This is a genomic window from Methylobacterium guangdongense (assembly GCF_038442355.1).
GTDB classification, from domain to species: domain Bacteria; phylum Pseudomonadota; class Alphaproteobacteria; order Rhizobiales; family Beijerinckiaceae; genus Methylobacterium; species Methylobacterium guangdongense.
Genome location: NZ_JBBXMX010000006.1, coordinates 55667 through 282528, shown reverse-complemented (window position 1 = coordinate 282528; position 226862 = coordinate 55667). Strand labels below are relative to the sequence as shown.

Genomic DNA, 226862 nt, shown 5'->3' with positions numbered 1-226862 from the left:
GCCGTGCCCCTCTTCGAACGCCTCGAAGGCCGTCCGCGTCGCGCGCGCATGTTCGTATCCGAAGGTAATCCGATCGTGGACGTAGTCGCAGATCGCCTGAACACGCCCCCAGCCCGGCGGCAGGTGCCCGAACAGATCCCAGGCGATCGACGACAGGCGGTCGGTCTCGCAATACCGGCTGCCGAGGAGGAACAGCACGGTGTCCGACGGCAGCTCCTCGACGGCAGTCTCCCGGGCGGCGAAGGCCTGGGGGTCGCCGCCGCCGGTATCCCGGACGATGGTATCGGTCTTCAGCGTGAAGCGTCCGGCCGGGGCAACCATGCGGCTGCACCAGTTCCCGAAGCTGTCGCGGTAGCCGTTGACCGGCACGGCGGGGCTCGTGATCAGGTAGTCAGGCCGTTCGAGATCCGAGAAGCGCGAGGCGTGGACGTTGAGCGTCGCGATGATGGGGGTGGGCTGCGGGAACTCGTAGGTCATCTCGCAGCCGACGAGAATGCGCATGGGCGTTGTCCTGAGGAGCGTCTGCGGGATCGGCGTCGGCCCTCGCGGCGCCACACGGATCGGATTGCCTCGCGGCGCGGGCCGGCGGCCTCGATCGTGACGACAGGGCGCGGATCGCAGGAGGCTCCCGCAGGGTCAGCGCACCCGCGGGATCGAAGGGGCGCTGGCCCGGGCAACCCGGCCAGCGTCGCACCCGGGTGCCTCCCGACGAGCCGAACGCCGGCGCGTTGGATTGCAGCCGGAGACTGTCCGGCCGATCAGAAGTCCATCCCGCCCATTCCGCCGCCGCCCGGCATGGGGGGCGCCTCCTTCCGGGGAGCCTCGGCGATCATCGCCTCGGTGGTCACCAGCAGGCCAGCGACCGAGGCCGCACCCTGAATCGCCGCGCGGACGACCTTGGCCGGATCGACGATGCCGGCTTGGAGCATATCGACATACTCCTCGGTCTGCGCGTTGAAGCCGTAGGTCACCGAAGCGTTGGCGAGGATCTTGCCGACCACGATCGAACCCTCGACGCCCGAGTTCTGGGCGATCTGGCGCAGCGGGGCCTCAAGGGCCTTCAGCACGATCTTGATGCCGGCCTGGACGTCGGGGTTGTCGTTCGAGAGGCCCTGAACCGCCGCCATGGCGCGCAGCAGCGCGGTGCCGCCGCCGGGGACGATGCCTTCCTCGACCGCCGCGCGGGTGGCGTGCAGGGCGTCGTCGACGCGGTCCTTCTTCTCCTTGACCTCGACCTCGGTCGAACCGCCGACGCGGATCACCGCGACGCCGCCCGCGAGCTTGGCTAGGCGCTCCTGCAGCTTCTCGCGGTCGTAGTCCGAGGTGGTCTCCTCGATCTGCGCCTTGATCTGGCTGATCCGGCCCTCGATGTCGGCCTTCTCGCCGGCGCCGTCGATGATCGTGGTGGTCTCCTTCTCGATCCGCACGCGCTTGGCGCGGCCGAGCATGGGGAGCGTCACGTTCTCGAGCTTGATGCCGAGATCCTCGGCGATCATCTGGCCCTTGGTCAGGATCGCGATGTCCTCGAGCATCGCCTTGCGGCGGTCGCCGAAGCCCGGCGCCTTGACGGCCGCGACCTTCAGGCCGCCGCGCAGCTTGTTCACGACGAGGGTGGCGAGCGCCTCACCCTCGATGTCCTCGGCGATGATCAGGAGCGGCTTGCCGGTCTGGACCACGGCCTCGAGCACCGGCAGCATCGCCTGGAGCGACGAGAGCTTCTTCTCGTGGATGAGGATGTAGGGGTCTTCCAGCTCGGCGACCATCTTCTCCGCGTTCGTGATGAAGTACGGGGAGAGGTAGCCGCGGTCGAACTGCATGCCCTCGACGACGTCGAGCTCGGTCTCGGCGGTCTTGGCCTCCTCGACCGTGATGACGCCCTCGTTGCCCACCTTCTGCATGGCGTGGGCGATCATCTCGCCGATCTCGGTGTCGCCGTTGGCGGAGATCGTGCCGACCTGGGCGATCTCCGCGGACGAGGCGACCTTCCGCGAGCGGCCCGCGATATCCTTCACGACGGCGGCCACCGCCAGATCGATGCCGCGCTTCAGATCCATCGGGTTCATGCCGGCGGCGACGTACTTCACACCCTCGCGGACGATGGAGGCCGCGAGAACGGTCGCCGTGGTGGTGCCGTCGCCGGCGGTGTCGCTCGACTTCGAGGCCACTTCGCGCACCATCTGGGCGCCCATGTTCTCGAACTTGTCGACGAGCTCGATCTCCTTGGCGACCGTCACACCGTCCTTGGTGATGCGCGGGGCGCCAAAACTCTTCTCGATCACGACGTTGCGGCCCTTCGGGCCCAGCGTCACCTTCACCGCGTTCGCGAGGAGCTCGACGCCGCGCAGCATCTTCTCGCGGGCATCGACCGAAAAGCGGACATCTTTGGCGGACATGGGGGTGCGCTCATCATCTGTCGTCTGGCCCCGAGGCACGCCACAGCGGGCGCCTCAACGGGCAGATCGTCGTTCGAGGCCGCGAACGGCCTGATCGAAGCTCGTGCTCAGACACACTCACTTCATTCATGCGAGTGAGCACGAGCTCATTGTTCAAGCATCAATTTTTCCAGACTCGGCGGAAGCCTCCGTCTGGATCGATGCACTAGGCGACGATGCCCAGGATGTCGGATTCCTTCATGATCAGGAGGTCCTGACCGTCGATCTTGACCTCGGTGCCGGACCACTTGCCGAACAGGACGCGATCGCCGGCCTTCACCTCAAGCGCGATGATCTTGCCGGCGTCATCGCGCACGCCCGGTCCCGCGGCGACGACTTCGCCCTCCTGCGGCTTCTCCTTGACCGTATCGGGGATGATGATCCCGCCCTTGGTCTTCTCCTCGCCTTCGATGCGGCGGAGTACCACGCGGTCGTGCAGCGGACGGAATTTCATGGTGAGATCCTGATCGCTCCCAAGCGGAATCCAATCGACATGATTGGCGCTGTCGCCTGACAGACACGGGCGAGAGTGCCATCGTCGCCCGATCGACCCATCGTTAGCACTCGCCGCGTGGAAGTGCTAATCTTATGATGGGATGGCGGGCCCCAATCATCCGGAAGCCGCGGCACCACAGCGCTTCAGCGCGGGCTGAGCGGGTTCGAACCGCCTGCCTCGCTCGACCGATCCCGGCGCGGATCACCTGCGATCCCTCCGCGGATCACCTGCGCGATCGTCCGCCCTGGTCGGGCTGTTCCGGCCTCACTGTGTTGAGGACGGGATGACGGTCGGTCAGGCCACCACGCCGCCGACCAGCGACGCTTTCACGGTGATGAACGGCTGCCTGGCGCGAGATCGCCAAGACTTTCGACGCTTGAAATTCTATCGCCGATCGGGCGGATATTTCACCGCACTCACACGTTGTACTTGTCCGCGCGATGGTCAGTCCCGCCGCTGGCGGACAAGGACCATCCTCATGACAATTCTGATGGCCGTCGCTCTGGCGATCGCGTTGCTCGGCGTCGCGCTGACGTCGGCAGCCTACCGGTTTGCACCGGTGTCGAAGCACATCGCGGGTGGGGATATCGTCCTCGTCTGCGGGATCAGCACGGCGGCCCTGGGGAGCCTGGGAGCCCTCCTGCAGATCTTCACTGTCTAGGTCGCGAGCCCGGCAAAGCCGCGTTGCCCGTGACCGGGCCGCGCGGCGAGATCCATGTCTCAGACGGGACGTTGCCACCATGCCGACATTGCCCGACGCCTACCTTCGGGACATCCTTGCGCAGGCGGAACGGGACCTCGCCGCGGCGGAGCTGCGCCGGACCCAACAGGCACGGATCGTCGCCGGCCCGCTCAACAGCCCGGAGACCCGTGCCGCCGCGGAACTGCTTCTGCGCGAGATCGACCAGACGATCGCGTCCATCCGGGCGAACCGCCATTTGATCAAAGATATTTTGGCCTGATCAAGCCGAGCCGGCGGCTGCGCCCACGCCGGGTCCACCCACGCGTCCCCCGGCCAACCCCTTCTCGTTCCCGCACAACGGCATGTCGGCGGCTGAGGCCTCGACGCTGGCACAGGACCGATCGGCAAGATGCGAGCCCTCGTTGAAAACAGGTCCTCCACCACACCACCCGCCGACGCTTTCCCGTGGGGCTCGCGACACGCGCCGGCTCACAAGCCTGCGTCACGGTCTGCCGACAGGGCCATCCGCGGCAAGCATCTCCCAACCACTTCGCGCTCCCAGATCATGGAGCGTCACGATCATCCACGAGACTTGCGCTCTGAGGGTCCGTGCGATCGAAGCGGACGGTCAATACCTCAGCTCGATCGCGTGAAAGCAGACCATCGGCGACCAAGCTCGAAACCACGTCCCCGAATTCGTCCCTGGTCAGGCCACGATCCTTAAAGGACTTCACGACCGTGTCCGCATGCGCCATGTTCATCAGATCGCGCTTGATCTCCATCGTCGAGGGAACCGATATTTTGCGCCCGAAACGCTTTTGATTGAGCATGGCGGATCTCCTTGACGACAGCAACGGAAGCTCGATGACTGGAAACGCCCGGAATTTAATTTCGTTCAGATCGGCGTCGGTTTCGTTTTTCTCCGAGCAAAATTTATAATCCTCGATGAATGGCCAGATTTATATTTATCGAATCTGGTAAAATCCTTTTTCCACACCACCTCGGGAAGGGCGACTGCATCCTGCGGGCAACAGGCGCGACGCGGAGATGAAGCGACGCGCGCCGGTATCGTCGGACGGACGCGGATCCTGTCGCGTGCTGACATCCGCCAGCAGGTGAGGCGCGGATGTCCCGGCATGCCGAATCTCGAGGAGGCCCCTCGATGGGATCAAGCGTCTCTACGTCACCCGTCGACGGGAGCCCCTGAGCGAACGGTGACGTCATCGGCCGGCGCTTCGGCAGGGACAGGGACCGTCGGCCGTCTGCAGGCGCGTGAATTCGGCTCGTCCAGCAAGGAGTGCGTTATGGTTCAACCCAGACTTACAGGCTTGGAGTTCAGCTGGTTCACCAAGTGCCAGATGATGGCGTCAAACTATGCCCAGCACTGGGAGATGGCTCTCGAGCCCGATCTTGGAGATCTGATCCAGGCCGTCTCCGCTGATGCGCGGACAAGCTTCACGGGGCCGCAATCGATGCGGCGCGTCGCCGAACGACTGACGCTCGCCGCGGACTCGCTGGCCGCGGCGAGCGACGATCAGGCTCACGCTGCCGATGTCCGCCGCGAGGACGGTCGTTGCACGGAAGCGCTGCAATACTTGGCGGCGCAACTGGCGAGCACGGCAGCCAGCGTCGAGGCTTGGAAGCAGTCGTCCGCCTCCGCGACTGAGACAGGTCAAGCGCCGTCGACGTGACCGTAAAAAGACTGACACTTTCGGGCCCGTCAGATCAAGACGTGGCTCTTATCGGAGCATTGGGCAGATCAAATGATCGTCTTTAGCCAAAACCCCCACAAGCTACAGGTCATGCCATCTGCGACGGAGCCTGGCCGGTTCGACTGGTCGATCACGCGGGACGCTGTCATCGTGCGCCAGTCGGCCCGATCCTTCGACTCGGAGGGCGCTTCGGAGGCGAATGGCGGCCTAGCCCTTCGTCGGATGACGGTGCGTTGGCAGGGCGCGCGATAGGCGCCGCAACCGCAACGGCTGTGCCTGGAACCGAATCGTCGCTCCGCCGGGCACGTCGGAGTCTGCCGCCTCGGGATCGCGGGTCTCGCCGCCGGTGCCATCGGCGCGAACGCGTACGGCGGCTGCGAATACGCACCCAGCCATGGGTACGCGCCGGCCTACGGCTACCGAGGGTTCGCCGACGTAAAGGCGGACCGCAGCCACGCCGTGACGTTCGACACGGATGAGGCGCCGGACGGACTGTTCGGCGCCTCGTTCCGTATGAGCGTAGCTGGTCGTCGTCATCGCGACCCGGGTGCCAGCATCACCGAGCCGTCCTCGGCTGACGGTCCGTGGGCCCGGTTCCGGAGACATCGCCGGCCGCCGTCATCCCTCCGGCGTGATCCTCCGGCGCCGGCTCGCCGCCTTGCGCAGGACCCGGGACATCTCCTCGATGGAGTAGGGCTTGTGGATCAGCTGGAAGCCCGACGTGCCCGTCTGCGCGAGCACGTGGCTGTAGCCAGAGGTCAGCACCACCGGCAGATCGTTGTAGAGCCTGCGGATCTCGCGACCGAGCTCGATCCCATCCATGCCGGGCATGACCACGTCGGAGAACACCACGTCGAAGCGACCGGCGTCCCGCGCCAGCTCGGCCAGCGCCTCGGCCGCGTTCGCCGCCCAGACCGTCCCGTAGCCGAGCTCGGCCAGGGACTGGGTGGCGAACGTCCCGACCTCGACGTTGTCCTCGACCACCAGGACGCAGGTGCCGTGGCCATCGACGAATTCCTCCGGCTCGACGTCGATGTCGCCCGCAACGAGGGGCGCCTCGACCCTGGGCAGATACAGGGTGAACGTGGTGCCCTGGCCGAGCGCGCTCTCGACCGCGACGTCGCCACCTGATTGCTTCGCGAAGCCGAACACTTGGCTCAAGCCCAGGCCGGTGCCATGGCCGACCCCCTTGGTGGTGAAGAACGGCTCGAAGATGCGCTCAATGTCGGCCTGCGCGATGCCGGCGCCGGTATCGGTGATGGCAATGGCGACATAGGGCCCGGGGACGGGACGATGCCCGCGGATGGCCGGGACGCCGGCGGCCTCGGCCATCGCGATCACCAGATCGCCTTCCCCGCTCATGGCGTCGCGGGCGTTGACGGCCATGTTGACGATGGCGGTGTCGAACTGGCTCGGGTCGGCATCGACGTAGCACGCCGGGCCGGCCACCCGGACGTGGAAGGCGATGCGCGAGCCCGTGAGGGTGCCGATCATGTCGCCGATCGCGCCCAGGCTGCGGCCGACCTCGAACACCTCGGGCTTGAGGGCCTGCCTGCGGGCGAAGGCGAGCAGCTGCGCCGTCAGCTTGGCGGCCCGGTCGACGGTGTCGGAGATGGCCCCGACGTATCGCAGGCGGCGCGCGTCCGGAAGTTCGGGCCGCTTGAGCAGGTCGGTCGAGGACTTGATCACCGTGAGCAGGTTGTTGAAGTCGTGCGCCACGCCGCCGGTGAGCTGCCCGATGGCCTCCAGTTTCTGGGCCTGGCGCAGGGCCGTCTCGGCGGTCGCGAGGGCGGCTGCCTGGCTCTTATCGAAGGTCACGTCGCGGACCACGCTGTAGATCAGCCCATCCCGGGGCACCGCGTTCCAGGCCAGCCAGCGATAATCGCCGTTCTTGTGGCGGTAGCGGTTCTCGAAGCCGACGACGCTCTCGCCTCGCTCCAGCCCGGACATCGCCGTCACCGTGGCGTCGCGGTCGTCCGGATGCACCAGGTCGAGGAAGGAAGGCGCCATCATCTCCTCGGCCGACCAGCCGAGGGTGGCGGTCCAGGCGGGGTTCAGGCTCACGAAGCGTGCCCCGAAGTCGGCCACGCACAGCATGTCCCGTGAGTGGCGCCAGACTTGGTCGAGCTGCTGCGTCCGTTCCGCGACCCTTCGTTCGAGGTCCTCGTTCGTCTCGCGCAGCATCCGTTCGACCTGCTTGCGGTCGGTGACGTCGAGCACGAACACGTAGAAGCCGTCGACCGTCCCGTCCTCGGCCCGGCGCGGCAGGTAGCGGATGTCGGCGACGCGCGGACTGCCGTCGACGCAGGGCCAGTCGAGTTCGAGACGCGCCGGTTCGCCGGAGAGCGCCTTGGCGAAGGCGTCTTTCCGCGAGGCGTAGCCGGCCTCGTCGAGCAGGTCGCGGACATGCCGCCCGACGACGTCCTCCGGCGCCATCGCGAACCAGTCCTCGTAGGCCCGGTTCGCGAAGCGGTAGACAAGGCCGCGGTCGATGAAGGCGATGAGGAGCGGCAGGCTGTCGGTGATGAGCAGGAGCTCGGCCTCGCGCGCGCGGAGCGTCCGCTCGGTCAGGACGCGCTGCGTGGTCTCGGTCACGACGCAGAACAGGCCGACAACGGCGTCGTGCTCGTCGCGGACCGGCGAGTGGGAGAACGACCACCACGTCTCCTCCCCGACACCGTGCCGGGCCATGGAGAGGGGCAGATCGTCGAACCGGCTCGCGGTCCCCGAGAGGGCCAGCTCGACCGACGGCCGGACTTGCGCCCAGACGTCCGACCAGAGTTCCGGCATCGGGGCGCCGAGCGCCCAGGACAGCCGCGGCCCCAGGATCGGCCGGTAGGTGTCGTTGAAGAAGAACGTCAGGTCCGGCCCCCAAGCCAGGAACATGCTCTCGGGCGAGGCGAGGACGAGGTTCAGCGTGACCTTGAGGGCGGCCGGCCAGCCCGCGATCGGGCCCAACGGCGTGCGCGACCAGTCGTGGGCGCGGACCAGCGCACCCATCTCGCCACCGGCCTGCGGGAACTCGTTCGGACGCGACACGGACTCAACCGGCATTCATCGTTCCACCCCGTCCGGCAGGACGGCCGCACGTCAACGAAGCGCCCCGGCCGTCGTTGCAGCGCGAGGTCAATGCACGTCCTGGAAATTGCGTAGCGGTGCCTCGACGACGCAGCGCACGCCCTCGGGCGGGTAGGCGAGGGCGATCCTGCCATCGACGGCGCTGACGAGGCCGCGCTCGATCAGGCGTGAGCCGAACCCCTTGCGGGACGGGGGCACGACAGGCGGACCATCCCGCTCGCACCAGGAGATGGCGAGGACGGGGTCCGCGTCTTCTCCGGCCAGGGACCATTCGACGTCGACGCGCCCGTCCGGCGTCGAGAGTGCGCCGTACTTGGCTGCGTTGGTCGCGAGCTCGTGCGTCATCAGCGCCAGGGCGAGGGCGGCCCTGCCGCCGATCTCGACCGCCGGTCCCCGATAGACGATCCGTCCGGAGCCGTCGTCCTGGAGCCCGACGCCGCCACGGACCACCGGCTCGATGGCGGCGTGCTCGGCGGCGCCTCCGAGCAGGAGGTCGTGGGCCTTGCCGAGGGTGATCAGACGGTCGGCCAGCACCTCCTTCGCCGCGTCGACGTCGGTGGCGCCCCGCAGGGTGTTCGCGGCGATGGCCTGGACCATCGCCAGCAGGTTCTTCATGCGGTGGCTGAGCTCGTGGTTGAGCAGGTCGCGCTGCTCCTCGGCCCGCCTGCGCGCGTCGATGTCGGACACCGCGGCGACGGCGCCCGTCAGCGCCCCGTCCGCACCCCGGATGGCCGCCGCGGCGATGTCGATCCAGACGTCGGTGCCGTCCGGGCGGCGGTAGCGCACCTGCAACTGTGAGCGCTCGACATCCCCCGTGATGACCCGGGCCAGCGGATATTCCTCCGGGCGGACGGGTTCGCCGTCCGCGTGGAAGGAGGTCCATTCGCCGTATGCGGCGACGTCCCGCACGCGAAGGACCGGATGCCCGAGGATCTCCTCGATCCGGGCGTTGCCGCCGACGATCTGCCCTGTCGGCGCCTCAGCGAGCAGGATGCCGACCGGCACCGTCTCCAGGATCGAACGCTGGCTGGCCTCGCTCGCCCGGAGCGCGTCCTCCGTTCGCTTGCGGGCGGTGATGTCGTTGAACAGCACCGCGACCTGCCGCGAGCCGGGCTCACCGAAGGGATAGGCGTAGACATCGAACCACCGGTTTCCCAGCGCGCTCGCCACGAGCTCGAAACGCTCGGGGACGCCGCCGCGCGCGATGCGGTCGTAGATCGCGAACCAGTGCGCCTCATGGCCTCCGGCGAGGTCCCGCATCCACTTGCCGTGGACGTCCCGGAGGCCGGACTGGCGCTCGAAGGACGGATTCACCTCGATGAAGCGGTAGTCGAGCGGGCGCTCGGCCGGGTCGAGCTTCACCTCGATGACGCAGAAGCCGGCGTCGATGCTGTCGTAGAGGTCGCGGTAGCGGGTCTCGCTCGCGACGAGGGCCTGCTCGGCCTGCCGGTTGGCGGTCACATCGCGCGAGACGGCGAGCAGCCGCGCCACCGCGCCGTCCACGTCCCGGATCGGGGTGACCTGAACGTCCCACCATTTCGGCGTGCCCTTCATGGTGCAAGCGGGGCCGGTGAAGCGCCCGACGCCACCCGCCGAGGCCGCCTCCACGGCCGCCCGGGCCTCGGCCTTGCCTGCCTCGTCCCAGAAGGCGGTCCAGTCCATTCCGGCGACGCCGTCGAAGTCGTCGACCTCCATGACGCGCTGGCCGCCCGCGTTCATGAACCCGATCCGGGCGTCGAGGTCGAGCACCTTGATGCAGTCGGCGGAGGAATCGAGCACGCTGCGCAGGAACGCCTCGCTGTCCTGGAGGCGTGCGGCGGCGTTGCGCTGCTCGGTGCGGTCGCGCAGGATCTTGAGGAAGCCGATGGCTTCCCCGGCTTCGTCGCGCAGCGCCATCATCTCGCCGTTGGCCCAGAACCGGGTGCCGTCCTTGCGGAGGTGCCAGCGTTCGTCGATTCCGCGCCCGTGCTCCAGCGCGGCCCGCATCTCCTTGGCCGCGATGCCGTTGGCCCGGTCCTCGGGCGTGAAGAACACGTCGGCCGGCCGCTCGACCATCTCCGCCGGCGACCAGCCGAGGATGCGGGTGGCGCCCTCGTTCCAGTCGTCGACGCGCCCGTCGAGACCCATGACGATGATGGCGTAGTCGATGGCGCTGTTGAACACCGCCTCGTAGCGGTCCCGGCTCGCACGGACGCTGCGCCGCGCGTCCGCCTCGCCCGCCTCGGCGAAGCCGGCGGCGACGGTGCCCGCGAACAGGCGCGCGGCCTCAAAGTCGCCGTCCGAGAAGGCGTCGGTCTCGCCGGATTGAAGCTTCAGCACGCCGATGGCCGTGCCGCCGCGCGAGATCGGGACATACAGGGCCGAGCGCATCCCGAGCGGGGCGATCACGTCGCGTTTCACCCGTCCGTCGAGGAGCGCGTCGGGGCACGAAACCGCTTCCCCGGTGAGCAGGCAGTGGCCGGACAGGCTCCCGCGGAGCGGCAGCCGCAATCCCCCGTGTCCGGCGAGGCTGCCGCGGACCGTGCGATAGACGAGTTCCTCGCCCTCGCGCATCTCGATGGCGCCGCCCTCCGCCCGCGGCACCGCCTTGATCGCGCCAGCGAGCACGGCGTCGAGGATGGCGTCGAGGTCGCCTCCCGCCAGCGAGACCGCCGCCTGTGCCTCGGCCAGCGCGCCGTGCCGCAGGATCGTGAGGCGCTGCTTGTCGATGGCGGCGTCGCGGGACCTCAGCGCCCTGCGCAGCTCCAGTTGCGCCATGACCTGGCCGGCAAGCTTGCGCAGCGCCGCGGATTGCTCGGGGGTCAGTCCCTCCGGCCTGGGCGCGTGGTCGATCACGCACAGGGTGCCCAGCCGCTCGCCGGCGGGTGTCTCCAGCGGCGCCCCGGCGTAGAAGCGCAGGAACGGGGCTCCCGTGACGAGGCGGTTGTCGCGCGTTCGCTCGTCCCGCGTCAGGTCCGGGATCACCAGGGTCTCCGATTGCGCCAGGGCGTGCGCGCAGACGGATTGGTCCAGGGGCGTCTGGCAGGGCTCGAAGCCGGCCCTGGCCTTGAACCATTGCCGGTCGCCGGCCACTAGGCTGACGAGGGCGACCGGCGTCCCGCACACCAAGCGGGCGAGGTCGACGACGTCGTCGAAGCCGGGCTCGGCCGGCGTGTCGAGGATCTCGTAGGACGCGAGTGCGTCCAGTCGTTCACGGTCGAGCGTCCCGTGGGGCAGCGGTGCGGTCGCGGTCATCGGGCCGCCTCCCGCGGGCCGTGCGCAAAGGGTTCGAGGTGCTGGGCAGGAGCGGCATCCGGGGTCACGTCCACCGCGAGGATCTCGCCGTGCTCCGTCGAGACGGCGCCCATGACGGCCATGAAATGCCGCCTGACGCGCGCATGGCATTCGCAGCAGGCCGCCTCGGCGCGCCCGCGGTCGAGCAGGTGGATGCGTCCCCGGCCGACCACGATCAACCCCCGGTCCTGGAGGGTGCCCAGCACGCCGCTGACGTAGCTGCGTCCGACGCCGAGCATGGCCGCCAGCACGGTCTGAGTCACCGGCAGCGCGTCGGTGCCGAGCCGGTCCTGCAGCGCCAGCAGCCAGCGCACGACGCGCTGCTCGATGGGATGGGTGGCGTTGCAGGCGACCGACTGAAGCACCTGCGCGAGCAGGCAGTCCGCGTAGCGCACGAACAGGTCGTTCAAGGCGGGGGAGGCCCCCTTCGCCTCGCGCAGCCGGTCAGCGTCCATGCGCAGGACCGCGCCCTCGATCTGGACGACGCACCGGGTGAAGGCCGGCAGGTAGCCTTGGCTGACGACGCCCCCGATGGCGCCCTCGTGTCCCACCGTGGCGGTCTCGACGGTGCGGTCCCCGGCCAGCGGCACGACCAGGGTGGTGACAGTGCGATCAAGGGGAAAGGTGACCTGCGAGACGTCGTCGCCGACCTCGAACAGGACCGTCCCGCGCGCGCACTCGGCCCTCACGAGATGCGGGGCCAGGAGCGCGCCGTCCCGCGCGTCGAGGGCGTCGAGGAGCAGGTTGCCCTCGACGGGGATGAGGTTGCGCGAAGACATGAGGACGACGACCAGCGGGCCGGGGCGGCACCCGGCCCTCCACTTGTCATGGCGACCGTCTGTCCACAACACGACAATAGCGGCATCGTGGACAGACACGCCGATTTGACAGGTGCAGGCCGGTCCCGGCGTGCGATCGCGGGCGTCGTCGCGCGTCCCAAGGCCGCCGCCCCGCCGTCGCCAAGCTGCTTGGGCATGATCGAGGGGTTCATCAATGCCCCATGCCAAGAGACGCGCGTCGACCTGCCCTTTCCGACCTTCTTCCCGCGTTCGGCCCGGGCCGAGGAGGACTTGCGTGGGCTGGACTTGCGTGGGCTGGACTTGCGTGGGTTGGACTTGCCCTCGTGGCTGGCCTTGGCGTCGGCCTTCCTGGCCGTCGCGCTGCCGTGCTCCGTCCTCTCGGTCGTGATCGCCTCCGTTCGGGATGGCCGGAAATGCCCGGCCGCACCACGCGTTCCGCCGGATTTTCCCAGCCCCCTGAAACCCGCGCGCCCTGCGCTCCGTACAGGCCCTCGAAAATCCGATGCTGAAGACGTGCGAGACCGAAATTTCGCGCGCTGTGGAGCCATGCCCGCGCCTCGCGCTTCGGGAGAAATTTATTAGTTTTTACAGGAACTTAGTCGAAGATTATCACCTTCTACTACGTCGATCGGGAAAACCGTTCTCGTACAGGAGAAGCTCAATGAAAATCACGACCCTCGCACTCGCGGCCACCGTCCTGGGCAGCCTCGCGCTCGGTGGCGCCGCATCGGCGGCCCCGATGGGACCGAACGGTCTTCAGGCCGCCCCGGCCGGCATCACCCAGGTCCGCATGAGCAGCAGCGAGCGCATGATGATGAAGAAGCGCATGATGCATAAGAAGATGATGAAGCGTCGGATGATGAAGCGGAAGATGATGATGAACCGCATGTAAGCGGTTCCGCGCAGGAGGCGGGGCGACCTTCGGGTCCCCGCTTCTTTTTCTCTGGGTGATGTGCCGCTTGCCTCGCACCTGCCCGACACGCTCTGCGCCCGATCTCGGCGCGGTCGAGCAGGGTCGCTGGATGTGCCGGCCTCTGGTCGTGATACGCGTCACCCACCGGGTCAGCGCGCGCTCCCGCCTCGTCCTGCTGATGAGCGGCCTCCAGATCTTCGACGCGCGCCCGGCACTGCACCGGGGCAACGTCTCGACCTTCGACGGTCCGCTGCTGGCGCCGACCTCGACCGAGGACGTTCCGCGAAGGGCGCCACGACGAGCCGCTCAAGGACTGGATCGGACGGCAATGCTGACGGGACGCGCGTGGCCGCGTTTCGCAGGTCGGCACGAGGCGTGAGGCCGGGAAACCCGGCTTCCGACGCCTGCTCTGATCGGAACTTCAGGACGCCGTGGCGGACGATGCAGCTTGCACGGTGCCGGATACGGGCAGCCGGAACAGGAAAGTCGTCCCCCGGTCGACGGCGCTCCTGACTTCGAGCACGCCACCCTGGCGCTCGACGAGATCCCGGCACAGCAGCAGGCCCAGGCCGCTCCCGCGCTCGCCTGCCGTCCCGTTCGTCGTCGTCCGCCGGTCCAGCCTGAACAGGTCGTCCACCCTGCCGGGCGGCATGCCCACGCCGGTATCCGCGACACAGATCTCGACCGCGTCGCCCTCACGCCGGGCGGCGACCGTGATGGTGCCGCCGGGCAGCGTGAACTTGATCGCGTTGCTGACGAGGTTGCGCAACACCGTGGCGAGCATGTCCCGCTGCGCCCGCACCACCGTGCGGCCGCAGGACGCTTCCAAGCTCAGCCCCTTGTCGGCGGCGGCCTCGGCGGCTCCCTTCATGACGTCTCCGGCCAGGGTGCCGAGATCGACGTCCGTGAGGGTGATTGCCATCGTATCCATCTGCAGGCTCGCCCAGGAGAACAGGCTCTCCAGCAGGGCGTAGGCCTGCGTCGCCGCCTCGTGGATGCCGTTGGCCCGGCGCTCGATGGACGCGGTGTCGCGCGCCACGACGGCCTTTCCAAGGACCTGGGACAGGCCGAGGAGGGCCTGGAACGGGTTGCGCAGATCGTGGGCGATGATCGAGAACAGCAGCGATTTCTGCCGGTTCAACGTGTCGAGTTCGAGCGACTTCGCCTCCGCCTCGCGACGGGCAGCGGCGAGTTCCGCCTGGAAGGCGCGCCGGGCCTCGGCGAAGCGGATCGCCCGGGCCAAGCCGGACGGCGTGACCTCGGCCTTGTCGAGATAGTCCAGCGCGCCGGCCCGCATCAGCCGCGTCGCCAGGTCCGGGTCGGCCTCGCCGGTCAGCATCAGCACCGCCCGCGCCTCGCCCTCGGCCGCCAGCAGGGTCTTCAGGAGCGCGAACGTGTCGACACCCGGCAAGCGATAGTCGAGCAGGATGCAGTCGAACGTCTCTTCGGAGGCGAGGCGCTCGCCATCCTCGCCGCCGGCCGCCTCGGTCAGCGTGTGGGCGAGGCCGGACTTGGCGAGCGCCCGCCGCACAGCCGCGCGGTCGACCGCGTCGTCGTCGATCAGAAGGATGCGGGTCGGGTTCGTCACGGTGGGACTATGCAGGAAACTCAACGACCTTCCAGTAGTGCTCCAGCAACGCCACCGCTTCCATGAAGGTGTTGGCCGGGTCGCGCTTGACGATGTAGCCGGCGACGTTGTGCCCGTAGGCGCGCATCCGGTCTTCGTCGGCCTTCGAGGTGGTGATCATGAACACCACCGCCGAACGCAGGTCCTCGTCGGCGCGGACCGCCTCCAGGAACTCGATGCCGTTCATGCGCGGCATGTTCAGGTCGAGCAGGATCAGGTGAGGCCTTGGCAGCTTGGCATGCCCGTTCTCGCCGCGCAGGATCTCCAGGGCCTCGATGCCGTCGCGGGCGACGGTGATCGGATTGCCGATCTTGCTCTTCTTGAAGGCGCGCTTGAGCCCCTGGACGTCGACCTCGTCGTCGTCGACCAGCAGGATGTTAACCGTCGAGCCCATGCGCCTGTCCCCTCCGGCCGTCGCGCGGCCACGTGAAATGCACCGCCAGACCACGCCCGTCGGGCCCGTCGGAAAGCCAGACCTTGCCGCCCAGCCGATCGACGAGCTTGCGCACGATGGCCAGCCCCATGCCGCTGCCCTCGACCTCGTCGCGGGGCTTGAGCGTCTGGAACATGCCGAAGACGCGCTCGCGGAACTGCTCGGGGATGCCCGGCCCGTCGTCGGTCACGACGAACTCGAACGCGTCCCCCGCCGGCCTCGCCGCGACCGAGATATGACCCTCGGCCGGCCGGTCGTGGTGCTTGATGGCGTTGCCGATCAGGTTCTGCAAGGCTTGGGTCAGCGGGGCCCGGGCCGCCTGTAACGTCGGCAGGGACGCATCGGCCGTAATGGCGAAGCCTGCGGGCGGGCTGACCAGCACGGCGAGTTCCTCGACGAGCGCCTTCGTGTCGATTGTGTCCATCGTCGCGTCGGCCCGTCCCGCCCTGGAATAGGCCAGGAGGTCGTCGAGCAGGCTGTCGAGCCGCCGCACCCGGCTCTTGAGCAACTCCATGTTGGTCTGGACGTCGCCGGTCAGCGAGCCTTCGAGATCCTCCTCGATCCATCCGACGAGGTTCTCGATGCCGCGCAGCGGCGCCTTGAGGTCGTGGGAGGCGACGTAGGCGAACTGCTCCAGCTCCTCGTTGGATCGGCGCAGGTCGATGGCGTGACGGGCGAGCCGGCGTTCCAGGCCTTTGCGCTCGGTGATGTCGGTGTTGGTCCCGAACCAGCGCAGGATGGCGCCGTCCGGCCCGCGATGGGGCTGCGCCAGCGACAGGAACCAGCGGTATTCGCCGTCGGCGCCGCGAAGCGGGAAAGTATCCTTCCATGGCTCGCCGGTGCGGAAAGCCTCGCTGATGCGTTCCACGACGCGCTCGACGTGGTCGGGGTGGTGGACGTCGCGCCAGCCCCAGCCTCGCATCTGTTCGAGGGTGGTGCCCGTGTAGTCGTACCAGCGACGGTTGTACCAGATGATGTCGCCGCTCGGCTCGGCGACCCAGGTCATCTGGGGCAGCGCGTCGGCGAGGGCGCGGAAGTCGTCCGTGGTGAGGTTCGCGGCACGCTCCACGCGCGGATCTCCTTACGTTGGGGCTCAATCTGCGGCCGACCCCGCATAACCCCGGGCGGGATGCCCGTCATCAGAGCCTGAGTGGGTCGCCGGGCCGCCGGGACTGGCTCGCCCCTGCACTATGGAAGGCGTTGCCGCCAGGTCCGCCGGGAACCGGCACGCAGCGGGCAGATTGGCTTCGCGAACCGGTTGTGCAACCGGCAGGGAGAAACGTGATGTCGAAGGATACCGAGAAGCACCACGCGCTGCTGAGCGCCCTCAAGGAGGCGCAGGGCAAGGGCGACGGCTCCTTCGAGCACGCCGTGACCGATGCCTTCGCGCACGTCTTCGAGCACCTGGGACGCCTGAACGATCACGTGTCCCTCGGAGGCCCCGACGGTGGCGCTCCCCACCTGAAGCCCGGCGAATCCGCGACCCTGCGATAGGGACCGGGACCGCCGGAGGCCGCAACGCGAAAGGGACGCGCATGATCACGCTCTACACTTGGTCGACCCCGAACGGTCGCAAGATCCCGATCATGCTGGAGGAGTGCGGGCTGCCCTACACGGTCGTGCCGGTGAACATCGGCAAGGACGAGCAGTTCGCCCCCGACTTCCTGAGGATCTCGCCCAACAACAAGATCCCGGCCATCGTCGACGACGCGGGGGAGGGCGGTCCCTTAACCGTCTTCGAGAGCGGCGCGATCCTCACGTATCTTGCCGAGAAGACGGGACGTTTCCTCGCCCCGTCCGGTCCGGCCCGCTATAAGGCCCTGGAATGGCTGCACTGGCAGGTGGGCGGCCTCGGTCCCATGCTGGGCCAGCTCGGCTTCTTCGCGGTACGCTCCGACGAGAAGGCGCCGCTGGCGATCAAGCGGTTCACCGACGAGGCCGATCGCCTGCTGCACGTCATGGACAGGCGGCTCGGCGAGGGGCCCTACCTCGCGGGCGCGGACTACTCCATCGCCGACATCGCCTGCTACGCCTGGACCCTGGCGGCCACGTCGTTCCTCAAGGAGCCGCTGACCGGCACCCTGGGCTCCGTGCCGAACGTGCATGCGTGGCTGGAACGGGTCGGCGAGCGGCCCGCCGTCGGGCGCGGCATGGAGGTTCCGAAGACCTGAGGTGCAGACGGTCCCTGGACGGTCGAGGCCGTCTCGACCGGGCAGAATGCGACCGGTGCACGATGACGCGGACGGCGGACGTCGCCGCCTCCGGCAAACGGTGTCGCGGTCGGTGAAGGACGAGCGCTTCCGCAAGTCGCTGAAGCTCGCCGACGGCCCGGACGTGAAGGGCGAGGGCGCGACCATCAAGGTGGCGCTGGACAAGAGCGCGGCCCGCCCTCTTGCGACCCGAGGCCATGCGTACCGCCGGTCGTGCACGTCGCATCAGGACCGACCCTGAGGTCAACGCCGGATGAGACGACCTGCCCGCGAGCGCAATGCTGTTCCGATCCGCGCGAAGGCCTCTTGGTGTCGGGTGTGAAACCTGTTCGACAGGTAAGCCACGAACGCTGCGATGCAACCAACGACGCTGGGTGCTATTCTTCTAGTATCCATCACATCGAGCATTTCGCCGGCCGCGCCCGTCGGATGACCCGCGTTCGCGAAGGCGGCAACCATGATCCCTTGCAACCACCACCACGATGGCGAGGCCCGGCCCGCGCTCAGTCAGGTCGCCCGGGTGCTGGCAGGGCGAATGGCGCCTCCCGAGAACGCGAACCTCCCGCCGCGCCTCGCCGAACTCGTCGCCGTGCTGCTCGCCCGCGATTGCGAGGGCGGTGGCCATCGATCGGCGGCCAGAGTCCCGAGGCCAGACGCCGCTTGATCGCTTCGCGTCTCGCATGACGATCCTTCCGATCGCCACGCAACGCCATACGCGGGGCGTGGCCCCTGAACCCGATCGGCGGGAGCAGGCGCGTCTCGGCCCGGTCACGGTCTGAGCGGTCGCGGCCGGTCTGCTCATCCCCTGGGTGGACGGATGCCGAGCAAGCGGATCACCCCGAAGGCCAGGACGGCCGACGCGAGGCTGAGGCCGCATACGGCGAGGAAGCCTCGTGGGTCGTCGCCAAAAGGCAGCCCCTTCACGTTCATCCCGAACAGGCCGGTGATGAAGGTCGGTGGCAGGAAGAGCGCCGACAGCACCGACAGGACGTAGAGCTGCCTGTTCGTCGCCTCGGCGATGCGCTCGGACACCTCCTCCTGCAGAAGCCGGGCCCGCTCGGCCTGCAAGGTCATGTCGCGGTCAAGCGCATCGAGGCGCTGCGCGAGTCGGGCCGCCGCCGCGGCCGCTGGCCCGTGGATGTCGACCGTCGCCCCATCCGTCTCCAGCCGGTGAAACACGGCCGCGAGCCCGGTAATCTGCCGGTGCAGGCGCACCGCGTTGCGGCGGACCGGCCCGAGCCGCCGCCGGTCGTCGCGGGGTCGGCCATCGAGGATGTGGTCCTCGATTCCATCGAGCGCGTCGGAGAGCCGCTGCCCGGTGATGGCCATCGCCGAGACGACGTGGTTGACCAGGGTCTCGAGGAGCAACGTCGGCGAGGTGACGGTGTCGCCGCCCTCGACCGCGGCGCGGGTCACGTCCGGGCTCTCCACCGGTCCGCGGCGGCCGCTGACGAGGCTGCGCGGTCCCATGATGAAATGGAGCCTTCCGGCCGGCGCGGGTTTGGCGCCCGGGCGGGCGAGGTCGGCGACGACGCCCCCGACATGGTCCCCTGCGACCGTGACGCGCTGGTGCTCGTCGGGCGCGAACACGGCGGTGGCGAGCCGGATGGGACCGAACGTGCCTGCGCCCGCCGCCGCCGCGAGGTCGACCGCGTCCAAGTCATAATGCAACCACAGGAACCCGCCTCCGAATGCATCGCGGGTGCGCGCAGCCTCGGCCGCCGGGACTGAGCGCCCCCGCCCGTCCGCATCGAATGCCATGGCCCAGAGAGGTTCGACCCGCCGGATCGATGGGCTCATGACGTTCGCGGTCACGCTTCCGATCGAAGCGTCTACCGGCGGATCCAGCGCGTGCATGCAGGGTCCAATCGATGCTCAGCCAGGCAGGAATGCGACGTTTCGGTCCGCAGATGCGGAACGCCGCAGTCGCAGGCCTGCGTGCGACGGGAATTATGGGGCGCACCACAACGTCTCGGGACGTCGTGGAACGGCTCGGGCTCAAGAGCGAACCCGCTTCGTCCGATGTCGGTTCGGATACCGCGCGTCAGGCGGGCACCGGCAACACGTCTTCTCCCCTCCCGATGCACGGGACATTCGGCGCCGTCAGTATGAGCTTGCGGTCACCCTCGTCGGGAGCGGCACGCTCGTTGTCGACCGATCGGAATTCGATCGCCCCGTTCGTCTTGATGATCAGCAGGGCATTCACGTCAGGCTGCGCTCCCGCGTCCGCCGGGACGACGTCGAATCGCCAGCCGGCCTCGTGCCGCCCGGCCAGGGCATCGAAGTCGATCTTGCCGTCGCCGAGAATCTTGCCGCGGGTATCCCGGCTGACACCTGTGTCCGCGTGCAGGAGGTGGTCCGCCGACGGCGCCAATTGGTAGACCCGTTCGCGGCCGATCTCCGGGGCAAGCCTCGTGCACACCAGCGCGTTGTAGAGTCCGTCCCGGGTCGCAGCGAGCAGGTGGTCCGGGGGATGGTCGGCCAAGCCTTCCTCGGCGTGCCGCGACAGGAGTTCGGCCTGCATCGTGGGAACGCCCGCGTCACGGGCGGCGTGCAGCGCGCCGGGGTAGGTATCCACCAGCACGACCGGCACGCCCGCGCGATGCAGCGTGATGACCATGTCGCTCGCCCAGGGGGACGCCCCGACCACGGCGATCCGTTGGGCCTCGGTCGCGGTGGACAGGCCCAGTCGCCGGGCGAGCGGACCCAACGAGAACCCGTGGAGGATGACCGTGGCCACGATGACCGCGAACACGGTGGGCTGGATCAGGTCGCCGCCGGCATAGCCCGCATCGCTCAGACGCGGCCCGGCCAGACCGGCGACCGCGGCCGCGACGATGCCGCGTGGGCCAATCCAGCCCACGAACAGACGCTCTCGCCGTGACAAGTCGCTGCCCAGCGTCGCAAGCCAGATGGCGGCTGGGCGGACCACGAACAGGACGGCAACCGTGAGGCTGAGGATGGGCAGGGAAAGCTTGCCGAGGACGCCGAGGTCGAGGTCGGCGGTCAGCACGACGAAAAGGCACGACACCAGCAGGACGACGAGCGCCTCCTTGAAACGGCGCAACTCCCCCAAGCCCGGCACGTGCCGGTTCGCCAGAACGATACCGAACACGGTCGCACCGATCAGCCCGGCCTCGTGCATGAGCAGGTTCGGGACGACGTAGGCGACGAGGGCGAGCGCGAGCAGGACCGGCGTCTTGAGCGTCTCGGGCACGAGATCGCGCCGGAACGCCCCCGCGACTGCGACCGCGAAGCCGACGCCGAGGCCGCCGGCCACCAGCACGCCCTCGGCGAGGTGGAGCGCCAGGGCGACCGCCGGGGTTTCGCCGGCACCGTGTGGCACGCCCACCAGGATCTCGATGACGACCGCCGTGAGGATGGCCCCGACCGGGTCGTTGACGATAGCCTCCCACTTCAGGAAGGCCGCGGACCGACGCGCCAGGCGGGCATGACGGAGCAGCGGCAGGATCACGGTCGGGCCGGTCACGACGAGGATGGCACCGAACACCGCGGAAGGTCACAACATCCCGCCGATGAGGTGGGCGGCGACGGCGCCCAGGACGAAGTTGACCGGCAGCGCGAAGGCGGTGAGCCGGAGAATGCCCTCGCCGGAAGCCCTGAGCTCCCGGAAGTCGAGGGCGAGGCCTCCCTCGAACACCACGATGGCCACCGCCAAGCCGATCAAGGGTCGCAGGTTCTCCCCGAAGTCGCGGGACGGGTGCAGCAGGCCGAACACGGGTCCGACGAGGAACCCGAGGGCGAGCAGCAGCACGATGGCGGGGATGCGCAGGCGCGCGGCGAGCACCTGGGCGGCGATGCCACCGCCCACGATGCAGAGGACGGCCGTCGCCAAACCGTGTTCCATCCATCCCCCATCCGGGCGAACCCGTCGTCGCGACCGTCCGACGCCGCCCCCGCGGAGGATCGGCACCTCCGCCGCCGTGCGGGTCGGATCCCGTGCCCTACTACGGGTCGGAGCCTATCGGATCCCCGACGAGGCCTCCGCCGGGGTCGCATCCCCGGCGTCGGTCTGGCGGTTGTCGAGCTTGCGCAGCGCGGTGGCGATGTCCTGCAGGCTGGTGTCGCCCTTGCGAAGGACCCGATCGGCCTCGGACAGGCGGTCGCGTTCCGCCGCCGTGATGTCCCGGGCACTCAGCACCACGACCGGGACCTCGGCGCAGCCGGGCAGAATTCGGAGCCGGTCGAGGAACGAGAAGCCGTCCATCACGGGCATGGTCAGGTCGAGCAGCACGAGGCGCGGCACCCCGTGGAGGACCTGGTCGAGCGCCTCGCGGCCGTCGCCTGCCTCCCGGACGCTCCAGCCGTTGCGTTCGAGCACCGTCCGGAGGCGGTGGCGCATGTCGGCATCGTCGTCGACCACGAGCACGTCGCCGTCGGCCGCCCGGAACTGGTCGAGGATCGTGCGCAGCCGCGCCCAGTCCACGGGCTTGGGCACCGCCTCCACGGCCCCGAGGGAGGCGCTGAGCGCCGCGTCGGCGACGAAGCTGATCATGACGACCGGGATGGCGGCGGTCTCCGGGTCGGCCTTCAGGGCGGCCAGCACGGACCAGCCGTCCGTCTCCGGCATCATCACGTCGAGCAGGATCGCCCGTGGCTTGAGTGATTTCGCGAGGTCGAGCCCTGTGCTCCCGTCCCCCGCGGTGCGGACGGCGAAGCGCTGGCGTTCGAGGAACCGGGTCATCAGCTCGCGCTGGCTGGCCTCGTCGTCGATGACCAGCACGAGGTTGCCCACCGCCACGTGGTTCTCGGGTGCCGCCGGTGCCGCCTCGACGGCCTGCTCTGGCGCCGCGGCCGGGACGCGGAGGGTGAAGCTCGTCCCCGCGCCCTCGACGCTGTCGACGGTGATGTCGCCGCCGAGCAGCTGCGCGAAGGCGCGGCTCAGAGCCAGCCCGAGGCCGGTTCCGCCGTAGGTGCGCGTGGTGCTCTCATCGGCCTGGGTGAACCGCTCGAACAGGCGCCCGACCTGCTCCGCGTTCATGCCGATGCCGGTATCCTGCACCGTGAACCGGAGCCAGTCGCCGGCCCCGTCGCCCTCGCGGACGGCCCGCAACGTGATGGTGCCGTTCTCGGTGAACTTGGCGGCGTTCGAGAGCAGGTTGAACAGGCACTGGCGCAGCTTCACCGCGTCGGTGCGGGCGAGGCCCACGCCATCGGCCACGTCGACCACGAGGAGGTTGCCCTTCTTCCTGACCAGGGCATCGACCGTGCCGGCGGCGTCCTGTGTGAAGGCGGCGACGTCGATGTCCTCGGGGTCGAGTTGCATCTTCTCGGCCTCGACCTTGGACAGGTCGAGCACGTCGTTGATCAGCCCGAGCAGGTGCTGGGCGTTCGACTTGATCTTGCCGAGGTCCTTGAGGAGGCTGTCCTGGCCGAGCTCCTCCGCCTCCTCCTCCAGCATCTCGGAGTAGCCGATCACCGCGGACAGCGGCGTGCGCAGCTCGTGGCTCATGTTGGCCAGGAACCGGCTCTTGGCCCTGCTATGCTCCTCGGCGGCGTCGCGCGCCTCCTTGAGGGCGATCTCGTACGCGTCGCGCGCGGTGATGTCGGCGTGGATGCCGACCCACTCGCGGATCGTCCCGTCGGGATTGCGGACCGGCCGGCCCTTGACGGCGAACAGCCGGTATTCGCCATCGCCGTTACGCACGCGGTGCCGGAGTTCGTAGCCCCGGTTCGCTGCGACAGCGTCCCGCCACGCGACCTTCGTGTGCTCGACGTCGTCCGGATGCACCGCCTTCGCCCAGCCCGTGCCCTGGCACTCGGCCTCGGACTGGCCGGTATAGGCTTGCCAGTACGGCTGGGGGCCGACCATCGCGCCGCGCGCGTCGGCGGTCCAGATGATGTCGCCGACCGCCTCGGCGGCGGCCCGGAAGCGCCCCTCGCTGACATGGAGGTTGCGCTGCACCCGCTGCTGCTCGAACGCCGAGGCGAGCATGGCAACGAACAGGATCGTGAACGTCGCCCCTGCCACGTAGAGGGCGAGGATCTGCTGGCTCAGGCCGACGTCGGCGGCATGGGCGGCGTGGGCGCCGGCCTCCTCGGCGGTGAAGGTCGCCGCGGCCATGCCGGTGTAATGCATCCCGGCGACGGCGAGACCCATGACCGCGGCCGCGGCGAGCTTCTGCCAGACACTGTTCTGCCGGAAGGTCAGCCAGAGCGCGACCGTCGCGGCCGTCACCGCGATGGCGACGGACACCGTGACGATGGGCAGGCTGTAGGCGAGGTTGCCCGGCACCCGCATCGCCGCCATGCCGGTGTAGTGCATCCCGGCCACGCCGACGCCCATCAGCGGGCCGCTGACGAGGACGTCCCGCGTCCCCGCCCCCGCGCGGCTGACCCAGGCGAACGCGGCGCCGGTGGCGGCGATGGCGATCAGCAGCGAGGCGACCGTGATCCCGAGGTCGTAGGCGGCCGGCATGCCCATCTCAAAGGCGAGCATGCCGACGAAGTGCATCGCCCAGATGCCGCCGCCCATCGCCAGCGCGGCGAGGGCCACCCAGGCCCAGCGCGTTCGCGCACGCGCGCCCCGGACGCGACCGCCCAGGTCGAGCGCCGTGTAGGAGGCGAACACCGCGATGGCGATGGAGAGCGCGACGAGGGCGGGGTCGTAGCCGGTGTGGATCATGGGCAATCCGGTCGGGCTCAAATCGGGATAGGGCCACAGACGGGGAGGCCTTGGGAACGGTAAGTCGCAACGGCGAGGCTTTGTGCCTGCGACGAAGAGGGCACGGCGCCGTCCCGGACATCACAGATGTACCACGACCCCTCATGCCTCCTGCGTGAACGGCAACGTCCTCTCCTCTTCAGGGGTGCTACGGCACGGCGCCGGGACGTCGGAGCCCCCTCCGTACGGATACCGCAGGCCGCCCTCCGGCTTCTCCATCGCCCGCGACAGGTTCGACCGCGCGTTGGCGGCCCGCGGCGCGGTGATGCCGGGCTCGGCCATCTGCGACGCGCGCCTGTCGGCGATGTCGGCCCTGCGCGGCTTCGCCCTGACGCCGACGCACGCCACGACCCGCGCCGAGGAGCTGATGCAGGACACGCCGGTGTGGGCGTGGACCAGGGCCGACGGCTTCGGGATCGGGACGAACCTGCACGCTGGCTGTTCGCGATCCTGCGCGATCTGTTCTTCCCGGAGCAAGGCGAGCGGAAGCGTGGGGTCGAGAACGCGGACGGCACCCTCGCCGGGCGCCTGGCCTCCGCCCCGGGCAGGAAGGCCACGTCGAGGTCCGTGAGCTCAAGGCGGCATTCGGGCACCTCCCGGGGACCCAACGGGACCGTCGGCCCCATCCTGCACAGGCCGGTCATCGCGGCGAAGACCACGGACCGAGCCGTCGCGCCGGTCCGCAGGATCGACCTCACCAGGGAGCCCTGGGCGCCACCGCCGTCTTTTGGCAGCCCCGGAGGACGGGCGCGCGATCTGGACCCTGGGCACGGTCGAAGTCCGTCCCCGCCCCGTACCCGATGCCGCGTGGGACGGAGCAGCGGCCCGGGTCCATCGTCTCCCAGGACTACGTCCGGTCGGAGACGAGGCGCAGGGCGGCCGCCGGCCGCGTCGCGAGGGCGGCCGCGACCTTGCGTTCGAGCTCCCCGTCCCGGAACGGCTTCATGACGACCGAGTCCGCGCCGCGCGCGCCGGCCTGCGTCAGGCCCGTGGTGTCCGCAAAGCCGGTGACGAACAGCACCGGCATGCCCGGCCAGCGCCTGCGGATCTCGATGGCGACCTCGGCCCCGTTCATGCCCGGCATGGCGAAATCGAGGACGACGAGATTGACGCACGGGTCCGCCTCCAGGGCGGCCAGGGCCTGGAGCCCGGACGCCGCTTCGCGCACGTCGTACCCGGCCTCGGAGAGCCGGGTCACGGTGACCTCCCGGACCTCCGCGTCGTCGTCCACGACGAGCAGCATCGGACGGCTCCCCGGCGGATGCGTCAGGGCGCAGTCGACGGGCGTGGCCTTCTCGGTCGCCGCCGCGGCGCCGCCGACGACCCGGGGCAGGTAGACCTTGATCGAGGTGCCCTCGCCGAGCACCGTGTCGATGCGGATGCCGCCGCCGGACTGCTTCACGAACCCGAAGACCTGCGCGAGCCCGAGGCCCGAGCCCTTGCCGACCTCCTTGGTCGTGAAGAACGGCTCGAACACCCGGGCAAGCACGTCCGGCCGCATGCCCGACCCGGTGTCGCTCACCGACACCATGACGTACTCGCCGGGCTGGGGCTGCTCCGGCCGGCTCGGCGCGCCGGTAACGACGATGTTTGCGGTCTCGATGGTGAGCCGGCCGCCCACCGCCATCGCGTCGCGGGCGTTGATGGCGAGGTTGAGGATCACGAGCTCGATCTGCGTCGCGTCGACGAGCGCCGGCCACAGGTCGCCCTGGAGCGTCGTCTCGATCTGCACCGCCCCGCCGATGGAACTCTGCAGCAGGTCGCGCATCGAGGCGACCGTCTCATTCAGTCCGACCGGGGTCGGCTCGAGCCGCTGGCGCCGGGAGAACGCGAGGAGTTGCGCCGTGAGCTTGGCGCCGCGCTCGGCCGCTCCGCGCATCATCGCGAGCCGGCGCCTCGACCGGTCGTCCGACACGGCGCGCTCCAGGAACTCGATGTTGCCGGCGATGACCGTCAGCAGGTTGTTGAAGTCGTGCGCGACGCCGGAGGTCAACTGCCCGACCGCCTCGAGGCGCTGGTTGAGCCGCAGCGCCTCCTCGGCCCGCTCCCGCTCGCCGATCTGGCGCTGCAGCTCTGCGTTCGTCTCGGCGAGTTCGCGCGTCCGCTCGCCGATGCGCAGCTCCAGCGTGTCGTTGAGCGCCTTCAGGGCCGCCTCTGCCGCCCGCTTGTCGGCCCGGGCCCTGGCCTCGGTCAGCGCCCGGACGATGGTCCGGGGCATCCGGTCGAGCCGCTGCTTGGTCACGTAGTCGGTGGCGCCGTTCTTCAGCGCCTCGACCGCCACCTCCTCGCCGAGCGTGCCCGAGCAGAAGATGAAGGGCGTCTCCGGGCATTGCTCGCGGGCGATGCCGAGCGCGCTCACCCCGTCGAAGCTCGGCAGGACGTAGTCGGCCAGGATCAGGTCGTGCCGCCCCGCCTGGGCCGCGGCCGCGAACTCGTCGCGCGTGATGACGCGCTCGATCTCGACCGGGTGGCCAAGGTTCTCGAGTTCCGCCTCGATGAGTTCCGCGTCGAGGTCGCTGTCCTCCAGGTGGAGGATACGCAGGGGGCCGGCGGCGGCCCCGATCACCCGTTCGATGGCCAGCCTCCCATGTGCGGCGGCGGCTCGTTCAGGAGCGCCCAGAACACGCCGATCTCCTTGATGGCCGCGAAGAACTCGTCGAAGGCGACCGGCTTCACCACGAAGGCGTTCACCCCGAGGTTGTAGGAGCGCACAACGTCGGTCTCCTCCCGCGACGAGGTCAGCATCACCACCGGGATGCCCCGGGTCTCCGGGTCGCCCTTGATCTTGGCGAGCACCTCCAGGCCGTCGACCTTCGGGAGCTTCAGGTCGAGGAGCACCACAGCGGGATCCTGTGGCTGTCGCTTCTCGTGCAGCCCGCGCCGGTAGACGAAGTCGAGGGCCTCCGCCCCGTCCCGGCAGATGACGATCTCGTTGGCGAGCTGGCTCGATTCGAGCGCGGCCAGCGTCAGCTCGACGTCGTTCGGGTTATCCTCGACGAGGAGGATCGGCTTCAGTCCGGCCATGCAGGTTATGCCTCCTCCCGGGTGGGCAGGGTGAAGTGGAAGGTCGCGCCCTCGCCGAGCCTGCCCTCGGCCCAGGTCCGGCCGCCGTGGCGCTCGACGATGCGGCGCACGTTGGCGAGGCCGATGCCCGTGCCCTCGAACTCCTCGACCCGGTGGAGGCGCTGGAACACGCCGAACAACTTGTCGACATAGGCCATGTCGAAGCCGGCGCCGTTGTCGCGCACGAAGAACACCGCCTCGCCGTCCTGGGGCGGGAGGCGCCCGACCTCGATGACCGCCTCGGGCTTGCCGCGGGTGTACTTCACGGCGTTCGACAGCAGGTTCTCGATGACGAGGCGCAGCATCACCGGGTCGGCGTGGACCCGCCCGAGCGGCCCGATCTCCCAGCGGACCGTCCGGTCGGGGGCGATGTCGCGGCTCACCTTGCGGCGAACCTCCTCGACCAGGGCGTTCAGGTCGCCCGACACCTTGTTCAGGGCGTGCCGGCCCATCTGCGAGAAGGTCAGGAGGTTGTCGACCAGGGTCCCGGCCGAGAACGCCGCCTCGATGATGGTGTCGACGTAGTGCCGGCCCTTGTCGGAGAGGTTGGCGCCCTCCTTGTTCTTGAGCAGATTCGAGTAGCCGACGATGTGCCGGAACGGCGCGCGCAGGTCGTGGCTGACCGAGTAGGAGAACGCCTCCAGCTCCTTGTTCGAGCGCTGGAGCTCTTCGCTCATGGCGGCCAGTTCCTCGGCCCGGCGGAGCACGATGCCCAGCACCGAGGCGCGCAGATCCTTGGCCGCCTCGACCTCGGAGAGGGACCAGGGCAGGGAACGGCCTTTCACGGTCTCCTTCCAGATCTCGAAGGACTTGCGCGGATGCAGCCGGTCCGGGCCGCCCGCGGGGTCTGGCCGGACGGCCTTCTCGGGGTTGCCGCCCCACTTCACCGTCCGCACGACCTCGGGCCTGAACCAGATGACGTAGCTCGCGTACTTCTTCGATATGGAGATCGCGAGGACGCCGCTGGCGCGGTCGGCGAAGCCCTCCGCCCGCGCCAGCACGTCCGACAGGGCCTCGGTGACGAAGACCTCGTCCTCGTCGCCGACCGACAGCCAGTCGTAGAGGGCGCGCACCTCGCGCTCGGAGGGCGTTGCCCCGAGAAGCCTGCAGCGGTCGGCCGTCACCACCGCCGCGCCCGAGGCGTTCACGAGGGCGAGCACGTCGTCGGGGTGATTGAGCAGGCCGTCGACGAAGCTCTCCTCCTCGGCCATGTAGGCGAGAAGGCGGGACTGGACCGCGCCGAGGGCGAGCCGCTGCTCGGCCTGCTCGCCGCGGACCTTGGCCGAGAGTTGCAGGGCGAAGATCTGGGTGAGGAAGTCGCAGGCGTTGCGGGCCTGGAGCGGCACCCGCCTCGGTCCTTCGTTGTGGCAGGAGACGAGGCCCCAGAGCGCCCCGTCGACGAGGATCGAGACCGACATGGACGCCATGGTGCCCATGTTGCGCATGTACTCGACGTGGACCGGCGAGACCGAGCGCAGCACCGACTGGCTGAGGTCGAGGGGCTTGCCGGAGGGCGTGGCGGACGGTCGGACCGGCACGGGGACGTATCCGGCGTCGGGTATGATGCGCAGGCGGTTGCGGCGGTAGAGCTCGCGCGCCTGCGCCGGGATGTCCGAGGCCGGGAAGCGCAGGTCGAGATAGCTCGGCAGGACGCCGTTGCCGTCCTCGGCGAGCACGGTGCCGTGCCAATCCCGGTCGAACCGGTAGACCAGCGCCCGGTCGAAGCCGGTGACGTGGCGGATGTCCTGTGCGAGGAGATGGCAGAGATCCTCGACGCCCCGCGCCGCTTGCAGGCGCTCGACGAAGGCGCGCAAGCGTGGCGTCAGCGCATCGAGGCCGGCGTCGCCCGAGAGGTCGTCGGTCTCCTCCAGTTCGAGCACGACGAGGCCGTCGACCCCGTGCGCCGCGACCTCGTAGGCTTGGCCGTCCCGTCCGGAACCCAGGGTGACGGTGCGGAGGTAGACTGCGCCGTCCTGATGCGCGGCCCCTTGGAGGTAGCGGCGGACGAGGGCGGCGAGTTCGGGAAAGGCCCTTTCGAGCATGGTGCCGACCGCGGCCGGGGCGTTGGCGCTGGCCTGGACGACCGTGAGGTCGGGCACGTCGAGGGCGAGCAGGAAGCCGTGCGGCTGGACGCTGCCCACGATGTGGATGGGTTCGCGATCGCAGGCCGACAGGTCGATGTGCTGGTGTGCAGCGTCGCTTCGCTGGTTCAATACCGGCCTCTTTGCCGCCAGCCCGCATGGGGCTGCTCACGCGTGTTAGCAGCCGCGCGACACCGCCGAAATGGGTCAAATGGACGGGGTACCCGGGGTTGTCGCTGCCCCCCGATCTGGGGGCGTGCGCCACGGCGAGGTGGCGGCTCGACCGTCACCCCCGGTGTGGATCGGCGTCGAAGCGTTACCCCTTATCGCTGCCAGGCTTAAGCCATTGAGATGACGCCTGAATTGGATGACGGGGCGGGGTCACGATCGGCGCCGACCGTGACCCCGCCCCCGATCTCATTTTCTGCAATTCGAACAAAGAGATAGCTACATTTGTTCCGGGGTCATGCTTCGACGCCGATCCACAGTATTCACCCCGTGACGTCCGAGCTGAGCCGGCGCTCATACCGGGCGGCAATGCCAGGGTCGGGTCGGTCGCAGGCCGCCCGCATTGTCCGCGGACGTTCTTTAGAGGCGGACAGACGGTTTTCGGCCTTGTCCAGTCCCGGCGGCGGGCGCGTCCGGATGGCTGGGTTTCTGCCGGTTCGCGTCCCGGCGCAACCGCGATGACGCGGACATCGCCCGGCGTGTCTCACGCAGGCACACCCATGCCGAGCTCAGACATCCGGCTGGCGAGACGGTCCTATCGTTAGGCCGTCGGTCCGGCTCCGCCGAATTACAGGATCCGGACGACGCGCCAGACGATCATTTCGCGCGTTTGCGTGCCAGTCGTCCCCTCTCGATCCTACGGAACAGACCCCTGACATGGCCACCGACCTTCATGCCGATCATGCGGCCCGCGATGCCGCGATTGCCGTGAACACCTACACCACCGTTCTGCGTCGCCCCCAGGTACCGCATGAGGTGTTCGCGACCTACTGGCGTGACGTGCATGGGCCGCTCTGCTCCCGCGTTCCGGGTCTTGCTTGGTACGTGCAGTATCACCTCGACCGCGCGCAGGACGCGCACCTCTGGCCGCGTCAGGACGGGATCGCGCCGTTCCCCGACTACGTGCTGGATGGCGGCGTGGAGATCGGCTTCGCGGACACGGACGACCAGGCGCTGTTCAACGCATCCTCGTCCATCCTCTTCTCGGACGAGCAGAACATGTTCGCGGCTACGGTCGCGTATGCGCTGCCCGCCGGTTCGCGCACCCTGGTCGATCGAATCCAGAACCCGAACCCCAACGGCGATGACGTGTTCGACCGGATGCACGTCCATCTTGGGCCCGGCACCAAGGACCCCGAAGCCTTCGCCGCCTGCGTGACGCGCCTCGCCGCGATGCTGGCGACCGACCCGGCACTGCTTCGCGTCCGGCTGCATCTCCCCGAACCCTACGACAATGCCGCCCCAGCCCCACCCGCGCCGGACGTGCTGCACACGGTGCCACCCGAGCGGGAGCGCCTCGCCATCCTCGACCTGACCTTCGCCACGCCCCTTGCCCGCCGCAGCTTCTTCCAGTCGCCTCGGTTCGCCGATACGGCCGACGACCAGAAGCGGCATATCGGACATGCCACCGCCTTCGCGGTCAGCGGCATGTACACCTACGTCCGCGACAAGCATCTGACGCTTGCGGGCCTTCGTGGCAGCCGTGCGGCGCAATTGATCGTGCGCCTCGGCGCCGTCAATCAAACGACGGAAGCGGTACGGCACCTGCTCTTCAACGGCCAACTCCGACAGCCGGAAAGCTGATTGGGTTTCGACGCGATCAAAAGCGACGCGGCGGACTGGGATGTCGCGTCCGGCCCGCCCGGTTCCCGCACTCAGCCGCGCTCGTTCGGCATCGGGAAGCTGCGCGGGTGCCAGACCGGGTAGGCGGGTGGAACGGTGCCCGCCGTGTCCAGCGCAGCCCCCTGTTTCGCACGGCGGCTCGGGGAGCTGCCCGTCCGCTTCCGGACAACGGATGCAACACGACGGACATCGCCGGAGGGACCGCTCACGAATCGAGACAGGCGCCCCTGGCTTTGATCAGATGTCTGATCCCAGGGTTTGATGGTGCAATCTTCACGTTGGAGTGAAGGGACGCGCTATGGGCCGGGTTCTTCACGGCAGCGCCACGAGCAGCTCCGCGCCCATCTGACCGCCTTCGTCAGCGCCTGCAACTTCTGCCGCCGCCTGAAGACCCTGCGGGGTCTTACGCCCCACGAGGCCAGCTGTAAGGCATGGTCCGCCGAGCCCGGACGCTTCAGATCAAACCCGCTCCGCCAAATGCCGGGACCAAACATCTAGCGGTGCTGAAGGAGGAGCGGGAGCGGGCTCGAACCGCCCTCGACCGGATCCATGTGGCCGAGCGTGCGCCGGCCGAGATCGAACCTGAAATCGTCGCGAAGTTCGGGCAACTGATGCGCGCGAACGTGACGACTGGCGAAGTTCCGTTTCGAAAGGCGTGGCTGCAGGCGGTCGTCGACAGGATCGAGGTAGATGCCAACGTTATCCGGATCGTCAGCAAAGTGAACCTGGAAGTCGCCGTAATCGGTGCGGCCTCATTAGCCACGCTCGGTGTTCGTAGTTCTATACGGAAGTGGCGCGCCCGAAAGGATTCGAACCTCTGACCCCCAGATTCGTAGACATGTTCTTGCAATTAACAGTCCCGAACAGTCCCGGTCAGATTTTTGGTTGCTAAGGCCCCGTCATCGCTTGGCTTTCTGACCATATGCTCCACATTGGCTAACAGCCCCGAACGCTCTTTAACGGGCGTGTCGCGATACCCTGCTGTTACCCGAGAGGATGCGTCTGGTGGTCGCGAAGGTCCTAACCATGCAGTCCGTCCAGCGTCTCAAGCCGCAGCCTGAGCGGCGCATCGAGATCCCCGACGCCGCCCTGCCCGGCTTCTACCTCGTGGTGCAGCCGAGTGGCGCGAAGTCGTGGGCGGTGCGCTACCGGATCGCCGGAAAGCCCCGGAAGTACACAATAGGCCCCTACCCCTTGTTCGACCTGTCCGCGGCCCGGGAGGCCGGGCGCGAAGCGCTTCAGATGGTGGCCCGCGGCAAGGACCCCATCGTCGAGAAGCAGGCTGCAATGGAGGCAGCTCAGGCGGCAGAGCGTGGCACGGTTCGCGCTGTCGTTGATGAGTACGTTCAGCGACACCTGAAGCCAAATAGCGGGGGGCGCCACGCCGCGGAAACTGAGGCGATGTTTCGAAACCATATCCTGCCGCGCTGGGGCGAGCGGCGCATGGGTGAAATTACACGTAAGGACGTCATCGCTCTTACCGACGCACTTGTCGACTCCGGCCTAAGCGTAGGCGCGAACCGGGTTTTCTCGGGAACCCGCGCGCTGTTCAACTGGGCGTTCGGCAGGGAGATCATCGAGACGACGCCCTTTCTAAAATTGAAGCTGCCGGTCCAAGAGAATAGCCGTGTCCGCGTGCTCAATGACGAGGAGGTGAGGTTCGTTTGGCAGGCGGCCGAGCGAGTCGGTTATCCGTTCGGCACCCTCGTCCAGTTCCTCCTGCTGACGGCCCAGCGCCGCGACGAGGTCGCACGAATGACTTGGCGGGAGTTGGAGGACAAGGACGGCTGGCTGCTACCGGGCGCGAGGACCAAAAACGGTCGGGAGCATTTGGTACCGCTGCCAAAGCGGGTGATGGCGATAATTGAGAGCGTGCCCCGCCTTCATGGCTCAGCTGAGTTCGTTCTCACGACGGATGGGCGCACGCCTTCGAGCAATTACGGAAAGAACAAGAAGAAGCTCGACGCTGTCATGCTGGACCTTGCCCGCAAAGAGGCGGATGCCGCAGGACGTGATGCCGATAAGGTCGATGTGCCGCATTGGACCCTGCACGACCTGCGGCGCACCGGCAGCACTGGCATGGCGAGGCTCGGGTTTCCAATCCACGTCACCGAAGCAGTGCTCAATCACGCATCTGGTGCGATAAGTGGCGTTGCGGCGATCTACAATCGCTATCAGTACCTTGAGGAAAAACGCGCGGCCTTGGAGGCATGGGCTCAGTTCGTCGAAGTGATCGTCGGTGAGGCCGCAGATCATGGATAAGGACTGGAAAGAGAAGCGCCTCGACGAACTGTGGGAAGCCTACCTTCCTGGCATCCTTCAGAAAGAAAAGGTCGGCGAAGGAACGAGGATCATACAGGGCATAGAGGCGATTTTTGCAGCTCGCAGCGACCACCGGTTCGCGAAGAACCGGGGCGATGTTGTGGCTATGCTGCTCACAGCCTCTAGGGGCCGGCTACTATGGCAACTGCTCACGGTCGAACTCGCCGACTGGATGCTTGAGGATGGCATCGTGCTGTCTCTCACCAATCGCGCAGATTGGGATCATCCTCGCACCCCGCTAAAGGCTCTTCTCGATTACTGCGCCGAATCCGGTTCACCTCTGCACCGGGATGCCATTGAACCAGCGCCGCTATTGCTCCCGCGCTGGCTGCTGAATGAGCTGCGATCTGCGCTCGATGCGTTGGATGAAGGCGAGGTGCATGATCTCGTCAGACCCATCGAGGGCGGCCGGCACGGCGACGCCTGGACCTGGGATCAAATGCGGGCGTGCGCATTGGAACACGTCGGTTTCCTGCATGGCCAGGGGATTGCCAAACAAATCGCGCGGCGACGCGTCAGTGCCCAGACAAGCATTTCGGAAGGCGCGCTACGGGATTGGGAGCGAAACGAGGAGCTGAACGAAGGGTTCAAGGACGCCTTAGAGGCGGGCCGGCTGAAGATAATCTTTGAGGACAACCCGCGATACGCAGAGAGCGACGGCAACACCGTCAATGGCAACGCCTTAGCTAGACTACATCGCTTCAAGTCGGATCCATCACTCGCAGATTTTGGCAAGGCTTACCGGCAACGGTTTGGGCATCGGCATAACCCTGGATCCACTGCGGGCGATTAGGGGTCAGTTGACCGCAGTTCCCGACTGACAATTAGCGGCAGGTTGGTCGCAGGTTATTGCGGCCAACTAACCCACAATCATCGACATAGCCTCAAGTATTTGTTCGAAGCATATTGCTTTCGAGCGCGAGAGTTTGCGCGCGTTTGGGAGTGTGAAGATGAGCGTTCGACAGAAGCTCTACTGCACCGCAACTCAGGTCCGCCGTCGCTATGGCGGGATCTCGGAGATGGGTTTGTGGCGCTGGATCCATGACGGGAAGATCAACTTCCCGAAGCCCGATCTGATCGTGAACGGCCGGCGGCTCTGGAGTGAGGAAACCCTCGACCTCTTCGACGCGCGCATCGCCGTGAAGGAGGCTGCATAAGCCATGAAGCAAGAAACCCGCGCATCGCGCGGGGCGATGGCGGGTCTCGAATTGTCTGCTGTGGCGGCTGACAAGTTCGTAGATACCGCGAAGCCCCTCGCTCTACAAGCATCCACGCTCGCCAAGCGCTTCGGCTTGACGCCGGCGGTGGCCAACCTTGTTGCTGAGTTGGCGCTCACTACTACGGATCGTTGGGGGCGCGCATGAGCGCCCCCTCCCTCAATCCCGAAGACTACGACTACGGTGATCCGGACAAGTACCGGGCCCACATCGCCGAGCTGATGGCGATGGTCGCCATGCGCGCGAACATGGCCAACGACTACGCCGTCCTGCGTGACGATGCCGGCCTCCGGTACACACTGAAATGCGCGGCGGCCGAGTTCAGGGCCGCCCTTGGGCTGCTCGGCGATCTCGCGGAACAGACCGAGCGCGAGCGCCAGCGGCGACAGCCCACGCCCGCCTCCCACCGTCATTCAAATGCGGAGGTGCGCCCATGAGAGCGCAAGAATTTGCGGCCGAGTTGGATCGCAGCGGCTCGCTGGACGACGATCGCCGTCACGGTGATCACGATAGGCCTAACGGCGCCAACGGCACTATCGGCACAGGGAGGAAAGATGGATGGCCGGAGCCTGATCTGAACCTGCTTGGCACCGGCCGACGCGCACCGCCGCCGTTCCCGCTGCATCTGCTCGGTCCGTGGGCCGGGTGGTGCGAGCGTAAGGCCAAGGGGGCGTCCGCGCCGGTCGACTACGTGGCGGTGGCCTTGCTTGCCAGCGTCGGCGCCGCCATCGCCAACGTGCGCTGGCCGCAGGCCGGTACCGCGTGGTCGGAGCCGCCGGTTTTGTGGTGCGCCGAGGTCGGGCCACCGTCCTCATCCAAGTCGCCGAGCATGGATGCGGCCTTTAACCTCGTCCGGTTCGCCGAAGACCGGATGGCGGATGGCTTTGAACAGGTTCAGCAGGAGCATGCCACCGCCAAGCAGGCCTGCGAGGCGCGGATCGAGGCGTGGAAGGTGGAGGTCAAAACCGCCGTGAAAAGCGGAGATCCGGCGCCCGCCATGCCGTCCGACGCGCAGGAGCCGCCCGCGCCGGTCCGGCCGCGGATCCGGGTCGCAGACGCCACGGTCGAGGCGCTGGGCGCGCTCGCCGCTGGCCTTCCGCGCGGACTCCTGCTTGTCCGCGACGAACTGGCCGGCTGGTTGGGTGCCTTCGACAAGTACGGCGGCGGCGGATCCGACAGGGCGTTCGCGATCGAGATGTATGGTGGGCGCGCCTACGTCGTGGACCGGATGAAGAACCCGGAGCCGTTGCGGATCCGGCATCTCAGCATCGGCGTGCTTGGTGGCGTCCAGCCCGACAAGCTGGAGATGATCCTGAACGGACCGGACGACGGGCTCGCCTCCCGTCTCCTTTGGGCGTGGCCGGAGACCAAGCCCGAGTTCCACCTCGCCCGCGGTGCGCAGGACGACGGGCCGATGCAGCGCGCGTTCGCCCGGCTCACCGACCTGTTGCAGCTCCACGATGAGTTCGGCCATCCCGAGCCGGTGATCGTGCCGCTCGCCCGCGAGGCGGAGGATCGGCTGGAGGCGTTCGCCAGGGAGATCGTCGAACGCTGCCACATGGCTAGCGGCCTGCTCGCCGGTACGCTCGGCAAGGCCCGCGGGCACTGTCTGCGCCTGTCCGCCGTGCTGGAGTATCTGTGGTGGTGTGGCGGCACCGAGGAATCGGAGCCGAAGGTGATTTCGCCCGACGCGGTAACGGCGGCTGCAGACCTGTTGAACGCCTACTTCCTGCCGATGGCCGAGCGGGTGTTTGGGGACGCCGTGATTCCGGTGGCCGAGCGGCGCGGCATGCTGCTCGCCCAGCACCTCCGGCAGAACCGGATCGCCGAGTTCAACGCGCGCGAGGTTCGGCGTCAGATCGGCGGCATGCTGCGCGACGCCGCCGACATGGAGGCGGCCTGTAAGCAGCTCGTGGAGGCGGGCCTGATCCGCCCGCGCTTCACCCGAGCCGGCGAGGTGAAGGGCCGGAAGTCTCAGGGCTACGAAGTGCACCCGGAGGTCGCCGTCACCCGCCCTTTTGTCGATAGCCCGGTTTCAGCGCGATCTTACCCCCCTGTGCCAATAGTGCCATTTGCGCCAATAGCTTTGAAAACTGACCTAACGGCACAAACGGCACAAACGGCACAGGGGGGTAAGATAAATCTGGACGCGCGTGGGACTGGGCGCGCCTTAGAGGACATGATCACCCCGATGCTCGATCACCTTGCGGAGGTGGCGGATCGGGCGAAGGTCCGCGGGACCATCGTGGCCTCAGACCCAAAGCGCCGGTCCAAGCGCACCAACAAGCACATCGTCACGGTGTTCACGATCTCCGCCATCTCGCGCTGCGTAAAGGCCAGCGCGGGACCACTGGTTAGCCTAGAGGACAAACTCGACATCACGCCCCCGCATAAGCGGTCCGTCAGGGCCGATCTGCTTGGCCGCGAGGCGCACACGATCATGGGCTGCGGGGGCAACTGGCCTTGTTGGATCGCAGTCGTGGAAGGCGATCAGAGAGGCCGTGGCTATCCAGCCAATCCCGATTCCTTCGACACTTGGTTCAGGGGCTGGACCAAGACCAAGGGCATCGTGGTCGTCGGCGACTGGCGCGAGGAGGCACGGAACGACGGTGCGCTGGAGTGGCTGAAGCGCGCGGCGGCCGAGTGACTGCGCTCAGGCGCAAGCGGCACCATTCATCAGCAACGGAGGATTCGTGATGACCCATTCCAATATCGCCGGTGCGATCAACGCGGCCCATGCCGGTGTCGAGGCTGCCAAGCGCGAGGGCGCCCGGTACGCCGTTGAGTGCGGCAGGCTTCTGGCCCAGGCCAAGGACACCGTCCCGCACGGCGGCTGGGACGCGTGGCTCCGGCTGAACACCACCGTCTCGCCCAGGACGGCGCAGCTCTACATGCGGATCGCCCGGCATGTCGAAGGCGACTCCGCAAAAGCGCAACGCGTTGCGGGTTTGAGCGTGCGCGAGGCCGCCGCCGAGGCGACCGTACCGAAGCGGGCTACCGCATCTCGGAAACCCCTGTCGCCCGAGGCCGAGCACGACTTCACCGAGCTGAAGCAGGTGTGGGACGAAGCGAAAGACAACCCCGATTGGCAGGAGGGCGCGGCCCGCGAGCTATTCCGCCTCGGCTACATCACCAAGCCGCAGCGGAACGACATCATCCGCGGCGTGTGGGCGAAGCACTACGCCCACCTAACCGACACGGATCGGAAGGCTTCCGCTAAGAAGGTGGCCGAGATGCTAGCCGAGAAGATGCCTCGCGCGCTGCTGCTCGAACTCATTCCGAAGATCAAGAACGTACCTGCGATCGACATCGCGATCGCGATCCGAGACATACAGGAAGAGCGGAAGCTCAAAGCGGCGCGACAGAACAACGCAGCACAACCATAACAGAATACAACGGCGAACACCTAAGCATAACAGCGAACGACGGCGGACGACTGGCCGGCACAAGTCGTTGGCTTGCAATTGGACTTCAAATGATAACACATCTTGGGACATCATTTGCACACGGAGTGCGCCCGAGATGTCCGCCGACCGTATCGAGTTCAGCGAACCCGTCCGCTTCAGGGCTGAGCCCGGTCTGAACCACGCCGTTGCTCGCGCCGCCCGTCAGGCCCGCACCTCGTCTGCCGAGTGGATGCGCCAAGCCCTGAGGGAGAAGCTGAAGGCAGACGGCATTGCGCTCCCGACCCTAGATGACGGCCCCGGTCCAGCCGGTCCTGCCGCTGCCATGAAGCGTGCCGCCTGATGGTGACCGACGCTTCGGCCGATCTCGCTGTCTTCCTCCTCAAGGAAGCGATGAACCGCACGCCCACCCTGGCGGCCTTCCTGATCGCAGAGGGCCGACGCCTGCCCGAGGATCCCGCTGAGGCTCAACGCGAGGTCCGCCAGCGCTGGCCTGAGATGTCGGTCGATGAGCGGGACATGGCCTTCCAGATGGCCGCCAACGTGCTGCGGCGGATCAGGGATGACGCCGTCGAGAACATCGCCCGACTCGATGCACTGACCACCGATGCAGGGAGAGGCTGAGATGCGCATCACCATCAGGGATCAGGTGAAGGCCGCCATCATCAGCACCATGGCCGAGGCCGAGAAGGCAGGACAGTGCCCGTTGGCTGCTGCCGAGGCTGCCTACCCCGGCGTGCCGATGGTGGTGCTGGGCACCTGCTACGGCGAGATGCTGTCGGACCAGGAGGACCGCTGGTGGCAGACGGTCGAGCGCGTCATCGATGGCGAGCTGGTCCGGCGTGCCGTTGCCAGTGCCTCTGCCCAGTGAGGTGGGACCCAGCGGGGATCTCCGCAGGGAGGGTGACCGGTCAGAGTGAGTTCCAAGGTTCTTCGGAGGGCTCCCCCAAGGGGAGGGTCCGTTCGAGTGAATACAATATCCAGGCGGTGGGGTCGAAAACCCGGCAACACGCAACGCCGCGCAACAGGCAACACGCAACATGGCAACAACTGAGACCCGAGCCGCCTTCGCCCGCCGTCATGGCGTGAACCGTTCGACGGTTGGCCGATGGGAGGCCAAGGGCAGCATCGTGTTGACGGTCGACGGGCTGGTGAACGTCGAGGCGTCAGAGCAGTTGCTGGGCGGCCGGGCGGAAACCTACCGCGGTGGGAAGGCCAAGGGGCCGAGCGCGCAAAAGCCCCGTTCCGAGTTTTTCCCAGATCTGGAAAAAACCTCAGCCGCCGATCCGCTGGCGCTCGCACACGCCGGCCTTGCCGAGGTAATCCGCGCGATCGGCCCCTACGCCGCCCGCATGGCGGTGGAGTTCGGCGCGCCGCTGGAGGTCGCTTACGGACTTGATCAGGCCGTTGCCGTTGAGGCCGATGGCATCGCAGCTCGGTTCCTGGCCCAGCATGGTCACCCTGACACCGCCAACGGCTACGGCGCGCTGGAGAGCCTGGGCCTCGATTACTCGGAGGCGGATTGGTCTGCCCTCGCCAAGGTCGCGGGCCTGCCCCTCGACCTCGACGCGCTCGACGCCTGGTTCACCAGCACGGCCTACTGGCGGGCGCCGCCGGATGCGTCGGCATGAGCAGCCCGGTCCCCTCCGTCCCCGACGCGACCCTCGCCGGTTTCCTCGCCGACGTGGATGCGGCCCAGGCTAACCTGCAAGCCTGCCAGGGTCGGCTGGCTGCCTACCTCGTTCACTGCGGGCGGATCGCTCCTCCGGGCACCGAGGCGGGCGCGTGGCCGGCCTCTGCGGCGCACCCGGACCTGTTGACGGTGGCCCACGCTGCAGCCCGCGCCGGTCGCCATGCCGACACGATCACGCGGTGGTGCCGCGAGCGTGGGATCGGCAAAATGTACGGCAAGCGCTGGCGAGTATCAGTTCGCCGCTTGGACGTGCTTCTGAAGCAAAATTTCTGATAATTTCTCTTATTTCCGTATCTGCCGCGAATGCGGCGTTGCGCGTGCCGTATTGCTTTGTTCTGCTGCATCTATCGGCGGAGCGTCCTTTTGACGGCTAGCGGCTCGGCCGAACAACCAAACAGTGCCTCCGGGCTCCGCAGCCATAGCAACGGCCGGTTAAGGCACTGGTGAGCCGCACAAGATTTACAGGTGGAGCATGGCGCAGGTCAGTCGGAAGCGGAAAGAGACGATGGGCGGCGCGGCGGATGCCGCCGACCTCGAACGACTGCGGCGTGACCTCGATGCGGCAGAGGCTGAACGGGCTGATGCTGTTCGCGCGCAGACTGATCTAACCGAGCGCCGCGACGACGTGCTCGCCTCAGAGGACGTGGCCCAGTTGGAAGCGCACGAGACCGCCGTGGCCGCCGTTGAGCGCCGGGTCGCCGTCGCCGAGACGAAGTGCACCCGCCTGGCGGGCGAGATTGAGGACGCCGAAGCCGAAGCCGAGCAGGCTCGCCGCCGCGCGTCCTACCGGCAGGCAGAGAAGGCACTGGCGGAAGCCCGCACCATCATCGTTGAGGAGTACGCCCCGGCAGCCAAGGCCCTCGCCGAGATCCTGCGCCGAGCCAGCAAGCTCCGGGATGTTGTTTTTGAGGCCAACAAGTTCCTGCCGGCGGACGCCGAGCCGTTGAGCGTGCAGCTAGAGCCTGTGTTTGACGGCAAGCTGTATCGCGGTCTCGAAGGTCGGACTCAGACCGTCGAATACTACGTCAACCGGAAAACAGGGCTGCGCGCTGGCCCGTACGATTGCCCGATGTTGCATTCCGAGCGGGACAAGTGGATCCGGCACGAGGAGACGATCGAACTGCCTCTGCCCCGACTCCCGGCCGTCGAGCACCGCTCCGTGATCAGTTTCACTAACCTGCCGGGCGTCGAAGGCCCGGACTCGTACATCTACGCCGCTCCGTTCTGGGGCAGCCCGCGCTTCAACGATTAGATCGGGAGGACCGACCATGATCTCAGAGAAAGCCTTCCGGAAGTGGCAGAAGCGTCAGTCGGCTATTGAGGAACAGGAGCAGGCCCGCGCCCGCGCCGACATCGGTGCGGAGATCGATGCCGCCCTCGTCGAGATCCGCCGCATCCGCGAGCGCGAGGAGACGCAGGCCCGCTTCCTCCATGCCCGCCGGCACGAGACTGCCATCCGGCAGCTCGGCCAGCCGCAGCCGGGCCTGACTGAGGCGCAGAAGCGCGAGCGGCATGCTGAGATCCGCCGCGGTGTCGAGCGTGATGTTGCTGCCTTCGAGGCAGAGCGCCAGCAGCTCGGCGACGCCATCGGCCGCCGGTAGCCATGACCCGCGTCGCTGTGATCGCCGACTACCTGCTCAGCACCGGCATCGGCGACACCGAGGCCGCATGGAAGGCCGAGGTTGTCGAGACGATCATGACCCGCTGGCCGGGCGTGACCCGCGAGGATCTGACGGCGGCATTCGAAGTCGCGACCCTTGAGACGGCGGCCGAGGCGGCTGTGGCCATGGCGGACAATCTTGATTGCCTTGCTGCAGCGGCATCGCCGAACCCCATCACTCATCCGCAGAAGTAGGAGCGCGCCTTGAGCCAAGAAGAAGCTCTGCGGATGACTGCCGAGGTCATCGACAAGTCTACCGGCCCTCTCAAGAGCATTCAAAATGCACTTCGCGGCTTTGCGCAAGAGGGCGCAGGGCATGTTGATGTCCTGAATAAGGGGTTCGGCCGCGTCGAGCAGTCGATGCAGTCGGTCGGTCGTACTGCTACGAGCGTCGTCAATCCCGCGCTCGGTTCAGTCGGTATCACTGCGCTCACGGTAACGGCGGCGCTGGCTGGCATCGGCGCGGCCATGCGCAACTTTGGTTCGTCCGCCAAGGAATTGGGCCAGCTCTCCCGTGATACCGGCGTTGCGGCTCAGACCCTGCGCGAGATGCAGGGCATCCTGGGCAAGGTCGGCGTGGATGCGGGACAGTCCGCCACTGCGTTCCAGCAATTCGCCGAGAACGCGCGCTTGGCCCGGCGCGGCATCGGCCCGCTGATGGAATTTCTGCGCACTCAGGGGACGAGCGCTGAAGGTCGCAAGTACTTCAACGACCTCGCTGACGCCATCATGCACTCAAAGGACAACTCCGAGGCGCTGACCAAGGCGCTGGAGGGACTTGAGGGCGTGTCTGATCCAGTCGCGCGTCGGAAGTACGCTCAGGAAGTGCTTGGCATCGCGGAAGCCGCGCGCCTTGCAGACGGGCACCTTGGAACGCTTCGTCAGCAGATCGACAAGTTCCGTAGCGATAACGGTGTTCTGTCTCCGCAGGATATCAAAAACGCGGAAGACTACGCCCGGGCGATGGACGGGTTGAAGGGCACGTTCAGCAAGCTCGGCGACGCCATTGCGCGCGAGGCCACCCCGAACCTGACGGAAGCGGCTAAGGCGGTCAAAGCATTCCTTGATGATGAGCGGAAGGGCGTCACGCCAGCCATTGTTGAGGCGATCCGCGATATCGCGACTTGGCTGAAATCAATTGACTGGACCAGGGCGTTCGCTGAGGCCGGAGATGGCTTCAAGACCCTCAAGGGCGATGTAACCGAGGCAGTCACCGAGATCCGCACGCTATTGAGGGATCTCGGCAATAAGGATGTGTCTGACCCTATCGTCGGCATGTTCAAAGAGGTTGGGCAAGCCGCTCGGGATACCGGCACGGCGATCCGTGCCGCCGCTCTCGCCTTAGGCGCCTTGAACGACCTCAAGAACTTCGATTTCTCGGAGGCCGGCAAGAAGCTCGACAAGATTGACCGCATGGCCGATGCGGGTGTCGGAAGGCGAACTAATGCTCCTGCGAGCAAGGCGCCCACCGCCTTGGATGAGGCGTTGGACGCGCAGATGCGCGGGCAGTCAGCGAGCCCAGAGGCTATTCAGCAGAACGAAAACCTGCGACGGAACGCCGGTCGTGCACGCGAGATAGAGGACCGCACTGCCGCCATTCAGCAGCAGCTCGGCCAGTTCGATCTGCTGCGCAAGAGTGGCACGGACAACGACCGTGCCCGTGATCAGGCTGATCGTCTTCGTCGCGAGATGGAGCGGCTGACGGATGAACTGAAGCGCATCCGCGAGGGGGGCGCGACGGTCCAGCAGCAAAGCTTTGATGCATCGGCCGGCGGTGCGTTCGGGGGCGCTCGCATTCATACGGCGAGCCTTGGTGGGGCAGCCGCTGCGGCTCGCGTTGGGCGCATGCTGGGCGGCGGAGGCGGCATCTACGCGCCAGGGGGTGAAGGCGGCTCGTTGCCCCTTGACCCCAACGATCCCGTTGTACGGCGCCGGTTCGATGCTTTTCGGGCGAACCGTGGTGGCGCCGCCGCTGAGCGAGTCGGCGGGATATTGCGGGGCGAGGATACACCCAGAGATGACGGCCGAGGTAGTGCCGGATCTGCCCGAACCAGCCAAATGATGGGCTACGCGATGGATCAGCTCCGTCGCGAAGGCGTGCCGGAGGACAAGCTTCGAGAGGCCGCGGCGCACCTCGTTGGGCAGGCCACGATGGAGAGCGGCCTGGACCCGAACAAGATCCACGACGGGGGAACCGGCTACGACATCTACGGCGCTCGGGATCCGAAAGGCTGGGGCAACTACCGCGGCGCGCGACGCAGCGACATGGTGCGGTGGCTTGAAGCGAACGGCTACGCACGCAACTCGGCCGAAGGGCAGATGCGCGAGATGGTCCACCAGGCCATGTCCGGGAAGTATCCACGCACCAAGGCGATCCTGATGGGCCGGGGGACCGGCGACATCGAGCACGACACCAACTCCATTACCAAGGAGTTCGAGTCCCCGGCGGTCATCAACCGCCGCTCAGGCGCCGTGCGGAACGCTATGCGTGTCGGGCCGGGGCGCGAGGTTGGCGATGCTGGCAACACCCTCCCCAATGGCTTCCCTCGCATTCTGAAGCCCGGTCACATCGATGCCGATGGCGCGGGGTTCGCAGGAGCTTATCGAGCCCGCCAGGCTGAGCAGGACGCTATCCGCTCCGATATGGCGCCAAAGGTGGGTGAGCGATCCCTGTTGCAGAGATCTCTGCGCGCGAACGGCGTGGGCGTAACGCCCAACGTAGAAGGAGCGGTCAATATCCGTATCGATAAGCCCGGCCCGGACACGCGGGTAAAGGCCGATGCCAGCGGCGCCCTGTTCCGGACCATCAAGCAGACACGCGGCCGTCAGATGCAGCCGGCGGGGGATGATGTCTGACCCGCTCAGGCCAACCCTCTTCCGCGACGTGGTTCAGAACCACGGGCGGCAGATGGCGAAGGCAGATTAGTTGTCCGCATAACACGCCTCTCGATCACCAAGGTCCCTGACGGTGCCTCTCTGGAACGCGACTCCCGTCCAGACGATCTCTTCGAACTTGCAGCGCTCGTTCGAGATGTAGCGAGCAGCGATCAGGCGGCTGTCGGTTTGGTACTTCATGTCGAGCGACAGCATGTCTTCGCCGCCCAAAGGGGAGTCGATCACGCGCCCTGTCTGCACGTCGACCACCGGCACGAAGACGCAGCTTGAGCCACAGCCGATCGGCACGAGAGCGAGGTGGCCCGCGAAATTCGGGCCGGCCTTAGCACCGGCTAGAATGCGGGTTCTGTACGAGGCATGCTGGCGATCACGCCCCCGAAAATCCGGAAGGCCTATGGGTCCGCGGTATGGAGCGACGGCGTAGGCCGCGAAGTTAGACACCTTCGGTTTAGTTGTGTTGGCACCCGCAGAGGGCGTCGCCTGGGCGGCTGGCTTTGAGACATCATCGAAGCACCGTAGGCGTAGCAGCGAGTCCTTCACGTCCCGGCAGGCCGCGATGTCCGCTGTGCTCTGAGCCTGCGCCCCGCCGGTAGCAACCATGAGCGCGACGGCGGCGATAGTTGTGCGCATCGCAAAGATCAATTTCGGTTGCGGCATCCTCACTCCTCGATCTCATCACGGAAGTGGTCAACTAAATCCTGGCCTAGGAGAGGATTGCCTTTTGTTGTCCCAGACACAATGAGCAGCGTGTTTGGTGCAGGGAAAGTGCCTGTGTAGGTAAATACCAATTTCATGGGCTTGCCTGGGGTATCGTAGTATTTCCCTCGTCGAACGCATGTGATCTGGACGTTTGGGCCAGCACCATCAGCGACTGAGCAGTCGTTCATTTCTGAATGACCGATAAGCCACTTTTGTGCCGTACCAGCAGGGACTGCCTTGCCGGTCGGACCTAGGATTTCGAGCCGGGTGTTTGGAGACGAAAGCCGAGCATACCGCTGCCAAGGCAGAGCCTTTTCTGAAGCATGCACTCCTCCAACAGCGGTACACAAAGCCAGGAGTGAGAGCGCGTAGTGCATGCTATTCAACCGAATTCACCAATGCCGGGCACGACGACCGAAACTGAGATAACTCTGAAGGCCTTTCCTGGGCTAGCCGCTAAGTGAGCCTTGAGGCTGCTTCTGATCCTGTTACGCTGATGCGATGCGCATCGTCGCCCCAACCGTTCTGGCCTTCGTACTGTCGCTCGGCCCCTCGGTGGCCCTAGAGTACGCGGGCACCTGTCGCGGCGCCTCAGCCACCGTCACCGAGATTGAGGGCTTGGACACCCCGCGGGCGCGGATGGTCGCTCAGCACGCGATGCCGGACGCGATCACCTACTGCCACTACTCGCTCGGGAGTGCCGCCGGGAAGAAGCCCCCGACTGGTGCCGCGCTTCAGCGCTGCGCCCAGGAATTCATGCGGGAGGCTGAGAAGTCAGGTCCGCTGCGGGCCACTGCGAACTGCAAGACTGGCACCCTGAGCACGTCTGGACCCAACTGGTCGAACGCCTACAAGCTGCCTCTGACGCCGATGTGCGGCGACGACAACAATCAGGCTATCAGCCTCTTCAAGGTGCTGTGCCCGTCCTACGAAGGGAAGATCGAGGAGTAGCAGGAACGATCGGCCGAACCGCGCTACTCGCCGAGATACCGAGCGCTCTTAACGTAGGCAGAAGGCACACAGCGCCGGACCCGAGCCACGATCGCGTCAGCCTCAGCATGCTCAGTGTAGGGTCCTGTCACGACCACATCGAAGCCTGGCGCGAAACCGGCGAACTTGTCCGAAAAATCGTTGAACGGCTTGAAGCCACACCGCTTGAGGCCGCTGGAGGCTTTGGCGATCGAAGCGTCGTTGCGGTCGGCACCACTCTGTCGGAACGAGCCGGCCACGATCCACCAGCCTTCGTTCAGCTCTTCGCCTGCTTGCGCCCCACCGGCAGCGACGACGAGAGCGAGGGCGGCGAGGGCTGTGCGCATGGGGCAAGATAGCGACTGTGGTACCCGTGTCGAGACTACATCTGGGCGCCACAGAATATGCGATCGGCGCTGATTTATGGCTTCAATGCGGGCGGTGACAGTGGGCGAGCCTTCGAAAACATAATCTCTGGATAGTGGTTGGCAACCACATCGTTCCGCTCTAAGTCGGTCTGCGGTTTTGGATCGTCCCGCAGGGTTATGAGCCATCTGTCGTTTTGGATAGCCGCTATAGTAGTTCCATTGCTTTCGGTCGGAGCAAACTGTGTGCTGCGCATATGTCTCAAGCGACCACAAAGCGCAGCGGCTGACGTAATTCTTACTATGATAGTTTTTGATGCAGTTGTCATATCTCAGATCGAGGAATTTAAGAAATTTGTGACACCACTATTTAAAGAGGACATAGCTTCTGTTTTTGTTTTTCTTCTATTGTTGGATTTTTGTTTTTGGATTATATCAGTTATTGTGATTGAAGACCGTATGGACCGGCTTTTTAACCGCCGCACAAAAACCTACAAACCCGGCATTGCCGGCCCCATATTGGGCGCTGTGGTTGTGTCTGTCATTGTGATAGGCTTGAACGTCGTGCCATTTGCCTACGGAAGGTAGCCATGCGTGATTTCCTTCTTGCCGCGCTCATCGTCGTTGTGATTGGAGGCGGCTTGGCAGTCCCCCTGTCAATGGCAATTGCCAAGATGGCTGTGTCTGGCCCTCCGCGTTGGCTTCGGTTCAATCAGAGAGATAACGGCGATCAAGTGGTGGGCGGCCGTCCGGATATCTTTATTGCGAGCATGGGCGTTTCAGGTCTCTGGTCGAACACAACATCTACAAGTGCTATTTACATGCCAAGCCCTGGCGTAACTCGTACGGGCGCGGCTCCTATAGATGTAAAAATTGGTGCCGTCGACAATAATCAGGTCGCTGCATAGCATATGATCCCGCCCAAAGACAGCGCCGTCCGGTTCATGCTATGCGATGAAGTTCGGCTTGAGCATGGTAATAAACTAGCTATACTAGGGTTCTTCCCTGGCGGCGGTGTAAATCTGCCGACCAACAAGGATGGAGAGCCTGAGGCTGTACCTGCTCTAACCTTCATTTTCCTGATTGAAGATGGAGAAGGGCAATTTGAGGCAACTTTTCAAATAAACGATGAAGCAGAGAATACCCTGTTCGCAAGCGATATTGGATTGATACAAAAAAATATAGGAATACCAGCGGTCGCCGTTGTTCGCGTGGCCCCCTTTAAGTCTAAAATCTGGGGACTACACTCGGCGAATATCTATTTGTCCGGCAGACGATACACGAAAGAATTCAACTTGAGTCCAGCTTAATAAAATCGCTACAAATTTACTAGAGTGAGATGTTCGCTAACATAATTCTCTGTCCGGTCTAGCGCTAAGCTTCTAGCGCTTACTCAATTCCGAAGCCGCACCCCCGGCCACTCGCCGTTCTCGTCGACGAGGATGACGCGGGCTGCGATCAGTGCGGAATGGACTCGATGCTGCGACGGTAGCGCGCCATGCCTCTCTCGTCAGGCATGGGCCCCTCGTGCTCACACTCCTGTTTGTGGTGCTCAAAGACGCATCGCGTCGTAGGGGGTGAGCCGCAAACCGTGTCGAGTTTCTTGTAGCTGACGCACTGGCCGCTCGGTCCACGGAAGCCAGGGCCGCCTTTGCAACCGCACCCGGTGCACTGACAGGCGAGCGCCGCCGTCGCGCTACAAATTAGCAGCATGCCGGCGGCTAGCGCGCTTCTCACTTCAGATAGCCCTTCGCCTTCAGGTGCTCGATCACGAGCAGTTCCATCAGTGCGGCCAGCGAGCGGTTGTCATCCGCGGCAGCCTTCTCCGCGGCGGCCTTCACTGACGGTCGCATCCGGACCTGGAAGACGGCGGTCTTTTTCTCTTCCAGAACCATTGTATGTCGGACCGATTGACAAGCGCGGATGTACCGTGATTGTATGTCGGTGCGCTCTACAGCGCAACGGCCCGCAACGGTGTTTGCACCACCGCGCGGGCCTGACCATCAACGTCTGGGATCTACGTCAATGGCTACCCACGCTTATAGCACACGCACGCCCTTATTACCCCTGTCTCGCAGTGCTCAGCCCTTATTAGGCCAGGGGCTCGGCAGGCAGTCGGGCCCCGTCACCCAGGCCATTAGGGCCATGCGGGCGGCGGAGCCGCTCCCGCCCGCCGATGCCGCGATCGAGGCCATCCGCGAAGGCCTGATCCGCTACTTCGTCGAGGAGGACGGCGCAGACCGCCAGCGCGTCCGCGAGCTGCGCCGCCGGATCGCCGACCGGATCGAGGCCGACCTGGCCTTATTAGATGCGCTCGACCCCGATCCCGAGGCCGAGCCCAGCCTTGGGGCTTCCGAGCCCTTCACGGTCGGCCCGGCCCTTGATTGGGTCTACGGCAGCGGAGACGACCGCGAAGAAGATGCTGGCGACGATCGCGAGCATGAGAACGAACACGGTGGCGACATCCAAGATGAGCCGCACGACTCCGAGGAGGATCTAGGCGCCGAGGAGGATGAGGGCAGCACCGCCAACATCGTGTTCGACGGGCTGAACACCCGTCGCGTGCACCCGCGCTCTTGCAAGCGTGAGGTGTTCGCATGAGCCATAACCCGGCCTTCCGACCTCTCTCCGACATGGAGGACGACATCCTTGCCGTGACCCGGTGGGCTGCCGTTCTAAACCACCTTGGTACTTCGGAACACGGCGTCTCAAATGACGAAGTTTGGGTCATCAGCAACGTGTTGCGCGACGTGGGCAAGCGTCTCGCCTCAAGTTGGGATGAAGCCTTTGACGCCGCTGCAGGGAGGGCACGATGAGCGCCTCCACCCGCCGCGCCGCGCTCGGCGCCATCTTCGCGGCACCGTTGGCATCCGTGCCGGCGATTGCCGCTGATCCTCACGTCGCCCGCGAGGCCGAAGCTCGTGCCCTGCACCGTCACCATCGGGCAACCGAATGGGGATGGAGCGAACCGAGCTTTTCGCCAGCCTGCATCGCTGCTTCCGAAGCGCACGGCGAGGTCATGCACTTCGCCAACGAGGCATGCGAGATGCCGCCGCCGACCACGCTCGCCGGCTTAGGGGCGTTGGCTTTGTCCATCGCGCTTTCGGAGGAGCAGGCCTACAGCGCCAGCAGTCTGGATGCCGATGAGGCCATGCTGATCGCCCTCGTTCAGGCTGTGCTGGCGATAACCGGAACCGCGTTGCCGCGAGACTACCGGGGCTTTGTCTACGGAGCGGATGGAGGCACGCTATGCGTCTGATCCTTCCCTTCATCATCGCGGTGGCGTGGTGGCAGGCGCGGCGAACGCGTCGGGCCACGTCCGACATGCGCCGGGCGAACTACTACGCCACCCGTGCCCTGCGGACGCTGATCGCTGTCGGGAAGGGGCCGATCCCACTCACGGTCAGCGGCGTGCCGGCCATGCCGCCGATGCCAGTGCTGTGCCGGTAAGGGGGATCGCGAAACGCTACCCCCCTTGCATCCACGCCCGCCCTCGACAGCTGAGGGGCAAATCTGCGGGCGGGCGTGGATCGTCAGCGGGACCGTCTCATCCGCCGGCAGATCGATTATCCGCTAGGCATTCTTGCGAAAGGGTGACCGGCAGTCTCAAGCGATCCAACCCAGGACCGTAGCGCAGCGTTCGGCTTGAGCCCTGGTTAGGCCTGACACGACGGCCGCTCCGTTCCGGTAGACACCGAACGAACCGTCATCTGCCGCGCGGATCTTGATTGAGGCCATTCCTACGCACTCCACACCCGCCGAGGCGGCGCCGGAGGGTAGCGGACGGGAGACCTCGAAGTTTTTGGGTTCCGGGGTTGTCGACAGGCAAATCTGTCGGGCTGCACCGCTTACGAACGCGGCTCGCGCAACCGGTGCGGGCGGCAGCCCAAACCGACTGGCCCCGCTGTTACCCGCAGCGTTACCCCGGTCGGTTCGGCGATGTCCTGAAACTAAGCTAAGTGATGGCGCGCCCGAAAGGATTCGAACCTCTGACCCCCAGATTCGTAGTCTGGTGCTCTATCCAGCTGAGCTACGGGCGCCTGACACGGCGGCGGGGTCTTGGCCCGCCGGTGTGAGGGGGCTTCTAGAGGCTCGGATCGGGCTTGGCAAGACACCGCGGCGCAAGACTTTCACTCCCCACCGATCCGCCGGCCCGGCTACAGGATCCGGGCGCTCGCCTTCACCCGCTCCTCCGCAGCCCGGATCGCCTCCGGCGTGCCGACATGCAGCCACTGGCCGTCGAGGCGCATGCCGAACAGCCGCCCCACCGCGATCGCCCGGTCGAACAGGAGATTCAGCGAGAAGGCCCCCTCCGGCGTGTCGGCGAACAGGCTCGGGTTCAGGATCGCCACGCCCGCGTAGATGAAGGGCGCCACCGCACGCTCGCCGCGGCGCTCCAGGCGGCCGTCCGCGTGCATCACGAAGTCGCCCGCGCCCTCGTAGCCGAGGCTGGTGGTGGTGGGTGCCACCAGCAGCAGACCGTCCATGCGCGATCCGTCCCAGGTCTCGATCAGCCGGCGCAGGTTGGAGGCCGGCCCTTCGAGCCAGAACGAGTCCGAGTTCAAAACCGCGAAGGGCGCGTCCCCGAGGAGCGGCAGCGCCTTGCGGATCCCCCCGCCCGTCTCCAGCAGCGCTCCGCGCTCGTCGGACACGATCGTGGCCGGGCCTTCGCTCGCCCCCTCGGCCCGGCGGGCGAGGTGGCCCTCGATCAGGTCGGGCAGGTAGTGGACGTTGACGATCGCGGTGCCGATCCCGGCCTCGGCGACCCGGTCGAGGGCGTGGTCGAGGAGCGCCTTGCCGGCTACCTCCACCAGGGGTTTGGGGACCGTGGCGGTCACCGGCCGCATGCGCTTGCCCAGGCCCGCGGCCAAGACGAAGGCGCGGCTGACGGCGGGCTCGGGGTCGCTCATGCGGTGACGGATCCGGTGGTCAGGGTTCGGGAACGGCGGGGACGAGGCCCGGCAGATGCGCCGCGTGCCATGCCCGAAGCCCGGCGAGCGCCGGATGGGCGAGGTTGCGGGCGAGGTAGTTCTCGATCCGCGGCAGGTGGGCGAGATAGCCGGGCTTGCCGTCGCGCCGGTCGAGGCGGGCGAAGATGCCGAGGATTTTCGTGGCCCGCTGCGCGGCGAGCAGCGCGTAGGCGGTGGCAAAAGCGCCGACATCGAAGGCCGGGTCCCGGCCCCGCCGCTCGCGGGCGTAGAGGCCGAGCAGCCGCAATTCGAACTCGGCGCTGGCATCGACGCGGGCGTCCTGCAGCAGCGAGGCGACGTCGTAGGCCGGGTGGCCCATCACGGCGTCCTGGAAGTCGATCACCCCGACCCGCTCCAGCCCGTCCCGCTCGGGCAGCCAGATCAGGTTGGGGGAGTGGTAGTCGCGCAGCGTCCAGGTCGGCCGGTCGGGGATGGCGCCCTGGAGCGCCTCCCGCCACAGGTCCACGAAGTCCGACCGCGCCTGCGCCGACAGGGTGACGTCCCGGATCGCGGGGGCGTACCATTCGGGCATCAGCTCCGCCTCGAACAGCAGCGCCTCCACGTCGTAGGGCGGCAGGACGTGGTCGATCCCCTCCGCCACCGGCAGGGTCGCGGGCAGCGGGGTGGCGTGGAGCTTGGCGAGCAGCCGCACCGCCTCGGCGTAGCGCTCCGGCCGCGGGGCGCCGTCCTCGATGACGGGCTCGCTGCCGAGATCCTCCAGGATGAGCAGACCCTCGGCGAGGTCCTCGCCGTAGATCTTGGGCGCCGAGAAGCCGAGCGCCCGCAGGCCCCGGTCGAGGGCCACGAAGGCGTGGACGCTCTCGGCCAGATGCACGATCGCGCTGTAGGGCTTGCCGTCGCGCACCGGCGGCCCGTCCGGCCGGGGCGGGGCGATCATGAGCACGGCGCTGGTGCCGTCAGGCTTGGTCAGGCGCTCGTACGCGCGGGAGGAGGCATCGCCCTGCATCAGCCGCCGCTCGGCGATGTCCCAGCCGCTGCGGTCGAGGAGGCGGCGCACCGCCCGGGCCCGGTCGAGCCGGGCGCGCATGCCGCCGGACCCGTCGATCCGGGCGAGCCGCGCCCCGGGGCCGAACTCCGCCCGCAGGGACAGGTCGATGGTGAGCACCGGCCCGTCGCGGGGGGGCATCCGGTCCGGCCACTCGACCAGGGTGATGGCATCCTCGGCCATCTCGTCGAAGCCGAGTTCCACCAGTTCGTCGGCGTCGCGCAGGCGGTAGAGATCGGCGTGGATGATCGGCCGCCCGTCCCGGGCCGTATAGGGCTGGATCAGCGTGAAGGTCGGGCTCGGCACCTCCAGGTACAGATCGCCGGCCAGTTCCCGGATGATCGCCCGCGCCAGGGTGGTCTTGCCGCCGCCCAGGCCGCCGGACAGCGCCACGATGTCGCCCGGGAGCAGGAGCTCCGACAGGAACAGGCCGAGATCCTCGGTGGCAGGCTCCTCCGGCAGCACGAATTCCCACGGCGCCGGCGGCGTGGATGCGCCCGCTGGCCCGCCGGTCCCCTGCCCGTCCCGATCGTCTCCGTCCAAAGCCGCCTCCGAGACCCGAAGACGCATGGTCCGAAAACACGCTCCGGATGCAAGGGTTTCCGGCCGCGGTTGTGCGCTTCCCGCCCATCCGGTGCACCGAAAGCACGCTCGCGGCGCGACGCCGCCGACCGTCGCTCCGTCGCCGCCCTTGGCATACGGCTTGCCAAAGCGGCGCGGCCACAGCGCCGTTTCGGGCTGTCCAACCCGGCAGAACCATTCGTCACGGAGGAAACGATGAAGCGTGAAGACCTCACCGAGAAGCTGCTCGACATCAAGCGCGAGAAGGGCTGGAGCTGGAAGCACATCCACGACGAGATCGGCGGCCTGTCGCCGTTCCTGATCACCGCCGCCTGCATGGGCCAGATGAAGCTGCCCAAGGCCCAGGCCAAGCGCGCGGCGGAGCTGTTCGGGCTCAGCGCCGCCGAGGAGCGGATGCTGAACGAGGCGCCCTACCGGGGCTCGATCCCCTCCATGCCGCCGACCGATCCGCTGATCTACCGGTTCTACGAGCTGGTGATGGTCTACGGCACGACCTTCAAGGAGCTGATCCAGGAGGAGTTCGGCGACGGCATCATGTCGGCGATCGACTTCAACATGGAGATGGCCCGGGAGGCCAACAACAAGGGCGACCGGGTGAAGCTCACCATGTCGGGCAAGTTCCTGCCGTACAAGTATTACGGCAACGACGATGCCACGCCGGAATACGGCTTCAAGGAGGGGTGAGCTTTCCCCTCCCCCTTGTGGGGAGGGGCTAGGGGTGGGGGTGGTGCAGAAGGCACCGCCTCGCCCCATCCTGGACCACCCCCACCTCCAACTCCTCCCCACAAGGGGGAGGAGAGACCCGCGTGTCCGACGATCAAGCCGCCGCGGACTGCGTGCCCGGCTCCAGATAATCCTGCACCGGCTGCGCCGGCCCGCCCCGCATCAGCACGTAGAGGAACGGCACCAGCAGCAGCGTCGCCGGCGTCGCGAAGGCGATGCCGCCCATCACGGCGCGGGCGAGCGCCGCGTTCTGCTCGCCGCCCTCGCCGGTGCCGAGCGCCATCGGGATCAATCCCAAGAACATCGCCGAGGCGGTCATCAGCACCGGGCGCAGCCGGGTCTCGCCGGCGGTGATCGCGGCCTCCAGGGCGCTGCAGCCCGTCGCCTCCCGGTGCTCCTTGGCGAAGGTCACGAGCAGGATCGAATTCGCCGAGGCGATGCCCACCGACATGATCGCCCCGAAGATCGACGGGATCGAGAAGGCGGTCCCGGTGATGAACAGCGCGAAGGTGATGCCGCAGAACGCCATCGGCAGGGCGGCGATCACCACGAAGGGATCGCCCCAGCTCTGGTAGTTCACGGCCATCAGGAGGTAGACCGCGATCAGCGCGATGCCGAGGCCGATCTCCAGGCGGAAGAAGGCCGAGCGCATGTTCTCGATCTGGCCGCGGACCGCGATCTTGTCGGGCGCCTCCAGGTTCTTCTGCTCGTCCTGCACGATCGCGTCGATGTCCCGCGCCACCGAGCCGAGATCCCGGTCCTGCACCGCGGCGTAGATGTCGAAGGTCGGCTGAATGTTGACGTGGCTGATCATGGTCTGCGTCGGCGTCCGGCGCAGGTCGGCGAGGCTGGAGAGCAGGGTCAGCACGCCGGGGCCGGAGCCCGAGGTCGCGGCGGCGCGCACGAACATCGGCGTGTTGCGCAGGTCATCGAGCGAGCTGTTGCGATATTCCGGCGTCTGCACCCAGAGCTGGTAGGGGATACCGGTCTTCGGATCGGGCCAGAAGTTCGGCGTGACCTGATAGCTGCCGGACAGCGAGATGTTCATGTTCTGCGCCACCTGCTGCTCGGTCAGCCCGAGTTCCGAGGCGAGGCGGCGATCGACATCGACGTAGAATTGCGGCTCGTTGACGATCTGCTGCAGGTGGACGTCGACGAGGCCCTTGGTGTGCTTCAGCCGCTGGACGATGCGCTGGGCGACCTCCAGATCCTTCTCCTTGTGGCGGCCGGAGACCTGCACGTCGATCGGCGTGATGACGCCGAAATTCAGGATCTGGGTGATCATGTCGGCGGGCTGGAAATACACGGTCACGTCGGGGAAGCGCTTCATCAGCTCCGCGCGCAGGCGCTTGGTGTAGCCCGCCACCGAGCCGTGGCCCTCCTTCAGGCTGATCAGCATCTGCCCGTCGTTGTAGGAGACGAACGAGCCATCCGAGAACGCGAAGTTGTAGTTGTTCGACGGCAGGCCGATGTTCTGGAGGATCTGGTCGACCTCGGCCGGCGGGATGATCTCGCGGACCGTGTCCTCGACCTCGGCGAAGACCTGCCGGGCGGTCTCGATGCGCATGCCGGTGCGGGTGCGCAGATGCATGGTCATCTGGCTCGCCTCGATCTGCGGGAAGTAGTCCTGCCCGACGAAGACGAACAGCACGCCGGTCATCCCGAGCACGACGCCGACGAGGCCGAGCGTCACGATCCGGTGGCGCAGCACCACGTGCAGCAGGCCGACATAGCCCCGGTGGAAGCGCGTGAAGCCGCGCTCGAAGTGGCCGTGAATCCAGCCGGAAAGCCGCATGACCGGCGCCCCGACGACACCGATCGCGCGGGCGATGCGGCCGCGCCGCGGCGGCTCCTGCCGGTCCCGGTCCTTGGCGTGCTTCTGCCGGTATTCCGGCGCGACGATCACGTCGATCAGCAGCGGCACCAGGGTGCGCGACAGCAGGTAGGAGGTCAGCATCGCGAACACGACCGCGAGCGCCTGCGGGGTGAACAGGTACTTCGGCGTGTCGGTGAGCGCGAAGACCGCCGTGAAGGCCGCGCAGATCGCGAGCGTCGAGATCAGCGCGGGCTTGGCGATGCCGGCGGCGCCGTGGACCACGCTCTCGCGGAACTCCTCGCCCTCCTCGAACAGCCGGTAGGTGTTCTCGATCGCCACCGTGGCGTCGTCCACCAGGATGCCGACCGCGAGCGCGAGGCCGCCGAGCGTCATCACGTTGATGGTCTCGCCGAGCGCCGCCAGCACGGCCAGCGAGGTCATCACGCAGAGCGGGATCGAGATCAGCACGATGATGGTCGAGCGCCAGGAGCCGAGGAACAGCAGGATCGCGAGGCCGGTCAGGGCCGCCGCGGTGAGCGCCTCGTGCAGCACGCCCTCGATGGCGTTCGAGACGAAGACCGACTGGTCGAACAGCGGCTTGATCGACAGCCCCTCGGGGGCCGCCGCGCGGATCGTCGGCATCGCCGCCTTGACGTTGTTGACGACGTTGAGCGTCGAGGCGGTGCCGTTCTTGATGATCTGCATCAGCACGGCCTGCTGGCCGTCGGCGCTCACGACGTTGACCTGCGGCGGCCCGCCGTCGCGGACATAGGCCACGTCGCGCATCAGCACGGGCTGGCCGGCCACCACCTTAATCGGCGCGAGGTTCAGGGTCTCGATCGAGGGCGGGGTGGCGTTGAGCTGCACCGGGTATTGCTGCTCGCCGATCTTGGCGAGGCCGGACGGCACGGTCAGGTTCTGGGCCGTCATGGCGTTGGTGACGTCGAGGGGCGTCAGGCCGAGCGCCTGGAGGGCGTTGAGGTCGAGATCGACCATGATCTGCCGGGGCGCGCCGCCGAAGGGCGACGGCAGGGTCGAGCCCGGCACCTGCGCCAGCGTCTGGCGGATCCGGTACTGGGCGTAGTCGTAGACTTCGTTGAGGCTCTGCTTCGCCGAGGTCAGGGCGAGCTGGATCACCGGCACCGAGGAGGCGGAGTAGCGCACGATCACCGGCGGCTGCGTGCCGGGGGGCATCACGGCGCGGATCGAGTTGGTCGAGGAGACCACCTGGGCGATCGCGAGGTCGAGGCTCACGGACGGATCGAAGTAGATCCGCTGCACCGCCGTGCCCTGGAGGGTCGTCGATTCCGAGCGGCGGATGTTGTTGACGTTGTTGGAGATGCCGTACTCGGCATAGGTGGTGATGCGCTGTTCCATCTCCGGCGCCGACAGGCCGGTATAGGTCCAGACCACCACGACCACCGGGATATCGACGACCGGCAGCACGTCCTTGGGCATGACGACGATCGCGCCGATGCCGCCCAGCATCATCAGCACCGCGAGCACGTAGGTCGTGATCCGGAACTTGAGCGCGTAGAGGACGAGGCCCATGCGGTCTCCGCCGGCCGGCGCGGGGCCGGCAACTCCGCGTTGTGTACCAGCTAGCGGTTACACCCGGACTGTTTCGCTATCACGTCTGGCGCACGCAAGGTGCGGGCCGCGTCGCCGCAGGGTTGCGGGGCGGTCCTCTCATGCCCTGTATCCTGGCCCGCGCCCTCGTCCTGAGGTGCCCGCGTCAGCGGGCCTCGAAGGAGGGCTCCGGCCAGCCGCGCGATCCCCGAAGGGCACCTGCGAGGCTTCCGCTTCGCTCCAGCCCCTCAGGATGAGGGCGCGGGGTGGAGAGAAATCCCAGCGCGCCGTCTCTGCCTGTGTCGGGTCGTCGGGGCCGCCGGATCAGCGCAGCAGGGCGGACTTGTCGACCTGCAGCGACCCGGCGATCTCGTCGAGCGCCTTGTGCTCGACGTCGCTGATGCCGTCGATATCGGCCACGTCGGCGCCGATCAGGAACACGTCCTGCCGCTGCTCGATCGGCCGCTCCGCGATGGCGCCGATGAGGCGCAGATTCTCCAGCCGGCCGGCCCGGGTCTTGGCCCGGGCGATCGCCTCGTAGAGTTCCTGCTCGACCCGCAGGGTGTCGTAGGATTTTTCGAGGATCGGATTGGCGCGGATCCCGCTGATCGCCGATTCGATCTCCTCCTCGGCGACGTCGCCGTCCGCCACGATGACGTTGGCGGCCGACGAGACCGCCGCCTGCAGGAAGACGGCATCGCCCGCATACGACATGATCGTGCGGCCGAACCGAAGGATGGCGTCCTGGAAAATGCTCATGCCGACTCCCGTCCGGTCGGAAATGGCGGATATTGTGGCCGCCGAGTCAAGATGCAGCCGAGCTTGCCCCGGGGATGCCGGCTTCAGGTGGCGGGTTCGTGCCCCGGCCAGTCCCGTCCGAGATGGGCCGCCACGCGGGCCGGGTCGTCGCCGACCGCCGCCACCGCGGCCTCGACCTGCTCCACCGGCACCATGAACCGGCGCGCCCAGTAGGCCCGCTCCCAGGCATGGGCGACGTTCACGGCCCTGGGCTCGATCGGATCCTGCACGCTGCTCTCGTCGGCCATCGGCCCTCCGCGTCTCGCGAGGGCCGTGCGGCCCCCGGCGTGAGAAACTCCGGCCGGGGCCGATCGGGTCCGGATCAGCAGCAGCGGAAACCCGACGTATTGCCCACCCCGAAGCGGGCGTTCTCGCGATTGCGGAAGAACTCCACCTCGGTCATCGGCGCCCGGTCGGGATGGGTGCGGCGGATATGCTCGGCATAGGCCGCGTAATCCCCCTGCCCCACCATCAGCCGGGCGCCGTCGCAGACGCATTTGGACAGCGTCCGGAGGCGGTCCCGCAGGTTCGGCTGCTGCATGCGCCCTACTCCGCCGCGACCATGCGCGGCTCGGTCTCCAGCGCGGTCCAGCGATCCGCACGCCACGCCTTCAGGCAGGCCGCGATGCCGAAGCCCGCGATGGCGATGACGAGGCCGATGAACAGGGCCGCCAGCACCGCGTCGATCCGGTCGTTGAGGATGATCTGGCTCATCTGGTCGGCATTCTTGGCGGGCGCCAGGATCTTGCCCTCGGCGGCGGCCCCCGCGTAGCGCTCGGCATGGGCCAGGAACCCGATCTTCGGGTCGGCGGAGAAAATCTTCTGCCAGCCGGCCGTGAGGGTGCACAGGCACAGCCACGCGGTCGGGACGATGGTCACGAACGCGTAGCGCTCGCGCTTCATCTTGAAGATCACCACCGTGCAGAGCGTCAGCGCCACCGCGGCCAGCATCTGGTTCGAGATGCCGAAGAGCGGCCACAGGGTGTTGATGCCGCCGAGCGGGTCGGTCACCCCCTGGTAGAGGAAGTAGCCCCAGGCCCCCACCGAGATGGCGGTGGCAGCGATGCTCGGCCCCCACGACGTGGTGTTCTTGAACGACGGCACCGCCAGTGCGACGAGATCCTGCACCATGAACCGGCAGGCGCGCGTGCCCGCATCGACGGCGGTCAGGATGAACAGGGCTTCGAACAGGATCGCGAAGTGGTACCAGAAGGCCATCATGGCCTTGCCGCCGATGGCCGACGAGATGATGTGGGCCATCCCGACCGCCAGCGTCGGCGCGCCGCCGGCCCGGGAGATGATCGTGTGCTCGCCGACATCGGCGGCGGTCTGGGTGATCACCTCCGGCGTGGTGGCGAAGCCGAGCTTGGTCACGGCCGCGGCCGCGGTCTCGGGGGTCGTGCCGATGAGGGCGGCGGGCGAGTTCATGGTGAAGTAGACGCCCGGGTCGATCACGCAGGCCGAGACCAGGGCCATGATCGCCACGAAGGATTCCATCAGCATGCCGCCGTAGCCGATGAAGCGGGCATCGGACTCGCTGGCGATCAGCTTCGGGGTGGTGCCCGACGAGATCAGCGCGTGGAAGCCCGAGACCGCGCCGCACGCGATGGTGATGAACAGGAACGGGAACAGGCTGCCGGCCCAGACCGGGCCGGTGCCGTCCACGAACTTGGTCATCGCCGGCATCTGCATGTGCGGGGCGACGACGGCGATGCCGAGGGCCAGCCCGACGATGGTGCCGATCTTGAGGAAGGTCGACAGGTAGTCGCGCGGGGCGAGGAGCAGCCAGACCGGCAGGATCGAGGCGACGAAGCCGTAGCCGATCAGCATCCAGCAGAGCTGCGGGCCGGTGAAGGTGAAGGCCGGGCCCCAGACCGGGCTCGCCGCCACCGAGCCGCCGGCCATGATCGCCAGCATCAGCAGCACGAACCCGAGGATCGAGACCTCGCCGATCTTTCCGGGGCGGATATAGCGGGAATAGACGCCCATCAGCATGGCGATCGGGATCGTCGACATCACCGTGAAGGTGCCCCAGGGGCTCTCGGCCAGCGCCTTCACGACGATCAGCGCCAGAACGGCGAGCAGGATCACCATGATCAGGAAGGTGCCGAACAGCGCGATGATGCCGGGAATCGTGCCGAGCTCGGCCCGGATCAGCTCGCCGAGGGAGCGGCCATCCCGGCGCATCGACACGAACAGGACCATGAAGTCCTGCACGGCGCCGGCGAGGACCACGCCGGCCAGGATCCAGAGCATGCCGGGCAGGTAGCCCATCTGGGCAGCCAGCACCGGGCCGACCAGCGGTCCCGCACCCGCGATCGCCGCGAAATGGTGGCCGAACAGCACGCCGCGGTTGGTGGGCACGTAGTCGAGCCCGTCATTGTGGCGCACGGCGGGCGTCGCGCGCTTCGGGTCGAGCCGCATCACCTTGTCGGCGATGAACTGGGAATAGTAGCGGTAGGCGATCAGGTAGACGCAGACGGCCGCCACCACGATCCAGAGGGCGTTGATCGTCTCGCCCCGCTGGCTCGCCACGATCGCCAGCGCCGCGGCGCCGAGCGCCCCTACGAGGGCCCAGGGCCCATGCCTGCCGATCGCCGAACCCATGTGTCCCTCCCGGAAGCCGCCTCATGCTCGGGCGGCTCCCCCGAGCCCCCGGCCGGGATTCAAGGATCCCGTGCGACAGGACTGGTTTATCCTATCCACCTCCCGTTGACGCAAGCGATCCGAGCTGTGATGCAGCGCATCAGATCGCAGGATGACCGCTGCCTGTAACAGCGGACATTCGCCACCGAGCCGCTCTCCTCACCGGGCCGGACCCATGGAATCCCGACGCCGCTCGCCGCTGATGTGGCTCCTCCTGCTCCCCTTCCTGGGGTTGCTCTGGGTGCCGTTCTACAACCAGCACGACCCGGTGCTGCTCGGCTTCCCGTTCTTCTACTGGTACCAGCTGGCCTGGGTGCCGCTGACCTCGCTGATCCTCTACGTCGTCTACCGGGCCGTGCGCGATGACCGCTGACCTCGACATCCCGGCACTCTCGGTCTTCGTCTTCTTCTTCCTGCTGGTGACCGTGATGGGCTTCGTGGCCGCGCGCTGGCGCCGGCCCGAGACGCTCGCCCATCTCGACGAGTGGGGTCTCGGCGGGCGCAAGTTCGGCACCTGGATCACGTGGTTCCTGATCGGCGGCGACTTCTACACCGCCTACACGGTCATCGCGGTGCCGGCGCTGGTCTACGCGGTCGGCGCCTACGGCTTCTTCGCGCTGCCCTACACGATCATCGTCTACCCGTTCGTCTTCGCGGTGATGCCGGTCCTGTGGCAGGCCGCCAAGGACAAGGGCTACGTCACGGCGGGCGACGTCGTGTATGGCACCTACGGCTCGCGGTCCCTGGAACTCGCGGTCGCGCTCACCGGCGTGATCGCCACCATGCCGTACATCGCGCTCCAGCTGATCGGCATGGAGGTGGCCATCAAGGCGCTGGGTCTGCACGGCGAGGTGCCGCTGATCGTCGCCTTCCTGGTCCTGGCTTTCTACACCTACTCGTCGGGGCTGCGGGCGCCGGCGCTGATCGCCTTCGTCAAGGACATCATGATCTACATCGTGGTGCTGGTGGCGGTGGCGATCGTCCCCTCGAAGCTCGGGGGCTACGGCGCGGTGTTCGATGCGGCCGACGCCGCCTTCAAGGCCAAGGGCTCGGGCGGCATCCTGCTCAGCTCGGCGCAGATCCTGCCCTACGCGTCGCTCGCGCTCGGCTCGGCGCTCGCGGCCTTCATGTACCCGCACACGCTGACCGGCATCTTCGCCTCCTCGGGGGGCAACACGATCCGCAAGAACGCGGTGCTGCTGCCGGCCTACACGCTGCTCCTCGGCCTGCTCGCCATGCTGGGCTACATGGGCCACGCGGCCGGCCTGAAGGTGACGAGCAACAACGACGTCGTGCCGGCCCTGTTCAAGACCCTGTTCCCGGGCTGGTTCGCGGGCTTCGCCTTCGCGGCGATCGCGATCGGCGCCCTGGTGCCGGCGGCGGTGATGTCGATCGGCGCCGCCAACCTGTTCTCGCGCAACGTCTGGAAGGCCTACGTCAACCCGAACGTCACCCCGTCGGGCGAGGCGCAGGTCGCCAAGATCACCTCGATGCTGGTCAAGATCGGCGCGCTGGTGGCGATCCTGGTCCTGCCGACGCAGTTCGCCCTCGATCTGCAGTTGCTCGGCGGCCTGTGGATCCTGCAGACCCTGCCGGCCCTGATTTTCGGCCTCTACGTCTCGTGGTTCCGCGCGCCGGCCCTGCTGGCGGGCTGGGCGGTCGGCTTCGTGGCCGGCAGCCTCATCGCATGGTCGGACGGCCTGAAGCCCCTGCACAGCCTGACCTTCGGCGACACGAAGCTCACGCTCTACACCGGGCTCCTGGCGCTGGCCGTGAACATCGTCGTGGCCGTGGTGGTGAACGCGGTGCTGACGCTCGGTGGCCGGACGCCCGCCGTCGCGGCGGGCCGCTGAGCCCCCGGAACCCTGTTTGAGGAGAGCACAATGGCGAAGGTCGCATTCCTGGGTCTTGGCGTGATGGGCGGCCCGATGGCGGGTCACCTCGCCAAGAAGGGTGGCCACGACGTCACCGTCTACAACCGGACGACACCGAAGGCGGAAGCCTGGGTGAAGACCTATGGCGGCGCCTTCGCGCCCACGCCCCGGCAGGCCGTCGAGGGCGCCGAGATCGTGTTCGCCTGCGTTGGCAACGACGACGACCTGCGCAGCGTTGTGCTGGGCGACGACGGGGCGCTCTCCGGCATGAAGCCCGGCGCGATCTTCGTGGACCACACCACGGCCTCCGCCGAGGTCGCCCGGGAACTCGCCGCGGCGGCCGAGGCGAAGGGCCTGGGCTTCATCGACGCCCCGGTCTCCGGCGGCCAGGCGGGCGCCGAGAACGGCGTGCTCACCGTGATGTGCGGCGGCGAGGCGTCGACCTACGCCAAGGTCGAGGGCGCGATCGGTGCCTATGCCCGCGCCTGCCGCCTGATGGGTCCGGTCGGCGCCGGCCAGCTCACCAAGATGGTCAACCAGATCTGCATCGCCGGGCTGGTCCAGGGCCTGTCGGAGGGCGTCCACTTCGCCAAGCGGGCCGGCCTCGACGTGGAGGCGGTGCTCGACGTGATCTCCAAGGGGGCCGCCGGCTCCTGGCAGATGGAGAACCGCGGCAAGACCATGAACCAGGGCAAGTTCGACTTCGGCTTCGCGGTCGACTGGATGCGCAAGGATCTGGGCATCCTGCTGGACGAGGCCCGCCGCAACGGCGCGAAGCTCCCGGTCTCGGCTCTGGTCGATCAGTTCTACGCGGAGGTTCAGGCCATGGGTGGCAACCGCTGGGACACGTCGAGCCTGGTGGCGCGGCTGGAGCGCTGAGGGCTCTTATCGCGCGTTGCGAAACGGCTCCGCTGCGTCTCCCTCTCCCCTCTGTGGGAGAGAGTGGCCCGCGAAGCGGGTCGGGAGAGGGGAGCGACGGTGCAGGGCGTGGCTGTGCCCATCGTGAAGGCCGCGTCCTTACTGGAGACGTCGTTCGGCTCTCTCGACCCCTGCTGATGCAGGGGCCCCTCCCCCGCAAAGGTTTGCGGATCCACACATTGGGTCCGGACACATCGGTCCAGGGTCGAGCGCGGGTCCCCTCTCCCGCACGGGAGAGGGGGCGTGTCGCGTTCTGCCGCCAGCGTCGATGTCCGCTGGAGATCTATGAACGTCGTAGCCCTCAAAGGGCAGAGGGCGGACGCGGTAGCCTCACAGCTCGGCCACGGCCGCCTCCGGATCCATCCAGCGCCATTCCGTCCCCATCTGGTGGCGGAACCACGTGAACTGGCGCTTGGCATAGGCGCGCGTATCCGCCTGCCCGCGGATGATCGCGTCCTCCAGGCTCATCGCCCCGTCGAGATGCGCGATCAGGCCCGGAACGCCGTGGGCCCGCATCACCGGCAGCATCGGATCGAGCTGGCGCGCCCGAAGGCCGGCGACCTCGTCCAGCGCCCCCTCCGCGATCATAGTCCGGAACCGGGCGTCGATGCGGGCGCGCAGCTGTTCGCGATCAGGCGCCAGGAAGAGTCTTTCGAGATTCCATCCGGCTAACGGGCCGGGCACCGGATCGCCGTAGAAGCTCGCGATCGGGCGGCCCGTGGCGAAAAAGATCTCCAGGGCGCGCATCACCCGCATCCGGTCGCTCGGGCGCAGGCGCGCTGCCCCCTCGGGGTCGTGCCGGGCGAGGTCGGCGTGCAGCGCCTCGGTCGGGCGCCCTTCGGCCGCGTCCCGCACCTGCCCCCGCACCGCCTCGGGCACGGGCGGCAGTTCCGAAAACCCCTGCTCCAGCGCCCGGAAATACAGACCCGTTCCGCCGACGAAGACCGGCAACCGCCCATCGAGCGTCCGGAGCAAAGCCGCCGCATCCCGGGAGAAATGCCCCAGCGAATAATTCACGGCGCCGTCGACATGGCCGTAGAGCCGGTGCGGCACCCGGGCTTCCTCATCCGCGCCGGGCCGGGCGGTCAGGCGGCGCAGATCCGCATAGACCTGCATGGAATCGGTGTTGATCACCACGCCGCCGTGGCGTGCGGCCAGCCGGGCGGCCAGCGCCGACTTGCCCGACGCGGTGGGCCCTGCGATGAGGATCGCCGCCGGGCGCCCCCCGGCCTCTTCCCGGTCTGGCAAGGCGAACCTCCACGATGCTGGTCGCGGTCCTGATAGCAAACCCCGATCGGCCGTCCATCACCGACGCGGTGCTGGCCGAGGCGCGCGCCGTGCTGCGGACGGAGCACCAGCCCCGCATCCTGCACGGGGAGGTCGCGGCCGAGCTGCCGGTGCCGGGCGAGCACGCCTCCGCGGCTTCCCTCACGGATACGCTTCGGACGGCGCTCGCCGGTGAGCCGATCGACCTTGCGGTGCTCCCCGCCGACGCGCACCGGCGCAAGCGCCTGTTCCTGGCCGACATGGACTCGACCATGATCGAGCAGGAATGCATCGACGAGCTCGCCGGAACGCTCGGCCTCAAGGATCACGTGGCGGCGATCACCGAGCGCGCGATGCGGGGCGAGATCGCCTTCGAGCCGGCTTTGCGCGAGCGGGTTGCGCTGCTGAAGGACATTCCGGTCGCGGCGATCGACGGGCTGATCGCCGAGCGGTTGAGCCTCACGCCGGGTGGTCCCACGCTGGTGCGGACGATGCGCACACACGGCGCCCAGACCTGCCTCGTCTCGGGGGGCTTCACCCTGTTCACCGGCCCGATCGCCGGGATGATCGGCTTTCACGAGCATCGCTCCAACGTGCTGGGCGTGGCGGACGGCCGCCTGACCGGCACCGTGGAGGATCCGATCGTCGGCAAGGCCGAGAAGCGCGCCACGCTGATCGAACGCCGCGGTGCGCTCGGCCTCGGCCCCGCGGACACGCTCGCGGTCGGCGACGGCGCCAACGACCTCGACATGCTGGCCGAGGCCGGCCTCGGCGTGGCGTTCCGGGCCAAGCCGGCGGTGGCGGCTGCGGCACAGGTCCGCGTCGAGCACGGCGACCTAACCGCGCTCCTCTATCTCCAGGGCTACGCGGCGGCGGAGTTCGTCGGGTGAGCGCTCAGTGGATGGTCCGGGTCAGGGCGACCACGGCGCCCAGCACGGCCAGCGTCTGAAAACCGATCGCGCCGACGAGCCAGCGCACCGTCTCGACTTTGGCGGCGGCGATGGCGCCCTTTACCGACTCGATGCCGGCCTTGGTCTCAAGGCGCAGACTGTCGATGTCGGCTTTGGTCGTAAGCCGCAGCGCCTCGATGTCAGCTCGGGTCTGGACCTTCAGGGCCTCCACCTGGCTTCGAACAATCTGTATGTCCGCCTGCACGTCCCGGATGTCGGCCTTCGTGGCGAGATTGCTGTCGAGGACATCGACCAGGGCATCGGCCAAGCCCTCGGCCTGCTCCGGTGACAGCTTCGCCTTGTCCCGCAGCGCGCGGGCGAACTTCAGGGTATCGAAGGCGACGGCCGTCATGGCGTCAGGATCGTCCGAGCCGCACCGACTCGCCTCACCAGTCTGCCGCCCCGCAGCGCCACGTCAATGTAGGCCTTCCGAATGCTCGAAGCCGCCGCTCCTCGCGAAGCGACGGCCTGAGATCCTTCATCCGACGATGCCGCTCAGTCCAGCCCAATTGCCACGAAGCGTACGTCACCCGTCGCGCTGGCCACCAGCAGCAAGACCGACTTGCGCCCGTCCTTCTTCAGGGCATCGATCCGCTTCGTGACGTCGGCCGGGCTGTTCACCGCCTCCTGGCCGACCTCTACGATCACCTCGCCGGGCTGGATCCGCTTGTCGGCCGCCGTCGAGTTCGGATCGACCCGGGTGACGACAACGCCCTTCACGGTGTCCTTGATGGAGTACTTCTTGCGCAGATCGTCGGTCATGCCGGACAGGTTGAGGCCCAGCGCCTGACGGGTCGCGCTCTCGGGCTCCGGCTGGCGCATGTTGGCGAGCTGCGGCTTGTCGCTGTCCTCCAGGCGGCCGAGGGTGACGGGCTTCGTCACCTCCTCGCCCTTGCGCATGACGACCACGTCGACCTTCTGGCCCACCGGGGTGGAGGCCACGATCCGCGGCAGGTCGCCGGAAGCCTTCACCGGCGTGCCGTTGAACTTCAGGATCACGTCGCCGACCTCGATGCCGGCCGTCTTGGCCGGACCCTTCTCGTCGACGCCGGCCACGAGGGCGCCCCGCGCGCCACCCTTCAGGTTCAGCGCCTCGGCGGTGGCGTCATCGACGTTCTGGATGCGCACGCCGAGCCAGCCGCGGCGAACCTCGCCGAAGTCGCGCAGCTGGTCGATCACGGGCTTCGCCGTGTCGGAGGGCACCGCGAAACCGATGCCGACCGAGCCGCCGGTGGGCGACAGGATCGCCGTGTTGATGCCGATCACCTCGCCGTCCATGTTGAACAGCGGACCGCCCGAATTGCCCTTGTTGATGGCCGCGTCGGTCTGAATGTAGTTGTCGTAGGGTCCGGACTCGATGTTCCGGCCCCGGGCCGAGACGATGCCGGCCGAGACCGAGCCGCCGAGGCCGAACGGGTTGCCGATGGCGATCACCCAGTCGCCCGGCCGCATCTTGTCGGAGTTGCCGAACGGCACCGCCTTGAGCGGATGATCGGCCGCGGGCTTCACCCGCAGCACCGCGAGGTCGATCTTCGAATCCTTGCCGACGATCTCGGCCTTCAGCTTGGTGCCGTCGTGCAGGATCACCTGGATGTCGTTGGCATCGCCGATGACGTGGTTGTTGGTTACCACGAGGCCGGCGGCGTCGATGATGAAGCCGGAGCCGAGGGAGTTCGACTTGCGCTGCGTCCGGGGCGCTTCCCCGTCGCCGCCCCCGCCTCCGCCGCCCCGTCCGCCGCGGCGGTTGAAGAACTCCTCGAACAGATCCTCGAACGGCGTGCCCGGAGGCACCTGGGGCCCGGCGCGGCCGCCGCGGGCCTCGACCGTGGTGGAGGCCGAGATGTTCACCACCGCGTCGGTCACCTGCTCGGCGAGGTCGGCGAGCGAGGCCGGGCCCTTGGCGAAGGCCGGAACCGGCAGCGCCGCCGCCGCCACGGAGGCGCCGACGAGGATCGCCGCCATCAGGCTGCGGGCGCGGGAACGGGGCTGCGCCTTGGCGCGGCCGAAGGACGCCGCTGAGGCGCGCGCGACGGAATGCATGATCGACCTCTTCAAGACCGCGTTTCCGGCTCCGCGGATCCCCGGCCGAAGACCGGGGTCCGCGTGTTGTCGCACAAGGTAGTCCCCGGGTGCCGGGGCGCCAACACGCTCAGCGTGCGGTGCCGGCGGTGGACCCGGTGGTCGCGCTCGGATCGGCGGGCCCGCGCGGGGGACGCGCCGCCGCCGCAGCGGCCCGGCCCTGCGGGTCGCTGAAGTAGCGGAAGAAGTCCGTGTTCGGGCTGATCACCAGGCGCGTGTCGGATCCCTTCAGCCCCACCTCGTAGGCCTGCATCGACCGGTAGAAGCTGAAGAAGTCCGGATCTTTACCGAACGCCTCGGCGAGGATCCGGTTCTTGTCCGCGTCACCCTGGCCGCGCAGCTGCTCGGATTTCTGCGTCGCCTCGGCGAGGATCACCGTGACCTCGCGGTCGGCCTTGGCGCGGATCGTGGCGGCGATCTGGTCGCCGTTGGCGCGGATGTCGGCGGCCTCGCGCTCGCGCTCGGTCTTCATCCGCTTGTAGACGGCGGCCGAATTCTGCGCGGGCAGATCGACCCGGGTCATGCGCAGATCCACGATCTCGATGCCCAGGAACTTGGCCTGCCGGTTCACGTCCTCCTGGATCTGGTGCATCAGCTCGCCGCGCTCGGTCTTGACGATCGCGTCGCGGGTCGAGCGGGCGAGGACGTTGCGCAGGCTGGAATTGGTGAAGCTCGCCAACCGCTGGTTGGCCAGCCCGACATTGCCCACCGCCTGGTAGAAGCGCAGCGGATCGAGGATCCGGTAGCGGGCGAAGGCATCGACCTCCAGGTTCTGCCGGTCGGCGGTCAGCACCGTCTGCACCGGCAGGTCGAGGTCGAGCACGCGCTTGTCGAAGATCACGACGTTCTCGACGAACGGCACCTTGAAGTAGAGCCCGGGCTTCTCCTCGCCGGTGGCGTTGAGGACGGCGCGGACGCGGCCGAACTGCAGGACCAGGGCCTGCTGCATCTGGCCGACGGTGAAGATCGAGGCGTAGAGCCCGATCGCGACGATCGCGGCGACCGCGATCAGGCCGGTGCGGAGCGCCTGTTTCATCGGCCGGCCCCCGTCTGGGTCTGGGTCTGGGCCCGGGCGCCGAACTCCGAGAGCGGCAGGACCGGCAGCACGCCGGCCGCGGTCGCGGCGCCCGGCTGCGTCCCGTTCTGATCGATGATCACCTTGTTCACGGAGCCCAGGACCTTCTCCATCGTCTCCAGGAAGATCCGCTCGCGGCTGATCGCCGGGGCGGCCTTGTAGGAGGCGTAGACCTCGCTGAAGCGCGCCGCCTGTCCGGTGGCGTCGGCGGTCGCCTTGGTCCGGTAGGCCTCGGCCTGCTGGACGATCTGGGACGCCTTGCCGCGGGCCTGCGGCACCTCGCGGCTCGCGTAGGTCTTGGCCTCGTTCTGCGCCGTGTCGGCGTCCTGCTGGGCGGCGTTCACGTCGATGAAGGCGGGACGCACCTCCGGCGGCGGGTTCACCGAGACGAGCTGCACCACCTCGATGCGCACGCCCGCGCCGTACTCGTCCAGCGCCTTCTGGACCATCTCCTTCACCTCCTGGGCGATGCTCGACTGCTCATTGGTGAGGATCGCCTGGATGTTGCGGCGGCCGATCACCTCGCGCATCGCGCTCTCGGAGATCGCCTTGATGGTGCCCTCCGGGTTCTGGAGGTTGAACACGAAGTCGGAGGCCTTCAGCGGATTGACGCGCCACTGCACCTCGAAGTCGAGATCGACGATGTTCTCGTCACCGGTGAGCATCAGGCTCTCGTCCGGCACGTCGCGGTTGCGGCCCTGGCCGCCGGGTCCGGCGCGGAAGCCGATCTGGATCGAGTTCTGCGAGCCGACGTCGGGCTTGACCACGCCGCCGATCGGATAGGGGAAGTTGTAGCGCAGGCCTTCGCCCTTGGTGCCGACATAGCGGCCGAAGATCGTCTCGATGCCGACTTGCCGCGGGTAGACGGTGTAGAAGCCGGTGGCGAGCCAGACCGCCACGGCAAGCGCCGCGATCACTGCCGCGCTGCGGCCGCCGCCGAGACCGGTCGAGCCGCCCCCGCCATAGCCGCCGGTGCCGCCGCCGCCCGGAATCAGGCCGCGCAGCCGGTCCTGCCCGCGGCGGAGCAGATCCTCAAGGTTCGGCGGCGTCTTGCTGCCGTTGCCCCACGGACCGCCACCACCGCCGTTGCCGCCGGGCCGGCCCCAGGGGCCTCCGCCGCCGCTCTGATTGCTCCAAGGCATCCTAGCCGTCGTCTCCCGCCTGTCCGCGCCCGACCGACGTGCCGGTCAACGCCCCTTGCCTGAACGGCCACGCTCGCCCGCCTAGTCCCACCTCCCGGGCAGATCGCACCGCGATCCGCCCTGGCGGAAGGCCTAAACACTTGCACGGGCGCATCTTCCCGCAGGATGTGCAGGCCCGACGTGAGCACGCGCACCCGACAGGCACCTGCGGGTGCATGCCCCGTGCTGTCAAGGCTGGCAGGTGGGCATGCGCAGCGCAGAAGGCAAATGCGGCGGCGCGCCTCAGCGCACGCGTTCCCAATCCACGAACGCGAAGGCGTGCTCGTCGCGCGGGCCGGCGGGGTGCGCCTCGCGCAGGGTTTCGCGGAACCGGGCTCGGTCGAAAGCCGGGAATCGGACGTCGCCCTCCGGCTCCGCATCGACCTCCGTGAGGTAGAGCCGATCGGCCTGCGGCAGGGCGAGGGCGTAGATCTCGGCGCCCCCCACCACCATCAGCTCCGTGCCGGCGGCGGCCGCCAGCGCGGCCTCCCAGTCGTGAACGACCTCCGTGCCCTCGGCCCGGAAGCCGCGGTCGCGGGTCAGCACGAGGGTGCGGCGTCCCGGCAGGGGCCGGCCGATCGAGTCCCAGGTCCGGCGGCCCATCAGCATCGGCTTGCCCATGGTGAGGGCCTTGAACCGCTTCAGGTCGCTCGACAGGTGCCATGCGAGGCCGTTGTCGCGGCCGATGACGCCGTTGCGGGCGACGGCCGCGACCAGGGAGACGATCGGCCTCATACCGCCACCGGCGCCGAGATAGCGGGGTGCGGATCGTAGTTCTCGATGGCGATGTCCTCGTACCGGAAGGCGAACAGGTCGCGCACCGCCGGGTTGAGCCGCAGCTGCGGCAGCGGGCGCGGCTCCCGGGCCAGCAGGGTCCGGGTCTGCTCCAGGTGGTTCCGGTAGAGATGCGCGTCGCCGAAGGTGTGGACGAAGTCGCCGACCCCGAGGCCCGTCACCTGGGCGATCATGTGGGTCAGGAGCGCGTAGCTCGCGATGTTGAACGGTACGCCGAGGAAGGCGTCGGCGGAGCGCTGGTAGAGCTGGCAGGAGAGCCGCCCCTCGCTCACGTAGAACTGGAACAGGCAGTGGCAGGGGGCGAGCGCCATCCTGTCGAGGTCGGCCGGGTTCCAGGCCGAGACGATCAGGCGGCGGGAATCCGGGTTGCGCCGGATCTCGTCGAGCACCCACGCGATCTGGTCGACCGTGCCGCCGTCGGGCTTCTGCCAGGAGCGCCACTGCTTGCCGTAGACGGGCCCGAGGTCGCCGTGGGCGTCGGCCCACTCGTCCCAGATCGTCACGCCATTCGCCCGGAGCGCCGCCACGTTGGTGTCGCCGGCCAGGAACCAGAGCAGCTCGTGGATGATCGAGCGCAGGTGCAGGCGCTTCGTGGTGACCAGGGGGAAGCCCGCCGACAGGTCGAAGCGCATCTGGTGGCCGAACACCGAGAGCGTGCCGGTGCCGGTGCGGTCCTCCTTGGCGGCGCCTGCGTCGAGGATGCGCCGGAGCAGGTCGTGATAAGCGTCCATCCGCCATTCCTGCGCGTCGGCGCGCCGCCCGGCAAGTTCGCCGCCGACATATACACCGGCGTCGCGCAACATGGTGATCAGCTCGGCCACAGCAGGTAGGTCACGAGCGCGAGGTTCGACCAGCCGTGGAGCGCGATGCCGGGCCAGAGCCGCCCGGTCCGCCGGCGCAGCCAGCCCAGCGCGAAGGCCAGGGGCAGCAGCGAGACCGGCCGGGCCAGTCCCCAGGACGAGACATGGGCGGCCGCGAAGATGAGGGCGGTGACCAGGATCGCCCCCATCGGCCCCACGGCGGCCTGGGCGCGGGCGAAGGCCTCGCCGCGCAGCAGTAACTCCTCGGCCACGGGCGCCAGGATCGTGAGGTAGGCGAGCCACGCCGCCACCGCGGCCTGGCTCATGAACGGCGAGAGCCGCACGTGCTGGCCGAAGCTCGCGCCGAACAGTTCCGCCGTGCCGGTCACCCAGGCGATGTGCAGCACCGGCCAGACGAGGAGGATCCCCAGCAGGATGACGGGCCGCATCCCGTTCGGTCGCTCCCGGTCGAGGGCGAGGCGGCGGCGCCACCCGGCCCGGTCCCGCAGCCACGCGCCCCCGATCACCAGAAGGGCGAGGAAGACCTGCCGCAGGGCGTCGACCGCGAAGGCCCGGTGGGCGAGCTCCACGGCTCCCAGGAAGGGGCGCCGCTCCGGCGGGAGGAACGGGTCGATCCCGTTCCACAGATCGAACCCGACGCGCACGGCGGCCAGCGACAGCAGGCTCGCCGCGCCGAGATACAGGACCACGAGCCCGATCAGGGCGCCGAGACGCCAGGTCGCGGTCCAGACCCGGTCGAGACGACCCCGCCCGTCCGGCGCGGCGGCAGGCGCGGCGACATGGGCAGCGACATGGGCAGCGACATGGGACTGCGCACTTCCGGCAACATCCTCGGCCGGAGGCGCGATAAGAGGCGCTGGCGCGACACGATCGGGCTTCAAAACCGGACCGATCCCCTCTATATCTCGGGAGCCGGTCGCGAGGCCGGCTATGGCGATAAACGTTCTTCGCAATAAACCTATCGGACCCGGGGGCGGTACCCGGCGCCTCCACCCGAACCCAGGACATGCTGCCGCAAGGCACGTGATCGGAAGCCTGGGCTCCGGCGGGGGCGAAATAGGATCGACGAGGGCGTAAAGGTTGGACTTTCGCTCGGCATGGTTCCGCCGTTATCGGGCCTTTGCAATAGTTGCCAACGACAACTTTGCTCCGGTGGCGGTGGCCGCGTAAGCGGTCCCCAATACCGAATTGAAGTCCTAGCGGGTAGCACCGCATAGGCGGGGTTCGGAGGCACCTGGCAACAGAAGCCTCCCCTTCCAATTCCTCGGTCCGGCCATCCGCGGCGGGGCGCCGGGCAGACCGGGCGAGAGCGCGACCGCAGATGGCAGACGACCTGATCCGCTACGATCTCCTGGTACAGGACGCCCTGCGCGGCGTGGTGCGCAAGGTGCTGACCGACGCGGCCCGCGAGGGGCTGATGGGCGAGCACCATTTCTACGTCTCGTTCCGGACGGAGGCGCCCGGCGTGCGGATGTCGCAGGCCCTGCGCGAGAAGTATCCGCAGGACATGACGATCGTCCTGCAGCACCAGTTCTGGGACCTGAACGTCACCGAGCACGCCTTCGAGGTCGGCCTGTCCTTCTCGGGCGTGCCGGAGCGGCTGCTGGTGCCGTTCGACGCCCTTTCGGGCTTCTTCGACCCCTCCGTACAGTTCGGCCTGAAGTTCGATCTCAGCGAGGCCGGCGAGGCGCCCGAGGAGGCGAACGCTACCCCGGCCAAGGCCGGCCCGCGCGGGGCAGGCTCGGAGCCCGGCGAGGTCCGGCCCAAGGGCGCCGATGTCGCCACGATCGGTGCGGCTGCGCCGAAGGGCCTGCCGGCGCCCGCGGCGGCGAGCGACAAGGGCTCGCCCAAGCCGGACGAGAAGGCCCCCCGCCCCGCCGCCAAGAAGGACGGCGAGGAGGCCGGCGCCGAGGTCGTGAGCCTGGACGCGTTCCGCAAGAAGAGCTGAAGTCTTCCGAGGCCGAATCGACGGCCTGGGGATTTTAGGGGTTGATGTAGGGATCGCGCAGCCGGGTCTATCGGCGGGCGAGCGGAAGCACCGCGCCAAGCGATTCAGCGAGGGCGTCAAGCTGGCCGCAACATTCTTCAACGCGACGGCAATCCTGGCACTCGGAACAGCGTTCATCACGCCGCTCGTTCAACACCCGGCCGACGTATTGACCAACAACGGCTGGGCTTTTCTTCTCGCTGCCTTCCTCCGACATCTGATTGGACAAACCGCGATTCGGTTGATCCTACGGGCCGAGGCGTAGCGGAATACCTCAGAGCTACGCGCTTCAGATCCTAGCCCTCGCCGTAGCCATATCGGCGCTTGGCCTCGGCGGTCTCTTTATTGCGTCACGCCTCTACGACCGCAAAACCCGTCAGCTCGAGGCGCGGCGGGGCGATTAACCCCGCCCCTCGGCCTCCATGCGCAGCCCGTGCTCCGGCCGCAGCGTCACCCGGTGGAGCGGCGTGACCGGCGGATGATCGGCCGGCAGGTGGAACCGCACCGCCCGCACGATATGCGCCAGCAAGATCACCGCCTCCTGGACCGAGAAACTCTGCCCGATGCAGACCCGCGGCCCCGCCCCGAATGGCAGGTAGGTGAAGCGCGCGATGCTGTCGCGGTTCTCGGGCAGGAACCGCTCCGGCACGAAGGCCTCGGGATCGTCCCAGAGCAGCTGGTGGCGGTGCAGAACCCAGGGGGCCACCATCACCAGCGAGCCCCGCGGCACCTTGATCCGGCCGAACCGGTCGTCCCGCAGCGCCTGCCGGCTGAGGAACGGCACCGGCGGGAACAGGCGCATCGCCTCCTCGATCACCGCCCGCGTGTAGGGCAGCCGCTCCACGGCAAAGTCCCCCGGCCCGGCGGCGTCGACCTCGGCCTCGAGCCGGGCCTGGGCGGCGGGATCCTGCGACAGGCAGTAGAGCGTCCACGTCAGGGAGTTGGCGGTGGTCTCGTGGCCGGCCGCGATGAAGGTGACGATGTTGGCCTTCACGGCGAGGTCCGAGAGGCCGTTGCCGGTCTCGGGATCCTGCGCGGCGAGCAGCAGCGTGAGCAGATCCCGCGGCGCCTCGCCCTGTGCCATCAGCGCCTTGCGCCGGGCGATCAGCTCGTCGACCACCTCGGCGAAGAAGCGCCCGGCCGGGCGCGCCCGCAGGCGGCCGATCCGCGGCACGAAGTCGGGCACGCCGAACACGTCGAGGGGGTCGATCGGCCCCACCGCCTCCAGGAAGCGCGTGATCGCGCGCCCCAAAGCATCCGGATCGCTCGGCAACCCGCTCGTGAAAATCGTCCGCTCCAGCACGTCGAGCGTGACGCGGGTCATCTCCAGGGCGACGTCGACCTGTTTGCCGGCCCGGCGGGCGAGGCGACGACCGAGGCGCGCGCCGGCGGCGTTCATCGCATCGGAAAAGCCCTGGACCGTGCGGGCGTTGAAGATCGGCGCCAGTGTCCGGCGCTGGAGCCGCCACTCGTCGCCCTCGGCGCTGAGCAGGCCGTTGCCGAGGCCGGGGGCCAGCACCCGGCGCTGGAGGTCGTCCTTGCGGTAATTCTCGGCCTTCTCGATCAGCACCGTGCGAATCAGCGCTGGGTCGCTCACCAGGGTGATCCGGCCCATCGCCCCCTCGGCCGCCACCACCGGCAGCTTGAAATGCACGTCCATCCAGGTGGTGATCGGGTTCTTCCGCGCCGCCCGCAGGAATTCGAACAGACCGAGCGGCTCCTTCAGCGGGGGCGGCACGGTCGGGCGGAACCGGGTGGCGGGCTGGGGCAGGTCGATCGTCGCGCTCATCGGCTCCTTGTCCGGCGGGAACAGAGCCCCGCCCTTGTCGGTGCGCCGGCACAAACCGGCATCGCGATTCAGCCGCGCCTCATTTAAGTAGGCACCGCACTGCACCAGACGTAGAGGCCACGATGTCGCCCACCGAGACCGCCACCCGCACCGAGTCCGATACCTTCGGTCCGATCGAGGTTCCGGCGCATCGCTACTGGGGCGCGCAGACGCAGCGCTCGATCCAGAACTTCAAGATCGGCACTGACCGGATGCCGGCCCCGCTGGTGCATGCCCTCGGCCTCGTGAAGCAGGCCGCCGCCCTGGTGAACAAGGATCTCGGCGCCCTCGACGCGAAGCTCGCCGACGCCATCGCGGCCTCGGCCGCCGAGGTGGTGGAGGGCCGCTACGACGACGAGTTTCCGCTGGTCATCTACCAGACCGGCTCGGGCACGCAGTCCAACATGAACGCCAACGAGGTGATCGCGAGCCTCGCCAACGAGCGGCTGGGCGGCCAGCGCGGCGGCAAGTCGCCGGTCCACCCGAACGACCATTGCAACCGCGGCCAATCCTCGAACGACACGTTCCCGACCGCCATGCACATCGCGGTCGCCCGCGAGATCCAGGGCCGCCTGCTGCCGGCACTGTCCCACCTGCACGGGGCCCTCGACGCCAAGGCCAAGGCCTTCGACGCGATCGTCAAGATCGGCCGCACGCACCTTCAGGACGCGACGCCGGTCTCCCTCGGCCAGGAATTCTCGGGCTATGCCGCACAGGTCGCGCTCGGCGGCTCGCGGGTCGCCGCGACCCTGCCGGGGGTGCTGGCGCTCGCCCAGGGCGGCACCGCAGTCGGCACCGGGCTCAACGCCCATCCCGAATTCGCCGAGCGCTTCGCCGCCAAGGTCGCGGAGCTGACCGGCCTGCCCTTCACCTCGGCCGACAACAAGTTCGAGGCGCTGGCCACCCACGATGCCTTGGTGTTCACGCAGGGGGCGCTGGCCGCGCTCGCCGCAGGCCTGTTCAAGATCGCCCAGGACATCCGCTTCCTCGGCTCGGGCCCGCGCTCCGGTCTCGGCGAACTGTCGCTCCCTGAGAACGAGCCCGGCTCCTCGATCATGCCCGGCAAGGTCAACCCGACCCAGTGCGAGGCCCTGACGATGGTCTGCGCCCAGGTGATCGGCAACGGGACCACGGTGAGCTTCGCCGGCTCCCAGGGCAATTTCGAGCTCAACGTGTTCAAGCCGGTGATCGCCAATGCGGTGCTGCAGTCGATCCGCCTGCTGGCCGACGCGGCGATCAGCTTCACCGACAATTGCGTGGTCGGCATCAAGGCCAACGAGGACAAGATCGCCGACCTGATGAGCCGCTCGCTCATGCTGGTGACCGCGCTGGCCCCCTCGATCGGCTACGACAAGGCTGCCGAGATCGCCAAGACCGCGCACAAGAACGGCACCACCCTCAAGCAGGAGGCGCTGCGCCTCGGCTACGTGACCGAGGAGGAGTTCGAGCGCGTCGTCCGGCCGGAGACCATGCTGGCCCCCAGCGCCGATTGATTGTTGAAATTTGGCCGGCGCGGATGTCCCGCGCCGGTTGCCATTGCCGGGAGGCGATTCGTGGCCGAGATCATCAACCTGCGTCAGGTCCGCAAGGCGAAGGTCCGTGCCGAGGCGGATGCCAGGGCCGAGTCGAACCGGATCGCGTTCGGCCAGCCGAAGAAGGCCAAGACCCTCCAGCAGCGGCGCAAGGCCCTGGAGACCGAGCGCCACGAGGGCCACCGGCTCGATCGGCCCGATTCCGATCCGGCGGAATGAGGGTCCGTTCGGACGCCTATACCGCTGCCTCCGCATGAGCACCGGCCTCACCAAGCATTCCGTGATGATCGCGGGTCACCGCACTAGCGTGTCCCTGGAGGATCCGTTCTGGACGGCCCTGCGCGAGGTCGCGGCGGCGCGGGGCCAGTCGGTCCAGGCGCTGATCGGCGCGATCGATGCCGGGCGCGGCGGCCAGAACCTGTCCTCGGCGATCCGGGTGTTCGTGCTGGAGGCCGTGCGCAGGCCGCCGATCCAGCAAACGTGACCGCACGCCGGATTGACCTTCCGGTCGTCCGCGCTTTGTGACATCGGCGCGACAGAACCACGCAGGACTTGCGACTCGATGACCACACGCGAACCGCTGCTCAAGCCCGTCCCGATCGCGGAGCTGCGGCCGACCCAGATGACCGTCGGCTACCGGGAGGTGGCGGAGAAGCGCCGCCGCTGGCGCGCCTATGACGGCGACAAGAAGCGCGAATTCCTCGGCGCGCATCAGATCCCGACGGTGCTGGGCCCGAAGAAGCGCCACTATGTCGTCGATCACCACCACCTCTCCCGCGCCCTGCAGGAAGAGGGCGTCAAGGACGTGCTGGTGACGGTGATCGCCGACCTGCACCACCTCGAGAAGGATGCCTTCTGGACGGTCTGCGACCACAAATCCTGGGTCTATCCCTACGATGCCGAGGGCGTGCGCCGGGATTTCGACGATCTCCCGAAGACGATCGCCGACCTGGAGGATGATCCCTTCCGCAGTCTCGCGGGCGAACTGCGCCGGGCCGGTGGCTTCGCCAAGGACACGACGCCGTTCAGCGAGTTCCTGTGGGCGGATTTCCTCCGGCGCAACATCAAGGAGAAGCGGGTCGAGAACGATTTTTCGGCCGCACTGGAGAAGGCCATGGCGCTGGCCAAATCCAAGGAGGCTGGCTACCTGCCCGGCTGGTGCGGCCCCTCGAAGGGCTGATCAGATCCCCCAGTAGGGCGCCGCGTCGTAGTAGCGGTGGATCTGCTCCTCCCAGGCGCCGTCCGCGGCCGGATCGGTGCCCTCGGGGGTGCGGGCGGGGGCGGCGCGCAACTGCTCCTCCGTGAGGTCGAGCACATAGGCGTCCTGCCGGGGCTCGAACCGGAGCACCGACCAGGGCAGGGTATAGAAATCCTCGCCGAGCCCCAGGAAGCCGCCGAAGCTCATCACCGCGTAGGCGACCCGGCCGGACGCCTTGTCGAGCATCAGCCGCTCGATCCGGCCGACCCGGGTCCCGTCCGGGCGGCGCACATCGGTGCCGATGACCCGGTCGCTGGCGATCAGGCGGCGGGGTTCCCGTGGGGCGGGCTGGCCGGTCGCTGTCATGGGCGCCTCCCGATCGCGTGCGTGCCTCTGCCTGAAAAACGCCCCGGGCGTGGGTCACGTTCCGGCACGCACCCGCGCCCGCCCTCTCAGACGGACGACCCCCACCGCATGCCGATGCCGCGCCTCGCTTCACCCCTGGCTTCGACCCTGACCCTCGGCCTCGCGCTCGCCGCCCTGCTCCTGCCGGCCGCCGCGCAGGCGCAGGACCGCGGCAGCGTCAGCCCGAAACCCCTGCCGCCCCTGGAGCATCCGGACGCGCCCTCGACACCCGCCAAGGCGCTGTTCGGCCGCGTCACGAAGGCGTCCACGGGACCGGCCCACATCTACGGGTTCTACGCCAAGGGCTGCTTCGCCGGCGGCGAGGCGCTGCCGCTGGACGGGCCGAACTGGCAGGTCATGCGCCCGTCCCGCAACCGGATGTGGGGCACGCCCTACCTCGTCGATTTCGTCGAGCGCCTGTCGCAGAAGGCCGCCCGGGTCGGCTGGCCCGGCCTGCTCGTCGGCGACATGGCCCAGCCCCGGGGCGGCCCGATGATCACCGGCCACGCCTCGCACCAGATCGGCATCGACGCCGATGTCTGGCTGACGCCGATGCCCGACCATCGCATGAGCCGGGCAGAGCGCGAGGAGACCTCCGCCACCGACATGGTCCGGCCCGACCGCCTCGACATCGACCCGCAGGTCTGGACGCCCACCCACCTGCAGCTGATCAAGCTCACCGCCGAGCAGCCGGAGGTGGAGCGCATCTTCGTCAACGCGGCGATCAAGAAGGCGCTCTGCCGCGATGCCGCCGGCAGCCGCTGGATGTCCAAGGTGCGCCCGATGTACGGGCACAACTACCACTACCATATCCGGCTGGCCTGCCCGGCCGGCCAGGACGATTGCCAGCCGCAGGCCCCGCCCCCGGGCGGCGACGGCTGCGACGACCTCGGCTACTGGTTCTCGGACGCGGTGCTGCATCCGAAGCCCCCCAAGGTGCCGCCCAAGCCCAAGCCCGCCATGACCATGGCGGCGCTCCCGGCGGCGTGCCGGGCGGTGCTGAAGGCGCCGTGAGGCGATCGGGGGCAGTTCCCGAACCGGCGCGATGTGCTAACGCCCCGGGATGCCCCGCTGGCTCTTCCTCATCCTCGCCACCGCCGTCGCCCTCTCGGTCCTGGGCAGCGTGCTGATCGTGCTGCGAAGCCCGAACAGCACGCCGTCCCTCAGGGGCGAGGCGGCCGCTCCCGGCCCTCAGCCGAAGCCCGGCGGCAGCCCGTGAGGGCAGCGCTTCGCGGTGTCTGGCCGCGTGCGCGTCGTGGGGCCAGCCGCCTGAGTCAATGGCACACGGCCCTTTCCCGGACAGGTGAAGCGAAGCGGAACCTGATCCGGGACCCAGCACGAGGAGCGCCGCGTCAGCGGCACAGGTCGATTCAGATCGACGCTTCGCGGAGTTCCGGTCTGGATCCCGGGTCGCATTCCGCTGGCGCTGCATGCGCCCGGGAAAGGGTTGCGTTCCAGCTACGAGGGATGGCGTCGAACGGCCCCGATGTGAGGCCGTCGGACCTCTGCAAAGACCGCGACAGCGCGACCCGTGAGGATCAGGCGGCGACGCCGGTCCCCACCGGGCAGCTGACGCCGGTGCCGCCCAGGCCGCAATAGCCGCCCGGGTTCTTAGCCAGGTACTGCTGGTGGTAGCCCTCCGCGAAGTAGAAGTGCTCCAGCGGCTTGATCTCGGTGGTGACGTCCGGGAAGCCGCGCTGCCGCAGCGCCTCCGCGTAGGCCTCGCGCACCGCCCGGGCGGTCGCCTCCTGGGCCGGGCCGTTCGTGTAGATGCCTGAGCGGTACTGCGTGCCGACGTCGTTGCCCTGGCGCATGCCCTGGGTCGGATCGTGGCTCTCGAAGAAGGTCCGCAACACCGCGTCCAGCGGCAGCACGGCCGGATCGAAGGCGACCAGCACGACCTCGTTGTGGCCGGTCTGGCCGGTGCAGACCTCCTCGTAGGTCGGGTTCGGAGTGTAGCCGCCGGCATAGCCCACGGCCGTCACGAACACGCCCGCGGGCAATTGCCAGAACCGGCGCTCGGCCCCCCAGAAGCAGCCGAGCCCCAGGACGATCGTCTCGGTGCCGGGCGGATACGGACCCTTGAGCGGGTTGCCGTTGACGTAATGGGCCTCGACCGTGGGGAGCGGCGTCGGGCGTCCCGGCAGGGCCTCGGCGGGGCTCGGCATCTCGGGGCGCTTGCGGAACAGGAACATGGGCTTGCCTTCCGGTCTCAGGAGCGACACCCCATATGGGGACGCGGCGCCGCGCGAGAAAGCATCGGCCCAGATCCCGGCACGAAACCTTGTCGCAGGACTGGACCTCGCCCGCGATTTACGGCTTGTAACCTCCTTGAGAGGCTCATGAGCCGTCATTGCGGGGGCAGAGCGGGATGGATACGGGCTGGACCGCCACGAGCCACGTGCCGGACAACCTGAAACCGGAATCGCACCGGGGCGACCCCTTCGCCGCCGCCGTGCGGGCGACCCGGATGCCGATGATCGTCACGGATCCGAGCCAGTACGATAACCCGATCGTCTTCGCGAACGACGCCTTCCTCAAGCTCACCGGCTACACGAGGCTCGACGTGACCGGCCGCAACTGCCGGTTCCTGCAGGGGCCCGAGACCGACCCGGCCGCCATCGACCGGCTCCGCGCGGCCATCCAGCAGGAGGCCGACATCCGGGTCGATCTGCTCAACTACCGCAAGGACGGCTCGACCTTTCACAACGCGCTCTATGTCGGGCCGGTGCGGGATGCCGCGGGCAAGGTGGTCTACTTCTTCGCCTCGCAGCTCGACGTGAGCGAGCACTATGCCCTGACCGCCGAGATCGAGCGGCTGAAGGGCGAGCTGGCCGAGGTCAGGACCCGGCTCGGCGATCGGTAGGGACCAGCGGGCCGCCCTCAGGGCTTCGTCAGGAAGCCGATCGGCTCGCGGCCCGGCTGGCCGAGCCAGAGCAGCGCCGCGCCGAGGCCCAGCCCGATCAGGGAGGCCGGCGCCAGGGTGAGCGGCAGGCCCAGCACGTGCCAGAGCCAGGGGGCCGCCCCCTCGACGCTGCCCTGCAGGGCACCGGCCCGGTCCTTGAACAGGGCGGCGATCACCTCGGAGAGCGGCGTCACCCGCAGGCCGTTGTTGGCGATGGAGCGGGCGCCGTCATAGACCAGCGCGACGAAGCCGCCGGCCATCAGCAGGAAGCCCAGGACGCGGACCAGGAAGCGGATCATCGCGGACGTCTTCGAAGCCTCTCACGCGCCCGGCCGGCGCCCGCCCCGGAGTATGGGTCCCGGCCGCCGGGTGCAAGCGCCGGCAACCCGCGGTTGCCGGGCCGGGGAGCCCGTGCCACAGGCAGCGGGCGGCGGCGGGCCGTGCGGGAACGGTCGGCCTTGGACGCGCACGCGACGAAACACCCCCTCGGTCTCGTCATCTTCGATTGCGACGGCGTTCTCGTCGACAGCGAGCCCCTGAGCCTCGCCTGCCTCACGGCCGGCCTCAACCGGATCGGCGTGGCGATCGACTTCGCCACCGTGCGGGCGCGCTTCACCGGCACTTCCATGCCCTCCATCATGGCGCATATCGCCCGGGATTACGGGGTCACGGCCCCGCCGGGTTTCGTCGAGGCGGTCAAGGCCGAGACCCTGGCGCTGTTCGACACCGAGTTGCGGGCGATGCGCGGCGTCGCCGAGGCGGTGGCGGTCCTCGGGCTGCCGATCTGCGTGGCGTCGAGCAGCGATCCGGTGCGGCTGCGCCATTCCCTTACGCTGACCGGGCTGCTGCCGCTGTTCGGCGCGCACGTGTTCTCCTCGGCCCAGGTGTCGCGGGGCAAGCCCTTCCCGGACCTGTTCCTGTTCGCCGCCGATCGCATGGGGTTCCCGCCCGGCGCCTGCCTGGTCATCGAGGACAGCGTGCCCGGCGTCACGGCTGCCCGGAGCGCCGGCATGCGGGTCGCCGGCTTCACCGGCGGCGGCCATTGGGGGCACGATCCCGCGGGGGCCGACCTCGTGCACGCCGGCGCCGCCCGGATCTTTTCCGATTTTTCCGATCTGGCCGCGGTGATCGCGGAGGCCTGACCGCGTTCATCTCCGGGGCGCGAAATCGGGGCCGCTTCCTGCCAAGCGCGGCCCCGAAAACGGAAATCGCGTCCGTTGACGGGCGCTGGCGGTGTCGCCATCTTCGGTCGTGCCAGCGCGGGACCATTCCCGCGTCGGTCGCGGTGATTTGAGAAGCGTAGCTTGCGCCGCGTCATCAAACGCTAAAGCGCTGCGACGGCCCACGCGCCGCGCGATCCTTCAGTCTGGAGGACGTCCGATGTCGAAACGCCCCCCTTGCGACGACCCCATGCTCCCGAACGTGCCCTGCTGCCGCGCCCAACGTCGGCGCTGTCGACGCTGAGGCGTCGACCATCATCCAGCAGTCATCGCGATCCGGCATGGCTCCACGCCGGCCCAGGGAGTTTCACGTGTCATGCACAGTCTCTTTGCAGACCTCACGCCCGGAGATGGCCTGAAGACGGCCGATCCGGCCTCCATGCCCCTGCCCGGGCCGGCCGGGCCGCCGCGGGTCATCGAGATCGGTGAGATCACCGCCGGGATCGCCGTGCCCGAAGGGCGCGGGGTCCGGTTCTTCTCCTCCGCCCGTGATTTCGACGGCCTCGACGGTACCCTCTTCCGCACCGCCGAGCAGGCGACCCGCGCGGCCCGGGATCGCGTCCGTGCCCACGCCGGCCCCCGGCGGGATCGGGTCCAGCTCCGCCGCGCCTGACCGGCCTGCCGGGCCGAGGGCTCTCCGCCGGAGCAGCGACGCTTCGGCGGGGGGATCAGATCCTCGGGGCCATGGGTTCTTCGCCGCCCGGCGACCCTACCGCCCGCACTCCTCGCGGGTGCGCTTCATGGCCTCGGCGAAGCCGCCGAGGGCGTACTCGTCGCTCGTGGGATTGCCGCGCATCGAGGTGGTCTTGATGGTCAGCTTCGGATTGCGGGCGCTCATCTCCGACACGACCCGGGCCTCCTCGGCCGGGTTCTGCAGCCACGCGTTCCCGTCCTTCACCACGAGGCCGTAACGGCTGGTGCCGAGATTGAGGCTCGGATCGGTCGGCGCGGCGGCCGAGCCGGGCTTGATCTGCGAGGCCGCGGGCTTCGACGGGAAGCCCAGCATCACCGCCACCTCGTTCTGGACGTTCTCGCCCTTGCGCACGCTCACGAACAGGTAGGCGGTATCGCGCTTCAGGGTCTTGGGCGAGCGGGTCTGGGGCTGCGCGATGGCGTAGCAGAGCTTGTTGCGGCCGTCGCCGTTCACGAACACGTTCCAGTCGCCGAAAATCGCCACCGGTGTCGCCTGCTGCATGCCGGGGGGCGTCGCCGCCTTCTTCTCGGCGCGGGCCGGCCGCTGACGGCCGCGCCGGCGACCGCGCGAAGCCGGGGCGGCATCATCGCCACTCGTGTCGACGGCGGCATCCTGCGCCTGTGCGACCGTGGCGGACAGGCCGGGTGCGCCGACGAGCCCTCCGAACAGACCGGTGACGAGCGCGGACGAGAACAGGAGAAGGGCTCCGACCGGGAGCAGGCTTGGGACGCGGACCATCTTCACTTCCTGACGGCGGGCGGCCGTCTCGAGGGCCGCACCGGGGTTCAGGATTAGTGAAGCTTGCGTAAAGCGTCGGCAAGATGGCGAGGGAACGCCGTCACCGTCAGATTGCGCGGGCCTCGGCGGCCTGGGCCGCGATCACGACGGCCGCCGCTGCGACCGGTTCGACCGTCTCGCCGATGACCGAGGGAACGGCATTCGGCTGGGCCGGCACGGCGCGCCTGCGGGGCGGATCGTTGTAGGGGGTGTTGTAGCCCTTGCGCACGGCAGCCCAGTAGGACTCCCGCGTCAGGCCCGAGCCAGTCAGGGCGGCATCGATCATCGCCGTCGCCCGTGCCGCGAGATCCGGCACCTCTTCTGGCTGCAGCCAACTCTCGACAGGCATCCTGCGCACTCCGTTCCAAACGGCGAAGCTTCTAGCTGATCGGACCTAGCCAGACGGTGAACGCGCCCGATCGCAGATGGTTGCACTGCACAATTCGGTAGCAGGCCTGTGGGCAAGTCCGCTCCTCGGGCTGCCGGAATGGGGCTGATCCTGCCCGGATCCGGCCGCCCCATAGCCTCGGACAGGCCGAAGCAGGCGGCCGAGAGAATCGATTGACGCCAGATCTCAAGATTTTATGCGCACGTCAGCCAATTTTGAAGGCTTCATGATTATAGTTGCAGGCTTTCACAGCGATTGGTTCATCAGATAATTGTGTCAGATGATCCGAAGATGCGGCCGTCGTCATTTGCAAATCTCACGAAAAGCCGACAGTTTTGCTTTCCGAAGCGCGTGATTCTGCGATCGAAACAAGGGCCGCTCATAGGAGCGATGACGCCGCCATGGTGGGAGCCGTGAACAGGATGGCGCCGGTCCCGGCGGCCCAACGCCAGGCCGCGGCGATCCGGCCTTCGGAGCCGGGCACGGGTCGCGCGCGCGGGGAGGACCGCAGGGTCGATGCGGCCTCGGAAGCCCTGAATTGCGCCCGACGGACCGAGATGGAGAGCCTGTTGGCCTCCATGGCGGCGGCGCCCCCCGGTGCCGACAGGATGGCGGCTCAGGTCCTGCAGACAGCGGAGCGGAAGCTCGTCCGGCTCAAGGCGGAAGCCCGAGCGGCCGCGGCCACCGGCGATCGGAAGGCCGCGCGCGCCATCGCCCGGGATCTGGCCGTGCTCGCCCGCCAGATCGCCGATGCCGCCCAGGATTACGCCGTCGCGCAGGCGCGGCCGGACGTGGTGTCGCCCGCCCTGGGCAAGGCCGCCGCACGGATGAACGCCGCCAGCGCCCCGCCCGAGGCCAGAGGCGGGATCGACGCGGGGACCCTGGTCGGAGTGGCCGCGGTGGCGGCGGCCGAGGTGGCGGAGACCGCCGCCGCGCCGGACGAGGCGGGCACGGCGCAGCCGGCTTCCACCGCAGTGGATGGTGAGAGCGGCCCGACTCAGCAACCGGCGGACCAGGGCCTCGCAACCATCACCCCGGCTCCGTCCGGTTCGGGCGGCGCGCCCGAAGAGGGCATCCTGGTCAAGGCCCTCAGGCTGTTCGAAGACGCCGTGGATCTGTTGCGCGCCCTGGAAGGGGTGGCGAGCCGACGGTCGACCTGGGCGGGCCGCATCGGGCTGGCCGCTCCGATGGTGCTGCCGGTCTGGCCCGTCGCGATCGGATCCGCGGTCACGGCGCAGACGGCCGGCGGTGGCCCGGTACTGGTGGTGGCTCATGGTCGGTGAAGACCGGGGTCCGGCATCGGATCAAAGCGCCTGCTTGGTGATCCGCGCGGTCATGGATGCCCTCGATGGGTCGGACGTACGGGGGCGAAACCGACACGATCACCCCGATGCGCCACATTGGCTTCACCGCATCGGCCGCCAAGGGCAGGCGCCGCGAGGCTTGAAACACTCGACACAGACCTAGGAGACGACACCATGGACAAGATCAGTGCGACAACGGCCCACTCTTCTGCGCATCAACCGCCCAGCATCGAAAAGGCACATCAATCCGCCAACAAAGACGCCGAGGCTGAAGCCATCAAGCGTTCGGAAGAGGCTGAACGCGCCAAGAAGGTCATCGACAGCCGTCCGTCGCAGGCGCATCTGAAATTTCAACAATCGTTATACGCCACACACGGCGCACCCGACGTCAGGAATTCCTGACCCAACGCCGAGCTACAGCGGGCGCGCGCCAACGCGGTACGCCGTCGGTGCGCGGGCGGGAATGGCTTTCGAAGGGCGCGCAGCCCTTTGACGGGGTTCAGGACGGCATCCAGAAGACATCGATCGGTCCCGTGACCCGCAGAGGCGACGATTCCCGGCCCCGACCACACATCGCCCTTTGGTCGAGACCGGGACATCAAACGGGCCATCAGCTCAGCCGCGCGATCCAACCCTGCGCCTGCTGGCGCACATTGTCGGGCGCGGTGCCGCCGTAGCTCGTGCGGCTCGCCACCGAGTTCCCGACGCCCAGCACCGCGTAGACCGCCTCGGTGATGCGCGGCTCGGCCTCCTGCATCTCGGGCAGCGACAGCGCCTCCAGCCCGACCCCCTTGGCGGAGGCCGCGCCGACGAGGCGGCCGGTGACGTGGTGCGCCTGCCGGAACGGGAGGCCGAGCTCGCGCACCAGCCAGTCGGCGAGGTCGGTCGCGGTGGCGTAGCCGGACCCGGCGGCCAGGGCGAGGATCTCGGCGTTGGGCTCCAGATCCTGCACCATGCCGGTCATGGCGGCGAGGCACAGGGACAGGGCCTGAAGGGCGTCGAACGTGCCCTCCTTGTCCTCCTGCATGTCCTTCGAATAGGCGAGCGGCAGGCCCTTCATCACGATGAGCAGGCCGGTCAGCGCGCCGATGATCCGGCCGGACTTGGCCCGCACCAGCTCGGCGGCGTCGGGGTTGCGCTTCTGCGGCATGATCGACGAACCGGTGGTGAACCCGTCCGACAGCCGCACGAAGTTGAACTGGGCCGAGGTCCAGACCACCAGCTCCTCGGCGAAGCGCGACAGGTGCACGGCGCAGATCGAGGCCGCCGCCAGCGCCTCCAGGGCGAAGTCGCGGTCGGCCACCGAGTCGAGGGAATTGGCGGTCGGCCGGTCGAAGCCAAGCGCCGCCGCGGTGGCGTGCCGGTCGATCGGGAAGGAGGTGCCGGCGAGGGCGGCGGCGCCGAGCGGGCACTCGTTGAGACGCGCCCTTGCGTCGCGGAACCGGCCCCGGTCGCGGGCCAGCATCTCGACATAGGCGAGGCAATGGTGGCCGAAGGTCACCGGCTGGGCGGATTGCAGGTGGGTGAAGCCCGGCATCACGGTGTCGGCGTGCTTCAGCGCCTTGTCGGCCAGCGCCCGCTGCAGGTCGGCGGCCTGCTGGTCGAGGGAATCGAGGGTGTCGCGCACCCAGAGCTTCATGTCGGTGGCGACCTGGTCGTTGCGCGAGCGCGCCGTGTGCAGGCGCCCGGCGGCCGGGCCGACGATCTCGGTCAGCCGGCTCTCCACCGACATGTGGATGTCCTCGAGCTCGCGCTTGAATACGAAGCGCCCGGCCTCGATCTCGTCGCGCACGGACTTGAGCCCGGCCTCGATCGCGGCCACATCCTCTGCCGGAAGGATGCCGGCTTGGCCCAGCATCGCCACATGCGCCAGCGAGCCGCGGATATCCTGGGGCGCGAGGCGCTTGTCGAATCCGATGGAGGCGTTGATCTCCTCCATGATCTCCGCCGGGCCGCTCGCGAAGCGGCCGCCCCACATCCGGTTGCTCATGTCGATCCTTCCGCGCCCTGAACGTCCCGGCAGGCAAAGCTGATGCCCGGCCGCACACCCATCCTGGCCGGCGCGGGCGTCGCCGCGCTCGCCGTCCTCGGGATCGCCCTATACGGGAGCGGTCTCCTGCCCGGCAACACGGGCGGGGCGCTCCAGCCCTGCGCCGCCGCGAAGCCGGCGCTGGCCCGGGTCGACGCGGCGTCCAAGGGCGAGGTCGCCGCCATGCAGGCGCCCGCGCAGGCCAGGCCCGCCCCCGAGATCCGGTTCAAGGGCCCGGACGGGGCCGAGACCGGGCTCGCCGACCTCAAGGGAAAGCTGCTGCTGGTCAATCTCTGGGCGACGTGGTGCGCCCCCTGCAAGGCCGAGATGCCGGCGCTCGACCATCTCCAAGCCCAGCTCGGCGGGCCGGATTTCGAGGTCGTCGCCATCAACGTCGACACCCGCAACCTGGAGAAGCCGCCGGAATGGCTGAAGCAGGCGGGCATCCATGACCTCGCCTTCTATGCCGATCCGGGCGGGCGGGTGCTTCCGGCGATCCAGCGCGACACCCAATCCCCCGGCCTGCCGACCACGATGCTGGTCGACGCGCAGGGCTGCACCATCGGGGTGATGAAGGGGCCGGCGGCGTGGTCGAGCCCGGATGGGCTGGCGCTGATCCGCGCAGCCCTGGGGCGGACGTCCTAGTGCATCGAACCAGACGGAGGCTTCAGCCGAGTCTGGAAAATTGATGCTCGAACAATGGGCTAGTGCTCACTCGCATGAACGAAGTGAGTGCGTCTGAGCACTAGGCCCGCCTCCGGGGCGCCAGGATCCAGCGGGCAGCGGCACTTCTCGCACGGACCGGGCTCCGTCCGGCGCGAAAATGCGCTACGCCGCGTGCGTATGCGCTTCTATCTCGGCCTCGCCACCACCTTCCACGATCCCGCCCTCGCCCTGGTCGGACCCGACGGAACCCTGCTGTTCGCCGAGGCCGCGGAGCGCGTCCTCCAGTACAAGCGCGCGCCGAACTGCGAGCCGGACGCCCCGTCGCAGATGGCCGCGCTGCTGAAGGCGCATGTGCCGCCGGGCTCGGAACTCGTCATCGCCTCCACCTGGGGCCCGCAATTCACCGACTTCCTGCGGGGACAGGCCGGCGCCGGCACCTTCGACCTGATGGCGCTCGCCGCCCACACCACCGCGCTCAACCGCTCCTTCGTGCCCGAGCAGGCCGAGCGGGTGTTCATCGCCGACCTCCACGGCGCGCAGGAGCGGGCCGGCCACGGGACGCTCCTCGCCCTGAACCAGGAGGCCCGGATCACCGGTGCGGCACCCCGGGCGACGATCGCCGGGCAGCGGCGCTATCCGCACCACCTCTGCCACGCCGCCTACGGCCTCTGGGGCAGCCCGTTCACCGAGGCCACCGCCCTGGTGGTCGACGGCATGGGCGAGACCGGCGCGGCGGCGATCCACCGGCTGTCGGATGGGCGGATCACCGAGCTGCGCCGCCACCGGGGGCGCGGGTCCCTCGGCTTCCTGTACGGGCTGATCACCGATCTCGCGGGCTTCGATCAGGTGAAGGGCGAGGAGTGGAAGATCATGGGGCTCGCGCCCTACGGCCACCCCGATCCGGACCTCGCCGCCCTGCTCGGCCGGCTCTGCACGGTGGAGGGCCACCGCCTGCACTACGCCGATGCGGAGACGATCCGGGCCGTCGCCGAAGAGATCCGCGCACGCCGCCCGGCCGACGCATTGGAGAACGGCTGGGCCGATCTCGCCCGCTGCGGCCAGGATCTCTTCGGGACCCTGATGGACGCGCTGGTGGCCGAGGCCTGGGCGCTGGCGCCGTCCGAGAACCTCGTGATCGCCGGCGGCTGCGGGCTGAACTCGTCCTATAACGGCCGGGTGCTCGGCCGGTCCGGGTTTTCGCGGCTGCACGTCCCCTCGGCCCCGGCCGATGACGGCAACGCGGTCGGGGCCGCGTGGCTCGCCTACGCGGAGGACCATCCGGGCTGGGCCGGGCCGCCGCAGGACCAGCGCCCGCTCACCCCCTATCTCGGCTCCCGGGTCTCGACCGCCCCCATGGAACGGCTCGCCGAGCAGGAACCGCGGGCCAAACGGATCGGCCACGCGGAGGCGACCCGCGCCGCCGCCGAGATCCTGGCCGAGGGCGGCCTCGTCGGCTGGGTGCAGGGGCGGGCCGAGTTCGGGCCCCGGGCCCTCGGCAACCGCTCGATCCTGGCCGATCCGCGTCCGGAGGGCGCCAAGGACGCCCTCAACGCCAAGGTGAAGTATCGCGAGGCCTTCCGGCCCTTCGCGCCGTCGATCCTGGCGGAGGCCGGGCCGGACTGGTTCGAGGACTACGCCGACAGCCCCTACATGGAGCGCACCCTTGTCTGGCGGGAGGCGGTCCGCCCCCGCGTGCCGGCGGTGGTGCATGCAGACGGCACCGGCCGCCTCCAGAGCGTCACGGCCGCGCGCAACCCCGCCTACGCGGCCCTGATTGCGGCCTTCGCCCAGATCACGGGCGTGCCGATCCTGCTCAACACCAGCTTCAACGTGATGGGCAAGCCGATCCTCCACGGTGCGGAGGACGCGATCCTGATGTTCTACACCACCGGCCTCGACGCCCTGGTGGTCGAGGATTGGCTGGTGGTGAAATGAGACACGCCGCGCCCGGGAGGGACGCGGCGCGTGCTGTGGTGCTGCAACCGGTGCGAAAACCTTACTCGCAGACCTCGACGCGGCGGTAGGTGAACTCGCCGTCGCCGAGCCATTCCTTGCGGCGCTCGTAGTGGCAGATCGGGCCGCGGCGCTCGCGGATCACGACGGGCTCGGGCTCCTCGACCACGACGCGGCGCGGACGGTACTCCGGCGGCGGGGGCGGCGGCGGGTTGTGGGCGCCGTTGATGAGGGCGCTGCCCACGACACCGCCGACCACGCCGGCCGCGAGGCCGCCGACGATCGCGCCGGTCTGGTCGCGGGCGGTGGCCGGGGCGACGGCCCCGAGCACCAGGGTCGCGGCCAGGGCAGCGGCCCCGGCGCGAATCATCGTGAAGGAACCGTTGAAGGACACGCGCAACATCTCCCGTTCGTGTTGAGCACACCTCAACACCGGGAGGATTAAAAATCCCCAAAGCCACCCGCGGCGGTCGTGTGCCGAATGAACCGGACGGTTCCGGCCGCGGACCGTATCAGAGCAGCCCGTCGAGGCTCTCCACCACCACGCCCGGGGGAAGATCGGCGTATTCCTCGGGCAGCCCCTTCCGGTTGACCCAGGCGGTGCGGAACCCGAAGGCGGCGGCGCCCGCAACGTCCCAGCGGTTCGAGGAGCAGAACAGCACATCGCCCGCGCCGACCGCCAGCCGCGTCAGGGCGCTCCGGTAGGCGTCGGGATGGGTCTTGAACACCTGCGCGTCGTCCACCGACAGGACCGCGTCGAGGTGGTCGGCCAGCCCCGCCGAGGCCACCGCCCGGTCGACCATGGCGGCGTTGCCGTTGGTCAGGATCGCGGTGCGGATGCCGCGCTTCTGCAGGGCCGCCAGCACGCCCGGCACCTCCGGATAGGCCTCGAGGTCGCGATAGGCATCGAGCAGCCGCTCGCGCAGGCCGGGATCGACCTTCGGGTGGAGCGCGAGCGCGTAGTCGAGGGCCCGCACGGTGAGGTCCCAGAACGCGGCGTAGCGGCCCATCAGCGCCAGGGTCCAGCTGTATTCGAGCTGCTTGTTGCGCCAGACCTCGGACAGGTGGTCGGCGTCCGGCCCCACCGCCTCGGCGTAGCGCTGAACCGCGGCGTTCACGTCGAACAGCGTGCCGTAGGCGTCGAAGACGGCGGCCTTCACGCCCGCGAGAGGTCCTGATGCGTCGGTCATGGCGGTCCTCATGGGGTGCTCTCGCCCGATCTGGGGCCGGGACCGCGCCGCGGCGAGCCCGACCTTTTTCTCATGCCCGGCGCAGGCGCAGGCCGAACAGGTGCAGCAATCCTGCCAGCAGGCCGCCATAGACGACCGCGCCGGCCAGCCCGAGCAGCAGCAGCACGACGATTTCGCGCCCGTGCGTCAAGGCCGGTACGATCGCCTGCACAACCCCCTGGCCGTAAATGGCGACGACCGCCAGCCCGAGGCAGGCGAGCGCCACCCCCGCGACGGTGAGCCCCAGGGTGCGGCCCGGGGCCGTCCAGTTCCGGCGCTTGGCGAGCACCAGCAGGAGGATCAGGTTGACCCATTGGGCCACCGCCGTGGCCAGCGCCAGCCCGGTGACGCCGTAGGGGCCGGTGAGCCAGAGCTTGAGCGCGACGTTCACCGCGATCGCCGTGAGCGAGGCCCAGAGCGGGGTCTTGGTATCCTGGCGGGCATAGAAGCTCGCCGTCGCGCTGCGGACCAGCACCACGGCCGGCAGCGCGAAGCCGTAGGCGGCGAGCACCGAGGCCGCCCGGGCGGCATCCTCCGCGCTGAAGGCCCCGCGCTGGAACAGGGCCGCCATGATCAGGCCCGGAATGGTCAGGAACGCCACGGTGAACGGCGCCGACAGGGCCAGGGAGAATCCCGCCGCCCGGTTCTGCGCCGCATGCGCCCCGGCCACGTCCCCGGCGGCGATCCGGCGGCTCATCTCGGGCAGCAGCACGGTGCCGGCCGCGATGGCGATGACCCCGAACGGGAGCTGATAGAGCCGGTCGGCATAGTAGAGCGCCGAGACCGCCCCGGTGGGCAGCCAGCTCGCGATGATCGTGTCGGCGAAGGCCGCGATCTGGAAGCCGGCCGAGCCGATCACCGCGGGTCCGAGCACGGCGAAGAAGCGGGTCAGCGCCGGATCGAGGCGCGGCACCGCGAGGTCCGGCATCACCCGGACCCGCCGGCAGCCCCACCAGAGCAGGCCGAACTGGAGCACGCCCGAGACGGCCACACCCCAGGCGGCGGCGTAGGCGGCATTCGGGAACAGGGCGCTAAGGCCCAGGGCGGCCAGCATCGCGAGGTTGAGCAGGACCGGGGCGCCGGCCGCCACGGCGAAGTGCCGGTGGGCGTTGAGGATGCCCGACAGCAGCGTCACCAGCGTCATGAACAGCAGGTACGGGAAGGTGATCCGGGTCAGCGCGACCGCGAGCCGGAAGCGCTCGCCATCCTCGGCGAAGCCCGGCGCGAGCGCATGGACCACCCAGGGCATCGCCGGCAGGGCGAGGTTGAGCAGCACGAGCTGCACGATCAGCATCAGGGTGAAGACCCGATCGGCGAACCGGTGCGCGTCCCCCGGGGCGCCCGCCTCCGCGAGCCCGGCATAGGCCGGCACGAAGGCGGTGTTGAACGCGCCCTCGCCGAAGATCGCCCGGAAATGGTTCGGCAGCCGGAACGCCACCACGAAGGCGTCGGCCATGGGCCCCGCCCCCATCACGGCGGCCATCACCACGTCGCGGGCAAAGCCCGTGACGCGCGAGACCAGGGTCCAGCCGCCGACCGAGAGGATGGAGCGGATCATGAGCGTGCATGCCAACGGAATGGCTGCCGCCGCTGGCCACCGGAAGCCGTCGACGTCGCTGAAGAAGAGGCGCGACAGGCTTCGCGCGTCTCCCTCCCCCCTCTGCGGGGGAGGGTGGCCCCCGAAGGGGGTCGGGAGAGGGGAGCAACGCGCCAGAAGAGAACGCCGACCCTCATGAAGCTTGCGCCGTATCCTGAACCCGCGCTCCCCTCTCCCGACCCCTGCTGACGCAGGGGCCGCCCTCCCCCGCAGAGGGGGGATGGGGTGAAGGCTGAATCGTTGCGCAACAAGAAAATGGCCGGGCCCTTCTGCACCGGGTCATCCGGCGATGCGCGCATCAAGAGCCGGTTTCGTCAGCCACCTCAAGGGTGCCGCGGACACGAAGCCCGCGGCATCGGCTGAACGCCTCAGGCGGTCGCCTCGGCGTACATCTTCTCCACGTGCTCCCAGTTCACGAGATTCTCGATGAACGCCTTGAGGTAGTCGGGCCGGCGGTTGCGGTAGTCGATGTAATAGGAGTGCTCCCACACGTCGACGCCGAGGATCGGCTTGGCGCCGTGGACCAGCGGGTTCTCGCCGTTCGGGGTCTTCATGATCGCGAGCTTGCCGTCCTTCACGGCGAGCCACGCCCAGCCCGAGCCGAACTGGCCGACACCCGCCTGGATGAAGTCCGCCTTGAACTTCTCGGCGCCGCCAAGATCCTCGTCGATCTTCTTGGCGAGCGCGCCGGGGATCGCGCCGCCGCCGTTGGGCTTCATCCACTGCCAGAAGTGGATGTGGTTGTAGTGCTGGCCGGCGTTGTTGAAGAGCGGCTGGTTCGTGTTGTAGGCGGCCTTCACGATCTCCTCGACGCTCTTGCCCTGGAGATCGGTGCCCTCGAGCAGCTTGTTGCCCGTATCGACGTAAGCCTTGTGGTGCTTGTCGTGGTGAAACTCGAGGGTTTCCTTCGACATGTACGGCCCGAGCGCGTCGTAGGCGTAGGGCAGTTCCGGCAGGGTGAAGGTCATCGCGTCTGTCTCCGCTTGGCAAGGAACATGGGCAGGGGGCAGCCTCGTCCCCGGCGGGGGCTCCCGAGTCGAGAGACCGCTAGGTAAGTCGGGCGCCGCAGGACGGCAACGCCGTTCCGGGCCGGCCCGGCGCGAAGTCCCCAAATCCGGGGGGCCGAGCCGCGCGGGTTCGCCCGCAGACAACCGGCGGAGGGCGCTATCCCGGGTGATCTCGCCATCCGGTTTTGCAATCTCCCGGCCAGGCCTTACTGTACGCCATGCCTTGAGGGCCGGCGGGGGCCGGCACGTGCCAGAGAGTCTCATGATCGCTGCGCTGTTCGCGCTCGCCGCCGCCATGATCATCGGGGGCTGCGCCGCCGTGATCCAGGGCTTCCCGTATGTCCGGCTGGAGAGCGGCCTCGCGATGGTGATCGCGGGCTCGGTGGCGGCCTCCTCGGGGGCGGTCCTGCTCGGTCTGGGCGTGCTAGCCCTCAGCTTCCGACGCGTCGCGCGGGCGATCGCGCAGGTCCCGGCCTCCGGGCCGCGGGACACCGCGCCCGAAGCCGCATCGATGGCCGCGCCGATGACCGCGCCCGGCACGATGCCGGCCGCCGACGAGGGCCGGGGCCGGCCGCCTATCTTGCCCGCGGCCCCCGCCTTCATCGTGCCGTCGGTGGTCGAGCCGCCCTTCGATCCCGAGCGCCCGCGGATCGAGCCGAACCTCGATCTCCGACCGGAGCCCGTCGCGCCGGTGCCGGCCGACCTGCCGAAGCCGGTCCGGGGCGAGCTGACACCGCAGCCCCCGGCACCGCCCGCGATCCCGCGGGGACCGGCCCTGCCGCCCCGGGAGCCCCCCAGGCTCGAAATGCCCCAGCCGGCGGCGCCCGGACCCGGGGCGGTTCAGCCCCCAGGCGTGATCGCGCCGGAGGACGATCTGTTCGCCGCGCCGGACCCCTTCCCGGGACCGGAGGCGGAACCCGCCGCGCCGCCAGCGCCTGCGCCGGAACCCGCGCCCTCGGCCTTGAAGCCGGAGGCGCGCACCGTGGTCGGTCGCTACGCCTCGGGCGGCAACACCTACGTGATGTTCGAGAACGGCTCGATCGAGGCGGAGACCCCGCAGGGTCGGTTCACCTTCGCGTCGCTGGACGAGTTGAAGGCCTTCGTGGACGGCGGCGGCGAAGCCGGCACGCGGGGCGCGGCCTGATCAGACCAGCGGGTTGAGGCTGTCGTTGCGCGGCGGGATCGGGGCCCGCATCGTGAGGGTGAAGCCGCCGGGGGCATAATCGGTCGTCACCTCGGCCTGAACCTGCGCGATCAGGACCCGCTGGAGCAACCGCGAGCCAAAACCCTGACGGCTCGGCGGCGCAACCGGCGGACCGCCGGTTTCCTGCCAGGAGAAACGCAGGATCCCGGCCGGCCCGCCCGGCTCCAGCGTCCAGTCCACCGCGACCCGCCCGGTACGGTTCGAGAGCGCCCCGTACTTGGCGGCGTTGGTGGTGAGTTCGTGGATCGCCATTCCGATCGGCACCGCGATCTCGGACGGCAGGTCGATCGCCGGCCCCGCCAGGCTGATCCGGCCCTCCGCGCCCCCGTCCGCGGTCACCTCTGCATAGGGCTTCAGCTCGTTGAGCAGGAGGTTCTCCAGCGAGGCCATCTGCCAAGTGTCCTCGGTCAGCACCGAGTGGGTATGGGCCAGCGATTTGATGCGCCCGACGAAGGCCTCGTAGAAGCTCTCGATGCTCGACGCCGTCCGCGCCGTGGAGCCGACGATCGCCTGGACGGTGGCGAGCGTGTTCTTCACCCGGTGGTGCAGCTCGCGGATCAGCAGGGTCTGGCGCTCCTCGGCGAGGCGACGGTCGGTCACGTCCGCGACCACGCCGATGAGGCGGCGCGGCAGGCGGCCGGGGGCGTCGCGCTCGAACCGGCCGGCCATGTCGATCGTACGCCACGCGCCGTCCGACTTGCGCCGGATGCGGCCGCCGATCTGCAGGATCCCGTCCTCCCGCAGCGCCCGCGAGATCGCCTTGCGCACGCCCGGCCGGTCCTCAGGGTGGAGGATGTCGTTCAGGAACTCGGCCTTGCCGATGGTGCCGTCCTCGGGCGCGTGCCCGAAGATCTCGTACATGTGCTCGTTCTCCCAGATCGCCTGATCCTCGAGCATATGCCACTCGAAGATGCCGAGCTTGGCGATCGTGGTGGCGACCCGCAGGCGCTGGTCGCGCGACAGGATCTCGTCCCGGGCCTCGACCCGCGTCGTGATATCCTGAATGACGCCGACCATGCTGACAGGCTCACCGTCGGGGCCCGGCACCGCCTGCCCCCGGACCCGGAGGATCACGGTGCGTCCGGCCACCGTGATGGGCGTGTCGAACTGGTAGGGCGAGCCGGTCACGCCCGCCTCGGCGGTGAGCGCGCTCAGGCGCGTGTGTTCGGCCTCCGACAGGCTGGTCTTCATCTCCTCCCACGACACGGAGCGGCCCGGTGGCCGGCCCAGGATCCGCGCCGCGCGGCGCGACAGGGTGAGGAGGCCCGTCGCCCGGTCCCAGCGCCATTCCCCGAGGCCCGCGGCGGCGAGCGCCTCGCTGTTCGCCTCGGAATGGGCGGCCGCATCCACGTCCACGGCCTCGACCACGAGCGTGCGGCCGGACCGGTGCACCCGCACGTCGAGGGGGCTGCCATCCGCGTGCCGCCAGACCTGAAGACCGGTCCGAAGACCGACTGGGCCTTCGCCGAGCACCTCGGCGGCAGCCCGCCCAGGCAGCGTGCCCGGCGCCCAGCCGATCAGGTCGTGCAGGGTCCGGTTGGCGGCCACGATCACGGTTTCGTCCGCCGACAGCACGAGAAGGCCGATCGCAGCCTCATCGAAGCCGGTGCGATACGGGTCGTCCGCCGGGCCCTGGCCCACCCACTCACTCACTTGGACGAATCCTCGAACGCGCCGCAGCGCGCTCCCGCAGGAGATGGCCCCTCGCCCATCGCGACTGGCGACCGGATCTCAGGATGGAGCCCGAGCGTGGCCGTGGCAAGGTGGTCTCCCGGCATTGCGACGCCCCCTCACCTGTGGGCTTAGAGCGCAGACGGGCGAAGGGGAAGCCGGGCGCGTCAGACCGAAGGTTCGGACCCGCGGGGCAACCGGACAAATTCCAGGTAGGTCGGCCGCCGTCCGGCCGCCAGCGCCTTGGCCTCGTAGCGGGTGCCCGGCCAGCCCGGGAAGGGTTGCGTCCAGTCCGACGCGCCCCGCGCCGTCCAGGTCAGGGTCGGGCAGCGGGCGGCCCGCACCAGGGTCCAGCCGGCATAGTCGTCGATGTCGCTGGCGAAGCGGAACAGGCCGCCATCCTTGAGGACCCGGCCGATCTCGGCGAGCGAAGCGTCCGACACGAACCGGCGCTTGCGCTGGCGCCGCTTCGGCCAGGGATCGGGATAGAGCAGGTAGACCCGATCCAGGCAGGCATCCGGCAGGCGCGCCAGCAGGGCGGTGACGTCCTCGTCGCGGATGCGGACGTTGCGGAGGGACCGCGCCTCAACCGCAGCGAGGAGCTTCACCACGCCGTTGACGAAGGGCTCGGCCCCGATGAACCCGGCGTCGGGATGGGCTGCAGCCTGCGCGGCGAGGTGCTCCCCGCCGCCGAAGCCGATCTCCAGCCAGAGCGTCTCGGGCGGAGCCGTGAGGTCGGGGAAGAGCGTGCGCGGATCGAGGGTCCGGCCGTCCGGCGGCAGGGTCACGCGCAGCTTGGGCAGCAGGTCGGCGAGGCGCCGCTCCTGCTCCCCGCGCAGGCGCTTGCCCTTGCGCCGACCGAAGAAGGCGCGCTCCGCCTCCTCGGCCGGATGAGCAGGGTGTCCAGACTTGTCGGTGTCCAATGGCTCAGCACACGTGAAGAATGACGCAACCCTTTCCCGGACACCTGGAGCGTCAGCGGACGGTGATGCGGGATCCAGCGCCCGGCACGCCGCGAAGCGGCACGATCAGGTCGCTCGGCATTCGCGGGCACGAGTTTCCCAGCCGGACGCTTCGCGTCGTCCTATGCTGGGTCCCGGATCGCATTCCGCTGACGCTTCATGCATCCGGGACAGGGGCGGCGCCGAACATACGGCCCGCCCCTCCCTATTCATCCCCGGCGTGGAAGGCTCAGGCCAGCGCCGACTTCAGCTTGTCGGCGAGGTCCGTGCGCTCCCAGGAGAAGCCGCCATCGGCCTCCGGGGCGCGGCCGAAATGGCCGTAGGCCGCGGTGCGGGCGTAGATCGGCTTGTTGAGGCCGAGCGCCGTGCGGATGCCGCGGGGCGAGAGGTCCAGGGCGTCCATCAGGACGGCTTCGAGCTTCGCCTCGTCCACGTTCCCGGTGCCGTGCAGGTCCACGTAGATCGAGAGCGGCTTCGAGACGCCGATCGCGTAGGCGAGCTGGATCGTCGCCCGGCGGGCGAGCCCGGCGGCCACGACGTTCTTGGCGAGGTAGCGGGCCGCATACGCCGCCGAGCGGTCGACCTTCGTCGGATCCTTGCCCGAGAACGCGCCACCGCCGTGGGGGGCCGCGCCGCCGTAGGTGTCCACGATGATCTTGCGGCCGGTGAGGCCGGCATCGCCGTCCGGGCCGCCGATCACGAACTTGCCGGTCGGGTTCACGTGCCAGGCGGTGCCCTCGTTGACCCAGCCCTCCGGCAGGGCCTTGCGGATGTAGGGCTCGACGATGGCGCGCACGTCCGCCGAGTCCAGGGACTCGTCGAGGTGCTGGGTCGAGAGCACGATCTGGGTCACCTCGACCGGGCGGCCGTTCTCGTAGCGGACCGTCACCTGGCTCTTGGCGTCGGGGCCGAGCTTGGCGGCATCGCCCTGCTTGGCCCGGCGGGCATCGGCGAGGTCCTTGAGGATCCGGTGGGCGTAGAAGATCGGGGCCGGCATCAGCTCCGGGGTCTCGTCGGCCGCGTAGCCGAACATGATGCCCTGGTCGCCCGCGCCCTCGTCCTTGTTGCCGGCGGCGTCGACGCCCTGGGCGATATCGGCCGACTGCGCGTGCAGATGGATGGCGACGTCGTTGTTCTTCCAGTGGAAGCCCGACTGCTCGTAGCCGATATCCTTCACCGCCTCGCGGGTCAGGGCCTCGAGATCCTTGAAGGTGACCGAGTCCGGCCCGCGCACCTCGCCCGCGATCACGATGCGGTTGGTGGTGGCCAGCGTCTCGACGCCGAGCCGCGCCTCCGGCATCGCCGTCAGGTAGGCGTCGACCACGGTGTCCGAGATCCTGTCGCAGACCTTGTCCGGATGCCCCTCGGAGACGGACTCGCTGGTGAACAGGTAGTTGGAACGCGGCATGGACGGCCTCGGCTGCAGAGCACGCCGGCGCGATCGCGGCGCTTGACCCTTCTTGGGGTCGGGGTTCTCGCACCCGACCTGAGTCGGGTCAAGACGGATTGCCGAACGGATCCGCTATAACGGACGATGCGAGTGAAAAAACGGCCAGCGCCGAATACCTAGAACGCCGGCCCGAAGATCAGCATCCGCACCGTATCCGGGATTTCCGTTCGCGCATCATCGAGCGCGCGAACGTCAGAACCGGCCTTCGGACCGGCTGCGTCAGCTGCCGAGCTTGTTCTCCAGCGCCCGAATCGCATCGGCGACGTCGCGGCGGGTCTCTTCGGAGCAATTCTCGATGATGTGGCGGCCCACCACCTCGGCCAGCCCCTTCAGTCCGCTGTCGGACAAAGATGCCTGCTCGCGCTCGCCGAAGCCGGGGGCGACGAAATCATCCGTCCGCGGCATGCCCTTGAAGAAATAGTCCATCGGCACGCCGGTCATCCGGGAGAAGATGTCGAGATGGACGGCGCTGATCCGGTTGGTGCCCTTCTCGTACTTCTGGAGCTGGGCGGCCGACATACCGAAGCTCTGCGCGACGCGGCGCTGCGTGAGGGATGCCTTCCGCCGCTGCTCAGCGATGCGCTGCCCGACATAGACGTCGCGCTGATCGGTTTTCTGACCCGCCATGAAGAAGCTCGCCCACCCCCTTGCCACGATTCCTGGCGGCAAAGCTTAGCGCGGGCCGGCGATCTTGTCACCGGTTGACGACCGACAAGGGCGCGAGGCTTGGCGAGGGCGCCGATTGGGCGGCACCCCTCGGTAAGATGATGGTGTCCCCGGCAGGGCTCGAACCTGCGACCCCAGGTTTCATACCACTTCGGCTTTCGCCGCCGCGCCCGGAGGGTCGCGTTCGTGGCCTGGACTATCCCTTCACCCTGGACCGGATTCGCGTCCGGCCTTTAGGTGCCGCCCGTCTAGTCTCTACACCTTCCCGCCGGGCGCGGATGCGCCGGGCGGGCTTGGCTCGGGATCGGCAGGGTACCGACGACGAGGCGCCGGTGCCGGAAGCTTTCCCCGACTTTGAGCGGATCCGCCGCGCGGTTTCCCGGCGCGACGCCCAATTGAACCTGTTTAGGAAACCTGTGCTCTGTCCAGCTGAGCTACGGAGACAACCGCGGACTCCATAGCATTCCCCCGGCCGCAGGCCAACCGCGCCCCGGTGGACAGGGGCCTTTCACGCCGCATGATGTCCCGGGGTATCGCATGCGTGGGACGGCGGGATCGGCGAAGCGGATCGGGGCGGCGGTTCTGGCTGCGTGGACCATCACGGCGGGCCCATCGCGCATCGAGGTCCTGGAAAGCATCGGGTTGCGGGGCGAGATCCGCCTCGCCTCGGGTGCCCGGGTGGTGCTCGATTCCCTGCGCTGGCCGGATGCGCCGGAGGTCGCTGCCGCAGCCCGGGCCTGGCTCGACGCCCGGCGCGGGAGCGGGCTCGCCCTGACGCCCCGCGGTCCGGTCGACCGCTGGGGTCGGGAGCGGGCCGATCTCGTGGTCGTGGGGGGCGACGTGGACCTCGCGGGCGGGCTGATCGCCGAAGGGCTCGCCTTCGCGGACGCGAACGAGGCCGATTCGCTCTGCCGCCCGGCCCTGCGCCTGGTCGAGGATGCCGCGCGGGCGAAACGACTCGGCCTGTGGCGCGAGCCCCCATTGGCCGCGACCGATGGTCCGGCGCTCCGGGCGCTCGCCGGACGATTCGTGGTGGTGGAGGGCCGGCTGCGCCATGTCGGCGAGCGCAGCAGCCGGACCTATCTCGATTTCGGCACCAAGGGCGCGGACGCGCTCACGGTGACGGTATCGAAACGCACTTGGCGAATGGTACGCGGCCGTGGTTTGAGTGCGGCCTCGCTCGAAGGCCGGCCCGTGCGCGTGCGCGGCATCCTGGAGATCTGGCGCGGTCCGACCCTGGAGGCCGGGGCCGATGCCATCGAGGTCCTCGGCGAGGCGGACCGGCCCGAGGCCGGCCCGGAGACGGAACGGGGGCTGCGGCGCTGATCGCGATGGGCGGGATCACGGGGGGATTCTTTCGGGCGGCGGGCCTGTTCCCGCGGCGGTTTGCGGCATCCTGTGCCGCGGCCCTGTCGGCGAGCCTGATCCTGGGCGCCTGCGTGGCCGACCAGAGCGTCGCGACCGTGCAGCCGGCCGTGGTGCGGGTGCCGGTCGAGGCGCCGCGGACCACCGGCCGCGAGCGCGTGTCGGATGCCGATCACCTCAAGCTCGTGGCCTCCTTCGGGGGCGAGGCGCGCGCGCCCAACGTGACGCGGATGCTCACGGAGGTGACCGACCGCCTCGTGAAGGCGAGCGACCGGCCGGACCAGACCTACGTGGTGACGCTCCTCGATTCGCCGGTGGTCAACGCCTTCGCGCTGCCGAACGGGCGGCTCTACGTCACCCGCGGGCTGGTGGCGCTGGCGAGCGACACCTCCGAGGTGGCGGCCGTGCTGGCGCACGAGATGGCGCACGTGACCCTCAACCACGCCACCGCCCGCAGCGAGCTGGAACTGCGCTCGCAGCTGGTCAGCCGGGTCGTCCGGGACGTGCTGAACGACCCCGATACCGGCGCGCAGCTCCAGAACCAGTCCCGCTTCGCGCTGGCCCGGTTCTCCCGCGAGCAGGAGCTGGAGGCGGACGCCACCGGCGTGCGGACTCTGGCCAAGGCGGGATACGATCCGTTCGCGGCCGGGCGCTTTCTCACCGCCCTCAACCGCTCGACGGGGCTGAAGGCCAACAGCGCCACTGAGCCCGACATGCTGGCGACCCATCCGGGCACGGCCGAGCGCGTCACCCAGGTGACCCGGGCGGCCCGGCGCATCGGCGCGCCGGGCATCGGCACCGACGACCGGGCCGGCTACCTCGCCGCCGTCGATGGGCTTGCCTACGGCGACAACCCACGCGACGGCGCCGTGCGGGGCCACCGCTTCATCCATCCGGGGCTGGGCATCGCCTTCGAGGTGCCGGAGGGCTTCACCCTGGAGAACACCCGCTCGGCGGTCCTCGGCACGACCCCGGACGGAAATCGGCGCCTGCTGTTCGACCAGATCGAGGCCAAGGACGGCCAACCCCTCGACGCGGTGCTGAAGGCGAGCTGGAACGACGCCTTCGATCCGGCGGGCTTCGAGAGCCGGGATGTGGCCGGCCATCCGGCGGCCTTCGCGCTGTCGCGGGGCAAGGACTGGACCTTCCGCCTCGCGGCGATCCGGATCGGCGATTCGACCTACCGGATGATCATGGCCGCCAAGGGCGCGACCGATCCCGACCCGGCCTTCCGCCGCTGGACCGCGAGCCTCGGGGCGATCGGGCCCGAGGAGGCGGTCCTGCGCCCCCTGCGGCTGCAGGTGGTGCAGGCGACCTCGCCCAGCGCCGAGGAACTCGCCCGCCGCATGGCGGTACCCGACCGGGCGCTCGAACGCTTCCTCGTCCTCAACGGTCTGGAGCGGGGCGCCCCGCTGGTGCCGGGACGCAGCTACAAGATCGTGACGGAATAGCCGCCCTGCGCCGCCGCGGCTTGTGCGGAACGCAGCTCCGAACATCTTTCCGGGATCGTTCAGGGAGCGCGCCGTGATTCGATTCTTCTACAATCTCAGCCCCAATCCCATGAAGGTCGCCCTCTGCCTGGAGGAGATGGGCCTGCCCTACGAGCCGGTGCCGGTGGATCCGCGCAAGGGCGAGCAGTTCGACCCCGCCTATCTGGCGCTCAACCCGAACGGGAAGGTGCCGACGATCGTCGACGACGACGTGACGGTGTTCGATTCGAACGCGATCCTGCTCTACCTCGCGGGCAAGACCGGCCGGTTCCTGCCGGACGGCGAGCCGGTGCGGGGCGAGATGCTGTCCTGGCTGATGTTCGTGGCCACCGGCATCGGGCCGTTCTCGGGCCAATGCGTGCATTTCCGTCACTTCGCGAAGGACGGCGGCGCCTACGCCACCGAGCGCTACGCCTACGAGGCGCGGCGCCACTGGGGCGTCCTCGACCAGCGGCTGAAGGACCGGCCCTACATCCTGGGCGAGACCTACACGATCGTCGACATGGCGGCCTGGGGCTGGGCCCGGATGGTGCCGTTCATCCTCGGCGAAGAAGCTTTCAAGGACCTGCCGAACGTGAAGCGTCTCCTCGACACGATCAACGCGCGGCCGGCCGCCCAGGCCGCCGAAGCCCTGAAGGGCCGGCACAGCTTCAAGGCCGAGATGGACGACGCGGCCCGGGGCTTCATGTTCCGCGCCACGCAGGGCGCCGCCTGACGCCGGGTCGGCTCAGGGCGCAGGGGCGGTCACGGACAGCATCGGCAGGGTGATCGTGAGGGCGCCGTTCGGTGGCCTGTCGGCGTCCAGCGTCAGGCAGGCCGCGAGACCGAGACACAGGGCGAGGCCGAGGAGCGAGGTCTCGAAGCCGCGGTAGACCCAATCCATGGTGGTCCCCTTTCGCGAGGGACCACCAGACTGCGCCGAACGGGTTAACGGATCGGTGTGCGGCCTCACCAGCCCGAGGCGACCAGGGCGGCCCCGGCGGCGATCAGCGCGACGCCGGCCCAGGCGGCGGGGCTGAGCGTTTCCCCGAGCAGGGTGGCGCCGAGAATCGCCACCAGCACGACGCTGAGCTTGTCCAGCGGTGCGACCCGGGCGGCGTCGCCGAGCGACAGCGCCCGGAAGTAGCAGAGCCAGGACGCCCCGGTGGCGAGCCCGGACAGGATCAGGAACACGAGGCTGCGGCTGGAAATCTGCGCCAGCCCGCCGGTCTGGCCCGAGGCGACGACGATCGCGCCGGCGAAGACCAGGATCACCGCCGTGCGCACGAGCGTCGCGACGTCCGACGGGACACCGGCGACGCCGATTTTGGCGAGGATCGCGGTGAGCGCCGCAAACCCCGCGGCGGCGAGCGCCCAGAAGCGCCAGGATTGCAGCAGGTGGCTCACGGGTTTTTCAGACTGCGCCGCTTTGCGGAGGGTTTTTGCGCTGTGTCCCGGGTCGCATTCCGCTTACGCGGCATGCGCCCGGGAACGGGTCTTGCAATTCAACCTTCACCGCTCGCCCCCGGACAGGTGGAGCGTCAGCGCAACCTGATCCGGGACCCAGCGCGAAGGCAAGCCGCGAAGCGGCTCCACCCACGCCTCACAGCAGCTTGTCGACCGTGATCGGCAGGTGGCGCACCCGCTTGCCGGTGGCGTGGAACACCGCGTTGGTGATCGCCGCCGCGGTGCCGACGATGCCGATCTCGCCGAGCCCCTTCACGCCGAGGGGATTCGCCTTGTCCTCCTCGTCCACGAAGATCACGTCGATGTCGTAGATGTCGGCGTTCACCGGCACGTGGTACTCGCCGAGATTGTGGTTCATGAACCGGCCGATCCGGTGGTCGAGCATCGACTCTTCCTCCAGCGCCGAGCCGATCCCCATCACCACGCCGCCGAGGATCTGGCTGCGGGCGGTCTTCGGATTTAGCACCTTGCCGGCTGCGATCGCCGAGACCACCCGGGTCACCCGGACCTGGCCCAGTTCCTCGTCGACCTTCACCTCCACGAACACCGCCGAGTGGGTGTAGGCCTCGAAGGCCTGGTTGAAGTCCTTGTCGGGACCGGCCTGCTCGACCGCCTCGACCTTGTCGACGCCCGCCGCCTGCAAAACCTCCACCAGGGAGACGCTGCGGCCGGGATCACCCGCCACTCCGATGCGGCCGTCCGCGAACACCGCGCGGTCGAAATCGACATTGGCGAGCGGCGAGTTCTCGAGTCCGCGGGCGAGCTTGAACACCTGCTCGCCGACGTTGCGGCACGCCTTCATCACGGCGGTGCCCGAGGAGGCCGCGGTCCACGAGCCGCCCGCGACCGGCGCCTCCGGCAGGCGGGTGTCGCCGAGCTTGGTGGTGACCGCGTCCATCGGCAGGCCGAGGGTGTCGGCGGCGATCTGGGTGAGGATCGTGTAGGTGCCGGTGCCGATATCGCCGGTGGAATTGCCAACCGTCAGGCGGCCGTCCGGCGTCAGGGTCGCGATGGCGCTCGACTGCATCATCATCGATTCCCAGACCCCGGTGGCGACGCCCCAGCCGACCAGTTCCCGCCCGTCCCGCATTGAGCGGGGCTCCGGGGTGCGCTTCGCCCACCCGAACCGCTCGGCGCCCTGCGTGAAGCAGTTCTTGAGCTCCTTCGAGCCGAAGGGCTTGCCCCCGGCGGTGGCGTCGGACTCGGCGTAGTTCTTGAGCCGCAGGGCGATCGGGTCGATCCCGGCCGCGTAGGCGAGTTCGTCCATGGCGGTCTCGATGGCGAACACGCCCGAGACGGCACCCGGCGCGCGCATGTCGCCGGGGGTCGGGGTATCGACCTTCACGAGGCCGTAGGTCAGGGCGACGTTGTCACAGCGGTAGAGGACCCCCGACCAGTTGACCACGACCTCCTGGTAATCCTCGTAGTGCGAGGTGCCGTGGATCGCGTCGTGCCGCAGGGCGACGAGACGGCCGTCCCGCTCGGCGCCGAGTGCGATCGTCTGCAGTGCCTCGGGCCGGTAGGTGAACGACCACATCTGGTCGCGGGTCAGGGTGACCCGCACGGAGCGCTTCAGCTCCTGCGCGGCCAGCATGGCCAGGAACAGCTGGTATTGCGGGCGCAGGCCCGAGCCGAAGCCGCCGCCGAGATAGGGGTTGAGGACACGGACCTGATCGGGCTTCAGGCCGAACACGCCGGCGAGGTACTGCTGGCTGTTCGAGACGCCCTGCACCTTGTCGTAGACCGTGTAGGTCCCGTCCGCCTCCACCACGACCGTCGAGGCGTGCGGCTCCATCGGGTTGTGGTGCTCGATGGCGAGGCTGTAGCCCTCCTGCACCCGCACGGGCGCGCTGCCGAACGCCGCGTCGGCATCGCCCCAGGGCTTCGGCGGCGGCTTGATGCCCTCGCGCTTGGTCGGCGGGTCATAGGCCTCGCCGCGCATGGCTTCGAGGTCGGTCTCCGGCTCCTGGGCCGCGTAGGTGACGTGGACCAGGCTGGCGGCGTGGCGCGCCGTCTCGAAATCCTCGGCCACCACCAGGGCGACCGGCTGACCGCTGAACGCGATCAGGTCGTCGTAGAGGGCGCGGAACGGCGAGCCGGGGGGCGCCACCGCATCCTGGAAGTTCTTGTCGCGCCACGCGGTGCGCGGCCGGTTCTCGTGGGTGATCACCTTGAGGACGCCCGGCACCGCCTCGGCCTTGGCGGCGTCGATCGCGACGATCCGGCCCTTGGCGATGGCGCTCGACACGATGCAGCCATAGGCGAGGCCGGGGGCGGCGAACTCGCCCGCGTACTTGGCGAGGCCCGTGACCTTGGCGGGACCGTCGATGCGGCTCAGCGGGCTACCCACGAAGGTGTCGCGGCCGGTGGAGCTGAACGTCTGGGGGCTGGCAGTGTGGGTCATGGCGGGGCCTACTGGATGCGCTTGTCGCTGAGCGACTGGGGCGTGCCGGCGGCGGCCTGTTCGAGGCCGCGCACGATGGCGCGCCGGGCGAGATCGATCTTGAAGCCGTTTTCCGACTGGGGCTTCGCCTCGGAGACGATGAGGTCGGCCGCCGCCTCAAAGGTCTCGCGGGTGGCGGGCTTGCCCTCGAGCAGGGCCTCGGCGTCCCGGTTGCGCCAGGGCTTGTGGGCGACGCCGCCGAGGGCGAGGCGCGCGGTCTTCACCCGGTCGCCGTCGAGCTCCAGGCCCGCCGCCACCGAGACCAGCGCGAAGGCGTAGGACAGCCGGTCACGCAGCTTCAGATAGGTGTAGTGCTGCGGGAAGCGGCTCTCCGGCAGATCAACCGCGACGATGATCTCGCCGGGGGCGAGATTGGTATCGACTTCGGGCTTGTCGCCCGGCAGGCGGTGGAACTCGGCGAAGGGGATCGACCGCTCGCCCTGCGGCCCGCTCACCTGCACGGTCGCCTCCAGGGCGGCCAGCGCGATGCACATGTCGGAGGGGTGGGTGGCGATACACTGATCGCTCGTCCCGAAGATCGCGTGGATGCGGTTCATCCCGCCGATCGCCGGGCAGCCGGAGCCGGGCTCGCGCTTGTTGCAGGCGGTGGCCGTGTCGTAAAAATAGTAGCAGCGGGTCCGCTGCAGCAGGTTTCCGCCGGTCGAGGCCGCGTTGCGCAGCTGCGCCGAGGCGCCCGCCAGGATGGCGTTGCGCAGCAGCGGATAGCGCTCGGCGACCCGGTCGTCGTACGCCACCTTGGCGTTGGTGGCGAGCGCGCCGATCCGCAGGCCGTTCCCGTGATCCTCGATCTTGTCGAGGGGCAGGCGGGTGATGTCGATCAGCCGGCCGGGCTTCTCGACATCGTACTTCATCAGGTCGATCAGGTTGGTGCCGCCCGCGATGAAGCGTGCGCCCGCCCCGAAGGCCTGCACCGCCTCCGCCACCGTGCCGGCGCGGACGTAATCGAAGCGGTTCATCGGGCGCCCCCCTGCATGACGTCCTCGATGGCGTCGACGATGTTGGTGTAGGCGCCGCAGCGGCAGATGTTGCCGCTCATCGCCTCGCGGATTTCTTCGCGCGTCGTCGCGTGGCCCTCGTTCATCAGGCCGACCGACGAGCAGAGCTGGCCCGGCGTGCAGTAGCCGCACTGGAAGGCATCGTGCTCGATGAACGCCTCCTGGATCGGGTGGAGGGCGTTGCTGCCCTTGCGGTCGCCGAGGCCGGCGAGGCCTTCCACCGTGGTGATCTCGGCGCCGTCCTTCATCACGGCGAGCGTGAGGCAGGCATTCACGCGCGTTCCGTTCACCAGCACCGTGCAGGCGCCGCACTGGCCGTGGTCGCAGCCCTTCTTGGTGCCGGTGAGATCGAGTCTCTCGCGCAGCAGGTCGAGGAGCGTGGTCCACGGGGCGACCTGGAGCTCGCGCCGCTGCCCGTTGATCGTGAGCGTGATGCCGATCGGCGTATCCGCCGACACCGGCGGCTGTTTCTCAAGGAGCATGGCGTGTCCACGGTTCGGGGCGGCGGGTTCTGTCGATAACCGTTCCAATCTGTGCCCGTTCCGGGACAGAGGGTCTCAGGTTCGGATCGGCCGAGCGGTTCCCGATCTCCCAAACCCACCGCCCGACATTGCCGCCCGCACCCCGCCTCGGCTAACCCTCGTCCTGCGAACAAACCCCGGAGCCCCCGATGGCCGCGCTCGACGCGATCCTCAACGACATCGACGCCGATCTGGAGAACGCCCTGGAGCGGCTGTTCGCCTTCCTGCGGATCCCGTCGATCTCCACCGATCCGGCCTATGCCGGCCCGTGCCGCGAGGCCGCCGCCTGGCTCGCCAAGGACCTGACGGCGCTGGGCTTCGACACCGCCGTGGAGGAGACCTCGCTCCACCCGGTGGTGCTCGCCCACAAGCCGAAGCCCGGGGCGCCGCACGTCCTGTTCTACGGCCATTACGACGTGCAGCCGGTCGATCCCCTCGACCTCTGGACGACGCCGCCCTTCGAGCCGCACATCGCCGACGACGGTGCGGGTGGCAAGAAAATCGTCGGGCGCGGGTCGTCGGACGACAAGGGCCAGGTGATGACCTTCGTGGAGGCCTGCCGGGCCCACATCGCCATGAGCGGCGAGCTGCCCTGCGGCGTCACCATCCTGGTCGAGGGCGCCGAGGAGAGCGGCTCGCAGGGCCTGCCCGAATGGGTCGCGGCCAATCGCGAAAAGCTCGGCTGCGACGTGGTGCTGGTCTGCGACACCACCATGTGGGACCGCGCCACCCCGGCCATCACGTCCAGCTTGCGCGGCCTCGCCTATTTCGAGGTGAAGGTCACCTGCGCCGACCGGGACCTGCATTCGGGCTTCTTCGGGGGCGCGGCGCGCAACCCGATCCACGTCCTCGCCAAGATCATCGCCGACCTCCACGACGCCGACGGCCGGGTGACCATCCCGGGCTTCTACGAAGGCGTGCGTGAGCGCCCGCCGGAGGTTCTGGAGCAGTGGCGCGGCCTCGGGCTGACGCCCGAGAAGCTGCTGGGCCCGATCGGCCTGAAGGAGCCCGCGGGTGAGCGCGGGCGCCTGCCGATCGAGCTGGTGCAGTCGCGCCCCTCCTGCGACGCCAACGGCATCATCGGCGGCTATACCGGCGAGGGCACCAAGACGGTGATTGCCTCCACGGCCTCGGCCAAGATCTCGTTCCGCCTCGTGGACGACCAGGATCCGCAGGCGCTGGCGCGGAACTTCGAGGCCTTCGTGCGGGAGCGCATCCCGGCGGATTGCACGGTCGAGTTCATCACCTACAAGGGCTCGCGGGCGATCAGCCTGCCCTTCGACATGCCGCAGCTCGGCGCCGCCAAGGCCGCGCTCGCCGAGGAATGGGGCGTGCCGGCCGTCACGGTCGGGGCGGGCGGCTCGATCCCGATCGTCGGCGACTTCAAGCGGATCCTCGGGCGCGACACCCTGCTGATCGGCTTCGGCCTCGACGACGACCGCATCCACTCGCCCAACGAGAAGTACGACCTGACGAGCTTCCACAAGGGCACGCGCTCCTGGGCGCGGATCCTCACGGCCCTCGGCCAGGGCTAGGGCTTCACCGGGCCGTCGCCCGCATCTTCGCGTCGATCCAGGCCCAGAGGGCCCGGATCTCCTCGGCGGCCAGGCCGTCGGGGGCGTATTCCGTGACGCCGAGGCCGGTGGCCAGGGCGTCCTGATGGTCGACCCGGTGGACGATGCTCGGCTCGGCCAGAACCCCCAGCCCGTGCAGCTGCTCGGCATAGGCGCTGGTGCGCGGCGAGGGCAGCGGCGGGCACTGGTTCAGCACCAGGGCCAGCCGCCCGCGCAGACCGAGGCCGACCAGCGCCTTGAGGGTCGGGCGGGCCGCCACGATGTCGAGCCGCGAGGGCCGCACCGGCAGCACAACGAAATCGGCCTCCTTCAGGGCCGGGGCGAGCCCGGCGGAGCTGCCGGCGGTGTCGAGGACGGCGAGCGTCGTGCCCTGCTCGGCCAGCTGATCCAGGATCGCCGGGAGCTGCCCGATCTCCCAGGGCTGCACCCGGTCGACCGTGACGGAATTCTCCGTCCGCAGGGCGCCCCAACTCGCCAAGGAGTTCTGCGGATCGAGGTCGAGGGCGGTCACGCGCTCGCCCGCCTCCGCGGCGGCGACCGCCAGGGAGGCGGCCAGCGTCGTCTTGCCGGTGCCGCCCTTCTGGACGGCGACCGCGAGGATCCGCAGCGGCCGGGCGGCCCGTCGGGGCGCGGTCCCGGGCTCGACCCCGGATCCTTCAGGATCCATGCATCCCACCTGTCGATCGCCCATATGGCCGTGGCACCCCACACGCGATCGCGGAACCGCCGCCCCCGTCCGGCGGGACGCGGCCGCCAGGGGCCGCGTCCCGGACCGGGGTCCTCGACCCACGCCTCGCGCATGCGCGATCCAGCCTTGATGATCGTAGTCCGGGTTTCATGACGATCGGGCTGTGAATACCTGAGGCCGCCGGACGGCCCTCCGGATCGGATCGGGAGCGTGGGACATAAGCATCCGGATCGAGACCGGAAGAAGACGGATCCCGGCGCGCCTCTGATTTCTTCGGGACCCGTGACAGGCATCCCAAACTATCTTCTCGTCGCAGACGCGATACTGATCCGCCTGTAGCGTGCACCGCGCAATCCGGTCAAGCCACTCAACCAATAGCTGACTCTGATGACCTTCTTTTTGAATTTTCTGAATATTTATGATTTTTACCGATAATCAATCTGCGGTAGGAATTCTGAAGATGCGTACTTTTATTGAGAAGATCAAAAAATTTCATATTCGGCTTATTCACCGAACGCGTTTGTCAGCAAGGACCGCGATGGATCACCGTTGCGCCGCGAAGGCGGACCGGCTCTGAATGCCGCCGCGCGATTCGCAGCCGCCAGCCCCCCGCATTCCGGCACGCCATGACAGATCTCTCGCATGACCCGGACTTCTTCGCCGTGCTCACCGGCAGCTACGCCCGGCGCCTGGGCACGCCGCTGGTGCCCGACGGGTCGGATGCGGCGTGGCTCTACGGGCAGGCGCCGTTCGCGGTCCTGGCCCATGATGGCGGCGCGGATCCGCGCTTCGTCTACGCCAACCGGGCGGCGCAGGCCTGTTTCGGATACAGCCGCGCGGAGCTGGTCGGTCTGCCCTCGCGGCTCTCGGCGGAGGCGCCCGAACGCGCCGAGCGCCAGCGGCTGCTCGATGCCGTGACCCGGGACGGGTTCAGCCGGGATTACCGCGGCCTGCGCATCGCGAAGGATGGGCGCCGCTTCTGGATTGAGCGGGCCGTGGTCTGGCAGCTCGACCGCGACGGTGCGACCGTTGGGCAGGCGGCGACCTTCTCGGAGTGGCGGGACGCGTAGCCGCGCCCGTCAGGCCCGGCCTTCCTGCACGGCGTGGCAGGCGACGCCGTCGAGCAACGCCGGCACCTCGGCGCGGCAGCGGTCGTTCGCGAGCGGGCAGCGCGGGTGGAAGGTGCAGCCGGGCGGCGGATCGATTGGATTCGGGATCTCGCCGGAGACCGGCACCCGGGCGCGGCCGACATGGGCAAGGTCGGGCACCGCGTCGAGGAGCATCCGCGTGTAGGGATGGCGCGGCGCCGCGAACAGGTCCCTGGCGGCGGCGACCTCCACGAGCCGGCCGAGATACATTACCCCCACCCGGGTCGCCATGTGGCGGACCACGGCGAGGTTGTGGGAGATGAACAGGTAGGTCAGCCCCAGCCGGTCCTGCAGATCGCGCATCAGGTTGAGGATCTGCGCCTGGACCGAGACGTCGAGCGCCGAGGTCGGCTCGTCGCCCACCAGGAACTCGGCCTGGCTCGCCAGCGCCCGGGCGATCGCCACGCGCTGGCGCTGCCCGCCGGAGAATTCGTGCGGATATTTCTTCGCATCGTCGGCGTGGAGCCCGACGAGGCCGAGCAGCTCGGCCACCCGGGCGCGGATCGCCCCCTCCCCCTGGATCAGGTTGAAGGCCCGGATCGGCTCGGCGATGATCTTGCCGACCCGCCAGCGCGGATTCATGGACGCGTAGGGGTCCTGGAAGATCATCTGGATCCGGGCCCGCAGGCGCCTGCGGGCGGCGGCCTGGCGCGGATCGGTCATCGAGACCCCGGTGATCGTCACCTCGCCGGCGGAGGGCGGCAGCAGGCCGACCACCATCCGCGCCACCGTCGATTTGCCGGAGCCGGATTCGCCGACGATCGCGAAGGTCTCGCCCTTCTCGATCGCGAAGTCGACGCGATCGACCGCCGTGAGGAACTTGCGCGGCTCGCGCTCGATCACCCGGTTGAGCCAAGGTTTCGAGACGTCGAACCGGCGGCGCAGGTCGGTGACTTCGACGTAGGCCGTCATCGCGCGATCCTTCCCTCCCCCTTGCGGGGAGGGATCGAGGGTGGGGGTGGTTCAGGATGGAGCGTTGCAGTGCCTTCTGCACCACCCCCACCCCTGACCCCTCCCCGCAGGGGGGAGGGGAAAGTGACGGCGTCCGTATCGTAGAGATGGCAAGCCACCCGGCTCGCATCCACCGGGATCGGCTCCGGCCGCTCGACGCAGCAGCGGGCGAAGACCTTCGGGCAGCGCGGATTGAAGGCGCAGCCCTGCGGGATGGCGGTGAGCCGCGGCATCGAGCCGGGGATCTGGCTGAGCCGGTCCGCCTCCTGCGACAGGGTCGGGATCGCCCCCATCAGGCCGACCGCGTAGGGGTGGTGGGGCTTCGCGATCACCGAGGCGACCGGGCCGATCTCGGCCACCCGCCCGGCATACATCACCGCCACCCGGTCGGCGGCCTCGGCGATCACGCCCATATCGTGGGTCACCAGCATCACCGCGGTGCCGTGCTCGCGGCAGAGGCGCTTGAGCAGCGTGATGATCTGCGCCTGGACCGAGACGTCGAGCGCCGTGGTCGGCTCGTCGGCGATGATCAGCTCGGGCTCGGCGGCGAGCGCGAGGGCGATCACCACCCGCTGGCGCATGCCGCCGGAGAATTCGTGCGGGTAGCCGTCGATCCGCCGCTCGGGCGCCGGGATGCCGACCTCGGCCAGCAGGTCGATGGCGCGGGTGCGGGCGGCCTTCGCGGAGAGATTGGTATGTGTGCGCAGGGTCTCGACGATCTGGTCGCCCACCCGGAACAGCGGGTCGAGGGAGGTCAACGGATCCTGGAAGATCATGCCGATGCGCTGGCCCCGCACCCGCCGCATCGCCTCCGGGGAGAGGTTGTCGATGCGCTCGCCCCGCAGGCGGATCTCGCCGCCGGCGATCCGGCCCGGCCGGTCGATCAACCCGATCACCGCCGAGCCGGTCACCGACTTGCCGGCCCCGGATTCGCCGACGACGCCCAGGATCTCGCCGCGGCCGATGTCGAACGAGACCCGGTCGATGGCGGTGAGCGGACCGCGGCGGGTGTCGAAGGCGACCGTGAGGTCGCGCACGGAGAGGATGGTTTCGGTCATGGCGCGGCTGCTCCCACTGTGGAGCCTTCTCCAACCCTCCACCTCATCCTGAGGTGCGAGCGCAGCGAGCCTCGAAGGAGCCCTCCAGATGGCGCGCGATCCCTGGAGCCCTCCTTCGAGGCCTCCGCTACGCTCCGGCACCTCAGGATGAGGGCACGGGTGGGATAGAGATGAGACTTGCTCACACCCACCCTCATTGCAGCTTCGGGTTGAGCGCGTCGCGCAGCCAATCCCCCAGGAGGTTGATGGCGATGACCAGCCCGGCTAGCGCCAGCCCCGGGAAGGCGACGATCCACCACTCGCCGGAGAACAGGAAGCGGTTGCCGGTGCGGATCAACGTGCCGAGCGACGGCATGGTCTCGGGCAATCCCGTCCCCAGGAACGACAGCGTCGCCTCGGTGATGATGGCGAGCGCCAGGTTGATGGTCGCGATGACGAAGACCGGGCCGGTGACGTTCGGCAGGACGTGGCGGACCATGATCACCGGGGGCGACAGGCCGATCAGCCGGGCCGCCTGGACGTAGTCCTTGCCCTTCTCCACCATCACGGAGGAGCGCACGGTCCGGGCGTACTGCACCCAGAAGGACAGGCCGATCGAGACCACGATCAGGCCGATCAGCGGCCCGACATCGAGCGCGCTGCCGAAGCTCGCCTTGGCGACGCCGTCCACCACCAGGGCGATCAGGATCGCCGGGAAGGTGAGCTGCACGTCGGCGACCCGCATGATCAGCGTGTCGACCGCCCCGCCCGCGTAGCCGGCGATCAAGCCGAGCGCGATGCCGAGGATGCCGGAGGTCACCACCCCGAGCACGCCGACGATCAGCGAGAGGCGCAGGCCGTACAGCACCGCCGAGAGCACGTCCCGGCCCTGGTCGTCCGTGCCGAGATAGTAGGGCGCCTGACCATCGGCCTGCCAGATCGGCGGCAGGTTGGAGTTGATCAGGTCGAGCTGGGCCGGGTCGTAGGGATTCTGCGGGGCGATCCAGGGCGACGCGAAGGCGAGGCCGACCATCAGCACGGTGGCGATCAGCGCCACCACGGCCGTCTTCGAGCGCAGGAAATTGGCCAGCAGGTCGGAATCGCGCCAGCGCGCGAGCCGCGAGGGTGGCACCTCGACCAGGGGGACCGGCGGGGCGTCGCCCGCATCGATGTCGCGTCCGCTCATGCGCGCGCCCTCACGCCGTCCGCCCGGCGGGCAGCCGCAGGCGCGGATCCACCACCGTGTAGAGGATGTCGACCACGAGATTGATCGTCACGAAGATCAGCGCGACGAGCAGCAGATACGCGGACATGATCGGGATATCGACGTTCTGCACGGCCTGGACGAAGAGCAGGCCCATGCCGGGCCACTGGAACACCGTCTCGGTGATGATCGAGAAGGCGATGACCGAGCCGAGCTGCAACCCCGCGATGGTGATCACCGGCACCAGCGTGTTCTTGAGGGCGTGCCGCAGGTGGACGGCGCGGGTGGTGAGCCCCCGCGCCCGGGCGAAGCGGATGTAGTCGGTGCGCAGGACCTCCAGCATCTCGGCGCGCACCAGCCGCATGATCAGCGTCATCTGGAACAGGCCGAGCGTCACCGAGGGCAGGATCAGCGCCTTGAGGCCGGAGGCGGTCAGGAATCCGGTGGTCCACCAGCCGAGCCGCACCGTGTCGCCCCGCCCGTAGGAGGGCAGCCAGCCGAGCGTCACCGAGAACAGGTAGATCAGCAGGATGCCGATCAGGAAGGTCGGCAGGCTGATCCCGATCAGCGAGACCGCCTGGAACAGCCCGGCGAGCCAGGAGTCGCGGAACAGCGCGCAGTACACGCCCATCAGGATCCCCACCACGAGGGCGAAGATCGTGGCGCAGAAGGCGAGCTCCAGCGTCGCCGGCATGCGCTCGGCCAGCAGCTGCGAGACCGGCTGCCGGAACTGGTACGAAATGCCGAACCGGCCCCGCACCACGTTGCCGGCATAGCGGGCGAACTGGACCAGAACCGGGTCGTCGAGGCCCAGATCCGTTCGGATCTGGGCGCGCTCGGCCACGGTGGTGTCGGGCCCGACAATCTGGTTCACGGGGTCGCCCGCGAACCGGAACATCGCGAAGGCGATGAGCCCGACGACCGCGAGGACCGCGGCCGCCTGGATCACCCGGCGCAGCAGGAAGGCGAGCACGCCTCAGCCTCCTACGACGGGTCCTTCGATACCCAGTAGAGCAGCAGCAGGTTGTCGGCCCGCTGGGTCAGGTGGACCTTCTTGGAGACGCCCCAGGCGAGCGCCTGCTGGTGCAGCGGGATGTAGCCCCAGTCCGTATTGAGGACGTCGAAGCCGTCCTTGATCAGGGCGTCGCGCTTGGTCTTGTCGGTCTCGGATTCGACCTTGTCGGCGATCGCGTCGATCTTCGGGTCGCAGTAGCCCGCGAGGTTCCAGCCGCCCCGGCCCGACTTGTCGCCGGGCTTCCGGCAGCCGACGATCTCGTAGAGGATGTTGTGGCTGTCGAGGGAGGACGGGGTCCAGCCGAGCAGGTAGAACGAGGTGTCGTAGTTCGGCGCCAGCACCTTGGCGAAGTACTTGGCCTTCGGCTGGGCGTTGAGGTTCACCTTCACGTTGATGCGGGCCAGCATCGAGACCACCGCCTGGCAGATCGCCTCGTCGTTGACGTAGCGATCGTTCGGGCAATCCATGGTGAGCGAGAACCCATCCGGGTAGCCGGCCTGGGCCATCAGCTCCTTGGCCTTCTTCAGGTCGGTGGCCGGGCGCTTGAACTCGGCGGCGCGGTCGTAGAGGGCCGGGGCGATCATCAGCGCGGAGGGCACCGCCTGCCCGCGCATGACGCGCTTGGCGATCGTGTCCTCGTCGATGGCGAGGTAGAAGGCCTCGCGCACCTTGATGTCCTTGAACGGGTTCTTGCCCTTGACGCTCGAATCCTTCAGCTCGTCCCGGTCCTGGTCCATGCCGAGGAAGATCGTGCGCAGCTCAGGGCCGGCCATCACGGTGGCGGTGCCGCTGGCGTTGACCCGCTGCTGGTCCTGCAGCGGCACGGGGTCGATCCAGTCGACCTCGCCAGACAGGAGCGCCGCGACGCGGGTCGCCGGGTTGGCGATCGTGGTGAGGATCGCCTCGTCGAGGTTCGACTCGACCTTGCCCCAGTAGCCGTCGAACTTCTTGAACACGGTCTTCACGCCGGGCTGGTGCTCGGCGATCACGAACGGGCCGGTGCCGTTCTCGTGGAGGGTCGCGTAGCTCGGGCTGGTGGCGCTGGGCGGGGTCGGCTGGACGACGTTGTTCTTCTCGGACCACGCCTTCGACATGATCACCCAGGTCGGGAACTGGGCGATGGCGATGGGGTTCGGCTTCTTCAGCACCATGTCGACGGTGTAGTCGTCGACCTTCACGAACTCGGCGTCGGCCGGGACGTTGGTGGTGAAGTTCGAGCCCGGGGCGCGGACGCGCTGGGCCGAGAAGATCACGTCGTCGGCGGTGAACGGCGAGCCGTCATGGAACTTGACGTTCTTGCGCAGGTGGAAGCGCCAGCGGGTCGGCTCCGGCGTCTCCCAGGATTCGGCCAAAGCGGGCGCGAATTTCAGGTTCTTGTCGAGGGTGACGAGGGGCTCGTAGGCCGCTTCCTGCATGCCTTCCGTGAAGCTCTCCTTGAGGGAGTACGGGTCGAGGGATTTCAGGTCACCCTGGAAGGCGAAGCGGAAGACGTTGGCGGCCTGCGCGGGCAGCGCGGCGCAGGCAAACGTCGCGACCGCGACCGCGGACACGCCGCGGGCGAGGGTCTTCAGGGCTGAACGGGACAATCGGATCTCCGGAACCATGAAAGTTGAGCGCAGGCCGTCGCGCGGAAGCGGTGGTTGAGGCTTAGACCGGCCACCGCGCATCGGCAAACCGTCAGCGCGCGGCGCCCACAGCAAGGTTCGGACCAGGGGGATTGGTTGAGGGGTCAATCTCGGCGGTATCGGGGGCTGTTCGGAGGTTTTCAGCGAATGGATCGGGCGCCAAGCGCCGTGTGCTTCCCCTCCCCCCGCTGCGGGCTTGCAGATTTACGCATCTGCTTTGGCAATGCGGCTTTTGAACCTGGCGCGGGTCCCCTCTCCCGAGCGGGAGAGGGACAGGGTGAGGGTCGAGAACTGTCAGAATGCGGCGCGCCCAATCGGCGCATCGATCCCGTGCCAGATCCTGAATCTTCTCATCCCTCACCCCAGCCCTCTCCCGCACGGGAGAGGGGGCGCGTCGCGCTCGGCCGCCAGCCTCGGTCACCGCTGAAGATGTGTGACCATCGCAGCCACTGCGGGGGAGGGAAACCCGCGCCTCACTCCGCCGCCACCCGCGCCGGCTCGGGCCGCAGCTCGGCCTCCGCCCGCTCCCCGTCCGCCACCGCCTTCCGCCGGAACAGGCGCATCACGACGACGAAGAACACCGGCACGAAGAACACCGCCAGCACGGTCGCGGTGATCATGCCGCCCATCACGCCGGTGCCGATCGCCTGCTGGCTCTTCGAGGCGGCGCCGGTGGCGATGGCCAGCGGCACCACGCCGAAGATGAAGGCCAGCGAGGTCATCACGATCGGCCGGAACCGGAGCGTGGCCGCCTCGATCGCCGCCCGCACCACCGAGGTGCCGGGCTTCCAGAGGTCCTTGGCGAATTCCACGATCAGGATCGCGTTCTTGGCCGAGAGCCCGATGATCGTGATCAGCCCGATCTTGAAGTAGACGTCGTTGGGCATGCCGCGCAGGTACACGGCCGCCAGCGCGCCGATCACGCCGAGCGGGATCACCAGCATCACCGACACGGGAATCGCCCAGCTCTCGTAGAGCGCGGCGAGGCACAGGAACACGATCAGCACCGAGAGCGCCAGCAGCAGGCTCGCCTGGCTGCCCGCCTGCTTCTCCTGATAGGACTGGCCCGTCCAGGCGTAGCCAAAGCCCTTAGGCAGCTGGAGCATCAGCCGCTCCATCTCGGCGATCGCGTCACCCGACGTGTAGCCGGGGTTCGGCTCGCCGGTGAAGCGCACCGACTGGTAGCCGTTGTAGCCGACGATCTGGCTCGGCCCCATGCCCCATTTCAGCTCCGCGAAGGACGACATCGGCACCATCGTCCCCGTGGTGTTCTTCACCGCGTAGTTGAGGATGTCCGACGCGTTCATGCGCTGGAGCTGCTCGGCCTGCACGTAGACCCGCTGCATCTTGCCCCGGTTGGGGAAGTCGTTCGGGTAGACCGAGCCGAGGTTGAGCTGGATCGTGGCGTTGATGTCCTCGAACTTCACGCCGAGCGCCGCCGCCTTCTCGCGGTCGATGATCAGCTCCGCCTGCGGGGTCGGCGGCAGGCCTTCGATCTTCACCTTCTGGAGGATCGGGCTCTGCTGCGCGAGCTTCAGCAGCTGCTCCTGGGCCGACAGCAGGGCCGCGTAGCCGCGGTTGGCCCGGTCCTGCAGGCGGAACGAGAAGCCCGCCGCGTTGCCGAGATTGTCGACCGGCGGCGGCTCCTGGGCGTCCACGGTGGCGTCGCGGTAGCTGGCGAGCGCCGCGTTGGTGCCGGCCACCAGCGCGGCGGCCGAGTTCTTGGCGTCGCGCTCCGACCAGGGCTTCAGGGTGACGAAGGCCTGGCTGGTGCTCGGCGCCTGACCGGAGAACGAGTAGCCGTTCAGCATCGTCACGGTGGCGACGCCGGGCTGCGCCAGCAGGTACTCCTCGACCTTGCGGACCGCCTCCAGGGTGCGGTTGTAGGAGGCGCCCGGCGGCGTCTGGATGTCGACCGTGAAGAAGCCCTGGTCCTCCACCGGCAGGAAGCCCTCCGGCAGGTTGACGAAGGCGTAGGCCGTGCCGCCCACCAACGCGAGGTAGACCAGCATCACCCGGCCGGACTTGCGGATGAACGCCGCGGTGCCGCGGCCGTAGCGGGCGGTCTCCCGGTCGACGAACCGGTTGAACATCCCGAACACGCCGCCCTTGGCGTGGCCGTGGCCCTTGGCGACCGGCTTGAGGAAGGTCGCGCAGAGCGCCGGCGTCAGCGACAGGGCGAGCAGCGCCGAGAACGCGATGGAGGTCACCATCGCGATCGAGAACTGCCGGTAGATGATACCCACCGAGCCGGGGAAGAACGCCATCGGCACGAACACGGCCATCAGCACCAGGGTGATGCCGATGATCGCCCCGGTGATCTGCCCCATGGCCTTCTTGGTGGCCTCCTTGGGGGGCAGCCCCTCCTCGTTCATGATCCGCTCGACGTTCTCAACCACCACGATGGCGTCGTCGACCAGGATGCCGATGGCCAGCACCATGCCGAACATGGTGAGCACGTTCACCGAGAAGCCGGCGAGCCACATCACCGTGACGGTGCCCATCAGGGCGATCGGCACCACGATGGTGGGGATCAGGGTGTAGCGGATGTTCTGCAGGAACAGGAACATCACGAGGAAGACCAGCACCACCGCCTCGACCAGCGTGTGCAGCACCTTCTCGATCGAGGCCTCGACCGCCGGGGTGATGTCGTAGGGGATGTCCCACTTCAGGTCCGGCGGGAAGAACTGGGACAGCTCGACCATCTTGGCGCGGATCGCCTTGGCGGTCTCCAGCGCGTTGCCGTCGGGGGCGAGGGTGACCGAGATGCCGGCGGCCGGCCCGCCGTTCAGGCGCGTGGAGAACTGGTAGGCGTCGCCGCCGAGCTCGATCCGGGCGACGTCGCGCAGGCGTACGTTCGAGCCGTCGGGATTGGCCCGCAGCACGATGGCGCCGAACTCCTCGATCGTGCCGAGCTGGCCCTTCACGATGATCGGCATGGTCAGCGCCGTCCGGGTCGGGCTCGGCTGCGCGCCGACCGCCCCGGAGGCGACCTGGACGTTCTGGTTGCGGATCGCCTCCGTGACCTCCGAGGCGTTGAGCGACAGCCCGCGCAGCTTGTCGGGATCGACCCAGACGCGCAGCGACCGCTCGGTGGAATAGAGGGTCGCGCGGCCGACGCCGGGGATGCGGCGGATCTCGTTGATGACGTTGCGGATCAGGAAGTCGCCCAACCCCACCTCGTCCATCGACCCGTCCTTGGAGACGAGGGTGATGATGTTGAGGGTCGCGGCCGAGGCCTCCTCCACGAGGATGCCGTTCTGGCGCACCTCGGCCGGAAGGCGTGCCTCGACGCGCTTCAGGCGGTTCTGCACTTCCACCGAGGCGAGCGAAGAGTCGGTGCCCGGCTGGAAGGTGGCGGTGATGTTGACCGAGCCGAACGAGTCGGTGGTCGACTCGAAGTTCATGATGTTGGCGGCCCCGTTCAGCTCATCCTCGATGAGCCGGGTGGTGCCGACGTAGAGGCTTTCGACCGAGGCCCCCGGATAGGCCGTGGACAGGGCGATCTGCGGCGGGGCGATCACCGGGTACTGCGCCACCGGCAGGTTCGGGATGGCGAGCGCGCCGCCGAGGCAGATGAACAGGGCCACCACCCAGGCGAAGACCGGGCGGTCGATGAAGAAGCGGGCCATGGTCGGGCTCTCCCGGGCTCAGTGGCGCTGCTGGACGGCGGCGGCGCGCGGGGCGACCTCCGCCTTGTCGCCGGGGACCTCGGCGGCCTCGTCGGCATCGTGCTTCGGGCTGGTCTCGCCGTGGGCCGGGGTCTGATCGAGGGGCTTCACCTTGATGCCCGCGGTGATCTTCTGGAAGCCGTCGACCACGACGCGCTCGCCGGCCTTCAGCCCGGACCGGATCAGCCAGTTCTGGCCGACCACCGGCCCGACCTCGACCGGCTGGCGCATCACGGTCTCGTCGGCGCGCACCACCCAGACCTCGGCGCGGCCGTCTTCGGTGCGCTGGATCGCCTGCTGCGGCACCGCGATCGCGTCGGAATCGATGCCCTGCTTGATCCGCGCCCGCACGTACATACCCGGGAACAGCTCGTCGTGCGGGTTGGGGAACTGCACGCGCAGCGTCACCTGCCCGGTGCTCGGATCGGCGGTGACGTCCGAGAACAGCAGGCGGCCGGCCAGCGGATAGAGCGAATTGTCGTCCATGATCAGGTGGACGTTGGCGGTGTTGTCCTCGAGCCGCGCCAGCTCGCCGCTGGCGAGGTCCCGGCGCAGGCGGTTCAATTCACCGACCGACTGGGTGATGTCGACGTAGATCGGGTCGAGCTGCTGGATCGTGGCGAGCGACCCCGTGGAGCCCGGCTCGATCAGCGTGCCCTCGGTGAGCAACGCCCGGCCGATGCGGCCGGTGATCGGCGCGCGCACGTCGGTCCAGTCGAGGTTGAGCTGTGCCTTCTGGCGGCTCGCCTTGGCGCCCGCCACCTCGGCCTCGGCCTGCTTCTTGCCCGCATAGGCCGCGTCGTACTGGGCTTGGCTCGCCGTGGCCCGGGAGAGCAGCTGCTCCAGCCGGTCGGCCTGCTGGCGGGCGAGCACCAGGGCGGCCTCCTGGCGGGCCAGCGCCGCCTCGGCGCTGGCAAGCTCGACCTCGTAGGGCGCGGGGTCGATCTTGTAGAGGATGTCGCCTTCCTTAACCATGCTGCCCTGCTCGAACAGGCGCTTGACCACGAGGCCGGAGACCCGGGAGCGGACCTCGGCGATGCGCATCGGCGCGACGCGGCCGGGCAGGTCGCGCAGATACGGGATCGCCTGGGGCTCCACCTTGACGAAGCCGACCTCCGGCACGGGCGGGGTCGGCGCGGCGGCCTGCTTCGGGTTGCAGGCCGCGAGGCCGACGAGCAGCAGAGCCGCGGGCAGGAGCGCCGGGGCGCGGCGCGGGGACGGGATTCGGGCGGTGAGATTGCGGGTCACGAGTACCGACGCTCCTGAAAACATGCGTCTGCTGAGGCTGGCGCGGAGCGTGGGCCCGCGCATCATCGAAGCGAATCCCGGGACCGGTCCGCGACCGGTCGGGGCGATCTGGACGGCACGCCTTCGCCGGCGGTCGGGCCGGCGGCGTGCGTCAGGCCAGACGCGGGGGCCGGTGCAGCGTGCCGTCCGGCGCGGCGGCCGGCATGGCGTCGGACCCGTAGTCGAACGATGCGGAAAGAGTGTGACGAGGCTGCGGCGCCTCAACCGGCGGGCGTGGCAGACCCAGCTCGGTGAGAATCTCGCTGTCGGCGGCGCAGAGATCGGTGCGGCCGAGATCCGAACGCTCGGTCTCGGGCTGCGCAAGCGGCGCCCCCGACAGGACCGTCATCCGGGCACCCACGACGGTACAGGCCGGCCCCTCCACCCGCGCGGCCTCGGCCGGCGCAGGCATGACGATCACGGCCACCGTCGCGAGGACGAGCAGCGCCAGCACGGCGAGGCCCCGGGCGAGGCGGTCCGGCAAGCCCGCGACGCGGCGGGCCAAGAGGGCAACGGATCGGATCACAATCCCGAGATAAGCATGGCCGTCGTCGGGTTCAATCACCCATGGCGTCGCGCCGACCGGCCCCTGTTGCACGAACGCAACGGCCACGCCCGGAAGCGCCCTCCCCTGCGGCCCGGCCTCAACCTTGCCGCGAAGTCGAGGCGGGGTCGGCGCATGACCGTGCGGCCACCGCGATGGCGCGCGCCGCGATCGAGGAAGGATGGAGACCATGTCGAGACGGATCGCGATGCTCACGCTCGCGGGCGCCCTGCTGGGGGGCACGCCCGCTTCCGCCGGCCCGCTGGACAGCGGCCCGCTCGCGGATTTCCTGAACGTCTTCCGCAGCCAGGCGATCCCGCGCGAGACGATCGGCTGGAACAGCACCGAGAAGCCCGGCACCATCGTGATTTCCACCCGCCAACGCCGGCTCTATTACATTCTCGGCAACAGCGAGGCGATCCGCTACGGCGTCGGCGTCGGCCGTCAGGGCTTCTCCTGGTCCGGCACCAAGACCGTGACGATGAAGAAGGAATGGCCGGCCTGGCGCCCGCCGCAGCAGATGCTGGCCCGCCGCCCGGACCTGCCGCGCTACATGGCCGGCGGCCAGGACAACCCGCTGGGCGCCCGCGCGCTCTATCTCGGCTCCTCGCTCTACCGGATCCACGGCTCGAACGAGCCCGAGACCATGGGCGCGGCGGTCTCCTCCGGCTGCATCCGCATGACCAACAAGGATGTGGTCGATCTCTACGACCGGGTCCGCGTCGGCACCAAGGTGGTCGTACGCGACTGAGTTGTGCGCGCGCAGGACGTTTGTCGGCAGGCGCGGGTCGTGTGCCGGCCTGGGCGCGCGACGTTTGTCGGCGCGCGCCCAGGCCAGCCTGATCTCCGAGCTAACCCGAATGCGTGGGAGTACTTCCTGGCACGCGAGTGAGCCCCGACGTGCCCGCAAAGGTCCCGACGCTATATGGTACGGCAAGCGGCCGCGTATGATTCCGCGCAGGCCTTCATGTTGTCAGCGACGCGGCGGTCCCACCAAGGTCCACACGTATGACACACGCGGCGACATCAATGACGCGTGATCACTCCATGCAGAGCCGACCGCGATCACGTCCGGCTTGGCTGGCCATCTCGATTGCGCTGATCGGGATCGGGCTCGTCTGGCGTCTCGTCTCGCTCGGCTTGCCCCGCTTCGCGCTCAAGTACGGTGGATCCCTGCTCTGGGCCTCGATGGTCTACAGCCTGTGCGCGGCGTTGCGGCCACGGTGGTCAATCGCGGCGACAGCGACCGTGGCCGGACTCGTCGCGCTCTCCATCGAACTGCTTCGCCTCTATCACCAGCCCTGGCTCGACGCATTCCGGCTGACCCTCCCGGGGGCACTTCTCCTGGGCCGGATCTTCTCGCCATGGAACTTCGTCGCCTACGCGGCCGGGATCAGCGCGGCCGCTTTATGTGAGTGGCTCATCGCTCGGCGAGTCATGCCGTACCGGCAACCTTCGGGTTAGGGTCCGCCGGTGATGGCATTCTGCTTGATCCGGCCTTCATCGCGCGACGCCGCTGCGGCCTCTCGACGGCCCACCGACGACAATCCGACTTCGAAAGTTGCTCCGCGCTCCGCGGCGGCGAGCATGATCGACCCGCCGCACCCACTGAGGAGCGCGCGCACGATGCTCAGACCCATCCCTGTCCCGCCGCCCTCGCGGCGCGTCGTGAAGAACGGTTCGAACACCCGCGCCCGGTCCTGGGCCGGAATTCCGGGGCCGTCGTCGGCGACGCGCACACGCAGCCCCTCACGCACCACCGCTGCGTCGAGGCGCAAGGTCGCTGCCCCGTGACGGGCGGCGTTGTCAGCGAGATGCCCGAACACGATGCCGGCGTCTTCCGGCGAAAGAGGCAGCGGGTGATCGAGCGCGCCGCCGGCCTGGATGTAGAGATCGATGAAACGGACCCGGAGGTCCGCCGCGATCGCCCGGAGTGACGTGGACCCTTCCGAAGCAACGCCCTCGGCGCGGGCCAAGTCGCGCAGCCGTTGCAGAAGTGCGCTGAGCCGCGCTGTGTCGGCGACGATATTGTCGAGGAAGCGTCGCCGCTCAGCCGCACTCATCGTCGCGCCCGGATTGTCGCCGTGGTCGCCCACGGCATCACACTCTTCGTCTCGCAGCAATTCCGTCGCCCCCTGGATCGCAGTCAGCGGCGTCTTCAACTCGTGCGAAACATGGCTTGCGAACGTGGCGACGTAGTCCGAACGCTCGCGCAGGCGAAGGGCCATCGCATCGAGGCTGCGCGCGAGGGCTGCGATCTCCCGCGTGCCGAACCGTGCTCCGGGATCGGCCGGGACCGGCGCACCCCGACCGATCGCCGCCGCGCGGGCCATCAGCGCGTCGATCGGGCGCCCGATCGTTCGTGTGAACACGAAGGCGATGACGAGCGTCATCGTCAGGACGATCAGCACAGCGAGACCGGCCTTACCGCGCTCGCCGTACAGGAGCCGCACGATGTTGTCGGGGGTTCGCGAGGCGTAGACCGCCCCGGCCACGCGCCCATCGACGAGCACCGGCAATGCCACGAACACCCGTACGCCAGTGCCGCGGCTGAGGGCGTAGAGCGGCGGCGGCGGGTGCTTCGAGATCCGGACCCGCATCACGGCGCGGAAATGTCCCCGCAGTGCGGTGGCGACCTCCTCCACCCCGGCCAGCGACCGTCCGACTTCGTCACCGCCGGCGAGAACGACGCCGTCGCGGTCGACGATCCTGAAGCCGGCGAGCGTGATCGCCCGGATCTGCGGCAGGAGCGGCGCGAGGCGTGCGGCGAGCGCTGCGGCGACCGATGGAGATGCCGGGGCCTCGGTCGCGTCCGGCCGGCGGCCGAGGATCGGATCCACGGTCAGGTCCAAGGTCGGCTCGATGGCCGTCAGGTCGGCCGCCGTCGCGGCCGGACCGAGCAGGGCATCGCGTGCCGGATCTGCAGCAACCTCGCGCCCGACCACCGCGGCCAGCACGGCGGCCTGACCGATCAGCTCGCCCTCGGCCTGACGCACGAGCTGATTCTCGTACAGCCTGACGAAGGACAGGCCGAACAACGGGAGAAGCGCCACCGTCAGCAGCATGGCCAGGACGACGAGACCCAGGCTCGGCCGCCATTTCTCGTGAGCCGCCGAGGGCGCGCCGGCCGAGGCCGCGTCAGGTTGGGCGATCACGTCGGCGATCCGCAGGGTCCGAGCCGGAAGCCGACGCCGTGCACGGTCTCGATTACGTCGGCGCAGCCGAGCGCGGCCAATTTGGCGCGGACGTTGCGCACGTGGCTGTCGATGGTGCGGTCGGAGACGGCGACGCGGCCGCCATAGGCGGCATCCATCAACCGGTCCCGATCCAGGACATAGCCGGGGCGCACGGCCAACGCCCGGAGGATCGCGAACTCGACCGCCGTGAGTGGGACCGCCGCCCCGTCGAAGGTTGCCGTGTGTCGCGGCGGGTCGAGCGTCAGGCGCCCGCGACGCAGGACCCCGTCCTCCGCCGGGGCGGGGCGCGGCCCCTCGGTGCGGCGCAGGATGATCCCCACGCGAGCGACGAGCTCGCGCGGGCTGAACGGCTTGGTCACGTAGTCGTCGCCGCCGATCTCCAGGCCGAGCACCCGGTCGATCTCCTCGTCGCGGGATGAGAGGAACAAGATCGGCACGTCGGAGGTCCGCCGCACACGGCGACACACCTCCAGGCCGTCGACGCCGGGCAGCCCGACATCGAGAACGATGAGCCGCGGGGGCGCCCGACCGAACTCGGCCAGCGCCTCGTCGCCATCGCGGGCGACCCGCGTCGCATGGCCAGCCTTACCGAGCGCGAAGCGGATGACGTCGCGGATGTGTGGATCATCATCGACGACGAGGATGCTGCGGTCCATGAGCGGCAGCCGTGCAGGCCAGTTCGAGGGTTCACCGCGCGCGGGACGGTGCGTCGGGGTGGGCGCCAAGGTAGTCCAGAAGGCGCTGATCTCGGAACGTCCAGGCGCGCCAGTCCCCCATCCGCTCGCGCAGGTCGCGTGCCCACCTCCGACGCCACCGCCGGGCGTCCTCAATTAGAACGCCGTCGTAGCCGGTCAGGACTCGGTCGACCGCCGGGATCGCCTCGGCTCCGAGGTTCATCGCATAGAGAAGGTCGAACGCCTGCCCGGTCCGGGACCAGCGCTCCGCGTTGTAGTCCGTCACCGTACCTGCGAAGTTCACGAACGCGCACGCATAGAGCGTCGTGGCCAGCGCTAGGAGATTGGCCTGGACGAGCCAAACGTTGCTGCGCTGCAGGGCGATACGCGCGAGGATGAGCGCGAGGCCGACGGCGATCAGGGCCATCCAGATCAGCGCCGCCAAGCGCAGGATCGAAAGCCCGTAGGCCTCGACGTAGAGATCGAGCCGCCGCATCGCCGAGGCGACCAGCAGGACGTTCTGGACGATCCATACGCAGACGAGGACCCGGATGAGGTGGGAACGCTCCCCTGCCTCCCCGGAGCGCAGCGCCGCGAGGACGAAGGCTGCGGCGAGAAGTGCGGTTGCGACGAGCGGGTAGGCCCCACGGTGCGCGTAGGCGGCGTGGGTCACGCCAGGTGGCAGGGCGAAGCCAGCCCAAAGGTAGGCCACATCCGTTGCCGACTGAACGGCGAAGAGCAGGTTGAACAGCACGAGGCATCGCAGGACCATGGACGGGCGCAACAGGGCCGACGGTGCGATCGCGACAGTTGACTCCGCAGCGTGAGGGTCCGCTTTTCCCGCAAGCTTCGCTCGGCCTCCCGCCCGCGGGGCGACGAAGGCCCACACGATCGCAAGGAGCATCAGCCACGACAGGATGCGGGGGAGGTCGAAGCCTGGGATCAGCGCAGACCACGGGATGCCCGAGATCCACCCTTCGATCAGCGGGTTGGCCGCTGAGAATAACCCAGCGAAGACGACGCAGAGCGCTATCGGCACGCCCCAGCCGATCAGGGTCGCCACGCGCGGCGCGCGCCTGGTGCTCATGGCCCGCCGCGCGACCCTGTAGACGTCCGGCGGGAGGTCGAACGGACCCGTGAGGAGGATGCCGCTGGCCGCCGCGACGATCGCGCCCGTGCGCCGGTTCAAGCCACCCGTGAGCACGGCGACGGACAGGGCGAGGCCGACGATTCCGAGCATCACGGACAGGAAGCCGACCGTCTCTACCAGTGGGGCGAGGCCGACGATCAGCAGAACGAGTGCGGCGGTGAGATCGCGACGGCGAATGCGGGTCCACCCAGTGACGAGAGCTGCGATGCCGATCAGCGCGAGGAATAGGACGAGAGAGATCCCCAGCGGATGGTCATAGAACAGACGGTCACCAAGGAAGGCGACGGCGGCAGCGAGCACAAGCTTCGGAAGGGGGTGGGAGATTGCGGGCGCATCCAGGGGCAGGGATGTCATGCAGGCCTCTGCTGTCGGAGAACCGAACGGCGCGGGCGCGCCGGACGGCGGAGCGGCGAAACCCTCGGACGGACGATCGCGTGTCTCGATCACCGATGGCGAGGCCGCCTTGAACTCACGACCGCAGCATAGAGCCGGGGCTTGCACGGTGGAGGGACAGAACGTGCAGTGGGTCAGGACTTTTGTGCAGGCTTTGTGCAGAGCGCTCCCTTCTAGGCACGTTTTACGCGGGGCGGTTCGAGGTAGTGCACCCGCGGATCACGCGGTCCCACACCCTTAGTGTTACGAAATGACCGTCTCGGACGGCAATTGAACTTCGTCCTTTCATTCGGAAGCGAACGTTCTGTTTTCGACCCAACCCAGCCGTACAGGCCCGCGTCAACGCTTCCCGAAAGCGGCCATCCGCCGAACGTCCGGCAACTTTGCCTCGGAGCAGAAAGGAGACGTCTACGTTTTGCCGCGATGACGTCGCCTCCGCTGAGATACAAGCCATCCTCGGGGCGTCTATGCCAATGTAAGATTATCTGGGTCCCCGCGATCCGGCAGGTCTCGTTTCTGGCGTAACTCCCATGTCTCAATAAGGAACAAAGCAAGCGACGCAGCGGCGTTGATCGCGAAGCGGGCTGTTGGAACATCCAGCGAGGGGTATCCTGCCTCGCGTCCATGAGCGTCGCCCGCGTGCGTTCGAAGAGCTCCAACGCCTTTGGCGACGGAGGTGATACCGCCAAGGATCTGTCGTACATCCCGCTCGACTTCGGCCGGGATGTTTTTCTGACCGGGTGACAAACCAAGCGGCGCCTGGACCGCTCGCGCTAACCCGTCGATGTCTCTCTTGTCCGGCAGAGGAATGCCTAGTTCGGTTAGGATTGAGCGGCACACCGACTCGATCATCGAACAGCCAGCGGTAACGGCGTCTTCGGGATCTTCTGCAAGGCTCAGCATCGCCCTTGCAATGTCCCGTTGCACCGTATCAAAACCGAGGTGCTCTGACTTCACAGAAAGTTCGCTGATGATCGCCCCCGGACGAGAGAGAACCTGAATCCTTCCATTCTTAACGGCCGTGAGGGGATCGCGAGCGCCAGCAAGGGCAATGGCGTCCTCACTAAGGCGCCATCGGAAGCCTCCAACACCCGGCGGGGCTTCCACGACGAGCCATTCGCGACAAAGCCACTGCCAAGCCCGCATCACCGCGTTCCGAACCTCCTCCCGACGCGAGGGTGGATACTCTGCAAGCGAAAGTACATTGGGAGTGTTGCCGGCGATGCGAGCTTGCAACTCGCCGGGATCAAGACCGCTCTCACCGGACAGCTCGACGAGAAGCGGCAGCATGCCGACGCCGAGCTGCTCGGGCGACAAACGAAGCACCTCGTCGGGCGTCGCGAACAAATCCTGGAATTTCATTTTGCATGACGACCTTATGAGGAACACCCACCCCGCATCCGATCTGGGAGAGGGAGCGAGCGCGGCAGCAATATCGCTCTCGTGCATTGTCGCCAGACAGCGGACCAGCAGAAACCCACCCTAAGCTGTCATTCGGCTTCCGACCCAACACAGTCGTTCACGCCTGGCCGTACCGATCCCGAAAGCGGACGAGTGCTGGACCGGTCCTATGGCTGCTTCGCGCCCACAGCCGACATGCAATGCCCCTGACGGAAAGCCCGGAAGCGGTCATTGGCGACTGAACAGATCTCCGACGGCGACGAGGCGCACGCAAGCTTGCGGCGGGTTGCAGCCGTGGTCCAATCGCAATCGCGTCGGGCGCGTCGCTCAGAGGCGCGAGACGATTCGATGCAACGCTTCACGCTCCCCGGCCGGCGTGAAGAGCGTTGCCCGATCCGCACCGAACGCGTGCAGGCGGTCCAGAAATCGAGGCTCTTCTTCGGCCCGACGGAGCAGCGCAGCCAGGGCTGCATCGTCCCCGACCGGGAAATAGCCCGGATGTTCCGGGCCCAAGAGGCCCCGCGTCCCGGGGATGTCGGTGGCGAGGATCGGCAAGCCAGCGACGACCGCTTCGGACACCACGTTCGCGCCACCCTCCTGCTGCGAGCTGAGGACCATGACCCGGGCCCGCGTCAGCCAGCGCCGGACCAGGGAGCCGGGCTGGTCCCCGAGCCACTGGTAACGCGGGTTGTGCGCCATCTCTTCCCGAGCCCGATCGGCCCAGATCTGATCCCGCGCGCCGCCGAGGTGCACGATCCGGATCCGGGATCGGGCCGGCAGGCGCCGGGCCGCACGGGCCGCGCAGAGCGGGTCCTTGACGGAGCGCAGGTGCGCGACGACCAGAACCTCGAACGCATCGTCGGAGACCGGCCAGCGATGCGCCCGCGCGGTGGCGGATTGATAGACCACCGCGACCTTGCCACGGTGACGCGCCGGGAGGGCATCGGGCACGCCATCGTGCAGGCCGATCAGGCAGTCCGCCAGATCGAGCGAGCGCAGGGTCGGCTCCGGGTCGGCCGCCACATAGTGATAGAGATCCGTGCCGGTCAGGGCGACGATGAGCGGCCGATCCGGGTACCGCGCCTTGAAGCGCGCGATCGACGCCGCGCTGCGCCAAGCGTGGAGCGCCAGCATCATGTCGACGTCGGCGTCGTCCGGGTAGGACGTTGACACGTCGACTTGGTGCCCAAGTTCGCCGAGGATGCGCGCCCAGCGCATCGCCGTGGTCCGATTGCCGGCACGCGACGTTCTCGCCGCCGGTGTGATCAGGCTGATTTTCATGGTTGCGACAGGATCCCGGGACGTTTGATGAGCGCACAGGTCTCGACTGCCGATCTCGTGGCGATGCTGGGGGATGCCAGAGCGCGGACGCTCGAACTGGTGTCGGGCCTCGATCAGGATCGCCTGATGGGCCCACAGAGCGAGATCGTGAACCCCCTGTTGTGGGAAATCGGCCATCTCGCCTGGTTTCACGAGCATTTCATCCTGCGCGGCCTCGACCGGGCCCCGCCCCAACTGGCGGTAGCCGACGGGCTCTACGATTCCGCGCGGGTGCCCCACGCGACGCGCTGGTCGATCCCGCTGCCGGCTTTGCCCGACACCCTCGCCTACATGGCCCGCGTGCAGGCGGCGCTCGTCCGACGCCTCGACGGCCGCGAGCCGACGGCGCAGGAGGCCGAGCTCTACCAGCTCGTCACCTTCCACGAGGACATGCACGACGAGGCCTTCACCTACACCCGTCAGACCCTGGGTTATCCGCAGCCGTCCTTCGCCGCCTCGGCCTCGGCCCGGGACACGGGGACGGGTCCCTGGCCGGGCGACGTCGCGGTCGGCGGGGGCACGTGGCAGCTCGGCGCCGAGCCTGGCGGCGGCTTCGTCTTCGACAACGAGAAATGGGCGCATCCCGTGTCCGTCGCGACGTTCCGCATCGCCCGCGCGCCGGTGACCAACGGCGAGTTCGCCGCCTTCGTAGCGGATGGTGGCTATCGGAATCCCGCTTGGTGGGATGCCGAGGGCGTGCGGTGGCGCGACGGATGCGGTGCCGCGCACCCGGTCTACTGGACGCCTCACGGGCGCGGCGACTGGACCTGCCGGCGGTTCGACCGGGACGAGCCACTCGCGCCCGATCAGCCGGTCGTCCACGTCAACTGGTACGAGGCCAACGCCTATTGCCGCTGGGCGGGCCGCCGACTGCCCACCGAACTTGAATGGGAGGCCGCAGCGGCCGGTGCGCCGACGCCCGACGGCAAATTGAGCAGCATCAAGCGCCCCTATCCCTGGGGGGACATTGCGCCGACCCCGGGCCACGCCAACCTCGATGGCGGCCATCTCGGCTGTGTCGACGTCGCGGCCTACCCCGAGGGCGACAGCGCCTGGGGCTGCCGGCAGATGCTCGGCAACGTCTGGGAATGGACGGCGAGCCCGTTCCTGCCTTTCCCGGGCTTCGCACCCGACGCCTACAAGGAATACTCGGAGCCCGCCTTCGGGACGCGCAAGGTCCTGCGGGGCGGGGCCTGGGCGACCCGCGCGCGGATGATCGATACCGCCTACCGCAACTTCTTCGGCCCGGAGCGCCGCGACGTGTTCGCCGGCTTCCGGACGGTGGCTCTCTAAAGCGGGAACCGAGCGGTCGCGACGGCGCGACGAGACGGAGCGCTCTCGTCGCGCCGTTGGCCTCGCCCTTCTCGAAATCGCCGGCCTGACCCATCTGGTTGGTCACGGGGGCAAAGCACAGGACAGCCTTACCGCGCCTGCGCGAACGCGTAGAGGGCCGCCGCCGCATCTCGACCGCGAGGATCCCCCGCGCCCAGGCTGCCGGGATCGCCTGCTCGGTTTCCCGGTAGGGGGCGTCGGTCGTTCAGGTAGCGCTCCGTTCGACGGGCTCGCCGATCCCCGTCAGCGCCGGCGCCACGGCTGCGACCAGGGCGCGCGGCGCGTCGACGAACGCGCCCGGGGCGGCAGGTAATGGTAGCTCGTGCCCTCGTCGCGGAGGGCCGCCTCGATGAGAATGAAGTAGGGCAGCGCCCACAGGGCCGTGATCTGTCCCGACGAGGTGATGCTGATCAGGAGCTCGCAGCCGGAGGCGAACATCTGCTCGGCCACCAGCACGGCGAAGGGCGCGCCGACCGCGCACCCGACGATGCCGATCGCGCGCCCGGATTCCTCGAACCGGTGCAGAATGCTGTGGTAGCAGGCCCAATCGGGATCCGGCTTGGCCCGCCCGGTCGCACAGAGGTGACGGACGATGTCGCCGTCCGGGTCAAGGACGCACAGGGCCGGCACGCGACCGGCGCCCAGACCGCGCTACCGGCGGGCCTCGCGGAGCAGGTTCTCGGGCGCGAACGCCGAGGCCTCTCCGTGCGTCTTGTCGTGCAGGATCGGTGCGGTCGCCGGCGCGCGGGGCGGCGTCAATGCCCTCAGGCCTCGACGCGGATCGCGGCCGGGCCGGCCTCGAACCGTCCGACCATTGCGGCCTGCGCGAAGCCCGCCGCATGGCATTGGGCGAGGATCGCCTCCGCCCGCGCGGGCGCGCAGGTGACGAGCAGGCCCCCGGAGGTCTGGGGGTCGGTGAGGATGTGCCGGCGCCAGTCCGGCAGGCCCTCGGGCAGGCTCACCTGGCCCCCGAAGCTCGCCCAGTTCCGATGCGAGGCGCCGGTGACGAAACCCTCCTGCGCCAGGGCCTCGGCCCGGGGCAGGAGCGGGATGCCGTCCCCGGCGATCACGAAGGTCAGGCCGGCGCCGCGCGCGAGTTCGAGGCCGTGGCCCAGCAGGCCGAAGCCGGTGATGTCGGTGATGGCGTGGACCTCCGGATCGCGCGCCAGATCCGCCCCGACCTTGTTGAGGCGTGTCGTGGTGGCGATGAAATCGGCGTGGCCGGCGGCGTCGAGGGCCTCCCGCTTAATGGCCGCCGAGTAGATCCCGACGCCCAGCGGCTTGGTCAGGATCGCGACGTCGCCGGCGCGGGCGTCGGCGTTGCGCCGGAGATGCGCGCGGTCGCACGAGCCGATCACCGCCAGGCCGTAGATCGGCTCGGGCGTGTCGATCGAGTGGCCGCCCGCGATGGGAATGCCCGCCTCGGCGCAGGTGGCCGCGCCGCCCTTCAGGATCTCGGCGACGATCTCGGGGGCGATCTTGCCGACCGGCATGCCCAGGATGGCCAGCGCCAGCATCGGCTTGCCGCCCATCGCGTAGACGTCGGAGATGGCGTTGGTGGCGGCGATCCGGCCGAAAGCGTGGGGATCGTCCACCATCGGCGTGAAGAAGTCCGTGGTGGCGATCAGGCAGGTGCCGTCATCCAGGGCCCAGACCGCCGCGTCGTCGGCGGTCTCGTTGCCGACCAGCAGGCGCTCGAAGGGACCCGTGACCGGCTGGTCGGCCAGCAGCGTGCGCAGCACCGCGGGATCGAGCTTGCAGCCGCACCCGCCGCCATGGGCGAGGCTGGTCAGGCGAACCGGGGGCGTATCCATCGATCAATCCTCTCGTGTCGCGATCCGGGATGGACCGTGCCGGGCCCCCTGTCACCAGACAAGGGCGGGCATCCGGTACAGACGGGCGGACGCCTCCGTCGGCGGGGGCTGCGCGGTGCCGATCTGGAGCGCCGCGAAGCCGTTTCCCAGCGCCCCCGCCACGTCGAGGGCGGCGGTGTCGCCGATCCCGAGGACCCGCGCGGGCTCGACGGGCCGGCCGCGCAGGCGCTCGGCCCTGTCGAGGGCGGCGCGATAGATCAGGGCGCCGGGCTTGCCCGTCTCGACGACGCGGCCCCCGCGGGCGCGGTAGCGTTCGGCGACGAGGCCGGCGAAGCGCAGGCGCGTCGTGCCCACCGTCAGGCTCGTGTCCGGGTTGGTGCAGAGCAGGCGCAGGGCGCGCCGGAGGGCGGTCGCCAGGCTCGCGTCGAGGTCGTCGTCGCACTCCGGATAGCCCGTGCAGACGATCTCTTCGGCCGCGTCCACCGCAACCGGCGTGACCGGCAGCCCCGCGAACAGGACACGCCCCAGCTGGCGGTCTTGAGCACGTCAGCATGTCCAAACCCATCCTCTGAAGGAGCACGCACGCTTGACACGGTGCAGCCTGCCCGACTCGCGACGCGGAGGCTGGGCGCATGCAATCTCCTGTCGAGACGGTTCCTCCGCGTTCGCTGATGGTCGAGCTCATCGACTTGCTGGGCGACTTTCCGCCCGAACGAAACCGGCGACAGGCCGAGGTGCTCGGGATCCGGTTGGCGGACCTGGAAAGCAGAGCGCGCACGCAAGGGGCTCCTCCCGAGACGGTAGCGGCGATCAAGGGCGCACGTGTGCTGTTGGATCTGGCGGAACTGCCACCTATGCCGCAGGCAGGGCCGAACCCATGACGACGATACGCGGCAGGGCCTCGGCTTCGATGGGGCTCGAAGCGATAGCCCCATCGCGTTTAATCCTGCCCGCTGCGTGCGCAGAGGCACGTCGCCAAGCGGTCATCGTACCCATATCAGTCCTACGCAAAAAAATGGACCGGATAATTCGGACTGTACTGCGTGAATGAGCAAGAACCAGCCTATGAAGACTCGTATCGTCGCTGCCGTCACTGCGCTTGCGGTTACCGTAGCCCCGATCTCGTCCGCCATAGCCTCCAACGGTCTCGCTTGGGCGGGCTACGCGCCCTACGATGTCGAGACCACCGGCTCGCTCGGCGCCCCGGTCGGCGCCCCGGTCGGCGGCCTGTTCGGCTACGATAACGACCCCTACACCTGCCCAATGAGCTCGGCCGCAGAGGGCAACGCCAACCAGCAGAACTTCCCCGTCAAGCAGTACGGCCAGACCGCCGGCGGAAACCGCTGCTGATTGGTGGTGCAGGTTGAGACCATGCAGCTCAAGCTGTTGTCTTACGTGATGATTGGTGTGTTCTTGTTCGGCATCGCCATGACAATCGCCGGCTCGGCCGGTGTGCTGATGGGTCTGTAATGGCCGGGAATGATACGCGGTCCCGGTATCCTCCGAGAACAGCGAGATGATGGGCGGTGGGGTGCGAGCCCCGCCGTATTCGTGCGCGGGCAGGATGGCAGCTCGCTAAAGGCCAAGCGGAACATGCAGCGGGGAGAGTCTGTTACAGGTCGAGATCCGGAGGATGTCGCCATGAAGCACTTTATCACCGGAGGGCTCGTCGCGATGGGCCTGCTCGCCATCCCAGCCACACCAGCGCTTGCCCAGAGCATCGACATCGGACCAGGTGGCGTCAGGGTCGATCCGCGCTCGCCGCGGGAACGTGACAGGGATGAGATCCGTCGGGAAGAGCGGCGCGAAGAGTTCCGCGATGAACGGCGCGGCTCGATCCGCCGTGAGGAGCGCCTCCGTCGCGAGGACGAAGACGACGATTGATCCGTCTTGAGAGCAGACAGCCAATTTGTGCGGCGGGGTGTGATCCCCGCCGTTTTTGTGTGTCCGGTAAAGACGCGACACGAACCGCCAAGCCTATCGGGTCGATGAACGAGCCAAACAGACCTAGTTCACGGCACGGGTCGCATTCTCCTGTCACCTGTTCCGGCAAGTCCGGTCCGACGACGTCAGGAGGTTGTGTCATGGTGCGGTCCAAGGTGCTCGGAATGGCCGCGGTGATCGCGGCGGGGCTGGCCACCGCTACCACGGCGAACGCAGCACCGTTCGGGTACGGCCCGACCGACGACGGTGTGCTGATTGAGCGTGTCGCCGGCGGCTGCGGCCCAGGCTTTCATCCGAACCCGTGGGGGCGTTGCCGTCCCAACGATCGCGACTGGGGCTATGGCGGCTCCCGCGGCTACTACGGTGGTGGCCCAGGCTACGGATATGGTGGCGGCTACGAGCGCGGACCCCGTGGTTATTATGGGGGGTACGACGGCCCGCGCCGGTTCTACGGTGGGTACTGATCACGGCATTGAGCCATGGCCATGCGGAGCATGGCCGTTCATCTCACCGGGGAACAGGTGCGCGTCGGATGAAAGGCAGCGGACCCGACCGGGTGGGATCCTGCGCTACATCCTTTTGGATCGAATTCAGGAGGCTCGCGTGAAGCTGCTCATAGTACCGGCCGTCGTTGGCCTGCTGGCCCTGCCCGGCGTGGTTCTGGCCGCCTCGCCACCCGAACGCATCAGAGGCACGGTGGAGGCAGTCGACGCCGGTTCGATGACTGTCCACACGATCGACGGGGCCACGGCGACTATCGCTCTAACTAAGGACACGAAAGTCGTCTCCCTCGTGAAAGCCAGCCTCAGTGCCATCACGGACGGCTCTTTCATTGGGACCGCCACGAAGGGCGACAATCCGCCGACGGCCCTGGAAATCCATATTTTCCCCGAGGCCATGCGCGGGACCGGCGAAGGGCACCGCGACTGGGACACGATACCAGATACCCTGGCTGGCAGCGGTCGGACGAAGAGCGCGATGACCAACGGCACTGTGAAGGCCACAGCACCGGCGCCCAGGACAAGGAGCGCGATGACCAACGGTACGGTCTCCAAGAGCAGCGCTGCGAACGGTGAGCAGATGCTCACGCTGACCTACGGCAACGGCGAGTCCAAGACGGTCGCGGTGTCGCCTCAGACCTCGATCGTGGCCTACGAGCCGGCCGATCCGTCGGTCATCCGCGCCGGTGCAAAGGTCTTCGTCACCGCCGAGCGGGATGGCGACAAACTCACGGCGCTGCGTACCGCGGTAGGCAAGGATGGTGTCACGCCGCCGATGTAGGTGGCAGCGGCTGGCGGCAAGCCAATCAAGGGCGCGGCACGCAGATATCAGCGCGGCGGGATTGGTCTCGGCACGGGCGAGAAGGCGGACGTGTTGCTCGAACAGCGTCATGGCCGCACCTGAGCGTCCAGAAGGCGCTGGTACGCGTTGTCGTCTTTGGGATCGCGCGCTCGCCGCAGCTCCATCAGGACAACACGATGAACGCGCTCATGAGGCTGCTCTCCAAGATTTTTCAGTTGTTCTCTGGCGGCGGAGACCAGCGCAGAAGCCGATCGATGGCCGAAGAGAAAGACGCGGGGATCCACAAAGGTCAGACCGCAGGGCGGCCTAGAAATTTCGATGCCGATTACCGCGCTGCTACGAAGCTGCTGAAGACGCGGATGGATCAGCACTTCCCAGATAACTACCATGCCAGATTGAGCCCACGCTCGAACAGCACCCACGATCACGGCGAGGATCGCGCTGCAGCTGTCGATACGGCGTCGATCGCGATCGCGATGGCGTTGCGGAAGGGAGCGAGTGTCCGACAAGCCGCCGAGGCCGGGGCGGCCAGCGTCGGCATCTGATGGTTACAGCTGCTCCTTGCGCTCGGCCTCGGCGATGTCAGGGCTGAACGGGTGGGGCGTCGGCGGCGGTTTCCATGGTCGGGGTGATGCTTCGTTGCCAACTTTCCCCGCGCACGCTTGCGCTTGTGCGCGAGGCGATTGCCGATGGCGGCATGGCGGCTGATGAGGGTGCGGTGCGCTCAAGGCGAGGTACGAAGCCCAGACGCGGCGCTTATCCAGTGCGTTGAGGTCAGACAGAGCGGCTAGGGCCGGTGCTAGAAAGGCGGTGTCGCGCTCGGAGCCCCTCGAACATCGCCGGCTCGTGGTCCGACCCGAGCGAGAGCGGGCAGGCGGGGCAGTCGGGCGGGATCCTGTCGTGGCGCGCCGATCGCCTCGCAAACATGAGGGCGTTTACGCAGGGCGCGGCTGACCCGGTGGTGATGTAGGCCAAGTTCATGCTTTTGGAGAGCCCGCAACTCACGCAGGCCCTGCAAAACGCCCAGAGCTCGCAGGAGGCTCACGCCCTGATGGCGGACGCCTGGAAATTTGCCGGGTACAATCGCCCCGGTGGTGAGAACCCGGCTCGGCTGGCGACGACGCAAGCCTATGCCAACAGCTTCGGTGGCGGGCAGGCTCTGCCGGCAGTGGCGGCTCCTCGTGGCGGTTCGATGGGGGCGATCGCCCAGCGCGGCGGCTTCGCTCTGGGCGGTATCGTCGGGCAGGGTACGTCCGTGCCGGGGCAGTCCTCGCCCGTACCCGGCGTCGCGTCCCTGTCGGACCAGCCGCTCACGGTGGCGCCGCCCTCGACCGGCTTCCCCGACCCGGCCCAGCAGCCCAGCAACCCGTACGCCCAGATCGGCAAACGCGCTGAAGGCTGTGGGGCAGCAGAAGGGCGGCGGAATGCCGGGAGCACCGGAAGCCGGCGGGCGGCCGATCTCGCTGCAGCAGGCCCGGGCCATGTTCGACGCAGGCAAGTTCACAGCACCCTGCGGAATGCGGGCGTGCAGGGCGTGTGATGCGATGAGCCACAAAGCAGCACGGCCATGGTGTGGCCTAACCCTGCTTGCGCCCCCGATTTGGCTTGCGAACCGGGTCATTTGGCAACGCTGCTGTCAGTCGGCCCGTCGAGGACCGCCGGCACATATCGGCTGTGAACCGCAGCCATTACCTCGGGGTCTTCCAGCGCGGCGCGCAGATACCCTGCGGTCCGCTCCTCAACGGTCTCGGCCAGAGCTATCAGTTCCTCGCGGGTCATCGCCTCAGCGTCCCTCGCTATTAGGATCGGGATCAGCTCCGCTAGAGACAACTGCGTCAGCGGGGATCCGAATGGCTTTCCATGCTCGCCGCCCTCTCGGCGGGCGGGAGGCCGTGACCGAGTAGCCACATTCCTCAACCACACGTCTGACGAGGTCGAACTTCAACAATGCCCGCCTTGGCATAGCCTCGTCATAGATGAACCGCACGAACCCCGCCGGCGCGCTCATTTTCAGAGCAGGTCGCGGAGACCGAACAGGACTGCTCCAGGCACAGCGGCGCGATCTTCCGTCGCTTTGATGAAGCGCGTATGTCTACCGCTTCAGAAAGTATGTTCCTCGTCAGCCTGCCCATCCGCTTCGATGACGTGGAAAGACAATTCGCGGCTCCTGCCGGCGAGAGTGTCGAGGCCAGCTGCAACTTTGTAGTTCAATGGCTCGACGTCGTCATATCCAATGTCGGTGCTTGCGACGAACACTTGAACGCGGAAGCCGCCCTGCGGGATGGTGCAGATGAAGGCCACTTCGCAGACGGCTCCTTGTTGTGATCGGAGGTTCAGCCGTGCTGCCCGGGCATGCGCTCAAGATGGCGGGGATGGGGCGGGTGTCGAGACGGACCTTCCATCCGATCGATACGTTAAACCAGATGCACGCCCAGTCCTCGACCAGCCCTGATCGCCTTGCCTTGACGGAGGCTGCCCTCGCGGCTGCCGATAGCGTCTGGCGTGCCGAGATGCATCGGAATTATGGGCCAGATGGGGTGCTGACCTATGCCTTCTCCCCAGAGGGCCAAGGCGATCTTGGGACATCGCTCCGGCGGACCTACGAGGCTCGCCGCGTTGCGGTGGCTCTGTGGCGCCACGAGCGGCATAGGGCGCCGCGGGTAGCCTGACTCGTTAATTGGCTTGGCCTATTTGTCAATGTTGCGACATGGCATCTCGCCGGCTGCGATCAATGCGCCGGTGATCGCCACCATCCGCCGACCCTGATGGCGGATCGCGTCCAGATCCTCTGACCGTGGCGGTCGGTTCTCGGCCCCGACGATCGCGGACGCACCGTAGGGCGAGCCCGCCTCCAGCATCGCCTCGTCGGTGTAGCCGGTCGGCAGGATCACCATGCCCAGATGCGCCATTGGGGCGTACAGCGACAGCGTGACGACCTCCGAGCCGCCGTGCGGCCAGGATGCCGCCGCGAAGGCGCCTCCGACCTTGCCAGCCAAGGCGCCCCGCTTCCACTGCGGGCCGCGCAGGTCAAAAAAGTTCTTCAGCTCGGTCGCCATGGCCCCGAAGTAGCTTGGTGTGCCGAACAGGATCGCGTCCGCCCACTCGGCATCGTCGTGCGTGGGCGCTTCGTACAGGGCGTTCTGCCGAGCTGCGCTCTCGGTCCAGCCGTCGACCTTGGCCATTGCCGCCGCATCGACGACCTCTCGTGCTCTGCGTACGCGAACCTCCGCACCCGCGGCTCGTGCGGCTTCTTCCGCGGCAGTCGCAAGCGTCTCGACGCTGCCAGTGCGCGAGTAGTAGACGATGAGCAGGCGTGTCGGATTGGATGTGCTGCCGGCCATGGCGCCCTCCTTATGGATTGGCGCTACGAGTCGCAGGCTGCGGGTAGGACGGGTTACCGCCCGGGACAGCGGTGCTGTTGGACGGCGACGCCGCGCTGCCCTGACCGCTCTCGGTCCCGGTGATCTGCTTGCGTGAGGCGCCTTGACTCTGGCTCGCATAGTCCGGCGGCGAACTCGCACCTTGCCACATCATTAGCCCTGCTAGCGCTGCCAGCATCAGGCTTACGCTGACGATCAGGACGAAGAGGGCCGGCCTTCCACGCTTGCCCTGGCGGCCGTCCTGCCCGGAGAGTTGTTCTGCCACCGATGAACCTCGCTCACCCGTACAAACAGGTGCGAAGATGCAACGGGTCATCTCGATCAGAGATCCGATCCTGTGGCGCTATGGCTTCCAGATTACTGCGTGCGTAGCGAAGTGACCCCGCGGGTTTGCATACGCAGGTCCGTTTCGAGGTCGCCTGCCACCTGGTGCAGCGCTACTGCCGGCAGGCGCAGCGGGGAGCTGACGAGCTGAGCCTGCCAATCAGCGGAGTCAGTTCACGGCGTCATCCAGATCCCGAGACCTAACGTCATTCCAATCGCAGCGATGGCTACAGAGAACACCGGCACGGTCCACCGATGGCCGTCGTGCCCGCGTGCCGTATCACGCACACGTTCCGACGCTGCTTCGTTCGCATGAGAGAATTTCATGGGTTGCGATGTTGTAGGGGCCCCACCAGCTTCATCGCATGTGCCGAGTTGTGCTGCTCCAACATGGCCGTGATTGATCTTGCCCACGACCCAGAGATTGCCGCCCCTCGGGTCAGAGCGCGCGATAGGCTTTGCCTGTCTCATTTCGCGGCCGGATCAGTCCGCTGCTTATTGCCGGATGCAGGACTCGGAACGTTGCTCCTAGCAACTACCGCCATATCAGTTAACGGTGAGTGGAAGCCGCTCATCTTCGGATGTGCGGCGAAGATCTGTCCAGTCATCAGGATGACCAGGGCCGCACCCATCAACCCCATACTGCAGATCACGCCGTAAAATAACGGCATCGCGGGGCCGCCGTGTTGACCGTTCTGACTGGAATGCCGTTCTGCCACCGATGAACCTCGCTGATCCACGACTGCGGATCCGCGGGCGCAACAGGTGGTCGACGCAAGAGGTCCTCCTCTGCGGCGCCATGACCATCGGCCCGATCTATGCAGGTCGCCTAAGGCCCCGCTGATCAGACACTGCCGCTGGAACTTAGGTCAGTTGCTCACGCAGCTCGGCACTCTCGGCAGCCAAGGCCAGCAGCAGGACGGTCATCACATCGCCCCTTCCTGCTCCCGCGTACCAAGACAGCGCGTCTAGATGTTCGGTCCCGGCATGTGGTGTGACGGATCGAGCCTGAAGCGTTCGGGCTCTTTCGTCCAGGTCTGGCAGATGAACTCGTAGGGCGTGAGGCCGCGCAGGGTCTTGAGCCGGCGGCCGTAGTTGTAGGCATCCACAAAGAGCTGCAGGTGCTGCCGGAGTTCGTCGTGGTTAGCGTAATGGTAGCGCTTGACCGTGCCGTCCTTGATGGTTCGGTTCATCCGCTCGACTTGACCGTTCGTCCACGGGCAGCGCGGTTTGGTCAGGCGATGCTCGATCTTCGTCTGCTCGCTCGCCCAATCGAACGAGTGCCAGCGGTAGATGCGCGGCCGATCCTGGGTCGCCCAGTAGGCCGCCGCCTTGGCTTCGGCCTCCTCGTCCACCGGATGATTGTCGGCGAACTGGATGCCGTTATCCGTCAGCACCGTGTGGATCGTGTACGGCACGGCGGCGACCAGATCTTGTAGAACTCTGCTGCGATCCGTTGCGTCGCCTTCTCGTGCAGTTGAACGAAGGCAAACTTACTCGTGCGGTCGATAGCTACGAACAGGTGTAGCTTGCCCTGTTCGGTGCTGACCTGCGCGATGTCGATGTGGAAGTAGCCGATCGGGTAGGCCTTGAAGCGCGAGCGCTTGGGTTTGTCGCCGTCGACATCCGGCAGGCGGCTGATGCCGTGACGCTGCAGACAGCGATGCAGCGACGAGCGGGTCAGATGCGGCAGGCTCGGTTGCAGCGCGTAGAGGCAGTCGTCGAGCGGCAGCAGGGTATGCCGCCGGAAGGCGACGATCACCGCCTCGTCCTCCACGCTGAGCACGCTGGATCGGGGCTCCTTCGGTCCCATCCGGGCATCGGTGCTGGTCTGGCGTGAGCGCCACTTCTGCACCGTCGTGGCGCTGATCCCGTAGCGCTTGGCGGCGGCCCTCACGCTCTCTTGACGAGCTTGGATTGCCCGACGGACCGTCTCAGTCGTCGTGGCGCTGCCGTGGAGAACCTGTCCCATAGCGCGTCCCTCCATGCAGCATCAGTTGTACCATCACACAGCGGGACCAAACATCTATGCCCTGGCCCTTTTCACGATCATCATCCTCGCGGCCGGCCAGATTAGCGCGTTGCCGGAGCAGGCACTCGGCTGGCTCAGCCACGTGATCGAGCGGCGCGCCGTCGGACAAGCAGCTTCCTCTGCGCTCCCGGCAAGCCTCGGCCACAGTGCCGCATCCCGTGGCTTCCGGAACATTGCGAAAGACGCCGGACAAGCTGGACGGCGCGTCAGCCAATGGTGGACCCGTCGCAAGCAGTTAAGGGGCGGCAGCTCGCCCTCGGCCGGATTCTGAGGGTCGCTATGCGGTGGGATCACCCGCCGGCAGTCGCGGCGCATTTCGCGATCTGTGCGGTCCTTGCTCTGGCCGCGAGTGGTGCTCCGTTCGTGCCGGAGACGATCCTTCTGTACGCCGGTGTGCGCTACTTACGGCACTTCCTCTACCGCAACCGTCTCTGGCAGGCGCCCGCTCGCGTGCCTCTTCACCTCGGCCGCCAGGGCTATCGTGACGTGACCCTGCGCCGACGCGGTGCGGCGACCTGGTCGATCGGCACCACCGTCCCGGACGGTCAGCAGGTCTGGCTGTTACGCGAAGACCTCGCTCGGGGCAGCGTCTACATCGCCGAGGATCACGCATGGCATGAGGAGATGACCGTACGCCTCATCCACGGCGCTTACCTGCACCAGACGGGCGCCATCATCGTCCAGGCTCACGATGCGCCGGGCTTGTGCCCTCGCTTCGTGGAAGTCGCACGGCCCTTCGGCCGTGACGCGGAGATTGCCGCAGTCAATTTTCATGATGCACGAACGGCGCCGCTACACGTGACCGAATCTGCCATCATGGCCGCGCTCGCCGACCGAGGCCTGACGCCGTCTGCATATGCTCTCGCGCGGCTCCTGCTGCCCATCCTGTCTTGGCTTGGTCCTCGCCTGTCTTCCGAGCCGCTGACCTTGTTCCCCACCCTCCTCGATTCCGCCCTCCTGGAGGATCTCGCTTCAGGGTCGTTGCGCCTCCGCGGGATTGATCTCAGGTCGGCCGATGCTCAGTCAGCCCTCGCGTCGCTCTTGCGACCTCTGGACGAGATAGCAGAAGATCATCGGGCGCAGGCGTGTAGTGAGCTTCGGCCTTATGCTCGTGAATTGGCGGCTGCCTCAGGTCTGTCGATATCGCGCGGTGTGGACCTGTCTGCCGCCATGGCATCCCGTCGGATCACCTGCATCCGGCCTTCGTCTTCGTGGACCACAAGGCTCGTGACCGCAGCTTGCATCGAAGCTCTGGCGACTTTTGATCCCAAATCGTTATCCGATGTAATTTTGCACATTGCCGGCCCGGTCCTATCCGCCTCGCTGTCGGACTCGGTGTTAGCCGACGCAGCCAAGCGTGCTGGAGCCGTTATTTCATTCGGGGCATACGGAAATGACAACATGTCAGATTTTATCAAGGCGTGTGATATCAAGATCATTGTTAATTGCTTGACGAAAAGTGATTCAAGCAATCTGAATGCGGTTCACATTGATTTTAAAGATCGGTATGTCGAATTAATATCCCATATATACAAATTTGATGGAAGTTAATTGTTGATAATATATTTGCCATAGACTTTTTATGCGTCTAATTTGCCAGAGCGTTATTTAATATAAGCTCGTAAATATTTCGCGCTACGTATCGCATTTTTCTTTAAAATGATAAGCGTCTTTGCGTCGACATAATAAATTCGTCGGGTCTAAATGAGTTGCCTTAAATTCATGACTGCTATCTCGAACGTTTTAAAGCTGTGCCTTGTCGTCTTTGGCGGATAGAGGAGGCCGTTGAGCGCGCGACGGAGAACATCTTGACGTGTGGGTGTAATCTCAGGACGCCACGAAGCGAGTTGCACGGTGGTGTAATCGAAAAATCGCACTGGCACACGCGCAAGGCCGAGCTGGAGTGCGGCGTTCAGGCGGTGATGACCGTCCAAGACCGCAAGAATGTTGTTCTCCACGCAGATCGGCTGGGTCCACGCTTGCCGATCCAGGATGAGTTCGATCACCTCACCGACTTGGGTTGGAACGATCTCCTCCGTCGGACGCAGGAGGGACGGAGGGACGAGCTCGATCTTCCCGATGCTCATGCTGGTACCACCCTGCCTTCGTCGAGAAAGAGCCGCTCCGGATGCGCATGACAGAGGAAATCATGGTGGGAGATGTCCCAGCCATAAGCTCCCGCCATTTGGAAGCAGACGAGATCGCCGACGCGCATCCGATCCACCGCCACGTTTCGCGCGAGCACGTCCTTCGGTGTGCATAGCTCGCCGGCGAGCGTGATGTCCGTGTCGACGAATTCCGGCCTTCGCCACGGATGGGGCCACGGATCCCGAGGGATGATCCGGAAGGGATGATCGTGCGACCATGAACTCGGCAGGCGGAAGTGATGCGTGCCGCCGCGCAGGAGCGCGAAGGCGCGATCATGCGTCCGCTTCAGGTCGAGAACTTCGCAGAGATAGGCCGCGTGGTAAGCGGCCACGATGCGCCCGCACTCGAACTGGATGCGCGGGCCCTGCGCGAGTTCCGGGCCGAGCGCCCGCGCGAAGCCCGCCACGTCGAAGCGCCAGTCGAGATCGGCGTAATCGACACCCCAGCCGCCGCCGAGATTGACGATGCGAAGATCGACGCCGTGCGACCTAGACCACGCCCGCGCGAGCCGCAGTTCGGCCGCACAGAGCGCCGCGTGCCCGGCCGCATCCCGGTTGTTCGAAACTGTGTGGAAGTGGAAGCCCTCGAAACGCAAGGCCGGGCACGCATCCAGCATCGCGATCGCATCGGCGATCGATCCTTGCTCGATGCCGAACTGGGTGGCGCTGCCGCCCATCGTCAGGGTCGCACCCGGCACCGGCCCGGCGAGGTTGACGCGGAGCAGGATCGGGAGGGTCGCGCCGGCCCGCGCCGCCACGGCGTTCGCCAGCCGCATGACGTGCAGGCTCTCGACGTGCAGCCGCTCCACGCCCTGGGCGAGGATCAGCCGGACATCGTCCTCCGTACGGGCCGGTCCGCCCATCACGATCCGGGCCGACGATCCGACGGAATCGCGCACCCGCAGCACCTCGCCCGCGGAGGCGACCTCGAAGCCGCTGACCCAGGGCGCGAGGGCGCGGAGCACGCGGGGATCGTTGTTGGCCTTGACGGCGTAGAAGAACTCGGTGCCGGGCGGAAGCGGCGCGGTCAGGCTGCGGATCTGATCGCGGAGCGCGCCGAGATCGTGCAGGAAGGCACAGACCGGTTTCTCCGCCTGGGCGGCGAGGGCGACGTGCTCGGCTGATGGTCTGAACAGGGTCATCATGCAGGTCCAGCTGAAGCGCGCCACGCACGATCGGCATCGCTCAGAGCGCGACGCAGGAGACCGCGATCGTTGGCCGCGATGAAGCCGCGCACGCCCTCGGCCAGCAACCGGGGCACATCGGCATCCGCGCGCGGAATGGCGAAGGCGTGGATGCCGGCCGCGCGGCACGCGCGTGCCACGACCGAACCGGCCGCCGTCACCGCGGGTGCGGAGGTCTGCCAGGGCAGGCCGATCGCCTGAGAATAGTCCGCCGCTCCGAAGAGGAGACCGTCGATGCCGTCGAGACCCGCGATGCCGGATGCCGCCTCCAGGCCGGCGGGATCCTCGATCATCGCGATCACCAGCGTCTCGCCGTTGAGGCGCGCGGGCATGCTGGCCAGGTCGCAGGCCCCGTAGCGCCCGAGCCGCCCCGCGTTGAGGCCGCGGCACCCGCGGGGTGCGTGGCGGGCCCGGCGCACCCCCTCGTCGGCCTGGGCGGGCGTGGACACCCGGGGCATGACGATCCCGGCCGCGCCCGCATCGAGGCACTGCAGGATCCTCTCGGAGCTCGCATCCGGCACCCGGACGAGGGCGCTCACGCCAGCCCGGTCGGCCGCCGCAAGCATGTGCTCCAGGGCGGCCCCGTCGATCAAGGTATGCTCCAGATCGATCAGCACGTAATCGAACTGCGCGGCGGCTGCGATCTCGACGATCTCCGGAGCCGGGATCGACATGAACAGGCCGCCGGCCGCCTGACCGGCGTCGAGCCGCGACTTCAAGCGCAGGCGGGCGGTCATGCCAGAGCCCGCGCGAGCGGCGCCAGAGGGTTGGTAACGCGACGGCCGTGGGCGTTCGCCGGATCGATGCGGCGCCGGGCGAGATCCTCGACGACGAGCGTGTCGGCGGCGAGACGGTAGCGCAGAGCGCCGGCCCGGGCGGCGGGATGCAAGGCGCAATGCTCCGCAAGGGCCGCGACCACGCGCGCCCAGAAGCGGTTCTCCGGATAGCCGAACCAGCGGTCGAAGCAGTAGCCGATCTCGGCCAGGTTCACGCCGAACAAGGCATCGACCATGAAGTCGCGTACATCCTCGACGTCCTGGGCCTCGACGTAGGAGTTGGCATTGACGCGGGCGTGTTCGGGCGGCGTCGGCGCCAGGACCGGCCGCCGGTCCAGGTGCTCGGGAATGAAGCGGATCCCGTCGTGGAAGTCCTTGAGGGCGACGCGGCTCGGCCAGCCCTCCTGGTGGAAGAGCACCATGTTCTGCTGGTGGCTCTCGACCGCGACGCCGTTGGCCAGGAGGAGATGTACGACCGGGAGCATCGCGACGGCGAGAAGCCGGTCGAGCCAGGGCTCGACCCCGTACCGTGCGATCCAGCCAGCGACGAAAGGCTTGTCCCCGTCGCCATGCGTCAGGGCCGTGAACGGCACGGCCCGTTCACCGGCGCGCAGGTGCGGCGTCACCGGATCGCGCCAGATCGCCGCGAGAGCCCCGCGCAGCGTCCCGGCCCGATCCCAGCTCGGAAGGGCAGTGACCGCGACGCCCATGCGCTCGGCCAGGAGCATGGTGCCGCTCGCGCGCAGATAGGCATCGTCCGCGGCGATCCGAGCGAGCCAGGCGCTGATGATCGGCGCGTTGAGCACCGTATGAGGAGCCAGCGTGCGCGCCGTCGAGGTGTTGCGGATCGAGAGCGCCAGCTTCAGCGAAGGAGCCTCGGGTGCCGTACGATCCGCGAGGGTGCGGATCGATTGCTGAGCGCCGTAGAGGTGCGGCGCCGGGCCGAGGAGGACGAGCCGCCCGGCATTGCGATGCGCCTCGGTGCCGGCCTCAGCAACTTGGCGCCACTGCCACGGGTGGACCGGCAGAAGGAAGAAATCGTCCCGTCGGCCATCGAGGCGGGCCTCGAAGGCGGAACGCGTGCGCGGGTCGAGGCTCCGCGCGATCAGGTCCCCGTCCTGCCGGTCTCCCGCCGCGATCGAGCCGGCCACGGCGATGGAGCGGTGGGCCGCGATCCAGAGCGGACGGATCGGGCGTCCGAATTCCGGGCCGTAGGCGCGGTTGTCGGCCGGCGTGAAGCCGATGCGGGATTTGAAGCAGGGATGGTAGCGATGCCCATCCTGCAAGGCACCTTCCAGCGTCTCGTAGGGGAGATCGGCGAGCCCGCCGCCCGTTCCGTGAGCCCGTGAGGCGGCGTGGTTCCCCTGCGTGCGTGCCAGTTCTTCCGCGAAGCGCCCGTGCGTGTCCGCCTCGCCCGGCAGATCCGGCAGCAGGTCCGCCAGGAAGGCCGAGGCGTCGGTGACGGGCTCGCCATCCTCGACGAGGCTGCCGGGCTCGACCAGGAAGCGCCCGTAGGCGCGCGTGCGCCGCGCCCGGGCTCGATAGGTCGTCCGGCGGGTCGACGGGCTGATCGCGACATCCAGGCGCTCGTCGGGGCCGTCGAGGCCGACCATGGCCTCGGGCAGGAGATGCTCGTGCAGCAGGGCGCCGAGGAGTTGCGTGGCGACGCGCTGGCCCGCTTCGTCCCAGGCCCGCGATCCGGTCCGGGCATCCGCCCGGCGCAGCGGATTGGCGAGCGCGACGTAGGTGGGCCGCTCTCCACGGCCGGCGAGGCAACTCGTGAGGTTTGCCTTGGCCGGAAGGGTCGGGGCGCTCAGAAGCCGCGAGACGAGCTCTGCGGTCGCATCATCCTCGATCGCATCGGCGAGGGTCTCGGCAACGACGCGCCAGAGGGGTGCTTCGCCGCTGCGCGCCGCCCGTGCGACGGTCGCGACCACATGGGCGACTTGGTTGACGACGAGGTAGTAGAGCAGGCGCTCCCAGGCTTCCTGCGCGCCGTAGAGCACCGCCGGATCGAGATCCAGACCGGGCGCGAGACGCGCGAAGCGCCCAGGATCGATGCTGGCGCCTTCGAGGTCGCGCAGGACGAGGCGCACCGGCAGGCCGTCCTCAAGGACGAGAAGGCTGTTCTGCGCGTGCGCCTCGACGCTGATGCCGGTCCGGGCGAACAGGCGCAGCGGTGGTAGGAGGGCGATCCGCGTGTAGGCGCGCAACCAGCGTTCCGCCTCGGCGACCGTTGCCAGGGGACACCCCATCGCGGCCAGGATCGGCAGCCCGTCACGTGGTGAGGGCTCGAGCAGGCCCGCGATCACGAAGGCGGGCCGAGCCGGTCCCTCCCGTACTAGGACGCCCGTCACCGCATCGAGCGTATCGTGATCGAGCCGGATGGCTCCCGGCTCGCTCAGGATGTCCAGGCCGCAGGCGGACACGGTGTCCCGGACGGAGGCGAGGGCCCGCGAGGCGGCTATGCTGCGGGCGAGGTGCTCGCGGCTGTTGGTGCGGGCGAAATTGGTGATCCGCGCCGCTAACGCCAGCTTGAGGAACAGGTTCTCCCGATGTGCGAAGACGGTGCGCACGGAGGAGGTCGGCGTCACGAGGTCGCCGGAGGGAGACGTCAGGGTTAGGCGGCCCGCGGCGACGAGGGCCGAGACGTCCGGGTCGGCCTCCAGCCGCGATGCCTGCCAGGGATGGCATGGTATCAGGACGTGGCCCGCAACCTGCGCGTCGGGCAGCCCCGACAGGCGCGCGAGGGCGGCACCGACCTGTCGCTCGCTCCCCGGGTCGCGCCAGAGAGCCGCGGCAAGATCGGGAGACGCGATTAGCCAGCGCAGGCGGAACGACGCCGCGCGTTCGGGCGCGTAGCGATCGGTATCGGCCTCTGAGAAGCCATCGACGCTTTTTGCCAGCGGATGGAACGGGTGGCCGTGCCAGAGGCCTTGCTCCAGTGCCATGGGTGCCCGGTCGAACGGCCGGGCGGCGCAGGCGCGGGCATGCGCGAGGGAACGGCTGAGGCTGTCGAGAAGACGCCGCTTCGTCGCCTCACGCACCGGCGTCGCCTCGGGGGCTGCGGCGTCGAGCATCCGGCGCGCCAGCGCGGCGGGATCGTTCAGATCCACGAGCCGACCCTCGGCGGTCCGCAGCCGAACGGGATCGCCCCACGCGTGGAACCCGCCGGGCGAGCGGCGCAAGCAGAACGCCAAAACAGTCTCCTCACCAAGGGGGATCGCGCAGATCTCCCCTTCGACCGGATCGATGTCCGGAGCGTATTCACGCAGCCACGTGTTGAGCAGCCGCTCGACGGCGAGAGCGGCGTGGACGGCGGCAACGGGATCCGTCGACAGGTGGGCGGCAGGCGAACGCGTCATGGTGTCGGGCACCGGGCACTCCGAGGACGATGGGCCGTTGCAGCCAGGGCAGCGGCGCCGGCGAGCGAGAGTCCGGCTGCCGCGAAGACGGTGCCGGACGGGCCGAGGGAGGCGAGGGCGAGCCCCGCCGCGAAGGGGCCGATGAGCTGACCCACCGTCAGGCTGGCCCGCGCGCGGGCCAGCCTGACGGTGCGGCTCGGGCCGAGCGCCTCGACGGCGGCGAAGAGCGCGGGCGCCTGACCGGCGAACAGCGCACCCTGTAGGAGACGAAGCGCGACGATGCCGGCGAGGCCAGCGCCGAGCGGCACGGCCGCGAAGGTCAGACAGCAGCCGATCAGCGACAGCCCGAGGGCGATCCCGGGCGAGGCGCCGTCCAGGCCACGGGCCCAGAGGGGCAGGACCAGCAGGGCGACGAGCCAGCTCAAGCTGTGCAGCAGGCCGATCAGACCGGGGGTGTAGACAGCGGGATCGTGCGCGGTCGCCCAGGCCGGGAAGAAGGCGACGAACGCGAACGCCCCGGCGCTCCCGCACATCCCGGCACACAGCAGGGATAGCTCCTGGCGCTTGGTCCGATCGTTCGGGGACGCGCCGTCGGGCTCGGCCCGCAATTGGCGGCCGGCTGCCGCGGCGGCGAGCGTCACTGCCAGGAGGAGGCCGCCGCAGCCGAGCATCAGAAGGCCGAGAAGGCCGCGCTCGAAGGCGAGGCCGCCGGCGAGCGGTCCGAGCAGACAACCCGCCGAGACCGCCTGCTGCATCAGCGCGAAGCCGCGGCCGGCGGTGCGGCTCGCCGCCCGGAAGGCGAGGGCCAGCACGACGCCGCCTCCGGCCAAGCCCTGGACGAAGCGGGCGACGAGCAGCATCAGCGGATCGGAGGCGAGTGCGATCAGCACGCAGCTCGCCGCACTCAGCCCTCCGGTCCAGCCGATCAACGTGGGCAGCGAGAACCGCCGCGCGAGCCCAGTCCAGGCCGGCGTCATCACCAGGGTGGTCACGGCGGGCGCCGCGAGCGCCGCGGCGGTCCAGAAAGCCGGCGCCACACCCATCCGCGCGATGTGGAGGCCGAGAAAGGGGAGCAAGGCCAGCGGCGGCGCCGTCACCGCGAGCTGCAGCAGCACCAAGGCCGTCAGGCCGGCGACCCCGATCCGCGGGCTCGTCACGGCCGTCACGAACGCTCTCCCAGGAAGAGCGGGTTTGCGGCGCGTCCGAGCCGGCTCGGCATCGAGGTGGTGAGCGTCGAGGCGGCGAGGAGCGGAGTCAGCACCTCCTTGAACGGCGCCGTCGGACGGTCGAGAAGACATGTGGCGACGAGCGCCTTGCGTTCGCTGGGCGCGCCCGCCTCGGCGAGCACGCCCCGGACGGTGGCCACGAGGATCCGACGGCCCGCATTGAGTGTGAAGCTCGTTCCCGCCGCCGCGAAGGCTTCGGCGATGGCGCGCAGGGCGACATCGATCGCGAGCGTCTGGGCGTAGGCGAGGAGTTCGTCCGGCCGGGGCAGCAGCAACGAGTTCCGGTGCGGATCGGTAATCAGATAGGGGGGGACGGTCAGCCCGCTCTCGATCAGCCAGCCGGGCGCGCACCGCACGGTGTCGTGATCGCGCAGGATAAGGTGGCAGGGCCGCCCATCCGCGAACGCCAGGAGGGCATTCTGACCGTGAAGTTCCGGAACGAAGCCGAGGCAGGCACTTCGGAGAACCGTCCCGAGGACGAGACCGGCGATCTCGGAGAACAGATCCGCGAGGTCGGGCGCGTTCCCCGCCACGGCCCGCGCGGCCGGTGGCACGCCGCCGTGCGGCGCGACCGCCAGGCTCGCGAGGGGGATCACCGCCGCGCCGCCCTCAGGGATGTGGCGCAGGACGCAGCCGAGGAGGGCCGGGCGCTCGGCGAAGAGGTCGCCGTCCCGTTCGGCGAAATGCCAGAAGGCCGTCTCATCCGCGAGGGCGACGGACCGGGACAGCCACGGATCGCGCGCGAGGCCTGCGGCCAGGAGGTCGGCACCGTGCAGGCCGTTGTGAAGCGATTGCGGCGGCAGCAGGCGGCGCACGCCGAGCGTGCGCACGTCGAGGGGCAGCTTCAGATGCAGGCCGGGTCGGGCCGGGAACGCGACCGTGCGGAGCGACGAGGTCGCGGCGACGAGGGGCCCCCGGAAGTCGAGGGCGACGAGGCGCCCGTCGCCGAGTTCGGGACCGAAGCGCCCGGGGAGCACATGGGCGGCCTGCCAGGGATGGATGGGCAGGGCGACGTGCGAGGCCGCGAGACCGCGTCTCGCCATCTCCTGCCCGAGCAGGGCGTGTTGCTGCGGGTCCAGGATGGCGGTCGCCGGCCCCGGCTGACCGGCATCGGGCGCACAAGCGAGGTGATCGCGCGCGAGCGCGCACCAGGACAGGGCGAAGAACCGGCCCGCCTCCGCGCCGTAGGCGAGAACCTTCGCCCGGTCGAGGCCGTGCCGGGAGCGGGACAGGGGATGGAACGGCCGGTCCCGCCAGGCCGCGAGGCGCTCCCAAACGATCGGATCGTCCGGATCTGTCTCCGTCAGGAGGGTGTCGACCCACCCCTCCCGCGTGGAGAGCTCGTCGCCGATCCGCGTCATCTCGGCCAGGGTCCGGGCGCGGATGGCCGAAGGGAGATCGGGCAGGCCGTCGAGCACGTGCGCCAGCAAGGCCGACGCGTCGAGCTCCGCGCGGGTCGAGGCCGTCTCGAAATGCGCCGCGCCGGCCAACCGGTAACCCTCCCGCCAACCGTCCGGCCGCACGCGGGCCCGGAGATGGCCCGCACCGAGGGCGAGCGCGTAGTCCCGCGTCCCGTCCGCGGATGGGGGTCCGAGGGCCGCACGGCTGCGGAAGCCGGCGACATCCTCGATCCAGAGCGCATCGAAAAGCTCGGCGCACAGGTCCTGCGCGCGGTTCAGGGCAGGCGCTGGGGCGACCGTCGATGAGGACATGAGGCCGGTCCTCAGAACAACGGCAGCACGGTACCTGCACCTCTCTCCTCTGCCCGGCGCAGGACGGCGCGGGCGCAGGCGATGTCGTCGATCGCCATGCCCATCGGGTTGAGCAGGATGATCTCGCGCTCGTTCTCCCGCCCGGGTTTGCGCCCGACCACGATCTCACCGAGTTCGGCGTGCAGTTTCTCGCGCGAGAACTCGCCTGCCTCGACGAGGAGATTGATGATCTTCTTCTCGCGGTTGCACTGATCCCAGTCGTCCACGACGACCTTGTCGGCCTCGAGAAAGACGTCGCGCTCGATATCCATGATCGAGACGTTGGCGAGCAACGTCCCGGGGCTGAGCCAGTGGAAGGGCAGGTAGGGGCGGTCGGTCACCGTGCAGGTGACGACGACGGGGCATTCGCGCACCGCCGCCTCCGCGCTCGCCGCGATGACGGTCTTCAGGCGCGGAAAGCTGTCGCGCAGGCGCGCGGCGAGGTCCTCAGCCGCGCTCTCGCGCAGATCGAACAGCCGCAGCCGGGTCAGGCCCGGGAACTGCTCAGCCAGAGTCTGGGCCTGCCGCGCGGCGATCGGGCCGCAGCCGATGAGCGCGACCTCCGAGAAATCCGGTCGCGCGAGATGGCGGACGGCGATCCCGGTCACGGCCGCGGTGCGCATGGCGCTGATGAGGCCCGCCTCCAGGACCGCGACCGGATAGTTGGACTCGGGATCGTTGAGCACGATCAGGGCACTGGCTCGTTCGAGGCCGCGCGCGGCCGGATTGTCGTGCTTCGAGCCGATCCACTTGAGGCCGGCGGCTGGCCGCTCGCCGCCGATCCAGGCCGGCATGGCGATGATCCGATCGGCGATGTGGGTCGAGCGGGGGCTGCGCAGGTACGGCTTCAGCGGTTGGACGAAGTCGCCCGCCGCGTGCAGGCGGAAGCCGTCCTCGACGGCTGCCATGTAGAGATCCGAGTGTTCTCCTCCGATTGCGGCGATATCGGTGCGCGACAGGTAGCGCAGGCGGGTCGAGCCCATGATGGTGATCCTTAGCGTTGTCGTTCGACAAAGCGCCGCCTGGCGGTCAGGCCGCGCGACCATGAGGCCGCGTCCGCTGCGCGCGGACGCACGGCGTGGGAAGGCTGGCGTCAGGCGGCTTCGGGCCGCGACAGCAGGCGCCGATAGGAGGCCTCGAAGGATTTGGTCGTGCGCCGGTCGGCGGCGGGCCAATCCGGATCGTAGACCGTGTCGAGATAGCGCTCGCCCCGATCGGGAAGCAGCGTCACGATGCGCGCGCCTCGGTCGAGGTGCGGGATCAGCTTCGCGATCGCCGCGACGACGGTGCCGGAGGAGCCGCCCGCGAGGATGCCCTGGGTCTCCACCAACCTGCGGCAGCCGAGCGCGGATTCCCAGTCCGTCGCGTACACCACCGCATCGACCTCGGGCAGGGCGAGCTGCTCCGGGACGCGACTGGCTCCGATGCCGGGAATGTCCCGCCGTCCGCCCGGCGCGCCGAAGATGACGGACCCATCGAGATCGACGGCCACGACCTCGATGCGGGGCCAGCGCTCACGCAGGCGGCGTGCGAGGCCCATCAAGGTCCCACACGTCGAGACGGCTGCCACGACATGCGTCGGCTCCACCGGCATGTCGCGCACGATCTCGGCGCCGATGCCGTGATAGTGCGCACGCCAATTATCGGGATTGGCATACTGGTTGAGCCAGACGGCGCCGGGGATGGTGCGGGACAAGTCCGCCACCCGTCGCACGCGGGTGTGCAGGTAGCCACCCTCCTCGTCCTTCTCCGTCACCAAATCGATCTTCCCGCCGAAGGCTTCGATGAGCCGCCGGTTCGTCGGCGCAATATTCGGATCGACAACGGCCGTGAAGGAAATGCTGAAGCGCTGCGCAATCATCGCCAGCGCGATCGCGAGGTTGCCCGACGAGCTCTCGACCAGATGGCTCTGTCGCGTGAGCCGCCCGGCGGCGATGGCTTGGGAGACCATGTAGTGCGCGGTGCGATCCTTCACGCTGCCGCCAATGTTGAGCATCTCCAGCTTGGCGAAGACGGGGACGATGTCCGGGGGGAACATCCTGTCCAGAGGTACGAGCGGCGTGTTGCCGACGCGGACTTCGAGTAATGAATGCATGTGTAACGTCCCACAGTCTCTTGGACCGTCGAAAAGCACTGGCGGCGTAGGCAAGCCTGAACATCCGCCACCCACACAGAAGATGCAGGGCCAATCCGCATTGGACATAGCCGACGGCCGTCTTCTTGCAAGTGTTTTTGCGGCTTTGGCTAAATAAAAGAAATGTAATTAGAACAAATACACGGTCTGGCAGCGGATTTGTTTGTAGAAAAATTCAATTGTTCGGGGGATTGTTTCTCTCTTTCCAGGGCGTTGACCATCCGGGCGGGGGTCAGGGTCGCGTCCGCGGCCGAGTCGTCTCAGGCCTGGGCGAATGCCGGGGGGGAGCCGAAGCTGTGGAAGATGTCGACGCGACCATCGTCAAAGCCAAGATCCAGATGAATCATCTAGAAATGTTCTATTTCTAGAGCGTGCTGTATGAGCAACAAGCGTCTGCTCATGCGATAAACTGCGAGTCTGAGATGTTGCACCTGTGGAGACATTCGGAGCAGATCCTGGGGATGCTGTCGTTGCTGCGGAGCGCCGTCTCTCCGGCACATCAAGCTGGAGTTGTATTTGCATGTCGCGCGTCCGACACTTTCGCCTCAGTGCCTGTCGGCGGGTCGGGACGAGCCTCGGTCTCGCCACGCTGACGGTTCCCTGCCTCGTTGCCGGAGCGGTCGCGCGGGAGGAGATCCGGCTCGACGAGATTTCGGTGGAGGCGCGTGGTAACGGTCAGCCTTTGCCGACCAACCGGAACGCAGTCGTGGGGCCGCCACCGCCGGCTTTTTCCGGCGGCGACGTCGGCTCAGGCTCGCGGCTCGGTCTGCTCGGCAATCGCAATATCTTCGATCAGCCCTTCAGCTCGACCAGCTACACAGAAAAGCTTATTCGCGATCAGCAGGCGCGCAACGTGCAGGATGTGGTCAACAACGACCCATCTATCCGCACCAACGTGCCGGCTTTCTCCGGTATCTTGGGCTTCTTCATCCGCGGCTTCCCGGTCTTCGCCCAAGACATCGGCTTCAACGGCTTGTTCGGCGTCGCCGACGCCTTCAATCCGGCGATCGAGCCGATCGAGCGCGTCGAAGTGCTCCGTGGCCCCTCGACGCTGCTCTCGGGCGTTCCGCCCTTCGGCAATATCGGCGGCATCATCAACCTGATCCCGAAGCGGGCCGAAGACCAACCGCTCACCCGGGCAACGCTCGGCTATGGATCCGATGCCCAGGTCTACAAGGCCGTGGACATCGGCCGCCGGTTCGGCGAGGCGAAGGAGTGGGGCATTCGTTTCAACGGCGCCTTCAACAATGGCAACACGCCGATCGACAATCAGACCATCCACTTCGGCGTTGCCGCCCTCGCCCTCGACTATCGCGGCGAGCGCGTCCGTGCGAGCCTCGACCTCGGTTATCAGGAACTCGACTTCATCGCGCCGCTCCGCAACCGTAGCGTCGCAGCAGGTGTGCGCATTCCGCGCGCGCCTGATCTGAGGCTAAACCAGCATCAGCCCTGGGAGTACCGCGACAGCGCCAACCAGCAAATCGCCACGCGCATCGAATACGATCTGAGTCCGGACCTCACCGTGTACGGTGCCTACGGCCGCTCGAACTTCCGCCAGGAATATCTCGGCGGCGTCTTGACCATCTTCAACACGCGCGGCGACTATCGCGATCCCGTCAGCTATCTGCCGTTCCACATCGTCAACCAGACGGCCGAGGCAGGTCTGCGCGGCACTTTCGAGACGGGGCCGGTCAAGCACAGCTTCGGCCTTGCCGCGGTCGGGTTCTGGCAGGATCTCGCCCAACCGCCGGCGCAGAATGTCGGCTCGACCATCGTGTCGAACCTGTACGATCCGGTCACTGTCGCGCCCCGCTCGACCGCTGGTCTCTCGAACGCGACGCCGCGCACCTCGAGCCGCATCAACCGGAGCATCGCCATCGCCGACACCCTGTCGATTCTCGACGACCGCGTGCTGCTCACCCTCGGTGGTCGTTGGCAGGGCCTCGACGTGAAGTCCTACTCTCCGGTCTCGGGCTTTCGCATCGGCGCCAGCGAGAGCGGCGCCTTCTCCCCTGGTATCGGACTTGTGGTGAAGCCGTGGGAGCGGCTTTCACTCTACGCCAACTACGTCGAGGGACTGACCTCGCCGGCCCCGCCGGTGAACGCCGTCAACGCCTCCAGCGCCTTTCCGGCCGCGGTCTCCCGGCAGACCGAGGTGGGCGCAAAATACGATTTCGGGACCGTCGGTGTCGGATTCGCGGCGTTCGAGATCGAGCAGCCCTTCGGCTTCCTCGACGCCCGCACCCTCGTGTTCTCGGTCGATGGGCGTCAGCGCAACCGCGGCGTCGAACTCACAGTGTTCGGCGAGCCGACACCCGGTATCCGCCTCCTCGGTGGCGTCAGCCTGCTCGACGGCGTGCAGGTCCGGGCTCAGGATCCGCGCAACGTGGGCCGAGTCGCGGTCGGCGTGCCGGACCTGCAGCTCAACCTCTATGGCGAGTACGATTTGCCTCAATACTTTATCCCCGGCTTGGCATTGACAGCCCGGGTGATCTACACCTCAAAGCAGTACTACGATCTTTCCGATAGTCAAAAAATTCCAGATTGGGCTACACTGGATCTTGGGCTGCGCTACACCACCACGATCCAGGAGCGTCCGTTGACCCTGCGAGCGAATGTCGTCAACGTGACAGGTGAGAACTATTGGGCCACGACCGGCCGCGGCATCCTCAGCCAGGGTACACCAAGAACCGTCTTGCTGTCCGCATCGATGGATTTTTGAGGTGCTTCGAGCATTCTGACGTGGGCTTGACGCTATGGCCTCGATGCGGTCCGGGCGGTTTCTCCCGACGCAAGGGTTCAGGCCTGTATCGTCCATCCCCCTGCGCCCCACCTTATACCAATCGGCGGTGATCATAACCTGTAGGCCCATGTGCGCAGGCCAAGGGACATGATCTTCCACGGTTGATCGACGAGCCTGTTCCAGGCGTGGCAGCACTGGTCGACGATGTCGTCGTAGGAGGCGAAGATCCGGTCGCCGAGCCAGTTGTCGCGGATGAACTGCCAGACGTCCTCATCCTGAGCTTGTCGAAGGATCGAGCGGGTTGAGTTCAGGCGCGCAGGGCGGCAGCGTCAGCAGGGTGATGTTGGCCGGCACGATGACGTCGTGAGCGCCGTGCCAGCCTGCACCGTCGAGCATCAGCACGGCATGCGCGCGGGGCGCGACGGAGCGGCTGATCTCGGCCAGATGCAAGGTCATCGCCTCGCTGCCGCAGCGGGGGAGGACGAGACCGGCACCCTTGCCCTTCTCCGGGCAGATCGCCCCGTCCTTCGACAAGCTCAGGATGAGGGATGTAGGCGTAGGCCGTGCGCTGGTCCTTGGGTGCCGAGGGTCGTGTCCCACGGCGTGCCCATCGTCGCGGTAGGCTGTTCTTCTGGCCGACGCGCGCTTCGTCTTGCCACCAGACCTCGATGGCCGTTCCGGCTGGTAGCCCCGCGCAGATCGCCATCACGGTGGTGGGAGGTTTTTTTGAACGCGGTGAGCGCAGCCGGATCCTGCTCGTGGTGGCGCGGGCGCACCGACAGCTTGCGGAAGCCGAGGCGATTGATCAGCCGTCCGAGTGTGCTCTCGTCCAGGCTGACGCCGAAGCTCGCGTAGACCCAGGCTGCCAGATCCTTCAGCCGCCAACGCACCACGCCGTGCCGGTCCGGGTCCGGCCCGCTCGCGACGATCTGCATCAGGGCTTGGCACTGTGCCGCGTCCAGCTTCGGCTTCTGGCCCGGCGCCTTGCGGTCGATCAGCCCCGCCGGACCATCCGCGTTGAAGGCCAGCACCCAGTCGCGCACCGTCTGCAGGCCCACCGCCCCGATCCGCGCCGCATCGGTCCGGCTGCCGCCGTCGTAGATCTCAGCCAGAGCCAGAAGACGACGGCTCTGGCCCGCATCCCGGCTGACCTTGGCGTGCCGCCGCAGATCGTCGGCCGTGAAGTCCTCACGCAGCCGCACCGCAGATGACATGGCAAACCCTCCGGTTCACCTCATCGAATCAGATCCAGAACCGCAACGATACCCCGTGAGTCAGCCTCACCGTCGATTGGTATTAGACTCGGTTTCCTTGAAAGGGCTCAAGGCCGTGGCGGCCGAGCTGAAGGACATCGACCGCCTGCTCGATGCCACGGCTGACGAGGCGGCATTGACGCTCTTCGAGGCGAGCGAGTGTGTCCCGGAGCACTTGGGTATAGGGTCAACACCGTGACGGCGGCGCCCGCGAAGAATGAATGTGTCACGTCGAACACTTCTCGGACCAATGAAACGAGACAAGGAAGCATAGGCATGACAGATTAGCTCGATCGGCCCCGCGCGGGTCCGGGCTTGCGGATGTCAGGATGGACGGGCTTACCGTCGACAGACTCGGGCGCTTCGTCGTTTCCGGCGACGTCGACGTCGCGCGCGCTCTGCTCGAACTACTGCCCCCGTCTCCCACGCGCTGGAAGGAGGCGGTAGCAAACCTGGTCCACGAGACGCCGGCGCGCCGTCTCCTCGGTATTTCACGCGTCCTGCTCGAACTCGCCTATTCGGTGAATCCGGAAGCCGGCTTGGAGTTGTGGAACGTCTACAGCCGGGTGCTGTTTGACCGGCACATCGCTGCGAAGCTCATTGATCCGCTCTTCCACCCTAAGCTCGTCCGGAGCAGCTTTTCCGCCGTCGCGCACGCGGCCCTGCAATGCGGCAAGCTCGACGAAGCGCTCGCCCTCTGCAACGAGGCTAAGCGCCATCAGTATCTCAATCGTCCCGACGAGTTCGAAGCGTGGCTGACCGACATCCGCATGGAGGCGCTGATCTGCGGCTGCCGGGTCGCGGAGGCGTTGGAGCTCTTGCGACGGCGCGACCGGGAGGAGCGCACGTCTGCCACACGCCTCGAAGAACTCGAGCGAATGCTCAGGTCGTTGGTACCTGACCATCCGGACGCCGCCCTGCTGGAGCCCGCGAAGCGGTTCTCGTGGAGCGACACGGCCCGTGAATTGCTCACCTCGTGGCTGGTTGCCCAGTCGAAGGTCGATGAAGACTTCAAGCAAAGCTACGCCGGCCTGAACCTTGACGGCCAAGACCGGGCTGCCTTGGCCAGCCTCTTCTCCAAGATGGACGAGGCGAAGCGCGCAGTCGCCGCGGCGCTCGCCGGCGAAATCCCTCTGGCGGAGCGCGACGACGTCATTCATCGCGCCCTCTTCGAGCATCAGCAAGCGGCGCGCGCCGTCCAGAGTTTCGCGCGCACGCGCAAGCGGACCTTGCACGACAACCGTCACATGGTGAATCGGGCGGCGATGATCGTTGGTTTGCGGGCGCCGACCGCCGAGGAACTCGCCCGGTCGGCCCTTGAGACCCGGTCGGCTGTCGAATGGTCGGACGCTCACGGCGATCGCTACGGCGCTTTGATGGCGCTCTGGACAGAAGGGCTCGTCGCGGAGAGGCAGCGGAACGGATGGACGGCGTTCGGGGCTTTCGCCTCGGCGTTCCAGCGGATCGAGGCTCTGCGGCCGGAGCTGCCGACCCCGGTCGCGCGATCCCTCCTATCGGGCACGTTCCGGACCCTGATACCCAGGCTGGCGTCCCACGCCCACGCTTTCGGTCAAGCTGAGACCGCCTTCCGAGCCCTTGAGTTCCGGCGCGGGCTGGCCGTGGTGGAGGCAAACCCTGAGTCGAAGGACGCTCCCGACCTTGCCGGCGTCCACTATTTTTCCGCCTCCGTCTTCGAGGATGTTGCGTTCGTAGCCCTGCGCACGGCCGACTGCACCCTCACCGTCGAACGGCTCGAGCTGGCCCCAGAACGCCTTCACGTCCTCGCAGCCCGCGTCGCGCCCGATGAATGGCACAATCGGTTTTTCCCGCGGGACCGTTCACCGCGCCAGGAACTCGCCCGCCTGATGGAACCATTAGAGGCTGCGTTCGCGGACGGCCGCATCCAAGACGGCGACCACATCGCCTCCGCGCTTGATTATCCGCTTCACTAAGTGCCTATCCACTACCTGGACTTGCGCGGAGAACCGGCGGCGCGGCGCCTAACCTTCAGCCGGGTGGCTTCCCTACAGGATCTCCGCCGCATTGCGGCAGCCGATCCGTGGCGACCTGAGGACGCGGCGGGGGTGTTCGTGCCGACCAGCGACGCGGTCGACCCCGCCCTCCACTCTGCCTGCTTCGCCGCGTCGGTCGCCCCCTTGATCCGCCACTTCGGCGACCTTCCCGTTATCGCAGGCGAGGAGGCGGTCGCGTCGGGCGTCCTGGATGCCTTGGCCGCGCACGATCTGGCGCACATCTACGCCCACGGATTGTTCCCGCCTGCCCGTCTCGGCGAGGCGGTCGACCCCATGCGCGAAGCCGGACTGCTGATCGCCACGCCGGATGACGCGCCGGCACGGCCCTCACGGCATGCGTCGAGCGCCTGCTGCACCTCACGACGCAGGGCGGCACAGCGCGGAGAGCGATCGTCGGGATCCGCGCGGTCGCGATGGGCAACACGCTCCACCGCGTGCAGGCGGGGGTTCGGCACTAGGGTCTGTCTGACTGGTCTACGCGCCAACGCGTCGGCTTCCGGAGGAATCGATGTTGCGGTTCTGGTCGGCGGCCGGAAACACGGCGGGCGCCTTGAACGGTTCCGCCGCGGGGCCCGCCGCTGGCGCCCGGTCCCAGCGCACCAGCGCCGGAACGCGGCGGCCGCCCTGTCCGCGCACGCCGGCGGCGCTCATTGCGAGACGTGGCGTCGACGGATCAAGTGATCGGGACGGCCTCGTGGTGACGGGCATTCCGCTTGATGACCTGGGGGGGCTGACCGAACGCCCGCAGGAAGGCCCTGCGCATCCGTTCCCGGTCGGCGAAGCCCGTCTCCTGGGCCACCGTATCCAGCGAATGCCGGCCGTCCTCCAGCATCGTCCGGGCGGCGTCCAGGCGGAGGTTCTCGACGGCCTTCGCGGGGGATTGGCCGGTCTCCTCCCGGAAGATCCGGCTGAACTGGCGCGGGCTCAGGCGGGCGGCCTCGGCCAGTTCCTCCACGGAGAGCGCGTTCCTCAGGTTGCCCCTTGCGTAGGCCAGAACCTTCTGGATCCGGTCCGAGCGCGGCTGAAGGTCCAGCAGGGCAGAGAACTGCGACTGGCCGCCCGTCCGGCGGTGATAGACGACGAGCTTCCGCGCGATGCCCTTCGACATCCCGGCCCCCAGATCATCCTCGACCAAGGCCAGCGCGAGGTCGATCCCCGCCGTCATGCCGGCCGAGGTCCAGACGTTGCCGTCCGAGACGAAGATCCGGTCGTCGTCGACCATGACCGACGGATGGAGCCGCCGCAGCGCGCGGGCGTGGGCCCAGTGGGTGGCGGCCTTCCGGCCGTCGAGCAGCCCCGCCTCGGCCAGGAGGAACGCCCCCGTGCAGGTCGCGGCGACCCGGCGCGCGGTGGCCGCCGTCTCGCGCAACCGGTCGATCAGGCCGGGGGCCGACGGGGCGACCTGGATCGAGCCCACGACGAGGACCGTATCGAAGCGCCGGCCGGAGAAGGGCTCCGTCTCGATGACGAGGCCGATCGAGGTTCTGATCAGCCCGCCCGCCTCGGACAGGAACGTCACGTCGTAGAAGGCGTCGCCGCGTTCCAGGTTGGCAAACTCGAAAACCGTCAGGGGCGCCAAATTCATGATTTGGAACCCGGGGAACAGGACGACACCGATGGCCGGCATGACGGACCCCGCGTCGAATGTCCGAAAAAGGTGGATCTTCGACATATGGGATATGCCGGCGGACGTCTAGGTTCCATCGCAACAGGCGTGGGCACCACCGCACGCGGACCCGTCGCTCAGGAACCCGACCGTCATGACCGCTCAGTCCGTCACCGCCCTCGGCCAGGAAGCGCAGGCCTACACCCGCCGCTGGCTCCCCTCCGGCGCAGTCGCCAGCACGACCCTGCGGGACGGGACCCGCATCCGGTACGTCCGCATGGGCAGCGGACCGAACCTGGTCCTGACCCACACCGTGCGCACCCAGCTGGACCTGTTCCAGCGCGTGATCCCGCTGCTGGCGCCCCGCTTCACGGTCTATGCCCTCGACCTGCCGGGCTTCGGCTGGTCGGACCTGAACCCGGACGCCCCGAAGGACGAGCCCACCCTCCGCGCCGCCCTGCGGGAATTCATCGCCACCCTCGGCATCGCGCGCCCGATCCTCGCGGGCGAGTCCATCGGGGCGACGCTGTCGCTCTCGCTCGCCGCGGAGCTCGGTGATGCGGTCGAGCGGGTCTTCGCCTTCAACACCTACGACTACCTGCCGGGCCTGGAGCGGTCGAACCTCCTGGCCGCGATCATCATCAAGAGCGTGCGGGCGCCGATCGTCGGCAAGGTCTTCGCCGCCCTGGAGAACCGCGCCATCACCGGCGGCATCATGAACGGGGGCTTCCACGACCCGCGCAGCCTGCCCTCCGATCTCCTGGACGAGTATGCCCGGGTCGGCGGGCGGGCCGGCTACAGCAGGGCGTCGCGGACGCTGCTCAAGGCGCTTCCGAGCTTCGTCGCCGCCCGCGCCCGCTATCGGGCGATCACCGCGCCGGTCACGCTCGTCTGGGGCGACAAGGACTGGGCGTCCCCCCGGGACCGCGCGGGCGTCGCGGCCGCGATCCCTGCGCCTGAGGTCATCACCCTCGAACGGACGGGGCACTTCAGCGCCCTGGAGCGCCCTCAGGCCTGGGCCGACATCATCCTCGGGCGGACGGCGGAGACGAGGGTCTCGGCCATCCGCTGAAGGCCCGCGGCCTTCACCACCCGGGCCGGGCAGCTCCCGCCACGACGAGGGGAAACGGCCGGCCCATCGCAGACACCGAACGAACCGAGGCGTTCCAGCCCATGTTCCAGCCCATGTTCCAGCCCATGTTCCAGCCCGTGTCCGAACAGATTGCGTCGACCCGGATCACGATCGAGCACGTGACGCTCCGCTCGTCCAACACCTTCGAGGCGGTGCGGTCCGCCCTGGAGGCTTCGGTGCCTCCCCTCGACCACGCCTACGCCGAGTTCCTGCGCGACGGGAAGGTGGACGCGGCGCGGGCGCTCCTGGAGCGGCAGGCGCCGCTCTCGATCTTCGGCGCCCGGGATCATGGCGGCCTGCTGCTCACCGCCGGGCTGACCCGCAAGGCCATCCAGTACGATATCGGCAACCCGCTGACGGCCGCGCGGATGACCCGGCACGTCCTCTCGGCCGCCCTGTATGCGCCGATCCGGGTGCTGCTGCGCGAGGATGCCGAGGGCGGCGTCGCGTTCGAGTACGACCGCCCGGTCGCCACCTTCGGTCAGTTCGGGGATCCGGACGTCGACGCCGTCGCGGCGGGCCTGGACGATCAGCTCCGGGGCGTGCTCGTCGCGGCGGCCGCATGACCCGAGCCGGGGGACGCGACGCCGACCATCCTCGAAGCGCGTCGGGAGCGGCCCTCCGTCGACGGGCCGCCAACCCTGCGTGGGATGGTTTGCGAATGCCGGAACCCCGCAACGTTCGCCGGCCGGGGCACCGAGCTCGCCCGATGGGCCATCGCGGCCCGGACACGAGACGCGTTCGCCGAGCCGGCCGCCCCCACCGGGACGATCGCGACGCGCCCTGTCCGCCCTACCGGCTGCGGAGACCGTTCCACGCGGGATCGTTCGCCACGGATGCCCCGCCCTCATCGGACGGGACGAGACCGCCGCCATAGCGGGCCCAGTCCTCCACCGAGCGTCCCCCGCAGGTCTCCTGCCTGCGCTCCGCGAGCCGGCCGGGGCACGCCGGCCCTGACGGCCGGCCGGGCCTGCGCCAGGCCTTGGCGAGGCGCTTCGTCCGCGCCAGCGATATCCTCATGCCGCCCCCTCGTGTGCGTCGTACGCCCAAGCTTTCGTCGAGGGCACGCGCGACGGCAACCCGCCCCCGGACCGCGTGCCGAGGCGGTGTCAGGGTTGGCCCGACAGGGTTGCGGGCTTCTCTGACTGCGGATCCGCCGCCCGCGCCACACATCACGGGTCGAGCAGGAGAGGGCTGACCCAGCCCAGGCCCCCTCCCCGCCTCGATCGGCCCGACGCCGACAACCGGACGGGTCCGGGGGACGTCCAGCCTCTCGCCGTCGCCCTGCCCCCGCACGCGGCCTGCAACGGCCATCGCAACCGTCATCACGGAGTTGATCCCGATGAAACGACTCGCCCTCGCCCTCGCGGCCGTATCGAGCCTCATGCTGTTCTCGCCGTCGAGCGAGGCACGCCCCTTCGGTCGGGGCCACGGCTTCCACCACGGCGGATTCGCCGGTCATCAGGGCGGCTTCCGCGGTGCCCGCCACGGCTTCCGCGGACACCGGTCGATCGGTGTCCGCGGCTATCGCCGCCGCTTGGGCGGGTACCGCCGCCTCGGTATCGGCGGCGCGCGCTACGGCTACGGACGGCGCTACGGCTACCGTCGCGGCTCCCGCGGCCTGGGGCTGGCAGCCGGCCTCGGGCTCGGCCTCGCCGCGACGGCCGCCCGGCCGGCCTATTACGGCAGCTACGGCGGTCGCTACGGCTACGGCTACGGCGGCTACGGCTACGCGCCGGTCGGCTACGGCTACCGGGCCCGTCGCTCCGACTGCACCTGCGGCTACTGACCCTTCACGAGGGGGAACGACGGCCTCGCGCCGGGCTCCCCGCTCATCCCCGGCCTCCCGCCGTCGGCCGGCCCGACGGCGGTCCGGGATCGAACCACGCCAACCGCGACAGGTGAGACCGATGAAGAACCTCGCAGCCAGCGCCCTCCTCGCCAGCACCCTTCTCGCCGGGCCCGCGCTCGCCCAGGACAAGGCGGCGCAACCAGCGCCCGACGCCCAGACCAGCCCGATGAAGACCCCGCCGGCCGGCACCGCGATGCCGGCGACCGCGAACGGGGCCGCGGCAGGCTCGACCGGATCGGGCGGCATGACGATGGCCGACACGGCGACGGCCAAGATCAAGTTCGTCACCGCCAAGCCGGCCGAGGTGACCGCCTCGAAGCTCGTCGGCAAGACCCTCTACAACACGCAGAACGCGACTGTCGGCCAGATCGAGGATCTCGTCATCGACGATGGCAAGACGGTCTCCGGCGTCGTGGTCAGCGTCGGCGGCTTCCTCGGGATGGGCGAGCGCTACGTGCTGGTCGACCCGTCCTCGATCTTCCTCCACCGCACCGACGGCAGCCTCAAGGCCATGGTGGATGCGGACCAGGACGCGTTGAAGACCGCGCCCGCGTTCAAGTACGACAAGAAGAGCACCTGAACGTCCGGGGGAGCGCCGGCGCCGCGCCGGCGCTCCCCCGGACGTGACCGGCCCCCGGCGGCCGTGCGGCCCGGCAACGGTCAAGGCCCGCATCATCCCCGCGGTGTCGGGACGAGCCTGACAGGTGTCGGTGAGAACGGCACGTTCGCGCAGATCCGCTTGTCGCGCCCCCGATCCGGGCGCACCTCGATGCCGTCACGACAGCCTTCGAGACAGCGGAGAGACAAGCGACGATGATCATGGATGTCATCAAGTTGGGGGCCCGTGCCCGCACCCTCGGCCGCCCGCGGGACGCCTGCCCCTACCCGAGCGAGTCCCGCGAGCGCCGGGCCTGGTACGAGGGCTACGACGGCTCATCCCTGGAGTTCGGCGCGCGCCTGCCCCATCCGGCCGCGACGCCCCGCGGCACCGCGCGGGTAACCGATGGCGCGGCGGGCACGGGCGCAGCTTCGATCCCGGCCTGAGGCGCGAACACCATGGCTCCCGACGCCCCCGATGCCTTTCGTCGCCGGCCGCGGAACGGCGCGCGGAGGGAACCGGCCCGTCCGGACGAGGGGACGAGACAACGGCGCAGGCCGGCCTACGAAGGGCGGACGTTCGGCCGGCTGGAGCGGGTGGTGACCGCCCTGGTGGAAGCGGGACTGGCGGACCGCGCGGCCGCGCCGCCGAACCTCATCGAGCGCCTGCGGAACCTGGAAGTGGCATCCGGCGGGGACCGGCAGGTCCTTCAGGTCATCGCGTCGGGGCGGCGCCTACTCGGAGACCCCGACGCGGTGGCGAGGCCCCCCGGGGCATCGACCTTTGCGGAAGCGGGCGAGCGTCCCGAACCGCGATGATCTCGGCCTTCCGGCTCGAATGGCGGTAGAAGGCCACCACCATCGCCGTTGGGCGCGTCCGGCCCGGACGCGTCCCCATGAGTGCCCCGCATGACACATCGGACCGCGGACACCGCCGAGGGGCGGCCCCGGCTCAGCCGCGGCAACCGCCGCACCTTCGCGGCCCTGGCCTTCGCGGCGGCGATCCCGGTGCTGCTCCTCAGCGGCTGGGTCGCCACCCTCCTGGCGCAGCAGCAGCGCGACCTGGTCCGCAACGCCGCGGTCGCCAGCGCCTCCCGCGTGGCCGAGCGCGTCGCCTCCGACATCGCCGCGCAGGTGACGGTCCTGGAGGCCGAGGCGGCCTCGGCCACCCTCGACACGCCGGACCTCGCCGCCTTCTACGCCGAGGCCGATCGCCTCCGGCAGGCGCACCCGCTCTGGGCGACCGTCGAACTCGCCGACCCCGACGGCGCCCAGGTCGTCAACCTGCTCCGCTCCCTCGACGAGGAACTCGGGCCCACCGCCGACCGCAAGAGCTTCGACGCCGTGGTGCGGACCGCGCGTCCCGTGATCGGCGGCATCGGACCGGTCGGGCCGATCTCGGGCCAGCGCCTCGTCGCCCTGCGCGTCCCGGTCATCCGGGCGGGCAAGCTCCGCTACGTCCTCTCGGTCCGGCTCGCCACCGACGCAGTCAGCTCGATCCTGCGCGACGCCGGGGCGCCCGAAGGCTGGGTCGGGACCATCGTCGACGCGGACGGCAACACCATCGCCCGCACCCGCGCCGAGACGGAGGAACTGGGGCATCCGGCGAACCCGGCCCTGCAGGCGGCCATCCGGCGGGCGCCGCAGGGCTTCTACACCGGCCCGACCCTGGAGGGGGCGAACGTGGAGGTGGTCTACCGCACCCTCCAGCATACCGGCGGCTGGTCGGTCCATTTCGGCATGCCGGTGGCCGCCCTGAACGCGCCGGTCTCCCGCTCCTACCTCGTGCTGGGCGGCGGGAGCCTCCTCAGCATCGGACTGGGGCTGGCTTTGGTCGGGCTGGTCGGCCGCGACATGGCCCAGCGTCGGGCGGGCGAGCAGGCGCGGTTCGCCCTCGCGCTTCGGTCGAGCGAGGAGCAGGGCGCGGTCGCCGTCGAGGCCGCCGAACTCGGGACGCTGCGGTGGGACACCGTCCGGGCGACGGTGACGGCATCCGGGCGCGCGGCCGAACTGCTCGGCTGGCCCGTCGCGGCCGCGAAGGGGGAGGCGGAGGCCGCCGCCCGCGAGGTCCTGGCCGCGATCCATGCCGACGACCGTGCCCGGCTCGACGCGGCGGTGCGGCGGGGCGCGGCCGAGGGAACGCCGCTCGACGTGGAGTTCCGCGTCACCGATCCGGCCCGCGAGCCGCGCTGGGTGCGCCTGACCGGCCGGGTGCCGCAACTCCACAGGGAGGCCGCCGGGCTCGTCTACGGCGTCGTCTCCGACATCGAACCGCGCAAGCGCGCCGAGGCCGAGCGGCTCGACCTGCTCCGCCGCCTCGGCGAAGCGCAGGAGAACGAGCAGCGCCGGATCGCCCGCGAGCTGCACGATCAGGTCGGCCAGACGGTCACCGGCCTGTCGCTCGGCCTCAAGGGCCTGGAGCGGCTGCTTGCGGCAGAGGGCGTGTCGCCCGAGGCGGGCCGGCAAGTTCAATGGCTGCAGCGGCTCGCCGGCGAGGTCGGCCGCGACATCCACCGGGCCGCCGTCGACCTGCGCCCGACCGCGCTCGACGACCTCGGGCTGACCGAATCCCTGGCGACCCTCCTCCGGGACTGGGGTCATCGCCACGGCGTGCGCCCGGACCTGGAATTCCTGGGGGAGGCGGCCCGCCTGCCGCCCGGCGTCGAGAGCGCGGTCTACCGGATCGTGCAGGAGGCGCTCACCAACGTCCTCAAGCACGCGCAGGCCGCCACGGTCAGCGTCTCGGTCGAGCAGCGTTCCGACGCGGTGCTGGTCATCATCGAGGATGACGGCGTCGGCTTCGACCCCGAGGCCAGCCCGCCTCCGTCGCCGGACGGCGCCGCCGCCAAGCCGAAGCTCGGCCTCTCGGGCATCCGCGAGCGCCTCTCGCTTCTGGACGGCTCGCTGACCCTGGAAGCGTCCGCGGGCGTCGGCACGACGTTATTCGTCCACATCCCCCTCCCGCAGGCGGCCTGACGCCCGAGGAGCCTCACCATGGACCGTATCCGCGTCGTCCTGGCCGACGACCACCCCATCGTCCTCGCGGGCATCCGGGCGCTGCTCACCGCCGACCCGGAGGTCGAGCTCGTGGGCGAGGCCACGAATGGCGGCGAGGCCCTGCCTCTGATCCGCACGCTCGCCCCGCAGGTCGCCGTCGTGGACGTCTCGATGCCCGGCCTCAGCGGGCTCGAACTGACCGAGCGGCTCGCCGGCGCATGCCCGGAGACCCGGGTGCTGGTCCTGACGGTCCACGAGGACGCGGCCTACGTCCAGCCGCTGCTGAAGGCCGGCGCCCGGGGCTATCTCCTCAAGCGCTCGGCGGCGGAGGACCTTCTGCGCGCGGTCCACGCGGTGGCGGCGGGCGGGATTTACCTCGACCCGTCCATCGCCGGCCACATGATGGCGGGCCCCTCCGCGGGCGCGGCGCGCGCGCCCGCCGCGGCGGGCGGGGAGGTTCTCAGCCCGCGGGAGACGGAGACCCTGCGGCTGATCGCGCAGGGCTTCAGCAACAAGGAGATCGCGCGGCGCATCGACGTGAGCGTGAAGTCCGTCGAGACCTACAAGGCGCGCGCCGCCGAGAAGCTCGGGCTGCGGACCCGGGCCGAGATCATCCGCTACGGGGCCGCCCATGGCTGGCTGGACGCCCTGACCCTGCGCTGACTGATCCGCTCGGCCAGCGCCTACCGCGCGCGGAGGGTTTTCCGCGCGACCAGGCCGAGGGTCGAGCCCTGGACGATGATGGTGAACAGCACGACGGCATAGGTCGCCGCCAGGATCGCGGGCTTGGCCTCGCTCTCCGGCATCGAGAGGGCCAGCGCCACCGAGATGCCGCCGCGCACGCCCGCCCAGGTCAGGAACGGCACGTTGCCCGGCGAGAGGTGGCCGCCCCAGCGGAACAGCAGCACCGGTGTCGAGACCGCGATGAGGCGCGCGACGAGCACGATCGGCACCGCGCAGGCGGCCAGCGCCAGGCCGGAGACCTGGAAGCGCAGCACGAGGACCTCCAGGCCGATCAGCAGGAACAGGACCGAGTTCAGGACCTCGTCGATGAGCGTCCACAGGGCCGAGACGTATTTCTGCGTGGTGTCGCTCATGGCGTAGCGCGGCGCGCGCTCGCCGATGAGCAGGCCCGCCGCCACCACCGCCAGGGGACCGCTCGTGCCGAGCTTCTGCGCGAGGGCGTAGGTCCCGGTGACGAGGGCCAGGGTGATCAGCACCTCCACGGGGAAGTCGTCGATGGCCTTCATCGCCCGATAGGCGATGTAGCCGGTGACGATGCCGAGGAGCACGCCGCCCACGGCCTCGTGCAGGAGGAGCGTCGCGACCGTGCCGACGCCCATCGCCGCGCCGCCCGATCCCGCCGCGTAGGCGAGCAGGACCGTGAACAGCACGATGCCGACGCCGTCGTTGAACAGCGCCTCCCCCTGCATCTCGATCTCGAGGGCCTCCGGGACCTCCACGTTCTTCAGGGTGGCCAGCACCGCGACCGGGTCGGTCGGGCTGATCAGGGCGCCGAACACCAGCGCCCAGGCCAGCGGCACCGGGCTGCCGAGCGCCTGCCCCGCCGCCCAGAACGCCACGCCGACCAGGGCGGTCGACACGAGGGTCCCGAGCAGCGCCAGGGTGGTCACCGCGAGCGCCCGCGCGCGCAGGGCGCGAAGGTCGAGGTTCATGGCCCCGGCGAACAGCAGGAAGGCCAGCATGCCGTTCATCACCACGCCGGTGAAATCGACCTGATCGAGGACGCGGGTGAGATCATCGTAGAGGTGCTGGCGCGGGAAGGCGACGTCGGCGAGCACCAGCGCGAGCGAGGCGAGGAGCCCCATCACGAGCAGGCCGATGCTGTGCGGCATGCGCAGGAAGCGGCGGTTCAACCAGCCGAACAGGGCCGAGAGGGTCAGCAGCAGCGCGGCGAGGTCGAAGATCGAGATCAAAGGGCATCCTTTTCGCGCGCGGCCACCCGGAACGGGCCGAAACGGCCCGCCACGCCCGTCCCCAACGATCGGAACGACCCTTCGTGCCGGTTGTCCCCGGCGCCGGGAGATGTCAGGCCCCAACGATGAACGCGCGCGTCAAAGCTTGGCTTGAGATCCTCGGCGACCTGTTCTGGCTCCGCCCGGCGCTCGTCGTCCTCGGCTGCATCCTGCTGGCGCAGTTCGGGGTCTGGCTGGAGACGGCCCATATCGCCGGCTTCGACGCCTCCTCGCCCGACACGAACTGGGGCTATTCCGGCGGCGCCGAGGGCGCGCGGGCACTGCTCAGCGCCATCGCGTCCTCGAACATCGGGGTCGCCGGCACGACCTTCTCCATCACCATCGCGGCCCTGACCCTGGCCTCCGGCCAGATGGGCCCGCGGCTCCTGCGCAACTTCATCCGCGATGCCCGCAATCAGATCGTGCTGGGCATCTTCCTCGGGACCTTCGCGTACGCGCTGATGGTCCTGCGCACGGTGCGGACGGTGGAGGAAGACCCCTTCGTCCCGCACCTCGCCATCACCGGCGCCCTGGTCCTGGCGCTGGTCGCGGTCGGCACCCTGGTCTGGTTCGTCCACCACATCGCCACGAGCATCAACATCGAGACCGTGGTCGATGTCGTCCAGCAGGACCTCTGCAAAGCCATCGCCGTTCATACCCGCGACGCGGCGGGCGCGACCGGCCCCGCCGCGGCACCGGGCGGGCGGGCGCTCGCCGCGACCGGCGGCGGCTACGTGCAGGCCATGGACGAGGACGCGCTGGCCGACTGGGCCCACGAGAACCGGGTCGCGGTCACCCTGCGGGTGCGGCCCGGCGACTACGTGCCGAGCGGCTTTCCCATCGCATACGTGTCGAGGACGGTCGAGGGGGCCGAGGCCGCCATCCTGGATGCGGTGACGCTGGGCCGCCGCCCCGCCGCGCTCCAGGACCCGGAATACTCGATCCGGCAACTGGTCGAGATCGCGGTGCGGGCCCTCTCGCCCGGCATCAATGACCCGTTCACGGCCGGCAGCGTGGTGGATCACCTCGGCGACGCCCTGTGCCGGATCGCCCCCCGCCACCTGCAGACCGGCGTGGTCCTGCGCGAGGGCCAACCCGTGCTGGTCCATCCGGTGACGGACTATGACGGGCTGTGCGATGCCATGTTCCACATGATCCGCCAGAACGCCGCCGGCTCGGTCCACGTCCTCGGCCGGATGCTCGACGTGCTCGCCCGGGTCGCCGAGGTCGAGCGGCTGACGGACCGGGCGGCCGAACTCGCCCGGCACGCCGATCTCGTCATCGCCGCGGCCCGGCGCGACGTGGCGGACCCGTCCGACCTCGCCGACCTGGAAGACCGCTATCGCCGGTTCCGCACGATCACGCCGGTTGCCGCCGCCTGACGTCAGTACGCCCCCTCGTCGGGGATGTTGAGGAGGGTGCCGCAGGCCTTGCAGTGCACGGCGTCCGGCTCGTGGCGCTGCAGCCCGCAGGCGGTGCAGGGGAAGCGCACCTTGTAGGGGCGGAACACCACCTGGGCGAGGCGGAAGAACAGCGTCACCCCGCAGATCATCACGAAAACCGACAGCAGACGGCCCATCGGCCCCGGCAGGGTGATGTCGCCGTAGCCCGTCGTCGTCAGCGACGTGACCGTGAAGTACAGGGCGTCGACCGGCGTCTGGATCGCCGGGTTGTGGTCGTGCTGCGTGGCGTAGACGATGCCGGTCATCGTGAACACGAACACCACGAGGTTGGTCGCGGCCAGGATCGCGTCCTCGTTGCGGCGGAACAGGTCGCTGTCCTGCCGCAACCGCTCCAGCAGATGGTACGTGCGCAGCAGCCGCAGCGTCCGCAGGATGCGCAGGAACCCGACGCCCTCGACCAGCACGGGGGCCAGGAACGAGGCCACCGCCACGAGGTCCGTCCACGTGCTCAGGTGCCGGAACTCGCGCAGGGGCGCGCGGCTGATGGCGAGGCGGGCCGCGAAGTCGATGAGGACGCACAGGCCCAGCGCCAGGTCGCAGGCGATGATCCAGGCCGTCAGCGGCAGGAACGACGTGACGATCACGAAGGCGATCGTCGCCACGTCGAACACCAGCAGGGCGTAGCGGAAGCGGTGCGCGCGCCGCGTGTCCCCCTCGTACACCTCGCGCAGCGTCGCTGTCAGGGCCGTCATCGGTCGTCAGTCCATCGGGGGCGAAACTCAGGAGCCCTGCGTCAGCCCGTATCCCGCTGCGGCCCCCTCGGCATCACCGGTCAGCCAGGACAGCAGCATCAGGATCGCAACCCCGAGGAACAGGACTCCGGTGAGGGCGAGCACGAGGTCGGAGAGGCGGCCTTCGATGGCGCCGGGACGACGCCGGGGGAACTGACGCGGCATGATGCTTCACCGGGTTCAGGGGATGTCGACGACGGGAGACAGCCGCGTGCCGGAGACAGGGCGACGCGGCGACGGCTCAGCGGTGAGCCGGACTCTGCGGGGCGAGCCGCAGCACCAGGGCCCCAACGGCCATGCAGGCGAGCGACCCGAGCAGCACCCCGACCTTGGTCTCGGCCTCGAGATCCGGCCGCTGGGCGAAGGCCAGCAGCCCGATGAACAGGCTCATCGTGAAGCCGACTCCGCAGAGGACGGCGACGCCGTAGACCTGCGCCCAGGTCGCGCCGCTCGGGCGCTGCGCCCAGCCGAGCCGCACGGTCGCGAGCACGAAGCCGAACACGCCGAGCTGCTTGCCGACGAGGAGGCCGAGGGCGACGCCGAGGGTCACCGGATCGAGCAGCATCCCCGGCTGGAACCCCGCGAAGGACACGCCGGCATTGGCGAAGCCGAACACCGGCAGGATCAGGAACGCCGTCCAGGGGCTGACCGCGTGTTCGAGGATGTGCAGCGGCGAGGTCGGGTCGTCCGGCCGGCCGACGCTCAGCCGGAGCGGCACCGTCAGGGCGAGCAGGACGCCCGCGATGGTCGCGTGGACCCCCGACAGGAGCGTGAACACCCAGAGCACCGCGCCCAGGGCGAGATAGGGCCACAGGCGGCTGACGCCGGCCCTGTTCAGCCCGTACAAGGCCGCCAGGGTCACGGCCGCGCCGGCGAGCATCGGCAGCGACAGGTCGGCGGTGTAGAACAACGCGATGATGATCACCGCGCCGAGGTCGTCGATGATGGCGAGCGCGGTCAGGAACACCTTGAGCGAGACCGGCACGCGGGAGCCGAGCAGCGCCAGCACGCCGAGCGCGAAGGCGATGTCGGTGGCGGCCGGGATCGCCCAGCCCCGCAGGGTCTCGGGCGAGTGCCGGTTGACGGTGGCGTAGACGAGGGCGGGGAGGATCATGCCGCCCAGCGCGGCCACCCCCGGCAGGATGCGGTCCGGCCAGGTGCGCAGGCGCCCGTCGAGCAGCTCGCGCTTGATCTCCAGGCCGACGAGCAGGAAGAACACGGCCATCAGGCCGTCGTTGATCCAGTGCAGGACCGAGAGCGGCCCGAGATGGGCCTTGAGCAGGGCGAAGTAGGTGTCGGCCAGGGGCGAGTTCGCGACGGCCAGGGCCAGCGCGGCGCTGGCCATGAGCACGAGACCGCCGCCGGCGGCGCTCGTGAGCAGGTCGCGCAGGGACGAGAGGGGACGGCGGGGGAGTGACGGCACGCGCACAGGTTCTCGGCCGCTGGCGGCCCGACCAGCGCAGAAACCTGCCGACCCGCCCACCGGATCGCGCACCCGGCGCGGCGTATGGCATCGATCCCCGCGTCCGGCAACCGAGCGGCGGTCGCGGCGGGCGCGCGCAGAGCTTGCGCCGGAACCCCGCCTCCTCATCCATCTTCCATCTGGCCGCCAAGCTGTCGCCGAGCGTGAAGGCGAGTTCGCCCTTGCCGCCCTGGACCAAGTTGAGGTTCTCGACGGAGGCTTTGGCGGCCTGGACAGACGAGTTCCCGGGAGCTTCTCGGTGAAGACCTTCGGGAGCGCGACACCCATCGGGTAATACACACCCGAGGTGCCACCCGTCAGAATCGCGATGAAATTCTCGGCGCGCGAGGACGGGGAGGCTCAGGAAAGCCGCTGCTCCGAGGGCGAGACCGGCGAGGCGTTGCGGCAAACCTGGCATGTGCCCCCCATTTTGTGTTGCCGCCTTGAAGAAGATCTGGCCCTCTGCGTTGGTACACGGTTCAGCTTTCGGCGGAATATTCGCCGCCGGAGCGCATTCGGCAGCGGATATCGCGCCTCTGGGCGTGCAGGGGATCTGCGCCGACCGCCCCCGCACGGGACGTCGCTGCGCCGGGCGCCCTCCGGCTCCGGCGCGGCGCGGGCCATCAGGACGGCCCCCGGCCGGTGCCGAGCAGCCGCACGGTCGCCACCGTGGCGATTCCTGAGAGCAGCGTGGCGAGCCCGAACAGGGCGCCGTAGCCGAAGAGATCGGCGAGCTTGCCTGAGATCAGCGCGCCGACGAAGTAGACGATCAGCTGCGCGCAGGCGAGGATCGTGAAGTCGGTGCCGGGCTGGTCGGTCGAGGCGACCGCCATGAACAGGCTGTAGAGCGCCACGATCTCCATGTAGCGGATCAGCGTCTGGAACCCGGCGGCGCCGAAGAGCGGCCACAGGCCGACCACGGCGCCCAGCGCGTGGGCGGCGAACAGGGCGAAGCACAGGGTGCGCGCCGCGCCGAGCAGGCCGAGCGTGGCGGCGGTGCCGATGCGGCGCACCAGCAGCGCGGCGATGCCCGATCCGGCGAGCCCCGCGGTGGCCGCCGAGAGGCCCGACAGGTAGCCGATCCGGTCGAGCGGCACGCCGGAATCGACGAGGTAGGGGCCCTCCATCGCCTTCACGAGGCCCTCGCTGACCCGGTAGGTCAGGGCGACCCACAGGATGGTGCGCACCTCCGGCCGCCGCAGGAAGGCGCGGATCGAGGGGCGCGGCGCGCTTGCGGCAGGCGCGGGATCGCCCTCGCGCATGCAGAAGGCGGCGGCGAGCGGCGGCAGGCAGAAGGCGGCGGCGGTGAGCAGCATCACGCTCCAGCCGGCATGGTGGTAGAGCACGAGGCTCAGCGTCCCGCCCACCACCACCCCCAGGGCGATCGAGCCGCCCTGGATGGCGTTGCCGATGGCGCGGTCCTCGGGCCGCAGCCGCGTCACGGCGTAGCCGTCGGTGGCGATGTCCTGCGTCGAAATCAGGAGCGCGGCGACGAAGCCGATGCCGATCAGGCCGGCGACATCGGTGGGGCCGAGCGGCAGCATCGCCAGGATGCAGCCGATCACGCCGAGCTGCGTGACGAGCACCCAGCCCGCCCGGTGCGCCCGCGCGAAGGGCCTGACCCGGTCGACCACCGGCGCCCAGAGGAACTTCAGCACGAGCGGCAGGAAGAGCAGGCTCAGATAGCCGATCGCCGCCCGCGAGACGCCGGCCTCGCGCAGGATCGGCGGCAGGGCGGCCGCGATCAGGTAGGAGGGGATCGCCTGCGCCATGTAGAGCGCGGCCAGCACGGCGAAGAGGCGCAGCCGCTCGGACCGGGTGGCGCTCACGGTGGCACTCATGGGCGCGCTCACGGGGGCATTCATGCGGAGAATTCCTGCACCGCCGACCGGGCGGCGGCTTCGTCGGGCGCGATCCGGATCGGGAAGCGCCAGAGCCGGCGGAACACGTCCGCGCCCGCCTCGGTGAAGCCGGGGCGCACGATGACGAGGCCGCGGCAGAGCCGGTCGAGCCCGGCGCGGGTGCGCTTGAACCACAGGTTCTGGGCGCGCTCCCCGGCCGGCGAGAGCTTGCCGATTCCGCCGAACACCAGGATCAGCGCGAACGGCGATGTCCGTGCGCCGATCCGCTCCAGGGCATCGAGATAGGCGGCCTCGTCGCCGGGCAGCGGCGGGCCGAGATAGCGCAGGACGACGAGGCCGTCGGTCTCCTCCACGGCGACCATCGGCTCAGAACGTCTTGCGGTAGCCGACCGTGACGGTGCGGCCGAGCCCGTAGACGGTCAGGTTGCGCACCGAGGTCGCGGTGGGGTTCCAGTAGGTGGCGTCGAACAGGTTGTCGACGGAGGCGTAGAGCTCGCCGCCGGCCAGAGGCGCGCCGACCGAGGCGTTGACCGTGACGGCGTCCTTGAGGCGATAGCGGGTGCCCACGAGGTCGATGCGGGCGTCGCGGCCGGTGAAGCCCTCGCCCTCCAGGCGGAACGACACGCCGTTCTCGAACAGGTAGGTGCCCGAGACCGTGGCGCGGAAGGGCGCGCCGATGCGGTTGTTGGGCAGAGAGCTGTCCAGGCGCCCGTCCCGGTCGGTGTCGTAGCGGCCTTCGCGATAGCCCAGCACGGTGCCGAGGCTGAGCTGCTCGGTCACCTGCGCGTTGCCGGTGAACTCGACGCCGTAGATCGCCTCCTTCTGCTGGCTGAGCCGGCTGGTCAGCGGGTCGAAGGTCGTGCCCTCGTCCGAAGTCGAGACGAAGCCGCCGAGCGAGCCGGAGAAGATCCCGACCCGGCCGCGGATGCCGAAATCGTAGGAATCGACGATCTGCGCGCGCGGGGCGATGCTGGAATACGCGATGGTGGTGCCGGCCGGCAGGCAGAAGGGCCGCGCCAGGGGGCAGGCATAGGCGAGCGACAGGCCGGCCCGCCGGGTGAAGGCGCCGATATCGGCGAGCGCGTAGCCCTGGCTGAAGCCGCCGTAGAGATCGATGCCGGGCAGGAGGTTGAAGGTCGCGCCCGCGTTGAAGGTCGGGGCCGCGTAGGAGAAGCGACCGCCCGTGACGGCGACCGCCGGCAGCACGAAGGTCGAGTAGCCGAGGGCGTTGCGGGCGGCGGTCGCCGCGAAGGTGGCCGGCCGGGTGTAGCCCGCCACGTCGAGGTCGAAATGCTCGTAGCGCATGCCGGCGCGCAGGGTCAGCCGCTCGCCCACGGGCAGCTGCAGCAGGGCGAAGCCGGCATAGCTGTTCTGCTGGAGCGGCGTGAACACGTCCGCGCCGTCGCGGGACCGCTGGCGCGTGGATTCCGCGATCACGTCGGTGCCCCAGGTCATCTTCATGCCGGGGAGGAGGACGCTCAGATCCGTGTCGAGGGTCAGGTTGATGCCGCCGCGCTCGGTCGCCAGCGCGGATTGGTTGGCGAGGCTCGTGGGCGCGGCCGGCCTGAACGAGTAGGTCACGAACGGGTTCGCGGGATAGGCGAATTCCGTATAGTTGAAGCGCTTGTTGATGTCGTTGAAGAAGCCGAGCAGCGAGAGCGACCCGAGCGGCGTGTCGCGGTCGGTGTAGCGCAGGTACAGCGACCGCGTGTCCTCGGCCACCGGCAGGCCGGGATAGAGCCGCCCGTAGTTCGGGCGCGCGTAAGGCGCGGTGTAGTCCGTGAGGTAGCGCGGATCCTGGTTGAGCAGGATCTGGGTCAGGCCGAACTCCAGGCGCTTGGCGAGGTCGAGGTCGTAGCCGAGCCGCAGGTTGATGTTGCCGAGCCGGAAGCGGTCGCCGCCGCCCTGGCCGAGCTGCCCGTCGGAGGGCATCTCCCGGCCCTGGCCGTCGTAGGTCCGGGCGGCGAAGCGGCCCGATCCGGTGAAGGCGTAATCGACCCCGTCCGGCACCCTGCCGGTCACGCTGATCGAGGTCTCCGGCGCGATCCCGTGGATGGGGTCGGCCGTGAAGGTCCGCAGGGCGGTGTTGACGGTGACGACCGGCGTCCCGTCGGTGGGGCGGCGGGTGATGACGTTGACCGTGCCGCCGGTGGCGCCGGCGCTGTAGAGGCTGGAGGCACCGGCCACCACCTCGATCCGCTCCACGGAATTGAGGTCGATCAGGTTGAGGATGCGCGAGACGTCGCGCAGGGGCGTGTTCACCGGCACCCCGTCGATCAGGACCAGCAGGTTGCGGCCGCGGAAGGTCTCGGAGGCGCTGGAGATCGTGCCGTTCGGCGCCGAGAAGCCCGGCACCAGCTTGGCGAGCACCGCGGAGGGGTTCGGCGTCAGGGTGAGCTGCTGGCGGATCTGCTCGCGGTCGATCACCTGGACGCTCTGCGGCACGTCCTCGATCCGCCGCGGGGCGCGGGTGGCGGTCACCGAGATCTCGTCGAGGGCGACGGTCGGCGCGGCCGTCTCCGGGGAGGTCTGCGCTTCGGCCGGACCGGCCAGGATCGTCCCCGCACTCAGGACCGCGACGAGACCGACATACCACATGACGCTCAGACCTACCCCTGTGCGCCCCCATTGGGGCGCCCCGTTGCCGCCGCCCCACCGCGGCGCCCGTGTAAAACGGGCCCACCGCCGGCATTGCGCGCAGTTTAAAATTCGTCCAATGAGAGAATTACGAGGCGATTGAACTCCGTTCCGAAGTACATCCCGCAAAAACCCCTCGACATGATCTTGAGCCTCTAGCATGGTGATTGCCCGCCCGCTTGGACTGCGGCGCGCAACAGTCCGGACTGCTGCGCAGGATCCGGCTGCACCGGGCATGCGATGACGAAGTGGACAGATCCGGCCGAGGCTGCGGCCCCGATGGCGCGCGGCGACGCGCCGATGAGCACCGGGCCGGTCGGCGGAGCGCGTCCGCAGGTGATCGCGGGGGCCGACACCCTGCCCTTCCGCGGGCGGACCGCGATCCGCCTGGATCCCGATCTCGGCATCGCCTCGGTGTTCGGCCCGTCCCGGACGTGGTGCGACACGGCACCGGTGGAGCGCCTCCTTCTGGTCCGGCCGGCGGTCGGGCGGCTTCAGGTGACGCAGGGCGGGCGCACGCTGGCCTGCTGCTCGCGCGATGCGCTGCTCGTCGCGGCGAGCCGGGGGGCCGTGTTCGCCGCCACGGCGGTCGAGCGGATCGACCTCCTGGCGATCGAGCGGACCCGGCTCGCGCCCCCGCTCGCCGCCCTCGAACCCGGCTTCCTCCGGCGGATCGGGCGGGATCATCCGGGCCTGCAGACCCTGACCGCCTATGCGGCGGGGCTGCTGCGCGGGCTGGTTCCGGTCGCCACCGCGGGGCTCGCGGACCTCGCCCGGACACACTTGGCTGAGCTCCTCGCCCTGATCGTGCGCGAGCCCGACCTCCAGGCGCACGGACCGGTCCCGAGCCGCCGCGAGCAGCGGATCCAGGCGCTCAAGGCCGAGGTCGAGCAGCGGCTCGGCAGCCCGGACCTGAGCCTCGACACCGTGGCCCAGGCCCAGCGGATCTCGAGCCGCCAGATCCAGGCGCTGTTCCAGGCGGAGGGCGAGACCTTCTCGGGCTTCGTCCTCGCCCGCCGACTCGACCGGGCGATGCAGCGTCTCACGGATGGCGACGACCCGCGGCCGGTCGGCGCCATCGCGTTCGATGTCGGCTTCGGCGACCTGTCCTACTTCAACCGCACCTTCCGCCGCCGCTTCGGCCTCACCCCCTCGCAGGCGCGACGGATGCCGCGGCGGGCGGACCGCGCCGGGCTTCCGGAGGGCCATCGGCTTGGTGTCCGGGTCGACGCGCGGCCGGGTTGACGCGGGCAGCCCAGACGCAACGCTCCGCCCTGTCGCGGCCCGCCGCCTTCGGCTAAGCTGGCGGCATGATTCGACGCACCGGATCCCGCCCGTTCCGCCGGCTCGCGGCCGGCCTCGTGCTCGGGGCCTGCGGCCTGCCGGCCGGATCCGCCACCGCCCAGGCGCTCCTGTGGCCGTCGGCCGGCTTCGCCCCCCTGCCCTCCTTCGCGTGGCCCGCGCCCGTCACGGACCCGGCCGGCCGCTGGACCGGCTCCTACGCCAGCCTGTCGACCGGCTACGCGGTCACGAGCTCCCGCCGCTTCGGCAGCTTTTCCGGCCCCACCATCGGCTTCGAGGCCGGGCGGATGTGGCAGGAGGGGCCGATCCTCTACGGCATCAGCGGCGGCTTCGATTACTTGGCCGGGCTCGACGGCACCCTGACGCCCGGCTACGGGCGGCTCGCCTACAGCCGGGACTTCGCGGGCGCCCTGGAGGTGAAGGTCGGGACCCTGCTGACGCCGGACGTGCTGGTCTACGCCAAGACCGGCGCCGTGGCCCTGCACGAGACGCTGCGGGTCGGGCCGACCCCCACGACGGTGCCGTTCAGCCGTCAGGACATCGCGGTGCGGCCGGTGGCGGGCGTCGGGGTCGAGTGGGCCGTCACCGATCGCCTGACGTTGGGGGTCGAGGCCGGCGTGGTCGGCGGCGGGATCCGCTGAACGCCCCTCAGGCGCGCCGGCAGCCCGGATCGCAGGCCGCCGCCAGGGCTGCGATATCGCGCCAGCCGTAGGCGACCTCGGTGAACCGGCCGTGCCCGCGGGTGGCCTCCGGCCCGTCGAGCAGGGCGCCGCCGAGGGATTCGATGAAGTGCCGGCCGGGCGCGTTCGTGCGCAGCACCCAGGCGCCGACGGCCCGGTATCCGGCCTGCTGCAGGCCTGCCGCCATCGCGCAGACCAGGGCCCGGCCGGCCCCGCGCCCCTGAGCGGCCCGCACCACGTAGGGCCCCCGGATCTCCCCGTCGAAGCCCGCCGCCGCCAGGGCGCCCGCGCGCTGGGCGTTGCCGAGGCCGAATCCGACCGGCTCTCCGTCCATCTCGGCCAGGAAGACCGCCTCGTCGGCGTCCGGCTGCGGGCTGCTGAGAACCTGCGCCCACCACGCCTGCCGCACCTCGACCGTGAGGGCGTCGATCATCTCGGCCGGCAGGAGGCCGCCATAGGCCTCGTGCCACGCGCTCACATGGACCGCCGCGATGGCGGCCGCATCCTCCGGTCCCGCGCGCCGCACGACGGGCGCGCGCGTCTGCGCGATCTTGGGTGCGGCCATAGACTCAACGTCCGCTCGCCTCGAGCCGTGCCGATCGCGTTGCCATCGAGCGCGGCTTCAAGCCTGTGTTTGAACGCGCTCCCTGGCGCCGAACCGGCCTCCACCGCGGTGGAGCGCGCGTCGACGCCGCCGCGCTATTTCGGCACGAACGCCCAATAGTCGAGATCGAGGATCACGGCGGGGTCGTAGCCCTCCCCGGCGCGGTCCGGGAAGGCGCCGCAGGGCTGGTTCTTGGTGGCGACGGTGCGCAGGCGCAGCAGCCCGACATCGGCGCGGCCGACATCGGCCGTCGCCAGCACCTCGCTCCAGGCGTAGACCGTATCGCCGGCGAACAACGGCGCCACGTGCCGGCCCGCGTTGATGCCGGCGATCGCGAAGGCGTTGCCGAGCCCGTTGAAGCTCAGCGCCCGGGCGAGCGAGATCACGTGACCGCCGTAGATCAGGCGGCGGCCGAAGCGGGTGTCCTTGGCGGCCAGCCCATCGAAATGCACCTTGGCGGTGTTCTGGAACAGGCGCGTGGCGATCTGGTGCTCGGCCTCCTCGACGGTCATGCCGTCGACGTGGTCGATCTTTTCGCCCACCGCGTAATCCGCGAAGCGGTGCGGGCTGCCGGCGAGGTCCGTATCGTAGGCGGCGGCCGAGAGCGGCGGCAGGGCGCCCGCGAGGTCCTGCGGATCGACCACCTTGGCCAGCGTCGGCACGCGCTCCTCGGCGATCGCCGCCTCGGGGTCGCGCTTGCGCACCAGCACCCAGCGGCAATAGCTCAGCACGGTCTCGCCGCGCTCGTCGGACCCGACCGAGCGGACATAGACCACGCCGGTCTGGCGATTCGAGCTCTCCTTGAGGCCGATCACCTCCGAGACGGTCGACAGGGTCTCGCCCGGATAGACCGGCCGGCGGAAGCCGCCCTCCGCGTAGCCGAGATTGGCCAGCGCGTTGAGGGAGACGTCCGGCACGGTCTTGCCGAACACCATGTGGAAGGTCAGCAGATCGTCGAGCGGGCTCCTCGGATAGCCGAAGGCGCGCGCGAAGGCGTCCGAGGACTGCACGGCGAAGCGCGGGCCGTAGAGGCCCGTGTAGAGCGCCACGTCGCCCACCGTCACGGTGCGCGGGGTCGCGTGGCGGATGGTTTCGCCGAGGCGGAAATCCTCGAAGAAGCGGCCGGGATTGGTCTTCACGGGTGGACGATCCTACTGCGTGTAAACGTAGGTTGCGGGCACGGCATATTCGTGCAGCAGGCGGCTGATGAACAGCAGCAGCAGGATCAGGATGATCGGCGAGATGTCGACGCCGCCGAGATTGGGCAGCAGGTTGCGGATCGGCCGCAGGACCGGCTCGGTGAGCCGATAGAGCACCTCGCCGATCTGCGCGACGATCGGATTGCGCACGTTCACCACGTTGAACGCCACGAGCCAGCTCAGGACCGCACTGGCGATGAGGACGTAGATGAAGAGCTGGACGACCGTGTCGAAGAGCCAGATCAGGGCGTTCATGCGGGTCCGCGCGTATCCTCAGGGCGCCCGCGCCCGGGTGCCGGAGCGGCACTTTGGCGGGCGGCGTTGAAACAGGGAATTGACAGGCTGAGCCGCCCGCGCCTACAAGGCCGGCGCCTCGACGGGGCTGTAGCTCAGATGGGAGAGCGCCGCAATCGCACTGCGGAGGTCAGGGGTTCGAATCCCCTCAGCTCCACCAGGCTTTCCTGGTGAAAAGTCAGCGTCCTGGACTGCGTGGCGATAGTGCTGTCGCGGCCAGGGCTTAGTGGCGGCTCGCGTAGTCTCCGGCACCGTTCGCCAGCGACCTTCTGGTCGACCTCAGGCTTGCTGACGGCCTCGTTCTCGGCGTCGGGTCTTGCGTTTTCCGAGCTTCCTGATCGCAGCGTATCCAGAGACTGGTTCGCATTCCGATGTGAGACGCGAGTTCGCAGAGAAAGCGCGCTGTCGAGGAGCCGTGCCGCGTGCTGCCAGGATCAGGAACCGACGCACCGACCGGCGCGGCGTCTCGCAGCGGGCCATCGGATGACCGCGACGGGCAACGGCAGGACGTGACGATGCCGGTGCCCCGTGGCGGTCAGGTCGCGCTGCTCTTCGCCACGATGTTCCCGCAGGCCGCCCTGTCCATGCTCAGCCTCGCGCCGCCCGTCATGGCGGGGCCGATCGCGCACAGCTACGGCCTGCCCGCCGAGGTCGCCGGCGCCTACTCGGGCCTCGTCTACGCCTTCGTCCTCCTGGGCAACCTGCTCGCCGCGCCGTTGATCCAGCGCTGCGGGCCGCTGCGGCTGAGCTTCGCCTGCGTCCTCGGCGGCGCCCTCGGCCTCGCGATCTTCGCCGAAGCCGGGATCGCCGGCCTGCTGATCGGCGCCGTCTTGATCGGGCTGTGCTACGGGCCGCTCACGCCCGCCAGCTCTCAAGCGATCGCCCATCAGGCGGGATCACCCGCCTTCGTCTTCATCGTCTCGGTCCGGCAGACCAGCGTGCCGCTCGGCGGCGTGCTCGCCGGGCTCCTCGTCCCGCCCCTGCTGGCGCGGCTCGACTGGACCGCGACCTGCGCGGCCCTCGCGGCCGGCAGCGCCCTCGCGGCGCTCGCCTTCGCGGCCGCCTCGCCCCTGGTCAGGTCGGAGCGCGCCATCGGTACGCTCGGCCGGACCGCACGCCTACTCGATCCGCTCGCCCTGATCTTCCGCAACCCCGCGCTGCTGAGGCTGGCCGCAGCCTCGGCGATCTTCGGGGCGATCCAGCTCGTCCTGAGCGCCTTCCTGGTGATCTACCTGGTCCGCGTCGTCGGGCACGACCTCGTTACCGCCGGCGCGCTGCTCTCGGCGGGCCAAGTGGCGGGGATCCTTGGGCGGCCGGCCTGGGGCTTCGTGGCCGACCGCACGCAGGCTTCGCGCACGGTGCTGGTCGGGCTGAGCCTCGGCATGGCGTTGAGCTGCCTCCTCGCGGCGGCCCTCGCGCTCCTCGGCCCGTCGTGGCTATCGCTGCCGGTGGCGCTGGTTTTCGGCGCGACCGCGACCGGCTGGAACGGCGTCTTCCTGGCGGAGATCATGAGCGCGGTCGCGCCGGCGGAGGTGGGCTCGGCCACGAGCGGCGGCCTTCTGTTCACCTATGGCGGTATCGTGGTCGGTCCGGCGCTGTTCGGGGCTCTGGCGCACGCGGCCGGGTTCGGCACCGCCTTCCTGACGCTGGCGCTCGGCGCGCTGATCGCGGCGTGGCTGGTCGGCCGCTCCCCGCGGCCGGGCACCCGATGACGGGCGGTCGCCTGCCGCACGGGCGCAGCCGCTGGCGACCACGGCATACCGGTTTGATTGACAAGGCCCATCGCGGTGCACGCAGACCAACTGTCCAGGTCAACCCGGGCGCTATGCACCATAAGCGGACATCAGCTGACCGCCCGGTAGCAGATGGGGTGGATGGCTCCCGCTCCGACTGACGGCATCTCGGTGCCAAGATGTGGTTGCTGTCAAAGCAGCAGCCACGCTCATGCAGGAGCCATCCCCATGGAGATCACCACCGTCGGCATCGATCTGGCCAAGAGCATTTTCCAGGTTCACGCCGTCGATGCAGTTGGGTACGTCGTCGTTCGCAAGGCGCTACGCCGGGCGCAGGTCGTGCCGTTCTTGCGCCAAGCTGCCTCGTTGCCTGGTCGGCATGGAGGCGTGCGGCACGTCCCATCACTGGGCCCGGGAGCTCATGAGGCTCGGCGATGAGGTTCGGCTGATGCCGCCCGCTTACGTGAAGCCGTATGTGAAGCGCGGTAAGACCGATGCGAACGACGCCGCTGCCATCTGCGAGGCGGTGACGCGCCCGAGCATGCGCTTCGTGCCGGTGAAGGCGACCGAGCAGCAGGCGGCGCTGGCGCTGCACCGGACGCGCGACCTGCTGGTCAAGCAACGCACGCAGTTGGTGACCATGATCCGCGGCCTGCTCGCCGAGTTCGGGATCGAGATGGCGCGGGGCCTGCGGCACGCGCTCGAACTGGCGGCCCGGCTCTCGGCTGGAGACGCAGCCGAGGTGCCACCACTGGCGCAACGCGTGGTGACCGGGCTGGCCGACCAGATCGGCGCCTTGCAGATCCAGCTCACCCGCCTGGAGAAGGAGTTGCTCGCTTGGCATCGGGACAGCGACCTGTCGCAGCGCCTGGCGACGATCCCCGGTGTCGGCATCGTCTCGGCGACCGCGCTGGCCGCCTCGGTGAGCGAGCCCGAGCGCTTCCGCTCCGGTCGGCAGTTCGCGGCCTCGTTGGGGCTGACACCGCTGCAGAACTGCAGCGGCGGCACGGAGCGCCTGGGCCGTATCTCACGCATGGGCGATCGCTACCTGCGCCGCCTGCTCGTGGTCGGCATGACCTCTCTGGTCCGGCGCGCGAAGGCGACACCGACTTCGGTCGACCCGCGGCTGCCGGCGCTGCTGCAGCGCAAGCCGGTGCGCGTGGTGACTGTTGCGGCGGCCAATCGCACGGCGCGGGTCGCCTGGGCGATCATGACCCGCGGCGGCACCTACCGCGCACCAGCGGCCACGGCCGCCTGACAGCAGGAAGGGGAGCACTTTTCCGAGTTGCGAGGACGATGAGAGTTGATGGCGAACCGGTCAGACCGGGAGCCGGGACACCCCGCTGAATGTCCAGGGCATCATAGCTCGCAAAGCAGAGTGGGACCCAGCTCGCGGATACCATCAGGGCCAGCGGTCACATGAACGACTGCATCGACAGGCCGGACACAAGACTGCACCCGACCAACGCGTCAGAAGCTCAATTCGCCGCTTGCAATGCGGGAGCCATCCACACAAGACATTCAGTTTCAGGTGACCGTCCGTCCGGTGTCGACCCTCAGCAGCCCTTCGTCTGACCTGACCGGTATTTTGGACCGAGCCGATTGAGAGGCTACTGCATGGTCGCGGCCATGGGTAGCCGGAAGGCCAGATCCGGGTAGCTGACGGGCGCGGGCGGCCGATAGCCCAGCGACGAATGCGGTCGGACGCAATTGTACGTGGTTTGCCATAGACCGATCACGATCTGCGCCTCCTTCAGCGAGTAGAAGATCTCCTGGCACAGGCACTCGTCCCGAAGCTTGCCGTTGAAGCTTTCGCAGTACCCGTTCTCCCACGGGGATCCTGGCGCGATATACTGGATCTGTGAGCCAGCTTTGGCGACCCATTTGCGCAGCGCCTTCGAGATCATCTCTGGGCCATTGTCGCAGCGGATGTTCTCCGGGATGCCGTGCAGGCACATCGCATCGGCCAAAGCCTCGATCACGCCGAGGCTGTTGATGCGCCGCGCCACCTTCAGCGCCAAGCAGGTCCGGCTGTCCCTTCGACAAGCTCAGGGTGAGGTCGTCGATCAGCGTCAGGATGCGCAGGCTCCGGCCGTCGTGGGTCTGGGCCTGCACGAAGTCGAAGCTCCAGACGTGGTTGCGGTGGAGCGGGCGCAGGCGTTTGCCCGAGCCGTCGTTCAGCCACAGGCGGCTGCGGGGCTTATGTCGGCTGGGGACTTTTAGCCCCTCGCGACGCCAGATGCGCTGGACCCGATCCTTGCCCACCTGCCACCCCGCTGCCTGCAGCAGCGCGGTGACGCGGCGGTAGCCGTAACGTCCATACTCGGACGCCAAGGTTATGATGGCGCGGGTCAGCGCATCCTCATCGGCCGGCACGGTCGGCACGTAGCGCTGCGTGCCGCGGTGCTGGCCGACGATCCGGCAGGCGTGACGTTCCGAGAGACCATACTTTTCTCGGATGCCGTCGACCGCCCGCCTGCGTCGTTCGGGGGCTACAAGTTTCCCGAGGCGACATCCGCCAGCACTTGCTTCTCCAAGGACAGATCAGCCACGAGCCGCCGCAATCGCGCGTTCTCACGCTCAAGATCCTTCATCCGGCGCGCTTGGTCGATCTGCAGGCCGCCGTATTCCTTGCGCCAGCGATAGTAGCTTTGCTCGGAAATTTCGGCCTCCTTGCAGGCTAGGGCCAAACTCTTGCCCTGGGCTGTCTGCACCTCGATCTGGCGCAGCTTCAACACGACCTGCTCCGCACCCGTCTTCTGACCTCGCCGCATGTCCGACTCCTTTGGTCCTGACTGATCCTTTCAATCAGCCCGGCCCAAAGCCAGCCGGTCAGGTCACCGGGCGCGATGCGGACGCGCTGTTCGATCGCGCCGACTACGCGCTCTACCATTCGAAAGAGCATCATCGGGGAAAGACGATCCTGTTCTCACAGGAGCACGAGGATGCCATCCGGGCGAAGCAGATCGTGGAGACCGCCCTGCGAACGGCTGACCTCTCCGCCGAGATGACGATGCATTACCAACCGATCCTCGATACGAACACGGGCAAGATTGCCTTCGTAGAGGGCCTCGCGCGCTGGACCAGCCCGCAGCTCGGCCGCGTGTCCCCGGACCGGTTCATCGCCGCAGCGGAGCGGTGCGGCCTGATCCACGACATGACGCTCCTCCTTCTCCGCAAGGCACTCGCCGACGGCACCCGGCTGCCGCCCGGGATCGGCTTGTCCTTCAATCTGTCGGCCCAAGATCTGGCCTCGCCCGAGACCGTGCTGGCAATCCTGGCCGCCGTGCGCGCGAGCGGTTTCGATCCCCACCGGTTGACGCTGGAACTGACGGAGACGGCGCTCATGCGCGACTTCGATCAGGCCAAAGCCGCCATTCGCATGCTGCGAGCCCTGGGTATCGAGATCGCCCTGGACGATTTCGGCACGGGCTATTCCAGCCTGGGCTACGTCCACAGCCTGCCGTTGGACAAGATCAAGATCGACCGCAGCTTCATGGCAGGCATCGATACGGATCTCGGCTGCAGCCTCGTCTCCACCATCCTGGATCTCTGCCGCAACCTTGGCCTCGAAGGAGTAGCCGAAGGCATCGAGACCGCCGAGCAGCTGGACGCCGCCCGTCGGCAGGGCTGCCGCTACATGCAAGGCTATTACGTCGGCAAGCCGATGCCGATCGACGACTTTCTTCATCGGCTCAACCCAGATCAGACGGTAGATCGGCTCTGGGCCTAGAAGGTTAGGCGGACCGATCTCGGATAGGCTGGCAGGAAAGCTACGAACGCGCCTCGACCACGTCCGAAAAAGTTTTGCAATCAACCCCCACAGCTATGTCTGCTTAGATAGATCGACCGACTGGAAGCAGACCGGCGGCATTCCACCCACCCCGGTCATCCAAAGGCACATTCCAGCGGGCTGGAATTGGCCGTCAGCCGCCTGTCCGCTTTCAAGGCTTTCTAATGCCAAAGCAGACCAAGAAACTTTTATCGAAGTAAGCGAAAGTACTTAGGTCGTGGTCCTCCGTTCCTGGCTTCTTGCGCGCCGACCCATCGGGCCGGCGCGGAGTCCTCAATGCCGCGGCAGGATGTGCAGCGCCCGCAGGAACACGTCCACGTCCTCGCGGGTGTTGTAGAAGGCCAGCGACGCCCGCACCGACTGGTCGACCCCGAAGCGGCGGAGCGCGGGGAGGGCGCAGTGGTGGCCCGAGCGCACGGCGATGCCGTGGGCGTCGAGATGGTGGGCCACCGCCTCGTTCTCCTGGCCCTCGACGGTGAAGGACATGACGCTCGCCTTCTCCCGCGCCGTGCCGATCATGCGCAGGCCCTTCACCTCGGCGAGGCCTCCTTGCGCATACTCCAGCAGGTCATGCTCGTAGGCCGCGATGGCCGGCAGGCCGATGCCCTCCAGGTAACCGAGGGCGGCCCCGAGGCCGACGGCACCCGCGATGTCGGGAGTGCCCGCCTCGAACTTCTCCGGTGCGCCCTTGTAGACGGTCTTCGCGAAGGTGACGTCTTCGATCATGTGGCCGCCGCCCTGCCAGGGCGGCATCGCGTCGAGCAGGGCGCTCTTGCCGTAGAGGGCGCCGATCCCCGTCGGCCCGAACACCTTGTGGCCGGAGAAGACGAGGAAATCGGCATCGAGCACCTGCACGTCGAGGGGAATGTGCGGCGAGGATTGTGCCGCATCGACCAGCACGGGCACGCCGTAGGCATGGGCCAGCGCAATGATCTCGCGGATCGGGTTTACCGTGCCGAGCGCGTTGGCGACGTGGGTCACCGAGACGATCTTCGTCCGCCCCGAGAGCAAAGCCGCGTATTGCTCGAAGATGATCTCGCCCCGGTCGTTCACCGGGATGACCCGGATTGTCGCCCCCGTGCGCTGCGCCAGGAGCTGCCAGGGCACGATGTTGGCGTGGTGCTCGATCATCGAGAGGATGATCTCGTCGCCCGGCCCGATATTCGCCCCGCCATAGGAGGCGGCCACGAGGTTGATCGCCTCCGTCGTGCCCCGCAGGAAGACGATGTCGTCCTTGGTCGGCGCGTTGAGGAAGCGGCGCACGGCCTCGCGCCCGCCCTCGAACAGGTCGGTCGAGCGCGCCGCCAGGGTATGGGCGGCCCGGTGGATGTTCGAGTTGTGCCGGGCGTAGAACTCGGAGGTCGCGTCGATCACGGCCTGCGGCTTGTGGGTCGTCGCGGCGTTGTCGAGCCAGACCAGCGGGTGGCCGTTGACGCTCTGGTGCAGCGCCGGGAAGTCTTTTCGAACGCGCTCCACGTCGAAGGGCGCCGCCACCGGGCTCGACCCGTGCGACAGCGCGCGCGGTGCGGGACCGGGTGAGCGGGTCGGCTCGACGCGGGGGCTCGCCGGGGCCTTGCGCGCCGGGCCGGGGCCGAGGTTCAGGAAGTAGTAGTCCGACCGGTTGGACGGCGTCGGTTCCGGCGCCCGCGACAGGCGGCTGGTCTTTCGGAAACTCTCCTGCGCCTCGTCCACACCCGCCTTCGACGGGTCGGCCGGCACGAGGTGCGGGGCCAGCGCATGGGCGAAGGCGTTGGCGCGGGGATGATCCGCCGCGATCTGCCGGTGCAGCTCCGGGCCGCCGGGGAGCGCCGCCGCGAGCGAGAGGATACTCGGGAACGAGAAGTCCGGCAGGACCGGTCGGGGGCTCGCCGGGTGGACCGGCGGGACCGCGCCGATGTCAGCGAAAGCCGGGCTCGCCGGGGCGAGGTTCGGCACCGTCGGACCGCTCAGGCCCGGCACACCGACCGGCGGCGCCCCGAAGGAGCGGGCGCCGAGGGCCGAAAGGTCCGGCTGAAACCCGGCGGGCAGCCCCCCGGCCGGAGCCGAGGGCGTCCCCACAGAGCCGCTCGGCAGCGGCGCGCCGCCAAAGCCCTGCGGCAGGCCGTCGAGGGCCTGCGGCACCTGTGGGCCCGCCGGCAGCGCCGGGGCGAAGGGCTGGCTCGCCGCCTGACCTTGCCCGTAGATCTCGCGGGCGAGGCGCCCGACGAGATCCGCATGCGGAGTGATTTGGGCGAGCTCGCCCGTCGTCCTCGTGGAGAAACCGGACACCGGCACCTCACGCATAGTCATGGTAGTTGCCGAGCAGCACGTTATCGAGACGGGCGATGGCGTCCTCGACCAGCACGGCGGCCGAGAAGTAGCGGGTCACGAGGTGCGAGGCGATGGAATGGTCGTTGGTGCCCATGTAGCGCACCGACAGGCCGGGCTCGATCTCGCCGGTCACGCCGGACTTCTGAAGCCCGACGACGCCCTGCTCGGGCTCGCCGACGCGCAGCAGCAGGATGGAGGTGGTCTGGGCGCCCGTCACCGGGTCGCTGTCGATCGGCAGCTTGTCGCTCGGCACCAGCGGCACGCCGCGCCACGTGAGGAACGGGGCGCCGAACAGATGCACCACCACCGGCGGCACGCCCCGGCGGGTCGCCTCGCGGCCGAAGGCGGCGATGGCGCGGGGATGGGCGACGAAGAAGGCGGGCTTCTTCCACACCAGCGTCAGCAGCTCGTCGAGGTCGTCCGGGGTGGGCGGGCCGCCCCGGGTCGGGATGCGCTGGCGGCCCGTCACCTCGTTGAGGAGGCCGAACTGGGAGTTGTTCAGAAGCTCCCATTCCTCCCGCTCCTTCACCGCATCCACGGTGAGGCGGATCTGCTCGCGCAGCTGATCGATCTCGTTCGAGTAGAGATCGGTGACGCGGGTATGGGTGTTGAGGATCGTCTGGATGGTGGAGAGGTGGTACTCGCGCGGGTCGATCTCGTAATCGACGAAGGTCGTCGGCAGCCGTGGCTCGCCGGTATGGACGGCCAGGAGCTCGATACCCTGCTCGCCGTAGGAATTGGTGTGGCCCTTCAGCCGGTCGCGCTCCTCGCGATACTGGCCGATGCGCGAGCGGATGCTCTCGTCGTCCAGCGCCGAGCGGTCGAGGGTCAGCAGCGTGACGGCCGAGAGCGCCTTCACCGCCGGAACCGGCGCGCCCTCGTCGAGGAGGTCGCCGTCGCCGAAATAGTCGCCCTTGGTGGCGAGCCCCTGGCGCAGGCGGCCCTTGTAGGGGCCGGACAGGGTCAGCTCGACGGTGCCGTCGGCGACCACGACGAGGTTGCGCTCGGCGGCGCCCTCCTCGCGGATGACGTCGCCGGCCGCGTGGCGGCTCTCCTTGAACTTGCCCGCGAGGCTCGCGAGCTCGGCATCGCCCAGGCGGCTGAACAGCGGCACGGAGCGCAGCGAATCGGGGCGAATGGTGCGGCCCTTGTCCTCGGTGGCGAGGTCGATCCGGCCGCCCTTGGCGAGCACCACGGCGCGGCGGTTCACCCGGTAGACGCCGCCCGCGACATCGACGAAGGGCAGGAGGCGCAGGAGCCACCGCGGGGTATTCGCCGCGTTCTGGACCGAGGTGACGGTCGCCGTCGCGAGGTTGCGTGCCGCCGTGGCGCTGACGCTCAAACCCGGTCCGCTCATCGTCGTTCGTCTCCAAGAGGTAAGCAGGCGCGCCGCTTCGGCCCGCGTGGAAGCGGGCGGTCGCGCAGTAAAAGCGGACCGGGCGCAAGTGTTCGGTGGACCGGGCGGGCCTCAAGAGCCGCAAGCGATCCGGTGGATCTCGTGTTGACGAGCGAAGTTACATCCGCTCGGCGCTAAATGGCGCGACTCGGCCTTGAGTCTTGCCAGCGATGCTTGACTATGCCGGTGTTCAGTCTGCGGTCAACAGGAAGATCTTCTATATCTCAGTCAATCTTGGAATATCGATCCAATTTTTTGACTCAACGCAGAACGTCGTCTGCGGCCTGGGCGGGTTTTGGAGAAATTCATTCTCTCACATCGCGGTCTGATGGCAGAACCACGACGACATCGTTTCAAGGGAAGGATTTTTCTCGCGCCCGGTCAGATCCCGTCCCCGAAGCCGAAGGACTGATCCATGCTGAGCGCGGGATCCTCGTCGGCGCGCAGGCGCGAGACGACGCGGGCCGGGACGCCCGCGACGGTGGTGTGGGCGGGCACGTCGCTGAGCACCACGGCGGCGGCGCCGATCTTGGCGCCCTCGCCGACGCGGACGTTGCCGAGCACCTTGGCGCCGACGCTGAGCAGCACGCCGCGGGCGATCTTCGGGTGCCGGTCGCCGCTTTCCTTGCCGTTGCCGCCGAGCGTCACCGATTGGAGGATCGACACGTCGTCGGCCACCACCGTGGTCTCACCGATCACCACCCCGGTGGCGTGGTCGATGAAGACCCCCGAGCCGATCCGGGCGGCCGGGTGGATGTCACAGCCGAACACCTCGGAGATGCGGCTCTGGACATGCAGCGCCAGCGTCGCCCGGCTCTGATGCCAGAGCCAGTGCGCCACTCGGTAGGCTTCCAGCGCAGCGAAGCCCTTGTAGAACAGGAACGGATCCAGGAAGCGGCGACAGGTCGGGTCGCGCTCGCGGATGGCGACGAGGTCGCGCACCGCATGGGCACCTGCCTCCGGATCCGCCTCGAAGGCGGAAAGGCACAGGTCGCGCATCGACAGGCGGGCGAGGTCGCCGTCGCCCAGCCGGTGGGCGAGGCGGTAGGCGAGGGCCTGGGCGAGAGTGCGCTGGTCGAGGATCGTCGCCTGGATGATGCCCGCGTAGAGCGGCTCCTCAATCAGGGCGGCCTCCGCCTCGGCGCGCAACTCCGCCCAGACCTCGGTCTCGGCGGTGCTGCGGCTGATCGCCCTGAGGGGCGGCTGGAGGGTGGCGAGGGCGGCGGTCACGGTGGCGGCGATCAATGCACCCGCCGGAACAGGTCCGGCAGGTAACCTTCGAGGAGCTCGTGCCCCTCGAAGGCGACATCGACGGTGGCTGGGCGCCCACCGTGGCCATGGATGCCGACGATCCGGCCCCTGGCGTGCCGCCAGATCCCGAGGGCTTCCGCGAGATCGAGGCGCTCGAACACCACTTCGTCTCCCCGTCTGATGGCCGATGCCGCCATGGACTCCTCCTCCGCGCGCCGCCGAAGACCGCTCCGATTCCTGGTCCACGGCCCTGTCGGCCACCCCGGAAAATACCCTTCCGCCTCGTCATGGTCGGAGGAGAAGGTTTCAGTCGCAGCTGGCCCAAATAGAAGCATGATCTTCACTAAGCCATTGTTGTATCTATATATTTATTGATCGAACTCGTTTTGGCAAGGGTCGCTTCCCGGCCTCGCCTGGCAACGCCTCCGGGCGCTCCGCTCACGCCGAAAGCGAGCGGCCGGTCGCGGCGTAGCGGCTGGCCGGCCGCGCCAGCCCGAGGTGGTCACGCAGGGTCGCCCCGGCATAGTCCCGCCGGAACAACCCCCTGCGCCGGAGGATCGGCACGACCGCGTCCACGAAGGTCTCCAGCCCCTCCGGCAGGACATCCGGCATCAGGTTGAAGCCGTCCGCCGCGCCGGCCCGGAACCACGCCTCGATGTCGTCGGCGATGGCCTCCGGCGTGCCGACGACGATGCGGTGGCCGACGCCGCCGCCGAGCGCCCGCAGGAGCTGGCGCACGGTCAGCTTGTCCCGTCGCGCGAGGGCGACGGTCCCGAGGAACATCGTGTGGTTGGCGTCAGGCGGCAGGGGCAGCGGGTCGGGCAGGGGCTTGTCGAGGTCGAGCCGGGCCGGGTCGATCCGCAGCGTGCCGGCGAGCCGGGCGAGGCTGTACTCCACCGGCACGAGATCCCAGAGTTCGTCCTGCCGCCGCCGCGCCTCGGCCTCGGTGGAGCCGATCACCGTGGCGAGGCCCGGCAGGATGACCAGCGCGTCCGGGGGGCGCCCGTAGCGCGCCGCCCGCGCCCGCAGATCCCGGGCATAGGCCACGCCGTCCTCGATGGTCTGGGCCAGGGAGAACACCGCGTCGGCGGTGGCGGCGGCGAGTTCGCGTCCATCCTCGGAGCCGCCGGCCTGAAAGGTGACGGGGCGCCCCTGCGGGCTGCGTGGCACGGTAAGCGGCCCCGCGACGGTGTAGTGCGCGCCGCAATGGTCGACCGCGTGGACCTTCGCCGTGTCAACGAACCGGCCGCTCGCCTTGTCGCCGACGAAGGCATCGTCCTCCCAGCTGTCCCACAGGGCATGGACGAGCTCGGTGAATTCACGGGCGCGGGCGTAGCGGGCCCCGTGTTCCGAGGCGCCCGCGAAGCCGAAATTGCGGCCAGCGGCGGCATCCGCCGTCGTCACCACGTTCCAGCCGGCCCGGCCCCGGCTCACGAGGTCGAGGCTCGCGAAGCGCCGGGCGAGATTGTAGGGCTCGTTGTAGGTCGTCGAGGCGGTGGCCACGAGGCCGACATGGCTCGTCACGGCAGCGACGGCCGCCAGCACGACGGTCGGTTCGAGGGCGTTGAACGGGCGGTAATCGATCCGGTCGTTGATGGCCGGCGTGTCGGCGAGGAAGATCGCGTCGAGCTTGCCGCGCTCGGCGATGCGGGCGACGCGCACGACATGGTCGATGTCGATGAAGGCGTCTGGCCGGCTCTCCGGCAGCCGCCACGCGGACGGGTAGACCCCCGAATGCAGCAGGTTGACGTTGAGGTGCAATTGGCGGCCGCTCATCGAAGGTCTCAGGTTCAGCGGATGCGGGGGATGACCTGCTCGGCGAAGCGGCGCATCTCCGCCTCGAAGGGCTGGAACTGCAGCATGAACAGCGCGATGCCGGCGGCATGGAAGGCGCGGATCCGCTCGGCGACCGTCGCGTAGCTGCCCACCAGCCCGGCCGCCGTGCCGCCGTTGGTCCCGACATGGCGGGAGGAAGCCGCGTCGGTCTTGGCGAACATCACGCTTGCCGTGTCCGTGCGGGCGCGGGTGTCGGCGCGCAGATCCGCGTCGCGATGGGCGAGGGCGAGGAGCCGGGCGTGCTCGGCTTCCGCCTCCGCGTCGGTGTCCCGGGCGATCACGAAGGCCGAGAGGCCGTAGCGCAGGGGCCCATTGGCGGCCGGGCGCCGGGCGACGTCGGCGATCAGCGCCGCGACGTCCGCGAGCGGCTGTCCGTTGATGAACCAGACATCGGCGTGGTCGGCGGCGAGCGCCCGGGCGGGTTCGGATTCGCCGCCGAGATAGATCGTCGGCCGTGGCCGTAACGTGCCAGCGGGGCGGAGCTGATAATCCTCCGTCCGGAAGTGTTCGCCCCGATAGGTCACGCGCTCGCCGCGCATCAGCCTATCCACGAGGCCAATCCACTCGCGCCCATAGGCGTAGCGGTCGTCATGGGCCGGGAAGGGCAGGCCGGCGCGCTCGAACTCGGCCTTGTTCCAGGCATTCACGAGGTTGAGGGCGAAGCGCCCGCCGCTGATATGCTCGATCTGAAGGGCCATCTTGGCGAGCACCACCGGGTGATAGAGCCCCGGCTTGATCGCCGCGATGATCTCGATCCGCTTCGTCAGCGCCGCGAGCGCGGCCGCGCCGGTCCAGGCTTCGAGCTGGTCACGCTGCGGGTCGTAGGGATTCATCGTGTGCTGGGCGACCAGCACCGAATCGAAGCCGAGTGCCTCCGCCTCCAGCACGAGGGCGCGGTTGCGCTCCCACGAGGCGTCGTCCGGCTCGTCGGGATCGTGGTGGGAGGCACGGGAGCCGTGGACGGCGGCCCAGATGCCGAAGCGGGGAACGCTCGCCATGGCCTCAGCCCCGGCCTGAGGGGATCGTGAAGATCGGCACGTCGGTAGCGTCGATCCGGCGGGGGATGAGCTTCGCCTCGTAGAACACGTCGGCGATGGCCTGCTGCTCGCCGAGCTGCGATCGCTCCACCGGTTCCACCGCGTAGGTCCGGCGGCTATTGGCGGCGGCCACGACGGCCGGGGGCAGATCGCCCCAGATTGGCGCCAGCAGCGCCACGGCCTCCTCCGGGTTGGCCTTCATCCAGGCTCCGGCCTCGACGAGGGCACGGTAGACGGTCGCCACCACCTCCGGATGCGCGGCCACGAAGCTGTCGTTGACGAGGTAATAGCGGTGGTAGGTCGTCAGCCCCGTGCCGTCCGCGATGACCCGCACCGGGCGCTTGGCCTCGGCGAAGGCCAGGAACGGATCCCAGATCGACCACGCATCGAGGGCGCCCTGATCGAAGGCCACGGCCCCCTCCGGCGCCTGCAGATAGGCGGGCTTGATGTCGGCGAGGGTTAGGCCGGCGCGCTTGAGCGCGGCGGCCAGCACATAGTGGCTCCCCGAACCCCGCGAGACGCCGACCGTCTTGCCCCTCAAATCGGCGACGGAGCGGATCGGCGAGTCCGCCGGCACGATGATCGCCTCGGCCGAGGGCGCCCCCCGCTCGCGGGCGTAGAAGGTCAGGGGCGCCTTGGCGGACTGGGTGAATATCGGCACCGCGTCGGCCACATCGGCATGGATGTCGACGGCGCCCGCGTTCATCGGCTCGATCACGCTGGTGAACAGGTGCCAGGTCGGGGTGAAGCCGAGCGGGGCCAAGCGTTCGGCCAGGGTGCCCTTCACCTTGAGCACGGTGAACAGCACCGACGAGCGCTGCATGCTGATCTTCACCTCGTGGGGCGCCGCGCGGACGGCCGGAGCGCCGAGCGCGAGGGCGGCCGCTCCGCCGAGCCCGCCCCGCAACAAGGCGCGGCGGGAGGGGCCGAACCGGCCCATCGTGTCGTCGGTCATCGGGTGCTCGCGAATGGCAGGGAAGAGCGGTGGGTGGGCGCCGGGGCACGGGGGCCTACTCGGCGCATGCATTGAAGGCCGGCAAGGCGCGGCGAATCAATGAAACGCGTTTTCGAATTATCGGGTGAAGGGGGAAGCGCATTCCATGGAATGCAATTTACCGAACATGTCTTCCTTTCGCCGCGTCGCGCCAGTCAATCCGTCAACATAAGTTGCGCCATTCACTGAAAGGAACGCGCTTCCACATCGAGGCTCTATCGCAAAGTCAAAATTCTCTTGGCAGCTTCATCACGAGTACTCGCTCCCAAAGTGGAGATCCGGCATGGAATCCGGGTTGCGATCGGGGGGCGGCTCGCGGATTCCTCTGGCCAACGCCCCTGGGGCGATGCCAGACAATCGGGAAGTCGAAGCCATGTCGCAGACGGATGCGGGCTGGGGTGCGGGGCCGAGCGCAGGGTATGAGACCCTCGCGGAGCGATTCCGCCCGGTCTTCGCCGAGATCCGTGCCACCGCCGTCGAGCGGGACCGGGAGCGCCGCCTGCCGCATGCCGAGATTGGCTGGCTGCGGGAGGCGAACTTCACCACCCTGCGGCTCTCGCCGGAGCAGGGCGGCCACGGCGCCAGCCTGCCGGAACTCTTCGCCTTGCTGATCGAATTGTCGGCGGCCGATTCGAACGTCACCAATGCGCTGAGGGCGCATTTCGGCTTCACCGAGGACGCGCTCTGCTCGTCCTCGCCCGAGTGGCAGGCGGCCTGGATCGCGCGGATCGGCGCGGGCGAGACGATCGGGAGCGGTGTCTCGGAGACCGGGCCCGCCAAGGTCGGCGCCTTCGACACGGTGGTGCGGCGGCGCGACGGCAAGCCCGTGGTCGAGGGGCGGAAGTTCTACACCACCGGCTCGCTCTTCGCGGACTATATCCACCTCTCCGCCGACGACGAGGCCGGCGGGCCGATGACGGCGGCCGTGCCGGTGCGCGCGCCGGGCGTCACCATCGTGGACGATTGGGACGGGTTCGGGCAGGCGCTCACCGCCAGCGGCACCGCCACCTTCGAGGGCGTGGCCCTCGACCCCGCGCTGATCAAGCCGGATCCGGCCCGCTTCCCCTACGCCATGGCGTTCTTCCAGCTGGTGCATCTCGCAACGCTCGCCGGCATCGGCCGGGCGGCGGCGGACGACGTGGCCCGGCTCGTCGCCGAGCGGACCCGCGTCTACAGCCACGGCAATGCCGGGCGCACGGCCGACGACCCTCAGATCCAGGCCGTCGTCGGGCGGGTGCGGGCCAACGCCTACGCGGCGGGCGCCATCGTGCTGAAGGCCGCCGAGGCGTTGCAAAGAGTCCACGACGCACACCGGGGCGGGTCACCGGACGCGGAGCGGCAGGCGACGCTCGCCGACGTCGAGGTCAACCAAGCGGTGAGCGTGGTCACCGACCTGATCCTGAACGCGACGACGAGCCTGTTCGACGCGCTCGGCGCCTCGGCGGTGAAGGTCAGCGCCGGGCTCGACCGGTACTGGCGCAACGCCCGCACGATCGCCTCCCACAACCCGCGCATCTACCGGGATCGCAGCGTCGGCACCTTCGCGATCTCCGGCGAGGCTCCCCCCCGGCAGTACCGCGTCGGCTCGGCGTGAGGTGAGGCGATGAACGACGACGGCACAACGATCCCGGCCCGGCGGCGCTTCCTCGTCCAGGGGACGGCCGCGGCCGTCGGCGCGGTCGCAGGCGGCGCCCGCGCTGAGCAGGCGGCGCCACCGGGCGTTTCAGACTGGATGAAGGCGCCCGGCGCCGATACCGGCGGCCAGCCCTACGGCACGCCCTCACGCTTCGAGGCGGGGATCATCCGCAACATCCCGAAGGGTCTCAAGCAGTACACCTCGGCCTCCACCCGCACCCCTCTGCAAGATCTCGACGGCATCCTCACGCCGAACGGCCTGTTCTACGAGCGCCACCACGGCGGCATCCCGGACATCGACCCGGCCCGGCACCGGCTCCTGATCCACGGTCTGGTGGAGCGGCCCCTCGTCCTGACCATAGAGGACATCCGGCGCTTCCCGAGCGAATCGCACATCCACTTCCTCGAATGCTCGGGCAATCCGGGCTTCGAGGCGATCAAAGGCAAGACGGCCTCCGACCTCGTCGGGCTCGTCAGCTGCGCCGAGTGGACGGGCGTGCGCCTCGCGACGGTCCTCCGGGAGGCCGGGCTGAAGCCGGAGGCGCAATGGGTCGTGGCAGAGGGCGCGGATGCTGCCGCGATGACCCGCAGCATCCCGATCGAGAAATGCCTCGACGACGCTTTGCTGGTCTACAGCCAGAACGGCGAGCGGCTGCGCCCGCAGCAGGGCTACCCGCTGCGCGTCTTCCTGCCCGGCTTCGAGGGCAACATGAGCGTGAAGTGGCTGCGCCGCCTCAACGTCAGCGCGGAGCCGGCCTATTCCCGCGAGGAGACCGCCAAGTACACGGACCTGATGCCGGACGGTACGGCCCGCCAATTCACCTTCGTCATGGAGGCGAAGTCGATCATTACCCGGCCCTCTGGCACGCAGCGGATCGCTCCCGGCTTCCACGAGATCACCGGCATCGCCTGGACCGGGCGTGGTCGCATCCGTGCCGTGCAGGTCACGACGGACGGGGGCAGGAGCTGGCGGGACGCCGCCCTGCAGGAGCCGGTGCTGAACCGGGCGCTGACCCGCTTCCGCCTGCCCTGGACCTGGGACGGCCAGCCGACGACCATTGCGAGCCGGGCCATCGACGACACCGGCTACGTACAGCCGAGCTTCGAGGATTTGACGGCGGTGCGGGGCCTCAAGTCCTTCTACCACAACAACGCGGTGGTGCCCTGGCGCATCGCGGCGGACGGGGAGGTCGCCAATGGCTACGCGTAACGTCCAGGCGCTCGCCGCCGCGTTCTGCGCGTTCGGCATCGGCGGCGCGGCTCACGGCGCGGAGCGCTTCAGAATCGGCCGGCCGGCGACAGAGGCCGAAATCGCGGCCTGGAACATCGACATCGACCGCGACGGCCGGAAGCTTCCGCCGGGCCACGGCAGCGTCGCCCATGGCCGCACGGTGTTCGAGGCCCAATGCGCCTCCTGCCACGGCAGCCGGGGTGAAGGCGGCACGGGCGAGCGGCTCGTGGGCGGACAGGGAACACTTGCCACCGCCAAGCCTGTGAAGACGGTCGGCAGCTTCTGGCCCTACGCGCCGACGCTGTTCGACTACATCCGCCGGGCGATGCCGATGAACGCGCCGCAATCGCTCAGCGACGACGACGTCTACGCCGTCTCGGGCTACGTCCTGCACCTGAACGGGCTCGCGCCCGAGGACGCCGTGTTCGACGCGCACTCGCTCGCGGCCGTCCGCATGCCGAACCGCGACGGTTTCGTCCCGGACCCCAGGCCGGATGTGAAGCCCTGAGTGTCGGCCGGTGCGGGCCGAAGGGTCCGCGCCGACGCCGTGACGTCTCTCGGCGTGATTGCGCGTCCGGCAAAGCCGCGGCGAGCCAGGCCCGCCGCCGCTGCATGATTGCGTCCTTGCTGAACCCTCGCGCCGGAGCGGGGTCTCAGGCGGCCTTACCGGCCTGCGTCTCGCGGGCCCGGCTGCGGCGCCCATCCGTGCTGACCGGAGCGACACCCTGGATCGTCACGCGCCGCACCACACGCGGTTCGTCGTCATAGTCGTCCACGGCGCGGTGAACCGTCGCTCGGTTGTCCCAGATCGCCACGTCACCCTGCCGCCAGGACCATCGGACGGTGTTCTCGGGCCGCGTCGCGTGATCGTTAAAGATCGCGAGCAGGTGCTGCGAATCCGAGGTCGTCAGGCCGAGGATCCTCTGGATGAAATGTCCGACGATCAGCGAGCGCTCGCCGCTTTCCGGGTGGACATGAACCAAGGGGTGCTCGGTCTCGTGGACGGTGCGGGTGAACACCTCGTCGTACCGCCGCCGTCCGGCATCGGACACGTTCACGCGCCCGCCGACGTAGTCGTAGACGTTCGAGTGCACGGCCCAGAGCCGGTCGGCGAGGTCGCGCAGGGCCTCCGGCAATTCGGCATAGGCGGCTTCCGTGTTGGCCCAGAGCGTATCGCCGCCATAAGCCGGAAGCGTCACCGCACGGAGGATCGAGATCGCCGGATAGTTAGGCACGAAGGTCACGTCGGTGTGCCAGGAGCTGGCACGCTCGCCCCGGCTGCCGTCGATGTCGAGGGTGCCCGCCGTGCCGTCGAGGGAGGGCACAGTCGGGTGCGGGACGAGATCGCCGAGCAGCCGCCCGAAGGCTTCGTGACCGGCCTCGTCCAGGGTCTGGTCGCGGAAGAAGACCACCTTGTGCCGAACCAGCGCCTGCCGGATCGCCGCGACCGTCGCGGCGTCGAGGTCGCCGGAGAGCGCGACGCCGCGGATCTCTGCACCGATACGCCCGGCGACGCGGCGGATGTCCAGGACGGTCGCGGCGGGGTGGAGCGAATGGAGGACAGCACTCATCGAGAAGACTCCTCTGCGGGGGGGATGGCGGGTGGATGGATTGTCGAGGCGGCCCTCAGGTCCTCGGCGGGGACCACACGATGTCCCGCACCTTGATGGGGCGGGGAATCAGGCCGAGCCGGAAGAACCGGTCAGCGGTGGTCTGCTGGGCGGTCAGGATCTCGTCCGAAAGCGGGCGGACGGCGAACTCCGTCCGGTCGGCGGCGACCTTCTGGACGGGGTAGGGAACACCCGTGACGGAGGCGAGCGACTGCGCGACCTCGTCGCGATGCGTCCGCGCCCAGCCCGCTGCCTCGGTCAGGCCCGACAGGGCGCCAGCGATGAGGCCTGGATTCTTCTCGGCGAAGGTCCGGTTGGCGAGAAAGAAGGACGAGACGTCGTGGGTCTGCCCGGTGGTCGCGAGCACGCGCGTATCGCCGCGCGATTGCGCCAGGGCGAGATAAGGGTCCCAGATCACCCAGGCGTCGACGCTATCGTTTGCGAAGGCCGAGCCGGCATCGGAGGGCAGCAGGTAAGCCGGCTTGATGTCGGAGAAGCTCAGGCCCGCCTTCTCCAGGGCGGCGATGAGGAGGTTGTGGCTGCTCGTCCCGCGCCCCACGGCGACGGTCTTGCCCTTCAGGTCGGCCACCGACCGGATCGTCGAATTCGCCTTGACCAGGATGGCCTCGCCGTCGCGGGTCGGTGCCGCCGCGCCGACATAGACGAGATTGCCTCCGGCCGCCTGGGAGAAGATGGGCGGAGCGTCCCCAGTATAGCCGAAATCGATGCCGCCAGCGTTCAGTGCTTCCAGCAGGGGCGGCCCCGCCTGGAACTCGACCCAGCGCACGGCAACGCCCTGCGGTGCCAGCTGCTTCTCGATCAGTCCCTGCTGACGGGCGACGACGACGAGGCCGACCTTCTGATAGCCGATCTTCAACTCCTTCGGGGCGGTCTGCGCCAGGGCACCGGTTCCCAGGGAGAGGCCCAAAGCCAGGAATCCGAGAAGGTTGGCGACGCGGCGTCTTGTCGTGGTCACGGCGAAGGCTCCTTTGGGTGCAAACGATGACGAGGGAAGCTCTGCAGCCGTCGGCGCGTGCCCCACCCACGCGCAACGACGGAGGCGAATGAGGCGATTGCCCTGGCAAGATCAGGATCGATGAGAGCGATTTATTTCACTAAACCTGACAGAGTTCAGCGGTGCTTTTTCGGAAAAATCTGGCGTGATCAGCTGCGGATATTTATGCAGCCGTTCGATCCGCCGTCAAAAGCATTCGAAACTATTGTTATAACGTATGATAAGCGAGTATTTTCTCGATCCGGCGATCCAGGGAATTTTCTCGTCCATCACACCGAAGTGGGACCGCTCGCGTGCCGGAATGCGTTGGCGGCATGGCGGGCGGGAAGGCGATTCCCCTCGCCGAAGAGCTTCCCGCGGAGGGAGCCGGGCGCGTAGGCGGTCTTGTACAGGCCCCGGTCCTGAAGCTCGGGGATCACGAGGTCGATGAAGTCCGAAAAGCTCTCCGGGACGACGATGCGGCTGAGGTTGAACCCATCCACCTCCCCTTCCTCGACCCAGGATTGAAGCTCGTCTGCGATAGTGGTCGCGTCGCCGGTAAGCACGGCGTAACGCCCGCCCAGGCCCATCTCCTCCAGCAGGTCGCGCTTGGTCAGCCCCCGCTTCGCAGCCGCCGCCGTGGCGGACTGGATCGCGTTGCCCGGCGCGTAGGGGATCGCCTCGTCGAGACCGTAGCGGGCGAAATCGATGCCGGTGGAGGCGGAAAAGTGCGCGAGCCCCGCCTCGGCGCTAGCGTAGCGCAGATACTCGTCGCGCTTGTCCTCGGCCTCGGCGCGGGTGCGGCCGGGGATGGCGGCGATGCCGATGAACACCTTTACGTCCTGCGCGTCTCGCCCGGCGGCAACCGCCTCGGCGCGGATCGCGCGGACGGCCTCGCGGGCGGAGGGCTTGTCCCGCGCCGAGATGAACACGCATTCGGCGTGGCGCCCGGCGAAGGCCCGGCCCCGGCCGGAGGCGCCCGCCTGATAAAGGACGGGCGTCCGCTGGGGCGAAGGCTCGCAGAGGTGATAGCCGTCCACCGCCAGGAACTCGCCACGGTGGGAGATGGAGCGGATCTTGTCCGGATCGCTGAACACCCGCGCCTCGCGGTCGCGGCGGGCGGCATCGTCGTCCCAGCTTCCCTCCCAGAGCTTGTAGAGCACCTCCAGATACTCGTCGGCATAGTCATAGCGCCGGTCATGGGCGGGAAGCGCCTCGCCTCGCCCGCGATGGGCGCTCTCCAGATAGCCGGTGACGATGTTCCAGCCGACCCGGCCGCCGGTAAGGTGGTCCAGCGTCGAGATCCGCCGGGCGAAGGTGTAGGGCGCCTCCGCGAAGACGTTGAGCGTGATGCCGAAGCCGAGATGCTCCGTCACCGCCGCCATGGCCGGGACGATGAGCGTCGGGTCGTTCACGGGCAGCTGCACGGCTTCCCGCGCCGTCACGTCTATGCCGCCGCCGTAGATGTCGTAGACGCCGAGGATGTCGGCGATGAACAGTCCGTCGAACAGGCCGCGTTCCAGGAGCTTCGCCTGATCGGTCCAGTAGCGCAGCGTGTTGTACTCGCCGGAGCGGTCGCGCGGATGGGTCCACAGGCCGTGATTGATGTGGCCGACGCAGTTCATGTTGAACGCGTTCAGCCGGATCTGCTTTCGGGGGGACGTCATCGCGCGCGCAGCCTCCGCACCACGGTGTCGCCCGTAAACTGCACGAGGCAGACGAGGACGATCAGGATCGCGATCACCACCGACATGACGGTGGTGTCGAAGCGCTGGTAGCCGTAGCGGATCGCCACGTCGCCGAGCCCACCCGCCCCGACAGCACCAGCCACCGCCGAGGCGCCGATCATCGAGACGACGGTGATGGTGAAGCCGCCGACGATGCCCGGCAGGGCCTCCGGCAACAGGACGTGGAGCAGGATGTGGCGGCGGCGGCATCCGATGGATTGCGCCGCCTCGATGAGGCCGGGATCGACTTCCCGCAGGGATACCTCGGCGATCCGTGCGAAGAACGGTGTCGCACTCACCGCGAGCGGGACGATGGCCGCCCAGACGCCGATCGTGGTGCCGACCACGAGCCGGGTGAAGGGGATCAGCGCCACCAGCAGCACGATGAAGGGCACGGCCCGGAAGCCGTTCACGACCAGGCCGACGAGGCGGTTGGCCCGCGGCGCGGGGAAGATGCCGCCGAGACCGGAGGTGACGAGGAACAGCGCCAGCGGGATGCCCGCGAGGACCGCGATCCCCGCCGAGACGCCGACCATGAACAGCGTGTCGAAGGCCGCCTGCCAGAGGCGGTCAATCATCTGCGGCGACATAGCCGATCCCTTCGACATCCTGTCCGATGGCCCTCAGCCGGGCTTCCGCGTCCGGGCCCCCCACGGCGACGAGCATCCCGCCGACCGCATGCCCCTGGATGCGCTCGACGCCCGCCTGCAGGAGGTTCACAGCTCCGCCCGTCGCCGCGACGAGAGCCGAGAGGTCGGGCGGCATCGCACCGGAATAGGTGATCCGCAGGACGGCCATCCCGCCTGGCACCGAGTGCGGCCTCAGCCGCGCGGCCAGATCGTCCGGCACGTCGCGGGTGAGGGGCGCGAGCAGCGCCCGCGTCGCCGGGTGCTCCGGTGCGCCGAAGACCCGCCAGACCGGCCCGGCTTCCGCGACCTTGCCAGCCTCCAGCACCACGACGTCGGTGCAGATCTCGCGGATCACACTCATCTCGTGGGTGATGAGGATGATGGTGAGCCCGAGCCGCCGGTTGATGTCCCGCAGGAGGCCCAGGATCGACAGGGTAGTCTCCGGGTCCAGCGCCGAGGTCGCCTCGTCGCAGAGCAGGATCTCCGGATCGCTCACCAGGGCACGGGCGATGCCGACCCGCTGCTTCTGGCCGCCGGACAGGCGCGACGGATACGTCTCCGCCTTGCCTTCCAGGCCGACGAGGCGCAACGCCTCCTCCACCCGCCGGGCGATCTCGCGCTTCTCCACGCCCGCCACCGTGAGCGGCAGGGCCACATTCTGCCGCACGGTCTTGGCCGAGAGCAGGTTGAAGTGCTGGAATATCATGCCGATGCGGCGGCGCAGGCCGACGAGGCCATCCGTGCCGAGGGCGGCGATCGGCTCCCCATCGACGAGCACCCGGCCGGAACTGGGTTCCTCCAGCCGGTTGACGGTTCGGAGCAACGTGGACTTCCCCGCGCCGGAGCGGCCGATGATGCCGAAGATCGCCCCGGGCGGGATGTCGAGGCTCACGTCGTCGAGGGCTCGAACCTCGCCCCCGGCCGAACGATACGTCTTGCAGACGCGATCGAACCGCACTGTTCCAGTGCCCCCAGTGCCCGCGATCGTTTGGGCGGCGGAAAGCGCCTGCGGACCGACTGCGATCGACGCGGCCGGAGATACTGCGCCGAAACCATCCAGAGCCAAACCGACCATCGTCACTTCTGCCATGCGAGCAGGTAGAGCTTATCGCTCCCGGCGAAGGATTTGTGAATCTGCTGTTTGACCGCCTCGGAGTTCTGGAAGATCTGCACGAACTTTTTGATCGTCGGATCGTCCTTGCGTGACTCCTTGGTGACGAAGCTCACCGCGAACAGCTTGTCCTCAATGCCGGAGTAGATGAGCCCGCTCGTCGGATCGAAGGTCCCGGCCGCCACGATGAAGTGCGGGTAGCCCTGGGCGAGGTCGACATCGCCGGTGATCCGCACGAGTTGGGGGCCCTCGACCTCGGTGAATTTCAGCTTCTTGGGGTTCTCGGTGATGTCGTCGACAGTGCCGAGGAAGCCGACACCGTCCTTCAGCTTGATGAGCCCGGCCTTCTGCAACAGCAGCAGGCCACGTCCCTGATTGACCGGATCGTTGGCGATGGCGACCTTCCCACCCGCCGGAATCTGGTCGAAGCTCTTATGCTTGAGCGAGAACAGTCCGATATTCTGCAGGATGCCGATTCCGACGATGTCGAACCGGTAGCCCTTCTGCTTGGAGGCGTTCTCCATGAAGGGCCGGTGCTGATAGAAGTTCAGGTCAATGTCGCCCGCATCGAGGGCAACGTTGGGCGTCGTCCAGTCGCTGAATTCGATGACCTTCACGTCGATGCCCTGATCCTTGGCCTCCTTGGCGGCCGCAGTGATGGCGTCGCTGTAGGCGCCCGGCACGGTGCCGATCTTCAGGGTCTCGGCCCCGGCCTGCCCGTGGGCCGCCAGCGCACCTGTGCAGAGCAAGGCGATGGCGAGGGTCTTCAGGAAACGCATCGGTGGTGGTCTCCGGTCTGCCGCCGCGGGAAAGGCCGGGGCAGCGTGGTCAGGTCGGGAGGGAAGACGGTGGCCTCAGCCACCCGGCACCGGTCAGATCGGGCGGACGGGGATGACCGAGCCGCGGTAGCGGGTGCGGATGAAGGCAGCGACCTCGGCCGAAGTCAGCAACGCGGCAAGACGCAACACGCGAGGGTCCTTGGCCAGGCCCTCCGTCGTGACGAGGACATTCGCATACGGGTTGCCCTCGGCCCTTTCGAGGGCCAGCGCGTCGCGAGCGGGTTCTAACCCGCCTTCCAGCGCGTAATTGCCGTTGATCACCGCGAGCGCCACGTCATCGAGGGAGCGCGGCAATTGCGGGGGTGCGATCTCGACGAAACGGAACTTCCTCGAGTTCTCCACGACATCGTCCAGGGTGAGGTCGATGCCGGGCTCCTTGGAGCGCAGCCGGATCAGCCCATTGGCCTGCAACAGCAAGAGCCCACGGCTCGTGTTGGAGACGCTGTTCGAGAGAGAAACGATCCCGCCAGCCGGCACATCCGCCAGGGACTTGGCCCGGCGGCTGTACAAGCCCAGCGGCTCGATATGCACCGCTGCGACGACGGCAAAGCGCATCCCCATCGAGGCCTCCTCCGATCGCAGGAAGGGCACGTGCTGGAAGAAGTTCGCATCGGCGTCCCCGTCACGGAGCAGGGCATTCGGACGGAAATCACCAGAAATTTCGATGATCTTCAGCGGCATCTCGGGACCGAATTTCTCGGTCACGAATTCCAGGATTTCGGTATGGGGTACCGAGGACGCAACGATCCGCAGCGGCGCCTGCGCGGCACGAGCCGATCCCATGCTCATGGCGAGAGCGCCGGACAGGAAGACGCGACGGGTCGATACAGGCACGGTGCTGGCTTTTCGCAGTCGATTTGAAGATTAACGGTCGCCTTTGTATCTTGAATTTGCTGATAAGCTACAAGAGTACTGGTTGCCGAACTTTCGGCGAGACGAAGGCGATTGTTCCCGTTGATCGCCATTTGGCGGCGACGATTTTCTCCCGCCAGAGAGCGCTCACGCCGCTACAGGCAATGTCCGCTCATGCGACGAACGGCGCTTATCGACGAATGACCGGGATGGGCGCGAAGCGGCCGGTCCGCTTTTGGTAAACTGCCATTCCCAGGCGATCGAGATCCCGCAAATCTCGCACCCTGATCGCTTCTCGCACTTCCCTGCTCACGCCGTTTCGCCTCCCTGTTCGCGCTTGTAGGGAAAATGGCGCTAAGCTCCTGCATTGGCTGCGATGTCGCAGGCCAGGATGCGTCCGAAGCGCGCTTTTCCAAAGCTGTTCCCTGTAATTTCCGGGCCACCAGGGAAATTCGTTACGGAGACGGCTTCGCATCCGACTGTCCGCACCACCACTTATTTTCTGCGGAAAATAAGTTAGTGACAACAATGGGTTAGCGAAGAATCTTTTCCATATAAATCCCGACCCATAATCCCGATGCTACCGGACTTGGCCGGCTGATCGGAGAGTTTCGGGCCGCCGTGGCGAAGCGCGACGTCGACCTCGCAGGCCGGGGTCGAAGACGTGTCGACGTGGGGCTCGTCAGGCACCCTTCACGAATCGGCCGCCTGCGAGGTTGCCGGCAGCGCGCCCTCGTCATCAGGATCGATCGCGCCCGCGTCCGGCTTGGCAGATCGGTCCCCGCGCGTCGCCCTGCCTGGCCCACCCATGCGCGAACGCAGGACCGCCTCCCGAACGGCCGCACGTGGTCTAAGGCAACGACAGCGCGGGCCTAGACGATGAAGGCAGCGGCTTCGGCCACGCCCCGAAAAAAGGCATCATCCGGCCGCATATCGGGGTTCGGGCACCGGGTGCCGGCAATCGAGGCTAACCAATCCGTCGATCGACCGTCGGCGGAACCGGCGGCACTCCGCGCCTTCCGATCCGCCGTGTTGTTCCGACGCCGCGCCACCTGCACGCGGCGTCTGCGCCAATTCGGCATGCATGTGGTGGTGTCGAGCCAGCATGTCCCGGATGGTGGCATCGAGGCTGCGACGGCCATCCGTTTCCCGGTCAGTGGCAGCGGGCCGGGGGCGTCCGAGCGCGCGGCGATCATCGGGGAGGCCCGCTTCGGTCGTGAGGCCTCCCCACCGGCGCATGGCGTCAGCGCGCCGCAGCCGATGCGCGCCAGGCGTTCAACCCGTCCGGCCGCCGGGACTTCACGACGTGGAAGCCGCGATGGCAGCGGAGGCGCGAGATCGCCGCACGGATGGTGCGGCTCCTCTGACCGGTCTCGGCGGAGATCTCGGCGAGGGTCGCGCCTCGGGGGCGCGACAGCATGGCGACGACGATGCCCGTGTTCCGCCGCGGCCTCTTCTTGCCCGCCCCGTCCGTGGCACGCGCCCCGGGCCGTATCAGGTAGTCGAAGTGCCCCGGGTCGACGCCGTCGAGGAGGTGTGGAGCCTCGGACCTGAAGGCCGAGGCGACGCGAGACCACCATCCGGAGCGGACGAAGCTCTTGATCGCTCGCTTCCTCGCCGCCGGGCTGCCGTACCGATCCGGCAGGTCCGTCGCGGCGCGGCGGAGCCTCAGCGCGAGAAGCATTGCCTCGACCAGCGCCTTGCCGCCGACACGACGGCCATCGAGCCTCTCGGCCGGGACGAGGTGCCGGATCGCAGCCCAGGTCGTCCGATCCAGGCTGCAGCAGCCGGACGCAAGGAGGCGCTCGGCCTCCTCCAGCCCTCTCTGACGCCGCCGGTCCTCGCGGCTGGGCGGAACGTCCGCGCCCCGGACGACCCGGACCGGCCCCGCGTCGACCGGGGCGCCAGGATCGTAAAAGCCGAGCTCGGCGAGGGCGACCTCGAGGTGGGCGCCGTGCGAGTCCGGGTCCGGTTTCGGGACCACGCGGCGAATCAACGCCCGGACGGCGCACGCGAGGTCCTTGCCCTCCGTGGTCCGGAGATCGATCGCGTCCTCGCCGGAGAGGTCTCGGAGGGCGCAGGGCGCGTTGACCGGCATTCGCCCTCGGACATGGGCACGATCGTAATTCATCGGATCGTCGCGATCGCCAGCCTTCGGATCTCGGCCGATGCGCCCGTGGCGCGGACCGTCAAGTTCTCAGCGCCGCTGCTACCTCAGGGCGAGGTCTGGTCGATCCACTTCGTCGCCGGCCTCAGCCTATCTCGTCTACCTCGTTCGCGGCCGTTTGGCGGAGCGCAACGGCCTGTCCCGCCCACGCGCGATCTTCGTGAGCGGCCGCACGAATGAAAGCCGCCCGGAAGGTTCGCTGGGGCAGCATCAACGTCGCCCTCCACCGGGCGGTCTCCGCTATCCCCCCCTCGTCCTACCTGTATGGTCCCGGTATAGCGCAGCGGCGGTCATAGCTGCGGCGTGACAGCAGCGCTTTATCGCCCGTTAATTCCCTCCCCGTATCCTTGAGCGGCTGCCTGACCGTTCCGGATGCCGCGAAGTTTCATGCGTCTGCTTCTCCGCCGTGACAGCCGACTGATTGGTCTCTCACTCGGTGCGCTCCTGAGCGCGGCAACGTACGCCGCGCCGGCCCGCGCGGACGGAGGCAGCATCAGCCTCGCCGACGCTTACGGCGGGACCACAATTGGGACCGGTGCGATCGCGATCGGGGGCCGCAACGCGTCGACACCCAGCGCACCGGCGTCCGGCAACGCGCTCTTCACGGGCAACGCGGATCTCGGCGGCAGCGCGGTCCCTACGCCTTCCGGAACAGACAACGCGACGACCGTCCGACAGAGGGGCCGGCACACCATCCTCAATGTCGATCAATCGGGGACGGGGAATCGCTTGAACGTCACGCAGGGCGACCTCGCAATGCTGCTCGTCAGCCAAACCGGGACCCAGAACGCGATCCAGATACTTCAGGTTGGGCAGAACGAGACCGCAACCATCAAACAAGACGGGTCATACAACGGCGTCACCGGCATGCAGACCGGATCCGGCGAGAAGGCCACCATCACACAATCCGGCACCCGCAGTTTTGTCGCCTACACGCAGAGCGGAACGGGTTCGACCTTGACCGTTCGCCAACGGTGATCCGCGACGCGACGAACGATGTGTCGAGGCCCGGTCGGTCGCCGGCCCGGATGCATGGCTGACGGGGTGCATCGCTCCCCGAAACGGGGCACCGAGCGCGGTTTCGCGTCGGTCGATTATTCATTCAGCTGAATCGCATCAGACGGTTTTTGCCTTGTGTTCGGGACCGCCGCGCGGTCATGCAGCCAAGCGTCGGAACGCGGTTCCGCCGGCACCTGAGGCGCAATCTTTGACCGCACTTCCGGTTGCACCGATTCCGGCGCGTTGGTGGGGAGCGGGAGCGTATTCGACGATCGGAGACTCTGCGGGCCGAAACCGTCGACGCAGCGCTTCAGCGCAACTGGATCGGGCAGCAACGTGCAATCGTTCACATTGCCCGGCGTCTGTGCGGAAGCGCCAAAGCCCGTCACGCAGAGGATAAGCGCGACTCGGAGTTTCATAGTGTCCCTCGCTAACGGACATGCGGGGTGTCGCAGGTCCGCACTTACCGGCCGGTGGGATTGACCTGAAGAATTTCGATGCTGCTCGGTTCCCCGGGTTTCGGCTTGCGCTTCGGGGGCGGCAGGGCGACGGGGGCGGCAGGTCCACCCGGCTGCGGCTGGGCGGTCGCCACGCGTCCACCCTGGGGGTTCGGCGGCAGGCCGCGCCCGTTCAACCGGCCGAGACGGACCGTCACGCCCTCGACGCGCTGGGTGACCGAATTGAAGGCGCACTCGTACGTGATGCGGACCCATTCCCGCTGCGGGCTCATGAAGCGGATCGAATCTCCCTTGTAGCGCACGACGGCACTGCCGGCCGCCGGCGGATCGGCCTCCTGGAAGATGCCGCCATACGGACGTGTCAGCCACTCGAAGTCGAAGGGCGCTTCGTTCTCGATCCGGGGCGCACAGGATTGCGAGGCCCGTTCGGCCCCCGCGCGCACGCATGCCGCATCGCAGCTGGCCGGTCGCGCCTCGGCGGGCGCCGGGCTCTGGGCTGCCGCGGGCGCCTCGGTCTTCGGAACCTCACCTTTGGGGGCCTCAGCCTTCGGCGTTTGCGCAAACGCGGCCGTCGCCCAGGCCACCGCCGGATAGACGGCGAGGCAGGCAGGCACCCACCGCCGCAGGTCATGGTGCCGCCGGCGCCAGCCACCGGAGCGCGGGGACCCGACCTGGCGTTTCGGGTCGAACGGGATGCCGAGCGTTCTCACAGGGTGATCCTCACGACAAATCGGGCAGCGATCGCGCTACACGGATGTCTTTACTGGCTCAAAATTGAACCGGGAATTATTTCAGAATAAGTTTCCGATACTTTGCAGCGGCGGGCTCGATGCAGCTTCGGGAACCTCCCGGCATGGACAACGTTGGGCCGACAGGTTGGGTCGACAGCTGTTGACAGACGGCGCCCACGATCGATCACCGTGCAGGCCGATCATCTTCCATGTGCAGAAAGCTTATCCTGTCATCCCTTCTCGTCCTGGCATCGGTCACGGGGGTCCGGGCGCAATTCATCGAGCGGCGCAACGTCCCGGTGAACATCAACGACTGCACGTTCGTGCGCGACCCGACGATCCTTCGCGATTGCATTGACCTGATCCAGGGCCAGCGGCTCGGGCCTCCTATCGATCGGAGTCCGTCCGATCCGATCGTCAGCCCGAAGCTCCTGCGGCAGGCCGGCCCCATTCCGGCCGGCAACCGCCGAGCCGATCGCCGGGAGCGTGCGCGCCCGCCGGTCCGGCCCGTCGCGTTCGATCCGGTGCGCGTCGAGCAGGTCGCGCCGCTTCGGCGCGGCACGCGGGCTCAATAGGTCCTCCTGACGATGCAGGCGTTGGACTGACCGCCGACCAGAGCGCACAGCTCGTCCTCTGATCGGGCCGTGGCGTCGAGGCGCCGCGCCTCGATGCGGCGGGGGCCGGCCTTCCCGGCCTTGAGGTGCGAGGTCGGCCGTTCGGCCAGGGGATGCAGCGACAGGGCGCCCGGCATCGTCGGCGACCGGACCGCCAATCCCGGGCCGGACAGGGTCATCTGGTCCGGTCCGCGCTCCAGAGAGGCCCACCGTCCGGCCGGCGCCCAGCCCTCCACCGTCCGGCCGGTCACGATCTGCACGTAGTCGCGCGTCTCCTGCGGCATGCCGGACAGGCCGGCCAACCACTTTTCGACCCGTCCGGGGCCGGCATTGTAGGCCGCCGCCGCGAGCCCGAGACTGCCGAAGCGGACCCAATGATCCCGCAGCAGCTCGGCCGCCTTGATGACCGCCTGACTGGGATCGAACGGGTTGGTTAGACCGCGCTCCAGAGCCGTCGCCGGCATGAACTGCGCGATCCCCAGGGCGCCCTTGGGACTGATCGCGTCGGCCCGCAATCCGCTTTCCTGCCGCAGCAGGCGGTACAGGAAATCGTAGGGCAACCCCGTACGGGCGGCGGCGTCGGAGATCAGCGGACTGAAGCTGACGTTGAGATGCCGGACGGGCCATGCGCCCCAGAGCGCAGTGGCGGGCTGGCCCGGGCCCGCACCCTCCGTGAGCGCCAGCATCGGCTCGGAGGATGCTGGCCGACCGCTGTCGCGCAGGGCGATATCGCGCAGATCGATCGCCGCGATGGGACTGGAGAGGGCCGCCTTCGCCGCGGGCTTGATCTCGGTCGCCTGATCGGGTGCGCCGAAGGACGCCGACGCGATCCGCGGCACGGCGGCGCTGTTGCCGCGGACCTGCGGGATCACGGCGAACGTCAGGAGTGCGGCGGCCGCGGCGAGCGCGGCTGTCAGGCGGACGGTCATGGTCAGTTCTTCGCCGTGACGACGACCTCCCGGTTCGGCGCCTGGGCGACCGCCTCGACGGGGACTTCCCCCTTATCGCGGAGCAGGTACTCATCGACCAGGAGACGTCCGACGCCGGGATCCCGGAAGCGCCAGAGGCCCTTCTTCACGCCCTCCATGATGGTCGAGTAGACGGCGAGCTCGATCGCCTCGCGCACCGCCATCTGGGTGGGCTCGTTGCGGGTGATGCCCGCATCGACGGCCAGCAGCTTGTTGAGCGCGGTGTAGCGGTAGGTGCTGGTATCCAGGGCGACCGAGTAGATCGTCTTGGTCACGGTGACGCTGTCGAGCACCTCGCCGGTCTGCACCGACACGATCCGCATCCCGACCGTGACGATGTCCCGGCGATACTTCACGTCGCCGCCGATGCCGAGGTAGCGCGCACCGAGGCCGCCGGTGATCGTGTTGGCGTCGTAGGCCAGGATGCCGCCCTCGACGATCAAGCCGGCGAAGCGGACCGGGGGCAGCGGCTTGGCGTTCTCGGGCGCGAATTCCGTGCGCGTGGCCCGGATCAGCTGGCGCTCCTGCAGCACGTCGGCGAGGTTGGCGCGTTCGACGACCCGGAACCACGCGCCGTTGCCGGCCCGGCGCAGGGCATCGACCACGAAGGCCGCGCCGCCCTGGGTCACCGCGCGCGAATACTCGGCGATGTTGTCGTTGGGCTTGTTCTGGCCGGTCAGGTCCGGAAAATTGTAGACCGCGATATCGACACTGCGCAAAGGCGGCGGCAGGCTCGTCAGATTGAACCCCGTCGCCGATTGCGGCGTGATGGTGGGCGCCTCCAACAACGGATCGCTGAGCCAGGACCCGGGGGAACACGCACTGGTTGTAAATATGGCGGCGGCCAAGGCGGCGCAGCGCAACAGGTTGCGAACCAAAACAATATCCCCCCGCTTGATGCCGTTATAGCGGTCAATGCTACCCGTGAAGCATCAAGTTTTAGATTTCATTATGGCCCGGACGGAACGGTGACCTGCGTGATTGTTTGTCCGTCGTTGATCGTGACATTCACGTTCGCACCATCGCGCGCGAACGAGATCGTCGTTCCCTGAAAGCTGAATTGGCCACTGTTCTGCGCGTTCTCGCCGAAGATCGCGGACGTGATCTTGTTGGCCAGGGAGCTGTAAAGCTGGGACTGCAGCTGCTGGGCAAAAATTTGGCCAGGCGTCTGCCTCTGCTGCTGCTGCTGAAGCGTGCTCTGGATAGTGGACCGACGCTGCTCCTCGCGTTGGTAGAAATTCTGCGCCGTCGCTTCAGATTGCAGCCAGTTGCCATTGAGCGGACTGCCGCCGAAAGCTGGGTTGACCGGCTGATAGATGAGGTTGCCGGCCTGCGCTCCAGAGGCGGCGAGGGTCAGCAGCGCCGTGACGGCGGTGAGGCTGGTGCGCATCTTCAATCCTCTAACAGACCCGGCCTATCGGCTCTGGACCACGGAAACCGCTTTGCCGACTCCGCCCTGAGTGATTGCGTTGCTCATGCCGGATCCGATCTGCTGGCTGGTCACAGTTGCGCCTTGGCCAAAGAGCTTGATGTCGGAACGATTGTTGTCCCCGATTTGCTGGACGCCGACAGTGTTAGAGCCGATCGTGGTGATCGAACTCGTATTGCCGGTGCCCGTCTGGATGAGGGATAGGGCGTTCTGATCGCCGCGCAGCGTCGCGCTTGCCGCGTTGGAAGAACCGAGTTGTTGCGTCATCGCGACGGAGCGGCCCTGCTGCTCAAGGTTGAGCGCATTGGATTGCCCCGTCTGCGTGACGGAGGCCCGGTTTCCGCCAATCGAGAGAAGCGGGATCGGGATGGTCTCGCGGCCAATCACTGCGTATTCCTGAGCCGGCGTGGCCATTTGCGCCTCGGGGGTCAGGACCGTCTGCGCCGCGGCAGGGCCAGCCCCGAACAGACTCATGAGCGCCAGTGCAGCGCGGCCTTGAAGGGTTGCCTTCCTAGAGTCTCTCATGGACATCCTCGCATTCGGCGCGGCTGTCACCGGACGCTACCAGAAGGTGAGCGGTGTAGCCGCCGCCCGCCTCGACGCTGAGAGCCAGATGTCCGATCGGACTAGCCTCGGAAGGCTTGGCCGTGAACGTTCCGCCCTGATTGAGAACAGAGGTGCCGGCCGGACCCTTCTTCACGACCCGGAGCTGATACGTGCCCACCTTAACTTCGCTTGCGAATACCAATCCCATGATCGATACGGTCGCACCCCGGACCTGTTGGGTCAATTCACAGCGCAGCGCCGGAGGATCGGGAGGAGCAGATAACGGCATACTGTGGCCTCGCGGATACAGAAATGAGGAGGGCCGCACTAGTCAGCGCGGCCCCCACACGGATCTACGCCGCGTATTTTGTCTCTATTGAGACGATTAGCGCTGCGTGACGGTTAGACGGTTTCCGGTGCCGCTCTGAGCGTAGCCCACCGTGTTGGAGTTGTTGTACTGCGACACGGTGGCGTGATTGTCCTGTCCGATCTGCTGGCCATTGATCACGTTGTTATCGCCACTCTGAAGCAGGGTGGCCTGGTTCCGAATACCATCCTGCGTCGAGTTGACGTAGTTGCTGTTGCCGTTCTGCGTCACCATCAGCATCGCCAAGTCGCTGCCAGACGTCTGGTTGCTGAACACCTGGTTCGAGTTGCCGACCTGGACGGACGTCATGGTGCCGCGCGAACCGTACTGATCGTTTCTCAGGTAGTTGCTATTGCCCTGCTGCAGGACATCGGCCGTGTTGCCTGAACCGCGCTGCGTGTTGAACAGCTGGTTATAGTTGCCGTTCTGATAAGCGGCCTGCTGATAGGGATAGCGGAACTCAGATCCGGGCCCGCGCAGAGTGTTGTTCTCGCCGCCCTGCGAGGAGGTTGCGTAGTTGCCGGTGCCGGCCTGCTGGAGGCTGGCGTAGGCGTTATAGCTGCCGCTGTCCTGCGCGATCGAAGCGTAGTTGCCATCTCCCTGACGCTGGAAAATGGCGGCCGTCCCAGCGTTGCCGTACTGGGTGGTGTAAGCCTGGTTGCTGTTTCCGTCGTACTGGAAGGTGTACGCTTTGTTGCTATTCCCGCTCTGTGTTGCTTGGATGACGTTCCCGACATTGGTGCCAGAATTGTAGTAATTCTGCTGGCCAGCATCGACACGGTTGTTATTGCCGGTCTGCGTCACGGTGATCGCACTGAACGCCTGATTATTCTGATAAGCGCCGGCGTAATTCTGATTCTGGAGCGAAGTTCCCGTCTGCGTGACCGAGATGCTGCTGTTGCTGGTCGTCGAGGCCTGGTTGGTTGACACCTGGTTGCCATCGCCCGACTGGCGCACGGTCTGCCGGTTCTCGGTGCCGCTCTGGATCAAGCTGAACTCGCCGCCATTGGAGCCGTCCTGGCGCAGATCAATGGTGCTGCGCAGGGCGTTGGCGTCCTGCTTGATCAGATTGCTCGCAGTGGACTGATCATTCGAGTCCAGGAAGACGCGGCCCGAGACTTGACCATTGTTGCTGCCGTTCTGCAGTAGCTCGACGCGGCCGTCCCGACCCTGCTGCAGCACGTTCGCGGTGTTGTTCGTGCCAGCCTGAGAGCCGACATCGAAACCGAGGGCGTTGCTGGTGCCGGTCTGGTTAACGGTCAGGGCATTGCCGTAACCGGACTGCTGGAATGAATGGCCGCTGTAGCCGACATAGTTATTACCGCCGTCGCCAGCAGTCAAAACACGGCCGTTGTCATCCGAATTTTGATTGATGACAATGCTTCCACCAGCGCCCGATTGGTCAGTGTAGGACTGGTTGCTGCCGGCAGCGAAGGCGGCACCCGCGAGAGCGCAAGCCGCGACGCCCATGGACAGGCCGAGAAGATGCTTTTTCATGGATTGAGTCTCCCTTGAAGACTTTGAATTCGTTGGACGCGCCATCTCGTGGGGTGCGTCAGGTGTCGTTCCGGAACATCCACCCCGATCGAACCTTAGGCATTTAGTAACCGATTTTTTCCGGGCGTCTAGCCACGAAATGCGGGCTAAGCAGTTTTCGCGTTTTGCGCAGACTAATTTACCACATCGAATATTGATTAACTCTGGGAGATGGACTACGGCGCGAGGCAAAACACGCGCAGCACTTCGCATCCCGGGCGCGGAATGGCGCACGGGTCGCGATCGACCAATCTGAATTGATTAATTCCGGCCCTATACGCGGCCTGACCGCGATCCGCCCGCGGCCTACACTGCATTTACAGCCTTAACCATTGCGGATCGGCCTGTCCAGCGAAATTCGATAGAATCGGATGTCTGTGATCTCGATATACTGATGGTATCTGTTTTGAAGATTTGGAGATAGCAAAAATCGATGATCCGATGTGCTCACTGACAATAGTCGATACAATTTGAACTTAACAGCCAAGCTTGCCGTCGGCTTAAGCCGGATTCTACTCAATGAAAAAAAATTCTAACTTTATCCGGTCCGGCGAGGCGCGAATTGCTTGGAACACGATCTTTCACGCCGGCTATCTCAAGCGCTGCAACGCGCCGTCGGCGAGGCGGCGCCGATCGCGGAGGGTGGCCTCCTTGCCACAGCACCGGCGGCAGAGGTTCAGTCAGGAGTTGTGGATGACGCCTCTGACCGAATCGACCGCTCCGCGGCAGAGCGGGAGCGCCTCCGGCGGGCGACATTCGAGATGCGGCTCTTGATCGGCATTTCGGTGAAAGTTGGCGCCGGAGCGCGCCGCGGCCTCGCGATCCGGTGCGGTCTGCCCTTCGACACGCCGTGGTGTGAGGGATGAGTGCGTTCCTGATTGTCCGCGTCAGCCTCGTGCGGGCGACAGCGGATTTCAGCCGGGCGGCAGCCGGCACCAGAGGATGGATGTCCGCCCGTCGGTTGGCTCGGGCGGCCATACCTGCACCGACGCCGGAGCCGCGCCCCTTCACCCCAAGTCCGTCAGCGGGGCTCTTCGCTCCGAATGCGAACTCCTGACACGCCATCGCTTCCGCTCGCATGCGGAGGCATGGATCTCGGCCGGGCCGCGAGCGGCGTGTGATGACGGCCTGCTGGGGTCGGCCCGGCATCGGGCTCGCCTCGAAGGCGAAGACCGGCATTTCACGAACGGCGTCGATCTCGTCCTGCACCCGCAGAAGGTAGTCAGATACGACCCGGACAGGAGCTGCATAGCGTCGTCGATGGCCTCAACCTGCGCCTGCACCGCTTCTCAGCAACGTCGGCATGACCGGCGCGTTGCCGTAGGCGATGACCTGAGCACCGCAGGCAGGATGGGTTCCTCGCCGTGCGCGGAGCCGCTTCGGGCAGGCCTCAGCCTTTTCGTGGGCTGGCCTTCACGACGCTGACGCGCCGTCCGCACGGCAGCCATGAAGCCGCAACTGATGAACGGGAGCGTCTGGCCGAAGACGATGTGTCCGCTCGCCGACTGAGCGGTGCCGATGACCATGAACGAACAGACGCCATACCGTTCGAGCTCGTGCCGCTGGTGCGTGCCCCTGGCATCTTCGATGGCGAGGGAGCACTGGGCCGGTCATCGGCATGGCCATTCTATCGGCTTTGAGCGGAGGGCCGGAAGTGCCGAGGAGCAGACCTTTTGTTGAGACCGCCCCGATGTCTGCTTCGGAGAAGTCACCAAACGCGACTGGGCGGCCGAGATGGGCGCAAAGCAGCTGGTCTGCTCCTGGCAAAGCGTCGTTCCCAAGCCAACGGTCATCCTGCGAATCCCGGACCCTAATTGTTTTCGTAATTCCCTGCACGCGCTGTTTTGGTTCATTGCTCACGCTCGTGGGGAAAACGCCGCTCAGCTACTGTATCTGCTGCGATGTCCCGAGCCGCCATGCGTCCGGCGCGTTTTACCGAAGTCTTTCCCTATTGTTTCCGCGCCAATAGGGAAATTTCTTACGGAGACGGGTTCGCATCAGACTGCCCGCACCACCAGGCTTTCCTGGTGAATTGATAGCGTCTTAGTCTGTGTGGCGATTGTGCCGCTGCAGCCGGGGTTTAGCGGCGGCCCGATAAATTTTCAGACCGTCCGACCACGCCTCTGACGGCCGCATTCAGGCGCGGAGGCATCCGTGGTCTCGCTCTCGCGAATGACGTTTCGTCGGCGACCGGTCCCCAGGCCGAGCCGAACGGGGTGTCGTCCTGTCCCGCCGCCGGCTCGGCCGGACATGCCGGCGCGAGGACGGCCGGCGCGGCCGCGGGACGGGACGGCTCCGGATCGTCCTATTCCGCCGCCTTGAGGCGGGGCTGATCCGGCTCCCGCGCCTGCGGCGCGGCCTTGGCGGGCCCGACCCTGCCGAAGCGCGCGTAGAGGGCCGGCAGCACCACCAGCGTCAGCAGGGTGGCGCTGATCAGGCCGCCGATGACCACGGTGGCGAGCGGGCGCTGGATCTCCGCGCCGGTCCCGGTGGCGATGGCCATCGGAACGAAGCCGAGCGAGGCGACCAGCGCCGTCATCGCCACCGGCCGCAGCCGGGTCATGGCCCCCTCCAGGATCGCCTCCCGCTTCGGGCGGCCCTCCACCACGAGCTGCTTGATGAAGGTCAGCATCACCAGCCCGTTGAGCACCGCCACGCCCGAGAGCGCGATGAAGCCGACCGCCGCCGGCACCGAGACCGGCATGCCGCGCAGCCACAGGGCCGCGATGCCGCCGGTCAGCGCCAGCGGCACGGCGCTGAACACCAGGAGCGCGTCCCGCGGCGAGCCCAGGGCCGAATAGAGCAGCAGGAAGATCAGGAAGAAGCAGACCGGCACCACCACCAGGAGCCGCTGCTTGGCCGAGGCGAGGTTCTCGAACTGCCCGCCCCAGGTCACGTAGGATCCCGGCGGCAGCGGCACTTGGCTCCCGACCTTTCCTTGCGCCTCCGCCACGAGCGAGCCGATGTCGCGGCCGCGGACGTTGGCGGTGACGACGACCCGCCGCTTGCCGTTCTCGCGCGAGATCTGGTTCGGCCCCTCCGTCACCGAGAAGCGCGCGACCTGCTTGAGCAGGACCGAGCTCGCCTTGCCGTTCGGGCCGGGCGGCAGCGGCACCGGGATGTTCTCCAGCGCCTCCCGATCCTCGCGGACCGTGTCGGTGAGGCGCACCACGATGGGGAAGCGCCGGTCGCCCTCGAACACGACGCCGGCCTCCTTGCCGCCGATGGCCGCGCCGATGACCTCCTGGATGGCGCCCGTGCTGAGGCCGTAGCGGGCGGCCTCGGCCTTGTTGATCGTGATCTCCAGGAACGGCAGGCCCGCCGTCTGCTCGACCTTCACGTCCTCGGCGCCATCGATGCCCTTCAGGACCGCCGCGATCTGGTTGGCGGTCTTCAGCATCGGCGCGAACTCCTCGCCGAACACCTTCACGGCGAGGTCGCCGCGGGTGCCGGCCAGGAGCTCGTTGAAGCGGAGCTGGATCGGCTGCGAGAACTCGTAGACGTTGCCCGCGAGCGCCCCCACCGCCTTCTCGATCTGCTCCTGAAGGTCGGCCTTCGACAGGCTCGGGTCGGGCCACGCCTCCTGCGGCTTGAGCATGACGAAGGTGTCGGACGAGTTCGGCGGCATCGGGTCGGAGGCGACCTCGGCCGTGCCGGTCTTCGAGAAGACGTACGCCACCTGGGGAAATTTCGAGACCGCCTTCTCGACGTTGAGTTGCATCGCCTGCGACTGGCTCAGCGAGGTCGACGGGATGCGGGTGGCATTGAGCGCGATGCTCTTCTCGTCGAGTTGCGGGATGAACTCGGTCCCGAGCCGGCTGAACAGAAGACCCGCCCCGACGAGCAGCAGCAGGGCCGCCCCGATGAAGGCAAACGGACCCCGCACCGCCGCCCCGAGCACCGGCCGGTAGACGGCCTTCAGCGTCCGGATGATGCGGTTGTCCGTCTCGGTCACCCTGCCGGTGATGACGATGGCGATGAGCGACGGCACGAAGGTCAGCGACAGCACGAAGGCGGCGATCAGGGCGATGATCACGGTCAGCGCCATCGGCTCGAACATCTTGCCTTCGACCCCGGTGAAGGTCAGGAGCGGGACGTAGACCAGGACGATGATCGCCTGCCCGTAGAGCGAGGGCTTGATCATCTCCTCGGCCGAGGCCCGCACCGTCGCCAAGCGCTCCGCGGTGTCGAGGGTCCGCCCGAGCGCGTGCTGGCGCTCGGCGAGGTGGCGCAGCGCGTTCTCGGTGATGATCACCGCCCCGTCGACGATCAGCCCGAAATCGAGGGCGCCCAGGCTCATCAGGTTCGCCGAGATCCGCGCCTCGACCATGCCGGTCATGGTCATCAGCATCGCCACCGGGATCACCAGCGCGGTGATGAGAGCGGCGCGGATGTTGCCGAGCAGCAGGAACAGGATGAAGATGACGAGGGCCGCGCCCTCGGACAGGTTCTTGATTACCGTTCTCACGGTCGCCTCGACGAGGCGGGTCCGGTCCAGGACGGTCTGGACCTCGACCCCGGGGGGCAGGCTCCTGCGGATCTGGTCCATCCGCGCGTCGACGGCGGCGGCCACCGTGCGGCTGTTCTCGCCGATCAGCATCAGCGCGGTGCCGATGACGACCTCCTGGCCGTCCTCGCTCCCCGAACCGGTGCGCAGGTCGCGCCCGATGCGGACCTCGGCGATGTCCTTGACCCGCACCGGCACGCCGCCGCGGGTCGCGACGACCACGTTGCCGATGTCGTCCATGGTCTCCAGCCGCCCGGCGGCGCGGACGACGTAGCCCTCGCCGTTATCCTCCAGGTAGCGGGCGCCCTGGTTGGCGTTGTTGCTCTCCAACGCGCGGGCGACGTCGGCGAAGGAGAGGTCCAGCGAGGCGAGCGTGTTGGGGTCCGGCTGGACGTGATACTGCTTCTCGAAGCCGCCGATGCCGTCGACCCCGGCCACCCCCGGCACGGTCCTGATTTGCGGGCGGATGATCCAGTCCTGCACGGTCCGCAGGTAGGCTTTCTGCTCCAGCTCGGTTCTCAGGCGCTGGCCCTCGGGCGTGAGGTAGCTGCCGTCGGGTTGCCAGCCGGGCTCGCCCCCGGCCGCGACCGTCCGCTCGCCCGGCTTCGCGTAGCGGATCGACCACATGTAGATCTCGCCGAGGCCCGTCGAGATCGGCCCCATGGCGGGCTCGGCACCCGGCGGCAGGTCCCGCTTCACCTGGGACAGGCGCTCGGCGACCTGCTGGCGGGCGAAGTAGATGTCGAGCTTCTCGGCGAAGACGGCGGTGACCTGCGAGAAGCCGTTGCGCGAGAGCGAGCGGGTGTAGTCCAGACCCTTGATGCCGGCGAGCGCGGTCTCGACCGGGTAGGTGACCTGCTTCTCGATATCGACCGGCGAGAGCGACGGCGCCGTCGTGTTGATCTGCACCTGGTTGTTGGTGATGTCCGGGACGGCGTCGATGGGCAGCCTGGTCACCGCGTAGCCGCCGAAGGCGGCCGCAAGCAGCGACAGGAGCAGCACCAGCCAGCGCTGGTGGACGGAGACATCGAGGATCTTCGAGATCATGTCGGCCCTCCTCAATGGTCGTGGTCGGCTTCGCTCTTTCCGAGCTCGGCCTTGAGGAGGAAGGTGTTGGCGACGGCGATGTCCTCGCCGGGCTTGAGGCCGGACACGACCTCGTAGGCGTCGTCGTCCGAGCGCCCGAGCTCGACCGGGCGCTTCTCGAATCCCTCGCCGGTGCGGACGAAGACGACGCGCTTGCCCGCGACGGTCTGGAGCGACGCCTTGGCGACCCGCACCGGCACCCGGTCGATCTCGGTCTCGACCTCGGCCGTGACGTAGGTCCCCGGGCGCCACGCCATGTCGGCGTTGGGCAGCGAGACCACGACCCTGGCGGAGCGGGTCTCGGCGTTCAGAAGCGGGCTGACGAACACGACCTTGCCCTGCTCGCTGCGGCCGCCGCGGTTGACGGTGACCCGCGCCCCCTCCCGCACCGCGTCGAGGTCGGAGGTCGGCACCGCGAGGTCGATCCACACCGTCGAGAGGTCGGCCACGGTGTAGACGTCGGCCGGGTCGCCCTCCTTGCCGACGGCGGTGCCCACGTCGACCTTGCGCTCGACGATGCGGCCGGAGATGGGCGCCCGCAGCTCGTACTGGCGGAGCGTCGAGGCGTTGGGCGTGGCCTCGTCGCGCTTCTGCGCGGCGGCGACCTCGGCGGCGTTCAGGCCGAGCGCCGAGAGCTTCTGCCGGGCGAGGTCGACCCGGAGCTGGTTCTCCTGGAACGTGGCCTTGGCGTTGTCGAACGCCGCCTGGGACGCCGCCGCGGAGGCGAGCAGCCGCTGCTGGCGCTCGAAGTTGATCTTCTGCAGGTCGGACTGGACCAGGGCGGTGAGGTACTCGCTCTTGGCGTCGGCGACCTCGCGGCTGTCGAGGACGGCGACGACGTCCCCCTTCCGGACGTCGTCGCCGAGGCGCTTGCGCATCTCGGACACGGTGCCGACGACCCGGGCCGGGACGCGGGCGATCCGGTCGGCGTCCGTCGTGATCGTGCCCGGCACGAGGATGTGCCGCGACAGCAGGCCGCCCTCGGCCTTGGCCACCTTGATGGCCTGCCCCTCGATCTGCTCGGCGGTCATCGTGACGTGACCCTCCTCGGCCTCAGCCTCGGCATGCGCGTGCTCGCCGTGGGCGTGTCCGTCGCCGGTCTTGGGGGCCGCGGTCTTGGGTTCCGCGGTCTTGGGTTCAGAAATCTTGGGTTCCGCGGTCCTGGCAGGGGTCGCTTGGCCGGGATCGTGCCGGTCGCCCGCGTCGCGGCGGGGCTCCCCGGGCGTCGCGGGTCCGGGCCCGGCGGCGAAGGTCGGGACGGTCGGCGGCAGCCCGGCCGAGGCGAGGACGCCCCTGACGAACTGGGACACGGCGGGAACGGCGGCGCCCACGAGGACGCCGGCGGCCACGAGGGCCGCGGTCAGGAGAATGCGCATGATGCCTGCTCGTCGGGACGCCGGAGCCGTGGCGGCTCCCCGGGGCGGTCCCGTTGCGGTGACGTGAGGGTACGGTCCCGGGCGCTTGACCCGGGATTCAGGACGCGCGCCGTCGCGGCGTCACCTCAGGCGCGTGGCGGGCGCGGCAGGCGGTCGGGAAAGATCGATGAAAGGGCCACGTCGACCGGGGCGTAGCAAGGCCGGGTGAGCGTCACCGGCGGCGCGGCCATCAGACCGTCCCAGGGCATGGCAATGTGGCAGCCGCAATGGACGTGGCAGGCGACGCCCGGATCGGCCTTGTGGGACGAGTCCGCGATCAGGTCCGACCCCACGGCCAGTTCGGTCCGGTCGTTCCCCGGATGGCCCTGATGGTACGCGAGGTCCTCGGCGAGGCCCGCCATCGGCAGCGAGACCGCCAGGGCCAGGACGAGCACGAGTGCGCGGGCGGCGGTCGCCCACCACCCCGTCCATGGTCCGAAGGCTTTATGGCGTTGCGCCGAACTCA

General features: G+C 68.5%; 209 protein-coding genes, 2 tRNA genes, 1 other RNA gene and 8 pseudogenes (2 of these 220 running past the window's edge). 94 read left to right on the top strand and 126 right to left on the bottom strand.

All coding sequences use genetic code 11. The features are described 5' to 3' along the window. From AAHG09_RS14800 to groES, 3 genes are all read right to left on the bottom strand, one after another. On the bottom strand, nt 1-501 hold the 5' portion of the coding sequence (locus AAHG09_RS14800; protein ID WP_342108116.1) for a transglutaminase-like domain-containing protein. Its footprint begins 315 nt before the window's first position; only the first 501 of its 816 coding nucleotides appear in the window; its start codon is at nt 499-501; its stop codon lies off the left edge, out of view. A 257-nt stretch (nt 502-758) separates the two neighbouring features. Next, nucleotides 759-2393 (bottom strand): chaperonin GroEL, encoded by a 1635-nt coding sequence (gene groL, locus AAHG09_RS14795; RefSeq protein ID WP_342108115.1) that lies wholly within the window; start codon nt 2391-2393, stop codon nt 759-761. 205 nt (nt 2394-2598) lie between these two features. Then, nucleotides 2599-2886 (bottom strand): co-chaperone GroES, encoded by a 288-nt coding sequence (gene groES, locus AAHG09_RS14790; RefSeq protein WP_342108113.1) that lies wholly within the window; start codon nt 2884-2886, stop codon nt 2599-2601. Nucleotides 2887-3211: 325 nt separating this feature from the next. Between groES and AAHG09_RS14785 the strand changes: the two genes are divergently transcribed. After that, the gene (locus AAHG09_RS14785) at nt 3212-3589 is read left to right on the top strand and encodes a hypothetical protein (RefSeq protein ID WP_342108111.1); all 378 of its coding nucleotides are present in this window, start codon (nt 3212-3214) and stop codon (nt 3587-3589) included. Nucleotides 3590-3668: 79 nt separating this feature from the next. After that, nucleotides 3669-3890 carry a hypothetical protein gene (locus AAHG09_RS14780; RefSeq protein WP_342108110.1) on the top strand — a complete coding sequence of 74 codons (222 nt, stop codon included), beginning with the start codon at nt 3669-3671 and terminating at the stop codon, nt 3888-3890. A 283-nt stretch (nt 3891-4173) separates the two neighbouring features. Here AAHG09_RS14780 and AAHG09_RS14775 read toward each other — a convergent pair whose 3' ends face one another. Further along, nucleotides 4174-4440 carry a hypothetical protein gene (locus AAHG09_RS14775; protein WP_342108109.1) on the bottom strand — a complete coding sequence of 89 codons (267 nt, stop codon included), beginning with the start codon at nt 4438-4440 and terminating at the stop codon, nt 4174-4176. Between the two features lie 498 nt (nt 4441-4938). On the opposite strand from AAHG09_RS14775, the gene AAHG09_RS14770 reads away from it, so the two are divergent. Then, nucleotides 4939-5301 carry a hypothetical protein gene (locus tag AAHG09_RS14770; protein WP_342108108.1) on the top strand — a complete coding sequence of 121 codons (363 nt, stop codon included), beginning with the start codon at nt 4939-4941 and terminating at the stop codon, nt 5299-5301. A gap of 639 nt (nt 5302-5940) precedes the next feature. Here AAHG09_RS14770 and AAHG09_RS14765 read toward each other — a convergent pair. The 3 genes from AAHG09_RS14765 to AAHG09_RS14755 all read right to left on the bottom strand — a co-directional run bounded on the left by AAHG09_RS14765 (nt 5941) and on the right by AAHG09_RS14755 (nt 12452). Next, nucleotides 5941-8376 (bottom strand): PAS domain-containing protein, encoded by a 2436-nt coding sequence (locus AAHG09_RS14765; protein WP_342108107.1) that lies wholly within the window; start codon nt 8374-8376, stop codon nt 5941-5943. A gap of 72 nt (nt 8377-8448) precedes the next feature. After that, nucleotides 8449-11634 (bottom strand): PAS domain S-box protein, encoded by a 3186-nt coding sequence (locus AAHG09_RS14760; RefSeq protein WP_342108105.1) that lies wholly within the window; start codon nt 11632-11634, stop codon nt 8449-8451. Then, nucleotides 11631-12452 (bottom strand): Crp/Fnr family transcriptional regulator, encoded by an 822-nt coding sequence (locus AAHG09_RS14755; protein WP_342108103.1) that lies wholly within the window; start codon nt 12450-12452, stop codon nt 11631-11633. Before AAHG09_RS14755 ends, AAHG09_RS14760 begins: the two co-directional genes overlap by 4 nt. Before the next feature lie 682 nt (nt 12453-13134). On the opposite strand from AAHG09_RS14755, the gene AAHG09_RS14750 reads away from it, so the two are divergent. Then, nucleotides 13135-13365 carry a hypothetical protein gene (locus AAHG09_RS14750; protein ID WP_342108101.1) on the top strand — a complete coding sequence of 77 codons (231 nt, stop codon included), beginning with the start codon at nt 13135-13137 and terminating at the stop codon, nt 13363-13365. A gap of 442 nt (nt 13366-13807) precedes the next feature. Here the strand turns inward: AAHG09_RS14750 and AAHG09_RS14745 are convergent, their stop codons facing one another. From AAHG09_RS14745 to AAHG09_RS14735, 3 genes are read right to left on the bottom strand one after another with little or no spacing between them, the layout of a single operon-like run. Further along, nucleotides 13808-14998 (bottom strand): hybrid sensor histidine kinase/response regulator, encoded by a 1191-nt coding sequence (locus AAHG09_RS14745; RefSeq protein ID WP_342108100.1) that lies wholly within the window; start codon nt 14996-14998, stop codon nt 13808-13810. Then, nucleotides 14982-15407 (bottom strand): response regulator, encoded by a 426-nt coding sequence (locus tag AAHG09_RS14740; protein ID WP_342108099.1) that lies wholly within the window; start codon nt 15405-15407, stop codon nt 14982-14984. The genes AAHG09_RS14745 and AAHG09_RS14740 overlap by 17 nt, the downstream gene beginning before the upstream one ends. Then, the gene (locus AAHG09_RS14735; RefSeq protein ID WP_342108098.1) at nt 15391-16515 is read right to left on the bottom strand and encodes a sensor histidine kinase; all 1125 of its coding nucleotides are present in this window, start codon (nt 16513-16515) and stop codon (nt 15391-15393) included. Before AAHG09_RS14735 ends, AAHG09_RS14740 begins: the two co-directional genes overlap by 17 nt. A 215-nt stretch (nt 16516-16730) precedes the next feature. On the opposite strand from AAHG09_RS14735, the gene AAHG09_RS14730 reads away from it, so the two are divergent. From AAHG09_RS14730 to AAHG09_RS14715, 4 genes are all read left to right on the top strand, one after another. Next, nucleotides 16731-16940 carry a hypothetical protein gene (locus AAHG09_RS14730; RefSeq protein WP_342108097.1) on the top strand — a complete coding sequence of 70 codons (210 nt, stop codon included), beginning with the start codon at nt 16731-16733 and terminating at the stop codon, nt 16938-16940. Nucleotides 16941-16981: 41 nt separating this feature from the next. Further along, nucleotides 16982-17617 carry a glutathione S-transferase family protein gene (locus tag AAHG09_RS14725; RefSeq protein ID WP_342108096.1) on the top strand — a complete coding sequence of 212 codons (636 nt, stop codon included), beginning with the start codon at nt 16982-16984 and terminating at the stop codon, nt 17615-17617. Nucleotides 17618-17672: 55 nt separating this feature from the next. Beyond that, complete coding sequence (locus AAHG09_RS14720) at nt 17673-17897, top strand: hypothetical protein (RefSeq protein WP_342108095.1); 225 nt, start codon at nt 17673-17675, stop codon at nt 17895-17897. 216 nt (nt 17898-18113) lie between these two features. Beyond that, nucleotides 18114-18320 carry a hypothetical protein gene (locus AAHG09_RS14715; protein WP_342108094.1) on the top strand — a complete coding sequence of 69 codons (207 nt, stop codon included), beginning with the start codon at nt 18114-18116 and terminating at the stop codon, nt 18318-18320. Between the two features lie 134 nt (nt 18321-18454). Here the strand turns inward: AAHG09_RS14715 and AAHG09_RS14710 are convergent, their stop codons facing one another. The 7 genes and pseudogenes from AAHG09_RS14710 to AAHG09_RS14680 all read right to left on the bottom strand — a co-directional run bounded on the left by AAHG09_RS14710 (nt 18455) and on the right by AAHG09_RS14680 (nt 29617). After that, a complete protein-coding gene (locus AAHG09_RS14710) occupies nt 18455-19471 on the bottom strand; it encodes a CorA family divalent cation transporter (RefSeq protein ID WP_342108093.1) in 1017 nt (338 codons plus the stop codon). A 229-nt stretch (nt 19472-19700) separates the two neighbouring features. Further along, nucleotides 19701-21524: pseudogene (locus AAHG09_RS14705) on the bottom strand (cation:proton antiporter). Between the two features lie 114 nt (nt 21525-21638). Next, complete coding sequence (locus tag AAHG09_RS14700) at nt 21639-24302, bottom strand: MHYT domain-containing protein (protein WP_342108092.1); 2664 nt, start codon at nt 24300-24302, stop codon at nt 21639-21641. Nucleotides 24303-24443: 141 nt separating this feature from the next. After that, entirely contained in the window at nt 24444-24818 is a 375-nt protein-coding gene (locus AAHG09_RS14695) for a hypothetical protein (RefSeq protein WP_342108091.1), read from the bottom strand. A gap of 370 nt (nt 24819-25188) precedes the next feature. Then, entirely contained in the window at nt 25189-26907 is a 1719-nt protein-coding gene (locus tag AAHG09_RS14690; protein WP_342108090.1) for a response regulator, read from the bottom strand. Then, nucleotides 26904-27365 carry a response regulator gene (locus tag AAHG09_RS14685; RefSeq protein ID WP_342108089.1) on the bottom strand — a complete coding sequence of 154 codons (462 nt, stop codon included), beginning with the start codon at nt 27363-27365 and terminating at the stop codon, nt 26904-26906. Before AAHG09_RS14685 ends, AAHG09_RS14690 begins: the two co-directional genes overlap by 4 nt. A gap of 5 nt (nt 27366-27370) precedes the next feature. Next, nucleotides 27371-29617, bottom strand: a complete 2247-nt coding sequence (locus AAHG09_RS14680; protein WP_342108088.1) for an ATP-binding protein — start codon at nt 29615-29617, stop codon at nt 27371-27373. A 753-nt stretch (nt 29618-30370) separates the two neighbouring features. On the opposite strand from AAHG09_RS14680, the gene AAHG09_RS14675 reads away from it, so the two are divergent. The 18 genes and pseudogenes from AAHG09_RS14675 to AAHG09_RS14590 all read left to right on the top strand — a co-directional run bounded on the left by AAHG09_RS14675 (nt 30371) and on the right by AAHG09_RS14590 (nt 44488). Then, entirely contained in the window at nt 30371-31297 is a 927-nt protein-coding gene (locus tag AAHG09_RS14675; protein WP_342108087.1) for an EthD domain-containing protein, read from the top strand. A 357-nt stretch (nt 31298-31654) separates the two neighbouring features. After that, nucleotides 31655-31834 (top strand): annotated as a pseudogene (locus AAHG09_RS14670) (IS481 family transposase); the annotation flags it as partial. A gap of 2 nt (nt 31835-31836) precedes the next feature. Further along, nucleotides 31837-32157 carry a hypothetical protein gene (locus AAHG09_RS14665; protein WP_342108086.1) on the top strand — a complete coding sequence of 107 codons (321 nt, stop codon included), beginning with the start codon at nt 31837-31839 and terminating at the stop codon, nt 32155-32157. A 184-nt stretch (nt 32158-32341) separates the two neighbouring features. Further along, the gene (locus AAHG09_RS14660) at nt 32342-33598 is read left to right on the top strand and encodes a tyrosine-type recombinase/integrase (protein ID WP_342108085.1); all 1257 of its coding nucleotides are present in this window, start codon (nt 32342-32344) and stop codon (nt 33596-33598) included. Then, nucleotides 33591-34451, top strand: coding sequence for a hypothetical protein (locus tag AAHG09_RS14655; protein ID WP_342108084.1), 861 nt, complete (start codon nt 33591-33593; stop codon nt 34449-34451). The genes AAHG09_RS14660 and AAHG09_RS14655 overlap by 8 nt, the downstream gene beginning before the upstream one ends. Nucleotides 34452-34608: 157 nt before the next feature. Next, entirely contained in the window at nt 34609-34815 is a 207-nt protein-coding gene (locus tag AAHG09_RS14650; protein WP_342108082.1) for a helix-turn-helix transcriptional regulator, read from the top strand. A 3-nt stretch (nt 34816-34818) separates the two neighbouring features. Further along, on the top strand, nt 34819-35022 hold the full coding sequence (locus tag AAHG09_RS14645) for a hypothetical protein (protein ID WP_342108080.1): 204 nt from the start codon (nt 34819-34821) through the stop codon (nt 35020-35022). After that, nucleotides 35019-35312 carry a hypothetical protein gene (locus AAHG09_RS14640; protein ID WP_342108079.1) on the top strand — a complete coding sequence of 98 codons (294 nt, stop codon included), beginning with the start codon at nt 35019-35021 and terminating at the stop codon, nt 35310-35312. The genes AAHG09_RS14645 and AAHG09_RS14640 overlap by 4 nt, the downstream gene beginning before the upstream one ends. Next, nucleotides 35309-37522 (top strand): DUF3987 domain-containing protein, encoded by a 2214-nt coding sequence (locus AAHG09_RS14635; RefSeq protein ID WP_342108078.1) that lies wholly within the window; start codon nt 35309-35311, stop codon nt 37520-37522. The genes AAHG09_RS14640 and AAHG09_RS14635 overlap by 4 nt, the downstream gene beginning before the upstream one ends. A 49-nt stretch (nt 37523-37571) precedes the next feature. Further along, nucleotides 37572-38261, top strand: a complete 690-nt coding sequence (locus AAHG09_RS14630; protein ID WP_342108077.1) for a DUF3102 domain-containing protein — start codon at nt 37572-37574, stop codon at nt 38259-38261. A 360-nt stretch (nt 38262-38621) separates the two neighbouring features. Continuing rightward, entirely contained in the window at nt 38622-38903 is a 282-nt protein-coding gene (locus AAHG09_RS14625; RefSeq protein ID WP_342108076.1) for a hypothetical protein, read from the top strand. Nucleotide 38904: 1 nt separating this feature from the next. Further along, nucleotides 38905-39150 carry a hypothetical protein gene (locus tag AAHG09_RS14620; protein ID WP_342108075.1) on the top strand — a complete coding sequence of 82 codons (246 nt, stop codon included), beginning with the start codon at nt 38905-38907 and terminating at the stop codon, nt 39148-39150. Nucleotides 39151-39319: 169 nt separating this feature from the next. After that, the gene (locus tag AAHG09_RS14615; protein ID WP_342108074.1) at nt 39320-39910 is read left to right on the top strand and encodes a hypothetical protein; all 591 of its coding nucleotides are present in this window, start codon (nt 39320-39322) and stop codon (nt 39908-39910) included. Continuing rightward, nucleotides 39907-40245 carry a helix-turn-helix domain-containing protein gene (locus AAHG09_RS14610; RefSeq protein WP_342108073.1) on the top strand — a complete coding sequence of 113 codons (339 nt, stop codon included), beginning with the start codon at nt 39907-39909 and terminating at the stop codon, nt 40243-40245. Before AAHG09_RS14615 ends, AAHG09_RS14610 begins: the two co-directional genes overlap by 4 nt. 199 nt (nt 40246-40444) lie before the next feature. Further along, entirely contained in the window at nt 40445-41224 is a 780-nt protein-coding gene (locus AAHG09_RS14605; protein WP_342108072.1) for a hypothetical protein, read from the top strand. Between the two features lie 16 nt (nt 41225-41240). Continuing rightward, a complete protein-coding gene (locus tag AAHG09_RS14600) occupies nt 41241-41573 on the top strand; it encodes a hypothetical protein (protein WP_342108071.1) in 333 nt (110 codons plus the stop codon). A gap of 2 nt (nt 41574-41575) precedes the next feature. Continuing rightward, nucleotides 41576-41827 (top strand): hypothetical protein, encoded by a 252-nt coding sequence (locus AAHG09_RS14595; protein ID WP_342108070.1) that lies wholly within the window; start codon nt 41576-41578, stop codon nt 41825-41827. A 9-nt stretch (nt 41828-41836) separates the two neighbouring features. After that, on the top strand, nt 41837-44488 hold the full coding sequence (locus AAHG09_RS14590; protein WP_342108069.1) for a phage tail tip lysozyme: 2652 nt from the start codon (nt 41837-41839) through the stop codon (nt 44486-44488). A gap of 66 nt (nt 44489-44554) precedes the next feature. On the opposite strand, the gene AAHG09_RS14585 is transcribed toward AAHG09_RS14590, so the two are convergent. Next, nucleotides 44555-45184, bottom strand: coding sequence for a hypothetical protein (locus AAHG09_RS14585; protein ID WP_342108068.1), 630 nt, complete (start codon nt 45182-45184; stop codon nt 44555-44557). Nucleotides 45185-45727: 543 nt separating this feature from the next. On the opposite strand from AAHG09_RS14585, the gene AAHG09_RS14580 reads away from it, so the two are divergent. Beyond that, nucleotides 45728-46177, top strand: a complete 450-nt coding sequence (locus AAHG09_RS14580) for a hypothetical protein (RefSeq protein WP_342108067.1) — start codon at nt 45728-45730, stop codon at nt 46175-46177. A 23-nt stretch (nt 46178-46200) separates the two neighbouring features. Here the strand turns inward: AAHG09_RS14580 and AAHG09_RS14575 are convergent, their stop codons facing one another. Further along, entirely contained in the window at nt 46201-46542 is a 342-nt protein-coding gene (locus AAHG09_RS14575) for an SPOR domain-containing protein (protein ID WP_342108066.1), read from the bottom strand. Nucleotides 46543-46740: 198 nt separating this feature from the next. Here AAHG09_RS14575 and AAHG09_RS14570 point away from each other — a divergent pair, with 198 nt between their 5' ends. From AAHG09_RS14570 to AAHG09_RS14560, 3 genes are read left to right on the top strand one after another with little or no spacing between them, the layout of a single operon-like run. Continuing rightward, a complete protein-coding gene (locus AAHG09_RS14570) occupies nt 46741-47148 on the top strand; it encodes a hypothetical protein (protein ID WP_342108065.1) in 408 nt (135 codons plus the stop codon). Nucleotides 47149-47150: 2 nt separating this feature from the next. Next, nucleotides 47151-47468, top strand: a complete 318-nt coding sequence (locus tag AAHG09_RS14565; RefSeq protein ID WP_342108064.1) for a hypothetical protein — start codon at nt 47151-47153, stop codon at nt 47466-47468. 3 nt (nt 47469-47471) lie between these two features. After that, nucleotides 47472-47870, top strand: a complete 399-nt coding sequence (locus AAHG09_RS14560; RefSeq protein ID WP_342108063.1) for a hypothetical protein — start codon at nt 47472-47474, stop codon at nt 47868-47870. Nucleotides 47871-48293: 423 nt separating this feature from the next. On the opposite strand, the gene AAHG09_RS14555 is transcribed toward AAHG09_RS14560, so the two are convergent. Then, on the bottom strand, nt 48294-48455 hold the full coding sequence (locus AAHG09_RS14555) for a hypothetical protein (protein WP_342108062.1): 162 nt from the start codon (nt 48453-48455) through the stop codon (nt 48294-48296). A gap of 250 nt (nt 48456-48705) precedes the next feature. Between AAHG09_RS14555 and AAHG09_RS14550 the strand changes: the two genes are divergently transcribed. The 4 genes from AAHG09_RS14550 to AAHG09_RS14535 are packed head-to-tail and all read left to right on the top strand — an operon-like array spanning nt 48706 to nt 50010. Next, the gene (locus AAHG09_RS14550) at nt 48706-49161 is read left to right on the top strand and encodes a hypothetical protein (protein WP_342108061.1); all 456 of its coding nucleotides are present in this window, start codon (nt 48706-48708) and stop codon (nt 49159-49161) included. Beyond that, a complete protein-coding gene (locus tag AAHG09_RS14545) occupies nt 49158-49376 on the top strand; it encodes a hypothetical protein (protein ID WP_342108059.1) in 219 nt (72 codons plus the stop codon). The genes AAHG09_RS14550 and AAHG09_RS14545 overlap by 4 nt, the downstream gene beginning before the upstream one ends. Beyond that, nucleotides 49373-49819 carry a hypothetical protein gene (locus tag AAHG09_RS14540; RefSeq protein ID WP_342108058.1) on the top strand — a complete coding sequence of 149 codons (447 nt, stop codon included), beginning with the start codon at nt 49373-49375 and terminating at the stop codon, nt 49817-49819. The genes AAHG09_RS14545 and AAHG09_RS14540 overlap by 4 nt, the downstream gene beginning before the upstream one ends. Then, nucleotides 49810-50010: a hypothetical protein gene (locus tag AAHG09_RS14535; RefSeq protein WP_342108056.1), complete on the top strand. Its 201-nt coding sequence runs from the start codon at nt 49810-49812 to the stop codon at nt 50008-50010. The genes AAHG09_RS14540 and AAHG09_RS14535 overlap by 10 nt, the downstream gene beginning before the upstream one ends. A gap of 513 nt (nt 50011-50523) precedes the next feature. Here the strand turns inward: AAHG09_RS14535 and AAHG09_RS14530 are convergent. From AAHG09_RS14530 to tsaE, 3 genes are all read right to left on the bottom strand, one after another. Next, nucleotides 50524-50600: transfer RNA gene (locus tag AAHG09_RS14530), tRNA-Arg, on the bottom strand. Nucleotides 50601-50717: 117 nt separating this feature from the next. Further along, on the bottom strand, nt 50718-51470 hold the full coding sequence (locus tag AAHG09_RS14525) for a nucleotidyltransferase family protein (protein ID WP_342108055.1): 753 nt from the start codon (nt 51468-51470) through the stop codon (nt 50718-50720). A gap of 19 nt (nt 51471-51489) precedes the next feature. After that, complete coding sequence (gene tsaE / locus AAHG09_RS14520; protein ID WP_342108054.1) at nt 51490-53106, bottom strand: tRNA (adenosine(37)-N6)-threonylcarbamoyltransferase complex ATPase subunit type 1 TsaE; 1617 nt, start codon at nt 53104-53106, stop codon at nt 51490-51492. Between the two features lie 207 nt (nt 53107-53313). Here tsaE and cynS point away from each other — a divergent pair, with 207 nt between their 5' ends. Then, nucleotides 53314-53802 (top strand): cyanase, encoded by a 489-nt coding sequence (gene cynS, locus AAHG09_RS14515; protein WP_342108053.1) that lies wholly within the window; start codon nt 53314-53316, stop codon nt 53800-53802. 133 nt (nt 53803-53935) lie between these two features. Here the strand turns inward: cynS and AAHG09_RS14510 are convergent, their stop codons facing one another. The 5 genes from AAHG09_RS14510 to AAHG09_RS14490 form a co-directional block, all read right to left on the bottom strand. After that, entirely contained in the window at nt 53936-57208 is a 3273-nt protein-coding gene (locus AAHG09_RS14510) for an efflux RND transporter permease subunit (RefSeq protein WP_342108052.1), read from the bottom strand. 342 nt (nt 57209-57550) lie between these two features. After that, nucleotides 57551-57985: a tellurite resistance TerB family protein gene (locus AAHG09_RS14505; RefSeq protein WP_342108051.1), complete on the bottom strand. Its 435-nt coding sequence runs from the start codon at nt 57983-57985 to the stop codon at nt 57551-57553. Between the two features lie 83 nt (nt 57986-58068). Beyond that, on the bottom strand, nt 58069-58272 hold the full coding sequence (locus AAHG09_RS14500) for a DUF3606 domain-containing protein (RefSeq protein WP_342108049.1): 204 nt from the start codon (nt 58270-58272) through the stop codon (nt 58069-58071). A 74-nt stretch (nt 58273-58346) separates the two neighbouring features. Beyond that, nucleotides 58347-58565 (bottom strand): YbdD/YjiX family protein, encoded by a 219-nt coding sequence (locus AAHG09_RS14495; RefSeq protein ID WP_091718205.1) that lies wholly within the window; start codon nt 58563-58565, stop codon nt 58347-58349. Between the two features lie 5 nt (nt 58566-58570). Continuing rightward, a complete protein-coding gene (locus AAHG09_RS14490) occupies nt 58571-60631 on the bottom strand; it encodes a carbon starvation CstA family protein (RefSeq protein ID WP_342108047.1) in 2061 nt (686 codons plus the stop codon). Nucleotides 60632-60845: 214 nt separating this feature from the next. On the opposite strand from AAHG09_RS14490, the gene AAHG09_RS14485 reads away from it, so the two are divergent. From AAHG09_RS14485 to AAHG09_RS14475, 3 genes are read left to right on the top strand one after another with little or no spacing between them, the layout of a single operon-like run. Then, complete coding sequence (locus tag AAHG09_RS14485) at nt 60846-61043, top strand: DUF3311 domain-containing protein (protein WP_091718209.1); 198 nt, start codon at nt 60846-60848, stop codon at nt 61041-61043. Further along, nucleotides 61033-62523 carry a monocarboxylate uptake permease MctP gene (mctP, locus tag AAHG09_RS14480; RefSeq protein ID WP_342108046.1) on the top strand — a complete coding sequence of 497 codons (1491 nt, stop codon included), beginning with the start codon at nt 61033-61035 and terminating at the stop codon, nt 62521-62523. The genes AAHG09_RS14485 and mctP overlap by 11 nt, the downstream gene beginning before the upstream one ends. A 12-nt stretch (nt 62524-62535) precedes the next feature. Next, the gene (locus AAHG09_RS14475; protein ID WP_342108155.1) at nt 62536-63423 is read left to right on the top strand and encodes an NAD(P)-dependent oxidoreductase; all 888 of its coding nucleotides are present in this window, start codon (nt 62536-62538) and stop codon (nt 63421-63423) included. A gap of 369 nt (nt 63424-63792) precedes the next feature. Here AAHG09_RS14475 and miaA read toward each other — a convergent pair whose 3' ends face one another. Beyond that, nucleotides 63793-64710 (bottom strand): tRNA (adenosine(37)-N6)-dimethylallyltransferase MiaA, encoded by a 918-nt coding sequence (gene miaA, locus AAHG09_RS14470; RefSeq protein WP_342108044.1) that lies wholly within the window; start codon nt 64708-64710, stop codon nt 63793-63795. A gap of 14 nt (nt 64711-64724) precedes the next feature. On the opposite strand from miaA, the gene serB reads away from it, so the two are divergent. Beyond that, nucleotides 64725-65618 carry a phosphoserine phosphatase SerB gene (gene serB / locus AAHG09_RS14465; protein WP_342108043.1) on the top strand — a complete coding sequence of 298 codons (894 nt, stop codon included), beginning with the start codon at nt 64725-64727 and terminating at the stop codon, nt 65616-65618. A gap of 4 nt (nt 65619-65622) precedes the next feature. Here the strand turns inward: serB and AAHG09_RS14460 are convergent, their stop codons facing one another. The 7 genes from AAHG09_RS14460 to AAHG09_RS14430 form a co-directional block, all read right to left on the bottom strand. Beyond that, on the bottom strand, nt 65623-66030 hold the full coding sequence (locus AAHG09_RS14460) for a hypothetical protein (protein ID WP_342108041.1): 408 nt from the start codon (nt 66028-66030) through the stop codon (nt 65623-65625). 143 nt (nt 66031-66173) lie between these two features. Then, nucleotides 66174-67718, bottom strand: a complete 1545-nt coding sequence (locus AAHG09_RS14455; protein ID WP_342108040.1) for a DegQ family serine endoprotease — start codon at nt 67716-67718, stop codon at nt 66174-66176. A 109-nt stretch (nt 67719-67827) separates the two neighbouring features. Beyond that, on the bottom strand, nt 67828-68793 hold the full coding sequence (gene hflC / locus AAHG09_RS14450) for a protease modulator HflC (protein ID WP_342108038.1): 966 nt from the start codon (nt 68791-68793) through the stop codon (nt 67828-67830). Next, nucleotides 68790-69974, bottom strand: a complete 1185-nt coding sequence (gene hflK / locus AAHG09_RS14445; RefSeq protein ID WP_342108035.1) for an FtsH protease activity modulator HflK — start codon at nt 69972-69974, stop codon at nt 68790-68792. The genes hflC and hflK overlap by 4 nt, the downstream gene beginning before the upstream one ends. Nucleotides 69975-70256: 282 nt before the next feature. Continuing rightward, nucleotides 70257-70748 carry a dihydrofolate reductase gene (locus AAHG09_RS14440; RefSeq protein ID WP_342108034.1) on the bottom strand — a complete coding sequence of 164 codons (492 nt, stop codon included), beginning with the start codon at nt 70746-70748 and terminating at the stop codon, nt 70257-70259. Further along, nucleotides 70745-71539 (bottom strand): thymidylate synthase, encoded by a 795-nt coding sequence (locus AAHG09_RS14435; protein WP_342108154.1) that lies wholly within the window; start codon nt 71537-71539, stop codon nt 70745-70747. Before AAHG09_RS14435 ends, AAHG09_RS14440 begins: the two co-directional genes overlap by 4 nt. A 77-nt stretch (nt 71540-71616) precedes the next feature. Next, nucleotides 71617-72510, bottom strand: a complete 894-nt coding sequence (locus tag AAHG09_RS14430) for a CPBP family intramembrane glutamic endopeptidase (RefSeq protein ID WP_342108033.1) — start codon at nt 72508-72510, stop codon at nt 71617-71619. On the opposite strand from AAHG09_RS14430, the gene ssrA reads away from it, so the two are divergent. Both ssrA and AAHG09_RS14420 read left to right on the top strand, forming a co-directional pair. Further along, nucleotides 72502-72884: a transfer-messenger RNA gene (ssrA, locus tag AAHG09_RS14425) on the top strand. The two genes, AAHG09_RS14430 and ssrA, sit on opposite strands and share 9 nt — an antisense overlap. A 66-nt stretch (nt 72885-72950) precedes the next feature. Further along, on the top strand, nt 72951-73577 hold the full coding sequence (locus AAHG09_RS14420; RefSeq protein ID WP_342108031.1) for an SspB family protein: 627 nt from the start codon (nt 72951-72953) through the stop codon (nt 73575-73577). 439 nt (nt 73578-74016) lie between these two features. Here the strand turns inward: AAHG09_RS14420 and AAHG09_RS14415 are convergent, their stop codons facing one another. Beyond that, nucleotides 74017-75405, bottom strand: a complete 1389-nt coding sequence (locus AAHG09_RS14415) for a cytochrome P450 (RefSeq protein ID WP_342108029.1) — start codon at nt 75403-75405, stop codon at nt 74017-74019. 122 nt (nt 75406-75527) lie between these two features. Here AAHG09_RS14415 and fumC point away from each other — a divergent pair, with 122 nt between their 5' ends. From fumC to AAHG09_RS14395, 4 genes are all read left to right on the top strand, one after another. Then, nucleotides 75528-76937 carry a class II fumarate hydratase gene (gene fumC / locus AAHG09_RS14410; RefSeq protein ID WP_342108028.1) on the top strand — a complete coding sequence of 470 codons (1410 nt, stop codon included), beginning with the start codon at nt 75528-75530 and terminating at the stop codon, nt 76935-76937. A gap of 60 nt (nt 76938-76997) precedes the next feature. Beyond that, a complete protein-coding gene (locus AAHG09_RS14405; RefSeq protein ID WP_342108025.1) occupies nt 76998-77195 on the top strand; it encodes a DUF4169 family protein in 198 nt (65 codons plus the stop codon). A 34-nt stretch (nt 77196-77229) separates the two neighbouring features. After that, nucleotides 77230-77460 carry a ribbon-helix-helix domain-containing protein gene (locus AAHG09_RS14400; RefSeq protein ID WP_342108024.1) on the top strand — a complete coding sequence of 77 codons (231 nt, stop codon included), beginning with the start codon at nt 77230-77232 and terminating at the stop codon, nt 77458-77460. 78 nt (nt 77461-77538) lie between these two features. After that, nucleotides 77539-78156: a ParB-like protein gene (locus AAHG09_RS14395; RefSeq protein ID WP_342108022.1), complete on the top strand. Its 618-nt coding sequence runs from the start codon at nt 77539-77541 to the stop codon at nt 78154-78156. On the opposite strand, the gene AAHG09_RS14390 is transcribed toward AAHG09_RS14395, so the two are convergent. Next, nucleotides 78157-78540, bottom strand: coding sequence for a PRC-barrel domain-containing protein (locus AAHG09_RS14390; RefSeq protein ID WP_342108021.1), 384 nt, complete (start codon nt 78538-78540; stop codon nt 78157-78159). It lies immediately after the preceding gene. A gap of 108 nt (nt 78541-78648) precedes the next feature. Here AAHG09_RS14390 and mepA point away from each other — a divergent pair, with 108 nt between their 5' ends. After that, nucleotides 78649-79593, top strand: coding sequence for a penicillin-insensitive murein endopeptidase (gene mepA / locus AAHG09_RS14385; protein ID WP_342108020.1), 945 nt, complete (start codon nt 78649-78651; stop codon nt 79591-79593). A gap of 49 nt (nt 79594-79642) precedes the next feature. Beyond that, nucleotides 79643-79798, top strand: a complete 156-nt coding sequence (locus AAHG09_RS14380) for a hypothetical protein (protein ID WP_342108019.1) — start codon at nt 79643-79645, stop codon at nt 79796-79798. Nucleotides 79799-80117: 319 nt separating this feature from the next. On the opposite strand, the gene msrA is transcribed toward AAHG09_RS14380, so the two are convergent. After that, nucleotides 80118-80774, bottom strand: coding sequence for a peptide-methionine (S)-S-oxide reductase MsrA (msrA, locus tag AAHG09_RS14375; protein ID WP_342108018.1), 657 nt, complete (start codon nt 80772-80774; stop codon nt 80118-80120). Nucleotides 80775-80950: 176 nt separating this feature from the next. Between msrA and AAHG09_RS14370 the strand changes: the two genes are divergently transcribed. Beyond that, nucleotides 80951-81445, top strand: coding sequence for a PAS domain-containing protein (locus tag AAHG09_RS14370; protein WP_412760040.1), 495 nt, complete (start codon nt 80951-80953; stop codon nt 81443-81445). A gap of 17 nt (nt 81446-81462) precedes the next feature. On the opposite strand, the gene AAHG09_RS14365 is transcribed toward AAHG09_RS14370, so the two are convergent. Further along, entirely contained in the window at nt 81463-81783 is a 321-nt protein-coding gene (locus AAHG09_RS14365) for a PetM family of cytochrome b6f complex subunit 7 (RefSeq protein ID WP_342108017.1), read from the bottom strand. A gap of 159 nt (nt 81784-81942) precedes the next feature. On the opposite strand from AAHG09_RS14365, the gene AAHG09_RS14360 reads away from it, so the two are divergent. Both AAHG09_RS14360 and AAHG09_RS14355 read left to right on the top strand, forming a co-directional pair. Next, nucleotides 81943-82626, top strand: coding sequence for an HAD family hydrolase (locus AAHG09_RS14360; RefSeq protein ID WP_342108016.1), 684 nt, complete (start codon nt 81943-81945; stop codon nt 82624-82626). 394 nt (nt 82627-83020) lie between these two features. Then, complete coding sequence (locus AAHG09_RS14355) at nt 83021-83317, top strand: hypothetical protein (RefSeq protein WP_342108015.1); 297 nt, start codon at nt 83021-83023, stop codon at nt 83315-83317. Nucleotides 83318-83413: 96 nt separating this feature from the next. On the opposite strand, the gene AAHG09_RS14350 is transcribed toward AAHG09_RS14355, so the two are convergent. Together AAHG09_RS14350 and AAHG09_RS14345 are read right to left on the bottom strand one after the other, a co-directional pair. After that, nucleotides 83414-84136: an invasion associated locus b family protein gene (locus AAHG09_RS14350; protein WP_342108013.1), complete on the bottom strand. Its 723-nt coding sequence runs from the start codon at nt 84134-84136 to the stop codon at nt 83414-83416. Nucleotides 84137-84242: 106 nt separating this feature from the next. After that, nucleotides 84243-84524: a hypothetical protein gene (locus AAHG09_RS14345; protein ID WP_342108011.1), complete on the bottom strand. Its 282-nt coding sequence runs from the start codon at nt 84522-84524 to the stop codon at nt 84243-84245. A gap of 461 nt (nt 84525-84985) precedes the next feature. On the opposite strand from AAHG09_RS14345, the gene AAHG09_RS14340 reads away from it, so the two are divergent. Both AAHG09_RS14340 and AAHG09_RS14335 read left to right on the top strand, forming a co-directional pair. Then, complete coding sequence (locus AAHG09_RS14340) at nt 84986-85846, top strand: hypothetical protein (protein WP_342108010.1); 861 nt, start codon at nt 84986-84988, stop codon at nt 85844-85846. 195 nt (nt 85847-86041) lie between these two features. Continuing rightward, nucleotides 86042-86269, top strand: coding sequence for a hypothetical protein (locus tag AAHG09_RS14335; protein ID WP_342108009.1), 228 nt, complete (start codon nt 86042-86044; stop codon nt 86267-86269). A gap of 208 nt (nt 86270-86477) precedes the next feature. On the opposite strand, the gene argH is transcribed toward AAHG09_RS14335, so the two are convergent. Then, nucleotides 86478-87857, bottom strand: coding sequence for an argininosuccinate lyase (gene argH / locus AAHG09_RS14330; protein ID WP_342108008.1), 1380 nt, complete (start codon nt 87855-87857; stop codon nt 86478-86480). A gap of 42 nt (nt 87858-87899) precedes the next feature. On the opposite strand from argH, the gene tlpA reads away from it, so the two are divergent. Both tlpA and AAHG09_RS14320 read left to right on the top strand, forming a co-directional pair. Beyond that, complete coding sequence (gene tlpA, locus AAHG09_RS14325) at nt 87900-88541, top strand: thiol:disulfide interchange protein TlpA (RefSeq protein ID WP_342108007.1); 642 nt, start codon at nt 87900-87902, stop codon at nt 88539-88541. A gap of 198 nt (nt 88542-88739) precedes the next feature. Next, nucleotides 88740-90497, top strand: coding sequence for a carbamoyltransferase family protein (locus AAHG09_RS14320; protein ID WP_342108152.1), 1758 nt, complete (start codon nt 88740-88742; stop codon nt 90495-90497). Between the two features lie 61 nt (nt 90498-90558). Here AAHG09_RS14320 and AAHG09_RS14315 read toward each other — a convergent pair whose 3' ends face one another. From AAHG09_RS14315 to AAHG09_RS14300, 4 genes are all read right to left on the bottom strand, one after another. Further along, complete coding sequence (locus AAHG09_RS14315) at nt 90559-90918, bottom strand: hypothetical protein (RefSeq protein ID WP_412760039.1); 360 nt, start codon at nt 90916-90918, stop codon at nt 90559-90561. Nucleotides 90919-91027: 109 nt separating this feature from the next. Beyond that, on the bottom strand, nt 91028-91705 hold the full coding sequence (locus AAHG09_RS14310; RefSeq protein ID WP_342108006.1) for a haloacid dehalogenase type II: 678 nt from the start codon (nt 91703-91705) through the stop codon (nt 91028-91030). A 70-nt stretch (nt 91706-91775) separates the two neighbouring features. Then, complete coding sequence (gene murJ / locus AAHG09_RS14305) at nt 91776-93302, bottom strand: murein biosynthesis integral membrane protein MurJ (protein WP_342108005.1); 1527 nt, start codon at nt 93300-93302, stop codon at nt 91776-91778. A 407-nt stretch (nt 93303-93709) separates the two neighbouring features. Beyond that, nucleotides 93710-94309, bottom strand: a complete 600-nt coding sequence (locus AAHG09_RS14300) for a superoxide dismutase (protein WP_091718287.1) — start codon at nt 94307-94309, stop codon at nt 93710-93712. Nucleotides 94310-94610: 301 nt separating this feature from the next. On the opposite strand from AAHG09_RS14300, the gene AAHG09_RS14295 reads away from it, so the two are divergent. After that, a complete protein-coding gene (locus AAHG09_RS14295; protein ID WP_342108004.1) occupies nt 94611-95492 on the top strand; it encodes a hypothetical protein in 882 nt (293 codons plus the stop codon). Here the strand turns inward: AAHG09_RS14295 and AAHG09_RS14290 are convergent, their stop codons facing one another. The 4 genes from AAHG09_RS14290 to AAHG09_RS14275 form a co-directional block, all read right to left on the bottom strand. Beyond that, nucleotides 95493-97205 (bottom strand): sensor histidine kinase, encoded by a 1713-nt coding sequence (locus tag AAHG09_RS14290; protein ID WP_342108003.1) that lies wholly within the window; start codon nt 97203-97205, stop codon nt 95493-95495. It lies immediately after the preceding gene. 185 nt (nt 97206-97390) lie between these two features. Then, nucleotides 97391-98146 carry a tRNA (guanine(46)-N(7))-methyltransferase TrmB gene (trmB, locus tag AAHG09_RS14285; protein WP_342108002.1) on the bottom strand — a complete coding sequence of 252 codons (756 nt, stop codon included), beginning with the start codon at nt 98144-98146 and terminating at the stop codon, nt 97391-97393. A gap of 268 nt (nt 98147-98414) precedes the next feature. After that, nucleotides 98415-99593 carry a methionine adenosyltransferase gene (gene metK / locus AAHG09_RS14280; protein ID WP_342108000.1) on the bottom strand — a complete coding sequence of 393 codons (1179 nt, stop codon included), beginning with the start codon at nt 99591-99593 and terminating at the stop codon, nt 98415-98417. A gap of 261 nt (nt 99594-99854) precedes the next feature. Next, a complete protein-coding gene (locus AAHG09_RS14275; RefSeq protein WP_244005077.1) occupies nt 99855-100262 on the bottom strand; it encodes a helix-turn-helix domain-containing protein in 408 nt (135 codons plus the stop codon). Between the two features lie 576 nt (nt 100263-100838). On the opposite strand from AAHG09_RS14275, the gene AAHG09_RS14270 reads away from it, so the two are divergent. The 3 genes from AAHG09_RS14270 to AAHG09_RS14260 all read left to right on the top strand — a co-directional run bounded on the left by AAHG09_RS14270 (nt 100839) and on the right by AAHG09_RS14260 (nt 103871). After that, nucleotides 100839-101627: a pentapeptide repeat-containing protein gene (locus tag AAHG09_RS14270; protein WP_342107999.1), complete on the top strand. Its 789-nt coding sequence runs from the start codon at nt 100839-100841 to the stop codon at nt 101625-101627. Between the two features lie 5 nt (nt 101628-101632). Then, the gene (locus AAHG09_RS14265; RefSeq protein WP_342107998.1) at nt 101633-103117 is read left to right on the top strand and encodes a M48 family metalloprotease; all 1485 of its coding nucleotides are present in this window, start codon (nt 101633-101635) and stop codon (nt 103115-103117) included. A gap of 73 nt (nt 103118-103190) precedes the next feature. After that, nucleotides 103191-103871: a glutathione S-transferase family protein gene (locus AAHG09_RS14260; protein WP_342107997.1), complete on the top strand. Its 681-nt coding sequence runs from the start codon at nt 103191-103193 to the stop codon at nt 103869-103871. Between the two features lie 12 nt (nt 103872-103883). Here the strand turns inward: AAHG09_RS14260 and AAHG09_RS14255 are convergent, their stop codons facing one another. From AAHG09_RS14255 to AAHG09_RS14235, 5 genes are all read right to left on the bottom strand, one after another. Beyond that, nucleotides 103884-104039, bottom strand: a complete 156-nt coding sequence (locus tag AAHG09_RS14255) for a hypothetical protein (RefSeq protein ID WP_342107996.1) — start codon at nt 104037-104039, stop codon at nt 103884-103886. A 65-nt stretch (nt 104040-104104) separates the two neighbouring features. Next, nucleotides 104105-104542 (bottom strand): EamA family transporter, encoded by a 438-nt coding sequence (locus AAHG09_RS14250; protein WP_342107995.1) that lies wholly within the window; start codon nt 104540-104542, stop codon nt 104105-104107. A 196-nt stretch (nt 104543-104738) separates the two neighbouring features. After that, a complete protein-coding gene (locus AAHG09_RS14245) occupies nt 104739-107006 on the bottom strand; it encodes a xanthine dehydrogenase family protein molybdopterin-binding subunit (protein WP_342107994.1) in 2268 nt (755 codons plus the stop codon). Nucleotides 107007-107014: 8 nt separating this feature from the next. Then, entirely contained in the window at nt 107015-108022 is a 1008-nt protein-coding gene (locus AAHG09_RS14240; RefSeq protein WP_342107993.1) for an FAD binding domain-containing protein, read from the bottom strand. Next, nucleotides 108019-108543 carry a (2Fe-2S)-binding protein gene (locus tag AAHG09_RS14235; RefSeq protein WP_342107991.1) on the bottom strand — a complete coding sequence of 175 codons (525 nt, stop codon included), beginning with the start codon at nt 108541-108543 and terminating at the stop codon, nt 108019-108021. Before AAHG09_RS14235 ends, AAHG09_RS14240 begins: the two co-directional genes overlap by 4 nt. Nucleotides 108544-108731: 188 nt before the next feature. Between AAHG09_RS14235 and AAHG09_RS14230 the strand changes: the two genes are divergently transcribed. After that, the gene (locus AAHG09_RS14230; RefSeq protein WP_342107990.1) at nt 108732-110117 is read left to right on the top strand and encodes a M20/M25/M40 family metallo-hydrolase; all 1386 of its coding nucleotides are present in this window, start codon (nt 108732-108734) and stop codon (nt 110115-110117) included. A gap of 4 nt (nt 110118-110121) precedes the next feature. Here AAHG09_RS14230 and AAHG09_RS14225 read toward each other — a convergent pair whose 3' ends face one another. Continuing rightward, a complete protein-coding gene (locus tag AAHG09_RS14225) occupies nt 110122-110823 on the bottom strand; it encodes a nucleotide-binding protein (RefSeq protein ID WP_342107989.1) in 702 nt (233 codons plus the stop codon). Between the two features lie 647 nt (nt 110824-111470). Between AAHG09_RS14225 and AAHG09_RS14220 the strand changes: the two genes are divergently transcribed. Continuing rightward, nucleotides 111471-111914, top strand: a complete 444-nt coding sequence (locus AAHG09_RS14220; RefSeq protein WP_342107988.1) for an MEKHLA domain-containing protein — start codon at nt 111471-111473, stop codon at nt 111912-111914. 9 nt (nt 111915-111923) lie between these two features. Here the strand turns inward: AAHG09_RS14220 and AAHG09_RS14215 are convergent, their stop codons facing one another. The 8 genes from AAHG09_RS14215 to AAHG09_RS14180 form a co-directional block, all read right to left on the bottom strand. Next, nucleotides 111924-112904 carry an ABC transporter ATP-binding protein gene (locus tag AAHG09_RS14215; protein WP_342107986.1) on the bottom strand — a complete coding sequence of 327 codons (981 nt, stop codon included), beginning with the start codon at nt 112902-112904 and terminating at the stop codon, nt 111924-111926. Next, a complete protein-coding gene (locus AAHG09_RS14210) occupies nt 112901-114001 on the bottom strand; it encodes an ABC transporter ATP-binding protein (protein ID WP_342107985.1) in 1101 nt (366 codons plus the stop codon). Before AAHG09_RS14210 ends, AAHG09_RS14215 begins: the two co-directional genes overlap by 4 nt. 193 nt (nt 114002-114194) lie before the next feature. Further along, nucleotides 114195-115166: an ABC transporter permease gene (locus AAHG09_RS14205; protein ID WP_342107983.1), complete on the bottom strand. Its 972-nt coding sequence runs from the start codon at nt 115164-115166 to the stop codon at nt 114195-114197. A gap of 10 nt (nt 115167-115176) precedes the next feature. Next, nucleotides 115177-116157 (bottom strand): ABC transporter permease, encoded by a 981-nt coding sequence (locus AAHG09_RS14200; RefSeq protein ID WP_342107982.1) that lies wholly within the window; start codon nt 116155-116157, stop codon nt 115177-115179. 11 nt (nt 116158-116168) lie between these two features. Continuing rightward, nucleotides 116169-117785, bottom strand: coding sequence for an ABC transporter substrate-binding protein (locus AAHG09_RS14195; protein WP_342107980.1), 1617 nt, complete (start codon nt 117783-117785; stop codon nt 116169-116171). A 512-nt stretch (nt 117786-118297) separates the two neighbouring features. After that, nucleotides 118298-121456: a multidrug efflux RND transporter permease subunit gene (locus AAHG09_RS14190; RefSeq protein WP_342107979.1), complete on the bottom strand. Its 3159-nt coding sequence runs from the start codon at nt 121454-121456 to the stop codon at nt 118298-118300. 18 nt (nt 121457-121474) lie between these two features. Then, nucleotides 121475-122767, bottom strand: coding sequence for an efflux RND transporter periplasmic adaptor subunit (locus tag AAHG09_RS14185; protein ID WP_412760038.1), 1293 nt, complete (start codon nt 122765-122767; stop codon nt 121475-121477). 127 nt (nt 122768-122894) lie between these two features. After that, the gene (locus AAHG09_RS14180) at nt 122895-123395 is read right to left on the bottom strand and encodes a hypothetical protein (protein ID WP_342107976.1); all 501 of its coding nucleotides are present in this window, start codon (nt 123393-123395) and stop codon (nt 122895-122897) included. Between the two features lie 121 nt (nt 123396-123516). Here AAHG09_RS14180 and AAHG09_RS14175 point away from each other — a divergent pair, with 121 nt between their 5' ends. Next, complete coding sequence (locus tag AAHG09_RS14175; RefSeq protein ID WP_342107975.1) at nt 123517-124077, top strand: L,D-transpeptidase; 561 nt, start codon at nt 123517-123519, stop codon at nt 124075-124077. A gap of 296 nt (nt 124078-124373) precedes the next feature. Continuing rightward, entirely contained in the window at nt 124374-124790 is a 417-nt protein-coding gene (locus AAHG09_RS14170) for a ribosomal maturation YjgA family protein (RefSeq protein WP_342107974.1), read from the top strand. Here AAHG09_RS14170 and AAHG09_RS14165 read toward each other — a convergent pair. The 5 genes from AAHG09_RS14165 to senB all read right to left on the bottom strand — a co-directional run bounded on the left by AAHG09_RS14165 (nt 124787) and on the right by senB (nt 131599). Beyond that, entirely contained in the window at nt 124787-126391 is a 1605-nt protein-coding gene (locus tag AAHG09_RS14165) for a sensor histidine kinase (RefSeq protein WP_342107973.1), read from the bottom strand. The two genes, AAHG09_RS14170 and AAHG09_RS14165, sit on opposite strands and share 4 nt — an antisense overlap. Nucleotides 126392-126477: 86 nt before the next feature. After that, entirely contained in the window at nt 126478-127179 is a 702-nt protein-coding gene (locus AAHG09_RS14160; RefSeq protein ID WP_342107972.1) for a response regulator transcription factor, read from the bottom strand. 31 nt (nt 127180-127210) lie between these two features. Next, nucleotides 127211-128701 carry a DUF4153 domain-containing protein gene (locus tag AAHG09_RS14155; RefSeq protein ID WP_342107970.1) on the bottom strand — a complete coding sequence of 497 codons (1491 nt, stop codon included), beginning with the start codon at nt 128699-128701 and terminating at the stop codon, nt 127211-127213. Between the two features lie 504 nt (nt 128702-129205). Continuing rightward, complete coding sequence (locus AAHG09_RS14150; RefSeq protein ID WP_342107968.1) at nt 129206-130102, bottom strand: abortive infection family protein; 897 nt, start codon at nt 130100-130102, stop codon at nt 129206-129208. Between the two features lie 366 nt (nt 130103-130468). Continuing rightward, the gene (gene senB / locus AAHG09_RS14145; protein ID WP_342107967.1) at nt 130469-131599 is read right to left on the bottom strand and encodes a selenoneine biosynthesis selenosugar synthase SenB; all 1131 of its coding nucleotides are present in this window, start codon (nt 131597-131599) and stop codon (nt 130469-130471) included. On the opposite strand from senB, the gene senA reads away from it, so the two are divergent. Next, nucleotides 131486-132754, top strand: coding sequence for a selenoneine synthase SenA (gene senA, locus AAHG09_RS14140; protein WP_342107965.1), 1269 nt, complete (start codon nt 131486-131488; stop codon nt 132752-132754). The two genes, senB and senA, sit on opposite strands and share 114 nt — an antisense overlap. Nucleotides 132755-133036: 282 nt before the next feature. Here the strand turns inward: senA and AAHG09_RS14135 are convergent, their stop codons facing one another. The 3 genes from AAHG09_RS14135 to AAHG09_RS14125 all read right to left on the bottom strand — a co-directional run bounded on the left by AAHG09_RS14135 (nt 133037) and on the right by AAHG09_RS14125 (nt 135090). Continuing rightward, complete coding sequence (locus AAHG09_RS14135) at nt 133037-133423, bottom strand: nucleoside phosphorylase-I family protein (RefSeq protein WP_342107963.1); 387 nt, start codon at nt 133421-133423, stop codon at nt 133037-133039. Nucleotides 133424-133557: 134 nt separating this feature from the next. Continuing rightward, on the bottom strand, nt 133558-134607 hold the full coding sequence (selD, locus tag AAHG09_RS14130; protein WP_342107961.1) for a selenide, water dikinase SelD: 1050 nt from the start codon (nt 134605-134607) through the stop codon (nt 133558-133560). A gap of 51 nt (nt 134608-134658) precedes the next feature. Then, on the bottom strand, nt 134659-135090 hold the full coding sequence (locus AAHG09_RS14125) for an HAD hydrolase-like protein (RefSeq protein WP_342107960.1): 432 nt from the start codon (nt 135088-135090) through the stop codon (nt 134659-134661). 149 nt (nt 135091-135239) lie between these two features. Between AAHG09_RS14125 and AAHG09_RS14120 the strand changes: the two genes are divergently transcribed. From AAHG09_RS14120 to AAHG09_RS14090, 7 genes are all read left to right on the top strand, one after another. Then, the gene (locus tag AAHG09_RS14120; RefSeq protein ID WP_342107958.1) at nt 135240-135488 is read left to right on the top strand and encodes a hypothetical protein; all 249 of its coding nucleotides are present in this window, start codon (nt 135240-135242) and stop codon (nt 135486-135488) included. Between the two features lie 184 nt (nt 135489-135672). Next, the gene (locus tag AAHG09_RS14115) at nt 135673-135957 is read left to right on the top strand and encodes a hypothetical protein (RefSeq protein ID WP_342107957.1); all 285 of its coding nucleotides are present in this window, start codon (nt 135673-135675) and stop codon (nt 135955-135957) included. Nucleotides 135958-136248: 291 nt separating this feature from the next. Beyond that, nucleotides 136249-136491 carry a hypothetical protein gene (locus AAHG09_RS14110; protein ID WP_342107956.1) on the top strand — a complete coding sequence of 81 codons (243 nt, stop codon included), beginning with the start codon at nt 136249-136251 and terminating at the stop codon, nt 136489-136491. Between the two features lie 200 nt (nt 136492-136691). Next, a complete protein-coding gene (locus tag AAHG09_RS14105; RefSeq protein ID WP_342107954.1) occupies nt 136692-137015 on the top strand; it encodes a GCG_CRPN prefix-to-repeats domain-containing protein in 324 nt (107 codons plus the stop codon). Nucleotides 137016-137154: 139 nt separating this feature from the next. After that, nucleotides 137155-137832 carry a metal ABC transporter permease gene (locus tag AAHG09_RS14100; protein WP_342107953.1) on the top strand — a complete coding sequence of 226 codons (678 nt, stop codon included), beginning with the start codon at nt 137155-137157 and terminating at the stop codon, nt 137830-137832. 197 nt (nt 137833-138029) lie between these two features. Next, a complete protein-coding gene (locus tag AAHG09_RS14095) occupies nt 138030-138398 on the top strand; it encodes a hypothetical protein (RefSeq protein ID WP_342107952.1) in 369 nt (122 codons plus the stop codon). A 434-nt stretch (nt 138399-138832) separates the two neighbouring features. Continuing rightward, complete coding sequence (locus tag AAHG09_RS14090; protein ID WP_342107950.1) at nt 138833-139393, top strand: hypothetical protein; 561 nt, start codon at nt 138833-138835, stop codon at nt 139391-139393. A 77-nt stretch (nt 139394-139470) separates the two neighbouring features. Here AAHG09_RS14090 and AAHG09_RS14085 read toward each other — a convergent pair whose 3' ends face one another. From AAHG09_RS14085 to AAHG09_RS14065, 5 genes and pseudogenes are all read right to left on the bottom strand, one after another. Further along, the gene (locus tag AAHG09_RS14085) at nt 139471-139632 is read right to left on the bottom strand and encodes a hypothetical protein (protein ID WP_342107949.1); all 162 of its coding nucleotides are present in this window, start codon (nt 139630-139632) and stop codon (nt 139471-139473) included. 321 nt (nt 139633-139953) lie between these two features. Then, nucleotides 139954-140154, bottom strand: coding sequence for a hypothetical protein (locus tag AAHG09_RS14080; RefSeq protein ID WP_342107948.1), 201 nt, complete (start codon nt 140152-140154; stop codon nt 139954-139956). 386 nt (nt 140155-140540) lie between these two features. Next, entirely contained in the window at nt 140541-141194 is a 654-nt protein-coding gene (gene wrbA / locus AAHG09_RS14075) for an NAD(P)H:quinone oxidoreductase (protein ID WP_342107946.1), read from the bottom strand. Nucleotides 141195-142024: 830 nt separating this feature from the next. Continuing rightward, nucleotides 142025-142297 carry a hypothetical protein gene (locus AAHG09_RS14070; protein ID WP_342107944.1) on the bottom strand — a complete coding sequence of 91 codons (273 nt, stop codon included), beginning with the start codon at nt 142295-142297 and terminating at the stop codon, nt 142025-142027. Between the two features lie 228 nt (nt 142298-142525). Next, nucleotides 142526-143529: pseudogene (locus tag AAHG09_RS14065) on the bottom strand (IS481 family transposase). Between the two features lie 13 nt (nt 143530-143542). Here AAHG09_RS14065 and AAHG09_RS14060 point away from each other — a divergent pair. Together AAHG09_RS14060 and AAHG09_RS14055 are read left to right on the top strand one after the other, a co-directional pair. Next, entirely contained in the window at nt 143543-143860 is a 318-nt protein-coding gene (locus AAHG09_RS14060) for a hypothetical protein (RefSeq protein ID WP_342107942.1), read from the top strand. 92 nt (nt 143861-143952) lie between these two features. After that, nucleotides 143953-145140 carry a hypothetical protein gene (locus AAHG09_RS14055; RefSeq protein ID WP_342107941.1) on the top strand — a complete coding sequence of 396 codons (1188 nt, stop codon included), beginning with the start codon at nt 143953-143955 and terminating at the stop codon, nt 145138-145140. A gap of 149 nt (nt 145141-145289) precedes the next feature. Here the strand turns inward: AAHG09_RS14055 and AAHG09_RS14050 are convergent, their stop codons facing one another. The 8 genes from AAHG09_RS14050 to sbnA all read right to left on the bottom strand — a co-directional run bounded on the left by AAHG09_RS14050 (nt 145290) and on the right by sbnA (nt 156241). Then, nucleotides 145290-145676 (bottom strand): ParB N-terminal domain-containing protein, encoded by a 387-nt coding sequence (locus tag AAHG09_RS14050; RefSeq protein WP_342107939.1) that lies wholly within the window; start codon nt 145674-145676, stop codon nt 145290-145292. Next, a complete protein-coding gene (locus AAHG09_RS14045) occupies nt 145673-146905 on the bottom strand; it encodes a type III PLP-dependent enzyme (protein ID WP_342107936.1) in 1233 nt (410 codons plus the stop codon). The genes AAHG09_RS14050 and AAHG09_RS14045 overlap by 4 nt, the downstream gene beginning before the upstream one ends. Continuing rightward, nucleotides 146878-147657 carry an HpcH/HpaI aldolase family protein gene (locus AAHG09_RS14040; RefSeq protein WP_342107934.1) on the bottom strand — a complete coding sequence of 260 codons (780 nt, stop codon included), beginning with the start codon at nt 147655-147657 and terminating at the stop codon, nt 146878-146880. The genes AAHG09_RS14045 and AAHG09_RS14040 overlap by 28 nt, the downstream gene beginning before the upstream one ends. Further along, nucleotides 147654-151061 carry an IucA/IucC family protein gene (locus AAHG09_RS14035; RefSeq protein WP_342107933.1) on the bottom strand — a complete coding sequence of 1136 codons (3408 nt, stop codon included), beginning with the start codon at nt 151059-151061 and terminating at the stop codon, nt 147654-147656. The genes AAHG09_RS14040 and AAHG09_RS14035 overlap by 4 nt, the downstream gene beginning before the upstream one ends. Continuing rightward, nucleotides 151058-152227 carry an MFS transporter gene (locus AAHG09_RS14030; RefSeq protein WP_342107932.1) on the bottom strand — a complete coding sequence of 390 codons (1170 nt, stop codon included), beginning with the start codon at nt 152225-152227 and terminating at the stop codon, nt 151058-151060. Before AAHG09_RS14030 ends, AAHG09_RS14035 begins: the two co-directional genes overlap by 4 nt. Continuing rightward, nucleotides 152224-153999, bottom strand: a complete 1776-nt coding sequence (locus AAHG09_RS14025) for an IucA/IucC family protein (RefSeq protein WP_342107931.1) — start codon at nt 153997-153999, stop codon at nt 152224-152226. The genes AAHG09_RS14030 and AAHG09_RS14025 overlap by 4 nt, the downstream gene beginning before the upstream one ends. An 11-nt stretch (nt 154000-154010) precedes the next feature. Beyond that, a complete protein-coding gene (sbnB, locus tag AAHG09_RS14020; protein WP_342107930.1) occupies nt 154011-155021 on the bottom strand; it encodes a 2,3-diaminopropionate biosynthesis protein SbnB in 1011 nt (336 codons plus the stop codon). A 110-nt stretch (nt 155022-155131) separates the two neighbouring features. Next, on the bottom strand, nt 155132-156241 hold the full coding sequence (sbnA, locus tag AAHG09_RS14015) for a 2,3-diaminopropionate biosynthesis protein SbnA (protein WP_342107929.1): 1110 nt from the start codon (nt 156239-156241) through the stop codon (nt 155132-155134). Between the two features lie 451 nt (nt 156242-156692). Here sbnA and AAHG09_RS14010 point away from each other — a divergent pair, with 451 nt between their 5' ends. After that, nucleotides 156693-158894: a TonB-dependent receptor gene (locus tag AAHG09_RS14010; protein ID WP_342107927.1), complete on the top strand. Its 2202-nt coding sequence runs from the start codon at nt 156693-156695 to the stop codon at nt 158892-158894. Nucleotides 158895-159025: 131 nt separating this feature from the next. Here AAHG09_RS14010 and AAHG09_RS14005 read toward each other — a convergent pair. After that, nucleotides 159026-160129: pseudogene (locus AAHG09_RS14005) on the bottom strand (IS630 family transposase). Between the two features lie 368 nt (nt 160130-160497). On the opposite strand from AAHG09_RS14005, the gene AAHG09_RS14000 reads away from it, so the two are divergent. Next, a complete protein-coding gene (locus AAHG09_RS14000) occupies nt 160498-162120 on the top strand; it encodes a hypothetical protein (RefSeq protein ID WP_342107925.1) in 1623 nt (540 codons plus the stop codon). 754 nt (nt 162121-162874) lie between these two features. Here the strand turns inward: AAHG09_RS14000 and AAHG09_RS13995 are convergent. After that, nucleotides 162875-163828, bottom strand: a complete 954-nt coding sequence (locus tag AAHG09_RS13995; RefSeq protein WP_342107924.1) for a GlxA family transcriptional regulator — start codon at nt 163826-163828, stop codon at nt 162875-162877. Between the two features lie 133 nt (nt 163829-163961). On the opposite strand from AAHG09_RS13995, the gene AAHG09_RS13990 reads away from it, so the two are divergent. Both AAHG09_RS13990 and AAHG09_RS13985 read left to right on the top strand, forming a co-directional pair. Further along, entirely contained in the window at nt 163962-164879 is a 918-nt protein-coding gene (locus AAHG09_RS13990; protein WP_342107923.1) for an alpha/beta fold hydrolase, read from the top strand. 101 nt (nt 164880-164980) lie between these two features. Continuing rightward, a complete protein-coding gene (locus tag AAHG09_RS13985; protein WP_342107922.1) occupies nt 164981-165505 on the top strand; it encodes a DUF302 domain-containing protein in 525 nt (174 codons plus the stop codon). 226 nt (nt 165506-165731) lie between these two features. Here AAHG09_RS13985 and AAHG09_RS13980 read toward each other — a convergent pair whose 3' ends face one another. Beyond that, nucleotides 165732-165959 carry a hypothetical protein gene (locus AAHG09_RS13980; protein ID WP_342107921.1) on the bottom strand — a complete coding sequence of 76 codons (228 nt, stop codon included), beginning with the start codon at nt 165957-165959 and terminating at the stop codon, nt 165732-165734. A gap of 322 nt (nt 165960-166281) precedes the next feature. Between AAHG09_RS13980 and AAHG09_RS13975 the strand changes: the two genes are divergently transcribed. The 6 genes from AAHG09_RS13975 (at nt 166282) to AAHG09_RS13950 (ending at nt 171048) form a co-directional block, all read left to right on the top strand. Further along, nucleotides 166282-166728 carry a hypothetical protein gene (locus tag AAHG09_RS13975; protein WP_342107920.1) on the top strand — a complete coding sequence of 149 codons (447 nt, stop codon included), beginning with the start codon at nt 166282-166284 and terminating at the stop codon, nt 166726-166728. A 121-nt stretch (nt 166729-166849) separates the two neighbouring features. Next, on the top strand, nt 166850-167371 hold the full coding sequence (locus AAHG09_RS13970) for a PRC-barrel domain-containing protein (protein ID WP_342107919.1): 522 nt from the start codon (nt 166850-166852) through the stop codon (nt 167369-167371). 233 nt (nt 167372-167604) lie between these two features. Then, nucleotides 167605-167835 carry a ribosome modulation factor gene (locus AAHG09_RS13965; protein ID WP_342107918.1) on the top strand — a complete coding sequence of 77 codons (231 nt, stop codon included), beginning with the start codon at nt 167605-167607 and terminating at the stop codon, nt 167833-167835. Nucleotides 167836-167988: 153 nt separating this feature from the next. Beyond that, complete coding sequence (locus tag AAHG09_RS13960) at nt 167989-168207, top strand: hypothetical protein (protein WP_342107917.1); 219 nt, start codon at nt 167989-167991, stop codon at nt 168205-168207. 90 nt (nt 168208-168297) lie between these two features. Continuing rightward, nucleotides 168298-170364, top strand: coding sequence for a sensor histidine kinase (locus AAHG09_RS13955; protein WP_342107916.1), 2067 nt, complete (start codon nt 168298-168300; stop codon nt 170362-170364). Nucleotides 170365-170382: 18 nt separating this feature from the next. Continuing rightward, nucleotides 170383-171048: a response regulator transcription factor gene (locus tag AAHG09_RS13950; protein WP_342107915.1), complete on the top strand. Its 666-nt coding sequence runs from the start codon at nt 170383-170385 to the stop codon at nt 171046-171048. A 20-nt stretch (nt 171049-171068) separates the two neighbouring features. Here the strand turns inward: AAHG09_RS13950 and AAHG09_RS13945 are convergent, their stop codons facing one another. After that, nucleotides 171069-172322, bottom strand: a complete 1254-nt coding sequence (locus tag AAHG09_RS13945) for a cation:proton antiporter (protein WP_342107914.1) — start codon at nt 172320-172322, stop codon at nt 171069-171071. A 125-nt stretch (nt 172323-172447) separates the two neighbouring features. On the opposite strand from AAHG09_RS13945, the gene AAHG09_RS13940 reads away from it, so the two are divergent. Beyond that, nucleotides 172448-173743: a DUF2254 domain-containing protein gene (locus tag AAHG09_RS13940; protein ID WP_342107912.1), complete on the top strand. Its 1296-nt coding sequence runs from the start codon at nt 172448-172450 to the stop codon at nt 173741-173743. A gap of 2 nt (nt 173744-173745) precedes the next feature. Here AAHG09_RS13940 and AAHG09_RS13935 read toward each other — a convergent pair whose 3' ends face one another. The 7 genes and pseudogenes from AAHG09_RS13935 to AAHG09_RS13910 form a co-directional block, all read right to left on the bottom strand. Next, a complete protein-coding gene (locus AAHG09_RS13935; RefSeq protein WP_342107911.1) occupies nt 173746-174516 on the bottom strand; it encodes a potassium channel family protein in 771 nt (256 codons plus the stop codon). Between the two features lie 27 nt (nt 174517-174543). Next, complete coding sequence (locus tag AAHG09_RS13930) at nt 174544-174720, bottom strand: hypothetical protein (protein WP_342107910.1); 177 nt, start codon at nt 174718-174720, stop codon at nt 174544-174546. A gap of 76 nt (nt 174721-174796) precedes the next feature. Continuing rightward, complete coding sequence (gene nhaA / locus AAHG09_RS13925; protein ID WP_342107908.1) at nt 174797-175978, bottom strand: Na+/H+ antiporter NhaA; 1182 nt, start codon at nt 175976-175978, stop codon at nt 174797-174799. 139 nt (nt 175979-176117) lie between these two features. Next, nucleotides 176118-176435 (bottom strand): annotated as a pseudogene (locus AAHG09_RS31940) (TAXI family TRAP transporter solute-binding subunit); the annotation flags it as partial. Nucleotides 176436-176640: 205 nt separating this feature from the next. Beyond that, nucleotides 176641-177858, bottom strand: a complete 1218-nt coding sequence (locus tag AAHG09_RS13920; protein ID WP_342107907.1) for an MFS transporter — start codon at nt 177856-177858, stop codon at nt 176641-176643. 20 nt (nt 177859-177878) lie between these two features. Then, nucleotides 177879-178241 carry a hypothetical protein gene (locus tag AAHG09_RS13915; protein ID WP_342107906.1) on the bottom strand — a complete coding sequence of 121 codons (363 nt, stop codon included), beginning with the start codon at nt 178239-178241 and terminating at the stop codon, nt 177879-177881. A 4-nt stretch (nt 178242-178245) separates the two neighbouring features. Then, complete coding sequence (locus AAHG09_RS13910; RefSeq protein ID WP_342107905.1) at nt 178246-180477, bottom strand: TonB-dependent receptor; 2232 nt, start codon at nt 180475-180477, stop codon at nt 178246-178248. Between the two features lie 279 nt (nt 180478-180756). Here AAHG09_RS13910 and AAHG09_RS13905 point away from each other — a divergent pair, with 279 nt between their 5' ends. Both AAHG09_RS13905 and AAHG09_RS13900 read left to right on the top strand, forming a co-directional pair. Beyond that, nucleotides 180757-181761 (top strand): helix-turn-helix transcriptional regulator, encoded by a 1005-nt coding sequence (locus tag AAHG09_RS13905; protein ID WP_342107904.1) that lies wholly within the window; start codon nt 180757-180759, stop codon nt 181759-181761. A gap of 65 nt (nt 181762-181826) precedes the next feature. Continuing rightward, entirely contained in the window at nt 181827-182459 is a 633-nt protein-coding gene (locus tag AAHG09_RS13900) for an outer membrane protein (RefSeq protein WP_342107903.1), read from the top strand. A gap of 7 nt (nt 182460-182466) precedes the next feature. Here AAHG09_RS13900 and AAHG09_RS13895 read toward each other — a convergent pair whose 3' ends face one another. The 3 genes from AAHG09_RS13895 to AAHG09_RS13885 form a co-directional block, all read right to left on the bottom strand. Next, nucleotides 182467-183063, bottom strand: coding sequence for a GNAT family N-acetyltransferase (locus AAHG09_RS13895; protein WP_342107901.1), 597 nt, complete (start codon nt 183061-183063; stop codon nt 182467-182469). A gap of 134 nt (nt 183064-183197) precedes the next feature. After that, entirely contained in the window at nt 183198-184241 is a 1044-nt protein-coding gene (locus AAHG09_RS13890) for a MaoC family dehydratase (protein ID WP_342107899.1), read from the bottom strand. Between the two features lie 12 nt (nt 184242-184253). Next, nucleotides 184254-184556, bottom strand: coding sequence for a YggT family protein (locus AAHG09_RS13885; RefSeq protein WP_342107898.1), 303 nt, complete (start codon nt 184554-184556; stop codon nt 184254-184256). 123 nt (nt 184557-184679) lie between these two features. Between AAHG09_RS13885 and AAHG09_RS13880 the strand changes: the two genes are divergently transcribed. From AAHG09_RS13880 to AAHG09_RS13870, 3 genes and pseudogenes are all read left to right on the top strand, one after another. Next, nucleotides 184680-184755 (top strand) — tRNA-Ala (locus tag AAHG09_RS13880). 355 nt (nt 184756-185110) lie between these two features. Beyond that, entirely contained in the window at nt 185111-186307 is a 1197-nt protein-coding gene (locus AAHG09_RS13875) for an MFS transporter (protein WP_342107897.1), read from the top strand. 249 nt (nt 186308-186556) lie between these two features. Then, a pseudogene (locus AAHG09_RS13870) lies at nt 186557-187586 on the top strand (IS110 family RNA-guided transposase). 352 nt (nt 187587-187938) lie between these two features. On the opposite strand, the pseudogene AAHG09_RS13865 reads toward AAHG09_RS13870, so the two are convergent. Beyond that, a pseudogene (locus AAHG09_RS13865) lies at nt 187939-189102 on the bottom strand (IS3 family transposase). 68 nt (nt 189103-189170) lie between these two features. Here AAHG09_RS13865 and AAHG09_RS13860 point away from each other — a divergent pair. Continuing rightward, a pseudogene (locus tag AAHG09_RS13860) lies at nt 189171-190061 on the top strand (putative bifunctional diguanylate cyclase/phosphodiesterase); the annotation flags it as partial. Between the two features lie 333 nt (nt 190062-190394). Here AAHG09_RS13860 and AAHG09_RS13855 read toward each other — a convergent pair. The 7 genes from AAHG09_RS13855 to AAHG09_RS13825 form a co-directional block, all read right to left on the bottom strand. After that, nucleotides 190395-192404, bottom strand: coding sequence for a SufS family cysteine desulfurase (locus AAHG09_RS13855; RefSeq protein WP_412760042.1), 2010 nt, complete (start codon nt 192402-192404; stop codon nt 190395-190397). Continuing rightward, nucleotides 192397-193788 carry a family 2B encapsulin nanocompartment shell protein gene (locus tag AAHG09_RS13850; protein WP_342107894.1) on the bottom strand — a complete coding sequence of 464 codons (1392 nt, stop codon included), beginning with the start codon at nt 193786-193788 and terminating at the stop codon, nt 192397-192399. Before AAHG09_RS13850 ends, AAHG09_RS13855 begins: the two co-directional genes overlap by 8 nt. Before the next feature lie 420 nt (nt 193789-194208). Next, nucleotides 194209-195057, bottom strand: coding sequence for a serine O-acetyltransferase (gene cysE, locus AAHG09_RS13845; protein ID WP_342108150.1), 849 nt, complete (start codon nt 195055-195057; stop codon nt 194209-194211). An 11-nt stretch (nt 195058-195068) separates the two neighbouring features. Next, a complete protein-coding gene (locus AAHG09_RS13840) occupies nt 195069-195275 on the bottom strand; it encodes a hypothetical protein (RefSeq protein WP_243955192.1) in 207 nt (68 codons plus the stop codon). A gap of 241 nt (nt 195276-195516) precedes the next feature. Beyond that, on the bottom strand, nt 195517-196854 hold the full coding sequence (locus AAHG09_RS13835; protein ID WP_342107890.1) for an LLM class flavin-dependent oxidoreductase: 1338 nt from the start codon (nt 196852-196854) through the stop codon (nt 195517-195519). A gap of 14 nt (nt 196855-196868) precedes the next feature. Further along, a complete protein-coding gene (locus AAHG09_RS13830) occupies nt 196869-197912 on the bottom strand; it encodes an LLM class flavin-dependent oxidoreductase (RefSeq protein WP_342107887.1) in 1044 nt (347 codons plus the stop codon). Between the two features lie 4 nt (nt 197913-197916). After that, nucleotides 197917-198906, bottom strand: coding sequence for an ABC transporter substrate-binding protein (locus AAHG09_RS13825; RefSeq protein WP_342107886.1), 990 nt, complete (start codon nt 198904-198906; stop codon nt 197917-197919). A gap of 412 nt (nt 198907-199318) precedes the next feature. On the opposite strand from AAHG09_RS13825, the gene AAHG09_RS13820 reads away from it, so the two are divergent. The 3 genes from AAHG09_RS13820 to AAHG09_RS13810 are packed head-to-tail and all read left to right on the top strand — an operon-like array spanning nt 199319 to nt 202319. Beyond that, nucleotides 199319-200539, top strand: coding sequence for an acyl-CoA dehydrogenase family protein (locus tag AAHG09_RS13820; protein ID WP_342107885.1), 1221 nt, complete (start codon nt 199319-199321; stop codon nt 200537-200539). Nucleotides 200540-200548: 9 nt separating this feature from the next. Further along, nucleotides 200549-201790, top strand: a complete 1242-nt coding sequence (gene soxC, locus AAHG09_RS13815) for a sulfite dehydrogenase (RefSeq protein WP_342107883.1) — start codon at nt 200549-200551, stop codon at nt 201788-201790. Beyond that, on the top strand, nt 201777-202319 hold the full coding sequence (locus tag AAHG09_RS13810) for a c-type cytochrome (RefSeq protein WP_342107882.1): 543 nt from the start codon (nt 201777-201779) through the stop codon (nt 202317-202319). Before soxC ends, AAHG09_RS13810 begins: the two co-directional genes overlap by 14 nt. 145 nt (nt 202320-202464) lie before the next feature. On the opposite strand, the gene AAHG09_RS13805 is transcribed toward AAHG09_RS13810, so the two are convergent. The 8 genes from AAHG09_RS13805 to AAHG09_RS13770 all read right to left on the bottom strand — a co-directional run bounded on the left by AAHG09_RS13805 (nt 202465) and on the right by AAHG09_RS13770 (nt 211671). Further along, nucleotides 202465-203382: a TauD/TfdA dioxygenase family protein gene (locus AAHG09_RS13805; protein WP_342107881.1), complete on the bottom strand. Its 918-nt coding sequence runs from the start codon at nt 203380-203382 to the stop codon at nt 202465-202467. A 55-nt stretch (nt 203383-203437) separates the two neighbouring features. Continuing rightward, entirely contained in the window at nt 203438-204397 is a 960-nt protein-coding gene (locus tag AAHG09_RS13800; protein WP_342107880.1) for a sulfonate ABC transporter substrate-binding protein, read from the bottom strand. Nucleotides 204398-204705: 308 nt separating this feature from the next. Next, entirely contained in the window at nt 204706-206082 is a 1377-nt protein-coding gene (locus AAHG09_RS13795; protein ID WP_342107879.1) for an LLM class flavin-dependent oxidoreductase, read from the bottom strand. Next, nucleotides 206079-206732, bottom strand: coding sequence for a methionine ABC transporter permease (locus AAHG09_RS13790; protein ID WP_342107878.1), 654 nt, complete (start codon nt 206730-206732; stop codon nt 206079-206081). Before AAHG09_RS13790 ends, AAHG09_RS13795 begins: the two co-directional genes overlap by 4 nt. Continuing rightward, complete coding sequence (locus AAHG09_RS13785; protein ID WP_342107877.1) at nt 206713-207846, bottom strand: methionine ABC transporter ATP-binding protein; 1134 nt, start codon at nt 207844-207846, stop codon at nt 206713-206715. Before AAHG09_RS13785 ends, AAHG09_RS13790 begins: the two co-directional genes overlap by 20 nt. A gap of 2 nt (nt 207847-207848) precedes the next feature. After that, entirely contained in the window at nt 207849-208661 is an 813-nt protein-coding gene (locus AAHG09_RS13780; protein ID WP_342107874.1) for a MetQ/NlpA family ABC transporter substrate-binding protein, read from the bottom strand. A gap of 93 nt (nt 208662-208754) precedes the next feature. Continuing rightward, entirely contained in the window at nt 208755-209510 is a 756-nt protein-coding gene (locus AAHG09_RS13775) for a MetQ/NlpA family ABC transporter substrate-binding protein (protein ID WP_342107873.1), read from the bottom strand. 1306 nt (nt 209511-210816) lie between these two features. Next, nucleotides 210817-211671, bottom strand: coding sequence for a DUF3489 domain-containing protein (locus AAHG09_RS13770; RefSeq protein ID WP_342107872.1), 855 nt, complete (start codon nt 211669-211671; stop codon nt 210817-210819). A gap of 456 nt (nt 211672-212127) precedes the next feature. On the opposite strand from AAHG09_RS13770, the gene AAHG09_RS13765 reads away from it, so the two are divergent. Continuing rightward, nucleotides 212128-212718: a hypothetical protein gene (locus AAHG09_RS13765; protein ID WP_342107870.1), complete on the top strand. Its 591-nt coding sequence runs from the start codon at nt 212128-212130 to the stop codon at nt 212716-212718. Between the two features lie 484 nt (nt 212719-213202). Here AAHG09_RS13765 and AAHG09_RS13760 read toward each other — a convergent pair whose 3' ends face one another. Continuing rightward, nucleotides 213203-213907, bottom strand: coding sequence for a hypothetical protein (locus tag AAHG09_RS13760; protein WP_342107869.1), 705 nt, complete (start codon nt 213905-213907; stop codon nt 213203-213205). 230 nt (nt 213908-214137) lie between these two features. Here AAHG09_RS13760 and AAHG09_RS13755 point away from each other — a divergent pair, with 230 nt between their 5' ends. Next, nucleotides 214138-214503 carry a hypothetical protein gene (locus AAHG09_RS13755; protein WP_342107868.1) on the top strand — a complete coding sequence of 122 codons (366 nt, stop codon included), beginning with the start codon at nt 214138-214140 and terminating at the stop codon, nt 214501-214503. Here AAHG09_RS13755 and AAHG09_RS13750 read toward each other — a convergent pair. The 9 genes from AAHG09_RS13750 to AAHG09_RS13710 form a co-directional block, all read right to left on the bottom strand. After that, nucleotides 214497-215471 carry a lytic transglycosylase domain-containing protein gene (locus tag AAHG09_RS13750; RefSeq protein WP_342107867.1) on the bottom strand — a complete coding sequence of 325 codons (975 nt, stop codon included), beginning with the start codon at nt 215469-215471 and terminating at the stop codon, nt 214497-214499. The two genes, AAHG09_RS13755 and AAHG09_RS13750, sit on opposite strands and share 7 nt — an antisense overlap. 2 nt (nt 215472-215473) lie before the next feature. Then, nucleotides 215474-216388: a CsgG/HfaB family protein gene (locus tag AAHG09_RS13745; RefSeq protein WP_412760037.1), complete on the bottom strand. Its 915-nt coding sequence runs from the start codon at nt 216386-216388 to the stop codon at nt 215474-215476. 71 nt (nt 216389-216459) lie between these two features. Next, the gene (locus AAHG09_RS13740) at nt 216460-216900 is read right to left on the bottom strand and encodes a curli production assembly/transport component CsgF (protein WP_342107866.1); all 441 of its coding nucleotides are present in this window, start codon (nt 216898-216900) and stop codon (nt 216460-216462) included. 24 nt (nt 216901-216924) lie between these two features. Further along, nucleotides 216925-217353: a hypothetical protein gene (locus AAHG09_RS13735; protein ID WP_342107865.1), complete on the bottom strand. Its 429-nt coding sequence runs from the start codon at nt 217351-217353 to the stop codon at nt 216925-216927. 97 nt (nt 217354-217450) lie between these two features. Then, nucleotides 217451-217774 (bottom strand): curli-like amyloid fiber formation chaperone CsgH, encoded by a 324-nt coding sequence (csgH, locus tag AAHG09_RS13730; RefSeq protein WP_342107864.1) that lies wholly within the window; start codon nt 217772-217774, stop codon nt 217451-217453. Between the two features lie 96 nt (nt 217775-217870). Further along, entirely contained in the window at nt 217871-219349 is a 1479-nt protein-coding gene (locus AAHG09_RS13725; RefSeq protein ID WP_342107862.1) for a hypothetical protein, read from the bottom strand. A 2344-nt stretch (nt 219350-221693) separates the two neighbouring features. Further along, nucleotides 221694-224942 carry an efflux RND transporter permease subunit gene (locus AAHG09_RS13720; RefSeq protein WP_342107860.1) on the bottom strand — a complete coding sequence of 1083 codons (3249 nt, stop codon included), beginning with the start codon at nt 224940-224942 and terminating at the stop codon, nt 221694-221696. A gap of 11 nt (nt 224943-224953) precedes the next feature. Then, on the bottom strand, nt 224954-226357 hold the full coding sequence (locus AAHG09_RS13715; RefSeq protein WP_342107859.1) for an efflux RND transporter periplasmic adaptor subunit: 1404 nt from the start codon (nt 226355-226357) through the stop codon (nt 224954-224956). 125 nt (nt 226358-226482) lie between these two features. Beyond that, on the bottom strand, nt 226483-226862 hold the 3' portion of the coding sequence (locus tag AAHG09_RS13710; RefSeq protein ID WP_342107858.1) for a hypothetical protein. 1 nt of this gene lie beyond the right edge of the window; 380 of the gene's 381 nt are visible here — the last part of the coding sequence; the start codon is cut by the window's right edge — 2 of its three bases fall inside, at nt 226861-226862; the stop codon is at nt 226483-226485.

Coding starts and splice junctions, on each gene's coding strand:
- AAHG09_RS13895 (WP_342107901.1), bottom strand. CDS start 183,063: ATGGCCGCACCCAAGATCGCGCAGACGCGCGCGCCCGTCGTGCGGCGC.
- AAHG09_RS13995 (WP_342107924.1), bottom strand. CDS start 163,828: ATGCCGGCCATCGGTGTCGTCCTGTTCCCCGGGTTCCAAATCATGAAT.
- AAHG09_RS13780 (WP_342107874.1), bottom strand. CDS start 208,661: ATGCGTTTCCTGAAGACCCTCGCCATCGCCTTGCTCTGCACAGGTGCG.
- AAHG09_RS14350 (WP_342108013.1), bottom strand. CDS start 84,136: ATGGTCCGCGTCCCAAGCCTGCTCCCGGTCGGAGCCCTTCTCCTGTTC.
- AAHG09_RS14740 (WP_342108099.1), bottom strand. CDS start 15,407: ATGGGCTCGACGGTTAACATCCTGCTGGTCGACGACGACGAGGTCGAC.
- AAHG09_RS14155 (WP_342107970.1), bottom strand. CDS start 128,701: ATGACATCCCTGCCCCTGGATGCGCCCGCAATCTCCCACCCCCTTCCG.
- AAHG09_RS14230 (WP_342107990.1), top strand. CDS start 108,732: ATGGCCGCGCTCGACGCGATCCTCAACGACATCGACGCCGATCTGGAG.
- serB (WP_342108043.1), top strand. CDS start 64,725: ATGCTGGTCGCGGTCCTGATAGCAAACCCCGATCGGCCGTCCATCACC.
- AAHG09_RS14780 (WP_342108110.1), top strand. CDS start 3,669: ATGCCGACATTGCCCGACGCCTACCTTCGGGACATCCTTGCGCAGGCG.
- AAHG09_RS14715 (WP_342108094.1), top strand. CDS start 18,114: ATGATCCCTTGCAACCACCACCACGATGGCGAGGCCCGGCCCGCGCTC.
- AAHG09_RS14085 (WP_342107949.1), bottom strand. CDS start 139,632: ATGACCCGCGAGGAACTGATAGCTCTGGCCGAGACCGTTGAGGAGCGG.
- AAHG09_RS14110 (WP_342107956.1), top strand. CDS start 136,249: ATGAAGCACTTTATCACCGGAGGGCTCGTCGCGATGGGCCTGCTCGCC.
- sbnB (WP_342107930.1), bottom strand. CDS start 155,021: ATGGGCTCGACCCGCCTGCGCTACCTGTCGCGCACCGATATCGCCGCA.
- AAHG09_RS13830 (WP_342107887.1), bottom strand. CDS start 197,912: ATGGCGAGCGTTCCCCGCTTCGGCATCTGGGCCGCCGTCCACGGCTCC.
- AAHG09_RS14685 (WP_342108089.1), bottom strand. CDS start 27,365: ATGGCCGGACTGAAGCCGATCCTCCTCGTCGAGGATAACCCGAACGAC.
- AAHG09_RS14725 (WP_342108096.1), top strand. CDS start 16,982: ATGATCACGCTCTACACTTGGTCGACCCCGAACGGTCGCAAGATCCCG.
- tsaE (WP_342108054.1), bottom strand. CDS start 53,106: ATGCGTCTTCGGGTCTCGGAGGCGGCTTTGGACGGAGACGATCGGGAC.
- AAHG09_RS14240 (WP_342107993.1), bottom strand. CDS start 108,022: ATGAACCGCTTCGATTACGTCCGCGCCGGCACGGTGGCGGAGGCGGTG.
- AAHG09_RS14190 (WP_342107979.1), bottom strand. CDS start 121,456: ATGGCCCGCTTCTTCATCGACCGCCCGGTCTTCGCCTGGGTGGTGGCC.
- AAHG09_RS13965 (WP_342107918.1), top strand. CDS start 167,605: ATGATCATGGATGTCATCAAGTTGGGGGCCCGTGCCCGCACCCTCGGC.
- AAHG09_RS13725 (WP_342107862.1), bottom strand. CDS start 219,349: ATGAAAAAGCATCTTCTCGGCCTGTCCATGGGCGTCGCGGCTTGCGCT.
- AAHG09_RS14220 (WP_342107988.1), top strand. CDS start 111,471: ATGACAGATCTCTCGCATGACCCGGACTTCTTCGCCGTGCTCACCGGC.
- AAHG09_RS14345 (WP_342108011.1), bottom strand. CDS start 84,524: ATGCCTGTCGAGAGTTGGCTGCAGCCAGAAGAGGTGCCGGATCTCGCG.
- AAHG09_RS14755 (WP_342108103.1), bottom strand. CDS start 12,452: ATGTCTTCGCGCAACCTCATCCCCGTCGAGGGCAACCTGCTCCTCGAC.
- AAHG09_RS14275 (WP_244005077.1), bottom strand. CDS start 100,262: ATGGCGGGTCAGAAAACCGATCAGCGCGACGTCTATGTCGGGCAGCGC.
- AAHG09_RS14580 (WP_342108067.1), top strand. CDS start 45,728: ATGCGCATCGTCGCCCCAACCGTTCTGGCCTTCGTACTGTCGCTCGGC.
- AAHG09_RS14210 (WP_342107985.1), bottom strand. CDS start 114,001: ATGACCGAAACCATCCTCTCCGTGCGCGACCTCACGGTCGCCTTCGAC.
- AAHG09_RS14570 (WP_342108065.1), top strand. CDS start 46,741: ATGAGCCATCTGTCGTTTTGGATAGCCGCTATAGTAGTTCCATTGCTT.
- AAHG09_RS13790 (WP_342107878.1), bottom strand. CDS start 206,732: ATGTCGCCGCAGATGATTGACCGCCTCTGGCAGGCGGCCTTCGACACG.
- AAHG09_RS14785 (WP_342108111.1), top strand. CDS start 3,212: ATGACGGTCGGTCAGGCCACCACGCCGCCGACCAGCGACGCTTTCACG.
- AAHG09_RS13770 (WP_342107872.1), bottom strand. CDS start 211,671: ATGCCGGTCAACGCGCCCTGCGCCCTCCGAGACCTCTCCGGCGAGGAC.
- AAHG09_RS13810 (WP_342107882.1), top strand. CDS start 201,777: ATGGCTACGCGTAACGTCCAGGCGCTCGCCGCCGCGTTCTGCGCGTTC.
- AAHG09_RS14420 (WP_342108031.1), top strand. CDS start 72,951: ATGGCAGACGACCTGATCCGCTACGATCTCCTGGTACAGGACGCCCTG.
- hflC (WP_342108038.1), bottom strand. CDS start 68,793: ATGAAACAGGCGCTCCGCACCGGCCTGATCGCGGTCGCCGCGATCGTC.
- AAHG09_RS13935 (WP_342107911.1), bottom strand. CDS start 174,516: ATGACGGCCCTGACAGCGACGCTGCGCGAGGTGTACGAGGGGGACACG.
- senB (WP_342107967.1), bottom strand. CDS start 131,599: ATGGCCGATTTCCCACAACAGGGGGTTCACGATCTCGCTCTGTGGGCC.
- AAHG09_RS14235 (WP_342107991.1), bottom strand. CDS start 108,543: ATGCTCCTTGAGAAACAGCCGCCGGTGTCGGCGGATACGCCGATCGGC.
- csgH (WP_342107864.1), bottom strand. CDS start 217,774: ATGCCGTTATCTGCTCCTCCCGATCCTCCGGCGCTGCGCTGTGAATTG.
- AAHG09_RS14610 (WP_342108073.1), top strand. CDS start 39,907: ATGAGCAGCCCGGTCCCCTCCGTCCCCGACGCGACCCTCGCCGGTTTC.
- AAHG09_RS14495 (WP_091718205.1), bottom strand. CDS start 58,565: ATGCAGCAGCCGAACCTGCGGGACCGCCTCCGGACGCTGTCCAAATGC.
- AAHG09_RS14315 (WP_412760039.1), bottom strand. CDS start 90,918: ATGTTGCGCGTGTCCTTCAACGGTTCCTTCACGATGATTCGCGCCGGG.
- AAHG09_RS14415 (WP_342108029.1), bottom strand. CDS start 75,405: ATGAGCGCGACGATCGACCTGCCCCAGCCCGCCACCCGGTTCCGCCCG.
- AAHG09_RS14245 (WP_342107994.1), bottom strand. CDS start 107,006: ATGACCCACACTGCCAGCCCCCAGACGTTCAGCTCCACCGGCCGCGAC.
- AAHG09_RS14775 (WP_342108109.1), bottom strand. CDS start 4,440: ATGCTCAATCAAAAGCGTTTCGGGCGCAAAATATCGGTTCCCTCGACG.
- AAHG09_RS14640 (WP_342108079.1), top strand. CDS start 35,019: ATGAGCGCCCCCTCCCTCAATCCCGAAGACTACGACTACGGTGATCCG.
- AAHG09_RS14585 (WP_342108068.1), bottom strand. CDS start 45,184: ATGCCGCAACCGAAATTGATCTTTGCGATGCGCACAACTATCGCCGCC.
- AAHG09_RS14650 (WP_342108082.1), top strand. CDS start 34,609: ATGAGCGTTCGACAGAAGCTCTACTGCACCGCAACTCAGGTCCGCCGT.
- AAHG09_RS13805 (WP_342107881.1), bottom strand. CDS start 203,382: ATGAGTGCTGTCCTCCATTCGCTCCACCCCGCCGCGACCGTCCTGGAC.
- AAHG09_RS13855 (WP_412760042.1), bottom strand. CDS start 192,404: ATGCGTGAGGTGCCGGTGTCCGGTTTCTCCACGAGGACGACGGGCGAG.
- AAHG09_RS14025 (WP_342107931.1), bottom strand. CDS start 153,999: ATGTCCTCATCGACGGTCGCCCCAGCGCCTGCCCTGAACCGCGCGCAG.
- selD (WP_342107961.1), bottom strand. CDS start 134,607: ATGGATACGCCCCCGGTTCGCCTGACCAGCCTCGCCCATGGCGGCGGG.
- AAHG09_RS14605 (WP_342108072.1), top strand. CDS start 40,445: ATGGCGCAGGTCAGTCGGAAGCGGAAAGAGACGATGGGCGGCGCGGCG.
- AAHG09_RS13980 (WP_342107921.1), bottom strand. CDS start 165,959: ATGAGGATATCGCTGGCGCGGACGAAGCGCCTCGCCAAGGCCTGGCGC.
- metK (WP_342108000.1), bottom strand. CDS start 99,593: ATGCCGCGTTCCAACTACCTGTTCACCAGCGAGTCCGTCTCCGAGGGG.
- AAHG09_RS14035 (WP_342107933.1), bottom strand. CDS start 151,061: ATGACGCGTTCGCCTGCCGCCCACCTGTCGACGGATCCCGTTGCCGCC.
- argH (WP_342108008.1), bottom strand. CDS start 87,857: ATGAGCAACCGGATGTGGGGCGGCCGCTTCGCGAGCGGCCCGGCGGAG.
- AAHG09_RS14150 (WP_342107968.1), bottom strand. CDS start 130,102: ATGAAATTCCAGGATTTGTTCGCGACGCCCGACGAGGTGCTTCGTTTG.
- AAHG09_RS14560 (WP_342108063.1), top strand. CDS start 47,472: ATGATCCCGCCCAAAGACAGCGCCGTCCGGTTCATGCTATGCGATGAA.
- AAHG09_RS14730 (WP_342108097.1), top strand. CDS start 16,731: ATGTCGAAGGATACCGAGAAGCACCACGCGCTGCTGAGCGCCCTCAAG.
- AAHG09_RS14340 (WP_342108010.1), top strand. CDS start 84,986: ATGGCGCCGGTCCCGGCGGCCCAACGCCAGGCCGCGGCGATCCGGCCT.
- AAHG09_RS13735 (WP_342107865.1), bottom strand. CDS start 217,353: ATGGCCACGCCGGCTCAGGAATACGCAGTGATTGGCCGCGAGACCATC.
- AAHG09_RS14170 (WP_342107974.1), top strand. CDS start 124,374: ATGCAGAGCCGACCGCGATCACGTCCGGCTTGGCTGGCCATCTCGATT.
- AAHG09_RS14115 (WP_342107957.1), top strand. CDS start 135,673: ATGAAGACTCGTATCGTCGCTGCCGTCACTGCGCTTGCGGTTACCGTA.
- AAHG09_RS14160 (WP_342107972.1), bottom strand. CDS start 127,179: ATGGACCGCAGCATCCTCGTCGTCGATGATGATCCACACATCCGCGAC.
- AAHG09_RS14000 (WP_342107925.1), top strand. CDS start 160,498: ATGGACGGGCTTACCGTCGACAGACTCGGGCGCTTCGTCGTTTCCGGC.
- AAHG09_RS14185 (WP_412760038.1), bottom strand. CDS start 122,767: ATGTTTTCAGGAGCGTCGGTACTCGTGACCCGCAATCTCACCGCCCGA.
- AAHG09_RS13920 (WP_342107907.1), bottom strand. CDS start 177,858: ATGAGTGCCACCGTGAGCGCCACCCGGTCCGAGCGGCTGCGCCTCTTC.
- sbnA (WP_342107929.1), bottom strand. CDS start 156,241: ATGTCCAATGCGGATTGGCCCTGCATCTTCTGTGTGGGTGGCGGATGT.
- AAHG09_RS13715 (WP_342107859.1), bottom strand. CDS start 226,357: ATGCGCATTCTCCTGACCGCGGCCCTCGTGGCCGCCGGCGTCCTCGTG.
- murJ (WP_342108005.1), bottom strand. CDS start 93,302: ATGATCCGCTCCATCCTCTCGGTCGGCGGCTGGACCCTGGTCTCGCGC.
- AAHG09_RS13795 (WP_342107879.1), bottom strand. CDS start 206,082: ATGACGTCCCCCCGAAAGCAGATCCGGCTGAACGCGTTCAACATGAAC.
- AAHG09_RS14090 (WP_342107950.1), top strand. CDS start 138,833: ATGCTTTTGGAGAGCCCGCAACTCACGCAGGCCCTGCAAAACGCCCAG.
- msrA (WP_342108018.1), bottom strand. CDS start 80,774: ATGTTCCTGTTCCGCAAGCGCCCCGAGATGCCGAGCCCCGCCGAGGCC.
- AAHG09_RS13750 (WP_342107867.1), bottom strand. CDS start 215,471: ATGACCGTCCGCCTGACAGCCGCGCTCGCCGCGGCCGCCGCACTCCTG.
- AAHG09_RS13955 (WP_342107916.1), top strand. CDS start 168,298: ATGACACATCGGACCGCGGACACCGCCGAGGGGCGGCCCCGGCTCAGC.
- AAHG09_RS14675 (WP_342108087.1), top strand. CDS start 30,371: ATGGCCACCGACCTTCATGCCGATCATGCGGCCCGCGATGCCGCGATT.
- AAHG09_RS14620 (WP_342108075.1), top strand. CDS start 38,905: ATGCGCATCACCATCAGGGATCAGGTGAAGGCCGCCATCATCAGCACC.
- AAHG09_RS14175 (WP_342107975.1), top strand. CDS start 123,517: ATGTCGAGACGGATCGCGATGCTCACGCTCGCGGGCGCCCTGCTGGGG.
- AAHG09_RS14540 (WP_342108058.1), top strand. CDS start 49,373: ATGAGCGCCTCCACCCGCCGCGCCGCGCTCGGCGCCATCTTCGCGGCA.
- AAHG09_RS14630 (WP_342108077.1), top strand. CDS start 37,572: ATGACCCATTCCAATATCGCCGGTGCGATCAACGCGGCCCATGCCGGT.
- AAHG09_RS13930 (WP_342107910.1), bottom strand. CDS start 174,720: ATGCCGCGTCAGTTCCCCCGGCGTCGTCCCGGCGCCATCGAAGGCCGC.
- AAHG09_RS14295 (WP_342108004.1), top strand. CDS start 94,611: ATGATCGCTGCGCTGTTCGCGCTCGCCGCCGCCATGATCATCGGGGGC.
- AAHG09_RS13820 (WP_342107885.1), top strand. CDS start 199,319: ATGTCGCAGACGGATGCGGGCTGGGGTGCGGGGCCGAGCGCAGGGTAT.
- AAHG09_RS14400 (WP_342108024.1), top strand. CDS start 77,230: ATGAGCACCGGCCTCACCAAGCATTCCGTGATGATCGCGGGTCACCGC.
- wrbA (WP_342107946.1), bottom strand. CDS start 141,194: ATGGCCGGCAGCACATCCAATCCGACACGCCTGCTCATCGTCTACTAC.
- AAHG09_RS14010 (WP_342107927.1), top strand. CDS start 156,693: ATGTCGCGCGTCCGACACTTTCGCCTCAGTGCCTGTCGGCGGGTCGGG.
- AAHG09_RS13775 (WP_342107873.1), bottom strand. CDS start 209,510: ATGAGCATGGGATCGGCTCGTGCCGCGCAGGCGCCGCTGCGGATCGTT.
- senA (WP_342107965.1), top strand. CDS start 131,486: ATGCTGGGGGATGCCAGAGCGCGGACGCTCGAACTGGTGTCGGGCCTC.
- cynS (WP_342108053.1), top strand. CDS start 53,314: ATGAAGCGTGAAGACCTCACCGAGAAGCTGCTCGACATCAAGCGCGAG.
- AAHG09_RS14595 (WP_342108070.1), top strand. CDS start 41,576: ATGACCCGCGTCGCTGTGATCGCCGACTACCTGCTCAGCACCGGCATC.
- AAHG09_RS13875 (WP_342107897.1), top strand. CDS start 185,111: ATGCCGGTGCCCCGTGGCGGTCAGGTCGCGCTGCTCTTCGCCACGATG.
- AAHG09_RS14050 (WP_342107939.1), bottom strand. CDS start 145,676: ATGAGCATCGGGAAGATCGAGCTCGTCCCTCCGTCCCTCCTGCGTCCG.
- AAHG09_RS14355 (WP_342108015.1), top strand. CDS start 83,021: ATGCACAGTCTCTTTGCAGACCTCACGCCCGGAGATGGCCTGAAGACG.
- AAHG09_RS13825 (WP_342107886.1), bottom strand. CDS start 198,906: ATGACCGACGACACGATGGGCCGGTTCGGCCCCTCCCGCCGCGCCTTG.
- AAHG09_RS14300 (WP_091718287.1), bottom strand. CDS start 94,309: ATGACCTTCACCCTGCCGGAACTGCCCTACGCCTACGACGCGCTCGGG.
- AAHG09_RS14535 (WP_342108056.1), top strand. CDS start 49,810: ATGCGTCTGATCCTTCCCTTCATCATCGCGGTGGCGTGGTGGCAGGCG.
- mepA (WP_342108020.1), top strand. CDS start 78,649: ATGCCGATGCCGCGCCTCGCTTCACCCCTGGCTTCGACCCTGACCCTC.
- AAHG09_RS14525 (WP_342108055.1), bottom strand. CDS start 51,470: ATGAGCGACCCCGAGCCCGCCGTCAGCCGCGCCTTCGTCTTGGCCGCG.
- AAHG09_RS13850 (WP_342107894.1), bottom strand. CDS start 193,788: ATGAGCGGACCGGGTTTGAGCGTCAGCGCCACGGCGGCACGCAACCTC.
- AAHG09_RS14335 (WP_342108009.1), top strand. CDS start 86,042: ATGGACAAGATCAGTGCGACAACGGCCCACTCTTCTGCGCATCAACCG.
- AAHG09_RS14760 (WP_342108105.1), bottom strand. CDS start 11,634: ATGACCGCGACCGCACCGCTGCCCCACGGGACGCTCGACCGTGAACGA.
- AAHG09_RS14460 (WP_342108041.1), bottom strand. CDS start 66,030: ATGACGGCCGTCGCCTTCGATACCCTGAAGTTCGCCCGCGCGCTGCGG.
- AAHG09_RS14380 (WP_342108019.1), top strand. CDS start 79,643: ATGCCCCGCTGGCTCTTCCTCATCCTCGCCACCGCCGTCGCCCTCTCG.
- AAHG09_RS13755 (WP_342107868.1), top strand. CDS start 214,138: ATGTGCAGAAAGCTTATCCTGTCATCCCTTCTCGTCCTGGCATCGGTC.
- AAHG09_RS13840 (WP_243955192.1), bottom strand. CDS start 195,275: ATGGCGGCATCGGCCATCAGACGGGGAGACGAAGTGGTGTTCGAGCGC.
- AAHG09_RS13765 (WP_342107870.1), top strand. CDS start 212,128: ATGCGTCTGCTTCTCCGCCGTGACAGCCGACTGATTGGTCTCTCACTC.
- AAHG09_RS14500 (WP_342108049.1), bottom strand. CDS start 58,272: ATGGCCGACGAGAGCAGCGTGCAGGATCCGATCGAGCCCAGGGCCGTG.
- AAHG09_RS13975 (WP_342107920.1), top strand. CDS start 166,282: ATGAAACGACTCGCCCTCGCCCTCGCGGCCGTATCGAGCCTCATGCTG.
- AAHG09_RS14215 (WP_342107986.1), bottom strand. CDS start 112,904: ATGACGGCCTACGTCGAAGTCACCGACCTGCGCCGCCGGTTCGACGTC.
- AAHG09_RS13940 (WP_342107912.1), top strand. CDS start 172,448: ATGAACGCGCGCGTCAAAGCTTGGCTTGAGATCCTCGGCGACCTGTTC.
- AAHG09_RS13990 (WP_342107923.1), top strand. CDS start 163,962: ATGACCGCTCAGTCCGTCACCGCCCTCGGCCAGGAAGCGCAGGCCTAC.
- AAHG09_RS13900 (WP_342107903.1), top strand. CDS start 181,827: ATGATTCGACGCACCGGATCCCGCCCGTTCCGCCGGCTCGCGGCCGGC.
- AAHG09_RS14320 (WP_342108152.1), top strand. CDS start 88,740: ATGCGCTTCTATCTCGGCCTCGCCACCACCTTCCACGATCCCGCCCTC.
- AAHG09_RS14545 (WP_342108059.1), top strand. CDS start 49,158: ATGAGCCATAACCCGGCCTTCCGACCTCTCTCCGACATGGAGGACGAC.
- mctP (WP_342108046.1), top strand. CDS start 61,033: ATGACCGCTGACCTCGACATCCCGGCACTCTCGGTCTTCGTCTTCTTC.
- hflK (WP_342108035.1), bottom strand. CDS start 69,974: ATGCCTTGGAGCAATCAGAGCGGCGGCGGAGGCCCCTGGGGCCGGCCC.
- AAHG09_RS14390 (WP_342108021.1), bottom strand. CDS start 78,540: ATGACAGCGACCGGCCAGCCCGCCCCACGGGAACCCCGCCGCCTGATC.
- AAHG09_RS14040 (WP_342107934.1), bottom strand. CDS start 147,657: ATGACCGCCCGCCTGCGCTTGAAGTCGCGGCTCGACGCCGGTCAGGCG.
- AAHG09_RS14255 (WP_342107996.1), bottom strand. CDS start 104,039: ATGGATTGGGTCTACCGCGGCTTCGAGACCTCGCTCCTCGGCCTCGCC.
- AAHG09_RS14505 (WP_342108051.1), bottom strand. CDS start 57,985: ATGAGCATTTTCCAGGACGCCATCCTTCGGTTCGGCCGCACGATCATG.
- AAHG09_RS14615 (WP_342108074.1), top strand. CDS start 39,320: ATGGCAACAACTGAGACCCGAGCCGCCTTCGCCCGCCGTCATGGCGTG.
- AAHG09_RS14490 (WP_342108047.1), bottom strand. CDS start 60,631: ATGGGTTCGGCGATCGGCAGGCATGGGCCCTGGGCCCTCGTAGGGGCG.
- AAHG09_RS14365 (WP_342108017.1), bottom strand. CDS start 81,783: ATGATCCGCTTCCTGGTCCGCGTCCTGGGCTTCCTGCTGATGGCCGGC.
- AAHG09_RS14575 (WP_342108066.1), bottom strand. CDS start 46,542: ATGCGCACAGCCCTCGCCGCCCTCGCTCTCGTCGTCGCTGCCGGTGGG.
- AAHG09_RS14395 (WP_342108022.1), top strand. CDS start 77,539: ATGACCACACGCGAACCGCTGCTCAAGCCCGTCCCGATCGCGGAGCTG.
- tlpA (WP_342108007.1), top strand. CDS start 87,900: ATGCCCGGCCGCACACCCATCCTGGCCGGCGCGGGCGTCGCCGCGCTC.
- soxC (WP_342107883.1), top strand. CDS start 200,549: ATGAACGACGACGGCACAACGATCCCGGCCCGGCGGCGCTTCCTCGTC.
- AAHG09_RS14510 (WP_342108052.1), bottom strand. CDS start 57,208: ATGGGCCTCGTCCTCTACGCGCTCAAGTTCCGGATCACGACCTACGTG.
- AAHG09_RS13720 (WP_342107860.1), bottom strand. CDS start 224,942: ATGATCTCGAAGATCCTCGATGTCTCCGTCCACCAGCGCTGGCTGGTG.
- AAHG09_RS14455 (WP_342108040.1), bottom strand. CDS start 67,718: ATGCATTCCGTCGCGCGCGCCTCAGCGGCGTCCTTCGGCCGCGCCAAG.
- AAHG09_RS14555 (WP_342108062.1), bottom strand. CDS start 48,455: ATGGTTCTGGAAGAGAAAAAGACCGCCGTCTTCCAGGTCCGGATGCGA.
- AAHG09_RS14060 (WP_342107942.1), top strand. CDS start 143,543: ATGCAGCATCAGTTGTACCATCACACAGCGGGACCAAACATCTATGCC.
- AAHG09_RS14265 (WP_342107998.1), top strand. CDS start 101,633: ATGGGCGGGATCACGGGGGGATTCTTTCGGGCGGCGGGCCTGTTCCCG.
- AAHG09_RS14485 (WP_091718209.1), top strand. CDS start 60,846: ATGGAATCCCGACGCCGCTCGCCGCTGATGTGGCTCCTCCTGCTCCCC.
- AAHG09_RS14765 (WP_342108107.1), bottom strand. CDS start 8,376: ATGCCGGTTGAGTCCGTGTCGCGTCCGAACGAGTTCCCGCAGGCCGGT.
- AAHG09_RS14225 (WP_342107989.1), bottom strand. CDS start 110,823: ATGGATCCTGAAGGATCCGGGGTCGAGCCCGGGACCGCGCCCCGACGG.
- AAHG09_RS13785 (WP_342107877.1), bottom strand. CDS start 207,846: ATGGTCGGTTTGGCTCTGGATGGTTTCGGCGCAGTATCTCCGGCCGCG.
- AAHG09_RS14645 (WP_342108080.1), top strand. CDS start 34,819: ATGAAGCAAGAAACCCGCGCATCGCGCGGGGCGATGGCGGGTCTCGAA.
- AAHG09_RS13950 (WP_342107915.1), top strand. CDS start 170,383: ATGGACCGTATCCGCGTCGTCCTGGCCGACGACCACCCCATCGTCCTC.
- AAHG09_RS14095 (WP_342107952.1), top strand. CDS start 138,030: ATGAACGCGCTCATGAGGCTGCTCTCCAAGATTTTTCAGTTGTTCTCT.
- AAHG09_RS14550 (WP_342108061.1), top strand. CDS start 48,706: ATGCGGGCGGCGGAGCCGCTCCCGCCCGCCGATGCCGCGATCGAGGCC.
- AAHG09_RS14270 (WP_342107999.1), top strand. CDS start 100,839: ATGCGTGGGACGGCGGGATCGGCGAAGCGGATCGGGGCGGCGGTTCTG.
- AAHG09_RS13885 (WP_342107898.1), bottom strand. CDS start 184,556: ATGAACGCCCTGATCTGGCTCTTCGACACGGTCGTCCAGCTCTTCATC.
- AAHG09_RS14370 (WP_412760040.1), top strand. CDS start 80,951: ATGGATACGGGCTGGACCGCCACGAGCCACGTGCCGGACAACCTGAAA.
- AAHG09_RS14310 (WP_342108006.1), bottom strand. CDS start 91,705: ATGACCGACGCATCAGGACCTCTCGCGGGCGTGAAGGCCGCCGTCTTC.
- AAHG09_RS13835 (WP_342107890.1), bottom strand. CDS start 196,854: ATGAGCGGCCGCCAATTGCACCTCAACGTCAACCTGCTGCATTCGGGG.
- AAHG09_RS13915 (WP_342107906.1), bottom strand. CDS start 178,241: ATGGTCGCCGTGGAGGAGACCGACGGCCTCGTCGTCCTGCGCTATCTC.
- AAHG09_RS13740 (WP_342107866.1), bottom strand. CDS start 216,900: ATGCGCACCAGCCTCACCGCCGTCACGGCGCTGCTGACCCTCGCCGCC.
- AAHG09_RS14435 (WP_342108154.1), bottom strand. CDS start 71,539: ATGGACGCTTATCACGACCTGCTCCGGCGCATCCTCGACGCAGGCGCC.
- groES (WP_342108113.1), bottom strand. CDS start 2,886: ATGAAATTCCGTCCGCTGCACGACCGCGTGGTACTCCGCCGCATCGAA.
- groL (WP_342108115.1), bottom strand. CDS start 2,393: ATGTCCGCCAAAGATGTCCGCTTTTCGGTCGATGCCCGCGAGAAGATG.
- AAHG09_RS14600 (WP_342108071.1), top strand. CDS start 41,241: ATGATCTCAGAGAAAGCCTTCCGGAAGTGGCAGAAGCGTCAGTCGGCT.
- AAHG09_RS14655 (WP_342108084.1), top strand. CDS start 33,591: ATGGATAAGGACTGGAAAGAGAAGCGCCTCGACGAACTGTGGGAAGCC.
- AAHG09_RS13985 (WP_342107922.1), top strand. CDS start 164,981: ATGTTCCAGCCCATGTTCCAGCCCATGTTCCAGCCCGTGTCCGAACAG.
- AAHG09_RS13970 (WP_342107919.1), top strand. CDS start 166,850: ATGAAGAACCTCGCAGCCAGCGCCCTCCTCGCCAGCACCCTTCTCGCC.
- AAHG09_RS14165 (WP_342107973.1), bottom strand. CDS start 126,391: ATGCTGCTGACGGTGGCGCTTCTCCCGTTGTTCGGCCTGTCCTTCGTC.
- fumC (WP_342108028.1), top strand. CDS start 75,528: ATGTCGCCCACCGAGACCGCCACCCGCACCGAGTCCGATACCTTCGGT.
- AAHG09_RS14120 (WP_342107958.1), top strand. CDS start 135,240: ATGCAATCTCCTGTCGAGACGGTTCCTCCGCGTTCGCTGATGGTCGAG.
- AAHG09_RS14205 (WP_342107983.1), bottom strand. CDS start 115,166: ATGAGCGGACGCGACATCGATGCGGGCGACGCCCCGCCGGTCCCCCTG.
- AAHG09_RS14565 (WP_342108064.1), top strand. CDS start 47,151: ATGCGTGATTTCCTTCTTGCCGCGCTCATCGTCGTTGTGATTGGAGGC.
- AAHG09_RS13910 (WP_342107905.1), bottom strand. CDS start 180,477: ATGTGGTATGTCGGTCTCGTCGCGGTCCTGAGTGCGGGGACGATCCTG.
- AAHG09_RS14440 (WP_342108034.1), bottom strand. CDS start 70,748: ATGAGGCCGATCGTCTCCCTGGTCGCGGCCGTCGCCCGCAACGGCGTC.
- AAHG09_RS14635 (WP_342108078.1), top strand. CDS start 35,309: ATGAGAGCGCAAGAATTTGCGGCCGAGTTGGATCGCAGCGGCTCGCTG.
- AAHG09_RS13905 (WP_342107904.1), top strand. CDS start 180,757: ATGACGAAGTGGACAGATCCGGCCGAGGCTGCGGCCCCGATGGCGCGC.
- AAHG09_RS14750 (WP_342108101.1), top strand. CDS start 13,135: ATGAAAATCACGACCCTCGCACTCGCGGCCACCGTCCTGGGCAGCCTC.
- AAHG09_RS14700 (WP_342108092.1), bottom strand. CDS start 24,302: ATGATCCACACCGGCTACGACCCCGCCCTCGTCGCGCTCTCCATCGCC.
- AAHG09_RS14625 (WP_342108076.1), top strand. CDS start 38,622: ATGGTGACCGACGCTTCGGCCGATCTCGCTGTCTTCCTCCTCAAGGAA.
- AAHG09_RS14105 (WP_342107954.1), top strand. CDS start 136,692: ATGGTGCGGTCCAAGGTGCTCGGAATGGCCGCGGTGATCGCGGCGGGG.